Source organism: Asticcacaulis sp. P2_C5, from assembly GCF_056404555.1.
Map to the genome: position 1 here is coordinate 57,672 of NZ_JBFUDU010000004.1, position 230,686 is coordinate 288,357.

Genomic DNA, 230,686 nt, shown 5'->3' on the forward strand with positions numbered 1-230,686 from the left:
GCAAGGCGCGCCAGGCGGCCAATGCGCCGCTGTTCGTGCTGCACGACGGCCCGCCCTATGCCAATGGCAATATCCATATCGGCCATGCGCTGAACAAGATCCTCAAGGACTTCGTCGTCCGCTCGAAATTCCTCCTGGGCTACGACGTCGACTACGTCCCCGGCTGGGACTGCCACGGCCTGCCGATCGAATGGAAGATCGAAGAACAGTTCCGCGCCAAGGGCCGCAAGAAGGACGAGGTCCCGGCGGCCGAGTTCCGCAAGGCCTGCCGCGACTATGCGGCCGAGTGGATCGGCGTCCAGCGCGAAGAGTTCAAGCGCCTGGGTGTGCTGGGCGAATGGGACGAGCGTTACGCCACCATGGATTTCGCCACCGAAGCCAAGGTGACGGCCGAGTTCCACAAGTTCCTGATGTCGGGCCAGCTTTATCGCGGATCCAAGCCCGTCATGTGGTCGCCGGTCGAGCGCACGGCACTGGCCGATGCCGAGGTCGAATATCATCCCCATACCTCTCCCACAATCTGGGTGAAGTTCCCCGTCGTGCCAGGCGAATGGGAGAACGCCGACGCCGAATACGATAACCTGAAGGATGCCAGCGTCGTTATCTGGACGACTACGCCGTGGACCATCCCCGCCAACCGCGCCGTCAGCTTCAACCCGAAGATCAACTATTCGGTCTATGAGGTCGGCACGGTGAAGTCCGAAGCCGATCTCGGTTTCGCGCCATGGGCCATGGCCGGCGACCGCCTGATCCTGGCCGACAACTTGGCCCAATCCGTCCTGACCGCCGCCAATGCGACGGCGTGGACCAAGCTTGTCGACCTGCCGCCCGACGTGCTGGGCGCTTTGATCCTGCGTCACCCCCTGGCTGAAATCGATGCAGGCTATGGCTTCGACGTTCCCATGCTGGCCGGCGACCACGTCACGGACGAAGCCGGTACGGGCTTTGTCCATACCGCGCCCGGTCACGGCGCCGACGACTACCTGGTGTGGCTGAAGTCCGGGCGTTCGCTCGACACCATCCCCGACACGGTCGATCCCGACGGCGCCTACTACCCGCACGTCCCGCTGTTCGGCGGGCTGCAGGTGCTGGAGGTCGACGGCAAGAAGGCCGGCAAGTTCGGTCCGGCCAACGGTGCGGTCATGGAAAAGCTGATCGCCGCCGGCAATCTGCTGGCCCGTGGCCGGGTCGAACATTCCTATCCGCACTCCTGGCGCTCCAAGGCCCCCGTGATCTTTAGAAATACGCCGCAGTGGTTTATCCGCATGGATGGCGGCGAGCCGGCTGCAGACTCCTTGCGAGAAAAGGCGATGCGCGCCATCCACGCCACACAATTTTACCCCGAAGGCGGCCGCAACCGCATTGCAGGTATGGTCGAAAGTCGTCCCGACTGGCTGATCAGCCGCCAGCGCAACTGGGGTACGCCCTTGGCCATGTATGTCGACAAGGCGACCGGGGAGCCGCTGCGCGACGAAGCCGTCAATAAGCGCATCACCGACCTGATCGCCGCGGACGGCGCCGACGCCTGGTTCACCCGCCCTGACAGCGATTTCCTCGGCAATGGCTACGACCCGGCCAACTTTGAAAAGATCGCCGACATCCTAGATGTCTGGTTCGATTCCGGTTCGACCCACGCCTTCACCATTGAGGATCGCGTCGGATCGGCGTGGCCGGCCGACCTCTATCTCGAAGGCTCGGACCAGCATCGTGGCTGGTTCCAGTCGTCCCTGCTCGAAAGCTGCGGCACGCGCGGCGTCGCCCCCTATAAGGGCGTGCTGACTCACGGCTTCGTCCTCGACAAGAATGGCGAGAAAATGTCGAAAGCCAAGGGCAATGTTGTCCCGCCACAGGACATCGCCAAAGAGTTCGGCGTCGAGATCCTGCGCCTGTGGGTCAGCCTGTCGGACTATTCCGAAGACCTGCGCATCGGCAAAGAGATCCTGCAAACGACGGTCGACGCCTATCGCAAGCTGCGCAACACCGTGCGCTACCTGCTCGGGGCGCTGAAGGGTTACGACGCGTCCGAGGCCGTCGACTACCAGGACATGCCATCGCTGGAACGCTATGTGCTGCACGAGGTTCATCGCCTCGACCAGCAGGTGCGCGACGCCTATGACGTATACGACTTTGCCGCCGTCATCCGTCCGGTCAGCGAATTCTGCTCGCAGACCCTGTCGGCCCTCTATTTCGATATCCGCAAGGACAGCCTGTATTGCGACCAGCCGGATGCCGTGCGCCGCCGCGCCTGCCGCACCGTGCTCAACATCCTGTTCGACCGCCTGACCGCCTGGCTGGCGCCGATCATGACCTTTACCGCCGAAGAGGCATGGACCAGCCGCTTCCCGGACAGCCCGGCCAACCTGTTCCGCGTACTGGACGCCGTGCCCGACAGCTGGACCAACAGCCGCGAGGCCGACCGCTGGGCCAAGATCGAAACCGTCCTGTCGGTGGTCACCGCCGCGCTGGAGGAAAAGCGCCGTGACAAGGTGATCGGCTCGGCCCTCGAGGCCGCGCCCGTTGTCTATCTCGCCGACGCGGGCCTGCTCGACGCCTTCGATGGCATTGACGCCGCCGAGGTTTTCCGCACCTCGCAGGCGACGCTCAGCTACCATACCGCGCCGGATCACGCCTTCCGTCTCGACGGCATTGCCACCGTGGCGGTCGAATTCGCCCTTGCCGAAGGCCGCAAATGCCAGCGTTCATGGCGCATCCTGCCCGAAGTCGGCAGCGATCCCCGCTACCCCGACCTGTCCCTGCGCGACGCCGAAGCCGTCGCCGCCTGGGACGCCCAACAGACGCGTATGGATACGAGTGTGGTGCATGCCTGAGACGATCGAGACCCTGCGCGCCGAGTTGCGCAAACCGGTAAGCCAGTTGGGCCTTAAGTTGTTCTGGATCATTCCGCTGATCGTCGTGGCCGATCAGGCCTCGAAGGCGTGGATTCTGTACGGATTAAATCTGCCCTTACACGGCAGCGTCAAGATTTTGCCCTTCTTTGCGCTCAGCATGGTGCATAATGACGGGATCAGTTTCGGTCTGTTGAATTCCGGCGGGATCATGCGCTGGGTTTTGACGCTGTTTCAGTTGGTCGTGGCGGGGCTTTTGACCTGGATCGTGTTCAGGGTTCAGCGGCCGTTGCTGGGTGTTGCCTTCGGTCTGATCGCCGCCGGCGCCATCGGCAACGCCATCGATCGTGTCCGTTTGGGGTCTGTGGTCGACTTTCTCGACTTTTCGGGTTTGATGTTCCCGTGGGTCTTCAATGTCGCCGACAGCGCCATCTGTATCGGCATCGCCCTGCTGCTGTGGTATTTTTACCGGGCCGAGCAGAGCGCAAAGGCCGGCACGCAAGGTTAACCCCTTGGCAGGGGCGGATAAAACAAGTATCACTCCTTCGTCCGGGCCGTTAAGCCTGTGACGGGGGCATATGGAGCATACGAATGAAGTCGCTTAAGGTCGCGGCAGGCTTGGCAATTTTGGCGGCGGTTAGCCTGTCGGGTTGCGAGTCCACCAAGAATGCGCTCGGTCTGAACAAGGTCGTGCCCGATGAATTCCGCGTCGTCACCAAGGCGCCCCTGGTCGTGCCGCCGGACTACGCCCTGCGTCCGCCCTCGCCCGGCGAGCCGCGTCCGCAGGAACTGCAACCGGAAAGCGCCGCCCGTCAGGCCCTGCTGGGCCAGCGTGACTCGGTCAACCGCTCGCAGGGCGAACAGTTGTTCGCCGCCCAGGCCGGCGCCGACAAAGCCGATCCCTTGGCGCGCTATGTCGTCGACGACGAATTTGGCGACCTGGCCTATAAGGACGCCAGCTTTGCCGACTCGGTCATGTTCTGGAAAAAGAAGGATGTCACCGTCGCCGGCGCCAATACCAATGTCGGCAACGAGGTCGCTCCGGTCGATGCGGCCGCTGAAGAAGCGCGCCTGAAGGCTCTGGTCGGTGATCAGCCGATCGTCATCGCGCAGAAGCAGGACAAGAAGTTCAAGCTGCCCGGCCTGTAGGGTCCAGACGGCGATTATTGCCGGTTTGTAACTTGAGAATATCGTGAAAAAGGCGTTCCGTCGGGACGCCTTTTTTGCTGCCAAACATACTGGAGGATGCCATGTTGTCTCTGCGTCTCACCGCTCTTAGCCTTGTCCTGTCTTTGGGCGTCATGTCCTTAGGATTCACGGCTGCCCCCGTATTCGCAGCCGCGCCCGAGTGCGCCGCCGATGCCACGGTCGCCAGCCGGGTCGATGCTGCCTTCGCGCGTGCCGACCGTCCGGCCAAGCAGCGCGAACGCGATGAGGCACGCCACGCCGAGGTTGGCTTCTTCCTGTCCTACGTCAAGCCGGGCGATCATGTGCTCGATCTGGGCGCCGGTGGCGGCTATTCGTCGATGCTGCTGTCCGCCGCCGTGTGCGATGGTTCGGTCGATTCGCACGATCCGGAAGAATGGGACGTCAAGTTCAACGCCCTGCCCGGCCGTCAGGCCATGGCGGCGGCGCGGCCGAATATCCACCTGGTCCAGGCCGATTTCGACAAGCTGCCCGTGCCCGCGACACTGTATGACGTCGCCTTCCTGGGCATGATCTATCACGATACCTATAATTTCGACGGCCACGACTCGGCCAAGGTCCTGGGATCGCTGAAGGCGACGCTGAAGCCCGGCGGCCTCGTCATTGTGACCGATCACAATACGGCGACCGGCGTCGGGTCGACCGCCACCAATACGCTGCACCGTATCGAAAAGAAGACGGTGCTGAATGACTTTGCTGCGGCCGGCTTTGTGTTGGTCGCTGATGATCCCGTGCTGTCGAACACGACGGACGACCACAGCAAGAATGTGTTCGACGACAGCATTCGCGGTCATACGGACCGCTTTGCCCTGGTGTTCAAAAAGCCGTAAATCGGAGACGAGACAAGGAGGGGCTGGTGCAAATCAGCGCCTCCTATCTTCGACAGTGGAATTTTTGGCCACGAAAAACACGAAAAAACGAAAAGCACGAACGAGAGAAGCGGATACGACCGCGCGAAGCGCCCTATGTCAACGAAGAGGCCTCACTACCGATTGCCCTTCGGGCGCGATGTTTCAGCCACTGTTCGTGCTTTTCGTTTTTTCGTGTTTTTCGTGGCCAAAAATTCCACTGTCTGACTCAATGAAACGCCGATAACGCTATCGAAATAGTCGCCGATGCTTATCACTGCACGGCAAGACATTTGCGCCGACTCCGCCTATATTAGGCCTATGGCCCAGATACAGCGTCTTCCCCAGGATACCATCAACCGCATCGCCGCCGGCGAGGTCGTCGAACGCCCCGCCTCGGCGGTCAAGGAACTGGTCGAAAACGCCATAGACGCCGGCGCGCGCCATATCGATATCCGTGCCGAACAGGGTGGGCTGTCGCGCATCCTGATTGAGGATGACGGCTCAGGCATGGCCGGGCCCGACCTGGAACTGGCCGTCGAACGCCACGCCACGTCGAAACTCAAGCCCCAGGACGACGGCACCTGGGACCTGCTGCACATCCAGACCCTGGGTTTCCGTGGCGAAGCCCTGCCCTCCATGGGCTCGGTTGCCCGTCTCAACATCGTCTCCAAGCCGCGGGAAGCCAGCCAGGCGCTGGGCATCGATGTCGATGGCGGCGCTACATCCGGCCTGAAGCCCGCAGCCTTCGGCGGCGACCACGGCACGCGGATCGACCTGCGCGACCTGTTCTACGCCACGCCGGCCCGGCTGAAATTCATGAAGTCCGAGCGCGCCGAAAACATGGCGATCGCCGAGGAGGTCAAGCGCCAGGCCATGGCCCACGAGGGGGTCGGCTTTACGCTCGAACTGGATGGCAAGCGCGTGCTCAAGCTCTATGGCGAGCATCCGGGCTTCGACGGCCGCCTGCGCCGGCTGTCGGCCATATTGGGCGCCGATTTCGCCGACAATGCCCTGCTGATCGACCAGGGACGCGAAGATGTGCGCCTGACGGGTTATGCCGGCCTGCCGACCTTTTCGCGCGGCAATGCCATGCATCAGTACCTGTTCGTCAATAACCGGCCGGTGCGCGACAAGCTGCTGACCGGCGCCCTGCGCGCCGCCTATGCCGACTTCCTGGCACGCGACCGTCACCCCCTGGCCGCCCTGTTCGTCGAGATCGACCCGCAGGACCTCGACGTCAACGTCCATCCCGCCAAGGCCGAGGTGCGCTTTCGCGATCCCAACCTGGTGCGCGGCCTGATCATCGGAGCGTTGAAACACGCCCTGGCCTCGGCCGGCCACCGCGCCGCCACGACCGTGGCCCAGACCGCGATCACCGGCTTTCGGCCCGAAGCTTTCCAACCGGTGCTCAATCTGAACCGGCCGACACCGTCGCAGATTGCCGCTGTACGTCCCTGGCTCAGCCCTGACATGCCCATGGCCGCACCTGAACCCGCCACCTTTTATCCGGCTGGTCGCGTCGAGCATGATACAACACATGTGCAACCTTATGCGAGCGGCGTTTCCGAAGGGTTTGCCCCCGGCTTCTCATCCGGCGTTTCTGGCGGCGTTTCTGGCGGCGTTTCTGGCGTCCTGGAACGCCCGGAACCGGTTAGTACAATGGTAGACACCTTCCCGCTGGGCGCCGCCCGGGCACAGATTCACGAAACCTATGTCATCGCCCAGACCAGTGATGGCCTGATCATTGTCGACCAGCACGCCGCCCACGAACGCCTGGTTTATGAGCAGATGAAGGTCGCCATGGCCCAGGGGCAGGTATTGAGCCAGAGCCTGCTGATTCCGGAGATTGTCGATCTCGAGCGCGAGGAAGTGGCCCGGTTAATGACCCGCCGCGATGACCTGGCCGAGATGGGGCTGGGCGTCGAGGCCTTCGGTCCAACCAGCGTCCTGATCCGCGATATCCCGGTCCTGCTGGGCGACTGCGACATATCCGGCCTGGTGCGCGACCTGGTCGACGACCTGACCGAACACGGCGAACTTTTGGCGCTCAAGGAGCGAATGGCGGAGATTTGCGGCGATCACGCCTGCCGGCACAGCGTGCGCTCGGGCCGGCGTTTGACCGGTGAGGAAATGAATGCCCTGCTGCGCCAGATGGAGGCGACGCCACATTCCGGCCAGTGCAACCACGGCCGGCCGACCTATGTCGAGCTGAAGCTCAAAGATATCGAAAAGCTGTTCGGACGGCGGTAGGCGCCGCGACTTCTGTCGCTGCCGACATCATCACGCCCGGCAAATCATCAAGGGACGCTTTTGACAGCGTCCCTTTACTATCGACATAAAGATTTCATAAAAAAACCTGCGAACGAAACGATCGCAGGCACGTATGAAATCAGTGAGTCAGATTCAGAATGATGAGGCCTAACCCCATCACGACACCCCAGGCCTGCACGCTAAGTCCTGCAATAAGCAGGAGTTTCAGCGCGTCGGGTCGACGCTTCGACGTCTTCGTCTTAACCGCGTGAGCCGCTTGATAGTCCATCACATCACCCCTAATTTTTTTTAAGTGGTACGCTACTGACGCAGCAAGTTTTATGCCTTGCTTATTATTTACGCCTTGTTAAGGACATATTGTGGATAAGACGGCTCACCCGTCAATACGAAATATTTAACCGTGGGTTAAATTTACCACTATGACGGAAAAACCGCATAAATTTCTAATAAAAATCAAAAACTTAAGAAATAAAAATTTTTTGTTTCAGAAATAAAACCTGGGCTGCACCGTAGATTTTAACGTTGTTTATTTCCCACAGGTCTGTGACAAAATCATCCTCGTCGGCGGCCCTTTCGAAGACGATTGTGGCGTTTTTTGACAACCAGTTACCGTTCGCAAGTGCACTCAAAGCCTTCTCTCCCAAGCCTTTGCGGTAGGGTGGATCGAGAAAAACGAGATCAAAAACGTCGCTGTCAGGCCCGGGACGGGCTCCGATCTGCGTCGCGTCCCGGCGATGAATGCGCGTCGTGCCAAAAAGACCGAAGGTTTCGACATTGTCCCGAATTGCGCCACGGGCGGCTTCGTCGGTTTCGACGAACAGGCAGAAGGCCGCACCACGCGACAGGGCTTCGAAGCCCAGGGCGCCCGAGCCGGCAAACATGTCAAGCACGCGCGCACCTTCGATATCCGGCGCCCAGTCGGCATGGGCCAGGATGTTGAAGATGGCCTCGCGCGCCCTGTCGGACGTCGGACGGGTTGTCTGCCCATCCGGCGTGGTTATGGCCCTGCCCTTGTACTCACCGCCGATAATACGCATCGAAGCGCCTTACGCGTCGCGCGGCTTGCGGTTGAACGGGCGCGGTCCGGAAGGACGGGGGCCGCCGGGACGCGGGCCATCAGAACGGGGACCATCCGGACGGGGGCCTTTGCTGAAGTTGCCACGGGGCGCCGAGGATTTCGGCCCTCCGCCATAGGCCTTGCGGTCGCCGCTGGACGCGCCGTCACGAGAAGCATACGGCTTCTTGGCATAGGCAGGCTTGTCGCCGTCCCGCGCGGGACGTTCGCGGTTGAACGGACGTGCGCCGCCCTCGCCGCGATCGGCATAGGGCTTTTTAGCGTAGGCCGGTTTGTCGCCGCCATCGCGCGACGCATAAGGCTTCTTGTCGTAGGGCTTCTTGTAACCGCCGCCTTCACCGCTGCGCTCGGGGCGCGGGGTGTAGCTGGAACGGGCATCGCCGCTACCTGACGGCCGGTCACCTTGCGGACGATCGGCGCGGAACGGCTTGATATAGGACCGGCGCTCACCGCTTTCGGCGTTGTCGCGCGGAGCATAAGGCTTCTTGTAAGCCGGCTTGTCGCTGGCACCGTCCCGGGCAGGACGGGGGCCGAATTCACGCTTGGCACGTTCATAGGCGCCCGCTTCGCCCGACCTCGGTGCGCTGCTCTCGTCGCGTGCGCCATAGGTCTTGCGCGGCGCCGGACGATCGCCATAGGCCGGTTTGTTGCGGTCGCTGCGCTCGCCCTGGCCGGCACGGTCGGGACGCGGTGTATAGGTCGAACGCGCATCTCCACCGGCGGCACGATCGAAGCGCGGCTTGGCGGGATAGGACTTGCGTTCACCCTCGCCGCCGCTGCGTGGCGCATAAGGCTTCTTGGCGTAGGCGGGACGGTCGCCGTCACGCGCCGGACGTTCGCGGTCGAAGCGCGGCTTGAAATCACCGGCCGCTTCAGGCTTACGGTCGCGCGCCTCGCCATCGCCTTCGAAGCGCGGGCGCTGGTCGAAATCGCGTTCCTTGTACTCGCGCTTTTCGGCAAAGCCCGGCTTGCCACGCGGCCCCTCACCGCGTGGCCCATCTTCGCGTGGTTTGGCGCTGAATGGCTTGTCGGCAAAGCTGCGCTCACCGCGCGGCCGATCTCCCCCTGATCTGTCAAATGACGGCCGGTCCGACTTGAAGCGGTCGCCGCCGCCCCTTCGTCCCTGAACAGCCTCACCGGCCCGCTCGCGCGGTGCGCCTTGAGTCTGCGACGCACCTTCCGGCGGCAGGTTCTTCAGCGGCACAACGTCGGCCAGCAGTTCGCGGATGACGCGTGGGCCGACTTCCTCGACTTCACCCGATTCGAGATTGCCGAGGAGGAAAGGACCATAAGCCAGGCGGATCAGGCGGTTGACCTTCAGTCCGATCGATTCCAGCACCTTGCGGACTTCGCGGTTCTTGCCTTCGGTGATGGCGACCGTCAGCCAGACATTGGCGCGGCCGTCGGCCTTTTCGGCCACCTTGTCGAGCGATGCTTCCATGGGGCCGTAGATCACCCCGTCGACCGTGGTGCCGGCCTTCAGACTGTCGAGGCGGGCCTGGGACGTATTACCCAGTGCGCGGACACGATAGCGCCGCACCCAGCCCGACGACGGCTTTTCCAGCGCGCGCGCCAGTTCACCGTCATTGGTCAGCAGCAGCAGGCCTTCGGAATTGAGATCAAGGCGGCCGACGCTGATGACGCGCGGCAGGTCCTGCGGCAGCTTTTCAAACAGGGTTGGACGGCCTTGCGGGTCCGAATGGGTGGTGATCAGCCCGACCGGCTTGTGATAGCGCCAAAGGCGGGTCGCATCGGCCTTGCCGATCTGCTGGCCGTCGACCGTGATGACATCGGCCGACGACACCAGGACCGCTGGGGTCTCCAGGATGCGGCCATTGACGGCGATCTTGCCCAGGCCGATCAGGCGTTCAACTTCGCGGCGCGACGCCAGGCCGGCGCGCGCCAAGACCTTGGCGATGCGTTCCGTGGCCTTGGCCGGCATATCCTTTTTGGGCCCATCCTTCTTTCCACCGCCGGCCTTGGCGTCATCGCGCGCCTTCTTGCGGTCCGACACCGGCTTTTGCGCCTCACGGGCGTCGCGGAATTCCTGGGTCTGGTAGCGATGGCCGTCGGCGATTTCCTGGGCCTCGCGGGCCTGGGCTATCTCGCGCGGGGTCAGTTCGCGGGGCGCCTCGGGGGTTTCCATCTCGGTGTGTTGCACCTGGGGTTCGTCACGCTCTCCAGCGTTACTGTCTTGGGTCACGGGTATGACTTTCTATAGAATTTGGCCAAGGTATCGGATGAGGGCCTTTTTACTTGACGCCTGCTTCGTGTCCCGTCATCTGGCGGCATGGCGCACGATGACGAATCCTTGATGCAAACGGCTTTAGACCAGGCACGCTTGGCGGCCCAGTCTGGCGAGGTGCCGATTGGCGCTCTAATCTTCGATCCGTCAAGTAAAACTGTTGTGGTGACGGCAAGAAATTCGCCAATCAGGCTTAACGACCCCTGTGCCCACGCCGAAATCATCGCCCTGCGCGCCGCCGGCCAGGCCGTCGGCAATTACCGCCTGACAGGGCTTTCGATGTATGTGACTCTGGAACCCTGCGCCATGTGCGCCGGCGCCATCTCGCATGCCCGTATTGCCAGGCTGGTCTACGGCGCCCCTGACGCCAAGGGCGGCGCGGTCGATCATGGCCCGAAATTCTTCGCCCAGCCGACCTGCCACTGGCGGCCGGAGGTGTCGTCCGGCATTCTGGCGAACGAAAGTTCGACCTTGCTGAAGGACTTTTTCAAACAGAGGCGCAAATCGTGATGGCCCTGCTTTCGACTGCCAACCTGAAGGGTTTGCAGCCCTTTCTCAACGACACCGCCGGCGAAGCCAAGACCTGGTGGTCGCATATCGACCATACCTCCGGCTTCATGACCAATGCCGCCTCGGCCCTGGCCATCCTGATCGTCACCCTGTTCATCTCGCGCTGGGTGTCGAACGGCGCCAAGAACCTGGCCAGGCGCTTTGTGCAGAACGACGCTGACCGTACCTTGCCGCTGTTTCTGTCTCAGGTGGCACGGTGGATGATCCTGACGCTCGGCTTTGTCGCCGTGATGAACCGGCTGGGTATCGAGACAGCGTCCTTTATTACCGTGCTGGGCGCCGCCTCGCTGTCGATCGGCCTGGCGCTGCAGGGCACACTGGGCAATGTTGCGTCGGGTCTGATGATCCTGTTCACCAAGCCCTACCGCATCGGCGACTCGGTCAAGATCGGCGAAGTCCAGGGGCGCGTCCGGCGTCTCGGCCTGTTCAGCACCGAGATCGACAATCTCGACAATGTCCGCGTCTATGTACCCAACAGCAAGGTCTTCGCCAACGAAATCAGCAATGTCACGACCAATGGCGCGATCCGCGTCGAGGTGCGGTTCGATGTCGGTTACGCCACGGACCTGACGGCCGCCATGGCGCGCCTGCTCGAGGTCGCCAAGGCCCAGCCGGATCTGATGGAAGCGCCCGAGCCGTGGGTGGCGGTTCACGACTTCGCGGCCAGCGGCATTACCCTGCGCGTCGCCGTCTGGGTCATGCCGTCGCATGCCCTGGTCGCGCGCACACGGTTAATCGTCGATATCAAGACGGCCCTCGATGCGGCAGGTATAGACATCCCCTACCCGCATCAGGTTTCGATAAATAAGGACTAAAAGCGGAAACCGACGCCGATGCTGACGACAGGCCAGGTGCCGGTCCCCTTAAGATCGTCCTCGGTATTCTTGCGTTCCTGCTCCAGAGACGACTGATAGGCCGGGTTGCTGGCCAGGGTGCCATTGGAGGTCAGGGTAACGTCGGGCTGGCCCTGGAAATAGGCGCCAGCTTCCAGATTAATGACCGCCGGATAGAGGCTCCATTCCGCGCCCACACCCAGGTACGGCGCCGAGCTCTTGTACTTGGCCTTCATGTCGAGCGTGCCGATTTCGGACGGCGTGTAGGTCGTACCGCCGATGTTGGTATTGCTTGACGGCGTCGCCGTGGCGCCAATCTTGTTACCATTGGCGTATAACCCCGCCGTCAGATAGAGGGGGCCTTCATCGAGCGGGAAGAAATCCGCCTGCAGCCCGGCCGACCCCAATTTGAGGTCGCCCTTATAGTCGACGTCATCGACATTATCGTCGTAGCTGACGTTCAGGCCGTTGACGATTCCGCGCAGGCGGATGTGCGGCGCGACCTTGACGCCGGCCCAGACACCTACACCCAGGGTGCTGGCGCGGGCACCGATTTCGGGGTCTTCGGCGGCCTGAGCGGCCGTTGCAAGAGGGAAGATAACGAGGGCGGCGGCAGCCGCGAGGTAATAGATACGCATGGCAGGGAATCCCGAAATCTGAAGATCGGGCAAGGGTAGGAATCCCTGCATTCGGTTACAAAGAGGGACATGCCGCGGAAAAGTAAGGGGGACGTAAGATCAGGGACAGACGGCTCGGGCTGTATCCTCGGCGTTCCGCCATCGGCTGATCCGCAGCACCAGCCTGAGAAAAAGCAGGCTGCCAGCCCAACTGAACATACTTCCAACCAACATAAGATAGCCGTCGCGGACCGGGTCCGGACTTTCCAGCGCGGTCGGGTCCGATCCGAACGAGATAAACAGGCCTCCAACGACAACACAGCACCACCAAACCGTAACGGGCAGTGCGTCACGAGCGCGGCGGCCTTCGTGCAGGTCAAGCGCGCTAACCCAGATATCGCGCATATAGAGATAAGGCAGGCACAGATTGGCGAAAGGGACGAAAAACCAACCAACGGCTCGGGTTGGTTTCAAGGTCGGCAAACTCAGAGCACGCGTATTGCCGGCGGCCCGATAGAACCAGATCAGACTGACCACGTCAGGACCGTTGATAAGAGCGATTACCAGCCATCGTGCAATGAGCGGCCCAGTGTCTGTGTTGGTCGTGTCAGCTGTCGAGGTGTAATCAATCGGATCGCCGACGATCAGGGCGCGGGCAACAAGACAGGCAAGCAGTCCCAGAGCCGCCAGTTTGACGCATTGTGAAATCACGGTCCAGGTCGTGATCGCGCGCAGCGGAGCGTAGGGATAGATTCGGATAACGCTCATCGCCCCCCTCGTGTTATAATTTCAGCTAAGCCCGACCTTGCCGATATCATAGAACCGTTTGGCGCGCTGTTCGACCAGTTGCTCCGGCGTCAGGAAGCTCAAGGCCTTCAATTCGTCTTCGAGCACGTCGCCCAGGGCGTCGATCATGGCCTCGGGATCGGAATGGGCGCCGCCCGCCGGTTCCTGGACGATGCGGTCGACAATGCCGAGCTTCAGCAGGTCGGGCGCCGTGATCTTCATCTGTTCGGCGGCATCCTTGGCGCGGGTCCCGCTCTTGTCGTCGCGCCACAGGATCGAGGCCGCGCCTTCGGGCGAGATGACGCTGTAGATCGAATGTTCGAGAATCAGCACGCGGTTGGCGGCGGCCAGGGCGATGGCGCCGCCGGAGCCGCCCTCACCGGTCACGGTCGCGACCATGGGCGATTTCAAGGTCAGGCCGCGCTCGGTCGAACGCGCAATGGCTTCGGCCTGGCCGCGTTCCTCGGCGCCGATACCGGGATAGGCGCCGGCCGTATCGACAAAGGTCAGGACCGGCAGGCCGTACTGCTCGGCCATGTCCATCAGGCGCACCGCCTTACGGTAGCCTTCCGGACGCGCCATGCCAAAATTGTGCTTCAGGCGTGTGGCCGTGTCATATCCCTTTTCATGGCCCATCACGACCACGGGCTGGCCACGAAAACGGCCCAGGCCGCCGACGATCGCCTGGTCGTCGCCGAACTTGCGGTCACCGCGCAGTTCGACAAATTCGGTGATCAGGCCGGTGATGTAGTCGACCAGGTGCGGACGTTCGGGGTGGCGAGCGACCATGGTCTTCTGCCACGGCTCGAGGCGGGAATAGGTCTCACGGCGCAGGACCTCGGTGCGGTCACGCAGGGCGCGAAGTTCGACTTCGAGATCGGCGCCGCCCGACTGCGACAGTATCGACAGCTCTTCGATCTTGGATTCCAGATCGGCGATCGGACGTTCGAATTCGAGATAATGTCGCATCAGGTCGCTCTGTGAATGGCCCAATTGGCGGTGGTCATCATAAAATTGCAATGATCTTCTAAGGGACGAGGCCTTTAACAGCAAGTCAGCTCCCGTCAAAGCGGATTTTCAGCCTAGCGACGTCCCCGTGCAAGCGGATGATGCGTCTCGACCACTTCGCGCAGGCGCTCGCCGGCAACATGGGTATAGATCTGGGTCGTCGAGATATCGGCGTGTCCCAGCAGAGTCTGGACCACGCGCAGGTCCGCTCCGCCTTCCAGCAGGTGCGTCGCAAAGGCGTGGCGCAGGACGTGCGGCGAGACCCGTGCCGGATCGATGCCGGCATTGACCGCCGCTTCGTCGAGCAATTGGCCGACCCGGCGCCGCGTCAGATGGCCTTCCTTACCGCGCGAGCAGAACAGAAACACATTGGCCTTGTCGCCGGCCGGCAGAAAGACCGGCCGGATTTCGAGATATTCCTTGATCGATGCCCGTGCCGGCGGATTGAGCGGCACCAGGCGTTCGACCCCGCCCTTGCCCTTGATGATCAGGAAGGCCGGATCGCGCACTACGGCGTCGAGCCGCAGCCCCACCAGTTCCGAAATCCGCATACCTGAGGCATAGGCCATGTCGATCAGGCATTGCAGCCGCACCGCCTGATGCGGCGCAATGGCATCGGCGGCGGCGATCAAGGCATCGACGTCGTCGCGGCTTAGAACCTTGGGCAGTTTCAAACCCTTGCGCGCCGCGGGCACCTTGCGCGACGGATCGGTCGTCATCAGGTTCTCCGCCACGCAAAAACGGTAAAACTGGCGCACGGCCGATCGTTTGCGCTGCAGGGAGGATGAGGCCAGGCCGCGCTCGCTCAAACCTTCGAAATAGCGGGCTATATCGCTTTCGCTCAGAGACAACAGGCCCTGCGGCGTCACCTGGCAGGCCGCCATGACGTCTTCCAGATCGCGGCCATAGGCTTCCAGGGTCGGCTTTGCTGCATTGCGTTCGACCGCCATCATCTGCAGAAACTGTTTGAACGGATCGAAGCGCATGGCGTCCTGTAGGCATTGTTCCCACGACCTTGGCAAGCGCCGGCTAATATCCGGTAAAGTTTACTTCGCGGCCGCCGTACGGTTTGGGCGGTTCAGGCCGCCCAAACCTCCGCCCGGCACGTGGCTGTAGTCGAGGCCGTAGAAGGACACCTGCCCAAAGCCCGACGCGCCCTGTCTGGCGTTTTCGCCCAGGTAGGCGCCAGCCTTGAAATACAGGGCATTCGTCATCCAGATGGCATTGATCGGCGTAGTCGAGAGATAGTCATTGCCACCGAAATAGACGTGAACCTCCAGCGTGCTGTCGTGGACTGCAATCTTGTACGAGAAGACCGCGCCGAGCGGGATCACCGGCGTCTGTCCGCCGGCATTGCGCAGCAGGAATGGATGCTCCTTGTCATCCGGCCCCGACAGGTCATTCTTGAAATAGACCGCGCCATTGTCCCAATACAGGCGGATCAGCTCGTCGTCCTTGCCGTGAATCTGGCCGATAACGATCTTGCCAGGCGTACGACTGGACAAGGTCGGCACCTGATCGACCCGCAGCGACGCCGTCAGGGTACCGCCCTCCGCGACCGTCCAGGCGGCGTCCTTGCCGTCGCTGCGTTCGCGCAGTTCGGAGCGCGGATATTTGGAGCCCTTGGTCGTCGGCGCGCTGACCGGTGCGCGGAAGACCATGGCGCCATCCGGCGCATCATAAAAATAGCGCGACTCGTACCCCGCCAGGTCTTTGATTTCCTCAGCCTCGCCACCGAAGAAACTGCGGCTGGCCGGCAGGGTCAGTTTCCAGCCCGTCAGATCGAAATGATCGGAATTATGCGCGCTGGCATCGCGCCACGCCGCATCCTGCGTCCCGGCACAACCGCCGAGCAGGGCCACCATGATGACCGTGCCTGCGAAAAGAGCGGCCTGGCCTATGGCCGGGCGATGATTACGGGGCGTTGCGGATTGCATGGTCTGTCACCTGCCGAAAAATGAGACGCGCGTTGTAGGGTAGCGTCGTCCTCACCTGTCGGGTTTCGTGGCGGCATGTGATCTGCCTTGACCTGCACCCTAGCTTTGAAACATGACGTTGATAAGGCGCAAAGCGGGAGGCCCGACACCACAAACTTTGTCAGATCATGGATTTTTCCCGCCAAGACTGGCAATGCCCCCCTGATATCGTGTAAAGTTTATCATTATGACTCCTTTTCTCGCCTGCCGGGTCGCGGCTATCTGACAATGACCGTAACGCCTGAACCCGCTGCGGCGGCGCCCGAACCGGCGCGCCCCGCCTTCACCCTGCCCCGAACCGTCGCCCTGGTTGGCTTGATGGGCGTCGGCAAGACAACGATCGGCAAACGCCTTGCCGATTACTTCGCCCTGCCTTTTGTCGATGCCGACGAAGAGATTGAAAAAGCGGCCGGCCAGAGCATTGCCGATATCTTTGCCAATTACGGTGAGACCGGTTTTCGCGACGGCGAACAAAGGGTTATCGCGCGCCTGCTCGATTCGCCGGTCCAGATCCTGGCCACCGGCGGCGGCGCCCTGACCCATGCCCGGACCCGGGAACGGCTAAAGGCGAAGGCGATCACGGTGTGGCTGAAAACCGACCTGAGGGTCCTGGCCCGCCGCGTCGCCAACAAGCCGCACCGTCCGCTACTGCGCGATCGCAGCCCGATGGACGTCCTGCGTGAACATGCCCGCACGCGCTATCCCCTGTACGAAATCGCTGACGTCGTGGTCGATACCGGCGACCAATCTCACAGCAAGGCCGTCGAAATGGTGCTCGACGCCTTGCAGCGCTATCTGGCACTACCCTCTGGACCCCAAGCTGGACCCACCCCATGACTGATTCGATCCGCCGCATCCCCGTCGAAGGCGCTGGTTTCAAGCCTTATGACGTCGTGGTGGGCCCCGGCCTGTTGCAGAATGCCGAAGCGTTGATCGGACCGTACCTGCGCAACAAACGCGCCGTCGTGGTGACCGACAGTAATGTCGCACCGCTGCACGCCGACGCTCTGTTGATGCAACTGGAAGCCGCCGGCCATCGCACCCACAAGATCGTCGTCCCGGCCGGCGAACAAAGCAAGTCGTGGGACGGGCTGAAATTCGTCATGGACGCCCTGCTCGATTGCGGCCTCGACCGTAAAGACGTCGTCCTGGCGCTCGGCGGCGGCGTTATCGGCGACCTGACCGGCTTCGCCTGCGCCATCTATATGCGCGGCATCGACTTTATCCAGATCCCGACGACGGTCCTGGCCCAGGTCGACAGCTCGGTCGGCGGCAAGACGGCCATCGATCACGAAAAGGGCAAGAACCTGATCGGCGCCTTCCATCAACCACGCCTGGTGCTGTGCGATCTCGATGTGCTCAAGACCCTGCCTGCGCGCGAAATCCGCTGCGGCTATGCCGAGATCATCAAATACGGTCTGCTCGGCGACCTGGCGTTTTTCGAATGGCTGGAAGCCAACGATACGCAGGTGCTGGCTCTGGAGCCCGCTGCCATCCTGCACGCCGTGGCGCGAAGCGTCGAGATGAAGGCCGAGATCGTCGCCCAGGACGAACGTGAAGGCGGGGCGCGCGCCCTGCTCAATCTCGGCCACACCTTCGGCCATGCCCTGGAAGCCGAGGTTGGCTTCGGCGATCTGTTGCTGCACGGCGAGGCCGTGGCCATCGGCATGTGCCAGGCCTTCCGCTATAGTTCACTCAATGTCGAATGCCCGGAAGACGAAGCCGTCCGCGCCATAGCCGCGATTCGTCACGCCGGCCTGCCGACCAAAATGTCCGACATCCGCAACGCACCGTTCGACGCAGATCGCCTGCTGACCCATATGGGCCACGACAAAAAAGCCGAGGGCGGGCACCTCACCTTCGTCCTGGCCGACCGGATCGGTCATGCCTTTGTCGCCAAACAGGTGGACCGGCAATCGATACAGGATTTCCTGGTGCTCGACGGCGCGACCACCGCGCCGCAGGAGGCCATAGCATGACCGAAGGCAACACCATGATCGCCGCTCTTATTGCGCTCGTCCCGATGCTGCTGGGCATCCTTGGGGTGTCGGCCATGTTCAGCGCAGCGGAAACGTCGCTGACCGCCGCCTCACGCGGCCGCATGCACCAACTGGAGCGCGACGGCGATCGCGGCGCCAAACGGGTCAATCGCCTTCTGACCAACCAGGAAAAAATGATCGGCGCCATCCTGCTGCTGCAGAACGTGCTCAATATCGGCGCCTCGGCCCTGGCCACCGTCTCGATCGATCGCGCCATACCCGGCCCCTGGGGTGCGGCCATCTCGACCGCCCTGATGACGGTCCTGGTCCTTGTCTTTGCCGAGGTCCTGCCCAAGACCCTGGCCATCATGCGCCCGGACGAGGTCGCGCGTTTTATGTCGCGGCCGGTCCTGTGGGTCGTCATTGCCTTTGGCCCGATCATCACGGCTGTGCAGTGGTTTGTCCGTGGCACGTTGCGGCTGTTCGGGGTGCGCCTGTCGATGGAGGTCGACGTCCTGGCGGCGCACGAGGAGATCCGCGGCGCCGTCGAATATCACCACGAAGAAGGCGCGGTCGAAAGCGAGGACCGCAACATGTTCCGTGGCGTGCTGGACCTGCAGGATCTCGATGTCAGCCAGATCATGGTCCACCGCAAGCAGATCGACATGATCGACGCCGATATGTCGACGTCGGACATTATCGAGGCGGCGCTGAATTTCAGCCATACCCGCATTCCGCTGTACAAGGGCAATACCGAGAACATTGTCGGTATCTTGCATGCTCGCGACCTTATGGCCGCGGTTACCCGGGCGCGCGGCGATGTCAATGCGGTCGATGTTATGGCGATCACCCGCCAGCCGTGGTTCATCCCCGACACCACCAACCTTAAGGACCAGTTGGCGGCGTTCCTGAAGCAGAAGCAGCACTTCTCCCTGGTGGTCGACGAATACGGCGCCTTGCAGGGCCTGGTGACGCTGGAAGACATTCTGGAAGAGATTGTCGGCGAGATCGACGACGAGCATGATGCGGTCTTTACCGCCATCCGCAAGCAGTCTGACGGCTCGATCCATGTCGACGGCGACATGCCGATCCGCGACCTAAACCGCGCCATGGACTGGGAACTGCCCGATGATGTTGCAGTGACCGTGGCCGGCCTGGTGATCCACGAGGCGCGCACCATACCGGAGCCTGGCCAAACCTTTATCTTCTATGGCCGCAAATTCCAGATCATGCGTCGCCAGCGTAACCAGATCACCGCCATCAAGATCACACCGATCCCGGTTACGGCCGCCATCGAGCTGTAAACGATCCGGTAACGTGTGGCAGCTCTCGACAGCTATCGCCTGAGCACGGCTACATATTTTTGCACAACATTCTGAATCTATGGCAATTTTCAACACGGAAAGCGCGGAAAAGTCGGATAGACGCAGAAAACGACTGCCATCTCTACCGCGCGAAGCGCATTCCTGCCGCGTTATTGGTGGCGTTCCGGAATAACAGCCCTTCGGGCACAGGCTTGTCCGCTTGCTCCCTTTCCGCCCCTGTCCGACTTTTCCGCGCTTTCCGCGATGAAAATTGCTGTAATTTCAAATATTGTACTTCAGCCAATGCGGCCCACGAACGACCTGACCCGATGGACGATCCGAATGCCCATCGACAGTAAAAAACCCCTCCGGACTGATCCGAAGGGGTTTTTCAGGATAGCTTAGCGGTAGTCTTCCGGCGGTAGCTCGGTCGGTTCGTACCCAGCCTCGCTTTCGTGTTCTTCCTTGCCCTGTGCGGCAAAGGCCGGTGAAATCAGCTTGCCCAGGAAGTGCGATATCTGGTCGATGATGGTATAGGCCGCCGGAACGAAGAGCAGCGACAGCAGGGTTGAGGTAATCAATCCCCCGATCACCGTCACCGCCATCGGCTGGCGGAAGGCGTCGTTGCCGACCGCAACCGGCATCATGCCGGCGCCCATGGCGACCGTGGTCATAACGATCGGACGTGCCCGCTTGTGGGCCGCTTCGAACAGGGCTTCCGTCCGAGACATGCCGTTCTTGATCGCCACCATCGCGTATTCGACCAGCAGGATCGAGTTCTTGGCGGCAATACCGACCAGCATGATCAGGCCGATATAGGACGGCATGGACAGGGCCATCCGCGCCATGATCAGGGCGATGAATGCGCCGCCGAAACAGAGCGGCAAGGCCAGCAGGATGGTGAAGGGATGCGAGAACGATCCGAACAACAGCACCAGCACGACATACATCAGCAGGATGCCGGTCGCGATGGCCATGATGAAGTTGGGCACCATTTCCATGAAGTCTTCGGTGTTCGGGTTGGCAACGATACGCACGCCCGGAACCTCCCCCTTCTTGATCTTGACCATGGTCGGCGTCTTCATCACCGCGGCGTCGGCCGTACCATTGGGCACGCCATTGAGGTCGCCCGTCACGGTCGCCGAACGCGTCCTGTCGAGACGGTTGATCTGGATCGGTCCCGCGCCGAAGGTGATGTCCGCAACAGCCGACAGCGGAACCGATGTACCGAACTTGGTCGGCACCATCAGGTTCTGCAGATTGTCGACATTGTAACGTGCATCGGCCTTCAGAAGCACCCGGATCGGCACCTGGCGGTCGCCCTGGTTGAACTTGGCGAGGATCTGGTCGATATCGCCCACCGTCGCAACGCGCGCCACCGAACTGATGGTGTTGGTCGAAACCCCCATCAGCGCCGCCTGGTCAGGCTTTGGCGTGATGACAATTTCCGGCCGCGTCAGGTTGTCGGCGGAGTGGACATTGGTCAGTTCCGGCAGAGCCGCCATTTCACGTTGCAACTGTTGCACGGTCTGGCCCAGCACCTTTTCGTCGTCGCCGACGATAATATAGGCCACGCCCGTACCGCCGCCGCCGTCCTGGCCGAAGCTGGAATGAATCCCGGCATAGGTGGCCAGCGTCTTGGAGAACATCTGCTCAAACTGGGTCTGGCCCAGCTTGCGTTCATTTTTCGGAACCAGGCCGACCGTGATCGACGCGCTCTCCATATTGATGACGCTGTAGGTGCTCTTGACTTCAGCGTGCTTGCGCAGATCGTGTTCGATGCGCTGCACGACGCTGTCGGTTTCGGCCAGGGTCGATCCCGGCGTCAGGGACAGGCTCATGATCGACATCGACTGATCGTCAGCCGGGATATTGTCCTGCGGGATCGTGCCCATCAGGGCGATGGCCCCGACAAAGAACATGAAGCCACCCAGGATGACCGCCCAGCGCGCGCCGAGATAAGACTTCTTCAGATTGACGGCCAGGGCGATGGCACCGATCAGGCACGCAACACCGATCGCCGCGATCACACCGCCGACGATCTGGCCCGACATCTGCGGATGCACGATGACGCCGTCAGGGCCTGGGTGCGGGAAGATCGATCCGGCGCCCATCATGATGATGCCGAGAGAGATCAGGCCGAAGAATTCCAGCGCTACCCAGCGCGTCTTGACGTAGGGCTTGTGAATGACCAGCACCAGCAACAGCGTCACCAGGAACACGCCGGCGGCGGCAATGCCCATAGGCATGGCCTTCTGGGTCAGGAAGTTGATCAGCAGCAGGATCGAGATCAGCAGGCCGTGCATCAGGATGTACCAGCGCCATTTGACGTGACCCTCGAGGGTCCAGCGCAGCATGGCCTGGTAACCGTCCATCCAGAACGGCTTGTCGTTGTCGTGCTTCGGGTTCGAGCGCAGCAGATAGGCGCCCATCAAGGGCGTCAGGGTCCGCGCCACGACCAGCGAGAAGAAGATACTGACGCACGACGCGATGGCGAAGCTCTTGAAGAACTGGCCGACGATGCCGGGCATGAAGCCGGTCGGCGCGAACACCGCGATCAGGGTCGCCGTGGTCGCCACGACCGCGAGACCGATTTCGTCGGCGGCTTCGATGGCGGCGGCATAGGGCTTCTTGCCTTCGCGCATGTGGCGGACGATGTTCTCGATTTCCACGATGGCGTCGTCGACCAGGATACCGACGGTCAGCGACAGGGCCAGCAAGGTGACCACGTTGAACGACTGGTTGAAGGCGTGCATGACGTAGAAGGTTGGCAACAGCGACATCGGCATGGCCACGGCGGACACGAAGGTCGCCCGCCAGTCCCGCAGGAACAGCCACACCACGAACACGGCCAGGGCCGCGCCGATCAGCAGGGCTTCCATGGAGGTGTCGAAACTGCGCTGGACTTCCTTGACGCTCGACGACACTTCTTCGATCTGAACGTTTTTGTTGCTTGCTTGCAGCGCGGTAATCGCGTCGCGCACACCCTTGGCGACGTGGACTTCCGATGTGCCGCGCGTGCGCTGGACATTGAAGCCGACGACTTCGTTGCCGTTATAGCGTGCCCGGCTGCGCGGCTCTGACCAGGTGTCCGAAACCGTGCCCAGATCGCCCAAGCGCACCGAGCCGCCGTTCGACAGGGTGATGCGCGTCTCGGCCAGTTGCGTCACATTTTCGGCGCCGCCCACGGTGCGGATCGTCTGTTCGGTCGAACCGGCATTGAACCGCCCGCCCGGCATGTTGACGTTGAACGAGCGCAATTGCTGACTGATATCGCCGGCGCTGACGCCCTGGGCCGCCAGCTTGGACGGGTCGAGTTCGATGCGGATTTCGCGATTGACGCCGCCGTCGCGGTTCAGCTGCGACACGCCCTTGACGCCCAGAACCTTCTTGGCAACGTTATTGTCGACATACCAGCTGAGCTCTTCGGGCGACATATTGGCGGCACGAATGGTATAGCTGAGCAAGGGCTGGCCCTGCGCGTTCTCGACGCGCGAGACGATCGGATCCTGAACGTCGCCAGGCAGGTTAGCCCGCACCCCCGCCACGGCATTTCGGACGTCGTTCGTCGCCTTTTCCAGGTCGGTATCGAGCTGGAAGGTAACAACCGTCGTCGACGCGCCTTCGTTGACATAGGACTGGATGTGGCGAACGCCGCCCAGGCCGGAAACCGAGTCCTCGACGATGCGCGTGACCTGGTTCTGCAGTTCGGTCGGTGCCGCGCCCGACCGGACAACCGTCACGACGACGATCGGAAAATCGATATCGGGCCAGTTATTGATACGGGTCTGCATGAAGCCGAGAATCCCGGCAACCGTCATGACCATGAAGAAGACCAGCGTCGGGATCGGATTGCGAATCGACCACGACGATATCTGGAAGCCCCCGCCACCGGCGGGTTTGGCGGCAGTATACGACATCTTATTCCCCACCAGCTTGCGGGTTACCCGCCAGCTTTACCGTGTCACCATTGTTCAGGAAGCCGGCGCCGGTCGTAACCACACGTTCGCCCGAGGTCAGGCCGTCGCGCACGATAACGCCCTGGCCCTGCTGGCCACCGAGGGTCAGGTTGCGGAAGGTCACCTTGTTATTGGCGCCGACGACATACACGCCGGGCTTGTTTTCATTGTAGATGATGGAATTCTGCGGCACGACCAGAACGGTCTGGGCGCCGGCCGTGACCGAACCTTGCGCGAACATGCCCGGACGCAGGCCCGAAGACCACGGCACGGTGATGCGGGCATAGCCCAGGCGCGTATTGGGATCGACCATCGGGGTGACGATGCGCACGGTGCCGGTTACCGGTCCCGTCGACTGCGACGTGACTGTCGCGGCCATGCCTGGCGTGATCACATGCAGGTCGCTCTCGACCACTTCCATGTTCAGTTCGACGCGGCCATCGCGGACGATGCGGAACAGTTCGGCGCCCGGCTGAATGATCTGCCCCAGCACGGCCTTGCGCGAAGCGACAATGCCCGAAACCGGCGCACGCACCGTGGCCAGCGACAATTGTGTCTGGGTGGTTTCCATGGCGGCCTGTGTGGTCAGCATGGCGGCCTGGGCGTTTTCCAAAGCCGCAGCGGACAGCCAGCCCTGCTTGAACAGGGTGTCGGCGCGCTGATAGGCCTTGTTGGCCTGGTCGTAGCTGGCCCGGGACTGTTTGAGCTGGGCCTGGAGCAGGACGTCATCCATCTTCAGCAGGGGCTGGCCCTGCTTGACATAGGCGCCTTCATCGACCAGCAGGGCGACGGCGGTCAGACCGCCGGTTTCTGCGCCGACCGGCACCTCCTGCCACGCGCTGACCGTGCCCGTACCCGTCACCGTGATCGGCGCCGTGGTGTCACCGACTATGGCGTAATTGACCACGGACGCATGCTCTGCGCCGGCGGCCGGCTTTGCGCCTGCCTTGGCGTCCTTGCCGTCTTTTTTCGAGCAGGCCTCGAGACCGAGCCCCATCGCCAATGCCGCGGCCAGGCCCACTGTGATCACCAGCGGCCGTGCACGCCTGTTCAGCCCCATAAACATGCTCTTAGATTCCCGAATTGCTCTCTCTTGGTACATGATGAGGCCCGTATATCCGCAAGTCAACGAAACGCACGTTAAAAAACATCCACTTAAGCCGCAAAAGCGTGGCATCCCGGCCACGGCTCACGCACAGAGTGTTCGTTAACAATCCCTCTGACAGGAAACTGTCAGCAGGGTATTTTATTTTTTGCACCCAGGCGCCGCGAGCCGCTTGGTACGCCCCTGGACGCCTCCCTCTTGAAAACAAAGTTAAGATGTGACTGACTGGCCGCCATAGCATCAGGGAGACTTCGCATGGACTGGCAGAGCGGACGCAGGGGCGGTGTCGATGACCGGCGTGGCAGTGGCGGCGGTGGCCCGGGTATGATCGGCGGCGGCGGCGTGGTCGTCGTGATCGTTGCCCTGATCGGCTATTTCGTCTTCGGCATCGATCCGCAGAAGATCATGAACGGACTGGAAACCGGAGCTCCGGTCGAATCCGAGTCGACGGCGTCACTGGTGACCCCCGAGGACGAGGAAGGCAAGTTTGCCGACGTCATCCACACCTCGGCCGACGATATCTGGGCCGAGATCTTCCGCGCGGAGGGCAAGACCTACCGGCCTTCGACCATTACCCTTTACAGCAGTGCCACCCGGACGGGCTGTGGTACCGGCCAGGCGGCCATGGGCCCCTTCTATTGTCCGGAGGACGAGCACGTCTATCTCGACCTCGGCTTCAACCAGACCCTGGAGCAGCAGTTGGGTGCCAAGGGTGACTTTGCCCGGGCCTATGTCATTGCCCACGAAGTCGGCCACCACGTGCAGAACCTGCTCGGCATCAGCGGCGAGGTCGAAAAGGCTGAACGTCGTCTCGGCGGCGCCGGCGCCAACAAACTGTCGGTCAAGCTGGAACTTCAGGCCGACTGCTATGCCGGCGTCTGGGCGCAAAGGTCCAATGCCGAGAAACATTGGCTCGATGCCGGTGATATCGACGAGGCGATCGGTGCCGCGTCGGCCGTCGGCGACGACACGCTGCAACAGGCGACCCAGGGCCAGATCGTACCCGACAGCTTCACCCACGGCAGCTCGGCCGACCGCGTCAAGTGGTTCAAGACCGGCTTTGCCAATGGCGACCCGGCCGCCTGCGACACCTTCGGCGGTAGTTTGTAGATATTTCGCGCGACCTCAGCTCTGTGTGAATTCGTCGGTGCTCGGCTACATCTCTGCGGGAAGAGCCTGATTTTACAGTAATTTTCAACGCGGAAAGCGCCGAAAAGTCGGAAAGACACGGAAAGGGAGCCGGCGTGTAACCCTGTGCCCGAAGGGCTGTCGTTCCGAGCTATTGGCACTTATACAGCAATACGGCGCTTCGCGCGGGAGTTACTGCATTCTGAATTTGGCTTCGCTGACTTTTTTCTGCGTCTTTCCGACTTTTCGGCGCTTTCCGCGGTGAAAATAGCTGTAATTTCAAAATATTACATGTTGATCTATGGCGCCCACAAGCGGCCTGCGCAACTGCAGGCAGAACGACGGCCGCGGAACGTTCATCGCGATTACGGCCTCGTCGCCGCGCAATGGCCGGCGATAAAGGCTTCGTGCATCGGCATATGGTCGCAGCACGCCGAAATGGTCTCGCGCGTTTCGGCCAGCCAGCGTTTCAACTGATCGTCCGTCATGGCAAAAGCCATCGGATCGGGGGCGCGCGGCCGAAGCCCCTGCCCCCACATCACCGCCAGCCAGCTCGACAGGCCGAATTGCTCGCCCTTCTCTTCGAAGATGCGGCCGCGGCTTTCGAACAGCGCCATGCGTTGGGTCAGGCGATGGGGCACCGCCATCTCGCGGCACCAGGTCCAGAATTCGGAATCCGTCCTCTGATTCAGCTTGTAATGCAGGATGATGAAGTCGCGCACATCCTCATATTCCTTCACCGATTCGCGATTGAAGAAGGCGATGCCCTCTGGATCGAAACCATCGTCCGGGAACAGCACCTGCAGGCGCGCAATGGCGTTCTGGATCAGGAAGATCGAGGTCGATTCCAGCGGTTCGAGAAAGCCGCCCGACAGCCCAATGGCGACACAGTTCTTCACCCAGAAGGACTTGCGGTGACCGGCGGCGAATTTCAACAGCCGCGGTTCAGCCAGGGCTTCCCCGTCCAGGTTCTGCATCAGCACATCGCGCGCTGCGTCTTCGTTGATAAAGCTGCTGGCGAAGACGTAGCCGTTGCCGGTGCGATGCTGTAGCGGTATCCGCCACTGCCAGCCCGCCGCATGGGCAGTCGAACGCGTATAGGGGGCGATCGGACCGGATAATCCTCCGTAGGGCGCGCCCTCCGGCAAGGCCGACCGGCCGTCCGAGCCGTTGCGAGGAGCCTGCGCGGCGCTTGAGCGCGGCAAAGATGTCGGTATTGCCCAGGCGCGATCGCACGGCAGCCAGTGCGACCAGTCGACCCAACCGGCTTTCAACGTCTGCTCGATCAGCAGGCCGCGAAAACCCGAACAGTCGATAAACAGATCGGCCTCGATCCGCGTCCCGTTTTCCAGAGTCACGGCGTCGATAAAGCCGTCGTTGGGGCGTAAGACTACGTCGACAATCTTGCCTTCGATCCGCCGGACGCCATTGGCCTCCGACACCCGCCGCAGATATTGCGCGTACAGGGCCGCATCAAACTGAAAGGCGTAGGCGATGGTGGCCAGCGGCGAATTGGCGCCGGTCGGGCGCATGAAACGGCCACGATGACAGGCCAGGGTCTGGAGATTGTAGTCGCCGAGCGCGCTACCGCCACCGTTCAACTGTTGACGCAGCCACAGGGCGTGGAACGGCAGGCCATTCAGTTCGCGGCCATTCGGCCCGAAGGAGTGATGATAGCTGTTACCGACATGGCCCCAGTTGACGAATTCGATCCCCAGCTTGAACGTGCCCTGAGTAGCCCGCAGCATCTCGTCCTCATCGATGCCCAGCCAGTGATTATATTTGCGGATCGACGGAATGGTCGCTTCGCCGACCCCGACCGTGCCGATATCGTCGGATTCAACCAGGACAATGTCCTCGATATTGCGCCGCATGACCTTGGACATCCAAGCCGCGGTCATCCAGCCGGCCGTGCCGCCGCCGATAATGGCGACGCGTTTAATCGGCGACGGCATGACCGACCCCCGTCTTCAAAAAGCCTGCCAAAAACGCGCCATGATCCGGCATGCGCCCCGCCATGGCCAGCAACGCCGCGCGCACCTGCGCCATCTGTGCGGACAATTGCGCTTCGGGCATGGGCCGCAGCAGCGGGTCGTAATCCTGCGGCAATCCCCCCTGCCCCAGCAGCACGGCCAACCAGCTTTCCGTGCCGAACAGATGCTCCGGGCGCATCGACAGCCTGCCCCTGGCGGCGAACAGCTCGATGATGCGGGCGACCCGATCGGGCACGGCCATGTCACGGCACTGCCGCCAGAAGGCCGTATCATCGCGCCGTCCGACCTTGTAGTGGGCGATCAGGAAATCGCGGACATTCTCGTACTCTTCGTCGGTCTGACGATTGAATTCGGCGATCTCGGCCGGATCGAAACCCTTGTCTGGAAACAGGCTGAGCAGGCGGAACAGGCTGGTCTGGATCAGGTGGATGCTGGTCGATTCCAGCGGTTCCAGGAAACCCGCCGCCAGCCCCAGCGCCAGGCAGTTGCGGTTCCACACCTGCTTGCGTTTGCCGGTGACAAAGCACAACCGGCGGGTTGCGGCCAGGGCCGGTGCGTCCAGTTGCGCCATCAGCCTTGCCTCGGCCGCGTCATCGTCGATATGGGCGCTGCTGTAGACATAGCCGTTGCCGGCGCGATGCTGCAAGGGAATGCGCCATATCCAGCCGGCCTCGGCAGCCGTCGAGCGCGTATAGGGCGGGATCGGTCCGGCTTCGTCTCCGGAGGGCTCGCCCTCCGGCAAGGCCGACTTGCCGCCCGAGCCGTTGCGAGGAGCCTGCGCGGCGCTTGAGCGCGGCAAAGATGACGGCACGGCGATAGCGCGGTCGCACGGCAGCCAGTGGCCCCAGGGTTCGTATCCCGTCTTCAGCGTCGCCTCAATCAGACGGCCGCCGAAGCCACTGCAATCGATAAAGAAATCCCCAGCGACCGTCTCACCCGACTGCAGGATCAGATGCTTGATAAAGCCCGTCTCGACGTTCTGCCTTGCCTCGACAACGCGGCCTTCGATGCGGTCGACGCCGCGCGTCTGTGCATACTCACGCAGATACTGGCCATACAGGGCTGCGTCGAAATGATAGGCGTAGTTCATCGCCACGTCGGCTGGGGCGCCCGGCTGCGGCAGGGCAAACCGGCCGGCATAGCCGGCGACGCTGCTGATATTATAGTCGTCGATATTCGGCACTTCGCCACGCGCACGCGCCAGATGGGCGTGTTTCAGCCACAGACGGGGGAAATGCCCGACCGACGGCCCTCCGCCGTAGGGCGAAAAACCGTGCATATAGCGCTGCCCCAGCTCACCCCAATCGACAAAGGCGATGCCCAGCTTGATGGTGGCCTGACAGCGCTGCATGAACTCCGCCTGGGGCAGGCCCAGCATGCGGTTGAAAGCGTGGATGGTCGGTACGGTGGCCTCACCGACCCCAACGATGCCGATCTCCTCCGATTCGACGACGGTGATCCGCGTCGCCTGGCCGGTCAGCGCCTTGGACAGCAAGGCTGCCGCCATCCAGCCGGCGGTGCCGCCACCCAGAATGACGATACTGTCCAGGCTTTCGCCGGAAATCGCCTGATACATGACTCAATATTCCTGTCCCGCAGCCCTCAAAAAAAGGACCGGGCGCTCTCTGTGAACGCCTTGTGCCGGGTGGTGATACCATCGGCACGCGACGCAATCCAGAGAGCGCCCGGCCAGTGCGGGCCGAGAGAAGAGTTCTCCCACCGGCGCCAAAGGGAATGGCGCCGGTGGGAAATTTTATGCTGGACTCAGTACTTCAGCGTCAGGTCGACGAGTATCCGGCGGCCATAGAAGTCTGTGCGCAGGATCTGGCTGGGGTTGTTGTTTTCATAGGTACGCAGCGGCGTATCCAGCAGGTTGCCGGCCTGCAGGCGCGCCGTGACGTGGTCGTTGACGCGGTAGCTGGCGCTGAAATCCAGCGTCGTTTCCGAGCGTACGCGCGACAGGGCGCCCGACGACCAGGTGTACAGGATGGTGAAGGGCGTGTGGTACTTCATGCCCAGGCGCGCTTCCAGCTTGTCATCGGCGTACCACAGGTCGACTGTCGCCGTCGTCTTGGCAACGCCGTTCATGTCGTACGGATTGCCGGCTGGGGTCGATTCCTTGATATCCGAGCCGACAAAGGCGGCGTTGGAATAGATGCCGAACTTGTCCATGCCCGGGATGAAGTAGAACGGCGTCTGGTAGGTGATTTCGACGCCTTCCAGGACGCCCGACTTGTCGGCATTGACCATCGAGGTGAACTTCACCGGCTTTCCACTGACCATCAGGTCGTAGGTGCCCGCACCGATATAGTTCTCGATATTCTTGTAGTAGGCCGCGACCGCGAACAGGCCATCCTTGTGGAAGTAGTTCTCGTAGGCGACATCCAGCTGCGTCGACTTGTAGGGCTTCAGGTACGGATTGCCCGCCCCGCCGTAATATTGCGGACCGGCGCCGGACAGGTCGACATAGCCGTCAACGCGCATGTCGTTGAGCGGCGGACGCGACAGCGCCTGGGCCAGGCCGACCTTGATATAGGCGCCGTCGCCGATTTCCATACGCGCATTGGCGCTGGGCAGGACCTCGGTATAGTCGTTCGAAGCCGTGGTCAGGCCGCTGCCGTAGCCGGTCAGCGGGCCGGTACTTTCGCTCTTCACGCTCAGCACGCGCACGCCGACATTGCCGTCGGTGGCCAGACCCATGAAGGTCGTTTCATAATTGCCCTGGACATAGGCTTCGGCGACGTCTTCGGTCACTTCGGAGACGAACGGCGTGTTCTTGTAGTCGGGGTTCAGCCTGGCAGCACCCGCCGTGCCATAGACGATCGCCGCCAGTTTGTCGTAGGGGGCATAGACCATGGTCGGGACGCTGAAGTTCTTGTAGGTCCAAGGCTCGAACAGGTTGGCGCTGAGCGCCGCACCGCTGAGCGGGGTGACGGCCGAGGTCAGGGCGCTGCCCGGTTCGGCGTCTTCCTTGCTGCGGCTCGACAGGCGGGCGCCGAATTGCAGCGAGGTCCAGAAACCGTCCGCGAAATGACGCGTCGCATCCAGATTGGCCGTGGTCAGGGTATCGCGCAGATGGCTGACATCGGCGTGGCCATTGGCGGCATAGAGCGTGCCGTTCTGGGCGGCTTCGTACGGGCTGATCTCGGTATAGACCATCGGATGGTCACCGCGATAGTCGAAGCGGTTCTTGCCCGACGCCGCCGACATTTCGACCGCCTGCCACAGGCCGTAGCGTTCCGCCTGGCTGTAGGCCAGGTCGGCAACGACGGTCCAGTCTTCGAACTTCCACTTGCCGTTCACGCCCGTGGCGAACAACTTCATGTCCTGTTGATAGTGGCTGGAATAGGGGTGCGAGGCATTCCACGGCACATTGACCGTCGCCGCGACCAGCGAACCGTTTTCGATCACCGTATTGGTGAACATGCCGCCCGTGCCGTCACCGGCCCAGTTGCCCCAGTCGGAGAACCAGCCGCCATTGCCTTCTTCGTCGATCTTGACCGAATTGGCCAGGACGTCAAAGCGACCTTCGAAGCTGTCGGTCGGCTTCCATTGCAGCGACGATGAGACGCTGTAGCGTGTCGAATCGATGGCCTTTTCCTCGAACGAAGCGCCCCACGGGTTCTGCACCAGCGGGCCGCCCGGCGTTACGGCGCCGGGGGCAGCGTTGTTCCAGCCGCCGCCCATGATGTTTTCATAGCCGTTCTTCTGGTCCTGGGCCGCGAAGCTGACGACCAGGCCCAGTTGCGGGGTCAGCTTGGTGACATAGGCGCCCGAAGCGCGCCAGCCGAGGCCGTCATAGTTGGGCAGGCTGGTGCCGCCATCGTACGAGACCAGGCCGCCACGCAGGGTCAGGGCCGGGCCGCTGTAGTCGAGCGGGCGCAGGGTCTGGATGTCGACCGTGCCGGAGATGCCGCCCGAAACCAGCTTGGCCTGCGACGTCTTGTAGACCTCGACGCCCGACACGGTTTCCGACGGGAAGATTTCCCAGCGCACATTGCGGTCCGGCTCGGACGACGCGACTTCGCGCCCGTTGACCAGGCCCAGCACCATGCGCGGGCCCAGGCCGCGAATGGCCGCCTGGCTGTCATTGCCGCGGTCGCGGGTGGTGTTGAGGCCCGGCAGGCGGGCCAGGGTTTCGGCGATCGTCACATCGGGCAGCACGCCGATATCCTTCGACGAGATGACTTCGACAATGCCGGACTCGGCGCGCTTGGTGGCCAGGGCGTCGCGCATCGACTTGCGCATCCCCTTGACCACGACGACCTGAGACTCCTCGGTGGATTCGGCGCCGGCGCCCTGGCTTTGCGCCGCGGCCGGCTGCGCCATCACGGCAACGGCGATCGCGGCCGATCCCATCAGTACGGCCCGAAAGCCCGAACTTTTGAAACCAGAATTCTTGAATAGTGACCCAAAATTCTTGAATGGTGACATCGTGTTTCCCTGTTTTCTTGTTACCCGGTCGAGGGACAAAAAAGTCCCTTCATGTAACAGATGGTCAGGGCCAAACTTTCCGCCGGAATTATATGACTTATTGTGACGACGGTGCCGACTGTCGCAAATATGACACAGGACAGGCAAAGGGAGCGCTTGCCATTTGTCATATAATTATTTAGTCTGACAATATAATATGCCAGGGAACGCCGCCATGATCACCAAACGCAGCCTGTTCAAGGCCACCGCCGGTCTTGGTGCAGCCGCCGCCCTGCCCGCCATGGCGCAAACCCCTTCCCTCGCCGCCATCGCCACGGGGCCATTCCAACCCAACTGGGCGTCGCTCAAATCGGGTTACCAGGCGCCTGACTGGTTTCGCGACGCCAAGTTCGGTCTGTGGGCCCATTGGAGCGCGCAATGCGTGCCGGAACAGGGCGATTGGTACGCCCGCCAGATGTATATGCAGGGCGGCAGCCAATACGACCACCACGTCAAGACCTACGGCCATCCGGCGGACAACGGTTTCATGGAGATGTATCCGCGCTGGACGGCGCAGGCATGGAACCCCGATGAGTTGCTCGATCTCTACGCTGCCGCCGGCGCGAAATATTTCGTCGCCCTGGCCAACCACCATGACAATTTCGACAGCTACGATTCGAAGTTCCACGACTGGAACAGCGTCCGGGTCGGCCCCAAACGCGACATCATCGGTACGTGGGCCAAGGCGGCCCGTGCCCGCGGCCTGAAGTTCGGCGTTTCCAACCATTCGGCCCACGCCTGGCACTGGTTCCAGACCGCCTATGGCTATGATCCTGCAGGCCCGCGCGCGGCGGAGCGCTACGACGCCTTCCGCCTGACGCGCTATGACGGCCAGGGCAAGTGGTGGGACGGCCTGGATCCGCAAGCCCTGTATGCCGGCGCCGTCATGCCTATGCCCGACGGCATCACCACGACGAAGGACGCCGATGCCTGGCACGAAGCCCACGACCGCGTCTGGGACGAAAACCCGCCCCTGGCCAATCCGGCCTTTGTCCGCCAGTGGTTCTTGCGCTGCAAGGACCTGATCGATTCCTACCAGCCGGACCTGATCTATTTCGATAATTTCGACCTGCCGCTGGGCCAGGCCGGACTCGACATCACCGCGCACTATTACAATGCATCGCTGCAGTGGCACGGCAAGCTCGACGTCGTGGTCAATACCAAGAACCTGCCGGAGGACCGGCGGGCCGCCGTCATCGAGGACGTCGAACGCGGCTTCCGCGCCGATATCGAGCCCCATCCGTGGCAGACCGACACCTGTATCGGTGACTGGCATTACAATCGCCAACGCTTTACCGACAAATCCTATATGACGGCGCAAGCGGTCATTCACCGCCTGTGCGATGTGGTGTCGAAGAACGGCAACCTGCTGCTCAGCATACCGGTGCGCGGCGACGGCACGATCGATGCCGAGGAACGACGCATCGTCGAGCAGATCGGATCGTGGACGCAAGTCTATGGCGAGGCCATCTACGGCACGCGGCCGTGGAAGATCGCCGGCGAAGGCCCCACCCAGGTCGCCTCCGGCCAGTTCGGAGAAGGCCAGATGAAGCCCTTCACTGCCGACGATATCCGTTTCACCACCAAGGGGGACGCGCTGTATGCCATGACCCTGGGCCATCCGGCGGATACGGTCACCATCACCGCCCTGCCCCGCAAATCTGCGCATGTGCATCGCGTCACGGCCGTCGGCGGCCCGGCGCTGGCCTTCAAGCAGGACGCCAAGGGGCTGCACATACAGATTCCCGCCGGCCTCAGCCACGATTTCGGTATTGCCGTGAAGATCGAGGGCAAGGGCCTTAATATTGGGACCTGAATATCGCGGCTGATGGCCTGATCATGACAGGATTTGTAAATAGGCCAGCCCTGCGCAACGCGGTAAGACCTTGGCTATCCTGTCCTTTTTCGAGGTCCGCCATGTTCCGTTTTGCCGCTGTCGCCCTGATCCTCCTGCTGTCGCCGGGCGCCGTCATGGCCCAGACGGCGCCAACACAGACGGCGCCTGTCAAGTCAGCCTACAACGTCGCCATCGAGAAGGCGCAGCTTTACGACAAGCTGGGCGATTCCATGCTGACGGGCATGTCCGCCATGGTCGACACCGGCAGCACTGCGGCGGAGATCTGCCCCTATCTGACCAGCGCCATCGACGACTGGAAGAAGGCGGCGACCTTCTACGACATAGCGCAGGCAGCGGCCGCCGATCCCACCGACACCGACCGCATGAACGCCACGGCGCTGAAGGACGCCAGCGCCTTCTCGCTGCAAAAGGCCGAACGCGGCGAGGGCATTTTCAAAGAGAACTGCAAAGCGTAAGCTATCACGGGCAGTCGCACAGGTATTACATTGGCCTTGCTCAGGATCGAAATTGGCTATAGTCATGGCGGCCAGTTCAGGAGCAATACCCAGGAGCCACACCATGAGCGCGCGCACGATCTTTTCCGTCCTTGGCCTGATGACCATCTGGCTGGGGCTTCCGGCGGTTGCGGTCAGCGAACCCGTGGTGGCCGCCTACTATTTCCCAAACGGCGACGGGCGCGAAGCCTTGCTGCGCCCTTCGACCCAAAAACTCACCCATCTTGTCTACGCCTTCGTTACCGTCTGCGGCGACAATGCCGCCTTCAGCGCGGAGGACAAGGCGACGCGCGCCCAGATCTGCGCCGGTACAGCGGACTATGGGCTAGCCTTGCCGGACACCGAGGCGACGCGGGCCAACCTGGCGGCGATCGCCGAGCTGAAGCAGCGCAATCCGCACCTCAAGGTTATCGCGTCCGCCGGCGGGTGGGGTATGCCGTTGTTCCCCGCGGTGGTCGCCGACCCGGCGCACCGCAAGGCCTTTACCGATTCGGCCGTCGCTTTTCTGACGCGTTATCCGGTCTTCGACGGCCTGGACATCGACTGGGAATATCCGGGCGGCGGCGACAACGCCCGAGCGCCACTTGACGATGCGGCCAGGCTGCAGGAGGCGGCGGATCACCGCGCCATGATCGAGGGTCTGCGCGGGGCCTTCGATGCCCTGCAGGCCCGGGACGGCCGCGCGCGGCTGCTGACCACCGCCGTTGCCGGTTATTCGCGTTCGGTTGCCGGCATCGACTGGCAGGGCGTCGAGGACGACTTCAACCTCGTCTTCGTCATGACCTACGACTTTACACCGGAAAAAGCGTTCCAACGTATCGGTGACTATTCCGGCGGGGGCGGTTGGCCCGGTCACCATACCAATCTGCTCGCCAGCCCGGCGACCGACGGCTATGGCGCCGACGCAATGATCAACAACCTGGCCGCGGCCGGTATCCCCAAGGCCAAGATGGTGCTTGGTGCGGGTTTCTATGCCCGCGAATGGACCAAGGCCCGCTTCGAACCCGGTCGCTTCCCGGCCAGCGCCGCGGGCGGAGACTTCGTCGGCGCATCGTCCTGGAAGAAGGTCCGGGCGCGCGCACTTGAAACCCAGGGCTGGACCGCGGGCTATGACGAAGCGGCCGAGGCAGCCTATATGTATGACGCGAAGAGCGGCGGTTTCCTGTCACTCGACACGCCGCGCAGCATCGCGGCCAAGGGCCTCTACGCCCGGCACGAAGGCCTGGCCGGCCTGTTCGCCTGGGAGCTGACGGAGGACGACGGCACCCTGGTCGAGGCCATGGCCGCCGCGACGGCTGGAAATTAAGCCTTTCACGCCCTGCCCCTGCCAATACTGCCACTTATGGAAAATACTTTCATATATGGCAGAAATGGTCTAGAAAGTTCAGCCGGCAGGGCGCGAACAGCCGCGTGCCGTACGCAAGAACTTACCGACCGAAAAGGCCGGAGGAGGAAATCATGTCGGGCCGCTTCCAAGGTGTCGTAACCGTCGTGGCCCTGGTGCTGATGGCCTTCATGGCGCCGACAGCGCCGGCCGCGGCCACGCACGGCCGGACTCGCGAGAATTTCAATGCTGGCTGGCGTTTCCGGCTCGGCGGCAGCGACGGCGCCGAAAAGCCCGCCTTCGACGATCGGGCCTGGGAGCCGGTCGGCCTGCCGCACAGTTTCAGCATGCCCTACTTCCGGGCGCCAGCCTTCTACACCGGCGACGGATGGTACCGTAAAACCTTCGTCCTGCCGTCCGTGCCCGCCGGCCGTCGTTATGCCCTGGAATTCGAAGGCGCGTTCCAGGACGCCCATGTTTACGTCAACGGCGTCGAACTGGCCCATCACCGCGGCGGCTATACCGGCTTCCCCGTCGACATCACTCCGGCGATCCACCCGGGCAGCAACCTCGTCGCCGTCAGGGTCAATAACGACTGGGACCCGACCCTGGCGCCGCGCGCCGGCGAACACGTCTTCAGCGGCGGCCTGTACCGCGACGTCTGGCTGGTCGCGACCGACGCGGTCCATGTGCCCTGGACGGGCACGCGCGTCACCACGCCACAGCTGTCGGGGGCGTCGGGCGGCCGGGTGGCGGTCGACACCGAGGTCCTCAACAGCGAGGCGAAGCCGGTCGAGGTTACGGTCGACACCCGTATTGTCGATGACCGCGGAAAGACGGTTGCTGTGCTGCCCGAGGCCAGGCTTTCGCTGGCGGCCGGCGAGATGAAGATCGCCGGCCAGCTTTCGGCGCTCGTGACCAAACCGCGCCTGTGGTCGCCGGAAACGCCCGTGCTCTATCATGCCGTGACGCGGCTGCGCGTCGACGGCCGGGAGCGCGACCGGTTCGAGACCGAGTTCGGGTTCCGCTGGATAGAATGGAAGGCGGACCAGGGCTTCTTCCTCAACGGCCAACATCGCTACTTCCGCGGCGCCAATGTCCACCAGGACCAGGCGGGGTGGGGCGACGCCGTGACCAATGGCGCCATCGAGCGTGATGTCCGCCTGATCAAGGACGCCGGCTTCGACTTCATTCGCGGCTCCCATTACCCGCACGATCCCTATTTCGCCGAGGCGACCGACCACCTCGGCGTCCTGTTCCTGTCGGAAGCGCCGTTCTGGGGCACCGCATCGTTCAAGAACCCCTGGGGCGCGTCGGCCTATCCGACAGACCCTGCCCAGCGCCCGGCCTTCGACGCCGGCGTCAAGCAGCAACTGGCCGAAATGATCCGCATCAACCGCAACCATCCCTCGATCGTCGCCTGGGGCATGGACAACGAGGTCTTCTTTTCCGAAAAGGAGACCATGCCCGAAGTGCGGCGCCTGCTGACGGAGATGGTCACCCTGTCGCATGACCTCGACCCAACCCGTCCAGCCGCCATCGACGGCGCCCAGCGCGGCGAGATCGACAAGCTGGGCGATATCGTCGGCTACAATGGCGACGGCGCCAGCCTGTTCCCCAACCCAGGCATCCCCAACTTCGTCGCCGAATACGGCGTCACCATGGCCGATCGCCCAGGCGCCTACGCACCGGGCTGGGACGACCTGCCGAACACACCGGGCGCCGACAAGACAAAGGAGGGCTCGTGGCGGCTGCCGTGGCGCTCGGGCGAAGTCATCTGGGCCGGATTCGACCACGGTTCGATCGCAGGAAAGCGTTTCGGCGGCATGGGAATGATCGACTATTTCCGCCTGCCCAAGCGGCAATACTACTGGTACCGCAATGCCTATGCCCACCTGCCCCCGCCGGCCTGGGCGGTCGACGGCACCCCGGCCGCGCTGCATATAACCACCAGCGCGCCCGTCATCCGCCGCGCCGACGGCACGGACGACGTCCAGGTGATCATCAGCGTCGTCGATGCTGATGGCCGGCGCGTCACAGCCAGTCCGCCCGTCCGCCTGGCCATCGAATCCGGCCCCGGCGAACTGCCGACCGGCCGCACCCTAGATTTTTCGCCTGACACCGATATCGTCATACGCGACGGTGAAGCCGCCATCGCCATGCGCAGCTGGCAGTCGGGCGTCACCCGCCTGCGCGCCACCTCGCCGGGCCTGGCCGATGCGGTGGCGGAAGTCCGCACCCAGGACGGCCCGCCCTTCGAGCCGGGCATAACGCCCCTGGTCGCCGACCGGCCCTATGTCCCCTACGCGCGCCCGCTGCTTGACCGTCCGGGCGACACCGTCTTCGGGCTCAGCAATCCGACCTTCTCCAGTTCCAATGCCCCGGACCACAGCTCCCGCCTGGTCAATGACGGTAATCCTGCCACCTGGTGGGCTCCGGCCGCCGGTGACATGGTGATGAGCGTCACCGTCGACATGGAGCGCCTGGTCGAGGTCCATCGCCTGACCCTCACCTTCCCCCAGGCGGGGCCCTATGGCTTCGTCGCCGAGGTCCAGGACAGCCAGGGCAACTGGCAGAAACTGGCGGAACAGATCGAAGGACAGGACACCACCCAGGTCCGCGTGATCGAGACCGAGGCGCGGCAGGGGCGAAATGTGCGCATCAGGCTGCGTGTGCCGTCAGGACATATCGCCGGCCTGTCGGAGATCCAGATCACCGGCGCCCTCAGCGCGGAGTGATATCCGGCCTAGATGCCGCGTTGCGCTTTGCCGGCAAGTCCCCAAAGGACCGCGACGATCTGACGTCGTGTATCGTGGCCTTTGGACTGGTGTCGGATAGGCCGAATTCGGGGCAGTCCACCAAGCACTATTCCCCAACATTTAAGAAGCACGGGCTGATCCTCGGTTCCACCTCGCGGCCCTGATCTGGAGGCTAGGTTTACGACCTTGGAGAAGGCGGCACGATGAGAATTCTACACGGTCGCCTGACCAAGTCGCAGGTCAAGAAACAGTCTGTGGCCTAGTCACAACGAGTATGTATCAAGAGATCGCTCTCTGGTGTTAAGCATCAAGTTTGACATTGCCCTCTTGGCCACTGACCTTGCTGGATACGGGCTTCACGTCCGAAAAATTCGGGGAACAGGATTGATCTGCACTTTTTAAGGGATGAGCCCGCCAAATTTACCAGAGGTTGATTAAGTTCGAAAGTTTGCTACGCTGACCGAGGATTATTTCCTTCGCGGGGGCGAACATGCGTGGACTGGCCTGTCTTTCGACAATTACACTTGCAATATGCCTGTCCGGCTGCGCCACGCCGTTCGGCCAGAAGGCCCATTACGACTTCGGCGTCGCGAACGCGCCCGGCACGATCACCCTGTCCGATCCCAAGCTCTACAGCCGGGAAATGTTGATCGATGAGCGCAACAAGGAGGTTATCTGGCTGGACAGCCTGATCACCGAAAGCCAGGACAGGACAAAGATCACATTCCAGCCGGAGATCGTGCGCGAGGTCGAGCAGGTCACCGCCATGTCGGCTGCGCTGGGATTGAAGTTCGACCCGGCGTCGGCCGTTACCTATCGCCGCAGCCAGGCGACGGATGATCTCCAGCAGGAAATCGACGTCATGAAGCTGCAGCTTCAGTTGGACCAGCTCAAGCACGACGCCGAACTTGTCCGGCAAAAGATCGCCACCCAGACCGAACCGGCCAATACTGGGCTCGGCCTGTCGTCCGGCGCGGCGTCGTCTTCGGCGGCGCCGGAAGGTACGGTCACCTCGGTCGACCAACTTATGACGGCGATCACCAAACTGAACACGGACGTTGCCAAGCTGTTGACCACAAATTATGCGGGTCCTACGGCCACAACGATCACGGCGTCTCCCCTGGACGATTTTCGCGACCGCACCGCCTATCGCAACGTCCTAAAGGCCGCGCGCAATGCCGCCAGCCTCGATGAGTTGCACGACGCCGGCAACGGACGGCTGATCCGGCTCAACTTCCAGGCCACCGCCGTTCCGACTGAGTCCTATCAGCGCTCGCTTGGCGCTATTCAGGTCAAGGTGGTGCCACCGTCCGACCCCACGCTGTCTGATAAATTTCTCTATGACTGGTTGCGAGCCGTTAATCTTGACCCGGCCTATCACAATTCCGACGGCAGTGTAAAAGCGGATAGCGACCTGCAGGCGCTTGTTGACACCGGTGATTTCGAAGTCATCTCGATCAGAACGGCTCCCACGTCGGTCTCGATTGTCCTTCCCGCGCTGATCGAGTCGTCCGGTGCCCGGCTAAGTCCAGTTGCCCTCTATCGTCGATCGCAGTGGGAAGCGGATGACAACGTCGATACTCGAAATTTCGGCAGTGCGGCGTCACGCCTGTCCAATGCTGATAAAGCCACGATTGATGGCAAGCTGTGCACCTTAGGCAGCCCGGAAGCCCTGTTGGCCGAACGATCCATGTACCTGGCCAACGATCGCAAACAGTCCTACGACTTTGTCCGGATCGTCAACGCCGTGGCCGAAGCCAGGGGGCTTGGGCAGCCCTACCCCAAGGCCAAAGAACAGCAGGACCGCTATGCGGGACTCAAATCGAATATCGCCGCGCGCGTTGGCGACTGCGCAGTGATGTACCAGAATCTCACCGACAACGCCCCTCGCTATTCCTGGCAAATCCTGCAGGATGACGCCTTTGGCCCGGGCAGCGACCAAATAAGAATCTACGACGTCGGCCCTGAGGAGCAGGTACAGGAGATTTCGACGAACGCGCGCGCAGCAAACAGCCTGGCGTTGGCGGCCTCGATCGCCGCCTCTGCGCCGCAGTCGGGCGTGGCCGGCAACGCTGCCATGGGCTATACGCGCGAGGCGGCCGGGCGGGCCTCCGTTCTCGAACGCGTACCTTCCGTCGTGGGTTATTCGGTTGGGGGGAACAATACCTTTGGGTGGGTGATCGGCCCGCGGGCGGCGCTCGATCCCGCCGGCAAGCTGGAAATGGCGCAGTATCTCAAGCCCTATGACGTGTCGGTCGATCTATCTGTGCCGGGCTGGTGGCCCGGGATGTCGCTCGACGTGGTGTCAAGTTGGGCGCCGTCGCCGGAAGCGCTGGCCCGAGGCGCCTTGCCTCAGGCGGCCACCCAGCATATTCCGGTGCCCCTGACCCGAGACCGGACCGCCAACCTGGCCTTCACCCTTTACCTTCTCGACCACCTGGGCCGGAGTGTCGAAATAGATAATATTTCAGGCCCCCCCATGTCAGCCTGCGCCCCGGCGACCATGCTGATCAAGGGGCGAAACATTTGGCGAACCGAGAAGATTCTCGTCCTGGGTCAGCTTTTGGACCGCAAGAACATCTCCATCATGCCGGACATGACGGGCGTCATCGTCACCGTGCCGGCGGTCCAGCCCGTACCCGGCCAGACGATGGATTCTAAGCTCTATGTCATGACGCCGTTTGGCACGAAAGAGTCGACGTCATACCCCTACATAGCGACGCCGTCCGGTGACGGCTGCAAGCCCGCCAAGCCAGAAGCCGTCGCCCCGGACCCCAAGGCCGTCTCCATCGCCTCCCCGGTGCCCGACGAAGTCAACGTGCCGGCCACCTTCACCATCACTTTGACCGGCAAGAACCTCAGCCGCGTCCATCATGTCACTTTATACGGACAACCGGGCGCGATCACGGCTCAGCCGGCCGATGGCCTGTCCCTGAACGTCAAATTCGACAAGGACGATACTGCCGCCATACCGACATCCAACACCGCCACGCTCGTACTGCTGGACAGCGCCAGCAAACAAATGGCGACGACCGTCGTCCGAATTCATAATACGGGAGGCAACTGATGGGACTGATCATTCAACAGGGGCAGGCCAGTGACCTCGGCATTCCCTTCTGGGAGATTGTCGACGCTGCCGGCAACCGGATGACCGAGTTCGATCATCGAGCGTTCGATCACATTTTCGCCGGCGCCTTCGTCTACTTCGTCGATCTCGACCTCGATCCACGGTTTTGCGAAAACGTCCAATCCCGCAACGACGTCGACAACCGGTTTGGCCTCGCCCTGCCCGTCAACGGCTGCACGCCGGATGCGGAAATTCGCCTGCGGCTGTACATTATGGCCGCCTTGCTCCAGTCGCTTCAGTACAACGGCCAAGACCGCAGTAACTATCTGGCGCGTCTGGACGCCGTATTGATCAGCGTCAAGGCCGCGGCCGAAAACGCGCCGAACGGCAGATTGACGATCAATGTCCTCAAGAGCCAGGAGATCGTGGAATAGACGCCCCGGTCACCCGGACTCTTTCCCTGGATATGGTGCAGAACGGATATACCTCAGCGCTTTGGATCGTATAAAAAGGTCAGGTGATGCAAACTCTCGGAAATTTTGCACCTCTGTTCGGCCCGGGAAGCCCTTACTTGAGGCTATTGCATGTGGAGAAACCACCCAATGACCTGCTTAAGTCGGCCATTGTCGATTCCGGCGACCAATTGACCGAAGAAATTGGTGCTTTGCTCGCCTATGAAAATTGGCGGCCGCAACTGGTTGGCATCAGCGCCATGTTGATGGCCAAAGACACTGCAAGCCTGCCTGCCTTATGGATGGCGATCGATCGCCCCTCCTGGGTTTCGCCGCAATTGGCGGCGGCGGCATCTCTTCTGGATCCGGCATTCGAAACCAGCGCGAGGCTGCGTCTCGAGCGCCATTGCCGTCTCGACATCAACCCTGAGCGCAACGAATGGACGCCGGAGCGACACGTAGCCCTGGGTCCGAATTCGTGGTTTGGCCATTCAGCCAAGCTTATGACGTCGCTTCTGGCTCTGTACGGTCATATGTTTCCCGACAGGCTATGGCTTCAACAGCTGGCCCAGGAACCTGACGTCGTTGAAGTGTGCGCATCAGATGCTGATGACGGAGGCGTCATAGCCCTGGAATGGCGCGAAAGTGCTCAAGCCCATCTGATAAACAGTTAGAGCCCATGTGACTGGCCTGCTCCAGCCGCTCTCTCCCCTTTCCTCGCCCACGCACATTTTGCGTGAGCGAACATTTTTTGGTTCCGTTTCAGGAATCGCGTGCTAAGGCTTTGGCTTCCATTGTCTCCAAGCCCGGGTACTGCTTTCGCCATGACGGACGATCAGATAAGCGTTGATCTGATGGACTACGCCACCCTGACCCAGAACGCCCTGCGTGGTGTCATCCGTCAGGGCCTGCAACGTGCCGCTTCCCCGGCCGGCCTGCCGGGCGAACACCATTTCTACATCACCTTCCTGACCCGCGCCCCTGGCGTGGCGATCCCCGACGACCTGCTGGCGCGCTACCCGTTCGACATGACCATCGTCCTGCACCACCAGTATCGCGATCTTCGGGTGACCGACGATTTCTTCCGCGTCACCCTGATGTTCGGCGGCGCGCCCAAGATCCTGACCATACCCTATGCCGCCATCTCGCGATTCACCGACCCGTTCGCCCAGTTCATGCTGGAGTTCGAGGTCGACGATCCGGCGGCCCTGACCCAGGATCTCGACACGGACGACGTCACAGTGATCGACGACGAAACAGTGTTTGCCACCCTGGCCAAGCCCGCTTCCGACGACGACGCATCCGCCAATCCCGAGGCCGCCAAGCCGGACGCCCCGAAGATTGTTTCGCTGGACCAGTTCCGCAAGAAATAGCCGCGATTCGTCCTGTAAAATATTGCGGTGCACGATGCGAAAAAGCGCGTACGCGACGCCTCAGAATCGCCTAAGCTTGGGGCTATCGGGTATCTGAGCGTAGCAGGAATACATCTAAGATGAATTGGCGGTCTATCACAGCGGGCGGCAGGGCTTTCGGCCTGAAAGCCGCAACGGCCATCGGGCTCGCCGCCCTGTTCGCCCTCTCCGCCAGCCAGGCCATCCCCCAGGACACACCCGCGACGCCACCGGCCGCAACGCCCGAGGCCGCGTCCACCCTTGCCCCGGTCCTGAAACCCTATGTGCCGTCGTCAGTTTCGACTTCTGGAGCCTCAAGCTCCGGCGCGTCGAGCAGTTCCACCTCCACACCCAAACCGCGCCCGAAGCCGGCCAGACCTGTAACGACGCCGGCCGGGACGACAGCAGGTGCAACACCCGGCACGCCCACGCCCGGCACGTCTTCACCGGCCGGCTATATGCAGCCGGTGTCGGCCAATACCGCGCCGCGTCCGCCGGCTGTCGTCGTGCCGGCGCCGGTTGCGACGACGCAGGCCCCCGCCCCGGCGGCCGATCATCCGGCCAATGTGCCGATCAGCGCCGACGACATCGAAACCTTCACCGATTCGGTTGTCCGCACCCTGATGCAGCGCGACCACGTCCTGGGCGCCACGGTCGCCGTCGTCCAGGGCAATACGCCCCTGCTGGTCAAGGGCTACGGCTATGACCGCCTGTCGCCGGCCCGCCGCGTCGACCCCAATGCCAGCATGTTCCGTGTCGGTTCGGTAACCAAGACCTTCACCTGGATCGTGGCGCGCCAGGAGATCGAGGCCGGCCGCATCCAGCTCGATACGCCGATCGGCGACTATGTCCCGGGCGATATCTTTACCGAGGACGGCCGCTACAAGCCGCTGACCCTGCGCGCCCTGATGGACCACACGGCCGGCTTCGAGGATACCAGCCTGGGCCACCTGTTCCAGCTCAACGGCACGCGTATCGCCAGCCCGGACAGTTATTTCCGCCGCCACAAGCCGCGGCGGGTGCGCGAACCGGGCCAGTTTTCGACCTATTCCAATTTCGGCGCCGCCCTGGCCGCCACGGCACTCAGCCAGACTGCCAAGGCGAAGGACGTGCCGTCCCTTATGGAAGCGCGCATCTTCCAGCCGCTGGGCATGGACCATACGACGCTGCGCGAACCCTATGCCGCCAGCACCAGCCCCGTCGACACCCTGCCCGTCGCCTTGTCCGCCAACCTGACGCGCGACCTGTCCGATGGCTTTATCTGGGACGGCGCAACCTATAAGGCGCAGCCGTTCGATCATGCCATTCCCATGTCCGGCGCGCTGGGCGGTACATCGACGGCCAAGGACATGGCGCGTTTGATGTCGGTCATGCTGGCCAATGGCCAGGCCGATGGTATTCAGCTCTATAATTCGGCCTCCGCCGCCGCCTTCCGTACGCCGATGCTGAAGGAACCCGAAGGCTATAATGGCTGGGCATCCGGCCTGATGATCCGTACCTCACCGTCGGGCTTCGTCACCTATGGTCACGGCGGTTCGACCCTGTGGTTCAATTCCAACCTGATCATCGTGCCGGAAATGAACCTGGGCATCTTCATCAGCACCAATACCCAGACGGGCAGCGCCCTGGCCGACAGCTTCCCCAACCTGTTGCTCGACCACCTCGAAGGCGACCTGGTCCGCGCGCCGCTCATGCCGACGCCCAACCAGGCCTATGCCGAGCACAAGGCCTATTACCAGTCGCTGAAGGGACGCTATGTCTCGACGCGGCGCGCCTATGGCGGTCTGGAAGGCGCCATTACCCGCCTGATCAACACGGTCGAGGTCGGTGTCGACGCCGACGGCCGGCTGATCCTGACGACCCAGGACGGCATCTCGGCCTTTGTTCCGGCCTCCGCCCAGGGCTTCTTCAACCCGCAGGACAGCGAAGACCCCGGCCCCGCCGGCGCCACCGGCGGGCTGCATTTCGTGACCGACAGCCATGGCCACCTGGCCTTCGAGACCGCGTCCAACCTGATGCGCTATGAACGCGTCGACTGGTTCCATGCCCCGGGCACGCTTGGTTTCCTGACCACGCTTATGATCGGCACCTGTATCCTGGTGTGGATATCGCTGGCCCGCAGCAGCACCCGTCATGAGCGCCCCACCGAAGAACAGGCCCGCGCCACCCTGGTCTCGGCCGGCCTCGCCCTGCTGTGGCTGGCCGCCATCTTCACCTTCAACCAGTGGCAGACGCAGTTGAGCGACGACCCTGGAGCGTTATTCACCCATTGGCCCAGTGGCCAGGTACAACTGGCGTCGTGGCTGGCCCTGGTGGCGACGCTCGGCACCCTGTTCCAGGTTGGCACCTTCTATTTCGTGGCCAGCGACGATCGCAGCTTCTCGACCAGCGACGGCTGGCCGCAGTGGCAGAAGATCGCCCATGGTCTGATGCTGGCCTACTGGCTGTTCTATATTGTCGCCATCGGTTTATGGGGCGCTTTGGAACCATGGTCTTGGTGATCATCGAAAGCTGATGTTTTGGCGCTCACACTGGCGCCATGGACAGCGCCACGCAACTGTCGGCCATGTTGAGGGGCTAAAGAGCGACGCCTGCCGTTGCACAGCATATCTCGTATTGCTTCGCGGCAGTACTTAAACCGCCTCTTCCCGTCACTTTACGGGGAGAGGGTGGCGAGCTTGCGAGCCGGGTGAGGGGCAGTTCCACAACAGATGCAACGGTTCGGTCGGTGACCGGTTGATCTAATGCAACAGTCATAGCTCGATTTTTCACCCTCATAGAGGCCCTTTCGGCCGTGGAATTGCCCCTCACCCGGCGCTTCGCGCCGGCCTCTCCCCGTAGAGTGACGGGAAGAGGCGGATTCAAGTGGCGTGGCGCGAAGCGCCGGGCGGGCGTTTACAGAAGGATCAGAATCGCTACCGCTTCAAGGGATAGACCCGAATCGTGATCTGCTCGCGCTCACCTGGAAAGCGTTCGACCAACAGTCGCGCCACCTGGGAATCGTCGTGAAAGACAAAGCCCTTGATCGCGTCGAGCAGCGCCTTGGCCAGGTTGTCGAGGTCCATCCACGGTGGATCACCGATATGTTCCATGCGGATATCGACGGCATAGTCGCCCCACGACGCCCGGCTGCCGCGCCATTCCTTGCGGAAGAACTCATAGACCAGCGGCTTGTAATATTTGGCCTGTGTGGTCAGGCCGTCGATGACGATCTCGATCCCCTCGGCTGTTTCCCGCGCCCTGACCTTGCCCGAAATGATCCAGTCCGTCATGGGATCAGGCGCGCCGGCACGGAGACGTCGCAGACCGAGAAATCCGCCCCGCGGGCTGCCCGCACAGCCTCGACCCGGGCGGCGAACTCAGGCCCTGCCGTGTCCATGACCTCGATGTGCGGCGCCGACGGCACGTCAGCCAGCACCTGGACCTTGACCATCGCATCCGGTTTGGCCGGCGGTTCGCCGACCGCCAGGCTGTGCAGGACGTCGTCGCCGATCAGGACAGCCCCGACCGGGGTATATTCACGGTCGATCGCCGGATAGGCGCCCAGCATGAAGAAGATTTCCGAATTGGCGCTGTCGCGGTCGGCATCGCGCCCCATGCCCATGACACGCGGGCAATAGCTGCCCCAGGCATACAGTGTCCCATCCGGGCGCTTGGGCGTCGCGGTCTCGGCCACCGACACATAGGGCAAGGCGCCGATAAAACCCTGCGACAGACCCATGGGGTGAGCGTAGACGGTATGCGGGATCGTCGCACCGAGGCGGAAGGTGAATTCCGGCTTCAGATTGGGCAGTTCGGTCTTGCCGCCATCAACATTGCCCGGATCGCCCGTCTGGGCGACAAAGCCCTCAATCACCCGGTGGAACAGCATGCCGTCATAGGTGCCGCGCCGCGCCAGCAGCTTGATGCGCTCGACGGCCAGGGGCGCGATTTCGGGATGGAGCTCGACATAGATACGGCCTTTGCCGGTCGTCACGACCAGCACATTTTCCGGATCGGCCGGTTTCCACGGCGTCTCTGCCAGGGCGGACGTCGCGATCAAAAACAGCCCGGCAGCGATCCCGAAATGCCTGATCATGCCCGGTCCACGAACCAGCCGGGCGCTCATGCCCGGTCCACGAAACTGTCGATGACCTTCTTTTCACCGCTGGTTTCGAAATCGACCACCAGCTTGTTGCCCTCGACTTCCATAACCAGGCCATAGCCGAACTTGACATGGAACACGCGTTCGCCGGTCTTCAGGTTCTTGCCCTCGGGTTTGGCGACCGCGACCTGGCGATGCGGCGTCGGCTTGCGCTCCAGCCGCGACATGTCCACCCCGGCCAGGTTGCCGTTGTCGTAGCCCGGCCCTTTTGTCGGCTCGCGCTTGGCGTGGTTGGGCTCATAGCCCGCCCGGTCCCAGCGCGACTGTTGCGACGTCCAGCCGGCATTGCCATAGCCGGTCTGCGACGTCGCCTCGACGTGCTCGATCGGCAATTCGTCGACAAAGCGCGACGGTATCTGGTTGGTCCAGCGGCCATAGACCTGGCGGTTGGCGACGAAGCTGACCTTGGCCTCCTCGCGCGCCCGGGTCAGGCCGACATAGGCCAGCCGCCGCTCCTCTTCCAGAGCACGCAGGCCATTCTCGTCCATCGAGCGCTGCGACGGGAAGATCCCCTCCTCCCAGCCCGGCAGGTAGACGACGGGGAATTCCAGGCCCTTGGCGGCATGCAGGGTCATCAGCCGCACCGAGTTGGAGCCGTTGTCGCGTTCCAGATCCATGACCAGGGCTACGTGCTGCAGGAAGGCTTCGAGATCATCGAAGGCAGCCATCGAGTCGCCCAGTTCCTTCAGGTTATCGAGCCGCGTCTGGCCCGACGTCTTGTCGGCGCGCTGCATGTCGTAATAGCCGCTGTCGGTCAGGACCGTATCGAGCAGCAGTTCGGCCTTGCTTTCCTTGGCCAGGGCCGCCCAGCGGTCATAGTCACGCAGGAAGGCGATGAGCGGGGTTTTCGTCCGGCCGGGCAGTTCGTCGCTGTCGACCAGGTCGCGTACAGCCGTCATGACGCTCTGGCCGCTCAGCCGCGCCTGTTGCAGCAGCTTTTGTACCGAGGCGTCGCCGATACCGCGCTTGGGTACATTGATGATGCGTTCAAACGCCAGGTCGTCGTCCTGCGACTGGATCAGGCGCAGATAGGCGATGGCGTCGCGGATTTCGGCGCGTTCGAAGAAGCGCGGGCCGCCGACCACCACATAGGGGATCTGCAGCATGACGAAGCGTTCTTCGAAAGCGCGCATCTGGAACGAGGCGCGGACCAGAATGGCCATGTCCGACCAGTTGCGGCCGCCCTTCTTCAGGCGCTCCATGTCCTCGGCAATGAACTGGGCCTCGGCCGCGCCGTCCCAGATGCCCTGGACCTGGACCTTGTCGCCGCCGATCTGGTCGGTGAACAGGGTCTTACCCAGGCGCGCCGAATTGGCCGAGATCAGCCCGGACGCCGCGCCGAGAATATGCTTAGTCGAGCGGTAGTTGCGCTCCAGACGGATGACCTTGGCGCCGGGATAGTCTCGCTCGAACTTGAGGATATTGTCGACCTCGGCGCCGCGCCAGCCATAGATCGACTGGTCGTCGTCACCGACACAGCACAGGTTGCGGCTGGCATTGGTCAGCAGGCGCAGCCACAGATATTGCGCCACATTGGTATCCTGATATTCGTCGACCAGGATATATTTGAACTTGGCGTGATAGCGTTCAAGGATATCCGGATTGTCGACCAATATCGTCAGATTGTGCAGCAGCAGGTCGCCGAAATCGCAGGCATTCAGGATGCGCAGGCGATCCTGGTACATCTGGTACAGCTTCTGGCCGCGGTTGCCGGCGAATTCGGTGCCATCGCCGCGCACCTTGTCCGGCGACAAGCCCTTGTTCTTCCACTGGTCGAGATGCCAGGCAAAGGATTTGGGCGTCCAGCGCTTCTGGTCGATCCCTTCTGCCTCGAATATGGCCTTGATCAGCCGGACCTGGTCGTCGTCGTCCAGGATGGTAAAGCTCGATTTCAGCCCGACGAGATCGGCATGGCGGCGCAGGATCTGGGCGGCGATCGAGTGAAACGTGCCCAGGTTCTGCAGGCCTTCAGCCGCCGGCCCGACCAGTTTCTGCGTCCGTTCACGCATTTCGCGCGCCGCCTTGTTGGTAAAGGTGACGCAGAGAATCTCCCACGGCCGGGCCAGGCCCGATTGCAGGATATGGGCGATCCGTGTGGTCAGGACGCGGGTCTTGCCGGTACCCGCGCCGGCGAGGACCAGGACGGCCCCTTCGACCGTGCGCACGGCGGCCTCCTGCTCGGCATTCAGCCCGGCAAAAAACGAGGGAGACGCCGAGGTCTTGCCCGAGGCGATGTCGCTGATCTTGAGAGTCGCAGATTCCATCGGAACAATTTAGCAACTCCGGCCGGCAAGTCCAACCCCGATTCTGTGATATTATCTACAGGCAGCCGGCTTCGAGGATGCGACCCCAGGCAGACACAAGCCTGTCACTGGCATCAAATTCGACAAAGACCTGATAGATTATGTTGCAGGGCAGGCCGCGATAATCGAGCGTCCAGATATCGGCGCGTGCCACCAGAGGCTTTTGATCATCGCTCAGACGCCATCGATCAGAACCGCCTCTGCCGTAGCCCGCCTTCAGCAAGGCCGCTTCGGCCTCCGCACGCGACTGTCCGATGGCCAGCGGCACGGGTGTGAGATTGTTGAGCTGATTCCATTGCCTGTGGCCGGCAACGGCGACGCTGATGTGATCACGCGGCACGGGATGTGCCGCAGCGTAGCTGGCAAAGGCCGCAGTTTGGCAACCGCCGAGCCCAAGCGCGGCGAAACCCAGAACAGCGATCGCGACAAAACGCATGGCCCCTCTCGAAACGTTCCGGCAAGGTTGACCGCGCTATATGGCGAAAATGGGGACGAATGCCGAAGCGACCGCAATCACAGCAACGCTACCCGACGATGACGCATCAGCGTCCTCATCGGGCATGTTACAAACGGACACTGTGAGTTGTAGTTCCGCGCGCCTCAGGCCTTCTTGCGTTTGGCGCCTGCCCCTTTGCCCTGGACAAAAGCCAGGGCGGACAGACGGCAAAACGAAGCCAGAAGACTTTCTCCGCGCTTGGAATCAAGCTCCGCAATCAAGGCGGCGAGACTGATTCGGCGTTCCTTGGATATGATCTCCAGGACCGCCCAGAATTCAGGCTCCAGGGCTACCGACGTGGCGTGGCCCGCCAGGTTAACCGATCTTTTCTTTAGGCCAGGCATTTATTTTCCTCCGGATCGAATCTGACCCGATTTGCAGTGTGCGTGGGATTAGGCTGTCTCTTATACGCAACTGAAACCCGTGTATTCATCAAAACCTCTGGTATTATTTAACCTCATGCCCTCGATGAAAGTTAATCTGTGGTGCTTTATTGTTTCGCGTCAACTGTTTTTATTGTTTTTCCGGAGATTCCAGCCTGTGCTGTTCAAGAAGCATCTCCGCCTTTTCACGTTGCCGTTCCTGCAGCTTGCGCGTTTTAGTTGAAACGCCAAAGCGAACGCGATTCTCCTCGGCCTGGGTCTTTTGGCTTTGTTTTAGCTTGATTTTTCGCACCTTGTTGAGATTTATAATGTCTGTCAATTGACCACCTCTCCTGTCCCGAAGTCGAAAATTCCAGCTTTGCCGTTACACTCTGATGGCCGAAAGTCTGTCACCAAGCCCTTGCGCGATAACCAGAAAATCGGTTGCAAAGGCAAGTAGATAACAGCGGTTCTCTTACCCTATCACTGTGATCACATGGACAGCCACAAGCAAAAATACCCGTGTTCGCTGTCTGCCGAAGTTACAGGCAAGTATATACCCTATTCGCACGGGCGTCCACAAGGCCTCTCGCCCATCACGCTAATGGGAATTGGCACAGGCGGCGGATTCGCAAATAAATGAAAATTAAGGTGAAGCACAAGCAGCAGGCCCTATAATAGCGGTCCTGTTTAATTTTCGCGGCAGTATCATGACCTTTCTTCTCAATATTCTCTGGCTGATTTTCGGCGGCTTCATCTCCGGTTGCCTGTGGCTGTTCGGCGGCGCCGTCCTGGCCTGCACCATCGTCGGCCTGCCGTGGGCCTTTGCCGCCTGGCGCATTGCCGGCTTCGTTTTCTGGCCCTTCGGCAAGGAAATTGTCGACCGCGTCGACTATAATGGCGAACACGACCTGGGCACAGGTTGCCTGGGACTTTTCCTGAACATCATCTGGTTCGTCTGCGCCGGCTGGTATATCGCCCTCAGCCACCTGCTGGCCGCGGTCGCCGAAGCTGTCACCATCATCGGCATTCCCTTTGCTTTCAAGGATCTGCAACTGGCCCAACTGGCTTTCGCGCCCGTTGGCAAGATGGTCATCGACAAGCCTTAGCTGAAGGTTTGGGACGCAAGAGCAACAGCCAAGCTTACAATTGCTTCATGAACCCCTTTTAATTTGATTTCACAGGCCTTGGCGTCCATTTTACGAGCCTGACTATCGGAGATGTACATGCGTAACCCTGTTCACCTGTTGCCGGCTACCCTGATGGCCATGGCCAGCGTCATAGCCATCACAGCCGCCACGACCGCTTCGGCGCAGATGCGCCTGTTGTCGGACGGGCCACAGATCGAATTGCGTGACATGGCCGCCCGCGTGGTGGTGACTCCGGAAGACCGCAGCGATGTCGACATCCGCGTCCGCTACGGCAGCGCCAAGGTGCCGACCCTGATGGTCTCGCATCGCGGCAATGTCACTATCTTGAACGGCCACCTGTCGGCGCCGGCGCATCCCAGCCTCGGCAATTTCGCCCTGCACATCAATTTCGACAGCGTCACCGCCGGCGACGGTACGGTCTATATTTCCGGCATCGGCAAGGTCGATGTCGACGAGTTGCCGCTTGTCTTCGTGCGCGTACCGAACAATGCCGTCGTCAAGGACAGCGGCTATACGCTGGGCCATGTCAATCCGTCGAAGAGCCTCGACATCATCATGAACGGCGGCGGTGAATGGACCGTCGATCCTGTAGCCGGCCCCCTCAACATCATCAACAGCGGCTCCGGCACCATCCATGTCATCTCGGCCGCGGACGGCATTATCGACAGCATGGGCGCCGGCGATATCGACATCGAAACCATGCGCAACCTGAAACTGTCGATGACGGGCTCGGGCAATTTCAGCGTCACACGCGCCCAGGATATCGACCTGCAGAACCAGGGCGCCGGCGACGTTGAACTGCGCAATGTCCGCGCCGTCACGGCCAAGCTTAACGGTTCGGGTGACCTGATGCTGGGCAATGTGGCCAGTGGCCTGACCCTGATCAATAATGGCTCGTCCGATGTTTCAGCCGACCGCATCGTGGGCGCGGTGTCGCTCAACCTGGCGGGTTCGGGCGATGTCGCCATCAGCGGCGGCCAGATTCCGGGCTTTATGCTGAAGGGATCGGGTTCGGGCGATGTCGATTTCGGCGGTATTGCCGGCACGGTGAACATCGACAGCAATGGCTCGGGCGATATCAGCATCATGAAGGCCACGGGCGCCGTCATCACCAAGGTGAACGGCTCGGGCGAGATGCATATCGGGCATTAAAGGATTAGTTAATCCACAGATTACACCGATTACACAGATTTTTAAGAATGTGATCTGCTTTCTTGGCGCGTAGCGCCTTAATACTTATCTGTGTAATCGGTGTAATCTGTGGATAGACCAGCTATCCCGTGCGGTGCACGACTGCCTCATGAGCAAGCGCCCGTCGCAAACGCCGTCGGATTACGGTTTACAAGTCCTTAATGCCGGGTGTAAATTCCCCTCGGATCGTTGCACGGGGCTGCGGCGGCAAGGGGGCTTACATGGATAAGGTCGTTCAGGTTCTACACGCCGTCATGCAAAGTGGCAGCACCATCTGGATGGCGCTCGGCGCACTCGCGGTGCCGGTGCTTGTGCTGCTCGGCGTCTTCATCATCAGCGGTTTCAAGATCAATCAGGAATGGGAACGCGGCGTCGTCTATTTCCTCGGCCGCTATGCCTCGACACGTGGCCCCGGCCTGTACTGGATCATCCCCTTCGTCGAATACGTCAAGCGTGTCGATGTCCGCATCCTGACCGTCAAGCTCGATACGCAGGAGACGCTCAGCCGCGACGGCGTGGCCGTCCGCGTCAACGCCGTGGTGTGGTATAAGGTCATCGACCCCGGCAAGGCGCTCAACGCCGTCAGCGACCCCTATATGGCGGTTCTGCAGGCCTCTGAGACGGCCCTGCGCGACACCATCGGCCAACACGGCCTAGACGAGCTTCTGAAACACCGCGACCTGGTCAATGCCAAGCTGATGGACCTGCTGGAACGTTCGGCAGCCAAATGGGGCGTCCATATCGATGCCGTCGAAATGCGCGACCTCGACATCCCCGAACAGATGCAGCGTGCCCTCGCCCGCGAAGCCGAAGCCACCCGCGAGGCCAAGGCGCGCCTGATCAAGGCCCAGGGCGAAGCCGCGGCGTCTGAGACCCTGGTTGCTGCCGCGCGCATCATGCAGCAGGTTCCGGCCGCCCTCGAACTGCGCCGCCTGCAAACCCTCAGCGAAATCGGCGCCGAGCATAACTCGACCATCGTCCTGGCCCTGCCGATGGAAATGACGGCCGCCGCCGCCGGTATGGTCGACATGTTCAAGAGCATCGAACACAAGTCCTGAGCTACTGGCCAGAGCCTCCAACACTTCATTGACGCCAAAAAACCGCTCCCCGGAGCGGTTTTTTCATGACCCGAGCCGTCCTGCGACAAGCTGTCACCGTCATTTCTTCCGAAATACAGGGGCTATTTTCGCAAAATATCCGAAATGTGCACAGTTCCCGCCCAGATTTAGCTGCAGCGCACAAAATACCATCAACCTTACTATTTTGTAATAATAAGCAATTGAATATATTGAATTATTAAATCGAATTCATGACGTCTTCTTAATTTGAAACCCGCACGCGGAGAGCGCATATGAGGGTCATCGAAGCAAGATTAAGGAGATTTACACCATGTCTACCCCGGTTCTTACCGTTTCCGCCCTCGCCGCCCTGACCCTGTTTATGGTCGTTTCGCTGGTCACCGCCAACGGCACCTCGAACACGCTTCAGCACGCCGTCGCAGCCGTCGAAGCCTCTCAGGCCCACGGCTAATTCCCCCTCATCCATACCCATAGGAGACCCATCATGACCCTCACCCTTCCCACCGTCTCGGCTCTGGCCGCCTTCACCCTGTTCATGGTCACGGCCCTGCTCACCGTCGGCCACTAGAACCAACCCAGTTACGCGTAAAATAGGGCGCGCGGAGCTTCGGCTCCCGCGCCTATTTCTTTGCCGTCAGCTAAAGCGGTCTTTCTGCCGCAGAACGCCTGAAAACGTCAGAATAGCCAAAGACACGACCAGCCAACCAAGCATGGCATAAGCGGCGTGAAAGAAACGCCAGAAACTCGTCACGTCAGCTTCCGAGACAAGAAATACCAAGCTTTGTGACGGCAGATTTATCTTGCCCCCTGTCAGGGCAGTAACCGAGGCAGCGGACTTGAGAGGTATTGCTAAGTTCAGCGTCATGTCACCCGGCGACCGTCGTACTTCGCATTTCTCTTCAATATGAAGATCAATCAGTGGCACCATGAGATCGAGCGCGTAGTAGGCCGCATCGATATCGCTACATGGCAGGTGATCAGGCTCGACTGACTGTTCATCGACTGAATTAGAAAACACGACATGACCACGATCTGCGAAGGCCGCGACGGGCTGCGGATCATAGGAAAGCAAACCAGCCTTCTCCGCAAAAAAGAACGAGCCCCAACCGGTCAGGAAATAGATCACCAGAACGGTTGCCGCGCGTTGCGACGAATACCCAAAGCCAAAAAGGAGTCCAAACAGTCCCAACGGTAGACCGCGAATCCCGCCGCGATGGCGCGCCTCGATCCATTGTTTGGCGCGCAAAATCTGGCGTGCTTCGCTATCAAGGCCCTGATCGGCAAGAACACGACTCAATTGAACAAAGGTTTGAGGCGTATAGAAGCCCTGCTTGACATGCAAAGGTGGCGAACCCCAAACCCAGTGCCAAAGCCCTGAAAAAATGCCGTTGCGATATTTATGGCCTTCGCCCTGGCGGCTCAGCCATTTAAGCCGCTGAACATCTGTCTTTTTCGGCTGGCGTTGAGGGCCCGGTCTCTCCAGGCGTTCGTAGACAAAACCGTCCAGATAAATGTGGCCCTCGGCCGCGCATTGGCCAAGATCATCGAAGGTCCGGGCATGTGCACGTTTCAGATCGAGATGGGCTCGTACGCCGCCAACATGGAGCGTACGAGCGATACGCGCATCTTTTAATGTGATCCAATCATTTTCAGTGACCGCATCACTAAAATCACAATCTCCCCCTACCTTGAGACCGGTAGCATCGACTCCTGCGGCAAACATAGCCGCGTGCGCACTCATGTCGGCTCCAACAATCACACCTTGCAAAATGGTTTTGCCGGTCGTCCGAAAACCGTCACGAAAATGCAAACGACCATCGATGACAGCGCCGTGCATATCCAGCGCCTGGCATTCAAGCCGATCAGGCGCAATAACGGCCCCATCGAATACGGCCGCGCCCAGGTGTGATCGCGAGAGGCTAATTTCACCACGAGATTCAAACGGCTTTCCCTCGTAGGCACGCATTGTGATGGCGCCTTTGACGACGCTGTCGCGCGCCAAAACCGCCCAGTAATTACCGGCACGAGGAACGATCAGGCTGCTGCGCAAGGTTACGTGGCCCTCAACGCGTGCCAAAGAGAGGTTGACGGTTCCGATACAATCAAGATCTCTTAGATAGATTGAGCCGTTGACGGTCGCATTTCGAAGGTCGATAGCGAACTGCGGCCTTTCAAACTCGTCCAGCTTGTCAGTTTCTCTCAAGACCGCCCTGCGAAACTGAATATCGCCATCAACATGGACGCTGTGCATGCTGATAAAACAAGAACCGCTGCCTGACAGGGGGCGGATATCATTGGCGATGAGTTCGCCCTCAATCACGGCACGAACAGCACGCAGCTCGGTAATGGCGGCGCGTTCCAGCGACAGCTTGCCCAGTTGGGCATAAGACAGATCGATACCCTCTGCGATTTCGCATTCGTCGAGAACAAGACCTGGCATGACGGTACCGCCAGCGCCCCGACCGTTGTTAAGATTAAGTGGTCCGACGATCGTGGCGTTGGTAATCCGTACACCGCATGGGGTCGGGACAGGCTCTTCGTCGGGAGACGGTGGCAGGCCCATCATCAATCTGCGAATGAGACCCGCGCTAATGTTGACGCGGACGGGAAATTCCGCCCATCGCCCTTCTCGCGTCGCCTCAACAACGTAACGTTCAGCATCCGTATATAACAAAATCGTCAGCCCCACAGCCTATGGGGGTAAATTAACGCATATTAACCATTTGGCAAGCCGTCAGTTTTCGAAGGCAGCGAGTCAAACTGCCATAGCAGACCGCCCGGCAAATCCACCGCAACATAGTCGACCTGAATCACGCGGCGGCGGCCGGCGATAAGCGAACGGTTCGACCGGTGCAGGATGAGGGTTGAACAGGCCCATATGTCGCCGGTCAGGGCCAGACATTCGCGTTGCGGCAAGGCCCTGGCGACCGAGGCTGCCTGAGCCGCCGGGATCAGCCCCAGAGCATGCGAGCCCAGGGCCACCTGCAGGGGCGCATTGTCGGTCCCGCAATCGTCAAGATGCAGCCGCAGCGTGACCATGCCCGCCAGAAGCTCGATCGGCGGTTCGACATGAGGGATCCCGTCCTTGGTCGCCCATGGACCGAAGCCTGTGACCTCGATCCTTTCCCGCACGGCGATCGTGCGATCCTGATGCCAGGGCAAGGCCCAGTTGGTTTCGGGTGTTTTGTCAAACCCCACGATCCGCACCGGCTTGGCGTCATCGCCGATAAGGCCGACAGCGATCCGCCAAACACTACTGTCGGCGCCGAAATCCTCGAACCACGCTGCATCGACTAGCCGCACGCCGGGACGATCAGCAAGTACCTCGTCCAGACGCTTCCGCAAGCGCGCCACGCCCTTCGCATCGAGGACTGCGGGATAGTGCGCCACACCATCCAGGCGAAAATCAATCATTGTTTTCATCCAACAGGATGTCCAGCATGGCCTTGCGGTTGTTGAGAAACTGGCGCGTCACTTGAACGTGTTCAGTGTCTTCGTAGGCCACCTTGTCGAGGCCAAATTTCGACACCTGCCAGATGTCGGCATCGGGATAGCCCAGGATGATCGGCGAATGGGTGGCGATGATGAACTGCGAATCGTTCTGAATCAGTTCGTGCATCCGGCCCAGAAAGGCCATCTGGCGTGTCGGAGACAAGGCGGCCTCAGGCTCATCGAAGATGTAGAGTCCCTGGCCACCAAAGCGATTGTCGAACAGAGCGAAAAAGCTTTCGCCATGCGATTGTTCATGCAGGTCAAGACCACCGTAAAACGGCGTCGCACCGATGTCGCTAATATAACTGGCCGCATTGAAAAAGCTCTCGGCGCGGAAAAAGAAACCGTCGCGTGCCTTGCGCGGACTTCGCACCGCGCGGACGAACCTGTGTAAAGGCGAATGGGATTCGCGCGTCGCAAAGCGAAAGTTCTTGGTGCCGCCCTCGGCATTGAAGCGCCAGGCAACCGCAAGTGCTTCGATCAGGGTCGACTTGCCCGATCCGTTCTCACCCACAAGAAACGTGACCTTGGGATGGAATTCCAGGCGGTCGAGTGCGCGCACCACCGGCAGATTAAAGGGGTAGATGTCGACATCCCACTCCGGATCGTCGTTACGGAAGACGGCTTCGAGCCAGTAGTGCCGGGCATCGACCGCACGCATATATTCCCCGTTTCAAAAAGAGTTGGCCCACAGATTAGCACAGATTTTCACAGATTATTTTTTGAGGCGCTTCGCGCAATTCACTTCGTTGGATTTACGTTAGAACATAACGATAAAGCTTTGAAAAATCTGTGTTAATCTGTGAAAATCTGTGGGAAAAACCCTTTTCTTATCCTGGCTTGACCATGTTCTCCGGACGAACATACTGATCGAACTCTTCGTTGGTCAGGTAGCCGCCACCGACGGCCTCTTCCCGAAGGGTCGTGCCGTTCTTGTGCGCCGTCTTGGCGATCTTGGCGCAGATATCGTAGCCCAGACGGCCGTTCAACGCCGTCACCAGCATCAGAGAGTTTTCCAATCCACGCTTGATATTGTCCAGGCGCGGTTCGATCCCAACGACACAGTTGTCCGCGAACGACACCGCCGCATCGGCCAGCAGGCGTACGCTCTGCAGGAAATTATAGGCCATGACGGGGTTGAACACGTTCAGCTCAAAATGGCCCTGAGACCCGGCAAAGGTGATGGCCGCCTGATTGCCGAAAATCTGCACGCAGACCTGAGTCATGGCTTCGCACTGGGTCGGGTTGACCTTGCCCGGCATGATCGACGAGCCCGGCTCGTTTTCCGGAAGGGCCAGTTCACCCAGGCCAGAACGCGGACCGGAACCCAGGAAGCGGATATCGTTGGCGATCTTGAACAGCGACGCCGCCACCGTATTGATCGCGCCGTGGCTGAACACCATGGCATCGTGGGCCGCCAGGGCCTCGAACTTGTTCGGCGCGGTGACGAACCCGATGCCGGTAATGGCGGCGATCTTCTCGGCCACGCCCTCGGCAAAGCCGATCGGCGCGTTGAGGCCGGTGCCGACCGCCGTACCGCCCTGGGCCAGTTGCATCAGCTTGGGCAGGGTCTGCTGGATGCGCTCAATGCCATTCGTCAACTGTTGCGTATAGCCGCCGAACTCCTGGCCCAGCGTCAAAGGCGTGGCGTCCTGGGTATGGGTACGGCCGATCTTGATGATGTCCTTCCACGCTTCCGACTTGTCGTTCAGTGCATTGCGCAGGACCTGCAGAGCCGGCAACAGGCGATGGACGATCTCCTCGGCGCAGGCGACGTGCATGGCCGTCGGATAGGTGTCGTTCGACGATTGCGACATGTTGACGTGGTCATTGGGGTGGACGGGCTTCTTGCTGCCCATCTCGCCACCCATGATCTCGATAGCGCGGTTGGAAATAACCTCATTGGCATTCATGTTCGACTGGGTGCCGGAACCGGTCTGCCACACGACCAGCGGGAAGTGGTCGTCAAGCTTGCCTTCGATGACCTCATTGGCCGCCTGGATGATGGCGGCGCCGATCTTGGCGTCCAGCTTGCCCAGAGCCATATTGGTCTCGGCGGCAGCGCGCTTGACGATCCCTAAGGCGCGCACGATCGGCAGGGGCTGCTTTTCCCAGCCGATCTTGAAATTACCGAGGCTGCGCTGCGCCTGGGCGCCCCAGTAGCGCGAGGCATCGACCTCGATCGGGCCAAAGGTGTCGGTTTCGGTACGGTGGGTCATCTTGCGTGGCTCCGAAGAGGCGTTAGGTCCTTGGGGAGGCGGTGGCGGGGGAGGCGGTAGAGGGGGGGGCGGGCCTTCCATGGGTACGGCCGTGTCGGGGAAAACCGCCGCGGGACGGCGTTTCTTCTTATCTCCGGACAGCCAGCCGAACAGGCCCATGACCCACGCTCCATTACTTATGCGGTTGCGGCATTCGATAGGTCGCACGGCCTTAAAGCGCAATGAATTTGTGCTGAAAAGCCATGTTTTTGCGTTATATGTAGGTATCACGACACGCTTGGCGGGGCACCATGATCGAACATCGACTGATACTCTGGCCCATGGCGGCGATGGCCGCCCTCACCTTCATGATCCTGTCCCTGGTGCCGATGTTTCGCGTCGGCGACGCCATGGCCGGAAGGGTCAGGCCCAACGATTTCAAATACGGCGAAAGCGAAAGGGTACCGGAAAGCACCAAGCTGTATAACCGCGCCTATATGAATCTTCTGGAACTGCCGGTGCTGTTCTATGTCGTGTGCGGCATCATCTACATGACCGACCATCTGACCCAGGTTCAGCTATACCTGGCCTGGGCGTTTGTCGCTTTTCGCGCCCTGCACAGCCTGGTTCACCTGACTGGCAATATCGTCCTGCTGCGCCTGGCCATGTTCTCGGCGGCGGCCTTCAGCCTGATGGTGTTGTGGATCCTGACCTTCTGGCACGTGGCCATGCCTTAGGAGGCATTGGCCGTTGTGGGCGGCATTGGCGGCAGCTTAATATTTTGAAATTACAGCAATTTTCACCGCGGAAAGCGCGGAAAAGTCGGAAAGACGCAGAAAAAAAGAGGCGCACAAGCTTTCGCCCGAAGGGCATTACCTCTGCGTAGGCTCGAACGCATGTGAATGGAAGGCGCTTCGCGCGGTAGAAAACGACATCCGAGATTTCTGCGTCTTTCCGACTTTTCCGCGCTTTCCGCGGTGAAAATTACTGTAAAATCAGTAATTTCATAACAGGAGTGGCCAAACACGGAGGAGCGCAACCAGGCGGCTTTATTCCGCACCCTCCGCGATAAAGCCACCCGTCTGGCGCGCCCATAGCCGTGCATACAACCCGCCGGCCGCGACCAACTCGGCATGGGTCCCAATCTCTGTGATGCGCCCCTTGTCCATGACGACCAGCCGGTCCATGCGCGCGATGGTCGACAGGCGGTGGGCGATGGCGATCACCGTCTTGCCGGCCATCAAATCGATCAAGCTCTCCTGGATCGCCGCTTCGACCTCGGAATCGAGCGCCGAGGTCGCCTCATCCAGCACCAGGATCGGCGCATTCTTGAGCAGGACGCGCGCAATGGCGATCCGCTGGCGCTGGCCGCCCGACAGCTTGACGCCGCGTTCGCCCACCTGGGCGTCATAGCCCGTCCGCCCCTTGCCGTCGTTCAGGTCGGGGATAAAACCCGCCGCATGGGCGCGTTCGGCGGCGCGGGAGATCTCAGCGTCGTCGGCGCCCGGCGAACCATAAGCTATGTTTTCGCGGATCGAGCGATGCAGCAGGGACGTATCCTGGGTCACCATGCCGATATGGCTGCGCAGCGATTCCTGCGTCACCCGGGCAATGTCCTGGCCGTCGATCAGGATACGGCCGCCGCTCAGGTCGTAAAGCCGCAGAAACAGATTGACCACGGTCGACTTGCCGGCGCCTGAAGGCCCGACTAGGCCGATCTTTTCGCCGGGCGCGATGGTCAGGTCGAAGCCGTCGACTGCCGGCGTGACGCCGCCATAACCGAAGGCAATATGCTCAAAGCGGACTTCGCCATGCGGAACGGTCAGGGGCACGGCCGCCGCCTCATCGACCACGGTATGCGGCTTCGAAATCGTGTCCATGCCGTTCTGCACCGAGCCGATGTTTTCGAACAGGCTGGTCACCTGGAACATGACCCAGCCCGACATGTTGAGAATACGCTGGGTCAGGGCGCCGACCAGGGCGATGGCGCCGACCGAGATGGCGCCGCGGCTCCATAGCCACACGGCCAGTACTCCGGTCACCACCAGCAGGGCGGAGTTGAGCAGGCTGGCCGAGGCCTCGAGACCGGTGATCAGGCGTTGCTGCACGCGCCACTTGCTGCCATTGAAATCGATGGCCTGGCGTACCTGATCGTCTTCGCGCTGCGTGTTAGCGAACAGCTTCACGGTCATGATGTTGGTGTAGCTGTCAACGATCCGCCCCACCAGGGTCGAGCGCGCTTCTGAGCCCTCGTCGGCCGATTTCGACAGGCGCGGCACGAACCACAGGCAGACCAGGAAATAGGCGACGCTCCACACCAGAAGCGGCACGACCAGGCGGAAATCGGCCTGGACGAACAGCCACAGCGCACTGGTAAAATAGATGACGACGTACAGCAGCGTATCGCACAGCGTGACCAGGGTGTTGCGCAGCGCAGAGGCCGTATCGACCACCTTCGATGCTACGCGGCCGGCATAGTCATTGGTGAAAAAGCTGAGCGACTGGCGCACGACATGGCGATGGGTCTGCCAGCGAATCAGGTTCGGAAAATTCGACGTGATGGCCTGACGCAACAACAGCGAATGGATAAAGCCGATCAAAGGCCAGGCGATGCCCAGTACGACGATCATGGTGATGAACTGACGACCATAGCGCGCCCACAGTTGCGCCGGTTGCGTCCGTGTCAGGATATCAACAATGTCCGACAGGAAGCGAAACACCGCCACTTCGGTAATAGTGTACAGGAAGCCCGCCACCAGCACGCCGGCAAAGACCGGCCACACCTGCCGCAGAAACAACCAGAAGAAGGCGGATATCCGCGTCGGCGGCGTGCCTTCGTCATAGGCGCGAAACGGATCGACCAGCCGTTCGAAGCGGTCGTACAGCGCGTTCAACATGGTCGTCTCCGAAAACGGAAAACGGCGGGTTCCTGAAAACCCGCCGTCCCTGCAATGTCATAAACTGCGTCAGGAGGGGTGCTTATTTGGCCCCGAACAGACGCGCCCAGAAACCCGGCTTCTTCTTGGTGGCATTCGCCGCCTTGCCCGTGACTTCGTGCGCCTTATCGGCCACGTCGCTCATCAGGTTGTCGGCCTTCTTCGCCATGTCATCAACCACCGGCTTGGCGGCGGCGACAGCATCGTCAAACTTGTCCTTGGCAACGTCGATCGCGGCCTCGGCCTTCTTGGTCATATCATTGACCACCGGCTTGGCGGCAGCGACAGCGTCGTCAAACTTGTCCTTGGCAACGTCGATCGCGGCTTCGGCCTTCTTGGTCATGTCGTTGACCACCGGCTTGGCAGCCGCGATGGCGTCGTCGATCTTGTCCTTGGCGCCTTCCAGCACGTCCTCGACCTTGATGGCCGGCTTCTTCGGCGCCGCCGGCTTGCGCACGGCCTTGGGGGCGGGCTCCAATACGGCGGCCTTTACGTCATTGACCAGCGGCTTGAGAGCCGCGGCAGCCTTCTTCGGCGCAGCAGCAACCTTCTTGGCGGCAGCCTTGGCCGGAGCGGCGGTCTTTTCAACCGCGGCCTTGGCAGCGCTGGCCTTGCGGGCAATCGTCTTCTTGACGCCGGCATCCGCCGGAATTTCTGTGTCGCCGGAATTCTTTTTTGTGGTAGCTCTCGCCATCTCTCGTCCTTATGTGCCAAACCGTCCGAATCTCGCACGTTCTCTTGGAAACTAACCGAGATCGTCCGTTGAATCAAATCTTACCGCAGGGCAACATGACCTATAATCCTCAACAAATCATAGCCAGGGGGCCGCGCAAGGTCGCAGAATCGGCAGCCGAAGCCCTAGATGCGGACCTGGATCTCGAAGGCATGACCTATTCCATTCTGGAGGAGGACGAGGACCGTGACCTGTGGCGGATCGACGCCTTTCCGACCACTGAAGAAGAAGATCAGCGTATTCAAGAGGTTCTGTCCGATCATGGAGGATTGGTCGTCACCGCGGAAGCCCTGGCCGATGCCGACTGGCTGGCCATGGCCCTGTCCGGCCTGCCACCTGTGCGCGCCGGACGCTTCTTCGTTTACGGCATTCACGACCTGGGCCGCACGCCGGTCAATGCCGTGAATTTGAGAATCGAAGCCGGCGCTGCCTTCGGTACCGGCCACCACGGCACCACAGTCGGGTGCCTGATCGCCTATAATGACCTGTTGAAGAAATCCGCCTTCAAGCGCGTGCTCGATGTCGGCGCCGGCACGGGCGTTCTTGCGATCGCCGCATCGAAAACCGGCACACCCGTCGCCGTCGGCACAGATATTGATCCGATCAGTGTGCGCATCTCGAACGAAAACGCCACGCTGAACCAGTCCAGGGCGCGTTTCGTCTATGCCAACGGGTTGAACCACCGCCTCGTCCGCCAGGACGCGCCCTACGATCTTGTCTTCGCCAATATCCTGGCGCGCCCCCTGGTCGGGCTGTCCATGTCGATCCGCGGCGCCTTGAAGCGTAAAGGTCTGGTCATCCTGTCGGGCCTGCTGCGGACCCAGGAACGCTTCGTCAAGGCAGCCTATCTCAGCCATGGCTTCAAGGTCGTGCGCCGCATCCATCGCGACGCATGGTGCACCCTGGTCATGCAACGTCAATAGAGGAATCTGCGACACAGCTTTAACTTTTCCGGCGAGGCCTCTTGCATTTGTACGACATTCCAGCTTGATTAAGTAAATCAAAAACGAATAATCCGGCTGCCGAATAATTCGGGCGCAACGGCCGGACCGTACAGGGAGTCCTCATGCCCATTTTTTCGCTTATCGCCGCAGCCTGCCTGATGCTGTCGCCCCTCGCGGCGACCGCCCAGACGCCCCCAGCCCCCATGGTCATCTATGACGACACTCTCATGCCGGGCTGGGACAACTGGAGCTGGGCCAAGACGACGCTGTCTGTCGATATCAAGTCCGACATCAAACCGATCGCCGTCGAAGGAGATGCCTGGACCGCCCTGGCCTTCCACCACGAAGCCTTCTCGACCAAGGGCTATACCAAACTGACCTTCTTTGTGAACGGCGGTCCGACCGGCGGCCAGCCCATCGCGGTGCGCGCCCTGAGCGGCGGCAAGGCCCTGCCGTCGACCTACCTCATCCATCTCCAGGCCAATACGTGGAACGCCGTCGAGGTGCCTTTGAGCGACATCAGCGCCGCCGACACGACCATCGACGGCATCTGGCTCCAGGCCATGACCGACAAGCCCTACGGCACCTACTACGTCACGGTTCTGCAGTTCGAATAGGGCACAAAGGCGGTCACGCAGAATTGGCAAACTATCCGTTGAAACCATTTCGGCCCGGCCTATATTGACCGCCTCTGCATCCCGAGGCCCAAGTCATGACCGCCGATACCGCGTCTTTCCAGCATTTCGATGTCACCACCCATCCGTCACAGGGTATCAGCAACGTCGCAGCCCTGCGCGCCGAAATGAAAAAGCTGGGTCTTGACGGTTTCATCGTGCCGCATGAGGACGAGCACCAGAACGAATACCTGCCCGACGCCAATGAGCGTCTGGCCTGGATATCGGGCTTCACCGGGTCAGCCGGCGCCGCCATCGTCTTCCTTGACAGGGCCATCCTCTATGCCGACGGTCGCTACACCCTGCAGTCGCGCGAACAGACCGACCGTTCGGTGTTCGAGGTCAAGGACTTCCACGGATCTTCCTTGGCCGACGATATTGCTGCCTGCCCACGCGGTTCGGTGATCGGCTATGACGCCCGCCTGATCAGCCCCGACAGCCTGGCGCGCCTTGCCACGGCGGCGGCCGGTTCAGGCGTCACACTGAAATCCCTTTCGCCCAACCCGTTGGACGTCGCCTGGGGCGCCGCCCGCCCGGCGCAGCCCCAGGCCATGATCGTCCCGCAGCCGCTCGACTATGCCGGCGTCGCCTCGGCCGACAAACGCGGCCAGATCGCCCGCAACCTGCGCGCCAACCGCCTGGCGGCCGCCCTCATCACCGCGCCCTCGTCGCTGGCCTGGCTGTTCAATATCCGCGGCGGCGACGTCATCCGCTCGCCCCTGCCGCTGGGCCAGGCTGTGCTGAAGGACGACGGCTCGGCCGAGCTGTTTATCGACCCTGCCAAGGTCAGCGACGGCCTGCTGGAATGGCTGGGCAATGAGGTCAGCGTCCGGACGCCCGACGAGATCACGGCCAGCCTGGCGACCTTAAGCGGCGGATCGGTGATCATCGACGCCGCCCTGTCCTCGGCCTATTGGCTGGAAGCCCTGAAAGCGGTCGGCGCCAAGCCCTTCCTGGCTGACGACCCTTGCCTGCTGCCACGCGCCTGCAAGAATCGGACGGAGATCGCCGGCACCACGGCCGCCCATATCCGCGACGGCGCGGTATTGACCGAGTTCCTGCACTGGGTCGCCACGGAAGCGCAAGAGACCCTGCCGACCGAGATCGAGGTGGCGCAGAAACTCGAAGCCATGCGCATCGCGGCCGGCGGCTTAAAGGATCTGAGTTTCGATACCATTTCCGGATTCGGCCCGCACGGCGCCCTGCCCCACTACAAGGTCAATACGGCCAGCGACCTGCGCATCGCCAGGGGCAATCTGTTACTCGTCGATTCCGGCGGTCAATATGCCGACGGTACGACCGATGTCACGCGCACCATGGCCATCGGCGAGCCGACCGCTGAACACAGGCGTATGTTTACCCTGGTGCTGAAAGGACATATCGCACTGGCGACCGCCAGGTTCCCGGCCGGCACCACCGGCACTCATCTCGACATCCTGGCGCGGCAATATCTGTGGGCCGAAGGCTTCGACTACGACCACGGCACCGGCCACGGCGTCGGCGTCTATCTCGGCGTCCATGAAGGTCCGCAGCGCATCTCAAAGGCGCTGAACCGCTATGCGTTGCAGACAGGTATGATCGTGTCGAATGAGCCCGGCTTTTACAAGGAAAACGACTTCGGCATCCGTATCGAGAACCTGCAATATGTCATCGAAGCCATCATCCCCGACGGCGGCGAGCGCGCCATGCACGGCTTCCAGAACCTGACCTGGGCGCCGATCGATCGCAAACTGATCGAGGTCGCTTTGCTCACCCCGGCCGAGCGCGCCTATATGGACGGCTATCATGCGGAGGTGGTTCGCTTGGTGGGACCATTGGTGAAGCCCGAAGTCCGCGCCTGGCTGGATGAAGTCTGCGCGCCATTATGACCGAAGTTTAAGTACCCGCACTCCACTGCATTCGCTATGGGTCTTCCTATCCGGGAGAAATATCCATGAAAACCATAAGCTTGGCGCTCGCCGCTTTTTTGGCCGCCGGCACGGCCCACGCTCAGGTAGCGATCGCGCCTGCCACGCTCTATGTCGAGGCAACCGAAAGCGGCGACAGCGCAAATTTTGACATTCTGGTCACTAATCCGCAGCCCTATCCGCAGACCGTTACTCAGGTCGAGGTTTTCTACAAGGACGCTGCCGGCAAGACCCTGTGGGACCGGCGTATCGACGGCAACGGTGTGGCGCCCGCTATCCAGACCGTTCCGGACCGCGACCTGGCGCCAGGTGCGTCGAAGATGGTGTTCAACCCCTTCCCGATCCAGCCGCCGGGCATGCACGCGGTCGCCGTGACGGTAAAGGTAACACTCGAATCCGACGACCACGACGCGCAGGTGTTCGAAGCCTCTGCTCCGCTCGCACCTGCGCCGGGCCTGGCGCTGAAACTGCCGCTGGCCGGCAAGGTCTGGGTATGGGACGGCCACGACCTATTGTCGCATCATCGCCGCTGGGACTACACCCACCCGGCCATCGCCGGCTTCGGCTTCCATCATAATGCCATGCGTTATTCCTACGACCTGGTCCTGGTCGACGACCAGGGCCGGATGGCCGTTGGCGACGACACTAAAAACGAAAATTTCGTCGCCTGGGGCGCGCCCATACGCGTGCCGGCCGATGGAGTCGTTGTCGAAGTTCAGAACAGCGTTCCCGACAACCGTCAGTTCGACCCGTCCGTATTGGCGAGCAATATCAACCTGGTCTTCGGCAATTATGTCGTCATCAAGCACAAGGAAGGCCTGTATAGCGTATTGGGCCACGTCAAGCAGGGCAGTGTTACCGTGAAGGCCGGCGACAGGGTGACGCGCGGCCAGGTTGTCGCAGCCGTCGGCGCCTCGGGCAGCGCCATGTTCCCGCATCTCCATTACCAACTTCAGGACGGCCCGACCGTCGACAGCGAAGGCGTACCCAGTCGGTTCAGCGACATTTCGAAAACTTCGGGCTGGATCGACAGCGGCGACATGGTCACAGCGCCTTAACAGCGCAACGAACAGAAAAGCCGGTCTCAGCCGCGGCCAAAAAACGGCATGCCCGACGCCATCACCGTCACGAAGGGGATATTAGCCTCCACAGGCAGCCCGGCGATATGGACCACCATCTTCGCGACATTGTCGGAGTCCATGCGCGGCTCGGCGCGAAGCTGGCCATCGGCCTGGATCGCGCCGGTGACCATATGGCCCGACATATCCGTCGCCGCATTGCCGACATCGATCTGCGAGCAGGTGATGCCAAAGCCACGTCCGTCCATCAGCAGCGACTTGGTCAGGCCGGTGATGGCGTGTTTCGAGACGCTGTAGGCAGCGGTCAAAGGCCGCGGCATGTGCGCCGAGAGTGAGCCGGTATTGATGATCCGCCCGCCCTGAGGGCTTTGCGCCTTCATCGCCCGCACGGCCTCGCGCGCACAGAGCATAGCGCCCAGGATATTGATATCGAGCACCGCACGCAGCTCATCGAGCGGCAATTCGTCCAATCCCAGCGCAGGCGCATTGTAGCCGGCATTGTTGAACAGCACATCGACCCGGCCATAGTTGGCCACGGCGCGATCGAACAGAGCCGCCACCGCCACCGGATCAGTGACATCGGTCGGCACGGCCAGCATGTGCGGCGCCAGTGCCGCCGTTTCCGTGAGAGCGTCGGCCCGGCGCCCGGCCAGCACGACGCTGTAACCCGCCTGCGACAAGGCGACGGCGGCGGCACGGCCGATACCGCTGCCCGCGCCCGTCACGACGGCCACCGGGCGGCTCATTTTATCAATTCCAGCCATTCGTCCTCCGTCAGCACCGCAACCCCCATCTCCGCCGCCTTTTTCAGTTTTGAGCCGGCCCCAGGCCCGGCCACGACATAGTCGGTCTTGGCCGAGACCGAACCCGAAACCCGGGCGCCCAGCCGCTCGGCCTGGGCCTTGGCTTCGTCGCGCGTAAATTTTTCCAGGCTGCCGGTAAAGACTACCGTCTTGCCCGATACCGGCGAGTTCGACGCCACCGCCTCGACATCCTGCACCCGAAGCTGCTCCAGGAAGCGCTCATAGATGTCGCGCTGATACGGATGGGCGAAGTAACTCGTCACCGACTGCGCAATCACCGGACCGATCTGGTTGACGTCTTTGATCGTGTTGAACGCCTCTTCATTGCCCTCAGCGGCCGCGACCACCGTCTCGTGAAAATGGCGTTCCGAACCGAAGGCGCGCGCCAGCAGCTTGGCCGAGGTGTCGCCGACGTGCTTGATGCCAAGCGCCGCAATGAACCTTTCCAAGGGCAGATCGCGCCGGCTTTCGATCGAGGCGAACAGGTTTTTCACCGATTGCTCGCCCATGCCTTCGCGGTTGCGCAGGGGCGTCAGGGACGTCTTGTCGCGCGCTTCAAGCGTGAAGATATCGGCCGGTTCTCGGATCAGTCCGTCTTCGAGGAACTTGGCCAGTTGTTTCTCACCGAGGCCTTCGATATCGAGCACGCGACGCGAAACGACATATTTGAGATATTCGATGCGTTGATAGGGACAGGCCTGGTCGCCACTGCATTTGCGGGCCACGCCCTCCGCTCCCGCGGCATTGACCTCGCGCACCACCTCGGTTTTTAGGGGACAGATGCAAAGTGTGGGGAATTCATAGGGCGCCGCCCCATCCGGCCGTTCGGCGATCTCGACGCCAACAATTTGCGGAATGACATCGCCGGCGCGCTGGACGCGGACCATGTCGCCGATACGGATATCCTTGCGTTCGATCTCATCGGCATTGTGCAGGGTGACATTGGTCACCACCACGCCGCCGACATTGATCGGTTCCAGCCGCGCCACCGGCGTCAAGGTGCCCATGCGGCCGACCTGGATGTCAATCGCCTGCAGCCGCGTCAAGGCCTGCTGGGCGGGAAACTTGTGCGCTATGGCCCAGCGCGGCGAGCGCGACACAAAGCCCAGACGGCGCTGCCAGTCGAGACGGTCGACCTTATAGACCACGCCGTCGATATCGTAGCCCAGCCCCGACCGCTGCAGGCCGATGCGGTCATAGACCTCCAGCAGGCCGGCGGCGCCTTCGACACGGATCGAGTTGGGATTGACCTGGAAACCCCACTGGCGGAACTTGTCCAACGCCTCCGATTGGGTGGCGACAAAGCCCTCGTCGCTGACCTCGCCCCAAGCGTAGGCAAAGAAGCGCAGCGGCCGCGAGGCGGTGATCGAAGCATCGAGTTGGCGCAGGGCGCCCGACGCCGAATTGCGCGGATTGGCAAAGGTCTTGGCGCCCTCTGCGGCAAAGCGGGCGTTCATCTCGGCAAACTCCTGCAGCGGCATATAGACTTCGCCGCGAACCTCGATCCGTTCGGGATGGTCGTTGCCCGCCAGGCTGTGCGGTATGCCCTTGATCGTCCGGACGTTTTCGGTGATGTCCTCGCCGGTGCGGCCGTCGCCGCGCGTCGCCGCCCGGACCAGTTCACCGTTAACATACAACAGGCTGCACGACAGGCCGTCGATCTTGGGCTCGGCGGCAAAAGCGACGGGTTCATCGGCCGGCAGCTTGAGAAAGCGGCGAATGCGGTCCTCGAAGTCGGTTATGTCCTCGGCGGCGAAGGCGTTGTCGAGCGACAGCATGGGAATGCCGTGCACGACGGCGGAAAACTTCTCCGAAATCGCCGCACCGACGGTCTGGGTCGGGCTGTCGGCAGATTTCAGTTCGGGAAAATCCGTTTCCAACTGACGCAGACGCTGTTCCAGCGCGTCATAGTCGGCATCGGTCAGTTCCGGTGTTTCTTCGCGGTAATAGAGGTCGCGGTGATACTGAACCTGCTCAGCCAGTTCGGTATGCAGGGCGCGGGCATCGTCGAGAGTCATAGGATCGTTCCTGAAGCTGGCAGAATCCTACCTGCCACAATCGCCGCGAATTGTCAGGAGATTTAGAGGAACCGCCAATGAACGCGAATAAACGCGAATGGATCGAGCGCCAAAGGCGCTCAAGAGATTCATCACCAGCGCCCCCCATCCAATTATACTCTGATCATTCGCGCTTATTCGCGTTCATTGGCTTCGCCGAACGTTGTTTCGCGGTTCCAAACACCTTAAAACCGCCAGCTGTCGTCATTGTCCGGCGTTGCCTGCAAGGCCTTGCGGGTCAGATGATAACAGAACAGCACCAGACAGAAGACAGCGGCCGCCACCATCCCGCCCTTGGCGTATAGGTGCAGATCGGCTTGAAACGCCTGGGTCTGCGCATAGGACATCCCGCGCTCATGCAGGGTATAGGCGATACAGGCACCGACCACGGCGACGGTCGTGCCGACGAACTGCAGGATAAAGAAAAATATGTGCCGGATGATCAACATCATGCCGCTAGTCTATCACACCGCTTCGGCAGATTTAAGTCGCAAGGCTGCGGCCCTGGCTTCCGGTGTAATCTCAGCCCCCGACAGCATGCGCGCCAGTTCTTCCAGCGCCGCGTCACGATCGAGCACGGCGACACGTGAAAGAACGCTGCCCTCATGTTCCTGCTTGGATACCTTGAGATGCGAATCGCCGCGCGCCGCGACCTGCGGACTATGGGTCACGACGATGACCTGGGATTTTTCGGCCAGGCGTTTCAGACGCAGGCCTACCGCATCGGCCACGGCCCCGCCGACCCCCTGATCGACTTCATCGAAAATCATGACGGGCGACGCTACGTCGTCGCCACCGCGCGCCGCCAGGGCCGCCTTCAGCGCCAGGGCAAAGCGCGCCAGTTCTCCGCCTGAAGCGATAACCGCCAAACCGCCCCACTCGGCGCCGGGATTGGTCTTGACCTCGAAGGCCACGGCATCACCACCGGCAGCATTATAGCGTTCAGGCTCCATGGCGCGCAGGGCGACGCGGAAGCGCGCCTTGTCGAGTTTAAGGGGCGTCAATTCCGCCATGACAGACGCCGCCAATGCTTCCCCGGCCGCGATACGCTTGACGCGCAACGCCTCAATGGCAGCGTGGAAGGTCGCCTGGGCCTGGGCAATAGCCTTGTCGAGACGCGCCAGATGGGCGTCCAGATCCTCGATCTGGCTGAGGCTGCGCGCTATGCGGATGCGTTCCTTTGGCAGGTCGTCGACCAATACGCCCAGCTTGCGCGCCATGGCGCGCAGGGCAAACAGCCGCTCCTCCACCTTATCGAGTTGACCCGGTTCGAGATCGAGACTGTCGGCCGCCTGGTCCATCAGGGCCAGGGCCTCATCGGCCGCGATCAGGGTGCGGTCGAGCGCGTCGGCGGCCCAGATCAGGCGCTTCAGCACCTCGTCCTCGCCCGTCGCCCCGGCTTGCAATGCACGCGTCCGGGCGTGATCGAGCGCGCGGAAGGCCTTGGCCAGGCGCTGCGACAACTGATCACCGCCGACCGCGTCTCGCGCCTCGGTTATGTCTTCCAGGGCTCGCTCGGATGCCCCCAGCAGGGCGCGTTGCGAAGCCAGGGTGGCTTCTTCTTCCGGCTGCGGGTTCAGGCGCTCCAATTCCTGCAGGCGTAGCGTCAGGGTCTCCAGCTCGGCCTTGTCGCCCTGGGCCCGTTTCAGCAAATCCCGATGTTCGTCGCGCAGCGCCTTCAGCGCTCGGAAACTTTCCGCCACGCGCATAAGCTCCGGCGCCGTCGCGCCATAGGTGTCCAGCATGCCAAGATGCGAGCGCGCGTCCAGCAGCCCAACCGTTTCATGCTGGCCATGGACCTCGAGCAGGGAATCGCCCAGCGCCTTCAGCACCGCGACGCTGACTGGCTGGTCATTGACAAACGCCTTGGAGCGGCCGTCGCGGCTGACCGTCCGGCGCAGCAACAGGGCCTCTCCGGCCTCCAGCGCCAGGCCCTTGTCTTCGAGGAAATCATAGATCGGATGTGAAGCGGGAAGTTCGAACTCCGCCGTAACCGACGCCTGGGCGGCGCCCGCGCGGATCAGACCGGTGTCGGCCCGCGCTCCGGTGGCCAGGCTCAGGCTGTCGAGCAGGATGGACTTGCCGGCACCGGTTTCGCCGGTCAGGACGCTCAGACCCTGCTGGATATCCAGTTCCAGGCGGTCGACGAGCACGACGTCGCAAATGATCAGTCGGGTCAGCATGGGCAGGCGATCCGTCACATAGCGCGACTCAAGGCTCGCGCCTGGCCATTTAAACCGATTTCGCCCCGCACGACAAGAACATTTCAAGAACTTTGATGGGAACGGCGCCACTGTACCCGTTAAAAATCTGTCATCGCCGCCGTGCGACAGTCCGTATCCGCGACTCATATGGAATGACCATGCACGCGCTCCTATCCGCCTTCACGCCTGATCCCGCCGCCTTCTTGCGTACCCTGATCGTGTTATTGTCTGCCTTTGTATGCGGCGGTTTGATCGGGCTGGAGCGGCAGATCCGCCAGCGCAATGCCGGCCTGCGCACCATGGTCCTGGTCAGTGTCGGCGCCGCCGCCTTCGTTCACCTCGGTGGGCGACTGTTTGGTGACGAAGGCATGGTGCGTATCATCGCCTATGTCGTCTCCGGCATCGGCTTTCTCGGCGCCGGCGTCATCATGAAGGAGGGCGCGCAGGTCAGGGGCATGAACACCGCCGCCACTCTGTGGTCGTCCGCTGCGGTTGGCGCGTTTGCCGGCGCATGCCTGATAGCCGAAGCCTTCGCTGTCACCGCCTTCATCCTGGCCGGCAACACCCTGCTGCGTCCGGTGGTCAACTACATCAACCGCCGCCCGGTCGACGCGGCCAGCACCGAAGCCACCTATCGCGTCCACGTCGTTTGCCTGGCCGGCTACACCACCGACGCGCGCGACCTGCTGGATACCGAGTTGGAACGGGCCAATTATCCACTGCGCAGTATCGAGGTCGTGTCAGAAAGCGAGGAACTGGTCGAACTGGCCGCCGAACTGATTCCCACGACGGCAGACAGCAAGGAACTGGACGCCGTGTGCGAAGCCCTGCTGGCGTCGGATTTTATCGACAGCGCCACCTGGACGGTCAGCACCAATCAATAGGCGCGGCGGCGCAGAGTCGACCAAGGTCTCTCGAGTCTTCGTGTCACTGTGCCAACAGCCACGCCCGCCAGTCGGCCAGAAGCCGGCTCTCGTCAACGCCCAGTTTCGCCAGCACGTCGGCCTGCCGTGTAAGCGGCAAAAGGCCGGCCAAGGTCTCGCGGCCATAGGTGTGATCGATATAGGCAGCCATAGATCCAGCCAGTCCATAGCGATCCGGCCCAGTCCACACCTCCGCCAGCGCCTTGGGCCCCTCACCCAAACGCACGCGGGCCGTAGCGCGTTGCAGGCGATCCTCGCTCAGTTGACCGGCCGCCAGGACGGCTACGCCTTCGACGAACCAGCCGATATCGTTGGCCCCGGTGAAGTCGCGCGTCGGGTTCATCTGCCCATGATAAACATGGGTCAGTTCATGCGCGACGAGACCCGACACCTCGGCATCGTCGTCCGCATGGTGGTCGCAAGCTTCCTTGTCCCAGTCCGAGGGCGACAGGATGACCAGAAAATCGGCGACACCCAGCCCGACCATCCAGCATTCGGTAGCGGTCATGCCCCAGCTTGCCGGAAAGGCAGCGTCGAAGGCTTTGCGGTCCGGCGCCACTGTAAGGTGGATGGTTTCCGGGAAGGGTTTGCCGAAAAAGGCCTCGACCTGGGCTTGGCCGTCCGTTGTCACCCGGGCGACTTGATCGGCACCCGGGTCTCCCGGCGTCGCATGAATTTCGATGGGTGTTTCGGCGACGGCAAAGGCAGGTATTGCGGCAATGGCCAGGCTCAAGAGAAGCGGCCGTATGACAGGTCTCATGCGGGTCAACTCCACTGCTTATGCGTCATTGAAGCAAGGCATGTCGAGCGTGTTGAAACGCCCCCACCAGCCTCGCCGGCAGGCACACATCTCAGCCGCGAGGCGGCTTCATGCGGTCCCCCTCCCCGGCCTCGGCGGCAGCCAAGCGGGGCGGTTAGGCCTTCGGGCGCAGGAAGCTGAGCCAGCCCTTTTTCGTCTTGGTGTCCGGCGTCTCGGGGCCCTTTTTGCCGTTGGGATCCGGTGCGACCGCAGGCGTCTCGCCCTTTTCCATCAGCAGCTTGTAGGCCGCGGCGTACCAGCGGTCGCCGGGATAGTTGTAGCCCAGAACGGCCGCGTCACGCGTCGCTTCCTGATGCAGGCCCATCATCTCATTGGCCTCCACCAGGCGGTACAGGGCCTCAGGGGTGTGGCTTGTCGTCTGATATGTGCTGGCGACGGTCTTGAAGCGGCCGATGGCGGCCAGGGGCTGGTTCTCGGTCAGATACCAGCGTCCGATCTCCATTTCCTTGCCGGCCAACTGGTCCTGCACCATGTCGATCTTGACGCGGGCGTCCTTGGCATATTCGCTCTGCGGATAGCGCTTGACCACATCCGTTAGCAGGGCCTGCGCATTGGTGGTCGATGCCTGGTCGCGGCCGACGTCGACGATCTGTTCGAACGAGCAGATGGCCTTCATGTAATAGGCATAGGGCGTCAGTTCGCTGCCTGGATACAGGTGGATAAACTGATCTGCCGCAGCACTGGCTTCTTCGTACTTGCCGCCCTGATAGTTGGCATAGATGGTCATGACGATGGCGCGGCGCGACCATTCCGAATAGGGATGCTGGCGCTGCACTTCCTCGAAATACTGCACCGCTTCGGTCCAGCTCTTTTCGTCGAGGCGCTCCATGCCCGTGGCATAGAGCAGTTCCACCGGACGCTCCTCATAGACGAGGTGCTCCTGCGGTTTGCGCCCGGCGCAGCCGGTAAGCGCGGCGGCGCTGACGCCCGCCACCAGGATGGCTACGATAGAAGCCTTGAAAAACCGTCCATAATACCGCCCAGAGATCACGGATAACCCTCGCAAAAGCGCCGCTTTGGACGCGCACATCTTAACCTTGAGGATATCTACACGATGGCCGTGGCGCCGCCAACCGGATTTCGCATCCGGGAGGGTCGGAGATTATCCGACGTCGGCCAGAGCCGGGCCGCGGGTCACGATGCGGTAGGCATCCGGGCGCGACAATAGTTCACGAACCAAGGCATTATTAAGGCCGTGACCGGCGCGGATTCCTTCAAACCTGCCAAGAATGGGCATGCCCAGGACGTACAGGTCGCCAATGGCGTCCAATGCCTTGTGGCGGGCAAATTCATTGGCGAAGCGCAGGCCGCCTTCATTCATGATGGTGTCGCCGTCGATGACGATGGCATTGTCGAGCGAGCCGCCACGCGCCAGGCCAGCCTTGCGCAGGGCTTCGACGCCCTGCAGGAAGCCGAAGGTGCGGGCCGAGGCCAGCTCGTCGCGGAAGGACTGTTCGGTGATGACCAGGTCGACTTCCTGGTGGCCGATCGGCGTACCGGGGAAATCGATCTCGAAGCGCACTTCGAAACGGTCGCACGGCAACAGGGTCGCACGCTTGTCGTCTTCGATGACTTCGACCGGCTGCAGGATTTCAATGACCTGTTGCGGCAGGGCCTGACGGCGGAAACCGGCCTGATCCAGCAGTTGCACGAACTGCAGGGACGATCCGTCCATGATCGGCACTTCAGGACCGTCGAGTTCGACAACCACGTTGTCGAGGCTCATGGCGCTGAAAGCGGCCATGACATGCTCGATGGTCGAGACCGAAACGCCGGCTTCGTTGGTGATGACGGTACCCAGGCGGGTTTGGGTGACATAGTCGGCCAGGGCCGGAACGCGGTTGTTACGATCAGTAATATCGGAACGAACAAAGATTACGCCGGTGCCGGACGGCGCCGGACGCACAACCATACGCACAGGCACGCCCGTATGCAGGCCCATCCCGGCGATAATGGCCGCATGGGCCAGAGTCTGTTCGTTTTGATCAGGCAACATAACGCGAAAAACCTACGCTTTAACCCGGAAAATGTCGCTGCGAGCGCGGCTCACGAGACATAAAAAAAGTGCGGGCACATTGCTGGCCCGCACGGAATGTCTCATTTTCGGCGCCTTGAAACAAACGAACTTGTATTTCCGTTTGTAACCGCTTTGCTTAACGTAAATTAATTAGCGAGGCGCCTTAAGAAAGAAGGGATTTCGAGGTCATCCTCCGCTTCCATGGAAGGCTGTTCGACCGGGCGTGAAGCCGGGTTCAAATTGGACTTTTGCGGCGCCGGAACATAGCGGTCGGCCCCATCTTCGGCCCCGGCTTCCGCAGCCTCCGGCTGAGTTGGCGAGGTACCTGCCGCCTGGCGCTGCGGGAACAGGCCGCGCCAGAAGGATTCGCGTCCCTCGTCCTCGGTCTGCAGGCGTGGCGTCGCAGGCGTCCCCTGGGAGGTACGCGGCGCCGGCACCGGTGTATAGGTCGGCGGACGCGAGATCACGGGGCGGCTGACGGGCGTTTCGGCCCGAGATACTTCAGAACGGGGCGCCTCAGGACGGGGCGCTTCAGCCCGCGCCTCGGTGGCTACGTCGAGCGGCGCCAGGAAGCCATCTTCGTCGGCCAGCGGATCGACGATACGCGTGACGATCTGCGGCTGGGGCTGCGGCTCAGGCGCGGCCTTACGTTCCTCGAACAGGCTCGAACGCGGCGCCGGCGATGCCGCCACAGTCTGAGCATAGGTCGGAGTGATCGGTGCCGGACGTGCCTCAGCGGCCGGAGCTACGTAAGGTGCCGGAGCAGGCGCCGCCAAAGGCTGAGCTTGGGCTTCGGAGCGCTGACCATAGCCCAGGCCAAAGGTCGGCGTAGGCGCAGGTGGCGTTGTCTGGGTACGGTTCAGCATGTTCAGCGGCGTTTGCAGCGCCACGCCGTCCATGCCGGTGGCGACCACCGAAACGCGCAGCTTGCCTTCCAGGTTCGGATCGAAGGCGGCGCCGAAGATGATATTGGCTTCCGGATCGACTTCCGACGAAATGGCGTTGGCCGCTTCATCAACTTCATGCAGGGTCATGTCGAGACCGCCGGTGACATTCACCAGAACGGCCTTGGCGCCCTTCAGCGAGGTCTCGTCGAGCAGCGGGTTCTGGATGGCGTTCTGGGCGGCCAGCAGGGCACGGTCTTCACCCGAAGCCTCGCCCGTCCCCATCATCGCCTTGCCCATATCGGACATGACAGAACGGACGTCGGCGAAGTCGAGATTGATCAGGCCGGGCAGGACCATCAGGTCGGTAATGGAACGCACGCCGGCATGCAGCACCTGGTCGGCCATGCCGAAGGCTTCGGCAAAGGTCGTGCGCTCATTGGCGATGCGGAACAGGTTCTGGTTCGGAATGACGATCAGGGTGTCGACATAGCGCTGCAGCTCGGCAATGCCGGCCTCGGCCAGGCGCATGCGGTGACGGCCTTCGAAGGTGAAGGGCTTGGTGACCACGCCGACGGTCAATATGCCGCGTTCACGCGCACATTTGGCGATGATCGGTGCCGCACCGGTGCCGGTGCCGCCGCCCATGCCAGCGGTGATGAAGACCATGTGAGCACCTTCGAGGTGCTCGGCGATCTCGGGCGAGGATTCCTCGGCCGCGGTCATACCGACCTCGGGATGCGCACCGGCGCCCAGTCCCTGGGTAATGCCTACGCCCAGCTGGACCCGCGCATCGGTGCGCGAAAACTGCAGCTGCTGCGCATCGGTATTGGCGACAACGAATTCAACGCCCTCCAGACCGGCCTCGATCATGTTGTTGACGGCGTTGCCACCGGCGCCACCGACGCCGAACACGACGATACGCGGTTTCAACTCCGTGGCGCGTGGCGCAGAAAGAGAAATTGCCATGGGATCGGACCAACCTTTCACATTCTTCCCCTTTCAGAGGATGTAAGCGGACGCTTGCGGCCTCCTTGGGTCAGGACGCCATCAGACTACAATTATGCTTAACGAACTGTTACCCGATAACTTGAGTCGGGCGTTTTTGAAGCCGTTTCGGTAATAAATTTTAAGAGAGGTTACCGAAACATGACTCTTTATAGGCCAATCGAGTCGCAAATGAGTCACGACAGCGGCGCTTTTCGCGCGACAGGCGAATCACATTTCCGACAGCAGGCTTGAGTCCCTGGCAAAGGCACCACCGCCTCACCTGCCGGTGTACGGTTTGTCGTCACGCGCTCTCGACCAGGGCGCAGGCCAGCCACAGCATCGGCGCCTGGCCGTGCAGGTCGCCTGTTACTTTCGGGCGGTCGAGGTAGAATTGCATCTCCCCTGACTGGCCGGTGCCGATGCAGATATCCGCCAGGCGGCCGTCGCGCCCAAGCCGTTTGCACAGGGCTTTCCACGCATTCCTCACCGCATCGTCATAGGCCCGGCCGCTCAGCAAGCCGCGCTTCACGCCCGCCGCCATGGCGAAGCCGAACATGGCGGTACACGACGATTCGGCCCAGGCCTGCGGCCGGTCGACCAATTGCCGCCACATGCCATCCGGCGCCTGAAAGCGCAACAGGGCCTCCATCATCCGCCCATAGCCATTGCGCAAGACGGTATAGGACGGATGATCCTGCGAGAGTTCGCTTAAAACCTCGGCCAGCCCCGCCGCCACCCAGCCATTGCCGCGTCCCCAAGAATAAGGCGCTTCCGGACCATGAAAGAACAGGCCGTTCGGTTGCTGCAGCCTTGTGACATAGGCGGCCAGTTCGCGCCCCGCCCGGTCAAGATAAACGGGCCGGCGCGTGGTGCGGAACGCCTGGACCTGCAGCGCGCCGATCATCCACATGTCGTCGATCCAGAACCGGGTTTGTTTTGTCAGGCCGTCGTCGCGCAGATCCGTCCACTGACCGTCGGCCAGGGCCAGCCCCTGTTTCAGGTCGTCGAAATCGCCGGTTTGGCGGTACAGTTCCAGCGGCCACACCCCGATCACATTGGCGTCGACATGGTTGGCGGTATTGGGAATGTTCTCGTCGGCCAGGCGCAGGTAACGCGTTGCTACGCCGTCAACCAGGGCCCGGTCCTGGATCAGGCCCCCCAGCTTCGCCGCGCCATAGGCGGTCGCGGCCTCGGCATAGTGCACGGCATGGACATCGCCGGAGTCGTAGCGCATCAGCTCGGCGCGTCCGAGATAGTCTCGCGCGATCTTGCGCCCAACCGATGCCGGATCGCGGCTTGCCGCCGCAACGGGCGTGGCAAAGGCAAGACCGGCACCACCGCCAAGAATCGCGCGTCGTGACAAGGTCATGGTTGTCCTCCCCGCGCCTGTTCCGGCGCCTGGAGGCACACTAGCTCAAAGGTTGGACTTAAGCCACTCGACGACGCGCATGAACAGATTGCCATGCCCCCCTGTGGGCGCGTCCTTGGGGCCGATCTTGGCGGCCATGATCTTCTTGACCGGTACGACATCGCGCGGTCCATACAGGGTGCGCAGGATCACACCGGCCGCCGAGGCAAAGGATGGGCCCGACGCGGCGTCCCCCAGATGTGGCACGCGCCGCGGTTTGCCGAGGCGGCACGGCCGGTCGAACACCCGCACGGCCAGCTCACGGACGCCGGCCAGTTGCGACGCCCCGCCCGTCAGCACGATACCGGCGCCGGGCTCGATCTGTACACCCGAAGCCTTGATCTTCTCACGCAGCAGCTCAAACGTCTCCTCGACGCGCGGCGCAATGATCCCTTTAAGGATCGAGCGCGGCACGATGATCGGCGCGCCACCGCGTTCGTCACCACGCGGCGGCGCTTCGACGGTCTCGCGGTCTTCATTGGCCGAAGCGATCGCCGAGCCGTGCAGGGTCTTCAGCCGTTCGGCGCCGGCAAGCGTCGTCGACAGGCCGCGCGCGATATCGGCCGTGACATGCGCCCCGCCGACATTGAGGCAGTCGACATGGACCAGGGTGCCGTTGGCGAAGATGGCCGCTGTCGTGCTCGATGCGCCCATGTCGATACAGATGCAGCCGAGATCCTTCTCGTCTTCTTCAAGCGCCGCGACGGCGGCCGCCAGCGGCGCCGAGACTATGGCCTGGACTTCGAGATGGGCCTGGCTGACGCACTGGATGATATTGTTGAACACGCTCTCGTCGATGGTGACGACCAGCAGTTCCAGCCCCAGATTACGGCCGTTCAGTCCGCGCGGATCGCTGACCCCCGTCTGGTCGTCGACGCTCCATGACACCGGCAGGAGATGGATGGCGCGGCGGTTGGGGAAGCGCACCTGCGCCAGGGCCGAGGCGATGGCGCGATTGAGATCGAGATCGGCGATGGGTTTCAGACCCAGCGACACCTGGGACGACACCTTGTGCGACGCTGTCTGTGCGCCGGGAATGGTCACCCGCACGCCCTGGATCGAGACATTGGCCATGGCCTCGGCGCGTTCGACCGCCTGGGCGATGGCCTGGGATGCGGCTTCCATGTCGATGATCGAACCCGCGCGGACGCCTTTGGACTGGACATAGCCGACGCCTGCGACGCGGATCGACTGGTCGGCATGGCGCGCGCCTTCCGGCCGCATGATGAAACAGCCGATTTTCGAGGCGCCGAGATCGAGCGAGGCGATCAATCCTGTCGACGCCGCCGGCCTCTGGCCGCCGCTCGATACCTGGGGTGACGGTGCACGCGCGGCACGCTGAGGGGCTGCGCCGTAGCGGGCGTTCTTGGCTTCCTGGCGGTCTTCAAATCGTGACATGAGTTTCTCTCTGCGTCAGATCAAAGTTCGGGGGCCGTCGGATGAGCCTGGAGCGGCACGACGACGAGAGACTCCGGGTCGAGGAGATCGATTTCGGCGAACCCCTGTTCCAGGACGTGTTGTTGCGTCATCAGGGCGTCGAGGCGCATCAGGGCTTCTTCCTGATTGAGCGCGGGCAGCTTGATGATGGCGCCGTTCTTGAGGTGGATGTCCCAGCGCCGCGTATCGACGCGCACCAGGGCATAGGTCTTCTGCATCAACGCGCCGCGCGTCTGCATCAGTTGCAGGATGTCGCCGGCAGCTTCATTAGCCCCTTCGCCCACCACCAGCGGCAGGTCGAGGAACTTGATCGCGCTGGCTTCGGGGATGACATGCCCCTCGTCATCGATGACCGTGTCCTTGCCCTGGAACTGCCAAACCGCCAGGCGTGGCCGTTCGACGACCGAAATAATCAGCGTGCCCGGCAATTGACGGCGGATGGTGACCGACTTGGCCCAGCCGACATGCTCGATTTCGGCCTGCAGCTTGGCAAGATCCATGAGGGCGATCGGCTGGTGCACATCCAGCGAGGTCTTGAGCACGGCCTGTATCGCCGGCTTGGCCTCGTCGCTGACGCCGGCCAGAACGATATGGTCCAGATTGAGCCCCATGGCGCCTAGCCGGTCATCGGCAAAATGCGTGACGGCATTGCCCAGGGCCTCGGCGCGATGGCCGGTCATCAGTACGACGCCCAGCATGCTGGAGACAACGATAACGGCAAACCAGGCGCGCAGTTCGTTCGGCATGGCGACCGAACCGATGACGCTGCCCTTGCCGCCGACCGTCTTGCGGCCACCGGAGCGCGGCTTGGCAGCGGGCTTGGCGCCACCTTTGGCGGCACCGGACCTGCCACCGTCCTGGGCCGGGGCGGGGCTGGCTTGTCTTCGGCCACCACGAACAACGGCGGGCATGGGCACAATCTCCGACACTTACACGGCACATTCAAAGACATACAGCGCGCCACGCTTTTGCGGACGCGCGGCGGACTGGCCGACCTTGGGGTTACCCTCCATTGATGCCGCAACGTGCTTAATAGAGTCATAACGAATCTGAAATTTGTAAGCTTTCGGCAACCAAACTGCCGGTGCCCGCGCCTGCGGAAGGCGCCTTTGAGGGGTTTGGAACCGCGAATGAACGCGAATTTACGCGAATATTTAAGGCTGCCGAGCGCCTTGGGCGCTCCATGAGTCCACAACGGCATCTATAGTCGTGGCCGCCACACTGGAATTATTCGCGTTTATTCGCGTTCATTCGCGGTTCCAAATAAAAACGGGCGGAGCCAAAAGCTCCGCCCATTCAAACACGTCAAACTCAATCGAAAAGCTACTCCGCCGCGACTTCAGTTTCAGGCACGGCCAGGTTGGACGAAAAGGCGATCGGGACGCCGGTTTCCTCGTCGCGGACGATTTCCTCACCGTTCAGGATACGCGCGATTTCGTCACCGCTCAGGGTCTCGATCTCGAGCAGGGTCTTGGCCAGGCGGTGCATGCCGTCCAGGTTCTCGGTCAGGATACGCTTGGCGTCGTCGTAACCGGCCTTGACCAGGCGCTTGATTTCTTCATCGATCTTCTGCGCGGTCGACTCGGACGTGTCGCGGCCGAACACACCGTGTTCGTCCTCGGAATCCTTGTAGTTGACGAAGCCGAGCTCTTCGGAATAGCCCCAGCGCGTCACCATGGCCTTGGCCAGGCGGGTCGCTTGCTGGATGTCGGAGGAAGCACCCGATGTCACCTTGTCCTTACCAAAGATGAGTTCCTCAGCAACACGGCCGGCCATCAGGATGGCGAGGCGCGACGTCATCTGGGTAAAGTTCTGCGAATAGCGGTCGCCTTCCGGCAACTGCATGACCATGCCGAGGGCACGGCCGCGCGGAATGATGGTCGCCTTGTGGACCGGATCGGCCTCGGGCACCTTCAGGGCAACAATGGCGTGGCCGCCCTCGTGATAGGCTGTCATGCGCTTCTCGTCTTCAGACATGGCCATCGATTTGCGCTCGGCGCCCATCATGACCTTGTCCTTGGCGTCTTCGAAGTCGCGCATGGTGACCAGCTTGCGGTCCTTGCGCGCTGCCATCAGGGCCGCTTCATTGACCAGATTGGCCAGGTCGGCGCCGGAGAAGCCTGGCGTACCGCGGGCGATCACCTTGACGTCGACATCGACGGCCAGAGGCACAGGCTTCATGTGAACACGCAGAATGGCCTCGCGGCCTGTCAGGTCGGGATTGGGCACAACCACCTGGCGGTCGAAACGGCCAGGACGCAGCAGGGCCGAGTCGAGCACGTCGGGACGGTTGGTGGCGGCGATCATGATGATGCCTTCATTGGCTTCGAAGCCGTCCATCTCGACCAGCAACTGGTTGAGAGTCTGTTCGCGTTCGTCGTTACCGCCGCCATGACCGGCGCCACGATGACGGCCGACGGCGTCGATTTCGTCGATGAAGATGATGCACGGCGCGTTCTTCTTCGCCTGGTCGAACATGTCGCGGACCCGCGACGCACCGACACCGACGAACATTTCCACAAAGTCCGAACCGGAGATCGAGAAGAAGGGCACGCCCGCCTCACCGGCCACAGCGCGGGCCAGCAGGGTCTTACCGGTACCCGGAGGGCCGACCAGCAATGCGCCCTTGGGGATCTTGCCGCCCAGCTTCTGAAACTTCGACGGATCCTTCAGGAAGTCGACGACCTCCTGGAGGTCCTCCTTGGCTTCCTCGACGCCGGCGACATCATTGAAGGTGACGCGGTTCTTGTGCTCGGTCAGCAGGCGCGCCTTGGACTTGCCGAAGCCCATGGCGCCGCCGCGTCCACCGCCCTGCATCTGGCGCATGAAGAAGATCCATATGCCGATGATCAGGATGACCGGCAGCAGGGTGGTGACGACGCTCATCAGGGCCGACATGCGCCCGGACTGCACTGTCACCTTGACGTGCTTGTCCTTCAGGACCTGCAGCAGGTCTTTTTGATCGTACGGCGTCGTCGTACGGAACAGCTTCTTCTGGGTATCGGTCGCCTGAACGTCATCGGCCTTGATCAGCACATCGACGATCTTGCCCTGCTCGACCATGGACACCAGTTCGGAATACGGCACTTCCGCCGGTCCGCGTGGCAGGGCGGCGGCGCCCGGCCCCTTGTTCACATAGACGTAGGCGGCCAGCAGCAGCGCCAGAATAACCCCGATAATTGCCATTAGCCGAAGGTTCATGCCTCGTTCATTCCTTTACAAAGCCCGATCCGGGCTGCCCATCGCGGGCGTCTGCACATTACTGACCCATATAGGGAGGGTCGCCGTCTTTCGCCACAGCCCATTGCGACCCGGCAGTCACAAATCAGTTTCGCGCCTGAGCTCGCAGACCGCGGCGAGGAAACGCGGCCTGACCCAGCCTGTGACCTCTAACGTGTCATAAAGCTCCTGTCTTAACGCTCCGTGAGCGGAATGTGCAAGAAGCGGGCCTTCTGGCCCGTTTATCACAGGAAGCGTCGCTCTCAACCCGGCCGGCAGGCGGGCAAGACGCGTTCGGTCCGCCTCGCTCAGTTGCGAGCGCAGTCCGCCCGATGCCGTAATTCGCTGCGGCTCGGCAGCCCTGATCTCGAACCGCCCATCCCACACCACGCCATAGCCCGCCCTGGTCGTGACCTCAGCGGTTCCGTGCCGTGCGATGTCCCCGGCCTCGCGGATGATATGGATCAGGCCGCCGACCTGCTGGATACGGGCGCCACACAGGGTGTGTGTTTCACCGTCCGCCAGCCGCCCGAGCAGATCGGCTACGCGGTCGCGGCGCGGCAGCCTGTTGCCGCCGCCGGCACAGACCGCCGCCGTTGCCAGCAGCCGGATCGCGATTTTTTCCGGCAGTTGCCCAACGCCATCGGCGTGAAAACGCAGCAGGCCCAAGTCCGACCAGCCCTCCGGGTCATATAGCAAGGCGTCGATCTGGCCACGCGGCAACCGGTCCGCTGCTTGGGCGACGTCTGTTGATGTACCTTCAAGAGCCTTACGGGCCTGGGCGCGCAGCGACTGCGGATTTTCGTTGGCCGGGTCCTCGATCCAGTTGATCCCTCGCGCCCGGAGATAGTCGCGTAAGGCGGCGCGGCCGACATTCAGCAGCGGCCGGCACAGAAAGACACCGCGGCCTTCCGGCCAGGACGGAGACGGCGACCAGACCCGGGGCGTGCCGACATTGGAACCCTGGGCGCGCATCAGCCCGGCTTCAGCAATATCGTCGGCGGTGTGGGCCAGGCAGAGCACGCGAATGCCCTGGGTCCGCGCCGCATCGGCCAGCAGGGCGTGGCGTGCGGTACGGGCGGCGGCCGACAGACCGGTTTGCGGCTTTTCTCCGATCCATGCCAGGGCCGTGAAGGGCAGGTCCAGACGGAGGGCGTGTTCGGCGACGGCCTGCGTCCAGCCTGAGCTTAGTGGGTTGATGCCGTGATCGACGCAGAAGACATGCAGCGGCCTTTTGCCCCATTCGGCGAGGGCCTGCAGCAGGGCCACCGAGTCCCCGCCGCCCGACACGGCCACGCCAAGTGCGCCGGAGCCGTTGAGGAGAGTGTCAAAGTCGGCAAGATGCGTTGTCATTGCATTGGCGGCAAGAAGTTTTGAAACACGAATGGACACGAATAGGCACGAATAAGACGCTTGCTAACGCGCGCGGAGTTAGGTGGATCGGCCTCAGTTAAAACAGAAACGTCCAAAACGAGTTCCACTGACGGTCTTATCGGCGCGAAGCGCCATCCCTTCGTGTCGGGTGTAGCTACTAACGCCCATCGGGCAAGATAGCAGAGCACTAACCACGTGCAGTGCACAAAGCTATGGCAAATAGCATCGGACAGCTATGCCAGCACGCGCGCGTTAGCAAGCGTCTTATTCGTGCCTATTCGTGTCCATTCGTGTTTCAAAACTTCTTCTTAAGACCTCAATCAAAAACGACCCGATCCCAATACAGCTTCGGATGTTTAAAATTAAGCACAAGCCCCAGGCTCAACCCGGTAATTTTTAAATAGTTGGCGACCTGCGCTCGATCTATATTCGTAATCATTTCAACGCATTTCACTTCCACGATGATCTTTTCGTAGACTATCAGATCGGGCACATAGTCGCCGACGTTTTCAGATTTATATATCACTTCAAAAGGTCGTTGCTGCACATAAGGTATGCCCCGCAGCCGGAATTCCACCGCCAGCGCCCTTTCGTAGGGCTTTTCCAGCAGACCATGACCCAACGTATTCAGCACCTCCATGGCGGCGCCGACGATCTGGAACGTTTCTTCCTTCAGCCTTAGGTCGTGCCCCTCGTCTGCCATGGCACGCCTCAGGCAGGGCAGCTATCCTTGAGCTTCAGGTTCTTTGCCAGGGTCTTGCTGTCGCTCGTCGCCGTCTTGGCATACAGCTTGTCGAACTGCGATAAGGCCAGACAGGCGTCGCTCGGGCGGTTGGAGGCCGTCAGTGCGTCCGCCAGCTTTACGGTTGCTTCCGGCGCCCACGACGTCTTGGGCCATCCCTTCAATGCCGTGGCATAGGCCGCCACAGCTCCGGAGATATCCGACTTCATGCTGCGTATCTGTCCAAGACGGAACCACGCCTCGGCCAGTTGTGGCGCTTCCGGCCAGGTTGTCGTAAAGGATTCGAACGCCCGGCCGGCATCATCGATCTGGCCCGACGTCATCAGGTTGAACGCCTGCTCGAAATCGCCCTCCGGATCGCCCGTCGAGGCCGGCGGCGGCGGCGGCGGCGCCAGCAGGGCGTCGATGTCCTTCATGTGGGCGTCGGCCAGGTCGGCGCGCCGCGTCAGGGTATCGATCCGCGCATTTTGGGCATTGAGCTGCTGCTGCAATACCTGGTTCTGGTGCATCGCTTCTTCCAACTGACCGGTCAGGGATACGATGGTCTGGGCCTGTTCGTCCTGCTTGCGCGACTGCGAATCAACGGTTGCCTGAAGGGCCACGACCTCAGGATCGGGCTCGACCAGAATGGGCGGGCTTTTCTTGTTTTCGACGCGAGCAACGGCGCGTTCCAGCTTGCGCACATTGCGGTCCAGGCGTTGCAAACGCTTGACGTCCCACACGGTGCTGTCAGTCGGCTGTTGGGTGGGATCGTCCTCATCGTCATCGCCGAAAAGCTGGGCGTGGGCCGCCGCCGGCACGAAACTCGTGGCCGTCACAGCCCCGAACGCCACCGTCAGGGCCAGGATCGACAAACCCGCCGCAGCCTTGCCGCGCAGGTTCCACTGCCAGATCCGTCCCGAAAAATCGTTATGAGCCATAGGCTTACATCCCGCCCGTATACTGTTGACTACCGCACCGAGAGCCACCGCCTTGCAACAGTCACCCTCCCCTATTCGTAGTAACATAGTCGGGCCGAAATAAGACGTAAATCCCTATTTAACGGTCCCTCTGTCTTACTGCGACGCCGCCAGGTTGTCGTTCTTCACCCAGCCAATATTGTCGTTGTCGTCGGCGACTTCCCAATACATGCCGTCCTTGTTACCGGTCGGATAAACGACCAGCCCCGCCGGCAGGGCGCGCAGCACGGCGCCGGACGGCGAGGGCGTGGCACGCAGGGTGGTGGCGGTCTGGACGGTGAAGCTGCGCGAAGGTGCCGCCGCGGCCCCGCCGGCATCGATCCCGCCGAGATTATTGACCATGTCGGCATAGGCGACGACAAAAGCCTGGGTGACGATCTTGCCGATATCGGTGTCTTCATAACCGCCACCTACGGCACCGGCCCAACCGGCGCCGCCACCGCCGCCCCAGGTCACGTCGTTCTTCGCGGCATGGCCTTCGAAGGCATTCGATTCCGACGTACGCGCGTCGGTCAGAGACAGGATGACGTCAGCCTCAGCCTTCTTGGTGCGGAATCCGCCGATGATCGCACCGGCGCGACCGCCGACTATGCCACCGACCAGACCGGCAGCACCTCCGCCGCCGGTGTTCGAATCGGCACTGCCGACTTCGGCGACCAGGACAAAGTCCGCCGCCTTGATCTGGCCCTTGCCGACATTCGAGCCACGCTGAAGTCCCAAATTGTTGTTGATGTCGCGCTCACCGGCCGCCGCGTTCAGACCGGCGCCGCGATCGACCAGGCTGAAACAGCCCGATTTTTGCACCATGACCTTGAGCAGCTTTTGTGGCGATGCGAGGTTATTCTGTGTCCAGCCGTTGGAATCGTCGCCATCAACAATGGTGATGGTGCCCAGCTTCGACGTGCAGTGGGGCAGCTCCGCCACCATCTTGTCCTGGGTCTGCTGCGCCTTGCTGGCCTTGGTCGCCGCAAGGGCTACCGGCGCCGTGCATATCAGCGCCCCCGATATTAGCGCAAATGTGGAAATCGACAAGGCCGCGACGCGGCCCATGCGCATGATGGTCATATCTGCCTCCCAAAAATCGAAACCCCCGCCTGCGGCCGCGGTGCGCGGGCAAAAAATACGGAACAAACGCAATAGGACAGACGCCCGCCACCGGCAAAAAAAACGGTAGCCCGGCACAACGACAACACATGTCGGTCAGGAAAAAGGCCTCCCACCGTACCGGTGGGAGGCCTCGACTTCAACCGAAAATTTAAAACGGATTACCTTAACAGTACTACTGGGCGCCCGACGTGATCGCGGTGTGGGCGTTGCGGTTCTGTTGCCAGGCATCCTCATCAGAGCCAGTGGCGATCGGATTTTCCTTGCCGTAGGAGATGGTGGCAATACGACCGGGGACGACACCGCGGCCGGTCAGGAAGTCAGCCACGGCCTGGGCGCGGCGAGCGCCCAGAGCGAAGTTGTATTCGCGCGTGCCGCGTTCGTCGGCATTGCCTTCGATGCGCACCTTGACGGCCGGATAACGAACCAGCCAGGCTGCCTGGGCCGCCAGAACGCCCTGGGCGTCAGCGCGGATCGACGACTGGTCGGTGTCGAAATAGATGCGGTCGCCGACATTGACGACAAAATCCTGCTGCGAGCCCGGCACGACGCCGACAGGCGGCAATTCCGTGCGCGTGGGCGGGACGCTGGGCATCGGCGCCGGCTGGCTGGGCGTGGACGGGACTGTCGGGGTCGTGTCGATCACCGGCTTGGGTTTTTCCGAGCAGGCTGCGAGCGCGGTCAGGACAAAGGCCACAAGGGCCACTTTAAGAACGGACTTCGCCGGTACAGTCATATGAATTCCCTTCACCAATTTATGAGACCAAAGTCTATTTTCACGACTTCATGACATCTACGCGTCAAAAAAATCTTATTACCCATCACGATGATATGCCTTTTTCAATTTGTCAAACTAAAGGCGACATAAAGTGCAACATCGAATTTATTTCACGTCGCTGGGGTAAAGCGGCCGATAACGGTAACTTTACACCTATTGTAGCTCAGACGCCGCATGGCTCCTCGCATAAGCTCTGGCGGCCCAAGTGCGTTTTCTGGCGCCCTTGCCAAGCTGCAATGAGTAAGGATCATTGCAGCTTGGAATCAAAGGCGCGGCGACCAGTCCGGATCCGAAGCCGCACCACTATACAACACGGCACGCGCCCGGCTTCGCCTCGTGTCTATCGTCCACAGGGTGGGCAGTCCCGCAGATGTTTCCCGAACAAAGAGAATGTCGCGGCCACTATGCGCCCAACAGGGCGTCATGTCTGTGCCCGGCGGGGTCAGCAGTCGCTCACCGCTGCCATCGGCATTCATAACGCCGATAACGAAGCCAGTCCCTGACCGCCCCATTCCTGACCGTTTAGTGAAGACGATCAGGTCCCCCTTGGGTGAAAACGCCGGCGACGCATAGGTGTCGCCGCCTGTGGTCAGCGGTCGCACATCCGAACCGTCGGCCAGCATGACATAAATCTGCGGCGTCCCGCTGCGGTCGGACGCAAAGACGATGTGCGAACCGTCGGGCGAAAAGGACGGCGACGTGTCGGCGGCTGTCCCTGACGTAACGCGGTTCATGGCCCGCGAACGCAGGTTCATGACGTAGATGTCGGAATTGCCGTCGGCCGACACCGAAAAGGCCAGTTGCGTCCCGTCGGGCGAGAAGCGTGGCGCCGACAAGGCGCCCTTGATATTGCCGAGCGATTCCTGGCGACCGGTTTCGATGTTGAAAACAAGGATGCGCGCGCCATCCTGTTTCAGAGCGACATAGGCAATTTCCTGGCCGTCGGCCGAAAAGCGCGGCGTCGCCACCGCAGTCGAGGCGTCGGTCAGGTACTGCATATTGGCGCCGTCCTGGTCCATAATGGCCAGGCGCCTGACACGGGCGGCACCGGTGCCGCTTTCCGCCACGAAAGCAATGCGTGTTTCAAACCGCCCCTCCTCGCCGGTTACCTTTGCGTAAATGGTGTCGGCGATCTTGTGCCCGATACGACGTCCGTTTTCCGGCACGGCCGCAGCACTTTGCCCGAGAACCTGCGCATGCGAATCGATATCCCACAGGCGAAAATCGACGCGCAGGCGGCCATCGCCGGTCATCAGCGCGCGGCCGTTACCGAGGTAGCGGGCCTTGACAGCCTTCCAGCCGGAATAGTCCGGGATAATGTTCACGTCCGCCGCTATCCCGGCAAAGCTGGCCGGATCCAGCGTCGAAAAGACACCCGACTGTTCCAGGTCGGCCGCGATCACGCTCGAAATCTCGGCGCCATAGCTGACGCCGGCTGGTCCCTCGCCCTTGATCGCAATGGCGATCGGCGCCGGCTGCGCCACCGCGGTATCTGCCGCCGCGACCGGCTGCGGTGCAACGGCCTGGGTCTGGCCCTGGGCATGGACGGGCGCCCGCGCCCCCGTCATGACGACCAGGCCGAAGGCGCACGCCACGCCCAGTCTGTAGGAGTCTCGCACTCTCATTGCGCGCGACTACTTGGAATCTTTCAGCACGGGTGACCATGCCGGATCGGACGCCCCACCGGAATAGGGCACGGGCCGTTCGATGCGGCCGGTAACCTCGACCGTCCACAAGGACGGCAAGGCGCCTGGGGGCTCGCGGAAGAACATGATGTAGCGGCCGTTGGGCGCCCAGGTCGGCCCCTCCTCCAGATAGGAAGAGGTCAAAAGCCGCTCACCGCCGCCGTCCGGATTCATTACGCCGATCGAGAACCGGCCCTGGGATTGCTTGGTGAAGGCGATCATGTCGCCCTTGGGCGAATAGACCGGCGTTGAATAGATGCCGCCGCCAAACGTGATGCGGTGCACGCCCGAACCATCGGCGTTCATGACATAGATCTGCGGCGAGCCGCCACGATCCGAGGTAAAGGCGATGCGTGACCCGTCCGGCGAGAAGGACGGAGACGTGTCGATGGCCGGGTCCGACGTGATACGGCTCATCGCCCGCGTACGCAGGTTCATGACATAGATGTCGGAATTGGCGCCGGTCGACACCGAAAAAGCCAGCTTGTTGCCATCGGGCGAGAAGCGCGGCGCGAACACCATGCCCCTGATTTCACCCAGCGATTCCTGTCGGCCGGTCTCCAGATTGAAGACATAGATGCGCGCGGAATCGGCGCTCAGCGCCATATAGGCGACTTCCTGGCTGTCGGCCGAGAAGCGCGGTGTGATGACCTTGGTCGAGCCGTCGGTCAGATACTGCGGATTGGCGCCGTCCTGGTCCATGATGGCCAGCCGCTTGACGCGCGCCCCGCGCTTGCCGCTTTCGGCGACGAAGACGATACGCGTGTCAAAATAGCCGTCCTGGCCAGTCAGTTTTTGATAGATGGCGTCGGCGATCTTGTGGGCGATGCGGCGCCAGTTTTCTGGCGGAGCGCCCAGCGACTGCCCCAGCAATTGCTTCTGCGAATAGATGTCCCACAGGCGGAAATCGACCTGCAAACGGCCGTCGGCATTAACGTAGGCGCGGCCGTTGGCGAGAAACTGGGCATTGATCGCCGTCCAGCTGGGATAGTCGGGTATGATGCTCGGGTCGAGCGAAGTCTGGATAAAGGCATTGGGATCGATCGGCGCAAAATAGCCCGAACGCTCCAGATCGGCCGACACCACCTTGGAAATCTGCTCGCCGATGGCATTGCCGCTGGCGTCGGTCCCATTGATGGCGATGGCGATCGCCAGGGGCTGGATATTGCCCTCGGTCACCGTGCCACGCAACTCATCCTGCGCTAAAACAGGCGCCGCCCCGGTGATCGCGGCAAGCGTGCCTGCCGCCGGTAATAGGCGCAAAAGCGTGCGTCTCGATAGGCGCTCAAGGCTTTGGCTCATGGTTTATCTCTCAGAAACAGGCGATGGAGGCAAATGTAGACGGTCAGGCGGGCGGGATTGTGGCGGTTATCGCCCACGGCAAACTTCGGGAGCGTCGAACGTAATCAACAGGGATCTGTTGTAAAGACCCGACGGCAGATCGGTGTAGGGCTCACCCTTCCTGACCGCGGCGATCGCCAGGTTGGCCCCGGCTTCCCACACCGGATCGGCACGGCGGTTAGCCCATTCGGGTCCCTTTATCACCCGGCCGTTGGGCGACAGGGTAAAGCGGATGTCCGGCTTGATCCGGTCGCTGCCCGGAACATCGCAGTTGAGGGTCCACAGGCGGCCGAGCCGCTTAGACAAGGCTTTGATATCGCTTTCCAGCCCGGCATCCTGCGGCGCCTTGCCGGTCTGCGACTGGCCGTTCGTCGCCTGGGTGCTGGGCCGCGCCGGCCTTTTAGACGGCGTGGTGGGCGGCGCAGCCGCGGCGGCCAGCATGGCGTCGGCCGCCGAGACCTTCTTGTCCGGTGCCGGCTTTTTCAGGCCGTCCTTGGCCGGCGGGGTCTTGTCCTTCTTCGGCGCCTCAGGCTTCTTCTCAGGTTTGGCCGGCGCCGTCGCCTTTTGCGGCTCAGGTACGGGCAACTTGGGGGCGGGGTCGGGCTTCGGCGGCTCGACCACGTCTTCCGGGGCAGGCTCGGGCGCCGGCTGCACGACCGCCAAAGGGTCCACCGGCGTCGGCACCATTTCATGGCTGGGCGCATCGGCCACGATCTCGACCGCCACCGACGTCACCTTGACCGGCTTGGACGATGTCGTCCAGCCGACATAGGCGAGCAAAAGCAAGCCTATGTGCAGGAGCAGAGAGACCAGGAATGACGGAAGAGACCGCTGCATTCTACTTCGATGCCGCTCCCGCAGAAGCGGAAACTGCGGATGCGCCCGCTGTGCTCTTTCCCATGGGGTCGGTCACGATGCTGATCTTGGTAAAGCCCGAACTCGACAGCTTGCCCATGACCTGGGCGGCCACGCCGAAACTGGCGCCGGCGTCGCCACGGATAAAGATCGGTTTGTCGGTCTCATTTTGCGTCATGGCCAGCAGACGCGGCGTCAGCTGTTCGTAGGTAGCCGCCACGTCGTTGACGTACAGCGTGCCGTCCTTTGCGACCGTCACGGTGATCGGCTCGCTCTCATCCTTCAGCGCAGCGGCCTCGGTCTTCGGCAGATTGATCTTGATACCGGAATTCAGCAGCGGCGCTGAGATCATGAAGATGATCAGCAGCACCAGCATGACGTCTACCATCGGCGTGACGTTGATTTCGGACAGGGCGTTGCGCCGCCTGACCCGCCGGTTCGACCGGCGGCCACCGCCTCCGCCTCCGCTTGCTCCCATGGCCATGGTCTCAGCCTCCCAGCTTGTCGCCGAGACGACGGGTCAGCGACACCATCAGTTCGTCGGCAAAACTTTCCATGCGGCCCGTGAAGCGGCTGACCCGGGCATTGAACAGGTTGAAGGCGACATAGGCCGGGATGGCGGCGAACAGGCCCATAGCCGTGGCAAACAGGGCCTCCGAGATTGCCGGCGCCACAGTGGCCAGGTTGGTGTCACCCTGCGATGCAATGGCCGAAAAGGCGTTCATGATGCCCCATACGGTGCCGAACAGCCCCATGAAGGGTGATGCCGTCGCGATGACGGCCAGGATGCTGAGCCCGTCTTCGACATTGTCGGCCTCGCTGGTAATGATGTGCGACAGCTCGCGATCGACCTGCGCCACCAGCAGATCGCTCTGCGCCGGACTGATCGTGCGCCCCTTGTAATCGCGCCAGGCGCCGGTCACGGTGACCAGCAGCTTCTGGAACGGCTCCTTGGGACTGGGGCCGATGGAGGCCGCAATATCGTCGAGCGCCCGGCCGGAGCTCAGGGCAGCCTCGAACGAGTCGGCCTCCTTGTTGATCCGGCCAAGGCCCAGGCTTTTCTGCACGATAATGGCCCACGACCACAGGGACGCGAAGACCAGGATGGCCATGACGACCTTCACCACCCAGTCGGCATTCATGAACAGATGGATGAAATCCATCGTCGACGTGCTCGCCGCGGCAGACGTGGCGGAAGAGGCGGAAACGGCGTCCATGACGCACCCCCAATAAAGTTAATCCAAATATGGAGCGACTTTGCCCCAAGTTTCACGACAATTCTATGGCCTATCTCGACCGTCAGGCGTCATTTTCGTCGATAACCGTCCGATTTATCACATCTGCCAGCGTCTTGGGCAAGCGCCTTGGCCGCCCGTCGAAGCCGATACACACCGCATCGAAACGCGCCTCGCATAGCAAAACCCCTTCGCGTTCAATGCGCTGATGCAGAAAAAACTGCGCCCCCTTCATGCCGGTCGACCGCGAGCGGACCAGCAGGATATCGTCGATTCGTGCCGGCGCCTTGTAGGTGACGTCGATATGGGCGACCGCAAAAGCGAGCGGCGGATCCATCTGCGCCAGTTCGCGATGATGAATGCCGATCAGGCGCAGGAAGTCCGAACGCCCACGTTCGAAGAACTTCATATAGTTGGCGTAATAGACGACGCCGGAAAAATCGGTGTCCTCGTAATAGACGCGGACCAGCAGGTGGTGCTCGTCATCGACCAATCGCCCGGCCAGGGGCTGTTCGGGAATCTCGCTCATCGGACAGTTCTAGTGCATCCCGTAAAACCCTGCTAGGGTTAAGCCGCATCGACTTTCATCGCGGGGCAAACATGTATCGAACACTGGCGCTTGTCGCGCTCCTCACGGCCCTCGTGTCGCCCGCCATGGCCGCTGCGGCCGATTCGCCCTCGCAGATCGTCGGCAAGCTTTACGCCCCGTACCTGGCCGATCCCCATGCCGAAACCGACGACATGGCAAGCGCCATGGACCGGATTCGTCCCTTCGCCACCAAGGCCTTCATTGCGGCGATCGACAAGGACCAGGCGTGCATGAAGCGCGAAGGCATCTGCAATCTCGACTGGGATGTCATTATCAATGGCCAGGATTGGGAGTTGGCGAACTTTTCCCTCGACGAGGTGTGGCCGTATGCCCCTCCGGTCATTGTCACGGCGACGTTCCGGAACGGCCAGTATAGTCAGCAGGTGAAGTACTATTTCATTCAGGAGGGTACCGACTGGAAAATCGATGATATCGAAGACCAGATCCTGGACGACGCCGGCAAGGTCACGGAGACAGTCTCGATCAAGACCCTGCTTAACTAATAAGAAACCACCCATGCGCCACCTGCTCAGCTGTCTGACCGCCCTCCTGTGGTTCGTCTGCGCGCCCGTGGAGGCCCGACCTGCCCCGGCGCTGTGGGGCGACCTGCAATCCGGTCCGTACGCCGTCGGTTTTAAAGCGGTTTTTGTCCACGATCGGTCGCGTAGCTGGCGCGTCACACGGACCTATGACGGCAGGTTCACCCCCGACCGCCAGGGCAAACCAGTCCAAATCGATATATGGTACCCGGCGCGCAACTCTGCAGCCAAAACCAAGGCCATGACCTTCGGCGACTACATTGCGCCGGCGGCGCCGGCCGATTTCGTCGCCTTGCACGACCTGATGACCCAGCGCAGCCGCAGTGAGGCGACAGGCGCCGTCAGCGCCGCACAACTGCCGCAACTGCTGGCTCAGTCGATGATGGCGTCGTTGAACGCCCGGCCCGCCGCCGGCCGTTTTCCGGTTGTCTTCTATTTTGGCGGCCTGAATGCCGCTATCGACAGCAACAGCGTCCTGGCGGAATATCTGGCCAGCCACGGCTACGTTTTTGTCGCTGTGTCGCTGGTCGGCGTATCGGACCAGCAACCGTTTCAGTCGGTGTCGCCGGATGGTCTGGAATCCTCCGTCAGGGATATGGAATACGCCGCTTCGCAGATGGGCCGTTATGCTCCGGTCGACATGACGCGCACGGCTGTCATGGGCCATAGTATCGGCGGGGTCGAAGCCCTGGTCTTTGCCGCCCGTCAGGGCAATATATCGGCGGTCATCGGCCTCGACGGCACCTACGGCTTTCGCGGTTCAACGGCCATACTGGACGGCGCCTATGGCTACGGCCCGCTCAAGGTTCGGGCGGCCGTGCTTGACCTTCGCCGAGCAGCCGGCCAACAGGGCGCCGACCTCGACCTGACCGCGATCGACCGACTGCGATACGCCGATCGCCATTTGATAACCTTAAACCACATCCACCACAGCGATTTCACCAGCTTCGCCATGGTCGGACAGATATACAATACGGCGACGGACCCGTCTTACGCTGCAACCGGCTGGAACCGCGATACGGGCGCCGCCGGTTTCAAACTGGCCGCCGGCATAGTCGGCAGCTTCCTCGACGCGCACATTAGCGGCGTCACTACCGGCTGGACGGCGACCACAAACAATCTGCCCAATGCTGTCCGGCATATCGCGCCGGCCGCTGTTCCACCGACGCCAGCCGAGATGGCGGACTACGCCGTGTCACACAGCCTGGACGACGCCAAGGCCCTGATCCTGAAGGCCTGCGACAAGGTGTCCCTGGCCATGTGTATCGACGCCGGCGACTATAACAGTCTCGGTTACAGCCTGCTGGGCCAGGGCCGTCCAAAAGTTGCCCTGATCATTTTCCAGTTGGCGGCCTGGGCCTATCCGGCTGCCGCCAACCCGCAGGACAGTCTCACCGACGCCTATCTGGCTGTCGGCGACGTCGCCGGTGCCAAAAAAGCGCTTCAACAAGCGATCGAACTGGCAGCCAGGGATTCGGCGATCGCCGACGCCGACCGGGCGGGCTTTATCGCCAACGAAGAGGCGCGCCTGAAGTCGTTGCCCTGATCCTACGGCGTATCGCGCAAGGCGCACAGAGGCCCGCGCAATGCCGTCCGCGCATAGGGTCCGCGCGTCGTGAAATCGATATAGGCATTGTCGTTGCCGTAGCGCGGCCAGTCCGGCAGACCTGGCCCATTGGGATTGCCTGTCTTCGCGAACCGAACCCAATAGTCGAGCAAGGGCGGCCATGTGGCGTCGCCCTCCCCGTCCGGACGCGGGTTCATGACGAACTGCAGTTCCGAGCCGTGATGCACCGTACCTTGGCCATAATTGACGCCGAGGTGATACAGCCAGGCATTATTCCCGGCGGCGGTCATATAGGCCGCCGTCCAGTCGGCCGGACAGCGCATCATGATGTCGGTCGACAACTGCATGGCGGTGTCTCCGAGCAATGGATCGGCCTTGACCTTATTGCCGGTATCGATGCGGTAGAAGCGCATGGCCTTGAAACGGTTGCTGCCGAACGCCTTGAAGATCGTCGGATAGATGGCGTCCTTGCCACCATGCAGTCCCAGTTCCTGGGCCGAGACGCCAATGATCAGCGGCACATGGGCGGCCTCACCGGCGCGGAAGACGTCTTGCGGGGCGCGCGGCAGAACCTTGCCGTCAACTACAGCCTGAAGCCAGATAAACGAGTCGTCGTCGATCGGCACCGGCAGCTTGTCCGCTGCCGCCTGCAAGGTCACGGCCGGCGTGCGGCGCAGATCGGCCAGGGCCTCGGCGCTGTCGGGGGCGGCATTCATACTGTAGCGCCGCGCCAATTCGACGCCCATGGCCTCGTTTTGCGCCAGGCTGCGCGGCGGCAAACCGAATTGCGGCGGCCCGCTTTCGGAAATCGCCTTGTGAAACAGCCCCTTCGCCAGGGGCGAGGCCAGCAGCAGACCGACGTCCTGGGCGCCGGCGCTATGGCCGAAAATCGTGACATTATCCGGGTCGCCGCCGAAGCCCGCAATATTGTCGCGCACCCATTCCAGCGCCTTGATCTGATCCATCAGGGCGTAGTTGCCCGACGCCCCACCCTGCTCGTGCGTCAGTGCGGGATGTGACAGGAAACCGAAAACGCCCAGGCGATATTGCAGCGAGACGATGACCACGCCCTTCGGCGCGAAACCGGCCATAATGGTGCCTGCCCCGCCACCGGCGCGATTGGCGCCGCCATGTATAAACACCATGACCGGCAGCCTTGTGCCCGACCGCAGACCGAGATCGGGCGTGCGCACTTCGAGATAGAGACAATCCTCGGAGCTGGCATCCGCCATCTCCTTTTGCCAGCCATACGATACCTGCAGGCAGGCCGGTGCTGAGTCCTTGACATAGCGTACGCCCTGCCACGGCCGCGGGCTTTCCGGTGCACGCCAGCGCAGATCGCCGACCGGCGGGCGGCCGAACGGCACGGCCCTGAAGGCATAGCTGCCGTCCCACAACTTCTCACCGCCCAGTGCGCCCGATGCGGTCTGGACGACGATATCCGGTTTGGGCCCGACAGACTCAGGCGTCGTCGTTTCGGGGGGGCTGCCGCCCGAAGCCTCGGCGAAGGGGGGCGGGGGCGCATCCAGGCTTTGCTGGGCGATCGGTTCAGCCTGTGGCGGCGTGGTCACAATCGGCGGCATAGGGCGCGACGTCACGCCGGGAACCACGGCGTGATAGCGGCCATTAGGCCCCTGGGCCGGCGTTTCTTGGGCCGCCACCGGCAGCACCATCAACGCCAAAATCGGAATTAATGCCCATCCGGTTGCGGCGTGCCGCATGACCGTCAGTGTCCCTGTGCCCAGAGATAGGCCGCGCCGCGCACGCCGGAGGAATCCCCCCATTGCGCCGGCTTCAGCTCGGCCCGCCAGCCATCGCTGAACACATAGGGCTGGATCTTGCCAGGCAGGCGGTCGTAGATTTCATGGACGTTGGACAGGCCGCCGCCGAACACGAAGGCATCGGGATCCAGCATATTGACAGCCAGCGCCATGCCGCGCCCCAGCCGGTCGAGCAGCCGGTCGAAGGCCGCTTCGGCATCGGGATCGCCGGCGCGCATGCCGTTGATGATGTCTTCGCCGCGCATCGGCCGACCGGTCACCGTCAGATAGTCGCGGGCAAAGCCGGTGCCCGATACCCATGTCTCCAGGCAGCCCTTCTGACCGCACCAGCAGGTCGGACCAGGAAATTCGTCAGGCTTTTGCCAAGGCAGCGGGATATGCCCCCACTCGCCGGTCAGGCCATTGGCGCCTTCGATCATATGGCCGTCAACGACCAGTCCGCCACCACATCCCGTACCGACGATGATGGCAAAAACGGTCTTCAATCCCTTGGCCGCACCGTCGACGGCTTCGGACAGGGCCAGGCAGTTGGCGTCGTTGGCCAGTCTGACCGGACGCTGCAACGCCTTTTCCAGATCCTCGCGAAAGGTCTTGCCGTTCAACCAGGTCGAATTGGCATTGCGCATGACACCAGTGCGCGGACTGACCGAGCCAGGTGCGCCGACACCTATTGTGGCGATGCGCTGGCTCAGCGACGGATCCTGACGCTTGGCCTCGGCTTCAACACGATGAATCAGGTCGCAGACGGTCTTCAGCGCATCCGTATAGTTACCCGGATTGGGTTCTCTCTGCCGCGACAGAAAGGTCCCGTTCTGCGACAGGGCTGCCGCCTCAATCTTGGTCCCACCGAAATCTACACCGACATACAACATGAAATTCGCGTCTATGGAGTTAAGTCAAAAAAACAGACCCCCGGCGGCGACGCCGGGGGTCTTTATTTCAGCCAGGCTTAGTGGCCCGCGCTCACGCCTTCTTCGATGGCGTGAACCGGTGCGCTCTTGGCGGCCTGCGAGAACCACAGGACGTAGAGGTAGCAGAGCAGCGGCACACCGAAGGCCAGCGAACGGGCGCCGATCGGGAAATGGGCAACCAGTTGGTCGACCGTGAAGCCGTACAGGATCGAGATGAACCCGCCGCCGCAGATCGCCATGCACATCAGGCCCGAGGTCGACGAGGCCGGAGCCGACGAACGTTCCAGGGTGATGGTGAAGATGGTCGGGAACATGATCGAGTTGAACAGGCCGATCAGGATGGCCGCGCAGCCCGGGATAAAGCCCGTGGTCAGCAGACTGGCCTTCTCGGCGCCCGGCAACATGACGGAGCCGCCCAGTTCGGTCGCCGGCATGCTGAAGGTCGCTATGACGACCACGCAAAGGATCGAAGCACCGGTGGCCACAAATGCCAGCATGGTTGTCGGCTTGATGGAACGCAGCAGGACCGAACCGATGAAGCGGCCGAACATGGCGAACAGCATGAAGATCGGACCGATGTAGCCGGCGACCTGCGACGGAATGTTCATGATCTGCGATTGTTCGAGGAAGAAGATCATCCCCGAAATAACGCAGACTTCGGCGCCGACATAGAGGAAGATGCCCAGCGAGCCCAGATTGGCCCATTTCGAGCCGAAGGCCTTGAACGGCGATTCCGTGTGCACAGCCATTTTCGGCGCGTGCGTCGTGATGGTGTTACGGACCAGGAAGACGGCCAGGGTGAAGACGGCCAGGACGGCGGCCAGCAGCAGATAGACATTGGTCACGAAGCCGAGACCGACATCCTTCATCGCCTGCGTGATGACCGTGTCCTTCAGGAACAGGTCGCCCTTGAGCAGGAATGCGGCGCCGAAGATGCCGCCCAGATAGGCGCCCATCGAGTTGAAGGCCTGCGACAGGTTGAGGCGGAACGCGGCGTTCTTCATATCGCCCATCGAGGCGATGAGCGGATTGGCCGCCACCTGCAGAAGGGTGATGCCGGAAGCCGCGACGAACAGGCCCAGCAGCACGGTGATGAAGTTGTGCGAATAGGCGGTCGACCAGGCGATCAGGCAGCCGGCGACGATGCCGATCAGGCCCAGGATGATGGACTTGGCGTAGCCGTTCTTGGCCAGATAGGCGGCCGACGGGATCGACATGATGCCGTAGGCGATGAAGAAGGCGAATTGGTTAAGCTGCGTCTCGAAATCGGTCAGGGTGTAGATGACCTTCATGCTCTTGACGAGCGGGTCGATCAGGTTCGTAACGAACGCCCAGATGAAGAAGAGACACGTGACGTAAACGACGGCGAGAAGAAGGCCACCGCCCCCACTTTTAGGGGCTGCTGCGGAGTCTGACATTTTACTTACCTGCCTGTGCACAGTTGTGGATGAGTGACGCGGGCCGGACCCTGACCTCACCGATTAATTAAATCAAATTGCAAAAAACCCGTTTTTGCGACCTTGGCAAATGAAAAACACCGCTATTGCGAAATTTTTAACGATTTGCCGTCCGGTACGTTTAGCGCCCTCGTAATTGTCAGACAAGCCCGCATGCCGCATCAGGCGAGATTTAACCAAAGCTTGCACCGCAGTTATACAGCGAAAGTCGTCGGTACCGCCGTGCCATCCTTCAGCGTCTCCATGGCGAAATAGGCCGAAATATCGAACAACTCGATGCGACTTACCAGGGTCTTGTAGATGACGTCATAGTGGGCAATGTCGCTTGCCACGACCTTGACGATATAGTCGAGATTGCCGGCCAGACGATGCGCCTCGACGATTTCGGGGATATCGGCGACCGCGGCGCGAAACCGTTCCAGCCAGTCCGGCGTATGGCTCGCCGTCTTGATCATGACAAAGACCGTGGCGGCGACATTCATCCGTTTGCGGTCCAGCACGGCGATATTGCCGTGAATATACCCGTCTTCGCGCAGCCGGCCGATACGGCGCGAACAGGCCGAGGGCGACAGGTGAACACGTTCGGCGAGGTCGGCCAATGGCGTATCGCTGTCCTTTTGCAGAAGGGCGAGCAGCCGGCGGTCGCGATCATCTAACATTTGCACACTTTCCGACAATGACGCCTAATTATTGCAAAAAATCGACAAAATGTCACTCAATAAGCGCGCCAATTCACCTATTTCCGCGCTATCATGCGGAATATAGGTTTCAATTCATGGGTAAAATTGTTCATGCGCAAGATCGGTCTGCTGGGCGGGATGAGCTGGGAAAGCACCGCCGTCTATTATCGCCTGGTCAATGAGGCCGTGCGGCTGCGCTGCGGTGACCTGGCGTCGGCGGATATCGTCATGCGCTCGCTGGACTTCCGCGTGGTCGTGGCGCTGCAAAAGGCCGGCCGCTGGGACGACGCGGCCAGGCTCCTAAGCGACGCAGCCCAGGGCCTGGAACGCGCCGGCGCGGACTGCCTGCTGATCTGCACCAATACCATGCACAAGATTGCCCCGACGGTAGCCAGCCGGATCGGCATCCCCCTGATCAACATCATTGACGAAACGGCGCATGCGCTGAAACGCAGGGGACACCGGCGGCCGCTGCTGCTGGCAACGCGCTACACGATGGAAGACGGCTTTTACGCCCAGCACCTCGCCCGCCACGGCCTCGATGTCGTGGTTCCCGAAGCCTGTGACCGCCTGGCCTGTCACGACGCCATCTTCGACGAACTGTGCCAGGGTATCGTCAGCGATACCGCCCGCCGCGCCCTGATCGCCATGACCCAGCGCGGCAGCGCGGCCGGCGCGGACAGCGTCATTCTGGGCTGCACGGAGCTGGGTTTGTCGGTGACGGCGGACGACCTGCCCCTGCCCGTCTTCGATTCCACGGCGATTCATGCCGCCGCAGCCGTCGAATTTGCTTTCGGCGTTACGGTCGCCAACGACGAACTATCGCTGGAAATGGCGATGATTTGAGGGTGTTCAACGCGCCGGCTGCCAGCGGAAAAACTTCGCAGCGACCAGGACGCCGCCAACGGCCCAGGCCAGCAGGACCAGCAGTTCCCGCCACGACACGCCGAGCCCGAAGAAGGCGCCGATCGCCGCATTGGCCAAGGGACGGACCGGCAGGCTGCCAGCCACGGTGGCCAGCCAGGCCGGCGCGCCATGCATGGGATAGAAGACACCGGAGATAAACACGACCGGAAAGGTCAGGAGGTTCAGCATGGCTGGCCCCGCCTGCGCGTTGGGGATAACGGCCACCGCGGCCAGCGCGATAGCGGCCAGCGCACAGGCGCCCAGACCCAGGCAGGCAAAAAACAATGGCAGATGCAAAACCTGCACCTGAACCTTGAAGAAGGCGACCCCGATCGCCACGCACAGGCCGGAGGTCAGCAAACCAACAAAGACGGCGAACAGTACGCGGGCAACGATATAAGCCGATACCGGCGTCGGGGTCCCGCGCAGGCGTTTCAGCCGCCCCTGGTCACGGTCGAACAGGATCGATACGGCCAGGTTGGTGAAACAGGTCATGATGACGGCAAAGACCGACATGCCGGCAACGTAAAATGTCGCCAGGCCAACCTTTTGCCCGCCTATCTCCATGGTGTTGTCGCCCAGCAGCAGCGCATTGATCACCAGGAACATCAGCGGAAACGCCATGCCGAAGAAGGCCGCGCTCGGGTTGCGCCAGAACGACAGATTGACATAGCGCAGATGAAGTCCGGTCAGGTGGAGCCAGCGTTTCATGACGGCTTGCCTTGTTCAGGGGTGGTTTCCATGGTGCCCACGCGCGCAATCAGCGAGAGATAGGTGTCCTCCAGGCTGGGCCGTGATACGTCCAGCCCCGCCAAGTCCACACCCAGGGCCAAAGCCCAGCCGGTCAGGTCATGCAGCACCCGCACCGGCTCCTCAGCGCTCAGCTCCACAAATTCACCGTCCGTACGCGCCAGGGCCGTCAAGCCCACGGGCAACGCCGCCCCCGGCGGTAACTTGAAACGTATGCGTGTTCGTGCCGCACCGCGTCCGCCCAGGTCCTCCGGCGTGCCTTCGGCAATGATCTGCCCGCCGGCAATCACGGCGATCCGGTCTGCCAACCGCTCGGCCTCATCCATATAGTGGGTGGTCAGGACGATCGTCTTGCCCAGGTCGCGCAGGCCGGCGATCACCTCCCACGCCTCGCGCCGGGCGTCTGGATCGAACCCGGTTGTCGGCTCGTCGAGAAAGATCAGGTCGGGATCGCCGACCAGGGCCAGGGCCACGTCCAGCCGGCGCTTCTGACCACCCGACAGCTTGCCGGCCCGAACCTTGCGCTTGTCGCTTAACCCTACCAGGTCGATCACCTCATCGACCGGCCGCGGCCGGGCATAGGTGCCGGCAATCAGGCTGACCAGCTCGACGACGGTCAGATAGGGATCGGCCACCGTCTCCTGCGTCACGATACCGATACGTTCCTTCAGCGCCGCAGCGCCCTTGGCCGGGTCGTACCCCAGCACCGACACCTGACCGGCGTCGCGCGTTACAAAGCCTTCCAGTATCTCGACCGTTGTGGTCTTGCCGGCGCCATTGGGCCCCAATATGGCGAAGATCTGCCCGCTCTCGACCGTCAGGTCGATGCCGCTTACCGCCTTCAGCTTGCCGTAGGTCTTGACCAAACCCCTGACTTCGATGGCCGGTGCGCGCATGAGTGGCGTTTCCTTTTTATAGTGACGCAACCTAGGCCGGATCGCTGGGTCGAGCAAGACATACCGGCCCGGACAGGTTGCGTGGCCATTTGACAGCGCTGTCATCACTCGCTGTATGTCGTGAAGAATTGACTTGACCCTGAGGCAGAACAAGGGCTTTGTGCAGCCGATTGTCCGGCGGACGGGCCGAAACCCGTCCTGCGCCTTCAACGGCAACGCATAAAAACGAACCTTATCAACGAGTCGTACCTTGAAAATCCTCCGCCGCCGTAAAACCAAGATCGTCGCCACCCTCGGGCCTGCGAGTTCCAATGCCGAGATGATGGCGCAGCTCTTCCAGGCCGGCGCGGATGTGTTCCGGCTCAACTTCTCGCACGGCAGCCATGAAGACCATGGCCGCAATATCGAGCTGATCCGCGAACTGGAGGCCAAGGCAAAGCACCCGATCGGCATCCTGGCCGACGTCCAGGGGCCGAAGCTGCGTGTCGGCCGCTTTATGGGCGGCGCCGTCGTGCTTACCAACGGTCAGGAATTCCGCCTCGACCTCAATCCGACGCCCGGCGACTCGCGCCGCGCCAACCTGCCCCACCCGGAAATCATCGCCGCCGCCCAGATCGGTTCGCACCTGCTGCTCGACGACGGCAAGCTGAAGCTGCGCGTGGTTCACGTCCGCGAAGACCATCTGGAAACCATCGTCGTCAATGGCGGCCGGCTCAGCGACCGCAAGGGCGTCAACGTCCCCGACGTCGTCCTGCCCATCCCGGCGCTGACCGTGAAGGACCGCGCCGATATGGAATTCGCCCTGGAACGCGGCGTCGAATATATCGGCCTCAGCTTCGTCCAGCGCCCCGAAGACGTTATCGAAGCGCGCGAACTGATCAAGGGGCGCGCCTGGGTCCTGTCCAAGCTTGAAAAGCCACAGGCGCTCGACAATCTCGAAGAGATCATGCGCCTCAGCGACGCCGTCATGGTGGCGCGCGGCGATCTCGGCGTCGAACTGCCGCCTGAAGAAGTGCCGCTGGCCCAGAAGCGCATCGTCCAGTGCGCCCGCGCCATGGGCAAGCCGGTTATTGTCGCCACCCAGATGCTGGAATCGATGATCACGGCCCCTACCCCGACCCGCGCCGAAGCCTCCGACGTCGCGACCGCCGTGTTCGACGGCGCCGACGCCGTCATGCTGTCGGCCGAAACCGCCGCCGGCCAATATCCGATCGAAGCCGTTACCATCATGGACCGCATCGTCGCCCGCGTCGAACAGGACGAAGGCTGGCGCACCATGACGGATCGTCGCCGCCCTGAGCCCGAAAAGACGACTTCTGGCGCCATCGCCGCCGCGGCGCGCCAGGTCGCTCAGACGATCGGCGCCATCGCCATCGCCGCCATGACCAATTCGTCTTCGACTGTGCTGCGCGTCGCTCGCGAACGCCCCAGCTCGCCGATCCTGGGCCTGACGCCCAACCTGCAGACCGCCCGCAGGCTGGCCCTGGCCTGGGGTGTGCGTCCGGTCCTGACGCCGATCACCCATTCGATGACCGAAACGGTCGCCGTCGCCACCAAGCTGGCGCGATCCGAAGGCATTGCCGAGCCAGGCCAGGACATTGTCATCGTCGCCGGCATGCCGTTCGGCAAGTCGGGCTCGACCAACGCCCTGCGTGTTGCCCGTGTCTCGCGGACCAATGCCGAGGAAGCCGAGTTCGTCGACGACGCGCAGTAGGCTTTCAACGAGGTCTTCAAAGGATGTCGGCCATGTGTTACAGTGTGCGTGCACCGTAACACGAGGCAATCATGGCTGAATCGACCTTTACCTTCCGCGTTGAAGACGAATTGAAAGACGCCTTCAATCAGATCGCCCGCGCCAACGACCGGACCGGGGCGCAGCTGCTGCGCGACTTCATGCGCGACTATATCAGCCGCCAGCAGGAAGCCGCCGACTACGACCGTTGGTTTCGCGAGCAGGTCGAAGCTGCGCGTCGGTCCATCAAAGCCGGACAGGGCATTCCGCACGAAGAGGTCGAGGCCGAGTTTGCCGAGTTGCGAGCACAGTCGCTGCGTAAGGCCGGATTGCAAGCGTGAAGCTGATCTGGGCGCCGCAGGCACGGCAGGATAGACGGGATATCCTCAGGTTCATTGAGCTCGATAATGTTTCGGCTGCACTGCGGCTCGACCAAACCATCAGTGAAGCGGCAGACAAGCTGTTACACCGCCCCCGGCTTGGACGCCCCGGCCGCATCTCGGAAACCCGTGAATGGGTCGTGCATCCCAACTACATTCTGATCTACGAATCTACGCCCGACGAACTACAGATATTGCGCGTACTTCACACGTCCCGGCGATGGCCGCCACAAGACTAGAGCCATCTGATACCCAGTAACAGAAAACTCTGGACATAGAAAAACGGCGGAAGGATTTCCCTTCCGCCGTTCTCTTTATCCCGACATCGGTTTTTAATACTTGTAGCTCAGCCCCAGACGGACATAGCGCGGCTGCTGATAGCCCAGCGGCTTGCCATAGGTCGGCGAAATATTGCCCACGTCGCCGCTGGCCTCACCGAACTCGTTGAACAGAGTGACGCCCTGGAAGTCGAGCAGGTTGAAGATATCCGCCCGCATTTCCAGCGTCCCAACGGGAATCGGCAGGTCGTAGACGGCCGACACATCGATGTTCTTGATCCAGTCGCCCTTGAACGACTTGCCGCGCGGCGTCGCATGGCCACCGCAGTACCAAGCGGTGGACGTCGTATTATCGGCGCGGCCGTCTTCGAAGGGATAGTTGCCGATACAGCCGTAATGACGCGGCGACAAAACCGAGACATTATAGCCGAACCGCACATGGTCGTTGATCGCATAGGCGCCATAGGCCTTGAAGGACAGAGCATGATGGTTCGGCAGCAAGCCCTTCGAGTAGTCCATCCAGCCGGGCTGGTCGAAGTCCTGGGTCAGGCCCGTATCGCTTTGGCCATTGTCCGACTTCACCCCGCCTTCGTAATTGCCATAGGACCGCGAAATCACGACTGAGCCGCCGAACGACCACGTGCCGTCCCAGGGCCGATCCGCCGTCAAGGTCAGGGCAGCGTATGTGCGCTCGGCCTTGGGCAAACCTACGGCTTCGGGCGATATCGTCACGGTCTTACCCGCCCAGTCGCCACCAAAGTCGCCACCAAGCTCGACAATGACCGGTTTGCCGGGGTTGATCAGGACATAGCCGCTGCTGCCGAACGTGCCGCACTCGTTTTCATCGACGTCGTCGGTGTCCGGGTCGTCGAGCGGTATGCCGAGTTCCTGACAGGCTGTCGAATAGCTGAGGTCAGTGTCTTCGAGGACCGATTTAAGGTCGCGATAGGTCAGCGACGCGCCGACATTCCAGCCATTGTCAAGGCGCTTGCTGATCCCCAGAATATATTCGTCCTGGAACTGCGGTTCGATATTTTGGCTGACCAGGGTGCTGGCCTTCGGAATGGCGCCGTCTTCCAGGTTTTGCGCCAGCAGAAGCGGCCCCAGAACCGGCACCAGGGTGTCGGCGTCACGCGATGTCCAGGTATAGAAGTCCTGCTGGAAGTACTCACCGCCCGATGCCCGAATGTTGGTATTGGCGGCGATCGGAAGGTAGTAGCGGCCATAGAAGGCGGAGACCTTGGTGCTCTTGTCGCCAAAGACGTCATAGGTGGCGCCCAGGCGCGCTGCCAACTGGTTTTTCGTATGGATAAACGACTCGCCGGCCTTGTTCTTGTTGTTGAAATCCTCGTTGCGCAGGCCGATCTGCAGGTTCAGCCGGTCGGTGACATCCCACACGTCCTCGGCGTACCAGGCGGATTGCGTCGTCGTGAATGAGCCATTGTTATTGAGGTGGCGGACGCGGACGCAATTATCGGTAACCGTGCCCGTGCCGCCGCAATCCGTGCCGGCGCCGTAATAACGATAATAGACGCCGCCCGAATATTCGCTGATATTGTCCGAGCCCAGGTCTTCTTCATCGAAGCCGATCCGTGTGTGGTGCCGCCCCAGCAAATTATAATAGAAGTCGGCGTCGACGCGCTTGTTTTCACGATAGTCTTTGCCGAACGCGACCAGCAGGTTGGAATTACCGCGCACGATGTCACCGTTCAGGAATACCGCGGCCATAAGATCGTCCGTCGACAGGGTCGACTGGTTGAAGGTTGAGCGACCGTACAAGGCTGACAGGGTGAACCAGTCGGTGAACTTGCCGGTATATTTGACGATGCGATTCAGCCCCCCTTTGCCGTCGAATACCGTCACAGGATGCGACGACGCGACATCAGTCAGCACTGTCTGGTCGTCGGTGAAATATGTATATTCCAGGCGTTGACTGGGATTGAGTACGAAGTCGAGCTTGCCGCCCCAGAACGGATCGCCGGCTGTGTCGTAGCTGGTCCTGGTCACCGCACCCGTGCCGTCCGTTGTCTGTTGCGCTGCCTTCAGTTTGCGATCGTTATAGAAGGCGAAGAAGTAGATATGATCCTTGAGGATAGGACCCGACAGCCATACGCTCTCGTCTTGCGACGTCACCGGCAGGTAACCGCGCTTGGAAGTATGGTTGTTCGGATCGGGATCGGTGAAGTCGAGCGGATAAAGGGTCGATTGCGTCGCCATGCCCGCCGGTTCGTAATAAACATTGACCCCGCCATGGAAGACATTCGAGCCCGAGCGCGTGGTGGCGATGATGGCGCCGCCCGTCGACCGGCCGAATTCGGCTGGATAGCCGCCGGTCTTGACTTCAATCTGGTCGTAGAAGTCGAAGGGAACCGTCGAACCGCCCAGGAAATTGCGGAAGTTCGTAATATTCATCCCGTTGACATAATAGATGTTTTCCGCCGGCGACGATCCGGAGATCGCACCAAAGGCCGGATCCAGGCCTGAGATGGCAAAATTGTTGTTGAGTGATATTCCAGGCACCAGGTTGACGATGGACTGCAAATTGCGGCCGACCGGAACGCGCGATGCCGTCGCCTGGACGTCGACAACCTGGCCCGTGGTCGTACGGTCGAAATCGAGATTGCGACGCGCCTTGCCGCGAATGACGACTTCGGTCGTTCCGGTGTCAGCCGCTGTCGTAAAGTCATAATTCGACACGGCGCCCAGGGAAACCTGGACTGTGGCGGACGTCTTGGCGCCGTCTGCGGCGACGATTTCGATGGCGTAGCTGCCCGTCGGAATCTGGGTAAGTGAAAACTTCCCGCTCGAGTCCGTTGTGACGGTCGAGGTATAGCCGTTGTTGACGCCGGTAATGGTCACCGTTGCGCCGGCCGCCGGTGTCCCGGTCTCTGACTTGACCGTGCCGACCAGGGAGCCACTGGTCAGGTCCTGCGCCTGGACGACGGTTGGAAGCGCCGACGCCAGGGCGACAACAAGGGCTGGAACGGCGACGGCTGAAAATATCGCACCACAAAACGTCGTTGTGGCCATCAGGCCGCCGCGCAAAGATCTGTGAACCACTTCCACTCTCCGGGTTGCGTGGGTGGAGGCGCACCCACTGTTAACAATATTACCAATTAGTAATCTTGTTAGATTCCCGAGTCGCGAATCTGTCAATCTTGTGGCGAAAGATTACCGGCGTCGAGCCGTCACATTTTTGCGAATGGTGCAGTGCGAACGATTGCATCGCGCAGGGGGGCGCCCCCTACCCCAGCGAATCCGTTCCGAAGACCGCGGGCAGCAGTTCCGCCATGGTCAGGGCACGCTTCGGCCCTTGCGCGTCGCATAGCCATACACGTGTCTGCGGCGAGGCAAACTCGGCCAACTTCTGCCGGCAGCCGCCGCACGGCGCGCACAGGGCCAGCTTTTCCGCCAACACTGCGACCTCGATGATCTCCCGCGCCCCGCCCATGATCATATGGCTGATGGCGGTGGTTTCCGCACACCAGCCCTCGGGAAAGGCAACGTTTTCGATATTGCAGCCTCTATAGATCATACCATCTTCGGCGCGAATGGCGGCGCCGACGGGGAATTTCGAATAGGGCGAATGGCTTTTCGCCATGGCGGCACGCGCCGCTTCGAACAGGTCCTGGGCCAATCTGCTGCCTTCCGCTTGACGGGGCAGATCAGATTGACACCGCTTTTCATCTTTGCAAAGCGCAAAGTGAAACGTTTAAGTTCAGGGAAGGTTGGAGCCGCGAAAACCTTATTCTATATATTCCGGTGCGGCGATGCGCTTGCCCAGCAACATGGCGTCGGCGACGATGCGCAATGGCTGGAAATCGGCATCCGATGTCCCGGAATTGATCAGCCCCAGGAAGTGGGCGTACAGCCCGCTATATTCGGCTTCCTTTTCCTTGATCTTCAGGTGACCGTTGATCTCAAGCTCCGTACCGCCCAGCGACAGGACCAGCTTCTCGCCCCTGGTGCTGTCGATATAGATACTCCAGGTCTGGATGCCGGTCTGCAGGAAGTCGTATTCGGCCCGTACCGGCAGGCCGCTTTCGGTCGTCATGTCCATCTCGACCTGAATTGGCGCGTCGCAATTGACCGGGATATGCAGGTCGGCCTTTTTGACGATGATCTGCTCGGACACGATGCGTGTCAGGATCGACAGCGAATTGATGCCGGGATCGAACACGCCCATGCCGCCGGCCTCAAATATCCACTTCTGGCCCGGATGCCATTGGCGAACGTTTTCCTTCCAGACGATCCTGATTCCGCTGATCTCGTGCTCCGCCACCCACTGGCGAACGGTCTCGACCGCCGGGGCAAAGCGCGAATGCCATGACGCCAGCAACGACACGCCGCGCGCTGCCGCAAGGGCCTTGATGGCTTCCGCCTCCCCCAGAGTCGCCGCGGGCGGCTTTTCAAGGAAAACGTGACGGCCCGCAGCAATGACCTTTTTCGCAATCTCATGACGGATCTGCGGTGGCGTACAGATGGCGATCGCGTCGATCTCTCCGTGTGCAGCCAGCATGGTGTCCATGTCGGGATAGGCGGCCACACCTTCCGGCCGGGCATTGGGCGAGCAACCGGCAACCAGTTCCAGCGCCGGATTGGCGCGGATCGATGGAATATGCTGGTCGATAGCGATCTTGCCCAGGCCGATGAGACCGATCTTGAGCGGTTTGGACGCGGAGTACATGCAGAGTTTCCTTGTAGTTTATTGGCCCTGTAGTTTTTTGGCCCTGTAACTTTTTGGTGGCCTGAATTCCATAACGGAAGGTGCCAGGCTTGGCAAATTGTATGATAATAAGACGCCGGCTTTTTAGGGCTGTTCGCTCAGAGCGTAGATTCGCTCCATAGCCAGCCATTTTTCACCCTCTGCGGCAAAGGGCAAGGCCTGCTGGAATTGCCACATCAGCGTCTCCCACGCCTGGACGTCGGAACTGGCGGCATCGGCTGCGGCCTTGCCGGCGGGATCGAAGGCCGGCCCCGGCGTCAGCACCATCATCATGCGGTTGCCGACCAGGAAGATTTCCAGCGCCTCGATACCGGCGGCGCGGATCGAGGCATTAATGGCGGCGGGGACAGCGCCCGGCGCATGCCACGCCTTGTAGCGCTCGATCAGGACGGGATCGTCTTTCAGGTCCAGGGCGTAGTACAGTTTATCTGGCATTGTGCTTCCGAAATTTCCGAGGTCCCCCTGTACCTCGGGAAGGCCGACCGGCCGCCCGAGCCGTTGCGAGGTGCTCGACGACGCCTGAGCGCCTATAATGTCTGAGTATATAATGATGAAATACGCGCTTGGCAAATTTCATATTTGACGTTTTCATTCATATGTGATGTCTAATTGACCCACAAGAACAAGGGTCTTTTTCGAACCCGAAAAACAGGCCAGAAACGTAGGGAAGTATAGATGTCCTCCACGCCCGCCGAAGCCGCGCCGTCCAAGACCGCACTGTGGCCCCTCATCCTGATCACTGCATTGTTCTTTTTCTGGGGCATGGCGAACAATCTCAACGACATCCTGATCCCGCAATTCAAAAAGGCCTTCACCCTCACCGATTTTGAATCGAGCCTGGTCCAGCAACACTTCTATGCCGGCTATTTCATCATGGCTGTGCCCGCTGGCCTCCTGATGCGTCGCTACGGCTATAAGGCCGCCGTCATCACTGGCCTGATTATCTTCGCGATCGGCGCCTTTTCCTTCTATCCCGGTGCTGAAATCCGCCAATATCCCTGGCTGCTTGGCGCCCTGTTCGTCATCGCCTCGGGCCTGGCCTTTCTGGAGACCTCGGCCAATCCGCTGATAACCATTCTGGGCGACGAAAAACACGCCGCCTTTCGCCTGAATCTCGCCCAGGCCTTTAATCCCCTGGGTTCGCTGGCCGGTATCTGGATTGGCAAGACCTTTATCCTGTCAGGCATCGAAAAGCTCAACACTACCGCCGATTTCGTCCGCGAAAGCAAGGCCGTGCAGATGCCGTACCTGGTCATCGGCGCTGTCGTCCTGGCCTGGGCCCTGCTGGTCGCCCTGTCGAAATTCCCCGCCGCCGCCACTTCCAGCGCCGCCGAGGCCGAAGCCGAAAAAACCAGCATCTGGGGCCTGTTCAAGCACAAGCACTTTCTGGCCGGCGTCGTAGCGCAGTTCTTCTATGTCGGCGCCCAGGTCGGAATATGGAGTTACACCATCCGCTATGCCCAGGCGGAAATCGGCATTACCGACAAGGACGCCGCCGAGTATGTCTTTGCCGCCCTCGTCGCCTTCGCTGTTGGCCGTTTCGCCGGCACCGCCCTGATGCGGGTCGTTGCTCCGTCGCGCCTGCTGGGCCTGTTCGCCGTCATCAATATCGCCCTCACCGGCTATGCTGCGGTCATCGGTGGCCAATACGGCCTCTACGCCCTGGTGGCCTCCAGCTTCTTCATGTCGATCATGTTCCCGACCATCTTCGCCACCTCGGTGCGCGGCCTGGGTCCTCTGACCAAGATGGGCGCCTCGCTGCTGGTCATGAGCATTATCGGCGGCGCCGTCCTCACCGCCATCATGGGCAAGATCTCCGACCTGTCGCAGATCAAGACGGCCATCTTCGTTCCGCTGGTCTGTTTCGCCGTCATCGCCCTCTACGGACTTGGTTCTAAAAAAGAAGACTTGGGCTCAAAGAAGGACGAGACCGACATCGACATGGCAAGGGGGCACTAGGTGGTCATCGACGCCCATCAGCACCTTTGGCAGATCGGGCGCAATGACCTGTCGTGGCCGACCCCGGACCTCGACGCCATCCATCGCGACTTCATGCCGGCCGACCTGCGCGAGGCAACGGAAGGTCTTGGTATCTCCGGCACGGTCCTCGTCCAGTCGCAGCCGTCGGAAACCGACACCTCGTGGCTGATGCTGCTGGCCCGCGCCGAGCCGCTGATCCAGGCCGTGGTCGGCTGGACCGACCTTCTGGCTCCGTCAGCCCCCCAGCGTATCGCCTGGCTGGCCCGCCAGCCCAAGCTGAAGGGCCTGCGTCCAATGTTGCAAGGCCTGGACGACGACTGGATCCTGCAGGAGGCTGTCCAGCCCGCTCTTGCCGCCATGTCCGCCCACGGCCTGCGCTTTGACGCCCTGGTATATTCCCGCCATCTGCCGGCCATCGACCGGTTGGCTCAGACCTACCCCGACATGTCCATCATCATCGACCATGGTGCCAAACCGCCGATTTCCAGACCCAAAGAGGGCGCCGCCTGGCGCAAGGCGATCAGCCATATCGCCCGCCACCCCAATGTGACGTGCAAACTCTCCGGCCTGTTGACGGAAACAGCCGCCAATCAGGACGCCTCCAGCGTCCTGCCCTATGTCGATCACCTGTTCGACTGTTTCGGGCCCGACAGGCTGATGTGGGGCTCCGACTGGCCGGTCGTCCTGCTGAAAGACAGCTATCGCGCATGGTTCGACTGGACCCAGGGCTGGCTGAGCGCTAAGGACACAAGGACTCGTGACGCCATTCTCGGTGGCACGGCGCGGTTGATCTACGAATTGCCCCATAACTATGAAAACTAATTTTGACATGGCTTCCGCCTCCGACAAGACCAACAGCAAATATCGTGCGCCGGCACTGGAAAAGGGCCTCGATGTCCTGGAACTGCTGGCCCATGCCAAGCAACCCATGACCCTGTCGCAGATTTCGCAGCAACTCGACCGCTCGGTCAGCGAACTGTTCCGCATGGTCCAGGTCCTGGAGTCGCGGGGCTATGTTGGCGCCTCGCCACGCGGCGACGGCTTCGAATTGACAAACAAGCTGTTTTCGCTCGGCATTTCGCGTGGCCCCAGCCAGAACCTGCTGGCCAGCGCCCTGCCCCTTATGCAGACCTTGAGCGACGCCACACGCCAGGCCTGCCACCTGACGATCGCTTCGGACGACCGCATGGTGGTCATTGCGCGTATCGAAGCGCCGGGCGACCTTGGTTTTTCGGTTCGCGTCGGCTACCAGAGACCCCTGATCCACTCGACCTCGGGCGTTGTTCTCTACAGCTTCCAGAAGGCCAAGATCCGTGACCAGTGGCGCGCCGTGCTGAAGGCCGGCGCTACGGCGGACGAGTGGCGCAACTTCGAAAGCCACGCCGAAAAGGCGCTGGCCCAGGGCCACTTCACCTCGCCGTCGGAATATATCGACGGCATTACCGACCTGTCGTGTCCGGTGATGAACGACGTGACCACCGTGGCGGCCCTGACCATGCCCTATATCCATGTCCATGACGGTGTCATGCTCGACGAGGCCCTGGCGCGTCTGAAGACGACGGCCAGGACTCTCAGCAAATCCCTGGGCGGACCAGGCTAGAGCGAAATGACTTTAGGTAGAATCGTCATTTCGCTCTAACTTTTTGTTTTGTCGCGCAATTTAACCGAAAAGTGGCAACCACTTTATCGGATTGCGCTTTAGACCCCGGTTAATCCAGGTCTTTCCATGCCGGCAAACGATGCTTGCGCGCGCTCCATGCGAAATAGAGCGCGAAGATCGGACCGAACAACACGCCGACCGGCAGGAAGACGATCCACCAATGGAGGACTGTCTGCCAGGCAATGGTCGTCCCGCCCAACGCGGCCATGAGCACTTCCATGCCCAGCCGAATCACCCCGACCGCGATGATAAACCAGACGCTCGTCAGAAGGGCATTGGCAACGTAGCCCGCAAAATGCGGTGGCGGCACATTCAACCCCAATACCCACATCAAGCGGTAAAGCGGTGGCGCGTAATAGCTGCGTTTGATACCCGCAGCCTCCAGGACTGCCTCCGCGGCACGGCGTTTTTCCTTGAAGCTCATTGTCCCTCTCCTCTTGCTGTTGCTTCCGGTCCCAGGTCGAAGACCCTGGCCGGTCCCAGATCGAAACCGTATTTTCCGCTGGCCAGGTGCAGTTCGAAATCCGACTCGCCAATGCCGTAGTCCTGTGGCGCGACGCCGCGCACCCGATAAATTGTCCAGACGCCGCCAACCCGCCACGTCGCTTTGCCGATCGGGCTCCAGCCCCAGCGCGTCGACTGTGTCAGGCCGTTAATCTCCGCACCGCCAGGCGCATCACTCCGCAACCAGACCTGTGCCTCGATCACATCGCCGCGCTTCACCGGTTTGAGGTGGGCAACCCAGACGCGGGTATCCCAGCGTTCATGGCCCCTGTACGGCACCTCGATGTGCCAGTATTCGCCCCCGGGCAGGCGGGCATCCCGGCGCAATTCGCGTTTGAGCTCGGGCCTACCCGCGGTCGCCGCAAAGTTCCAGGTCCGCACGTTCGGTGCGTTGAGCAGGTTCCCCGGTACCGAGGCCGCCAGCCGTGCATTGCTGGCATAGACCGGCTCCAGCGCAGCACGCGCCAAGCCGAAGCTCAAAGCCGCCCCCACGGCGTAGATCATGATCGACCGCACCAGCAACGCGCCAAACCGCCGGTCGGTTTCCGACCTTCCAGCCCACAGGCAGGCATAGAGGGCATATAGTTGCATAACGACGACGCCCACGATCAGCAGGACGACAGTCGGCGGGAACGGCATGTTGGCGATATCGGCCATCAGCAGATACTGGGAGGCAGCGATCAGGGCATACAGCACGACCACGTAAAGTCCGGCTTCCAGCCGCCGCGCCCTGTTGCCGCCCTGCGCGGCGACAAAGGTTTCCCGCCGCCGCACAACATTAATCATGGCAGCGAGCACGACGCCGACCGCCAGGGCGAACACCCCGCCACGTACAGCCAAGAGGTTGGCCGACAGCAGGGCTTCGCGGAACGCACCGACATAGCGCAGCGCGAACGCGACAACCAACAGAGCGGCAATAGCCAGCGCCCAGCCGTTGACGAAGTCCCATGCCCGTCGCGGCTTCAACTGCGTGGTTCGCGTCGCCGATGCAGGAATACGCATATAAATGTCACGATAGCCTCGCCACATATAGACGCCCAGCAAAACGGCCAAAACGGGCATGGGTATGACCAGCATCTCTGCCGGGCTGGACCACGACAGCGGTGGAATGGCGAGGACGAACAGGCCAATCAGTTGCGCCAGACCGGCGCCCGCCGAGATGAACAGGAACAACCGGCGCAACGGGCGGGCGGTAGACGGCGCACCATGGTCCGAGACCCAGGCCGGGTTGCGATTAAGAAAGGCCTGCTCGCCCAGCCGGATGGCCTGGGGTGCGGCTATGCCATACAGCAGCAGGACCTGGCCAAAGGCCAGGGCGTAAAGGATCAGGGCATAGATCATGACTCAGGACTTTCCGTCCCTGGCGACCAGCCCCGCCTGCATCGCCGCACCGAAGGCCTTCTCGACCTCTCCGGCCGATAGTCCCTTGTCGAGAAAGCCGCTTACCATGTCGCGCATCTGCAGCATCAGGTCCTGTTGCTGGCGCGCAGCGATCTGTTCGACAGCCTCCGAACGCACAAAGGTACCCTTGCGTCCGGCGGTCAGGATGACGCGGTTCATTTCCAGGATCTTGAAGGCGCGCGCCACCGTATTCGGGTTCAAATCCAGGTCGTCGGCAAGTTGCCGGATTGAAGGCAGCGGCGTCCCCGGCGGCAATTGCCCAGCAGCCACCAGGCTCTCGACCTGGCGTACGATCTGCTCGTAGACCGGCTCGGCACTGGCTGTATCGATGGACAGTTCCATTTTCGCCCCCATTTGTACCATTACGAAATAGTACAATACAATACGTAAAGCGGGTTGGCAAGAGCCAAACTCATATGCCCTTGCTTGACAGGCCACAGACCGTCGTTAGGGTCGAGAGCCAGAATCGCGACGGACCCGTCCCATGCATCCAATGCAATTGTTCGAACTGGTGATCGCCACCCTGCTGGCGATTATCGCGCTGCACTTTGCCGCGCGTAGGCTGGGCTTGCCGCCATCCGTGGCGCTGATTACCGGCGGCGCCCTGCTCGCCTTCCTGCCGGGACTGCCGGTGATTTCGCTCGATCCCGGCCTGGTGCTGGTGGTATTCCTGCCACCCCTGCTGATGGACGCCGCCTGGTTCATCCCCCTGGCCGGGTTGCACCGGCACAAGATCGGCGTGGCGTCTCTGGCCATAGGTGCAGTGATCTTTACAACCATCGTCGTCGCGGTCGTTGCCCATATGCTCCTTCCGACCCTGCCTTGGGCCGCCTGCGCCGCCCTGGGCGCCATTGTGTCACCACCCGACGCCATCTCCGCCCGGGCCGTCCTGCAAAGCGTCCGCCTGCCGCGCCGCCTGTCGATCCTGCTCGAAGGCGAAAGCCTGCTCAACGACGCCAGCGGTCTGGTCCTCTTCCGCTTTGCCATCGCGGCCGCCGTTACCGGAACCTTCAGCGCCGGCGAGGCCGTGGGCAGCTTTCTGTTCCTGGCCATCGGCGGGGCGCTGGTCGGCGCCGTCATAGGCGCAGCCTGGGTTCTCCTGGTACGGCGCCTCGGCGACGAATATCTGATGATCGCCGCGTCGATCCTGACGCCGTGGGCATCGTACCTGCTTGCCGAAACCTGTCATGTGTCGGGCGTCATTGCCACCGTGACGGCCGGGCTGATCTGCGGCTGGAATCAGCACACGGTTTTCAACGCCGCCGTGCGCATGCGTGGCACCGCGTTCTGGACCGTGATGATTTTCCTGATGGAGGCTATGGTCTTCATGCTGATCGGCTCCTCGTTACGCGGCGTGGTCGAACGGGTCGGTGGCTTCGGCATCATCATCCAGCAGATGGGAGGACCTGTCCTGCTCATTTTGCTGGCCCTGACACTGGCGCGCTTTGCCTGGGTCTTCGGTTCCGACGGTATCGCCCTCATACTCAAACGCCTCGGCGCCAAACGGATTACCCCGCTGGGGGCACGCGGTGACATGGTGTTGAGCTGGGCCGGCATGCGCGGCGTGGTCACCCTGGCCGTCGCCCTCAGCGTCCCCGAAGGCTTTCCCGGCCGTGATTTCATTCTGGTGACGGCGTTTACCGTCATCCTGGGCACCGTCCTGATCCAGGGCATGACGCTCGGGCGTGTGATCGCCTGGGCGCAACTGAAAGAACCGGAAGCCGAAGCGCCAAAACTGACCATGTCCGCGGCTGAGGCGGCGATGGCTCTGGTTCAGTTCGAGATAGTGAAGCAGCACGCCTACGATGGCGATGGGACGTTGATCCACCCGCGCCTGTTCGATCGCTATCAGCGCAAGGCGACGATGATCACCGACTATGTCGGCCAGGAAGATCACTTCGCGCCCATGCTGCACGCCCATTTCGACCTGGTGCTGAAAGCCGTGGCGGCCGGCCGCGCCGAGCTTATTCGCCTGCACCGCGCCGGCGACATCGACGAAGAGACGCTCCATGAGCTGGAGCGCGACCTCGATCTCGAGGAGTTGAGCGCGATCTCGGCGAAATCGTGACGGTATGAAAACCCTGGCAGGCCAGAAAGAAACGGTGCCCATCGCTCCCCCACAATCTCTGCGCGTCAAAAACCAGCCTCCTTGCGCTGACGGTCCTTATTTTGTCTTGATTATGGCCGGACGGCTTGTTATCCATTTCATCTATAATAATTATTTCAGACTTGAACTTCTCAGCGACGAAACGCGTACCAGTGACATCCGACCTACAACCTGATCGCAGACGAATCGGCACGACGCCGGTGACGGTCACCACCCTCGGTTTCGGCGCCGCAGGGATTGGTAATCTGTACCGCACGGTCAGCGACGCCAACGCGGCCGACGCCCTTGCCGCCGCCTTCGCCGCCGGTATCGGCTATGTCGACACCGCGCCGCACTACGGCCAGGGCCTGTCGGAACGCCGGGTCGGCACCGCCCTGCACGACGGAATCCTTGTCTCGTCCAAGGTCGGCCGCGTCCTCGAACCCATCCCCGTCCCGCCGCTGGGTACCGAACGCCATGGCTTTGTCGACGGTGACCCGTTCGAGCCCCATTACGACTACTCCTATGACGGCGTCATGCGGTCGTTTGGTGACAGCCTGAAACGCCTCGGCCGCGACCATCTCGACATCGCGCTGGTCCACGATCTCGGCCGCGCCACCCACGGCGACGCGGCGGACGGTCATATGCGCGCCTTCCTCGATGGCGGCTATCGCGCCCTGGCCGAGCTTCAGAGCTCGGGCCAGGTCAGCGCCATCGGTCTCGGCGTCAATGAGTGTCAGGTGGCCGCCGACGTCATGCGCCACGCCGATATCGACACTGTCCTGCTGGCCGGCCGCTATACCTTGCTGGAACAGGCCTCACTCGACGCGTTCCTGCCCGACTGCCAGCGCCGCGGCGTCTCGATCATCCTTGGCGGGCCGTTCAATTCCGGCATACTGGTCGGCGATATCCACTACAATTACGATGTGGCGCCGCCCGAGGTGGTTGCGCGTGTCCGTGCCCTGCAAGCGGTCTGCGACGCCCACGAGGTTGCCCTGGCTGCAGCCGCCCTGCAATTCCCCCTCGCCCATCCGGCGGTCGCCTGCGTCATCCCGGGTATGGTGTCGCGCGCCCAGGTCGAGACCAATATGGCGCTGTTCCGCACGCCCATCCCGCCCGCCCTGTGGGACGACCTGAAGAACGAAGGCCTGCTTCACGCCCAGGCGCCCGTTCCGGCCCACAGTGTCAACGCCCATCTGACGCCAAACGGGGTCCTGTCATGAATTTCGGCCCCTTCATCCTGCTGCACAACGACGACAATGTTCTCGTTTGCCGCGAACATGCCGTTGCCGGCCAGTCGGTGACCTTCGACGATGCCGCGGTCACCTTGTCCGCCGACATCACCGTCGGCCACAAGATCGCGCGTTACGACCTGAACCCCGGTGACAAGGTGATCAAGTACGGCGCCCCCATCGGATCGATGACCCAGCTTGCCCGGCGCGGCGACCACGTCCATATGCACAACATGAAAAGCGACTACATCTCCAGCCATACGCGCGAGGCCACAGGCCATGCGTAGTATTCCCAATGCCTGGCTCCGGCCCGACGGCCGAAAGGGCATCCGCAACGTCATCGCGGTTGCCTATCTGGTCGAATGCGCCCACCACGTCGCCCGGCGCATCGTCAACACGATCGACGACAGCGACGTGCAGCTGATCGGCTTTCCCGGCTGCTACCCGAACCAGTATGCCTACGGCATGATGGAACGGCTGTGCACCCATCCCAATGTCGGCGGCGTGGTGCTGGTCTCGCTCGGCTGCGAGGCCTTCAATCGCGAAGCTCTGAGGACACATGTCATAGCCTCCGGCCGGCCCATCGAAACCTATGTCATCCAGAACGAAGGTGGCACACTGGAGACCATCCGCAAGGGTGTCGAGGCGGTGCGCCGAATCCAGACCCTGGCCAACCAGACGCCGCGCGGCGATATGGACGTTTCCGAATTGATCATAGGGACGATCTGCGGCGGGTCTGACGGCACATCGGGCATTACCGCCAATCCGGCGGTCGGACGCGCTTTCGATACGCTGGGCGCAGCTGGTGCTGCCTGTATCTTCGAAGAGACAGGCGAACTGGTCGGTTGCGAAACCATCATGGCGTCGCGCGCCATTACGCCGGAGCTGGGCGCCGAGCTCGAAGCCTGCGTTCAGAAGGCCGAGACCTACTACACCGTCATGGGTTATGGCTCGTTCGCGCCGGGCAATGCCGAAGGCGGCCTGACGACCCAGGAAGAAAAATCGATGGGCGCCTATTCCAAGTCGGGCTCGGCGCCGATTTGCGGCATCCTCAAGCCGGGTGACATTCCACCGTCGGGTGGTCTCTACCTGCTCGATGTCGTGCCGGATGGCGAGCCGCGCTTCGGCTTCCCCAATATTTCCGACAATGCCGAAATTGTCGAAATGATCGCCTGCGGCGCCCACATTACCCTGTTCACCACCGGCCGCGGCAGCGTCGTCGGCTCGGCGATTTCGCCTGTCATCAAGGTGTGCGCCAATCCGGAAACCTACCGCAAGATGGCGGGCGACATGGATATAGATGCGGGCCGTATCATGGAAGGCCGCGCCACCCTGGACCAGGTCGGCGAGGAAATCACCGACCTGGTATTACGCGTCGCGGCAGGTGAAAAATCACTGAGCGAAGAGATGGGGCACCAGGAGTTCATCCTGACCTACAAGACCTTCGAGCCGGTCGGCCCCGCCTGCCTGCCGCTGCGTCAGATTTCAACCAGATAACCTGCCGCGGAGCGGCCCCAAGATCGCGAGTTTTACACAGATGTCACAGATTTCACAGATGAGTTAGATCAAAGGTGTGTCGTGCCGCTAACACGAAGACCCTGACATCTGTGACATCTGTGACATCTGTGTAAAACCTGCTGCCTTTCGGCTTGATCATGGTTTCAATTCATGGAGACACAAATGGGCCGACTGACCGGCAAGACCGCATTGATCACCGCCGCTGGCCAGGGCATAGGCCGCGCGACCGCAGAGCGCTTCCTCGAGGAAGGCGCCACCGTCATTGCGACCGACATCAAATCGGACCTGATCGAAACGCTCGAAGGCGCCACTGCCCGCGCACTGGACGTCACCAATCCGGAAGCCGTCGCCGCCATTGCTGCCGAATTTCCGGAAGTGAACGTCCTCTATAACTGCGCCGGCTATGTCCACGCCGGCACCATTCTCGACTGCGACGAAGACGCCTGGCAGTTTTCGCTGAACCTCAATGTCACGGCGCAATACCGTATGATCCGCGCCTTCCTGCCCGGCATGCTGGCGCTCGGCGGCGGCTCCATTATCAACATGTCGTCGATCGCCTCGTCGATCAAAGGCATCCCCAACCGCTTTGCCTATGGCGCCACCAAGGCTGCCGTCGTCGGCCTGACCAAGGCGGTTGCAGCCGACTTCGTGACCAAGGGGATTCGGTGCAACGCCATCTGCCCTGGCACGGTCGAGACCCCGTCCCTGTTGCAGCGTCTGCGTGATACCGGCGATTTCGATAAGGCCTATTCTGAATTCACGGCCCGCCAGGCCATGGGCCGTTTCGGCAGGGTCGCTGAACTGGCCAACCTTGCCCTGTATCTGGCGTCCGACGAATCGAGCTTCACGACAGGCCAGACCCATATTATCGATGGCGGCTGGATTAATTAAAGAAGAAGTTTATCCACCGATTACACCGATTTCACAGATTATTTGTGCTTGCCGGCAGTCCTGTATTGGCCAGAACAGGACGGATCGCGAAGCGATCATTTCAGGGTTTCTGCAAACCGATCCGGACAGCCCTCCGATAATCTGTGTAATCTGTGTAATCGGTGGATAAAACCTTCTTAACCGCAGTCTCACGCCAGCGCGATATCCATCCACACCATGCTGGTTTCGCCCGCCTTCAGGCACTTCAGCCCCGAATTGGGTTGGTTGAACGGATCGGGCATATGGTTGACCGGTTCTGGACAGAAAAAATCGCCATCCAGCGGCGCGAAGATATGCAGCCACTTGCAGTCAGGTGACGCGCGTAGCGTATGGGTCAGGCGCTCGCCTTCGTAGATTTCGGCCCGACCGCCGAAGCCGGTATAGCAGTGGTCGATCGTCACCTCATGATCGACGAGATCTCCCTTGGTCCAGTTCTTGCGCAGCACGCCGGCGTGCCATGATACAGGCAGGCCGTCGTCATCCGCTCGCCAGATACCATCGACCGTGGCCTTCAGCCGTGTCTGGCGCGTCCGGTTGAAAAAGGGATGGAAACCCAGCCCCGCGGGCATGGTCATTTTGGAATTGTTTTTGACGCTGAGATAACAGCGCAAGCCCCCCGGGCGCAGTTCGTAGACCAACACCGCCTCATAGTCCCACGGCCATTCATCGGCATAGTGGGTGTAGGACAGCACAGCCCGCGCACTCTGAGATTCCACGACCTTCCATGGCTTGCGCCAGCCCTGGCCGTGCATGGTATGAGGATGGCCGTTGCCGAGATTGGGCGCCAGTTTGATCTTGTGGCCTTCGAACACGAACGCGCCGTCCCGTATGCGGTTGCAGAACGGTACCAGCGGAAAACCTGTGGTTTGCGGAGCATCTGTCGCGTCGGCCACGGCCGGCCGCATGACGTCCTGGTCTTTGTGAACAAAGCGCCACAGGCTACCCGCCACTTCGGGACATATATCGAGAAAGGTATCGGAGGCACTTAAGCGTAGCATCGTCATTTATATTTATCCGCTTAAGGAAAAGGGCGGACCCCCGAGGGATCCGCCCGATCAGTCGTCAGGCCTAGTGCTTCTTCCAGAAGCCTTCGATAGCCTCCAGGCTCTTGCCCTTGGTTTCCGGAACGAACTTCCAGACGAACAACGCCGCCAGAACGGAACAGGCCGCGTAGACGTAGTAGTTCAGGCCGTGATTGAACAGCGCATTGATGGCCGTGTCACCGTCAACGACCTTGAAGGACGCTGTCACGATGTAGTTGGACAGCCATTGCGCCGCCACGGCAACAGCCATGGCCGGGCCTTTGATCGAGTTCGGGAACATTTCCGACAGCAGCACCCACACAACCGGACCCCACGACAGGGCGAAGCCGGCGATATAGAAGATGGCGGCGTACAGCAGCATCGAACCTTCGGTATGGTTCTGGAACATATAGCCCAGCGCCAGCATCGACACCGCCATCATGATAGCGCCCAGGATCAGCAGAGGCTTGCGGCCCCAGCGATCGACGGTAAACAGCGCGACAACGGTGAAGGCCACGTTGGCGATCCCAACGATGACGGTCTGCAGCAGCGCCGTATCGGTGCCCGAACCCATGTTTTTGAACATCAGCGGGGCATAGTAGAGTACGGCGTTGATGCCGACGAACTGCTGGAAGACCGACAGCATGACACCGACGAGGATCACGCCGACGCCGAACGAAAACAACTTGCCGGAGTGACCGACCAGGCTGTCCTTGATTTCGGCCATGGTCGCCTTGGCGGTCGGTTCGTCGTCGAGCGAGGTCAGCAGCTTCATGGCCTTTTCCTCATGGCCCTTCATGACATACCAACGCGGCGTGTCGGGCATGAAGAAGGCGGCCAGGAAGAACAGGCTGGCCGGAATGGCGGCCGAGGCCAGCATCCAGCGCCAGCCGGTCGACAGCACCCAGGCGTCGTCGCCGAGTTCGCCGATCTTCAGATTAACGAAATAAACCAGCAACATACCGCCGACGATGGCGATTTGCTGGAAGGCCACAAGCAAGCCACGCTGCCTGGCAGGCGCGATTTCAGCAATATACATCGGCGAAATCAGCGACGCCATGCCGATAGCGATGCCGCCCATGAAGCGATAGGCCATGAACGGCGTCAGCGCTTCGGGTCCCATGCTGCCGACCGCGCCCAGGCCCAGTTCCGGATAGCCAGCCATGATGGACGAGATGAAGAAAAGGACGGCGGCGATCATCATGCCGCTGCGGCGGCCGATGGCCGTCGCCAGCGGGCCGGCGATCAGCGAACCGAGGAAACAGCCCCACAGCGCGATGCCGACGGCGTTTCCGGTCATGGCGTTGCGCGCCAGTTCACTCATATCGGCGCGTGGCGCCACGAAGTTATGGTCGATGGCTTCGACCGCGCCGGAAATGACGGCGGTGTCGTAACCGAACAATAGCCCGCCCAGAGCCGCGCCAATGGCGAGCCCCATGACCAGACCCATGTTCACGGTCTTTGATGTTGAGGACATCCTCTACTCCCTTGAAGTCGGGCCTGCTGCCCATTCCCAAATCTGTTCACAGCACCGTATTTTTTTATCGCCCTGCGCTTGGGGGTGCCTGTACGGAACCTTAATGTTTTGAGTCTTTTTAAGCAAGTGTAACTGTTGCAAATGGCTATATTTTAAAAGGCTTTGCGCAGGAAATTCGCCTGAAAGCGGCGTCATTTACCGTTAACCGTGTTATCGCTACCAATGACGCGGTGCAGCAGCCCCGCCGCCGGGCTTGACTGCGGTTCACGGTGACACGTGTAATCGTAAGGGCGAAGCTGCTCGCGTGCCGGATGTGCAGGTGCGAGACCGCACCGTCTCCCGTAGCCCTGTATTTTTTTGCTTCGTCAGCGCCCCAATTGGGCTCTATATCGAGATAATATGACAAATGGAGGCGGGCATGACGGGCATTGGTGGAACGGATCGGCGTAATCTGTTGGCGGGAATGGCCGGCTTTCTGACCCTGGCCTCGCCGGCAGCGGCCACATCATTGCGCAACCGCATCCGAGTGCTGATCGTGGATGGCGCCAGCAATCACGACTGGCAGATGACCACGCGTCTCGTCCGCGCCATACTGGAACCCACGGGCCTGTTCGACGTCGCGGTTTCGACCTCGCCGCCGAGCCGGGAGGCGCCCGGCTGGGACCAGTGGCGCCCGCGTTTCGCCGACTACGACGCCGTTGTCCAGACCTATAACGATATTGGTGGCGGCGCGCCGTGGCCCGAAGCGGTCAGGTCCGATTTCGAATCCTATGTCCGCAATGGCGGCGGAGTCTACGTCCTGCATTCGGGCAACAACGCCTTTCCCGACTGGCCGGCCTATAACGACATCATCGGCCTGGGCTGGCGACCGAAAACCTACGGCACCGCCGTCTATGTCGACGAACAGGAAAAAATAAAAACAATTCCTCCCGGTGACGGCGATCAGACGGGGCACGGCCCGCGCTCCGATGCCGTCGTCCACCGCCTCGGTCATCACCCCGTGCACCGGAATTTTCCGCGCGCCTGGAAGACCGCGGATGTCGAACTGTACCGCTATGCGCGCGGCCCCGCGCGTCACCTCAGTGTCCTGTCCTACGCCTTCGAACCCGCGACCGGCAAGAACTGGCCCATGGAATGGACGGTCAACTACGGACGCGGACGAGTCTACATCGCCAATTACGGCCATGTCTGGAAAGGCGACGTCCAGCCCGTCACGCTGCGCAGCGCCGACGTCCAAACCATCCTGGTCCGCGCCCTGCAATGGCTGAGCCGCCACCCCGTCAGCTATCCGATGCCGGCCGATTTTCCGACAGCCGAGGCCATATCCATTCGTCCGGAACTGCCGCTCGCCTGAATCAGTGCCCGACTCAGTGATTGTGCCGGGGCATCTTGTCGGCAATACGGGTATATTTCAGCGCCGGTTCCATGACCGCACCCGTATGCAGCTGTGAGACCGTATCGCGATAGATTTCCTGCCACGGCGTCATGCTCTCCGGAATCGGCGGCAGGCCGTCCAGCTTGCGTTTTTCGATCTCTTCCGGCGCGACCAGCATGTCGCAGGCGCCGGTATTGAGGTCGATGCGGATGATGTCGCCGGTCCGGAGATAAGCCAGGCCGCCGCCCGCCGCGCTTTCGGGCGAGGCATTGAGGATCGACGGGCTGTCCGATGTGCCCGACTGGCGGCCGTCACCCAGGGTCGGCAGGGAGGTAATGCCACGCTTCAGCAACGCGTCGGGCGGCTGCATATTGACCACCTCGGCCGAACCCGGCCAGCCGATCGGCCCGGAACCGCGAATGACCAGGATGGTGTTTTCGTCGATGTTCAGCGCCGGATCGTTGAGCCGGTTATGATAATCGGTCGATCCATCAAACACAACGGCCTTGCCTTCGAAGATGTTCTCGCGGCCGGGCTGGCTGAGATAGCGCGTGCGGAACTCTTCCGAAATCACCGAGGTCTTCATGATGGCAAAATCAAACAGATTGCCTTTCAGGACCAGGAAGCCGGCGCGCTCCATCATCGGTTCGGCTACCGTTCGGATCATTTCGCGATCCTTCGAAGCCTTGCCGGCATTGTTCTCGGCAATGGTCTTGCCGGTGATGGTTTTCGCCGTGCCGTCGATGCGGTTGGCGACCAGCAGTTCATGCAGGATGGCTGGCACGCCCCCTGCCCTGTGGAAACGCTCACCGAGATATTTGCCGGCCGGCTGCATGTTGAGGATCAACGGAATGTCATAGGCTGCCATCCAGTCGGCATCGGTCAGTTCAACGCCGGCGTGGCGCGCCATGGCGACGATGTGTGGCTGGGCATTGGTCGACCCACCGATGGCGGCAACCGCGGCGATGGCATTGAGGAAGCTGGCCTTGGTCAGGATCTTGGAGGGCTTCAGGTCTTCATAGGCCATTTCGACGATGCGCACGCCGGTCAGATAGGCCATTTGGCCGCGTTCACGATAGGGCGCCGGAATGGCCGAGCAACCGGGCAGGCTCAGGCCCATGGTCTCGGCAACCGCGTTCATGGTCGAGGCCGTGCCCATGGTGTTGCAGTGACCGGCCGACGGCGCCGAGGCACACGCCATGTCGAGGAATTCCTCTTCGGTGATTTCGCCGGCGCCAAGCTTGCGCCGGGCGCGCCAGATCACCGTGCCGGACCCGACCAGGTCGCCGTCGTGCCAGCCGTCCAGCATGGGACCGCCTGACAGGACAATGGCCGGGATGTCGACAGCGGTCGCCGCCATGATGCCGGCCGGCGTCGTCTTGTCGCAGCCGGTGGTCAGCACCACGGCGTCAAGCGGATAGCCGTGCAGGATTTCGATCAAGGTCATCATCGACAGATTGCGGTCGATGGCAGCGGTCGGACGGCGGCAGTTTTCGAAGATCGGATGGACCGGGAACTCCATGCAGATGCCGCCGGCGTCACGAATGCCATCACGCGTACGCTTGGCCAGTTCGACATGGATGCGGTTGCACGGCGCCAGGTCGCTGCCGGATTGAGCAAAGCCGATGATCGGCCGGCCCGAGCGCAGTTCCTGCGGCGTAATTCCATAATTCATGAAACGTTCGAGATACAACGCGGCCATGTCGATATGTCCGGGCGCCTCGAACCATTCCTGCGAGCGGAAACGGCCGTTAGGGGTAGCTGGCTTGCGGGTCTCAGACATGGATCATCTCGTTCTGGGGCTGGCCGGGACTATCGACATAGAAGCGAAACAGACCGCCGGCCAGCGGCTGTTTTTTGATATCATCGGGCGACAAACCCTTGGCGGCCGTGGTGGCATAGACTGTCTTCAGGTCGCTGTCACCAAACGCGATCTTGGTCACGTTGGAAACGGGCAGCGACACCTTGCGGATCAGCCTGCCATCGGGAGCATAGCAGTTGACACCCCAGCCGAAGAACAGGCCGACCCAGACATTGCCGGCGGCATCGACAAGGGGGCCGTCCATATAGCCTTCGCCATGTTCTCCGGCTTTGCCGTTTTCATCAAGCTGCGCGAACAGCCGCTTGTTGGAAATATGGCCGTCGTCACTGAGGTCAAAGGCATAGATATGCTTTTTCAGCGTGTCGTTATGATAGAGGGTCTTGCCGTCGGGACTGACGCAGGGCCCGTTGGTTATGACATAGTCATCATCCATGACATGCAGGCCGCGTGCGTCGTAGCGGTACAGCTTGCCGGTCGGGGCCGTCTCGTCGTCGTCCATCGAACCGAACCACAGCCGGCCGTGATGATCGACAAATCCATCGTTGAGCCGGTTGGTCGGCAGGCCTGGCTCGACCTGCATCAAGAGCTCGAAATGACCGGTTTTGGGTTCGAAGTCATACAGCCCGGTCTTGCAGCCGACGATAAAGCCGCCGCGCTTTTTGGGCGCCAGGAAGCCGCACGGCGACGGTGCGTGGAAGACCTGGTGCGAGCCGATATGGACGTCGTAGCGCAGGACTTCGCTGCGCTTGATATCGACGAACCAGATGGCGTGATCCTTGGCCGACCATACAGGGCCTTCGCCCAGGGTGGCCTTGCGATCCCAGACACAGACGGGTTTAAACAACTCGGTCATATCTATACCCCTGCCCCGAAGTGACCCCTCCGTCGGCTACGCCGACACCTCCCCATGCTTCGCACAGGGAGGAGGGAGTTTACGATAATCACCCTCCTCCCCGTCGCAGCGAAGCGGAGATGGGGAGGTGTCGGCCTAGCCGACGGAGGGGTCTCTTATCGCGAATTACCGCCAGCCGGCGTCGATCCAATAGCCGTGACCAGTGCACAGGGCAGCATCGTCAGAGGCCAGGAACAGCGCCAGCGAGGCCACATGCTGCGGCTCGATCCGGCCCTTCAGGCACTGGGCATCGACGATCTGCTTCTCACCTTCCGGCGTGTACCACTTCATCTGACGCGGCGTTTTCACATTTCCGGGAAGGATGGTGGTGACGCGGATATTGTCGGGTCCCAGTTCGCGGGCCAAGGCGCGCGTCATGCCTTCGATGCCGGCCTTAGCCGTTTCGTAAAGCACCAGGTCCGGCAAGCCAAGATGCCACGAAATCGAGCCGAAATTGATGATCGACCCGCCGCCGGCCGCCTTCATGCCCGGCACAACGGCCTTGGCGCAGAACAGCAGGTGCTTGAGATTGACCGCGATGCGGTTATCAAAATAGGCTTCGGTGACGTCTTCCAGGCGGTGACGGTCGTCATTGGCGGCATTGTTGAGCAGCACGTCGACCGGGCCGATCTTCGCCAGGGTCGCTTCCAGCGCCGGGATATCGGTCAGATCGCAGCGATAGAAGGTCGCCGCTCCTGGTTCCAGAGTCGACGAAACCGCATCGGCGAGGTCGATGAAGTGGACAATCGCGCCCTGGCGCACAAAGGCCGCCACGAGGCCAGCGCCGATACCGGAGCCTCCGCCGGTGATCAACACCTTGCGCCCCTTGAGACTAGGATAGATGGCTGACGACATACTGTGACTACTTTCGTTTTTTATGTTCGGGAAGGCTTTACGCGTTTGCGCGCCTTATGAGGCCAGGGCGTCAGGGCGCCGGGCAGTGTTACGGGCTTTCAGCAGGCCGCGGTCGGCCAGGTTCTGCATCAGGTCGGCGATTCCAAAGTTCCAGTGACGGGCGTCCTTCGACGTGGTCACCCGGTTTTCCAGGCAACCCAGCTTGGGTGACGAAACCTTGACCACATCGCCCACCTTATGGGTGAAACCGCGGCCCGGCACATCACGATCCTGCGTCGGTGCAAAAAGCGTGCCGAGCATCAGGACAAAGCCGTCGGGATAATGATGTTCGCTCATCGCCTGGGCGATCAGGTCCAGCGGATCGCGGCTGATCTCACTCATGGTCGAACGGCCAACCAACTCATAGCCTTCCGGTCCGTCGATCTTCAGGTCCAGCACGGCAGAGCGCACATCGTCCAGGGTAAAGCTTTCATCGAACACGCGTATGAACGGCCCCAGGGCGCACGACGCGTTGTTGTCCTTGGCCTTTCCGAGCAACAGGGCCGAGCGGCCTTCGAAGCAGCGCAGATTGACGTCGTTGCCCAGCATGGCGCCAACGGCGCGGCCTTCCGGCGTCACGACCATCACCACTTCGGGTTCCGGGTTGTTCCAGGTCGAGTCGGAGCGCACGCCGACCTCGTCACCCCAGCCGACCGACGACAGGACGGGCGACTTGGTGAAGACCTCGGCATCCGGACCGATGGCGACTTCGAGATATTGCGACCACAGGCCGTCGGTGATCAAGGCTGCCTTCAGCTTGGCCGATTCTTCACTGCCAGGCTTGACCGAACGGATGTCCGAACCGACACGTTCCGCCAGGGCATCGCGGATTTCCTGCGCCTTGGTCGAATCGCCGCGCGCGCGTTCCTCGATAACCCGTTCAACCGCCGACACAGCGAAGGTAACGCCGGCGGCCTTGACGACCTGCAGGTCGATTGGCGACAGCAACTGCTCGCCCTTGCGCTCGCCGGTCCAGCTCTTGCCGAAGGCAAAGTCCTCGAGCCGCCCCAGGCTGAGGCCGCCGTCCGGGGTGCCGCTTTCCGGCCAGATCTTCATCAGTTGCGAAACGGTCGGGGCCACGGCGCTCATGTCAAACACCTCGCCCTTGCGGACCATGATCGGGGTCGGACCGTCAGCGGTCTCGATACGGCCGACCAGGGTCGCGTCGCGCCAGTCTTGAGGCAGGAAGGTGGCTACCGGCGGGAATGACGGGGGCATAATATCAGACATGTGCAAGTCCTTATAAGTCGTTTGCGGGTGCCCCCGCGTCTTCCTCAACCCTTTATCGCTCAACCCTGCGATGCCACAGCCGTCGGCTTTTCGTCGCGGATATCACATTTTTGTTAGCGGTACCAAATCTAGCAGAGCCCTCACCTTGTCAAGTCAAAGTTCCGGTACGTTGAATTTTTATTGCAACTTTCTTTAACACCCGATTCAGGTTGCAGAACTGCTTACCGTGCCGCGCGTTTCACCGAGCGGCGCCGACGACTGGCGCTCAATGAGGGCGAAATCCCGGATTTCGCGTACGGGTTCGAAAGGCTTGCCCTGGCGCTTGGCGCGAATCTGGTCGACCATCAGGCGCACGCTCAACCCCGCCATATCCGCGATCGGTTGGCGCACGGTGGTCAGTTCCGGCCAAACCGACGACGCCATGGCCGTATCGTCGAAGCCGACGATGGTGACGTGATCGGGCACATCCATGCCCAGGCGGTTGGCGGTGGCGACAGCGCCGGCGGCCATGTCGTCATTGCTGGCGAAGATGGCGGTCGGACGGTCCTTGACGCTGAGCAGGCGCTCGGCGGCGTCGAAGCCCGACCGGTAGGTGAAATAGCCCTGGGCGACCATGGACGGATCGACCTTCAGCCCCGCCTTCTTCATCGCGGCCTCGAAACCTTCGACGCGCATCTGGCTGGCATAGGCGTTGGGATGGCCCTTGATAAAGCCGATATGGCGATGGCCCAGTTCGATCAGTCGGCGAGTCATGGCAAACGCCGCCTTGAAGTCGTCGATGGCGACGCAGCACACCTGCGGATCGGGCCTGGCCATGGCCACGCAGACGAAAGGCAGGTTCATTTCCTTGAGAATCTTGGCGACGCGCGACGAATCGGACAGCGGCGGTGACAGGATGACGCCGTCACAACCGGCCGCCTTCATCTTTTCCAGCGCCGCGGTGGCACCTTCCGGCCCTTCGCACGACTCGATCAGCAGCTGCGCGCCGCTCTGTGAGCTTTCCGACAGGATGCCGAGCAGAAATTCGCTGAGAAAGGCGACGGACGGGTTGGAATACAGCAGGCCGATACGCGCCGAATCCTGTGTGGCCAGGGAACGCGCGGCCAGGTTGGGCGAATAGTTGAGCGCCTCGACCGAAGCCAGGACCTTGGCGCGGGTTTCCTCGCGCACGTTCTTTTCGCCGTTGATGACACGCGACACGGTCATGGGGGAAACGCCGACATGGCGCGCCACATCGTGTATGGTGACGATATTGCCGCCGCGGCGACTGACCTTACGCGCCAACCTGTAGTTCCCTTTTTTTGCCCCGCCGCGAGCCTCGCCGCGTCTCGTTGTTACCGCAGAATCTATAGGCTGCAATGCAGCACTTGGCAAATGCGATCATGGGTAAAGCCATCGCAGCGCACACTTTTGCTCATAAAACAGATTTGGTTGGCAAAATGAGCATACGCCGCTTGTCAGACAAAAAGCGCTTGCAACTTGTCCCGGAGTTTGCCGATATCCCGGGAGTTTTTCAGCTCAGGCGCCGCATGGCTCCTCGCATAGGCTCGGACGGGCACTTGCCCTTGCCAAGCTGCGACGAGTTAGTGTCGCCGCAGCTTGGAAAAATAACGCGTATAGTTGAGGAAGCCCCGCCATGACATCCGTTGTCCGCCAATCCGCAACAACCCTGTTGGCCGCCGCCGCCCTGCTTCTCCCTGCAACAGGTTTTGCCGCCGACGCCCCGCAGTTTGCGCGGGTGTTCGGCGATCACGCCGTGCTGCAGCGCGACGCCAATATACATGTCTGGGGCACGGCGACGCCCGGCACCAATCTGAACCTGACCCTCAACGGCAAGACGGCGACCGCCACGGCCGGTGCTGACAGCCGTTGGCAGGCGCAATTGCCGCCCCTGCCGGCTGGCGGTCCCTACAGCCTGACACTGAGCGATGGCGCCGCGACCACAACGCTCAGCGATATCCTGATCGGCGACGTTTTCCTGTGTTCAGGTCAGTCGAACATGGAGTTCCAAGTCAAGTACGCTACCAATGCGAATGGCGAAATCAATAACTCGGCCAATGACCGGCTGCGCTTCATCACTATCGATCGCGCTTCGGCGGTCACGCCCTCCGCAGATCTCGGTCGCGCGACACCGTGGCAGGTTGTCGGGCCGCAGACCGTCGGTGACGCCTCTGCCGTCTGCTACTATATGAGCAAGGCCATCTCGAAAGCGCAGAACGTTCCGGTCGGCATGATCGATTCCTACTGGGGCGGCACGGTTATCCAGGCGTGGATCAGCGAGTCCGGCCTGCGCAGCGTCAAGACCTACGACCCGGGCCTCGACGCCCTGGACCAATATGCCACGGCGCCGGACCAGGCCCGTGAAAACTGGGCAAAGGCGACGCGCGACAGCTGGAAGTCCTACGAATACGATATCGACACCAAGCTGCGCTGGCCCGAGCCGAAGTTCAAGGACACCGACTGGCAGAGCCTTACACCCGATGGCATATGGGAAGGTTCGGGCATTCCGGAACTGACAAATTTTGACGGCATAGTCTGGTACCGCACCACGGTGACCCTGACCTCGGCCCAGGCCAAACAGGCGACCCGCGTTGCACTCGGACCGGTCGATGACGCCGACATCACCTGGGTCAATGGCGTCATGGTCGGCGGCACCTATGGCTGGGATACGCCGCGCGACTACGCCCTACCGGCCGGCACCCTGAAATCCGGCAAGAATGTCATCGTCGTCCGCGCCGTCGATACCGGCGGCGGCGGCGGGCTGTGGGGCAAGCCAGCCGACCGCAAGCTGACCTTCGCCGACGGTACTTCGCTGACACTTCCGGCGGCCTGGAAATACAAGATCTCGGGCCCCATCAAGCCCGGCGCCAATGTCGGCGGCGAGCCATGGTCGAGCCCCAACGGCCTGACCAATCTGTACAACGCCATGATTGCCCCCGTCGCGCCCTACACGCTGAAGGGCGTCGCCTGGTACCAGGGCGAGGCCAATGTCAGCGCGCCTGTGGAATATCAAAGCCTGCTGACCACCATGATGGCCGACTGGCGCGCGCGGTTCGATAATCCGAACCTGCCCTTCCTGATCGTGCAACTGGCCGCCTACGGCCCGGTCGGCACGCAACCGGTCGATTCCAGCTGGGCTGCTCTACGCGAGTCGCAGCGCAAGGCCGTGGCCGCCGATCCGCACGCCGCCCTGACGGTCAGCGTCGATTTCGGCGACCGCACCGACATCCACCCGACGCAAAAGACCGTCATCGGCAACCGCCTGGCGCGCAATGCCGCGTCCGTCATCTACGGCAAGGCGGTGACGCCTGGCGGTCCTGTCGCCACCGATGTCACACGATCCGGCGACGATCTGATTGTCAACTTCACGTCGACCAACGGCGGTCTGGTCACCTACAGCTCGGCCTCGGCCATCGGCTTCGAGGTCTGCGCCGCCGACGCCGTCTGCCGCTTCGTTCCGGCCATGCCCGATGGCGACAGGGTGATCCTGCAGGGCGCGGCGATCAACGCTGTCAAGATTCGCTACGCCTGGGCCGACTCGCCCATCGTCAACCTGTACAGCAAGGACGACCTGCCGGCCGTTCCGTTTGAAATGCCAATAAAAATGGATGTCGCACCATGACCAAATTCGGGAAGATCTCCCGCCGCCACCTGATGGCCACGGCTCCCGCCCTCGCCGCCATGCCGGCCGCTGCCAGGACTGCGCAGGCGCCGTTCAAAGGGTCGTGGGAGTCGCTGGCCGCCGGCAACCAGACCCCTGACTGGTTCCGCGACGCCAAGCTCGGTATCTGGGCGCACTGGGGCCCGCAGTGCGTGCCGGAACGCGGCGACTGGTACGGCCGCCAAATGTACCAGCAGGGCAACTGGTATTATGACGAGCACCTGAAGACCTACGGTCACCCGGCCCAGCATGGTTTCATGGAATTCATCAACGGCTGGAATGTCGAGAAATGGGATCCTGATCGCCTGATCGGCCTGTATAAGGCGGCCGGCGCCAAGTATTTCGTCTCGCTGGCCAACCACCACGACAATTTCGACATGTTCGATTCGAAATACCAGGCCTGGAACGCCACCCGACTGGGCCCCAAGCGCGACGTCGTCGGCACCTGGGCCAAGGCCGCCCGCGCCCAGGGCCTGAAGTTCGGCGTGTCGAACCACGGCGCCCACGCCTGGCACTGGTGGCAGACGGCCTTTGGCTACGACGCCGAAGGGCCGGCCAAGGGCCTGCGTTACGACGCCTACCGCCTGCGCAAGGAAGACGGCAAGGGCAAGTGGTGGGATGGCTATGATCCGCAGGAACTGTATGTCGGCCCGGAAGGCGATATGGTGCCACCTGACGGCATTACCTCGATCAAGGACATGCAGTCCTATCACGACAACCACTCCGGCCAGTGGCTGGAAACCGTGCCGCCAAACGATCCCTACTTTGTGAAAAAATGGCTGCTGCGCCAGAACGACCTGGTCGACAAGTACCAGCCCGACCTGATCTATTTCGACGACACCGCCCTGCCGCTGGAACAGGCCGGTCTCGATGCCGCCGCCTATTATTACAATTCAAGCTACAAATGGCACGGCAAGCTCGACGTGGTGGCCACCGGCAAGCAGCTCAACGACCTGCAGCGCAAGGCGATTACCGAGGATATCGAACGCGGCTTCTCCGACCGGCTACGCTCCAATCCGTGGCAGACCTGCACCTGTATCGGCAACTGGCACTATGACCGCCCGCTGTATGAGCGCAACGGCTATAAGACGGCCAAGGATGTGGTCCAACGCCTGACCGATATCGTGGCCAAGAATGGCAATATGCTGCTCAGCATACCCGTGCGCGGCAATGGCGAAATCGACGACAAGGAAGAGGCGATCCTGGCCGGTATGACGGCATGGGTGGCGGTCAATGGCGAGGCCATCTTCGCCACACGGCCGTGGGACATCTATGGCGAAGGGCCGTTCAAGCCGGTCGAAGGCCATATGAACGAGGGCGCCGCCAAGCCGTTCAGCCACGAGGACATCCGCTTCACCACAAAAGCCGGCGTCCTATACGCCCTGGCCCAGGAATGGCCGGACAGCGGTTTCATCACCATTCGGTCGATGGCCGAGGGTTCGCCCCAGCGCAAGGGCAAGGTCGAACGCGTCGAACTGCTCGGCTATGCCGAACCGCTACGCTTCGAGCTGGGCATGGACGGGTTGACCGTGAAACTGCCCGACGCCCGCCCGGCCATTACGCCGGCGCTGCGGATACTGGGGACAGGCCTGGTGTAACAACACCGGGTATAACCCTCTGCGTGAAGGCCTTGTACATTGGTTGCGGCGCAGTTATGCATTTCAGGGGGCTGACTCTCATCGGACACGACGCTATGGCCCCTTACACGCCAAACTAAGCTTAAAGCGCAATCCGATAAAGTGGATGCCACTTTTCGGTTAAATTGCGCGATTAAACAAAGAATTAGAGCAAAATGACGATTCTATCTAAAGTCATTTTGCTCTAGAACCCGAAGAGCGCTTTAATCGTGATCAGTCCAGGCCTTGACGAACCCATCGTGCCGGACGCCCACGGGGTGGTCAAACTCGACGATACGCGTCGGCACAGGCTTTATACGTCCAAGCCCTGGCTGCGGCGTTTTCCGTTTCCCTTTCTGTCAGCCCTGGCGATCGTCAATGACCCGCGCGGAATGACGTTCAATGCGTGGCGCGCCTGGCACCGGGCGTTCCAGAAGAAGGGTCTGGAAATCGGCGATTGCCTGCCATTCGGACCAGATGGGGCCGAGCTTGGCCTGGGCAAGACCGTGCGCGGACTGATGGACTGTGGCTACATCTATGGGGTTGCGGGCATGCCCGCCAAGGGACCGGGCGTTCTGGCAGACTGGTGCCAAAAAAAGGGCTTCAGGCCCGAGTTTTATGTCGGAGATCCTCCCGTCGCCGAGGCCCTGGGGCTGAGTAGTCTGGGCGTGCGCTATTTCACCGATCCGGCCTGGCGCGCCGCGCAGAAGTTCGGCGAACATATCGATTACCGCATCCAGGCCAAACTGGATATTGCGCGTGAAGGACTGATCTGGCGTGAATTCGATGAGCCGCGCCCTGGTGTTGTCACCGACCCGTGGAATATGGCTATCAATGCCGACGATCCGCTGGAATGCCGCCTGGATATTTTCAATGGTATGGGACCCTATGTGCAAACGCCCGAGGGTGCGGTCAAGCTCGTCAAGACCTACGGCGGTCCTCAGTCCCCTGCCCGCAACACGTTTCCGCTTCAGCTGCGCGGCTTGACTCTGGACCGCTTCGAGCGCGAAGGCGGTGCGATCATCGTCGGTCAACGGCTGGGTTGGACAGGCATATTGGGAGATCACCGCAGCCATGGCTATAGGCTCGACCCGTCGTCGCACCTCAGCCTTGATGAGTTGCTGACCATCGAAGAACTCGCCAGCCGGGTCGCTGTCGGAAAACTGATGGTCGCCACGCCGGTGCGGCTGCTGGACTGGTTAGAACGGCGTCGGCGCCTGAAATATTCAAGCCAACTGACGGCTACGGAATGGATCGTGCGGATCGAAGGCCTTACTACACCGGCAGGCGAGGTTGCTCCCCTGACCCGCGACCAGATACATGGCCTGGCCTTCACCGTGCCTTCGGAAGCGCCGCAGGTGCGGGTTGAAATTGTCGGGATGACCAGGGTTCCGAAGTTTCACCGCGCCAGTGATGCCATCTTCAAGGCGCATGACAGTGTTTATCTGCCCTGGGAGCCGCTGGCATGCCCAAAGATCTAGACGGTGTTGAACACGTGGAGTGGAAACAGGTAAGCGACGCCAATAACGGCGCCGCCCCCCTGGCCGCACGATCGACACTGGAACAGTCCTACCGCCGCACGCCCAGGCCGGGTGAGGTCGCCATAAGACCCTTCCCGTTTCCCTATCGCGCCGGGCTTGCCATCAGCAATGACTGCGACTCCATGTCGGTCAAGTCGTTCTGGGATTGGCACGGCTATGTCAACGGATCGGCCATGACGCCTTACGGGCAGGGACTGGGGCTGGAGGTCGGCGACAGCTTCTGGCCGTATGCCGGCGACGTCCTGGAGGGCATGGAGCCTGCACTTTATTTCGGCAACCCTTATGACGATCACGTCAAGCCCTATCCAAAATGGGCAAAGTGCCTGGAACTGGCCAAGCTGGGCTGGTTCGATACGCTGCACAGTTTCGGCAATTGGCGTGTGCACCAACGCCCCGACCTCACCTCACGCCGCGGCCGCGACCAGATCGAACGCGCCCTCGACCGGATGAATAAGCTGGGATACCGCCCCAGGGTTCTGACCAATCACTCGGGCTCCCCGAGCAATCTCGGCGTCCTGTGGGGATATTACCAAAAATCTGACGATCCCAGCGATAGTCTCTATTGCTATGATCTGCTGAAATCCTTCGGCTTTCGTTATTTCTGGATCGATCCTTGCATCCAGTTCGAAAAATTTGGCGAAGGCCTCGACTATTTTGACGACGCGGCGCTGAAACGTGCGGTAAGGGCCTACGACTTCGGACCGTGGCTTCGCCGTCGCGTCGATGGCGTCACCGCCCTGATCGAGATGCCGCACGAAGCCGACAAGCTGCGCGACTGGTTGATGATGTTCTTCAATCGGCTGATCATGCCCCTGCCGTCAGGTGATGGCAGCCCGATCCTGGCCTTCAAGCGGCATCGCGGCGTGGACCAGCCGGTGGAGTCGACCTTTCCTGTCCAGGTGACCGAGCGCAATCTCGATGACCTGCAACTACGCGGTGGTGCCGTCGTGATTTATCAACATTTCGCTATCCAGGGTCCGCTGGGTCGCGCACCCATTTTTTCGAAACAACACCGGCTTTATTCGCCAAGCCCTGCCCTGAGCACCGATTCCGTACATCGATTTGCCAGTATCGCCGAACGCAATCGCGACGGACAGTTGTTCGTAGCCACGGTGTCACGGTTGCTGGACTGGGTGCATTTGAGCGAACATGTGAAGCTGAGTGTGGAAAAGGGCGCCGATCGCTGGGTGGTCACGGTCGCCGGCGTCGATTGCCCCGCCTACGGGTATCGGCCGGTCGAGGCACGCGATCTCAATGGCTTCTCGCTGCTGGTGCCGAAACAGGCGCCGGATGTGGTGGTCGAAATTTCCGGCCGTACCCTGCCGCTCGACCTGAAGCGGGTTGCCGATCCCGTCCACGACGGTTTCGACGTGCTCTATGCGCCCTGGCAAAAACTGGAATGGCCGGACGACCTGAGACCTTATGGCGTGTCACATTTAGCCCGAGGTCGCGGTGCCGTCGCGGCAAAAATATGAACACGCAGCCGGTCACGCTGTTATAGTCCTTCAACCGAAACGGACAGAGCAAAATGACTTTAGATAGAATCGTCATTTTTCTCTTATTCTTTGTTTGTCGCGCAATTTAGCCGAAAACGGGGCCGCCCGAGCGGTGGCGTCCACCGCACGGGCGGCCCCGTTTATCGGATTGCGCTCTAGCCCCGGAGAATAGCTACAGTGCTTAACAAATTCACCGCTACGGACGTGGAGCGCATCGCAGATCGATGGGGCCGTTTCAAAGTGCCCGAGGAGCTTGCCGACGCGACCGCCTACTCAAGAGTTTACGGACGCTCCTTTGACTATTTCATGAAGCGCGTGGCCTTGTTGGGCGTCGAAGGCGCACATGCGCTGGATGTGGGCTGCGGCTGTGGTCAGTGGAGCTTCGCACTCGCGGCAAAATTTGACCACGTCACGGGCATAGATTTGACGACGGCTCGCATTGATCTGTCCACCTATCTTGCCCATGAGTTCGAAATCGACCGTGTTTCGTTCCGCGAAACCGGCGCTGTCCCACTGGACTTCCCCTCCGCCAGCTTTGATTTCGTGGTCTGTTACAGCGTCATAATCTCCGTTCTGTCACTGCCTGCCTGCCTTAACGAGTTTTACCGCGTGCTGAAGCCGGGCGGCATGTTCTATATTTCCCTGAACGGTCCGGGCTGGGCTCAGTATATGCGCGACGAACGTGGTGCCACCGAAGCGCGTGACCGGAAAGGCGGCATCGAAACCTACTACAATTCCATCTGCCAGTACCATTTCGGCGCACAAACAGAGGCGTTTCGCCGCCTGCGCCATCTGCTGCTGATCCATCCCGCCAAGTTCGACAAGCATTGCGCCAAACATGGCGGTGACGGACAGCGGGCACGGCAGGTTTTGGCGCAGGTGCGCACCTGCCCGCTCAAGGATACGGTGTTGGTCACGGATCTAAGCAAGGCCTATGCAGCTGCGCTCGACAAGCGTGACGGCGACACATTCACGGCCATAAAACGCATTGAACAGGTTTTTAAAGCCATGTCCGCGCCTTTCGACCTGCAGACCGCCGCGCGTGAGATCGAAAAGGAATGTGGCGCGGACTACGTCCAGACCTATCTCAATGACCTGGTGCTTATTCTGGCCGGTCGACCCTACGCCTTCTCCTATCCCCGCGCCGGACGCGTCTATCGCGTCGACGAAGTCCGCAAGGCCGTCACAGCCGCCGGCTTCGGAGACTTTGTCTATGCCGACGAAGGCTGCCTGCAACGCGATTCGGAGGCCGAAATGGTGGAGCCCATCTACCCAAAGGCCTCAGACGAACTCAAGGTCTGGGACTTTATGGCCCGCAGGCCGGCGTAGACCTCTTACGATCTGCGGATATTTCCACCCGCCAGTTTCAACGGATCGGGGGCCCGAGATCTCAATGACATTCAGAGGAATGGCTACAGTGCATAATAAATTTAGCCAGGCAGACCTGGAGCGCATCGCTGATCGTTGGGGCCGTTTCACGGTGCCCGACGCCCTTTCCGGCGCGACTGCCTACGCCTCAAAAGTTTATGAGCCAACATTTGAATATTACTTAAAACGCGTCGCCCTGCTTGGGGCCAACGGCGCACATGCGCTAGATGTGGGCTGCGGCTGCGGTCAGTGGAGTTTCGCGCTCGCATCGAAATTCGACCATGTAACCGGTATTGATTACACGACGCCACGCATCGATCTGTCGACCTATCTAGCCCGTGAATTCGAAATTGACCGGGTTTCGTTCCGCGAAACCGGTGCTGTTCCCCTGGATTTTCCCGCCGCCGGTTTTGATTTTGTATTCTGTTACGGCGTCATAGTATCCTATCTGTCATTGCCAGCCTGCCTTAACGAATTTTACCGGGTGCTGAAGCCGGGCGGCCTGTTTTATATTGTTCTGAATGGTCCGGGATGGGCTCGGCACATGCGCGACGACCGCGGTGCCACGGTACCGCGTGATCGGCAAGGCGGCATCGAAACCTTTTACAATTCCATCTGCCAGTATCACTTCGGCGCACAGGCGGAGGCGTTTCGCCGCCTGCGCCATCTGCTGCTGATACACCCGGACAGGTTCGATGAACATTGTGCCAAGACTGGGGGTGATGGACAAAGGGCACGGCAGGTTTTGACGCAGGTGCGGACCTGCCCGCTCAAGGATACGGCTTTGCTCGCAGACCTGAGCAAGGCCTATATCGCTGCCCTTGATGCCCGGGGTGGCGACAGGTTCGAGGCCCTGGACCGCATAGAGCACCTGTTTGCCGCCCTGTCTGTTTCGCTCGACCTGCAGACGGCCGGCCGCGAGATCGAGAAAGATTGCGGCCCTGACTACCTCCAGACCTTTGTCAACGATCTGGTCCTTGTCCTGGCGGGTCGCCCCTATGCATTTTCCTATCCTCGCGCCGGTCGCGTCTATCGCGTCGATGAAGCCCGCAGCGCCGTCGCTGCGGCGGGCTTCGAAGATTTTGTCTATGCCGACGAAGGCTGCCTGCGATGTGATCCGGAAGCCGAAGTGGTAGAGCCCGTGTACCCGAAGGTCTCCGACGAATTAAAGGTTTGGGACTTTATGGCCCGCAAGCCCGCTTCGACCTACGTCAGCCGCCTCAAGAGTTCATGATGTATAACAACATTTTGCCAGCGCTTTGTGATTGTGCGTATGGTGATAATGACGTCCCAATCAATTTTGTGCTCGAGAGCCGCTTCCCATTTCGTTGCAGTCGAAGGATTCAACTCAGCAACCATCTCGTCATTGATGCCGGACGGACGTGCCGGGAATCGTGAATATCCAGGCCAGCCACGGCCCCCGCCCCCCAGGGGCAATGTCGATTTGCAACGACAAACCGAGCCGCACTTCCACCTCTGGAGCCGTCGTCCTATGTTCCGCAAGCTTGCCATCGTATTCTCCTGGGCTTTTGCCCTATCCTTGAGTTTCCCCGCCATGACGTCGGCCGCGACCTACTACGTCTCCAACGAGACGAGTCACGGCTACGCTGTCGGCAGTGACTCAAACGCCTGCACCTCGCCAGGCGCGCCCTGCCTGACGATCGACCACGCCGCCTCCCTCGGTGGCCCAACCGATACTGTCCAGATCAATCCCTCAGCCACGGCCTATGCTGAGAACTCCGCCGCGGCGGGCTACCTTAATTTTCAGGATGTGGGAGAAATTACCGGTGATCCGGCCCTATGCGGCTCCGGCGTCGCCGGCAGCGGTACCTATCCAACGATTCGCGCTTCATCGTCCGGTGCTGTTCGGGTGGTCAATCTTCCGGCCAAGACCTACAGCCAGACGCTCTCTTGCCTTGTATTGGACGGCCAATCACGATCAGGTCAATCGGGGATCAGCTTTAGCGACAGCACAACGGCCAAGGTCACCATTTCTCGGGTGAAGTTCGTCAATTTCGTCAAATATGTTGTCGGCGCCCTTTCTGGTGGGACCGACACCTTAACGCTTGACCGCGACCTAGTCGACAACTCCAATGCCATCACCGGGTCCAGCAGTTTGTTCAATTGGTCGGGCGTGACCGCGCCGCTTAACGTCTCTGTCCTGGGCGGTGACTACTACCTCACCGGAAATACAGCGGCCTTTTTCTTCACTGGCTCAGGCTTTGGCACAGTACGCTTCGCCGCCGATGCTAACGGTGCACTTCCCACCTGCACGGGTACGGGCACGCCTTACTGCATCCGAGCCAATGGCGCGAACATTTCGGCATTGTCGATCGCGGTCAAGTTAAACGGAATTATCAATGGGATTTTGCTTCAGACTTCGACTGTGGGCAATGGCGCGATCAGCGGTTCGTCCTTCACCAATCTCGGTGGGGTCGACGTCAGGATGATCGGCAACACTTGCTCCTCGTTCACGGTCAGCGAAAATATTCACAACGGCGCCCATGAATTCCTGTTAGGCGTCAACGAAGGCTGCAACAGCTTTCACGTCAAAAAAAATATTGTGACCCAGACTTCGGGCGTTGTGGGAAATGCGCCGATCAACGTCAACGGCGGGACCGATCTACAGGTATCGGAGAATGCCGTCATCATCAACCTTGGCGCACGAGTCGGAAAGGCGATTCAGATCGCGACCAACGGATGGTATATTGAGACTAGCAACACAGGCCTGTCCACAGGCGCCAAGAACCTTGGTGATGTATCTGGTGCAACCTACGTAGATCAGTTCTGGACTACGCCGCTCCTTTCCTCCAGCGGCCGCTATTCGCACATCGCGGCGGTCGACGCATGGCTATCGAAGGCGGGCACTCCGTCAGGCAACGTGACCGTCGCTCTCTATACCGACAGCGGCGGCCATCCCGGGACCCTGGTGGCGACCACCGCACCGGTGGCGGCCTCGGATCTCACTATATCACCTGTGCAGTATCATATGACCTTTCCCACGCCCCAGGCGATCGCGGCGTCTACCAAGTACCATCTGGTGTTCAATTACTCGGGCGCGGTAAACGGGGCAGACTATGTCAAGCTCGATAAGACCGCCTCCAGCAAGATCGGTTCGCTTTACACCTCGACCGACGCTTCGTCCTGGTTGGCCGACACCAATCAAGCACTTCGTATGATCATCTACACCGCCTCCTACAGCACAGTAGCCCCGAAGCTTTTCGGCAACAGGATCACCTTCCTGGACCCGTCGGCGGCGCCCGGCGTAGCCGAGGGGATCGTGGTTGGTGCTGTGAATGGAGCAACCATTTCGGGCAACTGGATCAGCGGAGCGGGCTACGCCGTCGTCATCAAGAACACCTACAACGCACCGGTGGCTTTCGGCAACCTGATCGTCGCCTCGGGTACGCCTTACGGCGGGATCTTATGCAAGGCGTCCGACGGCGTTCTAGCCTATAATAACACCATCATTCTCAATAGCGGATCGACGGGCGGCGCAATAATCGCCGACCAGGATACCTTGGACGCGACCAACCATATAGCCTGCCGTAACATGCGCTCACGGAACAATATCCTAATCTCTTCGGCCACCTCATACCCCTACTGGATCAGAACCGGCTCGACCGGCTTCGTGGCCGATTACGACGATGTCTACGCCACCGGCTCGATCATCGAGTCCCACTCCGGCGCGACCTGGTCGGCCTGGCGAGCCGCTGGAAATGACCTTCACGGAACTCAGGCCAATCCGCTCCTGCCCAACAGCGCGACACCGACCAAGGCAGCAGACCTGACTCCGGCGATCACGTCGCCGATTCTTACGATCGGCACTGATCTTCGGTCTCTCGCGCCCACCGACTTCGAAGGACGGCCTTTCACCAAACATCCGACCATCGGCGGTATTAGCGTGAGTGGTCAGCGCGACCACTGAGCTATTTGGTAGTGCCCGCACATCCGAAGGGATGCGGGGCAGACTCCCGTTTGGCCTGACTAAGGAGGTAAGGAAGGCCGTCGATTGTCTGCGCGCCTTCGATACAGAAGCTGTGTCCCGGAAACGGGTAGACCGAGAGCGTGAGATTCACATATGTCTTCGTCGGGTCTTAACCCTTGACCACAATCGGTGTAGTCTGACGCAAAATAAAACAGGGAAAACGTTCATGTCGCGCATAATGCTATCCACCGCAGCCCTTGCGGTCCTGGCCCTGGTCCAATGTTCACCGGCACCGCCCGAGACGCCGGCTGAAAGCTCGCCCAAACCCGTCGATTACGGCTATGACGTTGCCGTCACACTGACTCCGGCAGCGGCGCAGAAACTGGCCGCGCGCGGCGATAAGCTGACCCTGGAAGTGCTCTACTACGGCAATGTCACGCCGCAAACCGCGAGTATGGCCGATCCAGCGGACGGAACGCTGCACCTTAATACGGACAAGGTGGAGGTCGAGCCAGTCAGCCAGACGGTCCATATGACCGGCGCCGGCGTCGATCCGGCCAGGCTGCCCTATATCACCCAGCAAAAGCCACTAGCCCTGCTCAATGTCTATGGCAGCAGGAACGGCAAGAAGGACCCGGTCATTGCCTGCCGTGTCTTTCAGGACTATGTCACCGCGGCTCAGGAAAAACCTGTTGCCATACCGTGTGACGCAAAGTAGCTGTCACCAACGTTCAGCTGCCTTTTGCCGGAGACTTCTCATGACGACATTTGCCAAATGGCCCCTCGCCGCCTCGGTGTTGATCGCGACTGGCCTTCTGCTCAGCCAGTGCGGCAGCAAACCGACGGCCAAGCAAGGCTTCGACGTCGCCCTGACCCTGACTCCGGCCGCGGCCGAAAAGCTGAAGTCGCTCAACCAGACGGTCGAGGTCAGCGGCTACTATTTCGGCGCCCCTGTCGACGCGGCCAAGGAAAAGGTCAATGAGGCTGGAGAGATCGAACTGGGCGAAGACCTGATCGCAGGCGGCGCGGCCAGCGGCACGGTGCACCTGCCGGCGACCGGCATAGATCCGGTGGCTCTGGCGGCGGTCAATGGCGGCCAGCCTTCGGTCGTGGTCAGCGCCTATCTCAATCCGACGTCGGGCATGGAAAACGTTCTCGCCTGCACGACCTTCAAGGGCACGGTTGCCGAGGCCCAGAAGGCGCCGGTCGCCATCAGTTGTGACGTCAAGGCTTAACTAAAAACGTAATGGCCACATCCGGATGTTGATATGCGCCGCCTGGGCGGCGGCGATGACATCCGGACGCCCCTTCAGCGCCTGCAGCCGCGCTATGTAGACCTTGTCGCGCTCACTATACGGAATCGGCGCCAGGCCGCTCTGCAGGAAGGTTATGGCGTCGATCCGGCCGTCCGGATCATTGATGCCGGCGATCAGCGCCTCGGCCGCACCTTCGGTATCGCCGGCGCACAGGGCCGGCTTGACGCGCGACATAGGCAGGTTGGCCAGACTGGCCATGACCATGGCGTAGCGCGGCTCGTCGCCCTGATAGGCATAGGCGCAGGCCTTGACGGTCACCAACTGGACCTGCTGGCCTTGCGTCAGTTCGACGCCCTCAAGCTTGCTTTCCAGCGCCAGGGCAGCCGTCTCTTCGCCACGGTCGGTCAGGTAATTCATATAGGCCAGGTTCAAATCGACTTCGCCCAGAGGCGTCAGGCGTTTTTCCCCGTCGGCATAGGCGGCGTCGGCCTCAGTGCGACGTCCCAGATCGGCCAGAAGCGACATGCGAACGGCCAGGAGTTCGGGATAGGATTCGATGTCCTGGAAATTCTCGATCCCGTACTGGTCAACCAGATCGACAATGCCGTTCAACTGGACAAGGGCCACGTCCTTCTGGTCGATGGACCGTTCCAGCATCATGAGATAGTTCAGGACCGTTAACTGGCCGGGATTCTCGACGACATAGGCCTGGGCGTCCTTAATTTCGGCGGCGATGACCGGACGCACGTCCATTGCCGGAACGGCGCCGTCGCTAAGCTCGCCGTCGCCCTGGCTGATGGCATAGACCAGGCTATCGCGCGCTATATCAGCGCGATACAGTGCGGCATGCCCGCCGTCGCCGGCCGCCAGGGCTGTACGCAGGACTTCCATGCGCAAAATATCCATGGCGGGCCGCATGGCCGGGTTGTGGGGCTGCCAGTGAACGTCTTCGAGCCGATTGAGCAGCGTTACATATTGCGGCTTGTCGGTGTTCATGATCTGCAGGGCCACGCCCATGACCGACAGATCGGTAAGGTCCGCGGCCTTGTCCGGAAATCGCGTCAGGGTGTCATTGAGCACGCGGGCCGCCGCCGGCACCTGCTGATCGATCAGCAGCAGAAAGACATGCATGTCGAAAGCCGCCACCGTCGCCGTCGGCCGCTTGATATTCTCCGCCGACAAGGCAATAGCAGCCTTGATACCGTCACTTTGCGCCGTGCAGGCGATCAGGGCCGCGCGAAACTGCGCCGCCAGTTCGGGGTCGGAATTGTCGAGATAGGGATCGTTCCACAGCAGGTTCAGCGGCGCCCTGGCCGAGGCGCAGTCATCGCTCTGGATAGCCGCGCTGGCCTGCATGATGGCGATGGCCGTGCCGGGGCTTGAATCCGGCGTGGCCGCCTGCACGGCGCTCAGGAACAGGCTGACCGACAGGCCTGAGACGATGGCAAGCGCGCCCAGGGTTTTCTTCCACCGCGTTTTGCGACTGGCAACCATGCCGTCCCCCAACTCTCTTGAACCCAACCCATCATAATCGTTAACGCAGTGTAACCGCAAACGGACACCCGGCAAGCGAAAAGGCGAGATCTCCCCAGGACAGGCCCAGCCTGTGGCACGATTGCGCCCCGGCCGACGACAATTTCACGACGATCAGGGTCAGGATTCCGTAATGGGGCTCAGGACGTGACCAGCTTCAAGCCGACCAACGACAGAACGGCGGCCAGAATGACGCGCAGAACCTTCTCCGGCACCTTGGGTGCCAGGAAGCTGCCGACGATGATGCCGGGGATCGACCCGATCAACAGGGCTATCAGCAGATTGACGTCGACCTTGCCGAGATAGAAATAACCCGCCCCGGCCAGGAAGGTCAGCGGCACGGCGTGAGCGATATCGGAACCAACAATCTTGATCGTTTTCAGTTGCGGATACAACAGGATCAAGGCCGTAACGCCCAGAGCCCCGGCACCGACCGACGACAGGGACACCAGAAAGCCCAGCACCAACCCGGTAGCAATGGTAAGAACGGCCCGCCGGCCGGTATGCAGCGGCTTGTGCTCGGCCTCAGCCTTGACTTGCCGGGCCTCGGCCATCTTGCGGATAAGATCACGCAGTAACAGCAGGGCGGCGGTCAGGAACAGGGCATAGCCCAGCACCGTAGTGATCAGGTGCGAAGTTGCATCGCTCTTGCCGAAGCGCTGAATGAAATACAGCGTGGCCACGGTCGCCGGGATCGAGCCTAGGGCCAGAAGGCCGACGATCGCCCAGTTTATGGTCTGTTTAGCGCCGTGCACCACCGTGCCCACGCCCTTGGTAATCGACGCATACAGCAGGTCGGTGCCGACCGCCGTTGCCGGATGAATGTGAAACAGCAAGACCAGAAGCGGCGTCATCAGCGATCCGCCGCCGACGCCCGTCAGCCCGACCAGCAGGCCGACCAGAAGTCCTGAAAACGAATAGAGCGGATTAATATGCAGACCCGCCACGAAAGCGTGCAGGTCGAACTGGGGCATAGACAAGCGGGGATCCCTCGTGGGTTGGCCTTATGCGCTGGGTCGGCCTGCGGTCATAGCCGAGCGACCTTTTAGCCGCCAAACGAAATAAAATCGCGCCATGTGTTAGCGACACTATCGGTCATTAAAGCGTTTGTAATTTGACGATCACAAATTCGTGAATTACCGTGATCATCCACCCTGGGAGACACGATCATGACTCGCTTGCATATTGCTCTGTTCGCCTTATCTGCCTTGGCTTTGGCAGGCTGCAACCCGAAATCTGACTTCGGTGATACGTCCGTGATCGGGCCAGATCTCGGCCATGGCGGACCGTTCGGCGCGGTCCACGAAATAGCGATGACCGATCCCCATCAAGACAAGGACGACCGGACCCCGATGCGGATGACCATTCATCGCGATGACAGCGAGGACACAGGTCAGGTCGTCAACATGTTTTCCAATACGTCGAAGCCGTTCGGCGCCGGCATCACCTATTACGGCTTCACGCCGATCATCGCCGAAACCAATGCCGAGGCGCACACCTATTGGCTGCTCGGCATCAATATGACGCGCACCCCCGACCGTTCGGTCTATATGGTGCTGCGCTATCCCAGGGGGCTGGAGATCACGCCCGGCCTGAAAAGCGATGCGTTCGAATATCTGGCGCTCAACTGCTACGATCTCGAAGTCGCGCGTCACCCGGCTGAGTATTACAAGCCCCTGCCCGAAGGCCAAAATCGCGAGGAGCCCGCGCCCGACCCGGCGCCTGAGGCCGGCGATTGCGAATATAACAGCCTGCGTGAAGCGCAGAGCCTGACAGGCCTGACCCTGCAGAAATACGACCAGATCCATCACTATGAGGACGCACCAAAAGCGTCCTGGCACGCCCTGCACGTTGAAGCGAATTGACGCCAGCCCGGTTTTGCAGCACAATGTGTTCACCAAAAACACAATGGGTTCATATCGAGGTTCAGCTGTGGCCGATACATTTTCCGTGCGCCTGCCGGACGATCTCCGCGCCGAAGTCGACCGCATGGCACAAGCCAGTCAACGTTCACGCGCCTTTATCATCAAGGAAGCCGTCGAGGCCTATGTCGAGGAACGCCGGGCCTACAAGATGGCAATTCAGGACGCGCTTGCCGAAGCTGACAAAGGTGTCTTTATTTCCGGCGATAAGATACACGCCTGGCTGGACGACCTGCGCGCCAATCCGGAGGCCGGGGATCCTGAACCTGACATCTATCCCGAAACTGACGCGTAAGCATGAAGATAAAGCTCCTCGCTCAGGCACGTGCGGACATTCGCCTGGCCTTCGACTTCGTGCGTAAGCAAGACCCAAGAGCGGCGGGCAACCTGATTATCGCTGTTCAAAAGTCATTGCGACTGATTGAGAACAATCCGAACGTCGGCCGCTTCGATCCTGAGGATGGTACGCGGGAATGGTCCATCCCCAATTGGCCCTACCTTACTCCGTATCGCGTGAAAGCGAACGAGATCGAAGTGCTGCACCTTTGGCATACACGACGCAACAAGCCTGACAGTTGGTAAGCCAAAACCCCGCCGGCAGGCGCCGGCGGGGTTTTAAACTTCAGTATCGGCTTGCGCTTCAGGTCCGAAACCTTACGAATCCAGGAAGCTCCGCAGCTTCCTTGACCGGCTGGGGTGCTTCAGCTTGCGCAGGGCCTTGGCCTCGATCTGGCGGATACGCTCGCGGGTGACCGAGAACTGTTGGCCGACTTCTTCCAGGGTGTGGTCGGTATTCATGCCGATGCCGAAGCGCATGCGCAGCACCCGCTCCTCGCGCGGCGTGAGGGATGCCAGCACGCGGGTCGTGGTTTCACGCAGGTTCGACTGGATAGCGGCGTCGATCGGCAGGATGGCATTCTTGTCTTCGATGAAGTCGCCGAGGTGACTGTCTTCTTCGTCGCCGATCGGGGTTTCGAGCGAAATCGGTTCCTTGGCGATCTTCAGGACCTTACGGACCTTTTCCAGCGGCATGGCCAGCTTTTCGGCCAGTTCTTCCGGCGTCGGTTCGCGTCCGATTTCGTGCAGCATCTGGCGCGATGTCCGGACGATCTTGTTGATCGTTTCGATCATGTGCACCGGGATGCGGATGGTCCGCGCCTGGTCGGCAATGCTGCGTGTAATCGCCTGGCGAATCCACCAGGTAGCGTAGGTCGAGAACTTGTAGCCGCGGCGGTATTCGAACTTGTCGACCGCCTTCATCAGGCCAATATTGCCTTCCTGGATCAGGTCGAGGAACTGCAGGCCGCGGTTGGTGTACTTTTTGGCGATCGAGATAACGAGGCGCAGATTGGCCTCGACCATTTCGGTCTTGGCCTGGCGCGCTTCGCGTTCGCCCTTTTGCACCGTCTGGACGATGCGGCGGAAATCGTCGACCGCTACACCCATGTCGGTTGCCAGGGTCGTGACATCGCTGCGGATACGGTCGACAGCCTTACCGTCATTATCAATGAACTTCTGCCAGCGCACGCCCATGGCACGCACCTTGTCGCCCCATTGCGGGTCGAGTTCGCGAGAATAATAGGCGGTGAGGAATTCCGTCCGCGAAATGCCGTAGGAATCGGCCAGGCGCAAAAGCCGGCCTTCCAGCTGCATCAGGCGCTTGTTGATGCCGTACAGCTGTTCGACCAGGGCTTCGATACGCTGGTTGTTCAGCTTAAGCGTCTTCAGATGACGCGTGATGGTGGCCGTGACTTCGTCATAGGCCGCACGGTCCGCCGGATCGAGAGGCGAGCCCTCGAGCTTGGCGGTCAGCATCTTTTCCTGGGTGCGACGATAGGTTTCGAACTCGCCGGCAATGGCATCGAGCGTCGCCATGACGCCGTCGCGCAGTTCCGATTCCATGGCCGAAACCGACGGGCCTGCGCCATCGTCGAAATCGTCCTCTTCCTCTTCTTCTGGCTCAGGTTTCTTTTCCTGCTCGTCCATCGGGACGTAGTCGTCGTCATCGTCGTCGTCGCCCGACTTCTTCTTCGGCGGTTCCGGCTTCTTGGCCTCGACTTCCGGCTCGTGACGCGGCTCAACCTTCACAGGTTCAACCTTTATCGGTTCCGGCGCCTTGACGACCACGGGCGCCGGGGCGCGCATGGCGATCACGCCGGTGTCCTCGACCTCTTCCTCGCCGTCACCATCGAGCGCGCCCGGAGGCGGGCCTTCCGAAGGGCCGCCGCCGTAGGTGCCTTCCAGGTCGATGATTTCACGCAGCAGGATGCGGCCGGAGCCCAGTTCCTCGCGCCATACCATAATGGCTTCGAAGGTCAGGGCGCTTTCGCACAGGCCGCGGATCATGGTGTCGCGGCCGGCTTCGATGCGCTTGGCGATGGCAATTTCGCCCTCGCGCGACAGCAGTTCGACCGAACCCATTTCGCGCAGATACATGCGCACCGGGTCGTCGGTACGGTCGTAGTTCGAGGTCTTGGCGGTCTCGGTAAGAGCCCCCGCTTCCTCGCGCACCGCGACCTCACCGCCCTCGGCGGCTTCTTCCTCGGACTCGATGACGTTCACGCCCATTTCGGTGAGCATGGCCAGGGTGTCTTCGATCTGTTCCGAGGTAAATTCCTCGGACGGAAGCACCTTGTTCAGTTCGTCCATGGTCACATAGCCGCGTGCCTTGGCCGCCTTGATGAATTTCTTGACCGCGGAATCGGTCAGGTCGAGCAACGGGCCGTCGGACGTGGTCTCAGTCTCAGGTTTTTCTGGCGTTGTGCTCATTTTGTCACGCTCATATGGGTCTCCGCGTACGCCCGCCATTAAACATCCGGGGCCGCCTGTGTTCTTATTTCAGGATTATCGTCAATTAAACCTTAACTCAATGCATTGAGTTTTCAGGTTTTTGCTGCCTCAATCCTGCCAAATCTGTCCGCTTCTCAAGGACCGCCGCAGGCTGTCGCGTTCCAGCTTGAGCCGTGAAAAAAATTCTGTGCCCACACTATCGCGAGCAGAATTAAGCGCACGTTCCAACGCCGTCAAACGCGACATCGCGTTGAACGCCTGTATCCAGCGGGCATGGGCATCTGCGAGAGTCGTGTCCGGTGCGAGGAATGGCACGCCCGATCTGAGGGCCGCCTTTTGGATCTCGCTCAACAATGCGCCAAGTCCTTGGTTGTGCAGATGGCGATTTAAAGCTTCGCTGTCAAGGGCTTCATCACGGAAACTTAATGCGACCAGAACGCGCGCCAACGGATCGAGCGCCGGATCGCCAAAGCCGAAGGCCTCCAGCCCCTCGACCTGGTCGGCCATCCAGTCGGGATGGTCCAGCAGGCCTTGCGCCAGCGCGGCGCCGATGGCGTCCATCGACGTCGACAGGTTACGCGCGGCAACACGCGACTCCTGCATGGCCGGAGCGATATAGACCTCACCCTTCTGGCCCTTGCGAAATTCACCCTTTTTGTAGGGTTGAAACGGAGCACGGGGTTCCGGCGCCTTGGCCGCAAACATGGCGTCGTATCGTTCCAACAGGTCGTGGCGGTAGGCATCGGCCAGGTCCTTGTCCTCGATAGTCGCGGACAGGGCACGAAGACGCTTCTTGAACCCGGCCTTGCGCTCCGGCGTGTCCAAGGGTTCCAGTTCGGCCTCGCGCTGAAACAGCACCTCGACGAACGGCTTGGTGACGGACACGGCTTCGCGCAGGGCCAGGGCGCCCTTTTCGCGCAGGACGTCGTCAGGGTCCTTGCCGCCGACGATAAAACAGACCTTGAACGAACGGCCGGGTTTCAGTTTCGGCAGAGCGCGATCCAGGGCCCGAAAGGCGGCGCGCTGGCCGGCCTTGTCGCCGTCAAAACAAAGCGTCGGCTCGGGATGGCGGCGCCACAGGATATCGATCTGTTCTTCGGTCAGGGCCGTGCCCAGCGGCGCTACCGCCGCGATCTTGGCGCGCTGGCACGCCAGGACATCCATATAGCCCTCGACCACGACCAGGTCGGCGTGCGACTGCTCGGCGCCCAGCAGTTTCAGGGCGCGCGGCAGGCCAAACAGCATCTGCCCCTTGTGGAACAAAGTCGTTTCCGGCCCATTGAGGTACTTGGCCTTTTCATCCGGATTGAGCGCCCGGCCACCGAAGCTGACGACGTGATCGCGCGAGTCGTGGATCGGAAACATCAGCCTGTCACGGAAACGGTCATATGGCGCCGCCCCGCCTTCAACCTCGATCAACAGCCCGCATTCGACCAGTTCGGACGTCTTGGCGCCGCGCTGGATCAGGGCATCCTTCAGCGCCGTACGGTCGCGCGGCGCGTAGCCCAGGCCGAACAGGTCGATATCCTCGCGACTCAGCCCGCGCTTGGTCAGGTAGTCTCGGGCGGCCTGCGCCGCCGGCGTCTTGTCGAGCAGCCGCGCCATGAACCAGCGGTGCGCCAGGTCCATCCAGTCATTCAGCGACTGACGCTTCTGTTCGACGGCGCGCGTTTCCGGCGTCACGGCCGGCAGGGCCATGCCGGCCTCGGACGCCAGTTTCTCGACCGCCTCGTTGAACGACAAGCGCTCGGTCTCGATCAGGAAGGTGATGATGTCGCCGCTCTTGCCTGACGAGAAGTCGTGAAAGAAGCGCTTGGCGTCATTGACGTAAAAGGACGGCGTCTTTTCCTTGGTGAAGGGCGACAGGCCGACCCACTCACGGCCGTTACGGCGCAGTTTCACGGACTTGCCGATGACCTCCGAGGCCGGCAAGCGGGTTTTCAGTTCTTCGAGAAAATGATCGTCGAAACGCACGGCATAACTATAGGATCAATGGCGAAATTTGCCACCCGTTTCGGCATTCTAGACAGATTCTCCGTACACGGCATGGCGTAACAACAGCATACGTATTCATATCCGCCGATCGCTTGTATTCCCACGCCATTGCCGCATAGTCTCGCCCAAACATAAGAACAGGGAGACATCTCATGCGCACCCGGCTCATTACGCTGGTCATGGCGTTTTTCGCCCTTTTTTCAGGTGCGACTCACGCCCAGACAAGCGATCCCCAAGACACCAAGCCAATGCCAATCGGCGTCGTCGGCCTGTCACACGACCACGTCAACTGGCTGTTCGGGGACTTAAAACGCGGCGATATCCGGGTTGTCGGCATCGTTGAGCCCGATCGCGCCCTGGCGAAGATCTATGCCGACCGCTACGGTTTCAGCATGGACCTGGTCTATGACGACCTCGACACCATGCTGGCAAAAGCGCATCCGGTCGCGGTCGCGGGCTTCGGCCCCGTCGCCGACCACGTCAAGATCGTCCGTGCCGCGGCGCCGCGCGGCGTCCATGTCATGGTCGAAAAGCCACTAGCGCTGAACTTGGCCGAGGCACGCGAAATCGCTGCCCTCGCCGCCGCCAACCATGTCCAGGTCCTGACCAATTATGAAACCACATGGTATCCGGCAGCGGCAAAGGCCCAGAGCCTGGTTGCGACCGGCAGTATCGGACCGGTACGTAAGCTGGTGTTTCACGATGGCCACCAGGGCCCGGTCAAGATCGGCGTCAGCCCGGCTTTCCTGGCCTGGCTGACCGATCCGAAGCTGAATGGTGGCGGCGCCATTATCGATTTCGGCTGCTATGGCGCCAACCAGATGACCTGGCTGACCAGGGGCACCCGGCCTGTCGCGGTCACCGCCGTGACGCGCAACCTGCAGCCGGGCGACTATCCGCGCGTTGACGACGACGCGACGGTGATCGTCGACTATGCCGATGCCCAGGGTATTATCCAGGCGTCGTGGGACTGGCCGGTCTCGCGCAAGGACATGGAAATCTACGGCACGACGGGCCAGATCGTCGCTGACGACAAACATGCCCTGCGCGTCTGGGGATCGACGCCGGACAGCGCACAGGCAACCACCCTGCCCGATCGCGCGGCGCCGTATGACAATCCGTTCGCCTATTTTCGCGCCGTGATCGAAGGCCGAGTCGTCCCGGCAGCCTATGATCCGTCGACCCTGGCCAATAATCTGCTGGTCATGGAAATCCTCGACGCGGCCCGCGAAAGCGCCCGCAGCGGTAAAACCGTCCATTTATCGCAAAACTAGTCGCCAGGCCTGACCCTTTTTCCGCCGGCCATACGCTTCTCAGGTGAGTACGGCCACAGGCGTGCGCGACAGGGGCTTTTTTCCTTGCGCCACGATGCGACTGGATTATGGTTCGGGGAGGTAGTGGTGACGAGACGCGATAGCGATGACGCAGCCGGTAAGTCCAGTCAGGGACGCGGAACCAGCCTCCCGGCCGGGGCAAGCGGTATGGCCGCAGCGCATGCTGGAGCGCTATTACGACGACTATCGGCAACTGGCGCGCAAGGTCCTGTCCGGACATCAGGCGCGCGCCCTGTTCCAACCCACCGAACTGGCCCACGAGGCGGCCCTGCAACTGATGCGGCTGGAACGCCTGGATGTCGTCTCACGCACCCATTTTCTGTCACTTTCGGCGCGCGTCATGCGCCATGTCCTGATCGACGAGGTGCGCCGCTTTCGGGCGCAAAAACGCCAGGCGCCGCCCATGATGACGCAGTGGCCACAGGAAAGCTCGGCCCCGCGCTTCGACGTCGAATCCTTCGACGACTCGCTGACCCGGCTTCAGGCAGCCGACCCCGACCGCGCCCGCATTGTCGAACAACGCTTTTATGCCGGGCTGACCCTGGAGGAGATCGCTGCCGTCAGCGGGGCGTCGCTCAGCACCGTCAAGCGTCAATGGCGTGTCGCGCGAGCGTGGCTGCTCGATGACCTCTCCGACTGATCCCCCCGGCGATACGCCATCAGATGATCCAAAAGATCCGGCACCAGAAGAGCGCCCAGATGAACGTATAGATGAACGTGTCGTCCGGCGTCGCCAGATTCTCGACATCTTCGACACGGCGCTCGATATCCCCGAGGCCAAGCGCCACGATTGGCTGCTGGCCCAGCATACAGCCGATCCGTCGCTGATCGCCGCTGTCGAAGCCCTGCTGGCGGCCGACGCGCTGGCCCCCTCTGCCCTGCCGACGGAACTTCCAGGCGATGACGACGACACCACGGCCCTGGTCGTACCGCCGCGCATCGGCACCTATGCCCTGGTCGAGCGACTGGGCGGTGGCGGCATGGGCGAAGTCTGGCTCGGCCGGCGCGACGACGGACTGTTTGAACACGAGGTCGCTGTCAAGCTGATGCGGCCGTCGCGGCTGGCCGCCCACGCCCTGGCCTTTTTCGACACCGAGCGACGTGTTCTGGCGCGCTTGCGCCACCGCCATATCGCCCGTCTGTATGATGGCGGCGTGACGGAGCAAGGCCTGCCGTGGATCGTCATGGAAAAGATCGACGGCGTCACGCTCGATATGTGGGCGGCGCGCGAGACACCCGGTGTCGCGCAGGCGGTCGCGCTGATGACCACCATCTGCGAGGCCGTGCAATATGCCCACCAGAACCTGGTCGTCCATGCCGACCTCAAACCATCCAATATTCTCATAACCGCGGACGGAGAGCCTTTTCTCGTCGATTTCGGCATCTCTTCGCTGGCCGCCCCGACTCTGGCCGAACCTGATGTCGGGGCTACCACTTCGGCCGTTCCGCGCACGCCCGGCTATGCCAGCCCGCAACGGCTCGACGGCGACGCACCGGTTCCGGCGGACGATATCTATGCCCTGGGCATTATCATGAAAGGCCTGCTGGAAGGTCAATGGCCTGGCCAGGAGGATCGTGACGCCGTTACGCCCTCCCCGCCCGCCGACCTCGCCGCTATTGTCACCAAGGCTACGGCCCGGGAGGCGGAAGCACGCTACACGACCGCCCAGGGCCTGGCGGACGACCTGAAGGCCTTTGCCGGACACCGCCCGGTGAAGGCTCGCACGCCTGACTGGCTGCATGGTGTCCGACTGTTCGTCCGCCGCCATCGCTGGCCGGTCGCGGCGGGGGTTACGGCTACACTCGCCACCTTGATCGCCCTGGTGATGATTTCGGTCCTGTATGTCCGCGCCGAGACACGGTTTTCGGAGGTGAGGGCCCTGGCGGGCTACATGCTCGGCGATTTTCACGACGCACTGGAGCGCCTGCCGGGCGCCAGCGCTTTACGCGCCCGGACCACCGATGTCGGACGCGACTATCTGCAACGTCTGTCGCGCGTTCCCGGCGCACCGGCCGAGGTTCAACGCGACGTCGCCATCGGTTACGGTCGCGTCGGCCATGCCCTGGCGGTCAATTCCAGCAATGCAACGGGCGATGCCGACGGCGGTCTGCGCGCCCTCAACGCGTCCGAGGCCGGCTTGCGCCGATTGATGCAGCGCTATCCGGGCCGCGCCGACATCCGCCGCGAACTGGCGCGGACCCTGGCGTGGAAAAGCGGTGTCATGGCCGGTTCCAATAATGATCTCAAGGCCGCCTATGCCTCTGTCGACGAGGCCATCGCCCTGTACGACGGCGTACTCAAAGCGAACCCGAAAGATATTGATGCCGCCTACGGCCGGTGGAACGCCGTCAATGGCCGCGGCGACCTGCTCTATAATGACAACCGGATGACGGACATTGTCGGGTTGATGACCGATGCCCTGGCGCGCGGTCGCGACCTGCCCGACACGGCACCGTACGATTCTCTCAAGCCGCTACTGACCGCCGCCAGTGAAAACGCCATAGGCGACGCCACCTACGCCACGTCGCCAGTCGAGGCCGTGCCGCGTTACAAGCGTGCGGTCGCCATCCTGCAGGCGGCCCGCGATTCAGGCGTGCTCGATATCCGTATCGCCATTCGGCAGGCAATCTACGATTATCAGGTCTCATCCTCGTATCAGGATATGGGTAAGCCGACGGAGGCCCTGACCTGGGCCGACCAGGGCGTCGCGCTGATCGGCCAGGTGGCGCAGTTCGACGACAGCATCGCTACACAAAGAGCCACCAACCTGCTGGCGCTCAATCGCGCCGCCATCCTGTCGGACCTGGGGCGCGTCGACGAAGCTGTCGCGGTCGCCGGCCAGTCGATCGCGGCGCGCCGTTTGATGATGCAGCGTCATCCCGGAGATTCTGACATAAGGCTTAGCCTGGCAACCTCCCTGCGCGTCTACGCCATCAGCCTCGATGGCTGGAAGCGGCCGGCCGAGGCCTGCGCCGCCGCCCGTGAAGCCCGAGCCCTGTGGGCGGAGATGGCGTCGCACGGCGGCGTGCCGGATCGCCTGAAAGCCGATGTGGCATGGCTGGATGCGCGGCTGAAAACCTGCGCGCTTTAGTTCGGCTGACTTCAGGGTATCGCCAGCGGCTGCACGAACCGGTATTCGCCCGGCAGTTTGATTTCCTTCAGCGTTTTCGGCGCCATCACAGCCTTGTCGGCGAGCTTGATATGGAAGGCCAGGTGACAAGTGCCGCAGCCGACCGAGACGATCTTGCCGTTGCTGATGGCCAGTTCTATACCCTGGAACACGCCGGCCACGGTCAGGGCCAGGCTCAATGGAAAACGCTGAAGGGCGCCCAGCTTTATTGTGATTGCCGGTTTGATATCGCGTTCGATACTGTGCTTTGCCAGTTTCAGGATCGACGTCGTGCCCGGTGGGTTGGCCTGTGGATCGCGATAGGCGCGGATCGCCTTGGCGGTCGCCCAGCCATCGGCCAGGAGGGCCAACGGATCGATATGCAAACATGAGGTCGCGGCCCGCGTAATGGCACCGTCCAGCATCGGCATGGTGTCGGTCAGCGCCTTCAGCTTGCCGTCCAGGCTGACGGCGGCGGTAACCTGCTGTCTGATCGAGGCAAGCGTGTCCGCATCGAGCATATCATCCAGAAAGAGGGTATCGGTCATGGCAGCTATTCCTCATGTCCTTGATCGAGCACGGTTATGTCGGACGAAACCACGGGTCCGGCTTCGGTTTCGATAGCCAGCTCAACCGCCGGCCCATCGATCAAAGGCCCATCCGTGGTGAGCCGGCCCGGTCCAAATTCGAGGTGGCACGCAATGTCGGGAACCGCAGCCTGGTGGATTACCGGCCGTCTCAAGCGCAATAGGCCCAGACCGGCCGCCAGAGCCGCCAGCACGGCCACGATAATCGCGAAATAGCCCCATAACGGGAAGCTTGCTGCCTTGATGTCGGCCCCGGATTCGCTTGACGCAGGCGCCGAGGCAACGGCCTCCGGCACCGAGGCCGCCTCAGATGAGATGGTCGGGGATAACGAAACCGCGTCGGCGCTCGTTTGGCCGGCAGGGTTTGAAGCGGAGACGGCGCTCGACGTCGCAGATGATGACGATGATGACGTTGTCGGAGGACGCGTGTCCGGTCTTGGCGGTACGCTCGGCGTCCCGCTGTCCGACCCGGCACTCGAAGGTGCGGCCGAACTGCTGGCGGGCTCCTCAGCCGGCTTCCCGTTCGATACGGTCACGGACAGCCGTCCGCCCGGCGACAGCGCCGTGCCGGCTGACGGTGTCTGGTCGAGGATCGTCCCGGGCAAGGCCTTGCCGGCAACCTGACGGGTGACCGGGACAAGGTGGAAGAACTGCAGCAGCGGCGGCGCCACGACTGCCAGATTGCAGCCCATCAGTTGGGGCGCGAGCTTGGCGGCGGCGGCTTCCCGAATGGCCGCCTGCGTACACGGTTTGGCGACCGGACGATTGGGCGTATCTTCGGGCGCCGTCGTAGCAGCGCTGTTGACCGGTGCTGCACCGGGTACGGACGCCGGCGCCGTCTGCCAGGCCTGGACCGGTGCCGGGCCTGTGAGCAGGAGTGAAAACGCCAATACGCTTATGACAGCTTTTACGCCTGCAACAGCTTTCATGAAAGCGCCCTGTTCCGAACCAGCCACAAGGAGGCTAACACAGTTCAATGACTGCGGCCAGTGTACCCGATTACGTGTGGAACAGGTGCCTTACGACGCCACACCATTATGCGGGACGGCCTTGACATGGCGCGTCGCATACAGCGAGTTCGACGACAACTGGTTGACCGCGCCAAGGCCCAGGGCATCCAGCAGCGCGCGTATCTTGCTCAGGCGGTCCGTCAATTCGCCGCGGCGAACATCGAGTTCGGCGCGCCTGACGTCCAGAGACGCGATTTCGGCATTCAGAAGGGTACGCTCACTCTCAATATTATCGATGTCGGCGGAGGTCAGGAGTATGGCAGGCGTTTCGGTCGTCATATCTATCCCCTAATTTTTGGTACCATTCTTGGCATATCGACGTTATCACGCATTTTTATATCCATTTTACGACATTCTCCCTATTAGCGAACTGTCACAAAACTTACGGATTGACCCGGGCAGTGCTTATCCCTATGTGTGCGGCCGTTTGCGCGCAGTTACGCCTTTTTTTCACGGAGATTTCCCCATGAGCTATGAACTTCTATCCGGCTGTACGGGGGTATTGGTCCTGGCGGATGGTACCGTCTATCAGGGCCTGGGTTGCGGCGCCGCCGGCGAGGTCCTGGGCGAGGTCTGTTTCAACACGGCCATGACCGGTTACCAGGAAATCCTCACCGATCCGTCCTATATGGACCAGATCATTGCCTTCACCTTCCCGCATATCGGCAATGTCGGCGTCAATGCCGACGATGTCGAGCAACTGGGCGACGACCCCAGGCGCGCAGCGAGGGGCGCTATTTTCCGCGATGCCCCGACCCCGCCGGCCAACTGGCGCTCGACCATGAACTTCAACGACTGGCTGGTGTCGCGCGGCGTGGTCGGCCTGTCCGGCATCGATACCCGCGCCCTGACCCGGCGTATCCGCGAACAGGGTATGCCGCACGGCGTCATCGCCCACTCGCCGACGGGTGCGTTCGATATCCCTGCCCTGGTTGCACGTGCCGCCGCCTGGGCAGGCCTGAACAATCTCGACCTGGCGATCGATGCGACCGTGGCGCAACAGGCAAGCTATTCGACTGACCGTTGGCAATGGCCGGACGGCTTCAAGGCCGGAACGAAGCACGAGTTCAAGGTCGTAGTCATCGATTACGGCGTCAAACAGAACATCCTGCGCGCCCTGGTCGATATTGGCGCCGATGTGCAGGTGGTGCCGGCCAAGACCCCGGCCGAGGAGATACTGGCCCTGCGTCCGGATGGCGTGCTGCTGTCGAACGGCCCGGGCGATCCGGCGGCGACCGGCGTCTATGCCGTACCGGTCATTCAGAAGATTATCGCGGCCGGCCTGCCGGTTTTCGGTATCTGCCTGGGCCACCAGATGCTGGGCCTGGCGCTGGGCGCCAAGACCATCAAGATGGGCCAGGGTCACCATGGCGCCAACCATCCCGTTCGTGACGATACCACGGGCAAGGTCGAGATCGTGTCGATGAACCACGGCTTCGCCATTGATCGTGACTCTCTGCCGCAAGGGGTGATCGAGACCCATGTGTCGCTGTTTGACGGTTCCAACTGCGGTATCAGCATGACCGGCAAGCCGGTATTTTCCGTCCAGCACCACCCCGAAGCGTCGCCCGGTCCGGTCGACAGCCTTTACCTGTTCGAACGCTTCGCGCAGAATATGCGCGACGCCAAGGTCACAGCCTGATTCTGCAAGGTATTCGGCGACCTGGGTTGGCACAACACCGGGGCGGCGAATGAACGATAACCTCCAGGATGCGAAACCGAATATTCTGGTTGTCGACGACGACGAGTCGATTCGCGATCTGTTGAAATCGGGTCTTACCCGCCAGGGTTTTCGCGCCTTTTCGGCGGACGGCGGCGTGGCCATGGACGCGGTGCTGGCCGGTGAGCTCATCGACCTGATCGTGCTCGATTCCATGATGCCCGGCGAGAACGGCCTGTCGATCTGCGCCCGTATCAGCGCCGCCAAAGGGCCGCCGATCATCATGCTCAGCGCGCTGGGCGACGACGTGGCGCGTATCAAGGGGCTTAATCTCGGCGCCGAAGACTATATGGCCAAGCCCTTTAACCTGGACGAGCTGACGGTGCGCATCCGCAAGATACTGCGCCGCGCCCCCCAGCCAGCACCGGTGCGGGAAGAGGTCGAGACAGTGCGTTTCTTCGGCTGGAGCCTGGATAACCGTACGCGGCGCCTGACCAGTCCGGTCGACAAGATGCTGATGCTGTCGGCAGCCGAGTTCGCCGTGCTGCACGTCTTCCTGGCCCAACGCGACCGGCCGCTGAAGCGTGAACAGGTCCTGGCGCGCATGGTCGACCTGCACGAGGACAGCACCGACCGATCGCTCGACACCCTGATCTCGCGCCTGCGCCGCAAACTGCGCCATATCAGCCCGGAGGGTGAGGACGACCTGATCCAGACGGTCTACGGCACTGGCTACATGTTCCGGCCCGCCAAGAGCTGACCACCCTTTGCGACATCGCCGCCAATTGCGACATCGCCGTAAGAATCTTTTAGACCGCGTTTAAATACATTCCCGCATATTCGTCTTGTCGAACGCAATAAGACAGTGATGGCGAAGATGGGCAAGATGAATACGACGATACAAACTCCGCGGCTATTCCTCGCACTGAGCCTCGCCCTTCTGCTGGCCGGCTGCATGCTGATCGCCGGCCAGGTCAAGGCGCAGAGCTGTGGCATGACGCATCTGGCGTCCGTGGTCGACGGCAATGTCTGGCAAGGCTATGGCGAGGTCAATCCTGCCTATAGCAGCGGCCAGCCCCTCGCCAGTCGCGGTATCGTCTACCTGACCGAAGCCCGTGCCCCCGTGGTCGCTCCCGCCGACGGCATTGTCGAATATGCCGGGCCGGTCGAGAACATGGGCCAGGTCGTCATCCTCAATATCGGCCGCGACTATCGCGTTGTCCTGGCCGGCCTGTCGCAGGTCTCGGTCGAGACAGGCCAGACCCTACGCCTTCACGACCGCCTGGGCGCCATGCCGCGCGCCGGCAAGGAACCCTCGCACCTCTATATGGAACTTCGCTGCGGTGAAGAGACCGTCAATCCGCTCCAGGCCTCAATCGCCATGCGCTGATCAAGTTTACCCCAAAGATCGTCTGAGCCTCCTGGTTTCCCCCACTCCCGAAGTGTTCAGCCGGTCCTCCCTGCCCCCGTCTCCTTGGCCCTCATCTATCGGGGACGGGGGCAGCCCTGTTATCACCAAGACCACCTCCCCCCGCCGCGCTTTCCGCCGGCGGGGCTTTTTTGTTGCTGTGCAAAAACGTGATGATTCGGCCAATTCCGGGGTTGCGCTATACGTCCTTAGCCTCTAAAGCACCCGCTTAGCCCGAAACCTGACGAGCCGGACGGCTCATTTTAACGCAAGGACTGTGTAAACAGCCCTTCCTCTGCCTGCGCTTGAGAAAGACCAAGACCGATATGCCCAAACGTACAGATATCAAGTCCATCCTGATCATCGGCGCGGGCCCCATCATTATCGGTCAGGCCTGCGAGTTCGACTATTCCGGCGTCCAGGCCTGTAAAGCCCTGCGTCAGGAAGGCTACCGCATCGTCCTGGTCAACTCCAATCCCGCCACCATCATGACCGACCCGGATGTGGCCGACGCAACCTATATCGAGCCTATCACCCCGGAATTCGTCGAGAAGATCATCGCCCGGGAACGCCCGGACGCCCTGCTGCCGACCATGGGCGGACAGACCGCGCTCAATACCGCCCTGGCCCTGGAAAATTCTGGCGTCCTGAAGAAGTACAATGTCGAGATGATCGGCGCCAAGGCCGAGGTGATCGACAAGGCCGAGGACCGGCTGAAGTTCCGCAACGCCATGGACAAGCTGGGCCTCGAATCGGCCAAGTCGGCCGTCGCCCACACCATGGACGAGGCCTATGCTGCTCTGGACGAGATCGGCGGCCTGCCGGCGGTCATCCGCCCGTCCTTTACCCTGGCCGGCACCGGCGGTGGCATCGCCTTCAACCAGGAAGAATTCCGCGACATCGTCGAGCGCGGCCTTGACCTGTCGCCGACCACCGAAGTCCTGATCGAGGAGTCGATCCTCGGCTGGAAGGAATATGAGATGGAGGTGGTGCGCGACACCGCCGACAACTGCATCATCGTCTGCTCGATCGAAAACGTCGACCCGATGGGCGTGCACACCGGCGATTCGATCACCGTCGCCCCGGCCCTGACCCTGACCGACAAGGAATACCAGATCATGCGCTCGGCCAGTCTGGCCGTCCTGCGTGAAATCGGCGTCGAAACGGGCGGTTCCAACGTTCAGTTCGCGCTCAATCCGGCCGATGGCCGCATGATCGTCATCGAAATGAACCCGCGCGTGTCGCGCTCCTCGGCCCTGGCCTCCAAGGCGACCGGCTTCCCGATCGCCAAAATCGCCGCCAAGCTGGCCGTCGGCTACACACTTGACGAACTGGCCAACGACATCACCCAGACGACCCCGGCCTCGTTCGAACCGTCGATCGACTATGTCGTCACCAAGATTCCGCGCTTCGCCTTCGAGAAATATCCCGGCTCGGAGCCTCTGCTCGGCACGTCGATGAAGTCGGTCGGCGAAGTCATGGCGATCGGCCGGACCTTCGCCGAGTCGGTACAGAAGGCCCTGCGCGGCCTGGAAACTGGCCTGTCGGGCTTCGACGAGGTCGACATCAACGGCGTGAAAAATGCCGAAGACCAGAACGCCATCCGCGACGCCGTCATCCGCGAACTGGGTCGACCGACGCCGGATCGCCTGCGCGTCATCGCCCAGGCCTTCCGCCACGGCCTGACGGTCGACGAGATCAATGCCGCCTGTTCCTATGAGCCGTGGTTCCTCCGCCAGATCGAAACCATTGTCTCCGAAGAAGCCAAGATCCGCAGCATGGGCCTGCCGACCTCGGCCGCTGCCATGCGCACCTTGAAAGCCATGGGCTTCTCCGACGTGCGTCTGGCCAAGCTGACCGGCCAGAGCGAAAAGCAGGTTCGCGCCGCCCGTCGCGCGCTGGATGTTCGTCCGGTCTTCAAGCGCATCGACACCTGCGCAGCCGAATTCCGTTCCAACACGGCCTATATGTATTCGACCTACGAGTCGGGCGCACTGGGTCAGATTCCCGAATGCGAGGCAGCGCCCACCGAGCGCAAGAAGGCCATCATCCTGGGTGGCGGTCCCAACCGGATCGGCCAGGGCATCGAGTTCGACTATTGCTGCTGTCATGCCGCCTTTGCCTTCAAGGATATCGGCGTCGAAGCCATCATGGTCAACTGTAACCCGGAGACCGTCTCGACCGACTATGACACGTCCGACCGGCTGTATTTCGAACCGCTGACGGCCGAAGATGTGCTTGAACTGATCGCCGTCGAACAAACCAAGGGCGAACTGATCGGCGTGGTCGTCCAGTTCGGCGGCCAGACGCCGCTGAAGCTGGCCCAGGCGCTTGAGGACGAGGGCATCCCCATCCTCGGCACCACGCCCGACGCCATCGACCTGGCCGAAGACCGCGAACGCTTCCAGCATCTGCTCCGCGACATCGACCTGGCCCAGCCGATCAACGCCATCGCCCGCACGCCGGAAGAAGCCTTCAAGGCTGCCCACGAGGTCGGCTATCCGATCGTCATCCGTCCGTCCTATGTCCTGGGCGGCCGCGCCATGGAAATCATCCGCGACGACGAACAGCTGGCCCGCTACGTCCGTGAGGCGGTGCAGGTGTCGGGCGATTCACCTGTCCTGATCGACCAGTATCTCAGCGCCGCCATCGAGGTCGATGCCGACGCCCTGGCCGACGGCACCGACGTCTTCGTCGCCGGCATCATGGAACATATCGAAGAAGCCGGCGTCCATTCGGGCGACTCGGCCTGTTCGCTGCCGCCGTTCTCGCTGAAACCCGAAACGGTGAAGGAACTGGAGCGCCAGACGGTGGAACTGGCCCGGGCGCTAAAGGTCCGCGGCCTGATGAACGTCCAGTTCGCCATCGAACATCCCTATACCGATCCGAAAATCTACGTGCTCGAAGTCAATCCGCGGGCTTCGCGCACCGTGCCCTTCGTCGCCAAGACCCTGGGCCAGCCCCTGGCCGGTATCGCCGCCAAGATCATGGCCGGCAAGGCGCTGGCCGAGTTTGGCCTCAAGCCGCGCGACTACCGTCACGTCGCCGTCAAGGAAGCCGTCTTCCCGTTCGCGCGCTTTGCCAATGTCGACACGGTTCTCGGACCTGAAATGCGCTCGACCGGTGAAGTCATGGGCTTGGACTGGATACGCGACGGCGAAGAGATGATCGACGCCTTCTCGCGCGCCTTCGCCAAGTCGCAACTGGGCAGCGGCACCAAGCTGCCCGTCGGCGGCAAGGTCTTCGTCTCGGTCCGTGATCAGGATAAACCCGTTATTGTTGACGCGGTACGTTCGCTGCTCGACATGGGCTTTACCGTGGTTGCCACCGGCGGCACGCACGACTATCTGGCCGCCCACGGCGTCACGGTCGAAAAGGTCAAGAAGGTGCTCGAAGGCCGTCCGAACATCCTCGACGCCATCAAGAACGGCGAGATCGCCCTGGTCTTCAACACCACCGAAGGCAAGCAGTCCCTGGCCGATTCCTTCTCGATCCGCCGCACCACCCTGATGATGAAAATCCCCTACTACACAACGGCATCGGGTGCTGTGGCTGCGACACGCGCGATCGCCGCTGAACGCAAGGGAACCCTGGACGTTCGTTCGCTCCAGGAATATGCGTGATCTAAAACCGGACCTTACGGTGATAGGCCTGCACGGCGCGGGGAAAAGCACGTTCCAGGACGCGCTCTTCCATCCGCAGGCGTGTCAGTGACAGAACCAGCATGACCGGCAGGGTAAGCAGCATGACGCCCCAGGTCTGTAACGCCATAGAAAAACCTGCGCATAGCAGAATCAAGCCGCTTTCTGCCGGATGGCGCAACCAGCCATAGATACCGTCGACGCACAAGGCGGAGGCCGTCGGCGATACACCATTGCTGAAACCTGCCCCCAGGCGACGGATGGCAAGACAGCGCAGAGCCGAACCAGTCAGTATGAGCGCGCCGCCCAGCCACGACCAGGCATGGCCCGAAGGTAGGGCGTGCATGGATCGCCAGACCGATGCCATTTCAAACCCGGCCAGAAGCCATACTCCCTGAAGCCAGTTGAATCGGCCCAGATCGTCGGAGGACTGCTGTATCTCCCCTGGCGCGCAGACAATCTCAGCCGCCCCCGCCAGGCTGAGACAGATGATAGCGGGTACAAGCACCCCAATGGAACCATGGCCACGGCGCAGGAAAAGCGCCGGCGCCAGAAGAAAAAGGGCATTGAGGATCGCCACGGCGAGTCCCGAGGCGCTGCGTTTCAAACCCGTCAAGATCAGGTCGCAGCCGACATGGTCGCGGCGATATCGGCTTTTTTCATTTTCATCGCCTGCCCCGCTTTTTCGACAAGCTTGCGTTGCTCGGCGGACAACGGGCGTTGCTCCAGAAGCGCATTCAGCATCCGGACCTTGGCCTCGCCGGTCAGGCTGGCGGCCAGCGGCTCCATGGCGCCGCTCATCGTCAATTTTTGTCGACGGACCAGCGACAGGATGTCGTTCATCTTCTGCAGATCCACCTCCCGCCCGGCAGCGCGCTTCATCAATGCAGCAATGCCTTCCAGCACGTCATCAGTTACAGGCGGCCGCGCCATCGCGAGGATGACAAGGCCGTGGACAAGTGCCGTATCTATCCTGGCGATCAGATCGGCCTGTTCGGCGCCGGGGTCCTCGGTAATGGCATAGGGGTTGAAATTACCCTGGCAGGTGCGGCAGGCGACGTAGCTGCCCTGATCACCCAAGGGGATCACCGGGATGAAATAAATATGAATCCAGCGGCTGATCTTTTTCAGGTCAAAGACCCTGCTCTTTTCGCAAACCGGGCAGTGAAACCCGCCCGAGCGTTTCACAGACGTAATGCTGCGCGTGCCGAAAATAATCATTGCCCCACCCCGAAAATAAAATTCTTATAAGTATATTCCGCAGAATGCCTGAAAATTCAATCCCTATAGTCGTTGCAAATCACGTCAGGTGGCACGGCGTCCGTAACAAAATGTCACCGCTTCACGGGCTTGTGAACAGCGGCGATTCGCGTACAATGCACAGCTGAAATCCATCCCTGTTCCGCCAAGACCCAGACGCCCCGGACAAGAAGACCGCGGCGGCGCCATCGCAAAGGCATGGCAGTTGCAGGGGCGACGCCCATCCTCCATCCGAGTACTAAAAAGACATGCGTTTGCCGAACTGGCGCTCCGTTCTGAGCAAGCCTCAAACTCTTCTGGCCCAGTTGCCGCCCCAGGCCATAACAGGCCTGTTCCGGGCTCTGTGCCTGATGCTGCCTGTCGCCCTGTTCCTGTGCTTCTTCGATCCCGGCGTCGTCATTCCGACCCATATCGGCTGGGTGCTCGAAGCCGACTGGGGCCAGCACGTCAATGGCTGGAACGCCTATCGTCATGGCGCGGACGGCTTCAATCACCAGAGCGTGCTCGCCCATCCGATGGGCAATACCCTGATCTCGACCGACTCCAATCCGCCGTTCGCCTTTCTGTTCAAGCCGTTCGATCCATGGCTCCCGGGCAATTTCCAGTATATCGGACTGTGGTTCGCCTTCTGCGTCGCCATGCACGTCGTCTTTGCCTACAAGCTGATCCGGCCGCACGCGCCGAACCGCTGGATGGCGTTGGGCGGCGCCGCGGCCCTGAGCGCCCTGCCGGCGCTGTATTATCGCATGCGCCACGACACTCTGGTCGCTCAGTGGCTGATCCTGTGGGCACTGCACCTGTTCATCAATGTCGCCAATGATCGTACGGCGGATCTAAGCTTGCGTCCGCTCTGGCGTGTACCGCTCGACTGGTTCCGCGGCGGCGCCAAGATGCTGGGCTATTGCGCCCTGCTGTTCTTTACCGGCCTGCTGCACCCCTATCTTCTGTTCATGGTCGCGGCCATCTGGGGCGGCGACGTGCTGAAGCGCTTCTGGCCGGCAGCTCGCAAGCTGGATCGCGCCGTCGTGCTCGATACGGTGCTGCGCGCACTGATCGTCCTGATGACCGCCGTTCTGGCCCTGTATCTGGCAGGCACATTCACCAAGGGCATGAGCCCGGGCGCCGGCGGCTGGTCCTACTATTCCATGGACATTGCCGGTTTCTTCAACCCGGTGCGCCCGGAATTCTCGGCTGTTCTCAAGGCCTGGCCGCTGAATGGCGGACAGTCGTTCGAGGGCTATCAGTATCTCGGTTTCGGCCTGCTGGTCCTGATCGTTTCGGCCGCCGTCCTCTATATCGCCACGCCCGAAGCCAAGGCGGCAAAGGCTTTTTTCAGCAAGCTGACCTATCTGGCCCTGCCGTTCATCGTCCTGTTGCTGCTGGCCTTCACCAACAAGGGCATGTTCTACGGCTTCAAGCTGTGGGATTTTCCGACGCCGGAAGCCTTGCGTCAGCCCTTGGCCGTGCTGCGCGCATCGGGCCGCTTCGGCTGGCCCATCGGCTACTGCATGGTCCTGACCGGCCTGGTGGTTCTGTTCAAGAGCCGGCCGAGGATTGTCGCCGTCATGCTGCCCCTGATCCTGATCGTCCAAGCCTACGACCTGAACGGTTTTGCTTCGGCCATGCGCAAGGCGACGGGACTGGCCTCCAGTGATCAGGTCTATTATCAGACGCCGTCACCGCTATGGGACAAACTCGTCGCCCAATCGACCGGCATCGACTTCTATCCGGCCAACGTCCATTTCAATGACAAGCTGTTCTATGAACTGACCTGGCGCGCCACCTCCAATGCCCGCCCGGTCAATACCATGTATGCGGCGCGTGAAAACATCATGCAGGTCGCCTATCAGGACGCCGGCCAGGACGCCTTCAAACGCGGTGAGGTCAATAGCGACCACCTGTTCGTCTTCCTGAAACAGTGCGACGCCCCGCCAACCCTGCGCTCGCGCCTGCGTATGCTGGACGGTGTGTGGATCATACCGCCGGCCGCAGCGCGCGACCTGCCGCTCGACAAGCCGGTTTGGGACCCGATCCGCTCGGAAGTGCGTTTCGGCTGGCTCGACCAGGGCACCTGCATGCTGGACGAAAACTGGTCGCGCCCGGATACCGAAGGCGTGTGGAGCGACGGCCCCAAGGCCGATGTCGTCATCCCCATCCAGCATATCGCCTTCGACACACCGCGCCCGAAGAAGCTTGCCCTCAACCTGAAGGCCCGCAGCCGCATGCCGGTGCAGGTCAGCGTGCTGATCAACGGCGTCAAGGTCGACGAAATATCGCTGAGCCGCCGCGCCAGCCAGTTCACCATTCCCCTGCCGCGCTCGGTGATGCGCGCCGAGACGATGAATATCAGCTTTATTGTCGAAGCCCCCGAGGTTGTCGAACCCCAGGGCACCGAACAGTCGTCCTCCAGCAGTATGTCGACCGCGACACGTGGTGGGCGCAGTCTGCAAATCGCCCGCGGACCGGCGCCCCAACCTCAGAACATCACCGCCAGCACCAGTGCCAGTTCTTTGGGCATCAAGCTGATGGACATAAAGCTGGTCGATCCGGACGCCCTGCCCGCGCCGACGCCGTTAAAGGGTTAGGCATCAGGGGTTCCTGCCGGCCAAAAAACTTTTCTTTCAAATCCCGCCAAATCAAACTATAAGGTCCGGGACTTCGATTTTGTGCACTGCAAGGTAGCGCGAGGCCGAGCGTCTTTCACAACCTTATCGTCAGCCCTGCCGGTTGCTTTCACCCTCAACCGGCAACGGGCTTTTTGTCATTCCTCAGGGTGGTTCAAGAATTAATCGCACATGGAAAAAGTGCCGATGACCGTCGCGGGTTACAAGGTCCTCGACGATGAACTGAAGCGTCTCAAGTCGATCGAACGCCCCAGCGTGATCGCCGCGATCTCCGAAGCGCGCTCGCATGGAGACCTTTCAGAAAACGCAGAATACCACGCCGCCAAGGAGCGCCAGGGCTGGATCGAAGGTCAGATCGCTGACATCGAGGACCGCATAAGCCGCGCCCAGGTGATCGACGTGACCAAGCTGTCAGGCCAGCAGATCAAGTTCGGCGCCACCGTGACCGTGGTCGACGAGGACACCGAAGAAGAAGGCCGCTACCAGGTCGTCGGCGATCACGAAGCCAACGTCAAGGCGGGCAAGATTTCTCTGTCGTCCCCCTTGTCGCGCGCCATGATCGGCAAGGAAGTCGGTGACGTCGTCGAGGTCGTGACGCCTGGTGGTGTCAAGGCCTACGAGATTCTGAAAGTCGAGTGGATCTAGACTGTTGTGGCGACGGGCGACAAGCGGCCTAAGCTAAACATCTGGGCTGTGTCGGACGGACGCGCCGGCATCGAAAGCCAGGTCCTTGGCCTGGCTGAAGCCGTCGCACGCCTGTTGCCGACCGATATTGCCATCAAGCGTATCCGCTATGCCAAACTGTTCGACCGCTGGCCGACCGCGCTGAAGCTATGGCCGGACGCCATGCTGGCGCACGACAGCGATCGCATTTCCGGACCTTATCCCGATATCTGGATCGCCGCCGGCCGCGCCACCCTGCCACATTCCCTGCGCATGCGTCAGCGGTCCGGCGGCAAGACCATGGTTGTACAACTGCAAAACCCGAAAAGCGATCTTTCGGCTTTTGACCTGGTGATTGCCCCCGAACATGACGGGATCAGCGGCGACAATGTCCTGTCCCTGCTTGGCTCGACCAACCGCATGACGCCGTCCCGCCTCAGCGAGGGCTACGAAGCCTGGCGAACGCGGTTCGATCCCCTGCCCCATCCGCGTGTCGCCGTACTGATCGGCGGCAAGTCGAAGTCCCATGATCTGAGCGTCGAGCGGGCACGCATATTAGCCGGCCAGATCCGCCAGGCCGTCGGTAGCGGCAGCCTGTTGATGACCCTGTCACGGCGCACCCCGGTCGCCGCACAGGCCGTATTCAGGGACGTCCTGGGTGACCTGCCGGGCCTGATCTACGATGGCGCCAGCCCTGGTCAGGGCGAGAATCCGTATTTTGCCGTGCTGCAGGCCGCCGACCATATCCTGGTGACCGAGGACTCGGTCAATATGACCATCGAGGCGGCGGCGACCGGCAAGCCGGTTCATCGCCTGGCCATGGACGCCCTGCGCCCGCCTGGCAAGTTCGCCCAATTCGAGGCGGCTTTGACAGGGCGCGGCATCGCCCGGCCGTTTGAGGGTGTGCTGGACAACTGGACCTATACGCCGCTCGATGAAACCGCCCGTGCGGCGCGAAAGGTCGTCGAGGTTTTTACGAATCGGGCGTGACAAGTGCGGCCTTGGTCCCTATCTATCCGTTAACTTTTCCGCGATTCCAGGTACCGTTATGTCAAAGCCCCGTGAAGTTCGTTGCGCCATTATAGGCACCGGTCCTGCCGGCTGGACCGCCGCCATCTATGCGGCGCGTGGCCTGCTCGCACCGGTCATCTTTACCGGCCCTCAGGACGGCGGCCAGCTCACGATTACAACGGACGTTGAGAACTATCCGGGCTTTGCCGAGGTCATCCAGGGGCCATGGCTGATGGACCAGATGCGCGACCAGGCCGTCCATATGGGCACTGAAATCATCGCCGAGATCGTCACCAGGGCCGACCTGTCGAAACGTCCGTTCCTGCTGGAAACCGAAAGCGGCGCGACCTTCCTGGCCGAAACCGTCATCATCGCCACCGGCGCCCAGGCCAAATGGCTGGGGATCGAGTCGGAGAAGACCTATCAGGGTTTCGGCGTTTCGGCCTGCGCCACCTGCGACGGCTTCTTCTACCGCAACAAGGTCGTGGCCGTGGTCGGTGGCGGCAATACCGCTGTCGAAGAGGCTCTGTTCCTGACCAAATTTGCCTCGAAGGTCTATCTGATCCATCGCCGAGAGCAGCTTCGCGCCGAAAAAATCCTGGTCGAACGCCTGCTCAACGACCCCAAGATCGAACCGATCTGGAACGTCGCCATCGACGAAATCCTGGGAGAGCGCAATGAATTCGGCGGCATGGGCGTCACGGGTGTCAGGCTGGAAAACGTCAATACACGCGAGCATAGCGTTATCGATCTCGACGGCGTCTTCATCGCCATCGGCCACGCGCCTGCGTCGAGCCTGTTCGAAGGCCAGTTGGAGACCAAGACCGGCGGCTATATCGTGGTTGAACCCGGCACGCCCAAGACCGCTATCAAGGGCGTCTATGCCGCCGGCGATGTCACCGACGACGTCTACCGCCAAGCCGTGACGGCTGCGGGTATGGGCTGCATGGCGGCCCTGGAATCGGTCCGCCTGCTGGCCGAGGAAGACCATCACCACGCGCTTCTGACGGCCAAGGAAATCGACGAAGATTTTTCGAAGATGAAGCGCAAGAAGGCCACCGCGAAAGCTTAATCAGCGCGGCGGGCCTCGCGAAACGCCGTGGGTGTCGCGTCGCACTGCACCTTGAAAGCGCGGTTGAACGGCCCGATCGAGCCGAAGCCGCAATCCAGCGCAATGGTCAGGACCGGCAAATGGTCGTAACGCCGGTCGCTCAGCATCGCCTGCGCGCGTTCGATGCGAAATTGATTGACCATGTGGTTGAAGTTGCGGAAACCCAGGGCGCCGGTGATCGACTGGCTGACCTTGTACTCCGCCTCGCCCAGGCGCCGCGCCAGGTCGCCAACCTTCATATGGGTTTGCGCATGCAGATTTTCGTCGCGCATAAGACGCAGGATACGCTCCGCCAATAGCCGGTCGTCGTCGGAGACGACACGACGGCGGGCTTGCACGGCCTCCGGCAAGGGATTGCGGCTACGATAGTGGATGGCAAGGCCGCCGCCGGCCAGGGCCAGCAAAGCACAGATCATCTTGATCTGGTCACCCCACTGCGCCGCCAGGCTGCCCTCCGGGGCGCCGCCGATCCCGATGACCGACACCGTCATGACCGTCGCATAGACCGCCGTGAAGGTGATGCGAAAGCGTCGCTCGCCGGGCGCCATGTCGCGACGATAGCCGCGCATGGGTTCGACCAGGGCCAGCAGCAGGGCCGTCGAGCTGAGTAGCCCCAATGCATTATGGCCCATCTGGCGCAGCGGGCCGGCCTCGCCCATCCACTGCAAAATCGCGATGAGGCCTATCAGGAGTATGACCAGGACCAGCGGCCATGGCGGCCTGGTGAGGTCGGCCCGGTGAAACAGCGAACGCGTCAACAACCATGACCAGCCGCAGGTCGCGCCACCGGCGATGGCGACGAGATCTGGCCCTGGCCCTGTCCAATCGGCGATCAGGGTGTGGAGGCAGAAAAAGGCCACAGAGCCGGCGAACATCGCGCCATACAGGTGGATGGCCTGCCATCCGCCGCGAACCGCCGTCATGTTCCGTAGCTCTGCGTCCATCATGCCGTCACGATAACCGACAGTGGTGAAAAAATCTCTGGTCGATTTCCAAATCGGCGAGACGAGGCCGTCAGTTCGTCCTCAGTTGGGTCCCTCACGCCCTTACGGACCCTATTCATGACACACCTCGATTCCAAAACGCCGGAACCTGCCGGCGCCAAACTGCTGCGCCGATCGGGACTGATCTGGTACCTTACCGCCGCGGTTGGCCAGATGGCCTTCGTCTGGATGATCCTGGCCCATTATGGCCGCAAGACCCTGGCCGGCGACTACGCCGGCTGGAACGACAAACCAATTATCAAAGGCTATGTCGAGGGTGACATGGGCGGCAATACCATGTTCGCTGTCCATGTGCTTCTGGCCGCCGTCATCACCCTCGGCGGCCTGCTGCAACTTGTTCCGCAGATCCGTAAATATATCCCGGCCCTTCATCGCTGGAACGGCCGCCTGTTTCTCGTTCTGGCCTATTTGATGGCGATCGGCGGTTTGTGGATGACCTGGATGCGCGGTACCTGGCTTACGATCCTGTCCGGTGTCGCCGTTTCGCTGGACGGCCTGTTGATCCTGGTATTCGCCACAATCGCCTGGCGGCTGGCCGTGGCGCGCAAGTTCGACGCCCACCGCCGTTGGGCCATGCGCACCTTCATGGTGGTCAACGGGGTCTGGTTCCTGCGGGTCGGCATCATGGGCTGGAGCGTGCTCACCCATGGCGCCGGCATGACCAGGGACCTGTCGGGCCCGGCCGGCATCACGCTTCAGTTCGGCGCCTACCTCATCCCCCTGGCTGTGCTCGAACTGTATGTCCGTGCCCAGCAAAGCCACCACGCCGCGACAAAGCGCCTGACCGGCGGGTTGGTGTTGGCGATGACCCTCTTCATGGCAGTCGGCATCTTTGGCGCTGTGGTCTTCATGTGGGGGCCCTACATGTAAGACCGCTGGGACATGGGCGGGCTTCAAAAAAAATTTTAAGACCCGCCCTTGAACCATCCCAAACCCCTCCCAAATTCTACAACGAAGGCGCCGCTATCGGGCCTTCTTGAACGGCAGCATTGCCCATCAGGGGATGTGGATGTTGTTCAAAATCAAACCTTTACGGGTTGCGCCCCTGCTTGAGTCTTGGACTCCAGGACCCCCGTAAGGCCTCGCTTCTTTAAGGAGAGCCCTATGCGTACCGCTATCGATTTTTCCCCCCTGTATCGTTCCGCCGTTGGCTTTGACCGCCTGGTCAGCCTGCTCGATTCCGCCGCCCGCACCGACGCGACGCCGGGCTGGCCGCCGTACAATATCGAGCGCATTGCGACCGATGAAGGCGCGACAGGTGAAGATGGGGGCGACACCTACCGCATCGAAGTCGCCGTTGCCGGCTTCCGTCCCGACCAGCTCAATATCGAGGTCAAGGAAAACGTATTGACCGTCACCGGCAAGAAGGACGCCGACGACGCCAACCGCACCTTCCTGCATCGTGGCCTGGCCGAACGTTCCTTCGAGCGCCGCTTCCAACTCGCCGACCATATCCGCGTGACCGAAGCCGACCTGGCCAATGGCCTGCTGTCGATCGGGCTGAAGCTGGAAGTGCCGGAAGCCAAGAAGGCCAAGACGATCGCCATCAAGACCGGCTCGAACGTTTCCACGGTTCTCGAAGCCGCCGAATAAGGCTTTAGCTCAAGGTCGCCGGAATAGGCGTTTCGGCGACCGCTCCCACGTTTCTCCCTTATAGACTTCTACAGGCCCTTCGGCGTCTGTGATCCTTAAACATCCGGCCCCTCCCTCCCGGTTGTCGATCACAGAGCGTCCGGAGGGTCTTTTTTATGTTCGGTCATCGCCTCGCCGATCGTCGCGAAATCGCCGGCGCTGAGTTCCAGCACGCCAAAGCGCAGGCTGTAACCCCAGTTTTTGTCACGCGTCAGGTCGAGCCGATCGATCAATGGCCGGATTGGCTGTTCGCGACCGTCCAGCCAGTCGACGTCGCGGCGAAACGGTTGAAAGCCCTCTGACATATAGCCGCGGTAAGGCTCACCGTCCTTGATCCTTCCAATCGCCGTGAAGCTTTGAAAGCCGTCCTTCGTCCCCATTTCGACAGACGGTGAATAGTAGACGATACCGTCACCGTGCTTCATCCGTTTCAGCGGACCGAGCTTGCCGTGATTGACCTGCATGAAACCCTCGGCACGACCACGCCGGACATGGGCGGCGCTGGCCACAGCCAGCCAGAACCTGGGTTGACCGATCACCACAGGTTCTTGCCGTCGATCACCTCGACCGGCACGGCGTCGAGATCGAAATCGTCAAGCAGGCGCGCATTGATCGCCACGCGCATATGCTCGAAGTCCGGTTTGAAATCGACCCACGACGGCGAAAGGTTATAGGTCGCACAGCCGCAGGTGGGGCAGAAATTATGCGCCACGGTCTTGCTTTGCCAACGATAGGTGGCGAAGCTGGTCGGTGTATCGAACTTCACCTGGTCGGGCGCGTAATAGGCATACAACGCACCTTTCTTGGCGCAGATAGAACAAGTGCAACGCGTTACGGATTCAGGCGCGGTCTCGATTTCGAACCGGTTGGCGCCACAATGACAACTGCCTTTGATCGTCATGATCTGTCTCCTGTGAAGGTGACGGATCAATAGCATAGTCATGCTGCCAAATTTTGTCAGGATGCCTTGATGTCAGGACGCAAGACGCCCGCGCAGGCCGACACAGGTGACGTGTTCCAGCGCCTCCAGCCTCATGGTGGCGCCTTCGAGATTGGCGCGCGACATATCGGCGCCATCCAGCTTGGCCAGTTTCAGGTCGGCCTCGCAGAAATTGGTGCCACGCATTCGGGCTTCGCGCAGGTCGGCCGGCAAGACCCGGGTCGCATCGATCTGCAGGGCGCCCAGCTTGGCGCCTTCGAGATTGGCGCCGTCAAGACGGGCACGGAACATCCGCACACCGCGCAGGTCGGCGCCCTTGAGGTTGCAGTTGCGCAGATCCGCCTCTTCCAGATGGGCGCCTTGCAGTTGAATGCCACGCATGTCGAGGCCATAGAAGACCGCGCCCTTGGCCGACAGCGCCGTCAGGTTCAGGCCGCGAATCTGGCCCAGGGCGCGCAGGTCGGCCTTGTCGAAGGTCGACGGCTTGCCTTCGCGGCCCAACGTATCGACCCAGCGTGCGTGGTCCTGCAACATCTCGCCGTAGGGCAGCGCCTTGATATCCGTACCGACGACCTTGTCGGTCAAGACGCCTGTCATGTCCGCCTGTTCGGTGCGCATCATGTCGGTCTTGGCGCCGATCAGCACGGCGTCCTTCATCGAGGCGCCGGTGAAGTCGGCTCCGGACAGGTCCGCCCCGGCCAGGTCGACATTGTTCATGATCGCCTGTTTCAGATTGGCGCGCACCAGTTTGCACGACTTCATGGTGGCGTCGGTAAAGTCGGCCTTCATCGCCTGGATACCCGACAGCTTGGACCGTTCGAGATTGGCGCCGCGCAGATTGGCGTAGCTCGCTTCGGAGGTACGCATCGAAATTTCGACATAGGCCAGCCCGGCCTGTTTGTCCGGCAGGGCCAGGGCGCCTTCTCGCAGGTCGGCTTCGTACAGGTCGACACCCGACAGATTGGCGCCACGCAGGCAGGCGCCGCGCAGATCGACGCGACGCATGCTGGCGCCCGTCAGGTTGGCCAGTTGCAGATCGGCGCAGAAAAGGTTCGAAGTATCCAGAACAACACCCGCCATATCGCAGTCGGTCAGTATGGCTGCGGTGAAATCAGCGTCCTTCAGGACACGCCCACGCAGGGACAGGCCCGACAGGTCCATCCAGGCAAACACAGCCCGGCCACCGCCCGGTTTCATCGCGACAAACCGTTCGTGTCTTTGGCAAATCTGATCGACCTGGGCTTGCGACAGCTTGGTATAGCGTCCCTGGCCCGCCGTAGCGTTCATTCCTTGCTGGCTTTCACTGGCATGACTTACGCCGTCAAGGTGACAGAAAAACCTTAAAAATTGGCTTTATTCAGTAAGTAAGCCAAGCGCGCGCAATTCGGACGCCAATTGCGTGCCTTCCACGACGTAAAGACTGCGGTACCCTTTGGCCGCGGCGGCGCGCAATTCGGCGTCGAGATCGGCGCCTGGGTCAGCGATAAATTCGGCATCAAAAGCATCGGGCGAGGTGGCGATCTGCACCATCGGCCGTCCGGTTTTCAGGAAATGGGCGAAGGGTGCGATCAGGTGGGAGGCTTCCTCGGCCAGCAGACCGCCCTCGACCGTGATGCCAGCATCCTTCAGGCGCTGCGGACCCAGGTGCGAAGCGAGTGGCGACGGGTCGTCGCAGGCATAGACGACCTTGACGACTCCCGCCGCGAGCAGCCGTTCCGAACAGGAGGGCCGGGGCGTGGAGCGCTGGCCGCAGGGTTCCAGGGTGACATAGGCCGTTGCGCTTTTGGCGTTGTCTCCGGCGGCGTCGAGCGCCACCTCTTCGGCGTGGGGGCGTCCACCGTCGCCCGTGGTGCCTTCGCCCACGATGCGGCCGTCCCTGACGAGGACGCAGCCAACCGATGGGTTGGGCCAGGTCTTGCCGGGCCGGGCCAGGCCGATCGCCCGGCGCATGAAGTGGGAGGGGGCTGCCACGATAGATTCCCTCTTCCCGTTTACGGGGAGAGGGCTAGGGTGAGGGGCTTCTTTGGAGGTCATGTTTTTGGGAATTGCCGGATAAAACTGAAAATCGCGCGCATTAACAAATTCCGAAATTCTCCCGTCGCAAATGCCAGCAATCGTCTCGAGAACCGCCTCATAACTGCTTAGGACGTCGCTGGCCCAAAAGCGCGCTACCGACCAGCCCAGTTCGTTCATGTACATATTTCGAATCTGGTCATTCGGTAAGTCCATGTGCTGGCTGCCATCTGCTTCCACGACCACCATTAATTCGCGGCAGGCGAAGTCGGCGAAGTAGGGTCCGATGGGAAGTTGGCGAGCAAATTTAAAGCCGCACATCTGACGATTGCGAAGTGCGTGCCAGAGCCGTGCCTCTGCGCCGTTATCCTGCCGACGCAGGATCCGTGCGCGTTGTGTTCGAGTCTCGTTCGGCCCTCGCATGTGTGACTGAGCCTTTCTTTGCCCCTCCCCCTAACCCTCTCCCCGCAGGCGGGAAGAGGGAATTTTAAGGCGTACGACTACCCTCTATTTCAATTCCGGCAACGGATTCGCCCGCTTCGCATCGAGATACTTCGCCGATACAGGCTTCAGCTCGCCGTCCAGTTCCACCACCAGAGGATTGCTGGTCGGGACCTCGACCTCGAGAATCGCGGTTTCGCTGAGATCGAACAGCGACTTCAGAATCGCCCGTATCGAGTTGCCGTGCGCCGCGACCAGAACCGTCTCACCCGACTGCAAAGCCGGCACGATGGCGCCCGTCCAGAACGGCATCACGCGCTCCAAAGTCGTCTTCAGGCTTTCGGTGTCCGGCAGATCCGCGCCCGCATAGCGGCGGTCGCCCTTGAAGTCATAACCACTGCCGGCGTCGAGCGGCGGCGGCGGGACGTCGTACGACCTGCGCCAGATCTTGACCTGCTCGTCGCCATGCTTGGCGGCCGTCTCGGCCTTGTCCAGGCCCGTCAGCCCGCCGTAATGACGTTCATTCAAACGCCAGTCCTTGACCACCGGCACAAAGCTCTGGCCAGCCGCCTCGAGGCACAGATTGCAGGTGCGGATAGCGCGCGTCAGGACAGAGGTGAAGGCGCGGTCGATCTCGATGCCTTCCGCCTTGATCAGTTCACCGCCGCGCGTCGCCTGGGCCTCGCCCTCCGCCGTCAGGTTGACGTCAACCCAGCCGGTAAAGCGGTTTTCGAGGTTCCACTGGCTTTGGCCGTGGCGAAGCAGGACGAGTGTGGGCATGGGGCACCTGACATTTATGGGAGTTGCCCACGCCTATAGAAGTCACGCCACCAGATGTAAAGCATCGCCGGGCCTGACCGCACCGCCTTTGGTAACACGGGCATAGATGCCGCAATCGCGATGGCCGTAATTCTCCCACAAGGCCGTGCACAGGTCGATATCGCGCTCAGCCGTGTGCGGATTCACATGGGTGGCCACGCAGCGAACGATCGGTTTCAGCACCTCGAATTCCGGACCATCGTCGCCCAGGCGCAAGGTTCGACCGACCCACCCGTGGTCCTCGAACGGGTGCCAGCCCTCGACCCAGATATTGCCGCGCAGGCGCAGAGGATCAAGGTCCTGCCCTACCCGCTTTTCCAGGTCGCGCAGCGAATTCAGATTGAGAAAGGAGACAAAGCCTCGCCCCGAATCGGTGAAGCGAAAATGCTGTCCCACCGCCTCCCAGCCCGGCGCGCTCAGGAGATTTAACGGCTGTACGACCGGGTCATAATCCTCGTGCTCGGCCAGGGTCGCTTCGACATAGCCGGCCAAAGCCCGAGCACCGTCCGGTGTGGTCAGGTCGAAAGCGCTTGTTTTTCCATCGCATACGATCTCAAAGCTACCGTCCGCCTCATTATAACGGGTGTTCAATCTTGCCACGGCAGGGAAGCGCGCCAACACGGCGAACTTCATTTTCGAGATGGTTTTGGGCGACTGCGGATCGAAGCCTGAAGGTCCGACCTCCAGGGCATACAGGCGGTCAAACGGGAAGAAGCCATTCTCGACAAGCGACGCGTCTGACACCTTTTCCGGGGTGAATCCTTTTACCGGATGGCGCCACAGGGCCGATATAACGCCGGCGGGGTTCATCCGAACTCTTCCTCAAGCTGGGCCAGGCGTTCGGCCTGGTCCTCGGCAATCAGGGCGTTGATCATCTGGCCCATATCGCCCTCCATAAATTGCGGCAGGTTATAGAGGGTCAGGTTGATGCGATGGTCGCTGACGCGGCCTTGCGGATAGTTGTAGGTACGGATGCGTTCCGACCTATCGCCCGAGCCGACCTGCGACTTGCGCGCGTCCGACCGCGCCGTGTCCAGCGCCTGCCGCTGCTGGTCGTAAAGACGGGCTTTCAGGTTGCGCATGGCGATGGCTCGGTTCATGTGTTGCGACTTTTCTGAACTGGTCACGACGATACCGGACGGCATGTGGGTGATACGGACGGCGGAATCGGTCTTGTTGACGTGCTGGCCGCCCGAACCCGACGCGCGATAGGTGTCGATGCGGATGTCCTTGTCCTGGATATCGATCTCGACATCCTCGGCCTCAGGCAAGACCGCCACTGTCGCCGCCGAGGTATGAATACGCCCGCCAGCCTCCGTCGCCGGCACGCGCTGGACTCGGTGGACGCCGGATTCGAACTTCAGCTTGCCGAACACGCCGTCGCCAGTAACCGAAGCAATGATTTCCTTGTAGCCGCCCATTTCGCCTTCCGACACGCTGTCGACCTCGACACGCCAGCCCTGGGTCGACGCATAGCGGCTGTACATGCGGAAAAGATCACCGGCGAACAGTGCCGCTTCGTCGCCGCCAGTGCCTGCGCGCACTTCCAGAATCGCCGAAGCGTTCTCGTCCTTGTCCTTGGGCGCCAGCAGGAGCGCCACCCCGCGCTCCAGATCGGGCAGGCTGGCCTTCAGCTCGGTCAATTCTTCTTCGGCGAGCGGCGACAGGTCGGGATCACCCAGCGCCGCCATCTCTTCCAGTTCGGGCACCTGCTGACGCGCCTTGATCAGGCTGGCCACGGCATCGCATACCGGCTTGATCTCGGCGTGCTCCTTCGACAGCCGGACGATCTCGGCGCCATCGGTCGCCGATTCCATCCGCGCCTCGATCATGCGGAAACGGTCCATGACCTGGTCGAGCTTGGCTTGGGGAAGATGTATCAAGGCGGCTACTCACAAAGGATTGGCGCCATCGCTTAAACTTATTTCGGGTAGGTATCAATGAAGCTTTGACGTCGTTCCATGACATCTTGCAGCGCCGCCGCCTTCGGCGCGACGGTCCGCCAATCGATATGGGGATAGCGGAAGTCGGCATAGGTCGCCGCCACCGCCAGGGTCATGGCGCCGGTGTCGAACCTGTCCGGTGCCGGGCACACCGTCTCCGCCACCGCAAAGCCGCGCAGCAGACTGTCCTCCCAGCGCTTCAGCCAGAAGGGCGAGCGCTCGTTTTCCGGCCGGCGGTTTTCCAGCACCATCTTGACCGTCATTTCCAGAATGCCGTCAGCCAGCACTTCCAGGCGACGGACATCCCAGTCGCCGTCGCCGTACAGTCGGGCACAGATCAGGGCGCTGTCGGTCCAGCAGACGCCGTCGTCATCGACCAGGGCCGGTATCTGGGCCAATGGATTGGCGGCAAGCAGGTCGGCAGGGCTTTCGACCGGAATTGTGAACACTTCCTCGACGGAACCGAGCAGACCCTTCTCGCGCACCACGATGCGCGCTTTTCTGGCATAGGGTGAGCCGGAATTGATAAATAGTTTCATGTCGCGTTCCTGGAGATGGCGTGCAATGGTCGCTTGGCAGCGTGCCGTTAGTCACCCGCAAAGCCTGTCAGGTCAAGGGGCAAGGCGACGATTCACGGCGCCGTTTTCGCGGCACAAAGCCCTTAACAAAAGCTTAAGAAACTACGGCGGGCGTTTGCCTTAATTTAAGAGTTTTCGGTTACGGTCGCCCCAGATAAAAAATCTTCACCTCAGAATGAGGGTCTGGTGAAACGTAGCGCAAGCGAACTGAAGCTGCTCGCCCCTATGGCTTTGATTGTGGTCGCGGCAGTCTGCGCTCTCGTGGGGAGTCTGTGGGTGTGGGCCGAACAGGCCGACGTCATGTCGCGGACACGCGAAGAGAGTCTGGTCAAGCTTGGGCTCGATCAGATGGCGGACGATCATGCCATGCTGATGACGCCCATCACCATCTGGGACAAGGCGGTCGTCAGCACCCAGGTCAAGTATAACAAGGAATGGGTGACGGCCAATATCGGCGCCTATTTCCAGAACTATCTCAGCTTCGAATCCAACTTCATGATGGACGACAAGGGCCGCATCGTTTTTGCCTATCGCAACGGCCGTGAAGCCGACCCAAAGAGTTTTGAGATAGTTGCACACCAGGCGACAGGCGTTCTCAAGGAACTGCGCAGCCGCTACGACCAGCGCGCCGCCCAGCGCCTGGCCTATAACACCGAAAGCAATCACGCCGGCAAGCTGATCGCCGTCAACGGCCACATCTATATCATGGGCGCCAGCCTGCTGTTGTCCGACACCCACGACCCCAAATTGCTGGTCTATAAGCCCTATGTCGCTGTCGGTACTCATGAACTGAGCAGCACCGAACTGATCGCCCTGTCCCAGCGCTACATGGTCTCGGATATCCACCTGCTGCATCCTGGCCAGGCGCGCGAAAAAGGTTCGGCCTCGGTCGCCTTCCGTGACAGCAATACCGGCCAGGTCCTGGCCGAATTGACATGGATGCCCGACACGCCCGGTCGTACCCTGTTCATCCGGACCCTGGGTCCCGTGCTGATGATCTCGCTGGGCCTGGGCCTGATCGCCATCGTCCTGCTGCACCAGAGCCAGAAGGCGGCCCAGGGCCTGATCGCCTCCGAGGCCAAGGCCAAACACATGGCCTTGCATGACAACCTCACCGGCCTGCCTAACCGCACCCTGTTCGCCGATCGCCTGAAGCAGGCCTGCGAGCGGCTGAACCGACAGAGTGGCCAGGTCGCCGTCATGTGCATCGGGCTGGATCGCTTCAAGGACGTCAACGATACGCTGGGCCATCTCGCCGGCGACGAGTTGATTCGCAATAATGCAGCCAAGATCAGCTCCATCATTCGCGCGGGCGACACCCTGGCGCGTCTCGGCGGCGACGAATTCGTTATTATCCAGACCGATACCGACGGGCTCAGCGCCGCGGCGCTTGCCAAGCGTGTGTTGGAAACCCTCACCGGCACGGTCAATCTCGAAAACGGCCAGGTCTTTTCGTCGTGCTCGATCGGAGTGACCCTGATCCATGACGGCGAGATCGATCCTGCCGAAGCCCTGCGCCAGGCAGATCTGGCTCTGTATCGCGCCAAGGACCAGGGCCGCGGCCAGTACGCCTTCTTCGAAGTCGAGATGGACGCTACGATCAAGCTGCGCAAGTCGCTGGAAACCGGCCTGCGCGAGGCCGTCCATATCGAAGCCATCGACGTCGTCTATCAGCCGCAGGTCGACCATTTCGGCAATATTGTCGGCGTCGAAGCCCTATGCCGCTGGTCACATATGACGCGCGGTCCGGTGTCCCCGGCCTATTTCATCCCGCTGGCCGAAGAATGCGGCCTGATGTACGACCTGGGCGCCCTGGTCATGCGCAGGGCTATGACGGACGCCCATCGCTGGCCGGGCCTCAAGGTCGCCGTCAATGTGTCGGCAACCCAGATTCGTTGTGCGGGGTTCGTCCAGGATCTGAAGGACCTGCTTCACGAAACGGGCACCCAGGCCGGGCAGATCGAGATCGAGATCACCGAAGGCGTGCTGCTCAATGACGACAACGCCACGCAGATCATTCTGCGCGACCTGCGCCATCTGGGCTTTACCATCGCGCTCGATGATTTCGGTACGGGTTATTCCAGCCTGGGCTATCTCAGCCGCTATCCGGTCGACAAGATCAAGATCGACCGTTCCTTCGTCTCCAACCTGGGCGTCGATCCGGAAGCTGAAGCGGTCATTCGCGCCATCGTCAAGCTCAGCAAGGCGCTGAATCTCAATATCGTCGCCGAGGGCGTCGAAACCCGGGCGCAGAAGAATATCCTGCGGCAGGCCGGCTGTACCATCATCCAGGGCTTCCTGTTCTCGAAGCCGGTGTCGGTTGAAGAGATCGACGAGATGATGCGCCACGACCGCCGCCTCACCATCACCGATGGCGACCTGTACGACCTGAAACGCGCTATCTGATCGACGTCCCAGGATAGTGCCAAGGTCCTGGACTCGTGACAGCGCCGAAGCCCGCGGAACCCACAGCCGCCGGCGCAGGCAATCCGTCCCGACCGTACCGTGACTCAGGCGAGTAACGGGTGTCCTTGGACCCTGGCTACCAGACAATATGGTTGAGCAGTTTAGGGTCGTTGGCGGTCGTGTTCAGCACGGTGATCGTATTGCCGCCGCCCAGATCGATCAGCGTATTGCTGCCGGACTGACTGAGCGTGATGCCGCCGCCATTGACCACGCCATGGCTGATCGCGTGCAGGTCGATCTGGTCGACCGCGCTGGCAAAACCACTAATCGTATCCACGCCACTGTTCAGCCCGAAAGCAAACACGTCCGCGCCCTGCCCGCCGATCAGCGTGTCGTTGCCGCCACCGCCGTTCAGGGTGTCATTGCCGGAACCGCCATTCAGGATATTGTTGCCGGCATTGCCAAATAGGCTGTTGGCAATGGCGTTGCCGGTCGAGTTGATATTACCAAGACCGGTCAGTCTGACGACATCGATATACTGGTTGCCTGTGTTGAAGGTAATCGATGAGAAGACCGTATCGCTGCCCTGCCCATTGAGTTCGATGACACGATCGCCGGTATCATCCACAAAGAAGGTATCGTCGCCCAGGCCGCCGGCCATCAGATCCGCGCCGGTAGCGCCGTCCAGTACGTCATTGCCCGCCAGTCCCTTGAGGGCATTGTTGCCGGAATTGCCGGTGATCAGGTTGTCGAGGGCGTTGCCCGTGCCGGTGCTGTTGAAGGCACCGACAATGACCAGGTTTTCGATGAAATTGCCCAGGATAAAACTGGCGGTCGAATAGACGCGGTCGATGCCGCCGGCATCGGTCGAGGCGCTGGTCGTCTCGCTGACCTTATCGCCGACATTATCGACATAGTAGGTGTCGTCGCCGGCTCCGCCGAGCATGGTGTCGGCGCCCTTGAAGCCGTCGAGGACATTGTTGCCGGCATTGCCGGCGATAATGTTGGCAAGCGGATTACCCGTACCATTGAGGTCGGCATTGCCGACCAGGATCAGGTTTTCGACATATTGTACGCCCAGGTCATAGCTGATGCTGGCCGTGATCGTATCTACGCCTTGGTCGGCATATTCCCGGACAAAATCCCCGCCAGAACCAACTATGTACCTGTCATTACCAAAGCCGCCATACATCGAATCGTCGCCCAGCCCACCGTCGAGCAGGTTGTTGCCGGAATTACCGATCAGCGTATTGTTCAGTGCATTGCCGGTCCCGGCGATATCCTCTACCCCGGTCAGGGTCAGGCGCTCGACATATTGGCTCAAGGTGAACTTGACGCTGGACAGGACGGTATCGTCGCCGCCTGTATCGGCGCCGCCGGAGACTTCTGAAACCAGATCGCCGGCATCATCGACAACATAGGTGTCATTGCCCGCGCCGCCGGCCAAAGAATCCTCACCACTGCCGCCGTCGAGGCGATTGGCGCCACTATTGCCACGCAGGGCATTGGCCAGGCCGTTGCCCGTAGCATTGAGATTAACTGTCCCGGTCAGGGTCAGCTTTTCGACATTGGCGGACAAGGTGTAGCTGAGACTGGAATAGACCAGATCGCTGCCTGAACTGGAACGCTCGGCAACCGTGTCTGCGGCACTGTCGATATAGTAGGTGTCGTCGCCGGTGCCGCCCATCAGCAGGTCATTGCCCAACCCTCCATTCAACGCGTCATCGCCGCCATTGCCGAACAGCCAGTCACTGCCGTTTCCGCCGGTCGCCGTGTCGTTACCCGTGGTACCCAGAAATGTCTGGCCATCCACCGGGATAGCTTGCGAGGTCATAGAAGACTGGTCGCCGGACACGCCGATATGGTAACGCGTACCTTCAAAGGTAGCGACCGCTTCAAAGCCGGTCGGATTTTTCTCGGCGGCAAAAGCCAGGGTCGAACCGGCGGTCAGAGACGTGGCGAACGCGGAAGCGATCCACGCGCTCGTTGCATGCTGGTTAATCCCGATCACGGGTGCAGGAACGGCCTGATAAAGATTGGTGGCGACCCAGCCTTGCGGATTGGCCCCCGACCGGCCGGAGACTAGGTCATAGGTGGTCGCACTGCCTGTTACAAAAGCAGCGTCGACATTCGCCGTGCCGACGGAAAAGCTGGTCGTTGAACCGGCCGTGGCGCCCGTGGCGTTGGGGGCCAGGTGCCAATTGAGTTGGAAGTCGTGGGCCGTGGCCGCCGCATTGACTGTGTCGTCGAAGACGAAAACCATGCCGTCCTTCAGAACGAACAGGTTCCGTGTGATCGTCAGATCTGTGTAGCCCTGATGCGAGGCATTGACGTAAGAATAGGCACTGTTGGAAAAGATGGTATTGGTCGAGGTATCGACGTCATAGCTCTTGTTGTCGACGATGATCACATTGTGCGCGATGGTCTGCCGCAAATAGCTGTCGCGGAACGATCCAGTGAAGCCATTTTCGGGAACATGGTCGTAACTGTAGGGCCCTCCGGAATCGATCAGTATGTTTTGACCGAATTCGGAGAGAAGGAAGTTCAGGTTGTCGTAATGGCCGTGCGAATTGAACGCCTTGTTGACGTCCAGCAGGACATTGGTATCGCGAACATTCTCCCAGGCATATTGCGGATGGATGATGATGTAACCGGAAGCGCTGTAGTCGATCAAATCGGGCGGGCGCGTACCGTCCACGCCATGGCTCAGGACATATCTGTCGAAAGGCGTCGTGAGCCCAAGGGCAATAACCTGATCGACAATGCTCTGATTTGTCTTGAGACCGTAGGAGGCGTCGCCGCTGGCCGGAAACGAGCCGTCCGGCCGGCGGACCAGAATGTCGAATTCAGCCATGCGCGTCAGCACGCCCTTGTAATCGACACTCGACGTGAATCCGTTTTGCTGGATGTCCTGATAGGCATCCATCAGCATGGACATCTCAACCCGTTGATAAAGAAAGGATTGTTCCTTCGTAACGCCCGTGTCGAAATCGACGATCTTGCTTAGCACGTCATCGACCGCATTGAGCCCCAGGGTCAGCAAGGCGGCGCTGTTCGATTCAAAAAAAGGCGTGCCGGACTCCTGACCAAACACGGTGGCGTACGAAGACAGGGCCATGGAATGGAAGAAGCGGTGATTGCTGTCTGTCCAGTCCTTTTCAAGCTGATTGACGTTCACCAGATCGCCGTCGCGATCGTTCCTGATACCCTGTGCCAGGATCGCCGTTTCGGCGTCGGTCAGGGAAATGGTTACGCCATTGGCGTTGCCGGACTTGAAATAGCTCGCATAAAAATAACTGATATTGGCCAGGCGGAAAGCCGTCGCCGCATCGTTCCATACCATGCCGCTGGTCGGATGGTCCGGATCCGAATTGGCTGTGTAGAAACTGAGTACGATTTTTTTCAGGTATTCGGGAAATCCGGCAAACTTGCCTTTTTTGTAAGCCGCTTCCGCAGCGAACAGAAACGCCATTGAATCGTAGTCCAGCAACCACGTGCGACTGCTGTAAGGGTCTTCCGCCCAGGTCGGATTGTCGGGTATCGTCCACGCCGCAAAGTTGGGAAGCGGCTGAAAGGCGTGTTGACTGAGCCAGAGATTGACATCGGCCGTCGACGCGTATTTCGCCTGCTCGTGCGGCCACAATATGAGATTCGGCATAGAGGTTCTCCTTCGGCCTACAATCAAAAATCCAGCCCTGCGGGATACTTGCCGGGCAGACAATCATAAAACGTGGAGCTGGGTCTCGATCGTGGCAGGGCTGCCTTACCTCACCAGCTCGTAACGGCCGCCCCCCCGGGGTAATGCCTGATTTTGCGGGTTCAGGTTATATTTATTGTGCAGTGCCGTCAAGAACAACTGCACTGCAAAGCAATTCACAAAGGGGACGGATGACAAACGGGCGCAGTGCCCAGTCTATGGCAGCTAAATCGGATTGAGAACCTGCTGTAACAAATGCGCGGCAACTCTGTGACAACGCATTAAAATATTGTATTTATTATTTATTTTTACATTTTCCGGATCTGCATCAGCCGTAAAAGTGGATCCGGCCACACGATAAGGTGCTGCGGTTGGCGCAGGCTCCGAGATGACTGGGGAATGGTCGCCTTCGTGGAAATGTTCGCACCAGCGAAAAGGAAACGGGCTTTCTGTGAGCGCCCGTTCAGCTTGGCGGTAACCAGATAAACACCCGGGCGTCCACTTTATCGGATTGCGCTCTAAATTACCGGTGTTCCAGCGTTACCACACAATATGGCTGAGCAGGTTCGGGTCGGTGGCCGTCGTGTTCAGCACGGTGATCATATTGCCGCCGCCCAGGTCGATGACGGTATTGCTGCCAGACTGGCTGAGCGTAATGCCGCCGCCATTGACCACGCCATTACTGATCGCGTGCAGGTCGATCTGGTCGTTTATGCCCGCGAAACCGCTGATCGTATCGACGCCGCTGTTCAGCCCGAAAGCAAACACGTCCGCGCCCTGCCCGCCGATCAGCGTATCATTGCCGCCACCGCCGTTCAGGACGTCATTTCCGGAACCGCCATCGAGCACGTTGTTGCCGTCATTGCCGAACAGGCTGTTGGCAATGGCATTTCCGGTCGAGTTGATATTACCAAGGCCGGTCAGTCTGATGACATCGATATACTGGGTGCCTGCGTTGAAGGTGATCGATGAGAAGACCGTATCGCTTCCCTGCCCGTTGAGTTCGATGACGCGATCGCCGGCATCGTCGACATAGAAGGTATCGTCGCCCAGGCCGCCGGCCATCTGATCCGCGCCGGTAGCGCCGTCCAGTACGTCATTGCCCGCCAGTCCCTTGAGCGCATTGTTGGCGGAATTGCCGGTGATCAGGTTATCCAGGACGTTACCGGTGCCTGTGCTGTTGAAGATGCCGGTAATGACCAGGTTTTCGACAAAGTTGCCCAGGGTGAAGCTGGCAGTGGAATAAACCGTATCGACGCCGCCGGCATCGGTCGAGGCGCCGGTCGTCTCGCTGACCTTGTCGCCGACATTATCGACATAGTAGGTGTCATTGCCTGCGCCGCCGAGCATGGTGTCGGCGCCCTTGAAGCCGTCGAGGACATTGTTGCCGGAATTGCCGGTGATGATGTTGGCGAACGGATTTCCTGTACCGTTGAGATCGGCATTGCCGGCCAGAATCAGATTTTCGACATATTGCACGCCCAGGTCATAGCTGAAGCTGGCCGTCACCGTGTCGATGCCCTGATCGGCGTATTCACGGACGAAGTCGCCGGCCTGGTCGACGATGTAGCTGTCATTGCCGAAGCCGCCATACATGCTGTCGTCGCCCAGCCCGCCATCGAGCAGGTTGTTGCCGGAATTACCGATCAGCGTGTTGTTGAGCGCATTGCCGGTCCCGGCAACGTGCGCCACTCCGGTCAGGGTCAAACGCTCGACATATTGGCTCAGGGTGAACTTGACGCTGGACAGGACGGTATCGTCGCCACCCGTATCGACGCCACCGGAAACTTCCGAAACGACGTCGCCAACATTATCGACAACATAGGTGTCATTGCCGGCCCCGCCGGCCATGGCATCCGCGCCACTGCCACCGTTGAGCTGGTTGGCACCGGCATTACCGCGCAGGAAATTGGCCAGCCCGTTACCCGTGGCATTGAACGCACCGGTCCCGGTCAGGGTCAGGTTGTCGATATATTGGGTCACGCTGAGGGCATAGGTGAAGCCGGCAAAGACTGTGTCGGTGCCCTCATCTCGTGCCTCGGTGATGACCTCGGACGTACTGTCGATATAGTAGGTATCGTCGCCCTGTCCGCCCGCCAGCGTATCGACGCCGCCGGCGCCATCGAGCTGGTTGCCGGCGTTGTTGCCGGTTATGATATTGGCCACGCCGTTGCCGGTTCCGGCAATGTTGCTGCCGCCCGACAGGGTGAGATTTTCATAGCCGTCGCCCAGGACATAGTTGCGAGCGCTGACGATCGTGTCGATGCCGCCGGTGTCGGTGAAGACGTCGAACTGGTCGATGATGTAGGTATCGTTGCCCAGGCCGCCGGTCAGCGTGTCATTGCCAATGCCGCCCTCGAGCGAGTCGTCGCCGTCACTGCCGGTCAGGCTGTCATTGCCCTGTCCGCCCTTCAGGACGTTGTTACCGCTGTTGCCCAACAGGATGTTGTCCAGCGTATTGCCGGTCAGTCCGACATCGCCAGTGCCGGTCGCCGTCATGTTCTCGACAAAACCGTTGCTGCCGTTAAAGGTCGCTGAGGCCAGGACGATATCGGCCCCCTCATTGACCAGTTCGGTGACGATATCGCCGGCAGTATCGACAATATAGGTGTCATCTCCCTTGCCGCCGGCCATGATGTCGGAGCCACCGGCGCCATCGATCCGGTTGTTGCCGTCATTGCCGTTGATGTTGTTGCCCTGGGCACTGCCGGTGCCGTTGAGATTGAGCGTGCCCGTCAGGACCAGCTTTTCGACATTGTCGGTCAGGGTATAGCTGAGGTTGGAATAGACCAGGTCGCTGCCTGAATTAAAGGCTTCGGTGACCAGGTCACCAGCGTTGTCGATAACATAGGTATCGTTGCCATAGCCGCCGGCCATGGTGTCGGCGCCGGCACCCCCATCCAGGCTGTCATTGCCCCACATGGTGCCATTTTTATCGAGCGAGATATTGAGCTGGTAGCTTTCGCCCGTGGCGACGACGCCGTGGCCGTATTCCGACACCTCGATATAGTAGGTGCCCGACTGTGCAAAGGTATATTCCAGGTACGAGTCGAAACTGGTCGTGCTGCCACCCGCGCCCTGCTGATCCCAGGAATCGTCGGCCATTTCCAGCAGCTTGCCCTTGTTGTCGTACAGGCGAAGCTGGGTATCGATGGCAATGGTCGCATCGATGTCGAAGGTCGCCGTAGCGCCAGCGCGGATGGTGAAGCTGTACCAGCGATAGGTGTCGTTGCCACTGGCCAGGATGGTTGCGTGCGGAATGACCGTCGGGCTGATGATGAAGGAATTGTCGAGGACATTGAACATCCCTGGCTTGATATACATGGCCGTCGTGCGCGAATCGTGCAGCACCGCGCCGCTGTCGATAATGTCGCCACTGATCGTTTCGCCGCCGTTCAGGATATCATTGCCGTTCGCGCCCAGCAGGATATTGTTGCCGCTATTGCCGGTAATGACATTGTTGAAGGCATTGCCTGTGCCGTTGAGGTTGGTGTCTCCCGTAAGGGTCAGGTTTTCAATCTGGGTTCCTGTCAGGTCATAGGCCAGGACCGAAACGACCGTGTCCGTGCCCTGGCCTGCCAGTTCCACAACGACATCGCCGGCATCGTCGACCATGAAGATATCGTCGCCGAGACCACCGTCCATGGTGTCCGTGCCGAGCCCGCCGTCCAGCACGTCATTGCCGTCCGCCCCGCTCAGGCTGTTATTGCCGTCATTGCCGGTCAGGATATTGTCCTGGCCGTTGCCGGTGCCGTTCAGGTTACCCGATCCTGTCAGGTTGAGGTTTTCGGCAAACCCGCCGGTCAGGTTGTAGGTTATCAGCGAAAAGACCGTGTCGGTTCCGCCGCCATTGGCTTCAACTATCTGGTCAGCGGCATTGTCGACATAGAAGACGTCATTGCCGCCGCTGCCGTCCATGGTGTCGGCCCCGACGCCGCCGTCCAGCGTATCGTTGCCGCCGCCGCCGGTCAGCATGTTCGTGCCGATGTTGCCGATAATCCAGTTGGCGCCGTTATTGCCGGCCCCGCCGAGCGCCGAGCTGCCCGTCAGGATCAGGTTCTCGAAATTGACTGCCAGGATGAAACTGCGTGACGACCTGACCGTGTCGGTGCCTTCGTCGAATTCCTCGACGATGCTGTCGCCGCTTTCAACGAAATACAGGTCGTCACCGATGCCGCCCGTAAGGGTGTCGTTGCCGAGCCCGCCGTCCAGCGTGTCATTGCCCGCCCCGCCGGTCAGGCTGTTGGCCGCCGAATTGCCGGTTATAGCATTGTCAAAGCCGTTGCCTGTACCGTTGATCGCATCCGTTCCGGTCAGTTTCAGTGTCTCGATATTGGCGCCCAGCGACCATGTCACTGAAGCCTCGACCGCATCCAGACCTTCGTTGAAGCGCTCGATCAGGCTGTCCGCGACATTGCCGACGACAAAGGTGTCACTGCCGGCGCCGCCAACAAGGGTGTCCTGGCCCAGGCCGCCATCAAGGCGATTGCTGCCGGCGTTTCCGGTGAGGAAATTGTTGCCGGCATTGCCGGTGCCGTTGAGATCACCGATACCGGTCAGGGTCAGGTTTTCGAGATTGGCATCGCCAAGGATATAGCTGATCGAGGTTGCGACAGTATCCGTGCCCTCACCGGTCAGTTCGGTGATGATGTCGCTCAGGCTGTCTACGCCATAGGTGTCGTCACCGATACCGCCCGTCAGCACGTCGCCGCCGGCGCCGCCATCCAGCAGGTTGGCGAAACTGTTACCGATGAAGGTGTCATTGCCGACGCCGCCAACCAGGCCTTCGACATTGATCAGGGTGTCGGCACCGGCCGTGGCGCCCGAGGACGTGCCTGTCCCGCCGCCTACCGAGTCGACACCCAGCACAACCGTCACCGCGGCAGTGTCGAGGCTGTAGTCGGCGATATCCAGGCCGCTGGAGCCATTAAGCGTATCATTGCCGGCGCCGCCCATCAGCCGGTCACTGCCGGAACCGCCGTGCAGGAGATTGGCGGCGGCATTGCCGATCAGAAAATCGTTGCCCGTGCCGCCCAGGGCATGCTCGATCGTCACGCCCTGGGCAATCGAGACATTGCCGATCAGCCCGCCGACGCTGGAGAAATGGCTTGCGCGCAGGTCGACCAACGCGTCCTGGCTATAGCCGGTAAAGTCGAAAACGTCCGTACCGCCGCCGTCCCAGACGCAGAAGATCAGGATGCTGTTGGCGTCGGTGGCCGAATATTGCACGCGACCCGCCGTGCTGTGGAAGCCGTAGGTGGTGTTGGTCGCCCGGGTCGTCATATTAGCGCCGTACAGGCGCTGGGCCGCGGCTATATCGTCCATCAGCGGCGCGGACGCATAGTAGCCGTTGAAATCGCCGCCCGTATTGGTTTCGCTGAAATAGCTCATCACGGTGTAGGCGCGCGAATCCTCGAAATACTCGGCGTCGGTTCCATAGGCCGGTGTGCCGGTCGTGGCGTCGTAGTCGCCGGGATGTTCCAGGCCGATGGCGTGGCCGATTTCATGCGCCAGGGTCTGCATGCCGTAGTTCAGCAGGGTCGGCGTGGCTTCGTAGGCGTAGCTGGTATTGATCCAGATATCGCTGCTGGAACTGCCGTTCGCCCCGTCGGTCGGCATGTAGGAAAAGGCTGCCGCGCCGTCGACGCCGGCATTGTAATTGCCGAACAGCATCGTGGCGTCGTTCGAATAGCCGCTGCCATCATCGACGCGGCTGAAGGTGATATTGGCGACGTCCGACCAGGCCTGCAGGACCAGCAGCGTCGCCGCAATCTGGGTGGAGGAAAACTGCGAGAAGCCGCTGGTGTCTTCGGGCATGACATCAGCGCTGACCCGGAAAGCATAGGTCACGACAGCGGCCGTGCCCGTGACGCCACTGCCGTTCAGGGAATAGCCGCCGCGCGTCAACTGCTGGCCAGCCTGGGTCGGGGTAAAGGAAGGAAGCGTATTGGGACTGGGGCCACCGCGTTCGAAGTTCGGATCGATTGCGGCCTGGAGAGTCGAATGCCCAGGCGTCGCTACGCCCACGAAGCCGCCCCGGAAACTGTCTGAATCCGCGTAGATCATACCGCCCTGCCCCTGTAATTTTTTTTGGCAAACCCGGCCGTTGCCCGTGCCGGCCACTCTGGTCCTAACATAGTCTTAAGGGCCAAAACCTTACTTCGCCTTAATCGGTAAAGCTTATGCCCCTTTAACCATAGGGTTCCCTTATATCGGGCTGCGGCGGCGCTAACATGCACAATTTGGTGAGCTTACGCTGACGTCAGCCCCAGGACGTACCGCGCCTACAGCTTGGCCGCGTGGGCCTCGACCAGATCGACAATATGTTCGACCATATCGGTGTTGCTCAGCTTGTGATCGGGCTTGCCGGCCATATAGACCATGCCGGAACCGGCGCCCCCGCCGGTAAAGCCGACATCTGTATAGAGCGCCTCACCCGGGCCATTGACGACGCAGCCGATGATCGACAGCGACATCGGCTTGGCAATATGGGCCAGCCGTTCTTCCAGTTTTGCCACCGTCTCGATAACGTTGAAACCCTGACGGGCGCATGATGGACAGGCGATGATATTCACCCCGCGGTGGCGCAGGCCCAGGGATTTCAGCAGGTCGAAGCCGACCTTGATCTCCTCGACCGGATCGGCGGCCAGCGAGACGCGCACCGTGTCGCCGATACCTGCCCATAACAGGTTGCCCAGGCCGATGGCTGACTTGATGGTGCCATTGCGCAGGGGGCCGGCTTCCGTCACCCCGATATGCAGCGGACAATCGATGGCGTCGGCCAGGGCCGAATAGGCAGCCACCGTCAGAAAGACGTCGGACGCCTTGACCGAAATCTTGAACTCATGAAAATCGTGATCGCGCAGGATATTGGCGTGGAACAGGGCACTGTCGACCATGGCTTCGGGGCACGGCTCGCCGTACTTCTCCATCAGGTCCTTTTCCAGCGAACCGGCATTGACGCCTATGCGCATCGAGCAGCCATAGTCCTTCGCCGCCTGGACGACTTCGCGCACGCGGGCGGCCGAGCCGATATTGCCGGGATTGATACGCAGGCACGCCGCGCCCGCCTGGGCGGCTTCGATGGCGCGTTTGTAGTGAAAATGGATGTCGGCGACGATCGGCACATTGGACTGCCGGACGATCTCCTTCAAGGCCTGGGTCGACTCGACGTCCGGACACGATACGCGGACGATATCGGCGCCGGCCTCTTCCAGGGCGCGGATCTGCGCCATGGTGCCCTCGACGTCGTGCGTACGGGTATTGGTCATCGACTGGACGGTGATCGGGGCATCGCCACCGACCGGCACCTTACCCACCATGATCTGCCGGCTCTTGCGCCGCGCAATCTGCCGCCACGGACGGATATGGGTGTGATCTGAGGGCTGGTGGCTATCCATATCGAAAAATCCGGCTGCGTACGCGACTATAACACGCGTCCCAAATACTAGCGTCTATATATCAGGCTTGCGACACGACGTCACAACCGCATGGGGCAAATATTATTGCGTCGGTGAAGGCGTCTTGGCGGGCGGTACAGGCGCAATCTCGGCCGCCGGTGCGGACGAGACCGATGACGCGGAGGCTGAACCCACCGAGGCTGATGATGCGGCAACCGGCGCCTGGACCACCGGCGCCGGCGGACGAACGGCCGGCAGGTAGGGAATGGGCTCGGTCTGGCGCGGCGCGGCGGTTGGCGCTTCCGGCTTCGGCGTGGTGGTATAGACCGCCGCTACCGTGCCGGCCTGGGCCTGTTTGGAATCCAGCACGGCCGACATCTGCGCCGCCTTGGCGTTGAGTGCGCCGACGCTGGTCTTCACAGCGTCCATCGCCCCGGCATATTCGCCATTGTAGAAGACGTCGATATTCTTGATGTCGGAGACCTCGATCTGCCAGCTCTGCCCCTCGACCGCCGGCAGGCGATAAGCCTCACCCGCTCCCAGTTGCTGGCCGAAGACGACCACGGTCCCCGCCGCATCGCGCACGATCAGGTTGACGGAACGCTTGGCCTGAATCGTAACCGTCGAATCCGACGGTTGGGCGCCATAGACCGCGCCTTGCGGATTAAAGGCCTTGCGCATCTGCAGGACATCGATAACCGGGACGGCCGCGGCGGAACTGGCATTGCTGTCGGCCTGAACCGACGCGAAACCCTCTTCCAGGCCGGGTGTGACATAGAGCGCCGGTACATCCTGATCCTGGGGCGCGGGCGCAGCCTGGGTCAGTTGCATCATGCCGTCGCGCAGATTGGGCACGCCGAATTTCCACGGCGCGGCGTCCATCTTGCTGTCGGCGGCGCGCTGGCCGCCCGACAATGGCTTGTGCTGTACGACATTCCAGATACCGACCGCCGCCACCAACCCGACGCCGGCCAGGATATAGGCGCGATAGTTCGGCTTGACGTCTTCCAGCGAAGCGCCCGAAGGCGCATGCAGGCGGACCGTCGGTTCGCTGGCATCGCGCTTGTACATGTCGGCCAGGCTTTCCTCGTCCAGCCCCAGCGCCTTGGCATAGGCCTTGACATAACCGATCGCGAAGGCACGCGGCGGCAGGATATCGTAGGCGGCCTGTTCGAAGGCTTCGAGATAGGCGCGACGGACGCGCGTCAGCTCGGACACTTCATCCAGCGACAGCCCCATGCGCTCGCGCGTCTTTTTCAGAATTTCCGCCAAGTCGAAACGGTCGGGCAGATGGCCCGATCCGGCCGTTTCGGGACGTGACAGAAGGTGGTTGCTCTCACCACGGTACAGCCCTTCGTAGGGCTCATCCTCGATGATTTGCGGCGGCTCGCGGGTACTCATGGGATTCGTTTTACTCCACCGCGGACAGAACCATATGGGCCGCGATTAATCAACCGCCGCCCGCTGCCTGAAGCCATTGCCACGCGATTTTTACCGGCGGTTGCTCTTGTGAGGAAGTCGGTTTAAAGGGGTTGTTTTTGGTGTTGCCGCTCAATCGCCGCTTGGCTCCTCGCAACGGCTCGGGCGCGCATTTGCGCTTGCCATTCGCAGTGGGCGAATGGAGTTTTTTACAGGGATTTTTGCCTATGCCCGCAGCTTTCGATGACCTCTGGATCGGTCAGGTCGCCTCCATCGGCGCCGGCGTTATTTCGGAAGACGAACTGCTGAGTTTCTGCAAGTCCTATGCGCCCACCTGGAACCCGGCTGACGGCGTGCCGGACGCGCTGATCTTCACCCTGTGGTCGCGGCTGGAAACCGAAGCGGCGCTGCAATGGCCGCAGACCAAGCGCCTGGCAGTCGACGCCCTGCGCTGGTCGCGCAACCCGCCGCCGGGCGAACTGCTGCGCGGCCGCCTGACGGTGATGGGCAAGGACGCCGTCGGCGATACCAAGGGCGTCGTCATCGCCCAGCACGACATGCTTGATGAAGCCGGCCGGCTGGTCTTTTCATGCCTGACACGCTCGGTATTCCAGCGCCTGCCGAAAGCGCCGAGTGCCTGAAGCCAGTAAAAGGTTTGGAACCGCGAATGAACGCGAATGAACGCGAATATTGATATCTATCCGATATTCCGACCGGTTTCACCAATATGCACGAGCGCCTTTGGCGCTCCAAATTCGCGTTCATTCGCGGTTCCAAAATACTAAAAAAGGCTCCGGATCGCTCCGGAGCCCTTTCAATTTCGATAGCCTAAAGTCTTAGTTGACCGGAGCGTTACCAACCGACTGATTGCGCTCGATGGTCAGGGCGATCAGCTTGTCCCAGGCCAGCAGCGAGTTCAGGTGGGCATAGATGTGCGTCAGGGCACCATTGTCGCGCAGCTCGACCAGCTTTTCGCCCGACAGTTCATTCAGCACCTTGTCGTCAACCGCGAAATATTCAGCGATCTTTTGCGGCTCACCCGGCGTGCCGTCGTTGTTCTGCGGACGGTACAGGGTTTCGCGCGGGGCCAGCAGGTTCAGCTCGCGCAGCAGGCTGACGAACGACTCCGTACGGCGGCGCTCGTTTTCGAAGTCCGAGCAGAACTGCATGGCGTTTTCGACATACTGCGTCGCCTTGCCATTTTCGAAGAACGGCACGTCCGGATTGGCCGTCTTGACCATCGGCGCCTGGGTGTCAACGCACAGGATCATACGTTCCTGTTGCTCGTCATTGGCGAAGACGAAAGGATAACGGCGGGCGAAGGCCGGCAGGTAGGAATCCGGCTTGAAGGTACCTTCCGGCGAGACGAACACGTTCTGGCCCGACGACAGGCCCATGGCCGCCACCGGCATATAGTTTTCACCGATAAACACGATCGGATAGCTCAGCGAAGCAGCTGGGAATTCCGCCACGGTCAGAGGCACCACATTGGTTTCCGCGACAAAGGCATGCGGCGCGGGAATGGCGCTGATCCCCATCGAGCCATGGGCTTCCGGGTTCAGCGGCTCGGGCGACTTGTAGAAGAGCACGTTGCCGCTCAGGGCAGCGTCGTTGTTTTGTTGTTCGGCCATGTTTACCTGGTCTCGGCTGGAGTAGAAAAAAATGAGCCTCGCTTCTAGCCTAAGCGATTGCCGGGAGCAAGCGGCGTAACAGAATAAGCGAATGCCTCACGGATTTATGTATCCGCACCGGGAAAGGTGTGCCGTTTTGATGCGGATGACCAAACCCTGGTGACATCGTCGACTGCCAAACTCTTAGAAATTCCAAGTCAGTCCGACGCGCAGGGAACGGCCCGGATCGACCACGGAATCCTTGGTCGCCGAGGTCGCCTCGCGCATCTCCGCGTCGGTGGCGTTGCGCAGTTCGGCATAGACGGTGGCGCCCGACATCTGCGGCAACTTGTACGAGGTGAACAGGTTGACCGTTACGTAACCGTCGGTCGGCGTTTCGAAGGCAGCCAGGTCCTTGTCGCGCGCCGCGACGCCCCGCACCTCGGCATAGGACTTCCAGCCGCCGCCGGCGCTTTCCAGCTTGAGCGTCAGGGCCTGGGGCGGAATGCGCACAACCGGCCCGATCGCCGTCTCGCCGTGAACATAGTCGTAGGACGCGTCCAGCTTGAAGGTCTGGCCGCGCCAGTCGAACAGACGCGTATTGGCTTCCAGCTCCAGCCCGTGCAGATCGGCATCGGTCTGGACGTACTGGAAGACCTGCAAACCGTCTTCGCTGTCTCCCGTCGGCCGCAGGTCGATAAAGCGGTCGAAATGGCTGGCATAGATGTGGGCGTCGACGGCGAAGCGGTTGTCGGAATCGATCAGCCAGTGGCCGGTCAGCTCCAGCGATGAGCCGACTTCGGTCTTGAAGGCTGCATCACCGAGAATAAACTGCTCGGTCCCTTCGTGCGGGCCGTTGGCCAGCAGCTCGACCTCCGACGGCGCCCGCTCCGACCGCGTCAGGCTAAGGCCGATGAAGCCGTGATCGTTGGGCCGGTAAAACCCGCCGACGGCGCCGGATGCGGTGTTGAAATCGCGCGCGAAGCCCACGGACGACAAAGAGGTCTTGTCGAAGCGCACCCCGCCCTCGATGCCCCAGGGCCCCGCGTCATAACGGTACTGGGTGAAGATTCCGGCCTGCGATGTCGCGGTCGACGGCACGAAGGCTTCGTCGCCGACGGCGCGGAAATCGCGGTCGAAACCGGAAATACCGATCGTACCGCTGACCTTCCCGACATTGTCGCGCACCAGGGCCAGACGCGCTTCGCTGCCGGTCGAAAAGAATTGCGTGCCGATGTGGCCATCCTCGATCTCGGCGTGGTGATAGTCGGAATAACCGGCCGCGGCGTCGAGCCGGGTAAAGCCGGCGAAGGCAATATCGTGCTGCGCGCGTGCATCCCAGCGCTGCTGGTGCAGTTCGATTTCGACGTCGTCATTGACCGCCACCCCATAGGTATAGTCGGTCGTCTTGTAGCTGAGGCCGCCATAGCCATGCTCGCCGACATAGCTGAAGCCGGCGCCGACGTTGCGCATGTCCGTTGCCGAATTGGTCTGATGGTCGCGCGTATCGGCTGGGCTCAGGGTGGGCGGGACCGGCGTGCTGTAGTCTTGCGACGTGTGCCGGAAGGCGTCGAAGGTGAAGACCCACGGCCCTTTGCCGGTCTTGAGATTGATCGCCGCCTGAACGCCGGAATCCGCGCTCGATGCCTGCGCCGCGAAGGTGCCTTCCAGTCCGTCGGCCGGAGCCTGGTTGGGAATGCGGTCGTCGATGACATTGACCACGCCGCCGATGGCATTGCCGCCATAGGCCAGGGCCGACGGTCCGCGCAGGACCTCGACGCGCTTGGCCTCGGTCGGGCTGGACGGTACGGCATGATCGGGAGACAGGGCTGAGACATCGACCACGCCCATGCCGTTGTTGAGCACCAGGACGCGGAAGCCGTCGAGGCCGCGGATCATCGGCCGGCTGGCGCCCGGCGCGAAGCTCGATGAGCGAATGCCAGGCATATAGGCCAGGGTGTCGCCGATGCCCGATGCCGCCTTCTGGTCGAGCTCGGCGCGGCTCAGCACGTCGATGTGCGACATCAGCGAGTCCTTGGTGACATGATAGCCAGCCCCCGTAATCACGACCTCGACCGGCTTGTCATCATTGGTCGCCGGCGGCGGCGCCTTGTCACCGGCCTGGTCCTGGGCGTGGACCGCCGGCGCCATGGCGAACAGCGACAAACCGGCGAGAAGCGTTTTACGAAAGGCGTGTGACATGAGGTCCCCGATATATCAAAATGTTGCCCAGGCAGTGCTGCCCAAAAAATGCTGCATTGCACTTGTGTTATGTAATAACATTATACATGTCAACCCGCGTTGTTATAATATTACAGAAAAGTCATGTGATCGCTGCCGGGATTGCGCAAAGGCGCGATACACCCTACCTTTAGGCCTATGAGTCACGCCTGCGCCCATACCCATGACCACGATCACGACCTGACCCCGGACACCAAGGCGTCACGCCTGGCTGCGGCCGAAACCCTGTGCACGGAAGCCGGCGAGCGCATGACCTCGTCACGCCTGCGCACCTACGAACTGATCCTGGAAGCGGCCGGCCCGATCAAGGCCTATGACGTCATCGACCGCTTTCATCCCGAAGGCGCCGCCAAGCCGCCGACTGTCTATCGTGCCCTGGGTTTCCTCGAGCAGATGGGCCTGATTCATCGCATCGAAAGCCTGAATGCCTTCGTCGCCTGCCATACCCATGCCGCGGATGCACACGGCAGCCACGCCGCCGGTTTCCTGCTGTGCGAATGCTGCGGTCAAAGCGTTGAAATTGCCATCCCCAATGTCGCCGACATCGAAGCGCGGGCGGCCAGCGCGCGTTTCAAGATCAGTCACATCACTCTGGAAGCGCGTGGTCTGTGCGGCGCCTGTCAAACCAGCGCAGACTGACGATTTTCGGAAAAAACGGTTCCAGCCGGCCTTTTTTGTCGGAAACGTTTGCATAAGCGCTTGCCAAGTTTGCTGCGCTGCACTTATAGCGAATTTGCGATCACAAAATTGCCGTCTGTTGCGTGCCTTTCCGCCCCCGCCTACTCCAGCCCGAACAGCTCACATGTCCGCCGCTACCCTTCAGACGATCGACAAGACGTCGCTTCAAACCATATTGGACCTTCATGCCGACTATAAGAGCGGCAGGGCGGGCGGGCGGCTGGCCAACCTGGCCTATATAGACCTGACCGAGATCAAGCTGGAAGGCGTCGACCTGAGCGATGCCAACCTGACCGGCGCCCGACTCTATGGCGCGTCGCTGCGCGACGGCGTCTTTGTACGGGCCAATCTGTTCGGCGCCGACCTGCGCAATTCCGACCTGCGCTTTGCCCGCCTCGACCGCGCCGACATGCGCGGCGCCTGCCTGCGCGGCGCCAATCTGACGGCGGCCAGCCTGGTCAGTACCGATCTGCGCGAAGGCCAGATCGCCTTCAAGGATGAAAAACACGGCCTGCGGCTGATGAAGCATGAACGAAGGCCGGGTGAACTCGACTACGCCATACTGAGCGGCGCCGATCTCAGCGGCGCGCGCATGACCGGTACACAGGCCGTAGCCACCGATTTTCGCGACGCCAACCTGTCCGGCGCCATCATGTCCAATGCCCGGCTGCGCAATGCCAATATGGATGGCGCCATTCTGACAGGCGCCAACCTGTCGAACGCCGATATCACCGGCACGAGCCTGCGCGGCGCCATCATGGTCGAAACGGTCCTGTCCGGCTGCGATCTCAAGGCGGCGGACACGACCGGGGCCCTGGTCGAGCCGGTCAGCGTCTTTATCGACGACGAACCGCTGGACGACTATCTGGCGCTTCACGAGGCCTGGTGCCGCACCGGCGGCGCTTCGGGATCGCGGCAGAACCTGCCCGGTATCGATTTCCGCCTGGTCCGCGACCTGCGCCGCCGCGAGCTCAGCACGCTGGATGCCGAGGGCGCCATCTTCTACGGCCTCGACATGGAAGGTATCCAGCTCCAGGGCGCCAACCTGGCCAGCGCCGACCTGCGGCGCTGCAATCTGCGCGGCGCCGACCTGCGCGGCGCCCGGCTGATCGGGGCGCGCCTGATTCATGCCAATCTCGAAGGCGCCAATCTCGGCCCGCTCGATCTCGGCGGAGGCCGGTTGATGCGCTGCGACCTGTCCCGCGCCAGCCTGGCCTATGCCGATCTTACCCGCGCCGACCTGACCCGGGCGCGTCTGCTGGAAACCGAAATGGACAATGTCCGCGACCACGGTACCAACTACACCCTGGTCGAGCGATAGGCTGCAACCGCTGGGCATGTTATGCGGTTATCATGCACCTTCCCGTCGTCTTCCATCTTTTCGGCCTGTCCCTACCCGCCCACGCCGTTTTCGAGGCCCTGGCCTGGTTCACCGGCTTCCGGCTTTATCTGTGGCTGCGTCGGCAGACGGCAGATTCCTTCAGCGACCGTGCACGCTTGAGCGTATTGATCGGCGCGGCCGCCGGCGCCGGCCTGGGTTCGAAACTGCTTGGTTTGGCCGAACACCCCGAATTGTGGCCGCTGATCGCCGCCAACCCCGCCAACCTGCTCGCCGCCAAAACCATTCTGGGCGGGCTACTGGGCGGCATTATCGGCGTGGAAATTGCCAAGGCCGCCACGGGCATCCGGCGTTCGACCGGCGACCTGTACGTCTTCCCCCTGCTGACGGCCATCATGATCGGCCGGATTGGCTGCCTGCTCACCGGCGTCAGTGACGGCACCTGGGGTGACGCCACCCAATTTGTCCTCGGTTATGACGCCGGAGACGGCGTGATCCGCCATCCGACACCGCTTTACGAAATCGTCTTTCTCGCCGTCCTGACCGGAGGCCTTTGGCTGGTCCGGCGCCGTATCTCCTTACGTTCCGGCGACCTGTTCAAACTGTTTATCCTCGCCTACTGCGCCTGGCGTTTCGTCATCGAGTTCCTCAAGCCTGTCACCACCTATGCCCTCGGAAACAACTTGAACATCGTTCAAAACATAGCTACACAGGGAGCCTTGACGGCCCGGCCAGGCCTTTCCGTGCTGCAGATCGCAGCTCTTGCCGGTTTTGCTGTCTATGCTGCCTGGCTATCCAGGCGCGATCGTGGAGGGTCTGATGGCGGCGCGTGACTACATCTTTTTCGAGCTGACCAATTCGATCTGTTCGACCTGCTTTCGCAAGCTGGAAGCCAAGATCATCTTTCAGGCCGAACGCGTTTATATGGTCAAGACCTGCCCCGACCACGGTCGCGAAAAGGTGCTGATCTCAACCGATATCGCCTATTACAAAAAGACGCGGGATTTCAACAAACCCGGCGACATGCCGCGCAAGTTCGGCATGAAGGTCGAACGCGGCTGTCCTTATGATTGCGGCCTGTGCAGCGACCACGAACAGCATTCCTGCGTATCGATTATCGAACTGACCGATCGTTGCAACCTCACCTGTCCGACCTGCTATGCCGCATCCAGCCCCAGCCACGGCCGTCACCGCACCCTGGCCGAGATCGAGCGCATGCTTGACATCGTGGTGCTCAGCGAAGGCGAACCCGACGTCGTCCAGTTGTCCGGCGGCGAACCGACTATCCACCCGGACTTCTTTGCCGTCATGGACATGGCCAAGGCGCGGCCGATCCGCCACCTGATGGTCAATACCAACGGCATCCGCATGGCCAAGGACCGCGCCTTTGTCGAACGCCTGGCCGGCTACATGCCGGGGATCGAGGTCTATCTGCAATTCGACTCGTTTTCGCCCGACGTCCTTATCAGCCTGCGCGGCGAGGACATGACGGCCGTGCGCCAGCAGGCCATCGACTATCTCAATGAATTCAACATCTCGACCACCCTGGTCGTCACCCTGCAAAAAGGTTTGAACGACCACGAGATCGGCGACATCCTGCGCTACGCCCGCCAGCAGCCCTGCGTGCGCGGCGTCACCTTCCAGCCGACCCAAGCCGCTGGTCGCACCGAACATTTTCGACCGGAGACCGACCGCATCACCTTGTCCGAGGTGCGGCAGTCCATCCTCGACCAGGCCGATATCTTCGCCCCCGACGATCTGGTGCCCGTGCCCTGCCATCCCGATGCGATCATGATGGGCTATGCCCTGAAGCTGGGTGACGAACTGGTCCCACTGACGCGCTATTTCAGTCCGGAGGAATTGCTGGCGACATCGCGCAACACCGTCAATTTCGAAACCATGCCCGAGGTCCACGCCAAGCTGATCAAGCTGTTTTCGACCGGCAATTCGCCCCAGGCCTGCACCGACACCATTGCCGACATCATGTGCTGCCTGCCGCAGATCGACACAATGGGCCTGACCTATGCCAACCTGTTCCGCGTCATCGTGATGAAGTTCTATGACGCCCACGATTTTGACGTGCGCGGCGTCAAGAAATCCTGTGTGCATATCGTCCATAAGGATGGCCGGATCATTCCCTTCGACACCATGAACCTGTTCTACCGCGATCCGGCGGTCGAAGCGAAACTTCTGGAGGCGGCGCGATGACAAGGAAACAGATTTTCATGACGACGGTGGCAGGTCATCTGGCAGCCTTGCTACTGCTCTACCTGCCTTTCGCACTTAAGACGGGCAGCGATATGTACGCATTTTTGACCGCGGGCCTGTTCAACATTGTCCTGATCGTGGCCAGCTTTATCGGCGCGCTCATGGTCAGTATCGTCGAACCGTGGCGGCCACACGCCGGCGCATGGTGGCTCGGCTTCGGCCTTCTCTTGCTGGCCTCGTTCCCGGTTTGCTATGCCTCCATGAGCATTAGCCAGGCGGTAAACTGACTATATCCATCGGCGGAACTTGAACCAGACCAGCAGGATGGCAATGATGCCGACCATGACCGCGCAGGTGCCCCAGAAGGCCTCGGGGCTGTGCAGGAACGGCATATAGTCGAAATTCATGCCGTAGATCGAGGCGATCAGGGTCAGGGGCAGGAAGATGACCGAGGTGATCGAGATCATCTTGACGATGGTGTTCTGTTCGACATTGATCAGGCCAAGTGCCGCGTCCAGCAGGAAGGCAATATTGCCCGAAACATAGCTGGCGTGGTCGCTCAGCGACGCCACGTCCTGCGCCATGGTCTTCAGACGTTCGCGGAAATCACGCAGGTCGGCCGGCCTGACTCCCGCCTCTTCCACCTCCAGGCCGCTGGCAAAGGCAATCAGACGCGCCAGCGAGACCAGGGAATTGCGGATCTTCGCATTATCCGCCTGGGTTCCGCCCAGATCGATGATCACCTGCTCCAGGCCGGTCTTGCGGCGCGTCTTGAAGATCGATTTCTGCATGTCCTCGATGCCTGCCGCCGTTTTTTCGATCAGGTCGGCGGTGCGGTCGATGATGATGTCGAGCAGATTGAGAAAGGTGGTCGGCCCGTCGCTGCACATCACCGGATGCTTTTCGACCTGGCCGGCGAATATCTTGAACGAGGCCGGTTCGACATAGCGGATGGTCACCAGGCGGCGGTCGACCAGGACGAAGGTCACCGGTTCCGACTGCAGGTGTTTTTGACCGCCAAAAAAGGCGATCTGGGCGGTCATGAAGGCGGCGCGGTTTTCGAGATAAAGCCGGCTCGACGTCTCGATCTCGGCCATGTCCTCGCGCGTCGGCAAAAGGACACCGAGATCCCCCTCCATACGCAGTTCTTCCTCGCGCGTCGGGTTGAGAAGGTCGATCCAGACAATATTGGCCGTCAGGGGCTCACCTGCCGGCGGCAGGGGCGTCGTCGCGTGCGGCGGACAGGTATGCAAGGTCAGCAAAGGGACATCCCCAAAAGGTTCCACCTACCTTGCCATTAAAAAAAGCGGCGGCTCAAGCCTGAGCCGCCGCTTTTAAGATGATTTTGTTCGCCGTGCCTTAAGGGCGACCTTGAGTCTTGGTGGTCGTCCCGGCTTCGGGCTTAGGCGTGGCCGTATGGGCTGCGGCGTCGTTGTCGATCTGCGCCACGATAGCGGCAGCTTCAGCACCGTTGACGTGGGCGGCGACGGTATTGGACCTGACCGACAGGAAGCCCTTGTCGTTGCCCGGCGTCAAGGCGGCCTTGAGGGAGGCCGGCATCTCTGCCTGGGGCGCCGGCGTGGCGGCGGCAATCTGCTGATACTGGACCGGTGCGTCCGGCAGTTCCTCGGACTTGGCGATGACCTCCTGGGCCGCTGCCTTGCCTTCAGCCGTATCCTGGTAGATGAAGCCGTAGGTCACATAGGTCGTGGTGCCGAAATCGTTCAGCGGACCGTACCATACCTTGACCTTCGACCAGTCGCCACGATCGGAAACGTCCATGACATTGACATGGTCTTCGACCTGGCCGCGGTGGCCATTGATCGGCGACCAGTTGGCGTGAGTGACCTGAACATAACGTTCGGTGATGATCTGGGAGACGACGGCGACGTGGCCACGCGTCATCTTGCCTTGCGGCTTGAAGACCAGGATCGCGCCGGGCTTGGGCGTATGGCCCTCGTCATAGCGGCCCGTCGCCTTACCCCACCAGGTCCAGGCGTCGCCAAAGATTTGCATGCCCGTCAGGGAGCGCGCAAAGGTGACGCATTGCCAATAGGGAGACGACGTATTCGTGGAGATACGCGAAACTTTTGCGGAGGTCTTGATGGCATGCGCACGCTGCGCCTTTGCCTTGATTGAGACCTTTTTCGTAACGGCTGACTTTGCCGGTGTATGAGCGACGGTCTTCGCTTCCAGCGAGGATGCGGCACACAAGGTAAAAGCGGCAAGTACTAACGCCGACACGGTTTTCTTCACGCAAATCACTCCGTGAAAGTTGAGCCCCGTGTCTTGGATACAACAGAAAAATAAAATTTCAACAAATTTTTCGTGTCGATCACGTAAATATTAACCGTATTATTCCCCCAGCGAGAGGGATTTTACGCTACTGCGGTAGCGGATTTTTTCGCCCAGGTCACGCAAAATCTTGCGGAACGGACGCTCGACGAGATGGTGCGCCAGCATCGAAAGCGGCACCAGGGCCAGTAGTCCGGCGAACCACCAGACAAACGGCAGGGCGGCGTGATCCGTGCCCAGCAAGGCATTTGCGGCCTTTAGATAAACCCACTTCCACGGCACATAGACCATATAGGTGGCGAAGCTGATCTCTCCCAGATAGACGAGGACCTTGCTCGACATAATTCCGCTGCCGTCACGGCCGAGGCCCGAGATCGACAGGACCAGAAGTCCCAAGGCCAGGACGATCACAATGTCGGGACCGCCGAGTGATGAGGCCAGAATTACGGCCAGACTGGCGACGATGGCGCCACCCAGGGCGAGTTTTGGGTTGTCGACGGCGCCATTACGCCAGGCGAGATACAGCGCGCTGCCCAACAGGAAGCTGGGGACGATTCGCAGGGCGCCCCATTGGAAGGTGGCGTGGGTCAGCGAAAACCCGGCCACAGCCTCGAAAGCCAGGTTGATAAGAACGACAGCGGCAGCGGCCAGGGTCACGGCCAGGGCCGGGCGATTGCGCAGGCGCCATGCCATCCAGGCAACGCCCGGGAAGCTGAGATAGGCGAACCATTCGGCCGAGATCGACCAGGACGGATGGTTGAACGATGCTGTCGGCGCCAGGCCCCAGGCCTGGGTCAGGGTCAGGTGTGCCGGCAGGGCGGCCCAGTTTTGCGCATTGGGGTCGAGTTGCACGCCCTTCATCGCCGCCATCCCGATCAGGGCCAGGGAAAACAGCAGTGTTGCGATATGCAGCGGATAGATCCGCGCCAGGCGATGATTGACGAAGGTCAGGTAGTTGAAACGCCCGGATCCGAAGCTTTCGAGATAGACGTAGGACAGGATAAAGCCTGACAGGATAAAGAAGAGATCGACCCCGAGATAGCCGTGGTCGGTCAACCCCAGGGGTACCGCGCCGCTCAGTTCCTTGATGTAGGTATACAACACCACCCACAGGGCGGCGAAGAACCGTAACGAGGTCAGGGGTTTCAAATGGTCCTGAGGCATGGCGCTAATCCTGGTCGCTAACCGTTAAAAACTATCCCGAAGCGGGAATTGTTGGCGGTCAAATGCAGGTTTTGTGCCGTTATCCGGCGAACTGCGGACGTTCTTATTCCAAGTGGTGATGACGATCCTCATCACCACTTGGCAAGGGCGACCGCCCGTCGCCGCCTTTGCGGCGAGCCATGCGGCGCTTGAGCTGAAAAAGAGTAGGGAAATGGCATAAAAAAATCCCTCCGCGGTCGCCCGCTGAGGGATTTTTGCCGGATTAATGTAGCTTGTTACTTACGGACCCAGGCGCCGGAGGCGTCCTGGTAGTATTCGCCCGGCGAGAGGCGCGGCATGATAACATTGACGAAGGCCGACTGGCCGGCTGCTTCGATCGAGACGCCGTTCTTGGCGGCGGCCTGGCCGTAAACGTCGCGGCGGCCGGCATTGATTTCGGCAACCGCACCGAGGGTCGCCGAGTCGGCGCTGCTGACGACGCCCAGGAAGCCGTCCTTTTGCTCACCGACCGTGCCGGCCGCCTTGGCGGCATCGACGATGACCTTGGCGCTGGCGATATCGGCCGAAGCCGGGGTGACCAGAACAGCGGCGACGCTCAGGCCCGTCATGGTAATGGCGGCGGCGGTCAGCACAGCTTTGAACAGATTGGTCGTTTTCATTTCGATTCTCATTTTGATAAACGGTCAGAAAAGATCTGGGGTTAGAACAGGTTCGGGTTCTGCTGCACGAGCGCCTTCACGTCCTCGTCGAGCTGAACCTTCACATTGACATCGAGCTTGGCGTAGATGGGGGCCAGGTTGACATTGACATTAACCGACGGCGTACATGCCATCAGCGTCAAGGCGCTCACCCCCGCCGCGGCCATGGCGACTGCTTTCTTCATAAATGGCTCCTCATCCGCGCCCCATTCGGCGTGTGTTCAAACTAATAGACGATATAGGCTGAACCGTGGCTGAACGGAATCGATATTTTGCGAGTGGTTAAGTACCGACGGCTCGAGAGTTGTCGGCAGCGGGTGCATAAGCGCTTATCTTTACAAGCACGGAGATAATTCATTCCGGCGCGGCGAAAACCGTTAGCTGCCGAGAAACGGAGCGGAGCGTACTCAAGTACGTGAGCACCGTATCGCAGGTAGATGACGGTTTGCAGCCCGCCGCAATGAATTATCAGGGGTTATTGGGGCTTTTGGGCAGTTCGAACGTTAAAAGCCGTCAGGTCGTTCAATATCTCATCCAGATTGACCGGCACTTCGAGATAGAGCTCGACCGGCGTCTTGGACGGCAGCTTGATCGGCTTTTGCATCCATTTGCCGCTGATATAGTCGAACAGGCTGATCCTGGCTTCCTGCTTCTGCGGTGGGTCGAAATAACCCTTGATGTGGAAGTTGATGTTCAGCTTGCCGCCCGGGATAGAGTTCAGACGCGCGTCGATCTTGTCGAACCGCACATATTCCATCGCCTGGAAGGCCAGGTCCTGGAACGGATTGAAATTAGGATCCACCGCGGCCGGCGCCTTGGTGTCGGGCGAACTCAGCGTGCCCGTCGCTGCAACACCCGAGACCGCCGTGCGCTTGATCGAGATGCGGCCTGGCGCGTCCGACGCCATCAGGCCGTCGGCGAAGCTCAAATGCCCGCCATCGATCTTGAACGGCAGGCGGCCCGACAGATTGCCTTCAAAGCTCATGCTGGTCGACAGATCGGTCGCGGCTATGATCTTGCCGAAATCGAGGCCGTCGAACTTGACCGCCCCCGAAATGGCCGACTTGCCGTCGAGCGGCAGGACCGTGGGCTCGAGAATGACCGGACCGCCAGGGGTCTGGACCAGGGCGCTTTCGATGGCGATAGTGTCGCCCAGGAACTGCAGGCTCAGCCTCAGGTCCGACAGGGGCACACCGACCTGCATGGAATCGATGCTGATCATCTGGCCGGGATCGCTGGCCAGGGGCGCCAGGGAGGTGAAGAGGATATGGCCGTTAAGGCCGTGGGTCGCGCCCGTCGCGCCGACATAGTTGAGACCGTCCAGGGTCAGGACGCCGCTGCTGCCGCTGCCCTGTTTGTCCCAGGTGAAGGCGCCGGTAAAGCCGGCCTTGCCCGAGACGTCCTTGGAGAAGATGGCGGCGACCAGCGGGCTGAGATAGACGGGCTGCAGGCCCGCCGCGTCGAAGGTCAGGTCGAGCGTGTGGAAACCGAGCGCCCCCTTCCCTGTGACATTGTCGTTGTCGAGATCAATGGCGACGATGCCCAGCGGCTGGCCCTTGGCGTCGTGCGCCGAGGCCGTGGCGGCGACGAAGCGGCCGGTCAGGGCGTGAGCATCGTTGTTGATGCTGCCCGACAGCGACAACGGATTGAAGCGCATCTGGTCGCCGGTCAGGGCGTCGGTCACGGCCGCTGTCGTCAAGTCGGCTTTCAGCCCGACCGCATCGGTCAGGGTAAAGGCTTCGAGCGTACCCTTGCCGGCGCCGAGCGCCACGCTTTCGTTGGGCGCCTTGAGGCTGAGATCGGTAAAGGCGCCCGTGACGCGGAAAGCGCCCTTGGAGTCGAGTGTCAGGAAGGGCTTTCCGGCCTGGACCAAGTTGAGCGACAGGTCGGTGACGTGGTCGCCGAGTTCCGCCGTGGCGGCGGTAAATTTCGCCGGCTCGGCCAGGCTGATATTATAGCCGCCGTCGACAGTCGCGGCAAAGTGGCCGCGCCCTTCGAAATGCCCGCCGGCGACGGGATAGAAGTTGAAATCGGCGGCGGCCTTGTAATCACCGCCCAGCAGGCCTTCGCGGCTGAAACCGAGATTGTCGACCGCGATGACAGCGGCCGGCAGGTCCGCGCCCGATAAGGTCAGGCCGAAGCGACCTGCCTGACGGCTGGACAGGAAAGGCCGGGCGCTGCTGGTGGTCACGACGGCCTTGCCGCCGCCGGTCAGGCCCAGTTGGGCGCCGTTCTTCAGGCGCAGGTCGAACTGCGCCGGTGCGCCGGCCTCGGAGGTGCCGCTGAGACTGAGATGGACGCCTTTGGCACGCAACGAGAAACGCTGCAGGGCGCGATCCAGCACCACGACACTGTCGGCCGGTGGCGGAATGGGCGCGCCCGGCACCGGCGGCTTCTTCGCCGCCTCGGCCATGGCCGTGACCTGGCCGTCAGCGACGGCCTTCAGGCCGGTATAGCTGCCACGATCACTCGACACGTCGCTGTCGACCTCGGCGCCCCAGGTGCCGGCCGACGTGTCGCTGTGCGCCAGGCCCTTCAGCGAGAGATGCAGGTTTTCGAGCGCAATGTCATTCTGCGCCAGTCGGCCGACCGTCACGCCACCGACGAACCCAGAGTCGAAACCGGCGGCGTCGAGCTTCACCGAGACGTGGTTGAGCGCAATGTTGCTGTCTTTGGCGAACAGGTCATCCTGACGCAGGACGCCGACGCGGCCGGTGACCGGACCGTCGATCTGCACCGTCGTCGGTTCGCCGAGCGTAATGCCGGCCTTGACCGCCAACGTGTCACCGGACACCATCAGGTCGCGGCTGTCGATATTTCCGCTCATCAGGGTTTCGGCACGCGCCAGCAGGCGCCCGACGCCATCAAAGGCCGTGCCGCGGCCTGAGGATTTCAGCGCGCCCTTCAGGTGCAGGTTGCCTTCCAAACCACCGATATCGGCGGACGGAGTCTGGGCGCCCTTGATGCGAACCGCCACATTGCTGTCCATCGGGCCGGAAAAGGCGATGGCCGGATCGGCGGCGTGGCGGTAGGGCAGACGCGAATCGAGCTCGACCGAGATCCCCTGAAGATGTGTCGCCTGGCCGGGCATGACCGCGGCGTCGATCGCGTCGGCGGCTCCGTTCATCTCCCAGCTGTCGGCGTCGAACCGCGCCTGGAGATGCAACTGGTCGCCATCGCCGGGCGCGGCAATGCTGCGCGCCGTCACCAGGCCGTAGGTCAGGTCCCCTTCGCCCAACGGACCGGACAGATGGGTGGCGGGCATGAGGACGCGGGCGAAGGTCAGGACGCCGTTTTGCAGGCTGAGATTACCCTGGCCGCGCAACAGGCCATAGTCGGTCGTCACGCGTACCGTGGCGTCTTCGATGACGATGCTGTCCGGCGGGACGGAATTGGACGGCGGCGCCGTCAGGGCGCTTTGCACCAGCTTGTCCAGCGAGCCGAAGTTGAGCCGGCCATCCTTGACGCTGAACTGGACCAGCGGATGCATCAGATGAATGCGCCGGACGCGGGCCAGGGGCTGGCCGCCGCCGACAAAGGGCTGCAGGCTGTAGTCGATATCGAAGCGGCCGATGCTGAATTCCGGCGTGGTCGCATTGCCGATAAACAGGGCGCCTGAGGCATGGTTGAGGTTCAGCGCATCAAGTTTCAGACGCGCGGCCTGGACGCCCTGCCCCTTCAGCCAGCCCTGGATGACTTCGGCAGCGATTTCCTTGCGTGCGGCGTAACCGACGATGCCGAGGGCTGCGACACCCCACAGGCTGAGCCACAGCCAGCTCGAGGCCCGGATGCCCTTCTTTGGCGGGCGCGGCCCCTTGGGTCCTTTCCCTCCTCCCGGCCCGCGCGGGCGGGGAAGCCCGATGCCGTCGTCGTCCAGCGGCGCCCCGTCAGCGGAGGTCGGACGCGAAAAACTGTCACCAGTGCTCATATGCACCGGAAACCAGAGGGCCTCATCATCGGTCAGGGAGGGGCTATCGGTCATGACAGGCGGTTACGGGCTTCTGCGCGTTTCGAGGTATGGTAAACGACCATATCACCGAAACTTGTTAAAAATTGTGGACACATTCGCTTTCTTTTTTCGTCTGAATGCCCCGCGAAACGTTCACAACCGCTTGACAGTGATTTTTATGGCTCAGTTTTGATTTGCATTCAATTTTTACGTTTTATGAAGCGCTTAGACGAATAAGTGGTCCAAAGTGCCTGTCACTCCCGGTTTATAAACCTTTCGTTAAGCTTTTTTAAGCGTCATCTTAACCCGAAGACGGTAAAAACCTGATCAGTTTGCGGGTCCTGACGAGGTAAAAACTGCCTCATTTTGGCCTTTTTTTGGCGTAAGCAGGGCCTTCCTCTTCCTTCAGACTCAGGTCAAGGTGCTGGCTCATCGTCAGGAAGACGACAACAAACCGGGGCTCAATCCCTTCTTTGGGCCTCATTGTTTTTAGGCAAAGTGCCTCAACCAGGTCCAGGGCGGTTACCGCGTAAATGGCTCAACACGATCCTCGCAGACAGCCCGTAAGGGTCACACCGATGATTTTTGCATCGGCGTTGGCGATTACGATTGGCACCGTCCTGTGGGGCGTACTGCAGCCCGTGACCGGTTTTGTCCAGCCGCTGGATCCGTCCGCCGCCATGGCGCTTGAGTCGCAGGCTTTTGCCGAAGCCGCCGCCCGTCCGGGCTTCAACCAGCCTATAGATGTGCCGATCTCGCTGCGCGCCGGCGAAAACCTGGCCGACGCCGTCATGCGCGCGGGTGTCTCCGCCGCCGATGCCCAGACGGCTGTCAGCCTGCTGTCCAACCGTTTCGACGTCACCACCCTGAAACAGGGTTTGAGCCTGGAAGCCGCCATCGCCAAGCCGCTGATCGGCGACGCGCCGGCGCAACTGCTGGGGCTGACGGTGCGGACCGGCCCCGCCAAGCAATTGACCCTGACCACAGACCGCGACGGCGTCATGCGCCTGCGCACCCTGGAAGAACCGATCCGCGCCGAACGCCGCGTCGCCATTGGCGAGATCAACGGTTCGCTGTTTACCTCGGCTGCCGCCATGGGCGCCACGCCGTCCCTGACCGCCCAGGTGGTCAAGCTGTTCGCCCACAAGCTCGACTTCGAGCGCGATATCCAGTCGGGCGACACCTTTAAGCTGGTTTTCGACCGCAAGGTCACCGAAAGCGGTCGCACGGTCGAGGCAGGTAATCTGCTCTATGCCGAGATCGAGGCCAAGGGTGGTACGGACCGCTTCTATTCCTTCCAGCCCAAGGGCGACAAGGATATCGAATTTTTCGACGAATACGGCAAGAATATCAAGGGCTTCCTTCTGGCCACCCCGGTCTATGGGGCGCGCATGTCGTCGACCTTCGGCATGCGCTTCCACCCGATCCTGGGCTTCATGAAGATGCACTCGGGGATCGATTTCGCCGCGCCGACGGGCACCCCGATCCAGGCCGCCGGCGACGGTGTCGTGGTCGATGCCAAGTGGTGGGGCGGTTATGGACGCTGGGTGCGTATCTCGCACGGCCAGGCGTGGGAAACCGGTTACGGCCACATGTCGTCGATCGCCGTCAAACCCGGCCAGCATGTCACCCAGGGCCAGATCATCGGCTATGTCGGGACGACGGGCCGTTCAACCGGACCGCACCTGCACTTCGAGGTCTGGAAAGACCATCACCCGATCGATCCGAAGAGCGCCCGCGTACCGCAGTCCACCCTGTTGCAGGGCCCCGACCTGATCGCCTTCCGCGCCCGCAAGCGCGAAATCGACAGCATGGTCGCCATGGCTGAAGTCAAGCGTACGGACGGTTCGGGCACGGATAGCCTGGCCATGCAGGCCTCGGCGTATCACTTCCAGGATGAGGACGAAACCAGCCGTCCGGTGGCATTGGCCCAGACCGAAACGACGCCCGTGCGAAGCAATGGCCGCACGCAACTGCGGCCGGCTCTGTCGTCAACACGCGGCACGCGGTAGAGGTTATCCGGGTCTTTGGCCGGTCAGGACGCTGGTTGACTGCGGACGGCTACAACGGCAACTAACTCACTGAAATTACAGCAGTTTTCAACGCGGAAAGCGCGGAAAAGACGGACAAGGCGCGGAAAAAGAACAGAGAGAAACGTTCTTGCCCGCAGGGCCCTAATGCCACGTCTCTTGCAGCGTTCACAGCAAGAAGGCGCTGCGCGCGGTAGACACATCACCTTGGATTTCGGCGCCTTTCCGTCTTTTCCGCGCTTTCCGCGTTGAAAATTGCTGTAATTTCAAAATATTATTGCCGAATGCGTAGCCGATTGACGTAAGAGAATGCCAGACCGGCGTCAGGAGCATCCCATGCTTGACGATTTCGCGAAAACCGAACGGCTTATGGCCGAGTTCGAAACGGCTCTCCCTGTCGAAGCTCGGCTGTCATCCATACTGAAGCAGACCATGATCATGGAATCGTCGGACGTGGTGCTTCCCGATAGCTGTTGCATTGTCGGCCTTTACTACATGGGCGACGAAGGCGGCATCCTGTGCCGGTTCGAGATCGGCGAGGAAGAACCGCGAAAGTCATGTTATGCCTCCATCACGCACCTTGTCTTCGACAGGCGGCATCCGCTATTCCGGCAGATCGAGGCCTATCAACGCCACCGCGTCAAGAAGCTCAAGCAACAGGAAAGCCAGATAAGGTATGACGCCTGATGACAGGTTTTTCCAATCCCGCCGTCGCACGTGTCTTTGAGGCCTATCCCGAAGGCGTCAGAGACCGCATGCTTGAACTGCGGGATCTGTTGTTTGAAGTGGCTGTGGGTTTGCCCGAGGTCGGACCGATCGAGGAAACTCTGAAATGGGGCGAGCCGGCCTATCTGACCTCGGTGACCGGCAGCGGGAGCACGGTCCGCATGGACTGGAAGGCTAAGGCGCCCGAGGTTTGCGGGCTCTATTTTAACTGTAATACCTCGCTGGTCGAGACGTTTCGCAGCCTGTTCGGCGAGGCATTGGTCTTTGAAGGCAATCGCGCAGTGTTGGTGCCGGTGGACGGGACGTTCGAGCGTGATGCAGTGGCCGCGTGTTTCACGGCGGCGCTGACGTACCATAAAAGAAAGTAAGAAAGGGCCCCTCAGGCTCGCCGCCCGGCACCGCCCTTCGCGCCGGCCTCTCCCCGTAAAGTGACGGGAATAGGCGAGTATTAAGCCGCGTGGAAACCATAGCAGCGTGGGCGGATGTGATCTGACAGCATTTGTTGAAGAGATCTATTCCAGCTTATCCGCTTTAAACAATGCTGGGAAAAGTTTGATCCAGGTGCCGGTGACGATCAGCGAGCCGACACCGCCGAACAGGGCAGCACCCACCGGGCCAAGAATGCGCGCCACGACGCCGCTTTCGAATTCACCCAGTTCGTTCGACGCACCGATAAACAGGTACGACACCGACGCGACCCGGCCGCGCATATGGTCCGGCGTCACGATCTGCACCAGGGTGCCGCGGACATAGACGCTGATCATGTCGGCGGCGCCCAGCACAATCATCGCCGCGATCGACAACCAGATCAGCTTCGACAGACCAAAGACGATGGTCATCACGCCGAACAGCGCCACCCCGCCATACATCCAGTAGCCAGCGTTACGGCGGATCGGACGGCTGGCCAGGTAAAAGGACGTCGCAATGGCGCCGATGGCCGGTGAGGCGCGCAGCAAACCGAAGGCCTGAGGACCGGCCGACAGGATATCACCGACAAAGACCGGCATCAGAGCCGTCGCCCCGCCCAACAACACAGCGAACAGATCGAGCGAGATGGCGCCCAGGATCACCTTGTTGCTCCACAGATAGGCCCAGCCTTCGCGGATCATGGTCATCTTGGAGGTCGTGGTCGGTTCGGGCGCAGCCGGCGTGCGTACGGTGAGAACCATGCCCGCGGCGATCAGCGACAGCACGGCACAGGCGCCATAGGCGAAGCGCGGCGATATGCCGACCAGCAGACCGCCCAGGGCCGGGCCAACGATCAGGCCGGCCTGGAAAGCAATCGAATTGACCGCGATGGCCTTGGGCAGGATGTGTTTGGGCACCAGCATGGGGCCGATGGCCGAGCTGGCCGGGGCGATAAAGGCGCGCAGCACGCCCAGGACGGCGCTGAGGGCAAACAGGCCCCAAAACGGTGGATGCGGCAGGAAGCTGTAGGCGAAGAAGGCGCTCGACAGCGCGACCTGGCCGATCTGGCAACTGACGATGATGGTTTTGCGGTCGTAGCGGTCTGCCAGGATGCCGGCCGGGATGGTCGACAGGAACAGGGTGACGAACTGGGCCAGGCCGATCATGCCGATGGCCAGGGCCGCCTCTTTCATGCCGCCGGTGCGGCGGGCAATGGCATAGACCTGCCAGGCAATGGCCGCGCCCTGGGCCGTGCTGCCCAGCACGCTGCACACACGCGACAGCCAGAAGGCGCGGAAATCCGGTATGGTCAGCGGATGACGGTCGTCGTCGGGCAGCGGAACGGTAGGAGTTTCAGTCACGGAACCAGCCTTGCACACACAAAAAAGCAAAATCGGAAAAGCAAACCTGACCCTAATTTGAGTCTTTCCCCGGAGTCCAAACGGACTTAGATGATCGGACATGCCAGATACAGAAAAAACATCGCCAAAAGCGCTCGATCCCGTCGCCCTGACCCAGGCGCTGATCCGCCGCGAGTCCGTCACACCCGTCGATGCCGGCGCCATGGACGTCGTGCACCGGACGCTGGAAGAGCTTGGCTTCGAATGCTGGCGGCTGACCTTTGGTGAGATCGAGAACCTGTATGCACGGCGTGGGACAGCCGCGCCCAACCTGTGTTTTGCCGGCCATACCGATGTCGTGCCGGGCGGAATGCGCAGTTTATGGCGTTACGACCCGTTCGGCGCCGAGATCCATGACGGCCTGGTCATCGGGCGTGGCGCCGTCGACATGAAGGGCGGCATTGCGGCGTGGATCGCGGCGGTATCCGCCCTTGGCGAACCATCGGGTTCGCTGTCGTTCCTGATCACCGGCGATGAAGAAGGCGATGCGGTCGATGGCACGCGACGCGTCGTCGAGTGGCTGCGCGCGCGCGGCGAAGTGATCGATCATTGCATTGTCGGCGAACCCTCGTCTTCGGCCGTCCTGGGCGACATGATCAAGGTCGGCCGGCGCGGGTCGATCAATGCCGCCTTTACAGTGACGGGCAAGCAGGGCCATGTCGCCTACCCCCAACGTGCCCTGAACCCCCTGCCCATCCTGGTCGACCTGATGACGGAGTTGAAGGGGCGCGTGCTGGATGACGGCTATGAGTCGTTTCCACCGTCGAACCTCGAAATCACCACCATCGATACCGGCAATACGGCGACCAATGTCATCCCCCCGTCAGTTACGGCGCGGGCCAATATCCGCTTCAATCCCACCCATACGGGCGCTGCGTTGCAAGCGTGGTTTGAAGACGTGGCGGCGCAGCACGCTGAACGGTCGGGCGCGAAAATCGACGTCAGGCTCAGCATTTCGGGCGAGGCGTTCCTGACTGAGCCCGGGCCTTTCGTCGACCTGATTGCCGAGGTGATCGAGACACGGCTGGGATTGGAGACCGATCGTTCGACGACCGGTGGCACATCGGACGCGCGCTTTATCCGGGCCCTGTGTCCCGTGGTCGAGTTCGGCCTGGTCGGGCAGACCATGCACCAGATCAATGAGTGCGTGCCGGTAAGCGAACTGGAGGCCCTGGCCGGGGTCTATTCTGCCTTAATCGAAGCGTATTTCTTGAAGTTCGAGGCCAAAGGGCGATAGCAAAAGTGGTCACCACTTTTGCGTTAAAGCGCCCGTCTTACTCAGAAATGGAGCTGAATTTCTCGAAATTCGGCTCCGCTTCGTAGGTGACATGGGTCAGGTAGAGGCCGTCCGACGGTGCGACCTGGCCACAGGCCGTGCGGTCTTGCGCCGCCAGGGCCCCGACGACGTCGGCGATGGTCCAGCGGCCGATGCCCGCCTCGACCAGGGTGCCGGTCATCGAACGGACCTGGCGATGCAGGAATGAGCGCGCAGCGAAGACCAGATGAATCTCGTCGCCGACGCGTTTGACGCGGGCTATATCAAGTGTCTTGACCGGCGATTTGGCCTGACACTCGATATGACGAAAGGTGGTGAAGTCGTGGGTGCCGACCAGGGCGCGGGCGGCCGTCGCCATCACCTCGACATCGAGCGGCTTCTTGACGTGCCAGACCCGGCCCTGGTCCAGGGCCGGCGGGGCGCGGCGGTTGAGGATGCGGTAGAGATACATCCGGCCGGTGGCGGAAAAACGCGCGGAAAAATCGTCGTCGGCGATCTCGGCTTCAAGGACCGAGATAGGTTCGCGGGCGAGATAGGCGTTCAAGGCGTCGCGAACCTTGTCTCCAGCATAGGTCTTGTCGAGGTCGAAGGTCACTACCTGACCTGTCGCATGGACGCCGGTGTCGGTGCGGCCAGCGGCGGTCAGGCGCAGGGTTTGGCCGCTGAAGCCCAGAATGGCGCGCTCGATCGACGCCTGGACCGTCGGATGGTCGCCCTGGGCCTGGAATCCCTTGTACGGCCGGCCATCATATTCGATCAGGCAGCGGTAACGAGGCATCAAAAGAACTGATCGCCGGGGGTCAGGCCGATGCCATTGAGGAAATCCTGGGCATCCTGGGCCGACTTGCCCTCGCGTTGCAGGCGCAGCAGTTGCAGCACGCCGTCACCGGTCGCCACCTTCAGCCCGCCCAGCAAAAGCGTGCCCGGCACCTCGCCGGACTGTTCGTCGGTCAGGCGCGACATCAGGACCTTGATGCGGACATCGCCCCTGGCGGTCTGTAAGGTCGTCCAGGCACCGGGAAACGGCGACAGACCGCGAATGTGGAAATCGAGTTCGCGCGCCGGGCGATCCCAGTCGATGCGCGCTTCTTCCGGCGTGATCTTTTTGGCGTAGGTCGGCTCACCGACCTGGGGCTTTTCCTGGACACCACCGCGTTCGATTGCCGCCAGGGCCACAGGCAACAGCGAAGCTCCGAGCACCGCCAGCTTGTCGTGCAGGGTCTGGGACGTGTCGTCGATCGTGATTTCGGTGCGGCCGGACAGGATGATCGGGCCTTCGTCGAGGCCCTCCGACATGCGCATGACCTCGACGCCGGTGTAACTGTCTCCAGCCATGATGGCACGTTGGATCGGCGCGGCGCCACGCCAGCGCGGCAATAACGAGCCATGGAGGTTGAAGCAGCCGAGCGGCGGGTGGTCGAGCACGGCCTTTTTCAGGATCTGGCCATAGGCGACGACGACACAGGCGTCGATATCGAGCGCCTGGAATTCGGCGATAGCGGCGGGATTCTTCATCGATTTTGGCGTACGCACAGGAAGGCCTAGGCTCTCGGCGAAGCTGTGAACGGGCGACGGCGTCAGTATCTGGCCGCGGCCTTTTGGCGCCGGCGGCTGGGAATAGACGCAAACCACCTCATGGCCGGCCGCGACCAGTTCGGCCAGGGCCTTCACGGCAAATTCGGGAGTGCCCATAAAGGCTAAACGCATAGTGGCTCCGCTGTAGGATAATTCGCGATGATGAGCCGAAAAATATTGGCTATCGAGAAACGCAGCGCAGCGTACTTGAGTACGTGAGCAGCGTCTCGCAGATAGACGATGTTTTGCAGGCCATCAACGTGGATTATCAAGCTGCCTTTTTTAGCTTCTTGACCTTGGTCACAGCACGGTCGCGTTTCAGCTTGGACAGGTGATCGATGAACAATATACCTTCGAGGTGGTCCATCTCGTGCTGGATACAGGTGGCGAACAGGCCCTCGGCATCTTCTTCGACCTGATTACCGTTATAGTCCAGATAGCGCAGGCGCACCTTGGCCGGGCGCACGACCTCGTCGTAGATTTCCGGCACGCTGAGGCAGCCTTCTTCGTATGGCACCAGGTCTTCGGATTTCGAGATGATTTCCGGATTGATGAAATAGCGCGGCTTCTTGACGCCTTCCGCATCGGGCTCGGCGCCTTCCGGCTTTTCCTGTAGGTCCATGACGATGACGCGGATCGGCTCACCGATCTGCACCGCTGCCAGGCCGATACCGGGCGCGTCGTACATGGTTTCAAGCATATCGTCCATCAGGGCGCGCAAAGCATCATCGACAACGTCGACGGTCTTGGAGACCTGTTTGAGGACAGGATGGGGTACAGTCAGGATTTCACGAATGGCCATGAGCGGAAAATAGTTGCAACGCATTCAAAAATCAAGATTAAGCGAGCTCATCTTCCACGGGATTTAGAGACTGCAGCTTGGCGGCGGTGCGCGGCTGGCTTTCGATGGCCGGCAGGTCGGGGATGGATTTACCCTGGTGCTCGACTTGCAGATCCTCGAAACGCTTGGCCTGGGTCAGGACCTTGGTTTCGAGCGAACCGACAAAGGCGTTGTATTTTTCGACCGCCCGCCCCAGCGCCGTGCCCATACCCGAAACGTGGTCGCCCATCACCGACAGGCGGGCATAGAGTTCACGGCCGAGATCGGCGATATGGTTGGCGTTTTTCATCTGGTCTTCGACGCGCCATCCATAGGCGACAGCCTTGCACAGGGCGAACAGGGTCGTCGGCGTGACGATAATGACCTTCTTGTCCATAGCTTCGGTCATCAGGTCGGGCAGGTGTTCCAAGGCCGCCGACAGCAGGCCATCCCCCGGGATGAACATAGCGACGAAATCGGGTGAGGCCTGGTCGCGGAACTGGTCCCAATAGGCTTTTTTCGACAGGTCGGAAACGTGGCTGCGCATGGCCTGGGCGTGGCTGCGCATATGCAATTCGCGGACGGCCTCGTCGGTCGCTTCGGCAGCGGCGAGATAGGCGGTCAGATTGACTTTGGAGTCGATGACGAAGATGCCGTTGGAGTTTTCGCCCGGCAGGCGGACCACGACGTCAGGGCGGCGGCGGCCTTCGTCGGTGTCGAGATTGTGCTGTTCGATAAAGTCGAAGCGCGACGACAGGCCCGCGGCCTGGAGGACATTGCGCAGGACCTCTTCGCCCCACCGCCCCTGCACACCGGCGCCGCGGCGCAGCGCGCCGGCCAGCTTTTGCGTGACCTCGCGGGTCGCGTTGGATGCCAGGAGAAGGTCAGATATCTGCTGTTTCAGCCCGCCGGTATCGCCGGCCCGCGCTTCTTCCATGGCCTTCACCTGGGCTTCGAAGCGCGTCAGGTGTTCGGCGACGGGCTGGAGGCTGGAATTCATCCGTTCCAGCGCCAGCTTTTCGCGGGCGACGAAGGATTCCTCGGCGCGTTTCAGAAGTGAGTCGGACGAGGCCTGCATGGCCTGTTGCGAGACCAACTGGAACTGTTCGGCCATGGCAGTGCGGGCATCTTCCAGGCTGCGGGCACGTTCACGAACCTGGGCCAGTTCGATCTCGCTCTTGCGCAGGGCGTCGTTCAGGTCGTCATTGCGCAGGCGCAGTTTGCGCGTCTCACTGAAGGCGAGAAACCACGCCGCGCCGATACCTGCAGTTACCAGGGCCAGGACGATAAGACTCACGGTTGACACGTTCATGAAACGTTCCTAAGCTGACGACGGCTGGATTGCAAGACGAAGTTTGGGGCACGGATGGAACACTTCAAGGCGGTTGTGCGGAAAGTTATTACCGGCGGGACGCCGTGGACCTACCTCTATCTGTTCCTTATTCCGTTCATCAACTGGTGTTTCGAACACGTCTATACGTTCAAGTTTCCGCATGGCGGTGACTGGAATCCGATGACCATCGTGACGGGTCTGGTCCTGGTGGTGCGCGACTTCGCCCAGCGCGAGATCAGCCACTATATCTTTTTCTTCCTTGTGGTGGGCCTGATCCTGTCGATCTATACCTCCGCGCCGGCTATCGCGTTCGGCAGCGCCTGCGCCTTTGCGATCAGCGAAACCATCGACTGGGCGTTATTTACGTTTGCCAAGCTGCCCCTGTCGAAACGCGTGTTTGTGTCGGCCGGCATTTCGGGACCGATCGACGCGGCCGCCTTCCTGTGGATCGCCAATTTCGCCATCCCGGGCATCTTCAACTGGTGGTCGCTGCTGGCTGCTGTGGTCAGCCGGTTTTTGGGTTGTCTGGTCGTCTATCTCTTGATGAAGCACCGCGAGAAGAAAGCAGCGATGGCCGCCATTGCGTGAGAGCGCGGCTGAAAGCTGGCGACGACCATACCATTGATTTCTACCCTGCCCTCGCGGGCGTTCCAGATGGTTCGCATCTGTTGCAAGAGAGATTCGCAGATTTCAGGCGTAAAAGCGCCTTCAGGAAAATCCGTCAGCGTCACATGGGCGTTGTTGCTGATATGCCGGCTATAGCTCCCAACCAGAAAGCTCACCGAAGCCGTAACGCGCTCTGGCTGGCCGTTCCATAGATTGACGCTCCAACCCAGTTCAGGGATCGGCTCCCGCGGCATATCCTTATGATTGACGCCTTTGCGCAACTGGTTTTCCAGCACCGACGGGTCGGATATATTGATCATATCCGTGTCGCGGACATGTTTGCGTCCCGGTTTGTACCAATTGGACAGTTCGGGTGACAAAGCCTCAAGACAGGCGAACCATGCCGAGGCGCGCTGTGTTGCCCTGGTAATGTCCTCCTGCCGCGCGGGCCAATAGACGCCGATTAAGACCTGCATGACCTAGCGCCGCGTTTTCAGCGCATGGGCGATGGTGCCGTCGTCCAGCCAGTCGAGATCGCCGCCGACAGGTACGCCGCGGGCCAGATAGGTCACGGCTGCCTCGCTCTGTGCCCCCTTGAGGCGGTCGGCGATGTAGTGGGCCGTGGTCTGGCCTTCGACGGTGGCCGGAAGCGCCATGATGATCTCACGGATGCCCCCGTCACGAACACGCGACAACAGGCCGTCGAGGCGGAGATCTTCGGGCCTGATACCATCCAGCGCCGACAACAGGCCGCCCAGGACGTGATAGCGGCCGTGGTAGGTGCCGACGCGCTCCATGGCCCACAGCGCGCTGTCCTCTTCGACGACGCAGATCATGGTGGTGTCGCGTGCCGGATCGGAACAGGTAGAGCACGGATCGCGCGTCGACAGGGCACCGCAGATGCGGCAGGAGACGACCTTGTCGGCGGCGTCCTGCATGGCGGCGGTCAATGGCACCAGCAGTTGCTCGCGGCGCTTCAGCAGGGCCAGGGCGGCACGGCGGGCCGAACGCGGGCCCAGCCCCGGCAGCTTGGCCAGCAACGCCATCAATCGTTCGATTTCGGGACCGGCGCCGGCCATGGTTGGGTTCCTGTTGGGGCGATTTTAGTGTGAAGGGTAGAAACCCCTCATCCGGGCCTTTGGCCCACCTTCTCCCCTCAGCCGGGGAGAAGGGAGATAATTGGCTGTCTTAGCGGTTACCATTCATGTAAGCGAACGTTTGAGAACGGTGTCCACTGCCTCAGAAGCGGCATCTGCGGTGGAATGCCCCTCACCCGGCGCTACGCGCCACCCTCTCCCCGCAGGCGGGAAGAGGTGAAGCAAGGGCAGTCGAAGCGTTTCCGTTTCAGAAAAACTTGGGCAGGTTGGGCATGCCGCCGCCGGGCGCGAGTTGGCCGGCCGCTTCCGCCATCACCTTGCTGTTCAGTTCGTCGAGGCGATTACGCGCATCGGCATGGGCAGCGCGGATCAAATCCGCCAGGACCTCGCCCTCGCCCGGTACCATCAGGCTGTCGTCAATGGTCAGCACCGACAGGTCGCCCGAGCCCTTCAGCTCCATCTTGACCAGGCCGCCACCGGCGACGCCATGCACGATGCTGGCGCTCATGGTCGCCTGCGCCTCATGCAGCTTTTGCTGCACCAGCTGCGCCTGCTTCATCATCGTCTGGAAGTCCATCAGTTGTCATCCTTGTCGCTGTCGGGGCGCTCGTCCTCAGGCACTGCCGGGGCCGTATCGCTCACGGTGGGTTGCAGTCTGGCGCGAACCGCTGTCACCTCCGCGCCGGGGAAGGTCTCAAGTAATCTGGCGACGAACGGGTCGGCTTGCAAGCGGGCCTTGGCCGCCGCCGTCTCGCGCTTGTCGCGTTCATAGATGCTTTCCGCCCCGCCCTGCCCTTCGGTGGCGATCAGCCAGCGCTGGCCGGTCCACTCCTTCAGCCGCATCGACAGGCGGCGCACCAGGTCGCCCGGTGCGCGCGGCGCAAGTTCGAAGGTAATAGCGCCGGGCTTGAAGGCGATCAGGCGGATAAACTGTTCGACGTCGGTGCGCAGGCCGATATCGCGCTTTTCCGAGATCAGGCTCATCACCTCGGCAAAGTTCTGCGGATTGGGCATGACCTGCTGGGCCGGTTGCTGACGGATGGCCTGGGCCGTGCCGCCGGACGACATCCCTCCGTTTGGGCCGCCACCCGCAGGGCCGGGCACCAGGGGCTCACCATTCTGCAGGCGCTTCATCAAGACTTCGGGCCCGGGCAGGTCGGCGGCGTAACACATGCGCACCAGGGCCATTTCGAAAGCGGCGCAGGCGTCGGGCGCACGGCGCAGTTCCTCGAACGCCTTCAGCATCAGCGTCCACAGGCGTGATAACGTGCCTGCCGAAAGTTGCGCACCCAGCGCGGTGACGCGCATGGCCGGCGCCTTGGGCAAACGCGTCGCATCGGCGCCCAGCACCTTGGCCACGGATGTGGCGTGACAATATTCGAGCAGGTCGCCCATGATCTGCGACGGATCGGCGCCGAAACCATACAGGGTGCGGAAGGCCAGCAGGGCTTCGCTCATCTGGCCGGAAATGATGTTTTCGAACAGGCCCAAGGTCGCCGTGCGGTCGGCCAGGCCCAGCATGTCGCGGACGACTTCGGGGCCGACCAGTTCGCCGGGCTCACCCTGGACCAGGGCTTGGTCCAGCAAGGACAAGGAGTCGCGGACGCTGCCTTCGGCCGCGCGGGCAATCAGCGCAACGGCATCAGGGTCGATATGGACGCCTTCGAGGCGGCAGATCTTTTCCAGGTGCGGGCTCAGGGTTTCCGGTTCAACGCGGCGCAGGTCGAAACGCTGGCAGCGCGACAGGATGGTCACCGGGACCTTGCGGATTTCGGTCGTGGCGAAGATGAACTTGGCGTGGGGCGGCGGTTCTTCCAGCGTCTTCAGCAGGGCGTTGAACGCCCCGGTCGACAGCATATGGACTTCGTCGATGACATAGACCTTGTAGCGCGCCTCGACCGGGGCATAACGCACGGATTCGAGCAGGTCGCGCATGGCGTCGACCCCCGTGCGCGAGGCGGCGTCCAGTTCCAGCACGTCGATATGGCGGCCGTCGATGATCGCCTGGCAGTGGACGCCCATGACGGACAGGTCGACGCTTGGGCCATGGACGGTGTCGGATTCGTAGTTGAGGGCGCGCGCCAGAAGCCGGGCTGTGGTCGTCTTACCGACGCCGCGGACGCCGGTCAGCATAAAGGCGTGGGCGATACGGCCGGCGGTAAAGGCGTTGGTCAGGGTACGGACCATGGCCTCCTGGCCGATCAAGTCCTCGAAGGTGCGCGGACGATATTTGCGCGCCAGGACGGTATAGGCTTCGGACTTCTCGATCGGCTTGGCAGCCGGGATCGACAGGCCGAACATGTCGTCCGTCGCGTCATCGCGCTCCAGAAGTTCCGGAGCGGAGGCGAAGGCGTCATCAAGGTCGGGATGGTCGGACATGGAAAATTCAATAACGCCTTTCGAACCCAGCGTCTCCCATAAAGCGCGATTCCCGCGCCGTCAGCATCAGAGTTTTGGGGAAAGATAAGGTGAGACGGCACGACCCGAAGGTGAATTCGTTGTGGCTGCTGCCTTCCGGCCCTGACCAGGTTGGCGAGGCCTTCGCCCGCACCGTCTCGAGGCCTATATGCGCAATCTCGCCTCAAGATGCAAGAGGCGATCGAACCGACTAACGTCATGATAGCGATATCATTCGCTCTTGTAGGGCCTGCGGTTTGCTGCCATTTTCTGTTGGAATTCCGGTGAGGCCTATGTTTCTTCGTACCCTGCTTATCGTCGCCTGCCTTCTTGGTGCCAGTTCAGCCTCCGCTCGTACGCTTGGCGTCATGACTCCGGCCAAGCCCCTCACCGCCTCCCGAATTGCCACCCTGCCGGCGTCAGAGCAGTCCGCGTGGCAGGCTTATCTCACCCGGTCGGACGCCCAGTCGCAAGCTGACCACGACGCCTTGGCGGCCGAACGCCAGGGGATGAGCACCATCCCCGCTCCGACCCGTGAGGATAGCTCGCCGTCCATGCCGCTCGACCGCGACGCCAACTGGTACGCCTCGCCCGAGGCCCGCCATATCGCCGACGTCATCATAAGCTTCCAAACTCCGGCCGGCGGCTGGGGCAAGAACGCCCCGCGCGACGGCGCCCTGCGTACCAAAGGCCAGTCCTATGTCGTCGGCGACGCCTGGCGGTGTGTCGGCACCTTCGACAATCACGCCACCACCACCGAACTGCAATTCCTCGCCCGCGTCGCCAGCCGTTTCACCGGATCGGATGGCGCCTCCTATCGCAGCGCCTTCGCCCGCGGCCTGGCCTATGTCCTGGCTGCGCAATATCCTAACGGCGGCTGGCCCCAGAGCTGGCCTCTGGAAGGCAGCTACCACGACGCCGTCACCTTCAACGACGACGCGCTTCGCGACATTACCGGCCTGCTGGCCAAGGTCGCCGCCGGCCGCAACGATTTCGCCTTCGTGCCGACGGACCTGCGTGCGCGCGCTTCGACGGCCTACGACCGCGCCATCAACCTCATCCTCGCGACCCAGGTCCGCAGCGATGGCCACCTTACGGCCTGGGGCCAGCAACACGACGTCCTCACCCTGGCACCGGTCGGCGCCCGCAACTTCGAGCCTGCCGCCTTCTCGTCTTCCGAAAGCGCCAAGCTGCTCATACGCCTGATGGAGATCGACCGTCCTTCGCCCCAGGTCATCGCATCGGTCCAGGCCGGCATCGCCTGGCTGCGCGCCACGGCTATCACCGGCAAGGCCTGGATCGAAGGCAGCACCGGCTTCGCCCTGGTCGACGACGCCAACGCTCCGCTACTTTGGGCGCGCTATTACAGCCTCGACACCGGCACGCCGCTGTTCGGCGATCGCGACCGCACCATCCACGACGATGTGATGGACCTGACAGATGAGCGGCGCAACGGTTACGCCTGGTACGGCACCGGGCCGCAAAAGGCGCTGGACGCCTACGCCGCATGGAGTCAAGTTCACCCGCAATAACATAGGAGTCGAGCGGATGAACGGCTACACGCGTGCCTGGTGGAAAGAAGCCGTCTTTTACCAGATCTATCCGCGCTCCTTTTTCGACAGCAATGGCGACGGGATCGGCGATATCAATGGTATTCGCCAGAAACTGAGCTATATCAAAGGTCTCGGCGTCGACTGCATCTGGTTAGG

General features: G+C 61.4%; 190 protein-coding genes, 1 other RNA gene and 1 pseudogene (2 of these 192 only partly in view). 84 read left to right on the forward strand and 108 right to left on the reverse strand.

Features of this window, described 5'->3' with window-relative positions; all coding sequences use genetic code 11:
• From ileS to mutL, 5 genes are all read left to right on the forward strand, one after another.
• A protein-coding gene (gene ileS, locus AC1DXO_RS08400) for an isoleucine--tRNA ligase (protein ID WP_476977675.1) crosses the window boundary here: on the forward strand, positions 1-2,828 show its 3' portion. Its footprint begins 151 nt before the window's first position; the window shows 2,828 of its 2,979 coding nt (coding positions 152-2,979); the start codon falls outside the window, past its left edge; the stop codon is at positions 2,826-2,828.
• On the forward strand, positions 2,821-3,354 hold the full coding sequence (lspA, locus tag AC1DXO_RS08405) for a signal peptidase II (RefSeq protein WP_476977676.1): 534 nt from the start codon (positions 2,821-2,823) through the stop codon (positions 3,352-3,354). Before ileS ends, lspA begins: the two co-directional genes overlap by 8 nt.
• 83 nt (positions 3,355-3,437) lie before the next feature.
• Positions 3,438-3,995 carry a DUF3035 domain-containing protein gene (locus AC1DXO_RS08410; protein ID WP_476977677.1) on the forward strand — a complete coding sequence of 186 codons (558 nt, stop codon included), beginning with the start codon at positions 3,438-3,440 and terminating at the stop codon, positions 3,993-3,995.
• Positions 3,996-4,096: 101 nt separating this feature from the next.
• Positions 4,097-4,882: a methyltransferase domain-containing protein gene (locus AC1DXO_RS08415; RefSeq protein WP_476977678.1), complete on the forward strand. Its 786-nt coding sequence runs from the start codon at positions 4,097-4,099 to the stop codon at positions 4,880-4,882.
• 339 nt (positions 4,883-5,221) lie between these two features.
• On the forward strand, positions 5,222-7,153 hold the full coding sequence (gene mutL / locus AC1DXO_RS08420; protein ID WP_476977679.1) for a DNA mismatch repair endonuclease MutL: 1,932 nt from the start codon (positions 5,222-5,224) through the stop codon (positions 7,151-7,153).
• Positions 7,154-7,635: 482 nt separating this feature from the next.
• On the opposite strand, the gene rsmD is transcribed toward mutL, so the two are convergent.
• Together rsmD and AC1DXO_RS08430 are read right to left on the reverse strand one after the other, a co-directional pair.
• The gene (gene rsmD / locus AC1DXO_RS08425) at positions 7,636-8,211 is read right to left on the reverse strand and encodes a 16S rRNA (guanine(966)-N(2))-methyltransferase RsmD (RefSeq protein WP_476977680.1); all 576 of its coding nucleotides are present in this window, start codon (positions 8,209-8,211) and stop codon (positions 7,636-7,638) included.
• A 9-nt stretch (positions 8,212-8,220) separates the two neighbouring features.
• Positions 8,221-10,452, reverse strand: coding sequence for a pseudouridine synthase (locus tag AC1DXO_RS08430; RefSeq protein ID WP_476977681.1), 2,232 nt, complete (start codon positions 10,450-10,452; stop codon positions 8,221-8,223).
• Positions 10,453-10,539: 87 nt separating this feature from the next.
• Here AC1DXO_RS08430 and tadA point away from each other — a divergent pair, with 87 nt between their 5' ends.
• Positions 10,540-11,004: a tRNA adenosine(34) deaminase TadA gene (gene tadA / locus AC1DXO_RS08435; protein ID WP_476977682.1), complete on the forward strand. Its 465-nt coding sequence runs from the start codon at positions 10,540-10,542 to the stop codon at positions 11,002-11,004.
• Complete coding sequence (locus AC1DXO_RS08440; RefSeq protein WP_476977968.1) at positions 11,004-11,879, forward strand: mechanosensitive ion channel family protein; 876 nt, start codon at positions 11,004-11,006, stop codon at positions 11,877-11,879. Before tadA ends, AC1DXO_RS08440 begins: the two co-directional genes overlap by 1 nt.
• Here the strand turns inward: AC1DXO_RS08440 and AC1DXO_RS08445 are convergent.
• From AC1DXO_RS08445 to AC1DXO_RS08465, 5 genes are all read right to left on the reverse strand, one after another.
• Positions 11,876-12,535: a hypothetical protein gene (locus AC1DXO_RS08445; protein WP_476977683.1), complete on the reverse strand. Its 660-nt coding sequence runs from the start codon at positions 12,533-12,535 to the stop codon at positions 11,876-11,878. The two genes, AC1DXO_RS08440 and AC1DXO_RS08445, sit on opposite strands and share 4 nt — an antisense overlap.
• Before the next feature lie 99 nt (positions 12,536-12,634).
• Positions 12,635-13,282 carry a DUF4328 domain-containing protein gene (locus tag AC1DXO_RS08450; RefSeq protein ID WP_476977684.1) on the reverse strand — a complete coding sequence of 216 codons (648 nt, stop codon included), beginning with the start codon at positions 13,280-13,282 and terminating at the stop codon, positions 12,635-12,637.
• A 21-nt stretch (positions 13,283-13,303) separates the two neighbouring features.
• Complete coding sequence (locus tag AC1DXO_RS08455) at positions 13,304-14,272, reverse strand: acetyl-CoA carboxylase carboxyltransferase subunit alpha (protein ID WP_476977969.1); 969 nt, start codon at positions 14,270-14,272, stop codon at positions 13,304-13,306.
• 110 nt (positions 14,273-14,382) lie between these two features.
• Positions 14,383-15,294: a tyrosine recombinase gene (locus tag AC1DXO_RS08460; RefSeq protein WP_476977685.1), complete on the reverse strand. Its 912-nt coding sequence runs from the start codon at positions 15,292-15,294 to the stop codon at positions 14,383-14,385.
• A 60-nt stretch (positions 15,295-15,354) separates the two neighbouring features.
• Positions 15,355-16,245, reverse strand: a complete 891-nt coding sequence (locus tag AC1DXO_RS08465; RefSeq protein ID WP_476977686.1) for a polysaccharide lyase family 7 protein — start codon at positions 16,243-16,245, stop codon at positions 15,355-15,357.
• A gap of 267 nt (positions 16,246-16,512) precedes the next feature.
• Between AC1DXO_RS08465 and AC1DXO_RS08470 the strand changes: the two genes are divergently transcribed.
• The 3 genes from AC1DXO_RS08470 to AC1DXO_RS08480 are packed head-to-tail and all read left to right on the forward strand — an operon-like array spanning position 16,513 to position 19,567.
• A complete protein-coding gene (locus AC1DXO_RS08470) occupies positions 16,513-17,121 on the forward strand; it encodes a shikimate kinase (protein WP_476977687.1) in 609 nt (202 codons plus the stop codon).
• Positions 17,118-18,263 carry a 3-dehydroquinate synthase gene (gene aroB, locus AC1DXO_RS08475; RefSeq protein ID WP_476977688.1) on the forward strand — a complete coding sequence of 382 codons (1,146 nt, stop codon included), beginning with the start codon at positions 17,118-17,120 and terminating at the stop codon, positions 18,261-18,263. Before AC1DXO_RS08470 ends, aroB begins: the two co-directional genes overlap by 4 nt.
• 14 nt (positions 18,264-18,277) lie before the next feature.
• On the forward strand, positions 18,278-19,567 hold the full coding sequence (locus AC1DXO_RS08480) for an HlyC/CorC family transporter (protein ID WP_476977970.1): 1,290 nt from the start codon (positions 18,278-18,280) through the stop codon (positions 19,565-19,567).
• Positions 19,568-19,968: 401 nt separating this feature from the next.
• Here the strand turns inward: AC1DXO_RS08480 and AC1DXO_RS08485 are convergent, their stop codons facing one another.
• Both AC1DXO_RS08485 and AC1DXO_RS08490 read right to left on the reverse strand, forming a co-directional pair.
• On the reverse strand, positions 19,969-23,487 hold the full coding sequence (locus AC1DXO_RS08485; RefSeq protein WP_476977689.1) for an efflux RND transporter permease subunit: 3,519 nt from the start codon (positions 23,485-23,487) through the stop codon (positions 19,969-19,971).
• A gap of 1 nt (position 23,488) precedes the next feature.
• The gene (locus tag AC1DXO_RS08490) at positions 23,489-24,592 is read right to left on the reverse strand and encodes an efflux RND transporter periplasmic adaptor subunit (protein ID WP_476977690.1); all 1,104 of its coding nucleotides are present in this window, start codon (positions 24,590-24,592) and stop codon (positions 23,489-23,491) included.
• A gap of 294 nt (positions 24,593-24,886) precedes the next feature.
• On the opposite strand from AC1DXO_RS08490, the gene ypfJ reads away from it, so the two are divergent.
• Positions 24,887-25,741 carry a KPN_02809 family neutral zinc metallopeptidase gene (gene ypfJ / locus AC1DXO_RS08495; RefSeq protein WP_476977691.1) on the forward strand — a complete coding sequence of 285 codons (855 nt, stop codon included), beginning with the start codon at positions 24,887-24,889 and terminating at the stop codon, positions 25,739-25,741.
• Between the two features lie 383 nt (positions 25,742-26,124).
• On the opposite strand, the gene AC1DXO_RS08500 is transcribed toward ypfJ, so the two are convergent.
• The 3 genes from AC1DXO_RS08500 to AC1DXO_RS08510 form a co-directional block, all read right to left on the reverse strand.
• On the reverse strand, positions 26,125-27,714 hold the full coding sequence (locus AC1DXO_RS08500) for a tryptophan halogenase family protein (RefSeq protein WP_476977692.1): 1,590 nt from the start codon (positions 27,712-27,714) through the stop codon (positions 26,125-26,127).
• Positions 27,698-29,329 (reverse strand): tryptophan halogenase family protein, encoded by a 1,632-nt coding sequence (locus AC1DXO_RS08505; RefSeq protein WP_476977693.1) that lies wholly within the window; start codon positions 29,327-29,329, stop codon positions 27,698-27,700. Before AC1DXO_RS08505 ends, AC1DXO_RS08500 begins: the two co-directional genes overlap by 17 nt.
• A gap of 188 nt (positions 29,330-29,517) precedes the next feature.
• Complete coding sequence (locus AC1DXO_RS08510) at positions 29,518-32,112, reverse strand: TonB-dependent receptor (protein ID WP_476977694.1); 2,595 nt, start codon at positions 32,110-32,112, stop codon at positions 29,518-29,520.
• 289 nt (positions 32,113-32,401) lie between these two features.
• Here AC1DXO_RS08510 and AC1DXO_RS08515 point away from each other — a divergent pair, with 289 nt between their 5' ends.
• The 9 genes from AC1DXO_RS08515 (at position 32,402) to AC1DXO_RS08555 (ending at position 46,072) form a co-directional block, all read left to right on the forward strand.
• Positions 32,402-34,042: an alpha-L-fucosidase gene (locus tag AC1DXO_RS08515; protein WP_476977695.1), complete on the forward strand. Its 1,641-nt coding sequence runs from the start codon at positions 32,402-32,404 to the stop codon at positions 34,040-34,042.
• Positions 34,043-34,143: 101 nt separating this feature from the next.
• Complete coding sequence (locus tag AC1DXO_RS08520; RefSeq protein WP_476977696.1) at positions 34,144-34,539, forward strand: hypothetical protein; 396 nt, start codon at positions 34,144-34,146, stop codon at positions 34,537-34,539.
• A 103-nt stretch (positions 34,540-34,642) separates the two neighbouring features.
• Entirely contained in the window at positions 34,643-35,884 is a 1,242-nt protein-coding gene (locus AC1DXO_RS08525) for a glycoside hydrolase family 18 protein (RefSeq protein WP_476977697.1), read from the forward strand.
• A gap of 152 nt (positions 35,885-36,036) precedes the next feature.
• Positions 36,037-38,640, forward strand: a complete 2,604-nt coding sequence (locus AC1DXO_RS08530; protein ID WP_476977698.1) for a glycoside hydrolase family 2 protein — start codon at positions 36,037-36,039, stop codon at positions 38,638-38,640.
• Between the two features lie 511 nt (positions 38,641-39,151).
• Entirely contained in the window at positions 39,152-41,728 is a 2,577-nt protein-coding gene (locus AC1DXO_RS08535; protein ID WP_476977699.1) for a hypothetical protein, read from the forward strand.
• Positions 41,728-42,162, forward strand: a complete 435-nt coding sequence (locus tag AC1DXO_RS08540; protein ID WP_476977700.1) for a hypothetical protein — start codon at positions 41,728-41,730, stop codon at positions 42,160-42,162. The genes AC1DXO_RS08535 and AC1DXO_RS08540 overlap by 1 nt, the downstream gene beginning before the upstream one ends.
• A gap of 152 nt (positions 42,163-42,314) precedes the next feature.
• Positions 42,315-42,854 (forward strand): hypothetical protein, encoded by a 540-nt coding sequence (locus tag AC1DXO_RS08545; protein WP_476977701.1) that lies wholly within the window; start codon positions 42,315-42,317, stop codon positions 42,852-42,854.
• A gap of 150 nt (positions 42,855-43,004) precedes the next feature.
• Complete coding sequence (locus AC1DXO_RS08550) at positions 43,005-43,553, forward strand: SspB family protein (RefSeq protein ID WP_476977702.1); 549 nt, start codon at positions 43,005-43,007, stop codon at positions 43,551-43,553.
• A 119-nt stretch (positions 43,554-43,672) separates the two neighbouring features.
• Positions 43,673-46,072, forward strand: coding sequence for a serine hydrolase domain-containing protein (locus tag AC1DXO_RS08555; RefSeq protein WP_476977703.1), 2,400 nt, complete (start codon positions 43,673-43,675; stop codon positions 46,070-46,072).
• 414 nt (positions 46,073-46,486) lie between these two features.
• Here AC1DXO_RS08555 and AC1DXO_RS08560 read toward each other — a convergent pair whose 3' ends face one another.
• The 6 genes from AC1DXO_RS08560 to AC1DXO_RS08585 form a co-directional block, all read right to left on the reverse strand.
• Positions 46,487-46,843 (reverse strand): RusA family crossover junction endodeoxyribonuclease, encoded by a 357-nt coding sequence (locus AC1DXO_RS08560; RefSeq protein ID WP_476977704.1) that lies wholly within the window; start codon positions 46,841-46,843, stop codon positions 46,487-46,489.
• The gene (locus tag AC1DXO_RS08565; RefSeq protein WP_476977705.1) at positions 46,840-47,679 is read right to left on the reverse strand and encodes a peptidylprolyl isomerase; all 840 of its coding nucleotides are present in this window, start codon (positions 47,677-47,679) and stop codon (positions 46,840-46,842) included. The genes AC1DXO_RS08560 and AC1DXO_RS08565 overlap by 4 nt, the downstream gene beginning before the upstream one ends.
• Positions 47,676-49,979 carry an ATP-dependent helicase gene (locus AC1DXO_RS08570; protein ID WP_476977706.1) on the reverse strand — a complete coding sequence of 768 codons (2,304 nt, stop codon included), beginning with the start codon at positions 49,977-49,979 and terminating at the stop codon, positions 47,676-47,678. The genes AC1DXO_RS08565 and AC1DXO_RS08570 overlap by 4 nt, the downstream gene beginning before the upstream one ends.
• 55 nt (positions 49,980-50,034) lie before the next feature.
• On the reverse strand, positions 50,035-50,454 hold the full coding sequence (locus tag AC1DXO_RS08575) for a hypothetical protein (RefSeq protein WP_476977707.1): 420 nt from the start codon (positions 50,452-50,454) through the stop codon (positions 50,035-50,037).
• A 164-nt stretch (positions 50,455-50,618) separates the two neighbouring features.
• Positions 50,619-50,858 carry a ribbon-helix-helix domain-containing protein gene (locus AC1DXO_RS08580; protein ID WP_476977708.1) on the reverse strand — a complete coding sequence of 80 codons (240 nt, stop codon included), beginning with the start codon at positions 50,856-50,858 and terminating at the stop codon, positions 50,619-50,621.
• Positions 50,859-51,027: 169 nt separating this feature from the next.
• Positions 51,028-51,216, reverse strand: a complete 189-nt coding sequence (locus AC1DXO_RS08585; RefSeq protein WP_476977709.1) for a DUF4169 family protein — start codon at positions 51,214-51,216, stop codon at positions 51,028-51,030.
• Positions 51,217-51,586: 370 nt separating this feature from the next.
• On the opposite strand from AC1DXO_RS08585, the gene AC1DXO_RS08590 reads away from it, so the two are divergent.
• The 4 genes from AC1DXO_RS08590 (at position 51,587) to AC1DXO_RS08605 (ending at position 54,748) form a co-directional block, all read left to right on the forward strand.
• Positions 51,587-51,985 (forward strand): YccF domain-containing protein, encoded by a 399-nt coding sequence (locus tag AC1DXO_RS08590; protein WP_476977710.1) that lies wholly within the window; start codon positions 51,587-51,589, stop codon positions 51,983-51,985.
• 117 nt (positions 51,986-52,102) lie between these two features.
• Positions 52,103-53,179, forward strand: coding sequence for a GIN domain-containing protein (locus AC1DXO_RS08595; protein ID WP_476977711.1), 1,077 nt, complete (start codon positions 52,103-52,105; stop codon positions 53,177-53,179).
• 260 nt (positions 53,180-53,439) lie between these two features.
• The gene (locus tag AC1DXO_RS08600; RefSeq protein ID WP_476977712.1) at positions 53,440-54,276 is read left to right on the forward strand and encodes a slipin family protein; all 837 of its coding nucleotides are present in this window, start codon (positions 53,440-53,442) and stop codon (positions 54,274-54,276) included.
• 331 nt (positions 54,277-54,607) lie between these two features.
• Positions 54,608-54,748: a hypothetical protein gene (locus AC1DXO_RS08605; RefSeq protein ID WP_476977713.1), complete on the forward strand. Its 141-nt coding sequence runs from the start codon at positions 54,608-54,610 to the stop codon at positions 54,746-54,748.
• Between the two features lie 183 nt (positions 54,749-54,931).
• Here AC1DXO_RS08605 and AC1DXO_RS08610 read toward each other — a convergent pair whose 3' ends face one another.
• The 4 genes from AC1DXO_RS08610 to fumC all read right to left on the reverse strand — a co-directional run bounded on the left by AC1DXO_RS08610 (position 54,932) and on the right by fumC (position 60,008).
• The gene (locus AC1DXO_RS08610; RefSeq protein WP_476977714.1) at positions 54,932-56,737 is read right to left on the reverse strand and encodes a hypothetical protein; all 1,806 of its coding nucleotides are present in this window, start codon (positions 56,735-56,737) and stop codon (positions 54,932-54,934) included.
• A gap of 275 nt (positions 56,738-57,012) precedes the next feature.
• Positions 57,013-57,711, reverse strand: a complete 699-nt coding sequence (locus AC1DXO_RS08615) for a phytanoyl-CoA dioxygenase family protein (protein WP_476977715.1) — start codon at positions 57,709-57,711, stop codon at positions 57,013-57,015.
• The gene (locus AC1DXO_RS08620) at positions 57,704-58,450 is read right to left on the reverse strand and encodes an AAA family ATPase (protein WP_476977716.1); all 747 of its coding nucleotides are present in this window, start codon (positions 58,448-58,450) and stop codon (positions 57,704-57,706) included. The genes AC1DXO_RS08615 and AC1DXO_RS08620 overlap by 8 nt, the downstream gene beginning before the upstream one ends.
• A 169-nt stretch (positions 58,451-58,619) precedes the next feature.
• A complete protein-coding gene (gene fumC / locus AC1DXO_RS08625; RefSeq protein WP_476977717.1) occupies positions 58,620-60,008 on the reverse strand; it encodes a class II fumarate hydratase in 1,389 nt (462 codons plus the stop codon).
• 290 nt (positions 60,009-60,298) lie between these two features.
• Here fumC and AC1DXO_RS08630 point away from each other — a divergent pair, with 290 nt between their 5' ends.
• The gene (locus AC1DXO_RS08630; protein ID WP_476977718.1) at positions 60,299-60,724 is read left to right on the forward strand and encodes an MAPEG family protein; all 426 of its coding nucleotides are present in this window, start codon (positions 60,299-60,301) and stop codon (positions 60,722-60,724) included.
• A gap of 312 nt (positions 60,725-61,036) precedes the next feature.
• Here the strand turns inward: AC1DXO_RS08630 and AC1DXO_RS08635 are convergent, their stop codons facing one another.
• The gene (locus AC1DXO_RS08635; protein ID WP_476977719.1) at positions 61,037-62,884 is read right to left on the reverse strand and encodes an ABC transporter ATP-binding protein; all 1,848 of its coding nucleotides are present in this window, start codon (positions 62,882-62,884) and stop codon (positions 61,037-61,039) included.
• A gap of 82 nt (positions 62,885-62,966) precedes the next feature.
• Positions 62,967-63,617: a hypothetical protein gene (locus tag AC1DXO_RS08640; RefSeq protein WP_476977720.1), complete on the reverse strand. Its 651-nt coding sequence runs from the start codon at positions 63,615-63,617 to the stop codon at positions 62,967-62,969.
• A gap of 95 nt (positions 63,618-63,712) precedes the next feature.
• On the opposite strand from AC1DXO_RS08640, the gene AC1DXO_RS08645 reads away from it, so the two are divergent.
• The 4 genes from AC1DXO_RS08645 (at position 63,713) to AC1DXO_RS08660 (ending at position 68,239) form a co-directional block, all read left to right on the forward strand.
• Entirely contained in the window at positions 63,713-64,579 is an 867-nt protein-coding gene (locus AC1DXO_RS08645) for a 50S ribosomal protein L11 methyltransferase (RefSeq protein WP_476977721.1), read from the forward strand.
• A gap of 143 nt (positions 64,580-64,722) precedes the next feature.
• Entirely contained in the window at positions 64,723-65,217 is a 495-nt protein-coding gene (locus tag AC1DXO_RS08650) for a hypothetical protein (protein WP_476977722.1), read from the forward strand.
• A 95-nt stretch (positions 65,218-65,312) separates the two neighbouring features.
• Positions 65,313-67,142 (forward strand): aminopeptidase P family protein, encoded by a 1,830-nt coding sequence (locus tag AC1DXO_RS08655; RefSeq protein ID WP_476977723.1) that lies wholly within the window; start codon positions 65,313-65,315, stop codon positions 67,140-67,142.
• Positions 67,143-67,207: 65 nt separating this feature from the next.
• The gene (locus tag AC1DXO_RS08660; protein ID WP_476977724.1) at positions 67,208-68,239 is read left to right on the forward strand and encodes a M23 family metallopeptidase; all 1,032 of its coding nucleotides are present in this window, start codon (positions 67,208-67,210) and stop codon (positions 68,237-68,239) included.
• A gap of 26 nt (positions 68,240-68,265) precedes the next feature.
• Here AC1DXO_RS08660 and AC1DXO_RS08665 read toward each other — a convergent pair whose 3' ends face one another.
• The 4 genes from AC1DXO_RS08665 to recN all read right to left on the reverse strand — a co-directional run bounded on the left by AC1DXO_RS08665 (position 68,266) and on the right by recN (position 73,303).
• Positions 68,266-69,006 (reverse strand): SDR family oxidoreductase, encoded by a 741-nt coding sequence (locus AC1DXO_RS08665; RefSeq protein WP_476977725.1) that lies wholly within the window; start codon positions 69,004-69,006, stop codon positions 68,266-68,268.
• On the reverse strand, positions 69,003-71,081 hold the full coding sequence (gene ligA / locus AC1DXO_RS08670) for an NAD-dependent DNA ligase LigA (RefSeq protein ID WP_476977726.1): 2,079 nt from the start codon (positions 71,079-71,081) through the stop codon (positions 69,003-69,005). Before ligA ends, AC1DXO_RS08665 begins: the two co-directional genes overlap by 4 nt.
• A gap of 224 nt (positions 71,082-71,305) precedes the next feature.
• Positions 71,306-71,572, reverse strand: coding sequence for a hypothetical protein (locus AC1DXO_RS08675; RefSeq protein WP_476977727.1), 267 nt, complete (start codon positions 71,570-71,572; stop codon positions 71,306-71,308).
• Between the two features lie 12 nt (positions 71,573-71,584).
• Positions 71,585-73,303: a DNA repair protein RecN gene (gene recN / locus AC1DXO_RS08680; protein WP_476977728.1), complete on the reverse strand. Its 1,719-nt coding sequence runs from the start codon at positions 73,301-73,303 to the stop codon at positions 71,585-71,587.
• A 179-nt stretch (positions 73,304-73,482) separates the two neighbouring features.
• Here recN and AC1DXO_RS08685 point away from each other — a divergent pair, with 179 nt between their 5' ends.
• Positions 73,483-74,208, forward strand: a complete 726-nt coding sequence (locus tag AC1DXO_RS08685; protein WP_476977729.1) for an MgtC/SapB family protein — start codon at positions 73,483-73,485, stop codon at positions 74,206-74,208.
• A 43-nt stretch (positions 74,209-74,251) separates the two neighbouring features.
• Here the strand turns inward: AC1DXO_RS08685 and AC1DXO_RS08690 are convergent, their stop codons facing one another.
• The 19 genes from AC1DXO_RS08690 to ybgC form a co-directional block, all read right to left on the reverse strand.
• Positions 74,252-75,007 (reverse strand): gluzincin family metallopeptidase, encoded by a 756-nt coding sequence (locus AC1DXO_RS08690; protein ID WP_476977730.1) that lies wholly within the window; start codon positions 75,005-75,007, stop codon positions 74,252-74,254.
• A gap of 154 nt (positions 75,008-75,161) precedes the next feature.
• Positions 75,162-76,058, reverse strand: a complete 897-nt coding sequence (locus AC1DXO_RS08695) for an outer membrane protein assembly factor BamD (RefSeq protein ID WP_476977731.1) — start codon at positions 76,056-76,058, stop codon at positions 75,162-75,164.
• Positions 76,059-76,169: 111 nt separating this feature from the next.
• Positions 76,170-77,063 (reverse strand): UDP-3-O-acyl-N-acetylglucosamine deacetylase, encoded by an 894-nt coding sequence (lpxC, locus tag AC1DXO_RS08700; protein WP_476977732.1) that lies wholly within the window; start codon positions 77,061-77,063, stop codon positions 76,170-76,172.
• Between the two features lie 167 nt (positions 77,064-77,230).
• The gene (gene ftsZ, locus AC1DXO_RS08705) at positions 77,231-78,937 is read right to left on the reverse strand and encodes a cell division protein FtsZ (protein WP_476977733.1); all 1,707 of its coding nucleotides are present in this window, start codon (positions 78,935-78,937) and stop codon (positions 77,231-77,233) included.
• 322 nt (positions 78,938-79,259) lie between these two features.
• Positions 79,260-80,327, reverse strand: coding sequence for a glycoside hydrolase family 88/105 protein (locus AC1DXO_RS08710; protein WP_476977734.1), 1,068 nt, complete (start codon positions 80,325-80,327; stop codon positions 79,260-79,262).
• Between the two features lie 45 nt (positions 80,328-80,372).
• Positions 80,373-81,764 (reverse strand): cell division protein FtsA, encoded by a 1,392-nt coding sequence (ftsA, locus tag AC1DXO_RS08715; RefSeq protein ID WP_476977735.1) that lies wholly within the window; start codon positions 81,762-81,764, stop codon positions 80,373-80,375.
• 20 nt (positions 81,765-81,784) lie between these two features.
• Positions 81,785-82,714 carry a cell division protein FtsQ/DivIB gene (locus AC1DXO_RS08720; protein ID WP_476977736.1) on the reverse strand — a complete coding sequence of 310 codons (930 nt, stop codon included), beginning with the start codon at positions 82,712-82,714 and terminating at the stop codon, positions 81,785-81,787.
• A 412-nt stretch (positions 82,715-83,126) separates the two neighbouring features.
• On the reverse strand, positions 83,127-85,004 hold the full coding sequence (gene ftsH, locus AC1DXO_RS08725) for an ATP-dependent zinc metalloprotease FtsH (protein ID WP_476977737.1): 1,878 nt from the start codon (positions 85,002-85,004) through the stop codon (positions 83,127-83,129).
• 117 nt (positions 85,005-85,121) lie between these two features.
• Complete coding sequence (gene tilS, locus AC1DXO_RS08730; protein WP_476977738.1) at positions 85,122-86,375, reverse strand: tRNA lysidine(34) synthetase TilS; 1,254 nt, start codon at positions 86,373-86,375, stop codon at positions 85,122-85,124.
• A 337-nt stretch (positions 86,376-86,712) separates the two neighbouring features.
• Positions 86,713-87,099, reverse strand: coding sequence for a GxxExxY protein (locus AC1DXO_RS08735; RefSeq protein WP_476977739.1), 387 nt, complete (start codon positions 87,097-87,099; stop codon positions 86,713-86,715).
• A gap of 8 nt (positions 87,100-87,107) precedes the next feature.
• A complete protein-coding gene (locus AC1DXO_RS08740; protein WP_476977740.1) occupies positions 87,108-88,058 on the reverse strand; it encodes a tol-pal system YbgF family protein in 951 nt (316 codons plus the stop codon).
• A gap of 135 nt (positions 88,059-88,193) precedes the next feature.
• A complete protein-coding gene (locus AC1DXO_RS08745; protein ID WP_476977741.1) occupies positions 88,194-89,162 on the reverse strand; it encodes a CsgG/HfaB family protein in 969 nt (322 codons plus the stop codon).
• A gap of 214 nt (positions 89,163-89,376) precedes the next feature.
• Positions 89,377-89,937, reverse strand: a complete 561-nt coding sequence (pal, locus tag AC1DXO_RS08750) for a peptidoglycan-associated lipoprotein Pal (RefSeq protein ID WP_476977742.1) — start codon at positions 89,935-89,937, stop codon at positions 89,377-89,379.
• A gap of 305 nt (positions 89,938-90,242) precedes the next feature.
• A complete protein-coding gene (tolB, locus tag AC1DXO_RS08755) occupies positions 90,243-91,604 on the reverse strand; it encodes a Tol-Pal system beta propeller repeat protein TolB (RefSeq protein ID WP_476977743.1) in 1,362 nt (453 codons plus the stop codon).
• 9 nt (positions 91,605-91,613) lie between these two features.
• Entirely contained in the window at positions 91,614-92,966 is a 1,353-nt protein-coding gene (gene tolB / locus AC1DXO_RS08760) for a Tol-Pal system beta propeller repeat protein TolB (protein WP_476977744.1), read from the reverse strand.
• Positions 92,967-93,032: 66 nt separating this feature from the next.
• The gene (locus AC1DXO_RS08765) at positions 93,033-93,842 is read right to left on the reverse strand and encodes a hypothetical protein (protein WP_476977745.1); all 810 of its coding nucleotides are present in this window, start codon (positions 93,840-93,842) and stop codon (positions 93,033-93,035) included.
• Position 93,843: 1 nt separating this feature from the next.
• Complete coding sequence (locus AC1DXO_RS08770) at positions 93,844-94,344, reverse strand: ExbD/TolR family protein (protein WP_476977746.1); 501 nt, start codon at positions 94,342-94,344, stop codon at positions 93,844-93,846.
• A 4-nt stretch (positions 94,345-94,348) separates the two neighbouring features.
• Positions 94,349-95,077 (reverse strand): protein TolQ, encoded by a 729-nt coding sequence (tolQ, locus tag AC1DXO_RS08775; protein WP_476977747.1) that lies wholly within the window; start codon positions 95,075-95,077, stop codon positions 94,349-94,351.
• 82 nt (positions 95,078-95,159) lie between these two features.
• The gene (gene ybgC / locus AC1DXO_RS08780; RefSeq protein WP_476977748.1) at positions 95,160-95,624 is read right to left on the reverse strand and encodes a tol-pal system-associated acyl-CoA thioesterase; all 465 of its coding nucleotides are present in this window, start codon (positions 95,622-95,624) and stop codon (positions 95,160-95,162) included.
• Positions 95,625-95,695: 71 nt separating this feature from the next.
• Here ybgC and AC1DXO_RS08785 point away from each other — a divergent pair, with 71 nt between their 5' ends.
• Both AC1DXO_RS08785 and AC1DXO_RS08790 read left to right on the forward strand, forming a co-directional pair.
• Entirely contained in the window at positions 95,696-96,187 is a 492-nt protein-coding gene (locus AC1DXO_RS08785) for a DUF3828 domain-containing protein (protein WP_476977749.1), read from the forward strand.
• A 13-nt stretch (positions 96,188-96,200) separates the two neighbouring features.
• Positions 96,201-97,769, forward strand: a complete 1,569-nt coding sequence (locus tag AC1DXO_RS08790) for a poly(ethylene terephthalate) hydrolase family protein (RefSeq protein ID WP_476977750.1) — start codon at positions 96,201-96,203, stop codon at positions 97,767-97,769.
• A 2-nt stretch (positions 97,770-97,771) separates the two neighbouring features.
• Here the strand turns inward: AC1DXO_RS08790 and AC1DXO_RS08795 are convergent, their stop codons facing one another.
• The 4 genes from AC1DXO_RS08795 to AC1DXO_RS08810 all read right to left on the reverse strand — a co-directional run bounded on the left by AC1DXO_RS08795 (position 97,772) and on the right by AC1DXO_RS08810 (position 102,598).
• On the reverse strand, positions 97,772-99,451 hold the full coding sequence (locus AC1DXO_RS08795) for a carboxylesterase/lipase family protein (protein ID WP_476977751.1): 1,680 nt from the start codon (positions 99,449-99,451) through the stop codon (positions 97,772-97,774).
• Positions 99,452-99,516: 65 nt separating this feature from the next.
• The gene (locus AC1DXO_RS08800; protein ID WP_476977752.1) at positions 99,517-100,443 is read right to left on the reverse strand and encodes an ROK family protein; all 927 of its coding nucleotides are present in this window, start codon (positions 100,441-100,443) and stop codon (positions 99,517-99,519) included.
• A 77-nt stretch (positions 100,444-100,520) separates the two neighbouring features.
• The gene (locus tag AC1DXO_RS08805; protein ID WP_476977753.1) at positions 100,521-101,900 is read right to left on the reverse strand and encodes an MFS transporter; all 1,380 of its coding nucleotides are present in this window, start codon (positions 101,898-101,900) and stop codon (positions 100,521-100,523) included.
• A gap of 233 nt (positions 101,901-102,133) precedes the next feature.
• Positions 102,134-102,598, reverse strand: a complete 465-nt coding sequence (locus AC1DXO_RS08810) for an Lrp/AsnC family transcriptional regulator (RefSeq protein ID WP_476977754.1) — start codon at positions 102,596-102,598, stop codon at positions 102,134-102,136.
• 132 nt (positions 102,599-102,730) lie between these two features.
• Here AC1DXO_RS08810 and AC1DXO_RS08815 point away from each other — a divergent pair, with 132 nt between their 5' ends.
• The gene (locus AC1DXO_RS08815) at positions 102,731-103,465 is read left to right on the forward strand and encodes an aspartate/glutamate racemase family protein (protein WP_476977755.1); all 735 of its coding nucleotides are present in this window, start codon (positions 102,731-102,733) and stop codon (positions 103,463-103,465) included.
• 6 nt (positions 103,466-103,471) lie between these two features.
• On the opposite strand, the gene AC1DXO_RS08820 is transcribed toward AC1DXO_RS08815, so the two are convergent.
• A complete protein-coding gene (locus AC1DXO_RS08820) occupies positions 103,472-104,236 on the reverse strand; it encodes an ABC transporter permease (protein WP_476977756.1) in 765 nt (254 codons plus the stop codon).
• Positions 104,233-105,171: an ABC transporter ATP-binding protein gene (locus AC1DXO_RS08825; RefSeq protein WP_476977757.1), complete on the reverse strand. Its 939-nt coding sequence runs from the start codon at positions 105,169-105,171 to the stop codon at positions 104,233-104,235. The genes AC1DXO_RS08820 and AC1DXO_RS08825 overlap by 4 nt, the downstream gene beginning before the upstream one ends.
• A 250-nt stretch (positions 105,172-105,421) precedes the next feature.
• On the opposite strand from AC1DXO_RS08825, the gene pyk reads away from it, so the two are divergent.
• The 3 genes from pyk to AC1DXO_RS08840 all read left to right on the forward strand — a co-directional run bounded on the left by pyk (position 105,422) and on the right by AC1DXO_RS08840 (position 107,522).
• Entirely contained in the window at positions 105,422-106,885 is a 1,464-nt protein-coding gene (gene pyk, locus AC1DXO_RS08830; protein WP_476977758.1) for a pyruvate kinase, read from the forward strand.
• Positions 106,886-106,956: 71 nt separating this feature from the next.
• A complete protein-coding gene (locus AC1DXO_RS08835) occupies positions 106,957-107,244 on the forward strand; it encodes a CopG family ribbon-helix-helix protein (RefSeq protein ID WP_476977759.1) in 288 nt (95 codons plus the stop codon).
• Positions 107,241-107,522 (forward strand): type II toxin-antitoxin system RelE/ParE family toxin, encoded by a 282-nt coding sequence (locus AC1DXO_RS08840; protein WP_476977760.1) that lies wholly within the window; start codon positions 107,241-107,243, stop codon positions 107,520-107,522. Before AC1DXO_RS08835 ends, AC1DXO_RS08840 begins: the two co-directional genes overlap by 4 nt.
• A gap of 93 nt (positions 107,523-107,615) precedes the next feature.
• On the opposite strand, the gene AC1DXO_RS08845 is transcribed toward AC1DXO_RS08840, so the two are convergent.
• The 4 genes from AC1DXO_RS08845 to AC1DXO_RS08860 form a co-directional block, all read right to left on the reverse strand.
• The gene (locus AC1DXO_RS08845) at positions 107,616-110,621 is read right to left on the reverse strand and encodes a TonB-dependent receptor (protein ID WP_476977761.1); all 3,006 of its coding nucleotides are present in this window, start codon (positions 110,619-110,621) and stop codon (positions 107,616-107,618) included.
• 184 nt (positions 110,622-110,805) lie between these two features.
• The gene (locus AC1DXO_RS08850) at positions 110,806-111,225 is read right to left on the reverse strand and encodes a cytidine deaminase (protein ID WP_476977971.1); all 420 of its coding nucleotides are present in this window, start codon (positions 111,223-111,225) and stop codon (positions 110,806-110,808) included.
• An 81-nt stretch (positions 111,226-111,306) separates the two neighbouring features.
• Positions 111,307-112,248 carry a Gfo/Idh/MocA family protein gene (locus AC1DXO_RS08855; protein WP_476977762.1) on the reverse strand — a complete coding sequence of 314 codons (942 nt, stop codon included), beginning with the start codon at positions 112,246-112,248 and terminating at the stop codon, positions 111,307-111,309.
• 123 nt (positions 112,249-112,371) lie between these two features.
• Positions 112,372-112,722 (reverse strand): L-rhamnose mutarotase, encoded by a 351-nt coding sequence (locus AC1DXO_RS08860; protein WP_476977763.1) that lies wholly within the window; start codon positions 112,720-112,722, stop codon positions 112,372-112,374.
• Between the two features lie 240 nt (positions 112,723-112,962).
• Between AC1DXO_RS08860 and fucP the strand changes: the two genes are divergently transcribed.
• Genes fucP through AC1DXO_RS08875 form a run of 3 tightly spaced genes read left to right on the forward strand, consistent with a single transcriptional unit; the run spans position 112,963 to position 115,867 of the window.
• On the forward strand, positions 112,963-114,246 hold the full coding sequence (gene fucP / locus AC1DXO_RS08865; RefSeq protein ID WP_476977764.1) for an L-fucose:H+ symporter permease: 1,284 nt from the start codon (positions 112,963-112,965) through the stop codon (positions 114,244-114,246).
• Positions 114,247-115,089 (forward strand): amidohydrolase family protein, encoded by an 843-nt coding sequence (locus tag AC1DXO_RS08870; RefSeq protein ID WP_476977765.1) that lies wholly within the window; start codon positions 114,247-114,249, stop codon positions 115,087-115,089.
• A gap of 7 nt (positions 115,090-115,096) precedes the next feature.
• A complete protein-coding gene (locus AC1DXO_RS08875) occupies positions 115,097-115,867 on the forward strand; it encodes an IclR family transcriptional regulator (RefSeq protein ID WP_476977766.1) in 771 nt (256 codons plus the stop codon).
• A 109-nt stretch (positions 115,868-115,976) separates the two neighbouring features.
• Here the strand turns inward: AC1DXO_RS08875 and AC1DXO_RS08880 are convergent, their stop codons facing one another.
• Genes AC1DXO_RS08880 through AC1DXO_RS08890 form a run of 3 tightly spaced genes read right to left on the reverse strand, consistent with a single transcriptional unit; the run spans position 115,977 to position 118,174 of the window.
• Positions 115,977-116,351 (reverse strand): DUF6404 family protein, encoded by a 375-nt coding sequence (locus AC1DXO_RS08880; RefSeq protein ID WP_476977767.1) that lies wholly within the window; start codon positions 116,349-116,351, stop codon positions 115,977-115,979.
• Positions 116,348-117,772, reverse strand: coding sequence for a hypothetical protein (locus tag AC1DXO_RS08885; RefSeq protein ID WP_476977768.1), 1,425 nt, complete (start codon positions 117,770-117,772; stop codon positions 116,348-116,350). Before AC1DXO_RS08885 ends, AC1DXO_RS08880 begins: the two co-directional genes overlap by 4 nt.
• 3 nt (positions 117,773-117,775) lie before the next feature.
• Complete coding sequence (locus AC1DXO_RS08890; protein WP_476977769.1) at positions 117,776-118,174, reverse strand: GntR family transcriptional regulator; 399 nt, start codon at positions 118,172-118,174, stop codon at positions 117,776-117,778.
• A 142-nt stretch (positions 118,175-118,316) separates the two neighbouring features.
• On the opposite strand from AC1DXO_RS08890, the gene AC1DXO_RS08895 reads away from it, so the two are divergent.
• The 5 genes from AC1DXO_RS08895 to AC1DXO_RS08915 all read left to right on the forward strand — a co-directional run bounded on the left by AC1DXO_RS08895 (position 118,317) and on the right by AC1DXO_RS08915 (position 123,559).
• Positions 118,317-119,900, forward strand: a complete 1,584-nt coding sequence (locus AC1DXO_RS08895) for a Na+/H+ antiporter (protein ID WP_476977770.1) — start codon at positions 118,317-118,319, stop codon at positions 119,898-119,900.
• A gap of 191 nt (positions 119,901-120,091) precedes the next feature.
• A complete protein-coding gene (locus AC1DXO_RS08900; RefSeq protein WP_476977771.1) occupies positions 120,092-121,141 on the forward strand; it encodes an aldo/keto reductase in 1,050 nt (349 codons plus the stop codon).
• On the forward strand, positions 121,138-121,437 hold the full coding sequence (locus AC1DXO_RS08905; protein ID WP_476977772.1) for a UxaA family hydrolase: 300 nt from the start codon (positions 121,138-121,140) through the stop codon (positions 121,435-121,437). The genes AC1DXO_RS08900 and AC1DXO_RS08905 overlap by 4 nt, the downstream gene beginning before the upstream one ends.
• Positions 121,430-122,647: a UxaA family hydrolase gene (locus AC1DXO_RS08910; protein WP_476977773.1), complete on the forward strand. Its 1,218-nt coding sequence runs from the start codon at positions 121,430-121,432 to the stop codon at positions 122,645-122,647. The genes AC1DXO_RS08905 and AC1DXO_RS08910 overlap by 8 nt, the downstream gene beginning before the upstream one ends.
• Before the next feature lie 183 nt (positions 122,648-122,830).
• Positions 122,831-123,559, forward strand: coding sequence for an SDR family oxidoreductase (locus tag AC1DXO_RS08915; protein WP_476977774.1), 729 nt, complete (start codon positions 122,831-122,833; stop codon positions 123,557-123,559).
• Positions 123,560-123,747: 188 nt separating this feature from the next.
• Here AC1DXO_RS08915 and AC1DXO_RS08920 read toward each other — a convergent pair whose 3' ends face one another.
• Both AC1DXO_RS08920 and AC1DXO_RS08925 read right to left on the reverse strand, forming a co-directional pair.
• Positions 123,748-124,602: an aldose 1-epimerase gene (locus AC1DXO_RS08920; protein WP_476977775.1), complete on the reverse strand. Its 855-nt coding sequence runs from the start codon at positions 124,600-124,602 to the stop codon at positions 123,748-123,750.
• Between the two features lie 64 nt (positions 124,603-124,666).
• Complete coding sequence (locus AC1DXO_RS08925) at positions 124,667-126,097, reverse strand: sugar porter family MFS transporter (protein ID WP_476977776.1); 1,431 nt, start codon at positions 126,095-126,097, stop codon at positions 124,667-124,669.
• Positions 126,098-126,515: 418 nt separating this feature from the next.
• Here AC1DXO_RS08925 and AC1DXO_RS08930 point away from each other — a divergent pair, with 418 nt between their 5' ends.
• Positions 126,516-127,451 (forward strand): ThuA domain-containing protein, encoded by a 936-nt coding sequence (locus AC1DXO_RS08930; protein ID WP_476977777.1) that lies wholly within the window; start codon positions 126,516-126,518, stop codon positions 127,449-127,451.
• A gap of 13 nt (positions 127,452-127,464) precedes the next feature.
• Here the strand turns inward: AC1DXO_RS08930 and AC1DXO_RS08935 are convergent, their stop codons facing one another.
• From AC1DXO_RS08935 to AC1DXO_RS08955, 5 genes are all read right to left on the reverse strand, one after another.
• A complete protein-coding gene (locus AC1DXO_RS08935; protein WP_476977778.1) occupies positions 127,465-129,255 on the reverse strand; it encodes an IlvD/Edd family dehydratase in 1,791 nt (596 codons plus the stop codon).
• Positions 129,248-130,147, reverse strand: coding sequence for an SMP-30/gluconolactonase/LRE family protein (locus tag AC1DXO_RS08940; RefSeq protein ID WP_476977779.1), 900 nt, complete (start codon positions 130,145-130,147; stop codon positions 129,248-129,250). Before AC1DXO_RS08940 ends, AC1DXO_RS08935 begins: the two co-directional genes overlap by 8 nt.
• 165 nt (positions 130,148-130,312) lie before the next feature.
• Positions 130,313-131,041, reverse strand: coding sequence for a D-xylose 1-dehydrogenase (gene xylB / locus AC1DXO_RS08945; RefSeq protein WP_476977780.1), 729 nt, complete (start codon positions 131,039-131,041; stop codon positions 130,313-130,315).
• Between the two features lie 54 nt (positions 131,042-131,095).
• Positions 131,096-132,310: a fumarylacetoacetate hydrolase family protein gene (locus tag AC1DXO_RS08950; protein WP_476977781.1), complete on the reverse strand. Its 1,215-nt coding sequence runs from the start codon at positions 132,308-132,310 to the stop codon at positions 131,096-131,098.
• Between the two features lie 204 nt (positions 132,311-132,514).
• Positions 132,515-133,594, reverse strand: a complete 1,080-nt coding sequence (locus AC1DXO_RS08955) for a LacI family DNA-binding transcriptional regulator (RefSeq protein WP_476977782.1) — start codon at positions 133,592-133,594, stop codon at positions 132,515-132,517.
• 352 nt (positions 133,595-133,946) lie between these two features.
• On the opposite strand from AC1DXO_RS08955, the gene AC1DXO_RS08960 reads away from it, so the two are divergent.
• The 9 genes from AC1DXO_RS08960 to AC1DXO_RS09000 all read left to right on the forward strand — a co-directional run bounded on the left by AC1DXO_RS08960 (position 133,947) and on the right by AC1DXO_RS09000 (position 147,155).
• Complete coding sequence (locus AC1DXO_RS08960) at positions 133,947-135,932, forward strand: sialate O-acetylesterase (RefSeq protein WP_476977783.1); 1,986 nt, start codon at positions 133,947-133,949, stop codon at positions 135,930-135,932.
• Complete coding sequence (locus tag AC1DXO_RS08965) at positions 135,929-137,569, forward strand: alpha-L-fucosidase (RefSeq protein WP_476977784.1); 1,641 nt, start codon at positions 135,929-135,931, stop codon at positions 137,567-137,569. Before AC1DXO_RS08960 ends, AC1DXO_RS08965 begins: the two co-directional genes overlap by 4 nt.
• Before the next feature lie 248 nt (positions 137,570-137,817).
• Positions 137,818-139,068, forward strand: coding sequence for a hypothetical protein (locus AC1DXO_RS08970; protein ID WP_476977785.1), 1,251 nt, complete (start codon positions 137,818-137,820; stop codon positions 139,066-139,068).
• Positions 139,053-140,603 (forward strand): hypothetical protein, encoded by a 1,551-nt coding sequence (locus AC1DXO_RS08975; RefSeq protein ID WP_476977786.1) that lies wholly within the window; start codon positions 139,053-139,055, stop codon positions 140,601-140,603. The genes AC1DXO_RS08970 and AC1DXO_RS08975 overlap by 16 nt, the downstream gene beginning before the upstream one ends.
• 327 nt (positions 140,604-140,930) lie before the next feature.
• The gene (locus tag AC1DXO_RS08980) at positions 140,931-141,953 is read left to right on the forward strand and encodes a class I SAM-dependent methyltransferase (RefSeq protein ID WP_476977787.1); all 1,023 of its coding nucleotides are present in this window, start codon (positions 140,931-140,933) and stop codon (positions 141,951-141,953) included.
• Positions 141,954-142,017: 64 nt separating this feature from the next.
• A complete protein-coding gene (locus AC1DXO_RS08985; protein ID WP_476977788.1) occupies positions 142,018-143,226 on the forward strand; it encodes a class I SAM-dependent methyltransferase in 1,209 nt (402 codons plus the stop codon).
• A gap of 258 nt (positions 143,227-143,484) precedes the next feature.
• Positions 143,485-145,920 (forward strand): choice-of-anchor R domain-containing protein, encoded by a 2,436-nt coding sequence (locus AC1DXO_RS08990; protein WP_476977789.1) that lies wholly within the window; start codon positions 143,485-143,487, stop codon positions 145,918-145,920.
• Positions 145,921-146,146: 226 nt separating this feature from the next.
• A complete protein-coding gene (locus AC1DXO_RS08995; RefSeq protein ID WP_476977790.1) occupies positions 146,147-146,638 on the forward strand; it encodes a hypothetical protein in 492 nt (163 codons plus the stop codon).
• A 40-nt stretch (positions 146,639-146,678) separates the two neighbouring features.
• Complete coding sequence (locus tag AC1DXO_RS09000; protein ID WP_476977791.1) at positions 146,679-147,155, forward strand: hypothetical protein; 477 nt, start codon at positions 146,679-146,681, stop codon at positions 147,153-147,155.
• On the opposite strand, the gene AC1DXO_RS09005 is transcribed toward AC1DXO_RS09000, so the two are convergent.
• Positions 147,156-148,670 carry a hypothetical protein gene (locus AC1DXO_RS09005; RefSeq protein WP_476977792.1) on the reverse strand — a complete coding sequence of 505 codons (1,515 nt, stop codon included), beginning with the start codon at positions 148,668-148,670 and terminating at the stop codon, positions 147,156-147,158.
• 179 nt (positions 148,671-148,849) lie between these two features.
• On the reverse strand, positions 148,850-149,683 hold the full coding sequence (locus AC1DXO_RS09010; protein ID WP_476977972.1) for a sulfite exporter TauE/SafE family protein: 834 nt from the start codon (positions 149,681-149,683) through the stop codon (positions 148,850-148,852).
• A gap of 195 nt (positions 149,684-149,878) precedes the next feature.
• On the opposite strand from AC1DXO_RS09010, the gene AC1DXO_RS09015 reads away from it, so the two are divergent.
• From AC1DXO_RS09015 to AC1DXO_RS09025, 3 genes are all read left to right on the forward strand, one after another.
• On the forward strand, positions 149,879-150,574 hold the full coding sequence (locus AC1DXO_RS09015) for a hypothetical protein (RefSeq protein ID WP_476977793.1): 696 nt from the start codon (positions 149,879-149,881) through the stop codon (positions 150,572-150,574).
• A gap of 67 nt (positions 150,575-150,641) precedes the next feature.
• On the forward strand, positions 150,642-150,926 hold the full coding sequence (locus AC1DXO_RS09020) for a CopG family ribbon-helix-helix protein (RefSeq protein WP_476977794.1): 285 nt from the start codon (positions 150,642-150,644) through the stop codon (positions 150,924-150,926).
• 2 nt (positions 150,927-150,928) lie between these two features.
• Positions 150,929-151,213 carry a type II toxin-antitoxin system RelE/ParE family toxin gene (locus AC1DXO_RS09025; RefSeq protein ID WP_476977795.1) on the forward strand — a complete coding sequence of 95 codons (285 nt, stop codon included), beginning with the start codon at positions 150,929-150,931 and terminating at the stop codon, positions 151,211-151,213.
• Positions 151,214-151,285: 72 nt separating this feature from the next.
• On the opposite strand, the gene rpoD is transcribed toward AC1DXO_RS09025, so the two are convergent.
• Together rpoD and dnaG are read right to left on the reverse strand one after the other, a co-directional pair.
• The gene (gene rpoD, locus AC1DXO_RS09030) at positions 151,286-153,439 is read right to left on the reverse strand and encodes an RNA polymerase sigma factor RpoD (protein ID WP_476977796.1); all 2,154 of its coding nucleotides are present in this window, start codon (positions 153,437-153,439) and stop codon (positions 151,286-151,288) included.
• A 90-nt stretch (positions 153,440-153,529) separates the two neighbouring features.
• On the reverse strand, positions 153,530-155,395 hold the full coding sequence (dnaG, locus tag AC1DXO_RS09035) for a DNA primase (RefSeq protein WP_476977797.1): 1,866 nt from the start codon (positions 155,393-155,395) through the stop codon (positions 153,530-153,532).
• Positions 155,396-155,568: 173 nt separating this feature from the next.
• On the opposite strand from dnaG, the gene AC1DXO_RS09040 reads away from it, so the two are divergent.
• The 3 genes from AC1DXO_RS09040 (at position 155,569) to AC1DXO_RS09050 (ending at position 159,842) form a co-directional block, all read left to right on the forward strand.
• The gene (locus tag AC1DXO_RS09040) at positions 155,569-156,690 is read left to right on the forward strand and encodes a Gfo/Idh/MocA family protein (protein ID WP_476977798.1); all 1,122 of its coding nucleotides are present in this window, start codon (positions 155,569-155,571) and stop codon (positions 156,688-156,690) included.
• Positions 156,691-156,910: 220 nt separating this feature from the next.
• Positions 156,911-157,390 (forward strand): ECF-type sigma factor, encoded by a 480-nt coding sequence (locus AC1DXO_RS09045; RefSeq protein ID WP_476977799.1) that lies wholly within the window; start codon positions 156,911-156,913, stop codon positions 157,388-157,390.
• Positions 157,374-159,842 carry a serine/threonine-protein kinase gene (locus AC1DXO_RS09050; protein ID WP_476977800.1) on the forward strand — a complete coding sequence of 823 codons (2,469 nt, stop codon included), beginning with the start codon at positions 157,374-157,376 and terminating at the stop codon, positions 159,840-159,842. Before AC1DXO_RS09045 ends, AC1DXO_RS09050 begins: the two co-directional genes overlap by 17 nt.
• A gap of 11 nt (positions 159,843-159,853) precedes the next feature.
• Here the strand turns inward: AC1DXO_RS09050 and AC1DXO_RS09055 are convergent, their stop codons facing one another.
• From AC1DXO_RS09055 to AC1DXO_RS09065, 3 genes are all read right to left on the reverse strand, one after another.
• Positions 159,854-160,408: a hypothetical protein gene (locus AC1DXO_RS09055; protein ID WP_476977801.1), complete on the reverse strand. Its 555-nt coding sequence runs from the start codon at positions 160,406-160,408 to the stop codon at positions 159,854-159,856.
• Between the two features lie 5 nt (positions 160,409-160,413).
• On the reverse strand, positions 160,414-161,376 hold the full coding sequence (locus AC1DXO_RS09060; RefSeq protein ID WP_476977802.1) for a hypothetical protein: 963 nt from the start codon (positions 161,374-161,376) through the stop codon (positions 160,414-160,416).
• Between the two features lie 90 nt (positions 161,377-161,466).
• The gene (locus AC1DXO_RS09065) at positions 161,467-161,736 is read right to left on the reverse strand and encodes a hypothetical protein (RefSeq protein ID WP_476977803.1); all 270 of its coding nucleotides are present in this window, start codon (positions 161,734-161,736) and stop codon (positions 161,467-161,469) included.
• 187 nt (positions 161,737-161,923) lie between these two features.
• On the opposite strand from AC1DXO_RS09065, the gene carA reads away from it, so the two are divergent.
• The 4 genes from carA to carB all read left to right on the forward strand — a co-directional run bounded on the left by carA (position 161,924) and on the right by carB (position 168,148).
• Positions 161,924-163,099 (forward strand): glutamine-hydrolyzing carbamoyl-phosphate synthase small subunit, encoded by a 1,176-nt coding sequence (carA, locus tag AC1DXO_RS09070; RefSeq protein ID WP_476977804.1) that lies wholly within the window; start codon positions 161,924-161,926, stop codon positions 163,097-163,099.
• Between the two features lie 49 nt (positions 163,100-163,148).
• Positions 163,149-163,877 carry a response regulator gene (locus AC1DXO_RS09075; RefSeq protein ID WP_476977805.1) on the forward strand — a complete coding sequence of 243 codons (729 nt, stop codon included), beginning with the start codon at positions 163,149-163,151 and terminating at the stop codon, positions 163,875-163,877.
• A gap of 126 nt (positions 163,878-164,003) precedes the next feature.
• Entirely contained in the window at positions 164,004-164,507 is a 504-nt protein-coding gene (locus tag AC1DXO_RS09080) for a murein hydrolase activator EnvC family protein (protein WP_476977806.1), read from the forward strand.
• Positions 164,508-164,851: 344 nt separating this feature from the next.
• Entirely contained in the window at positions 164,852-168,148 is a 3,297-nt protein-coding gene (gene carB / locus AC1DXO_RS09085) for a carbamoyl-phosphate synthase large subunit (RefSeq protein WP_476977807.1), read from the forward strand.
• 1 nt (position 168,149) lies between these two features.
• Here the strand turns inward: carB and AC1DXO_RS09090 are convergent, their stop codons facing one another.
• On the reverse strand, positions 168,150-168,782 hold the full coding sequence (locus AC1DXO_RS09090) for a methyltransferase family protein (protein WP_476977808.1): 633 nt from the start codon (positions 168,780-168,782) through the stop codon (positions 168,150-168,152).
• A gap of 2 nt (positions 168,783-168,784) precedes the next feature.
• Entirely contained in the window at positions 168,785-169,387 is a 603-nt protein-coding gene (locus AC1DXO_RS09095; RefSeq protein WP_476977809.1) for a zinc-ribbon domain-containing protein, read from the reverse strand.
• A 287-nt stretch (positions 169,388-169,674) separates the two neighbouring features.
• Here AC1DXO_RS09095 and AC1DXO_RS09100 point away from each other — a divergent pair, with 287 nt between their 5' ends.
• The 4 genes from AC1DXO_RS09100 (at position 169,675) to trxB (ending at position 174,796) form a co-directional block, all read left to right on the forward strand.
• Complete coding sequence (locus AC1DXO_RS09100) at positions 169,675-172,011, forward strand: DUF6311 domain-containing protein (protein WP_476977810.1); 2,337 nt, start codon at positions 169,675-169,677, stop codon at positions 172,009-172,011.
• A 210-nt stretch (positions 172,012-172,221) separates the two neighbouring features.
• Positions 172,222-172,695: a transcription elongation factor GreA gene (gene greA / locus AC1DXO_RS09105; RefSeq protein ID WP_476977811.1), complete on the forward strand. Its 474-nt coding sequence runs from the start codon at positions 172,222-172,224 to the stop codon at positions 172,693-172,695.
• 6 nt (positions 172,696-172,701) lie between these two features.
• A complete protein-coding gene (locus tag AC1DXO_RS09110; protein WP_476977812.1) occupies positions 172,702-173,703 on the forward strand; it encodes a mitochondrial fission ELM1 family protein in 1,002 nt (333 codons plus the stop codon).
• 58 nt (positions 173,704-173,761) lie between these two features.
• Entirely contained in the window at positions 173,762-174,796 is a 1,035-nt protein-coding gene (gene trxB / locus AC1DXO_RS09115) for a thioredoxin-disulfide reductase (RefSeq protein ID WP_476977813.1), read from the forward strand.
• On the opposite strand, the gene AC1DXO_RS09120 is transcribed toward trxB, so the two are convergent.
• Positions 174,793-175,758 carry a helix-turn-helix domain-containing protein gene (locus tag AC1DXO_RS09120; RefSeq protein ID WP_476977814.1) on the reverse strand — a complete coding sequence of 322 codons (966 nt, stop codon included), beginning with the start codon at positions 175,756-175,758 and terminating at the stop codon, positions 174,793-174,795. The two genes, trxB and AC1DXO_RS09120, sit on opposite strands and share 4 nt — an antisense overlap.
• Before the next feature lie 138 nt (positions 175,759-175,896).
• On the opposite strand from AC1DXO_RS09120, the gene AC1DXO_RS09125 reads away from it, so the two are divergent.
• Together AC1DXO_RS09125 and AC1DXO_RS09130 are read left to right on the forward strand one after the other, a co-directional pair.
• Positions 175,897-176,709 (forward strand): DUF2306 domain-containing protein, encoded by an 813-nt coding sequence (locus AC1DXO_RS09125; protein ID WP_476977815.1) that lies wholly within the window; start codon positions 175,897-175,899, stop codon positions 176,707-176,709.
• 234 nt (positions 176,710-176,943) lie between these two features.
• Complete coding sequence (locus AC1DXO_RS09130) at positions 176,944-177,432, forward strand: Hsp20 family protein (RefSeq protein ID WP_476977816.1); 489 nt, start codon at positions 176,944-176,946, stop codon at positions 177,430-177,432.
• 128 nt (positions 177,433-177,560) lie between these two features.
• Here AC1DXO_RS09130 and AC1DXO_RS09135 read toward each other — a convergent pair whose 3' ends face one another.
• The 9 genes and pseudogenes from AC1DXO_RS09135 to AC1DXO_RS09175 form a co-directional block, all read right to left on the reverse strand.
• Positions 177,561-178,010: an EVE domain-containing protein gene (locus AC1DXO_RS09135; protein ID WP_476977817.1), complete on the reverse strand. Its 450-nt coding sequence runs from the start codon at positions 178,008-178,010 to the stop codon at positions 177,561-177,563.
• A complete protein-coding gene (locus AC1DXO_RS09140) occupies positions 178,007-178,372 on the reverse strand; it encodes a GFA family protein (RefSeq protein ID WP_476977818.1) in 366 nt (121 codons plus the stop codon). Before AC1DXO_RS09140 ends, AC1DXO_RS09135 begins: the two co-directional genes overlap by 4 nt.
• A gap of 72 nt (positions 178,373-178,444) precedes the next feature.
• Positions 178,445-179,698 (reverse strand): pentapeptide repeat-containing protein, encoded by a 1,254-nt coding sequence (locus AC1DXO_RS09145; RefSeq protein WP_476977819.1) that lies wholly within the window; start codon positions 179,696-179,698, stop codon positions 178,445-178,447.
• Between the two features lie 66 nt (positions 179,699-179,764).
• Complete coding sequence (locus AC1DXO_RS09150; RefSeq protein ID WP_476977973.1) at positions 179,765-180,382, reverse strand: bifunctional diaminohydroxyphosphoribosylaminopyrimidine deaminase/5-amino-6-(5-phosphoribosylamino)uracil reductase RibD; 618 nt, start codon at positions 180,380-180,382, stop codon at positions 179,765-179,767.
• Between the two features lie 150 nt (positions 180,383-180,532).
• Positions 180,533-180,847, reverse strand: a pseudogene (locus AC1DXO_RS09155) (endonuclease domain-containing protein); the annotation flags it as partial.
• Between the two features lie 84 nt (positions 180,848-180,931).
• Positions 180,932-181,645 (reverse strand): 2,3-diphosphoglycerate-dependent phosphoglycerate mutase, encoded by a 714-nt coding sequence (gene gpmA / locus AC1DXO_RS09160; RefSeq protein ID WP_476977820.1) that lies wholly within the window; start codon positions 181,643-181,645, stop codon positions 180,932-180,934.
• A 42-nt stretch (positions 181,646-181,687) separates the two neighbouring features.
• Positions 181,688-182,494 (reverse strand): MOSC domain-containing protein, encoded by an 807-nt coding sequence (locus AC1DXO_RS09165; RefSeq protein ID WP_476977821.1) that lies wholly within the window; start codon positions 182,492-182,494, stop codon positions 181,688-181,690.
• On the reverse strand, positions 182,491-183,564 hold the full coding sequence (prfA, locus tag AC1DXO_RS09170; protein ID WP_476977974.1) for a peptide chain release factor 1: 1,074 nt from the start codon (positions 183,562-183,564) through the stop codon (positions 182,491-182,493). Before prfA ends, AC1DXO_RS09165 begins: the two co-directional genes overlap by 4 nt.
• 41 nt (positions 183,565-183,605) lie before the next feature.
• Positions 183,606-184,166: a glutathione S-transferase family protein gene (locus AC1DXO_RS09175; RefSeq protein ID WP_476977822.1), complete on the reverse strand. Its 561-nt coding sequence runs from the start codon at positions 184,164-184,166 to the stop codon at positions 183,606-183,608.
• A 225-nt stretch (positions 184,167-184,391) separates the two neighbouring features.
• Between AC1DXO_RS09175 and AC1DXO_RS09180 the strand changes: the two genes are divergently transcribed.
• Positions 184,392-186,611, forward strand: a complete 2,220-nt coding sequence (locus AC1DXO_RS09180) for a putative bifunctional diguanylate cyclase/phosphodiesterase (protein WP_476977823.1) — start codon at positions 184,392-184,394, stop codon at positions 186,609-186,611.
• Positions 186,612-186,747: 136 nt separating this feature from the next.
• Here AC1DXO_RS09180 and AC1DXO_RS09185 read toward each other — a convergent pair whose 3' ends face one another.
• The 4 genes from AC1DXO_RS09185 to AC1DXO_RS09200 form a co-directional block, all read right to left on the reverse strand.
• A complete protein-coding gene (locus AC1DXO_RS09185; protein WP_476977824.1) occupies positions 186,748-190,269 on the reverse strand; it encodes a heparinase II/III domain-containing protein in 3,522 nt (1,173 codons plus the stop codon).
• Between the two features lie 579 nt (positions 190,270-190,848).
• Positions 190,849-196,374, reverse strand: a complete 5,526-nt coding sequence (locus AC1DXO_RS09190) for a M10 family metallopeptidase C-terminal domain-containing protein (RefSeq protein WP_476977825.1) — start codon at positions 196,372-196,374, stop codon at positions 190,849-190,851.
• Positions 196,375-196,592: 218 nt separating this feature from the next.
• Positions 196,593-197,708 (reverse strand): flavodoxin-dependent (E)-4-hydroxy-3-methylbut-2-enyl-diphosphate synthase, encoded by a 1,116-nt coding sequence (ispG, locus tag AC1DXO_RS09195; RefSeq protein WP_476977826.1) that lies wholly within the window; start codon positions 197,706-197,708, stop codon positions 196,593-196,595.
• 102 nt (positions 197,709-197,810) lie between these two features.
• A complete protein-coding gene (locus tag AC1DXO_RS09200; RefSeq protein WP_476977827.1) occupies positions 197,811-199,109 on the reverse strand; it encodes a helix-turn-helix domain-containing protein in 1,299 nt (432 codons plus the stop codon).
• Positions 199,110-199,354: 245 nt separating this feature from the next.
• Between AC1DXO_RS09200 and AC1DXO_RS09205 the strand changes: the two genes are divergently transcribed.
• Positions 199,355-199,768, forward strand: a complete 414-nt coding sequence (locus AC1DXO_RS09205; RefSeq protein ID WP_476977828.1) for an acyl dehydratase — start codon at positions 199,355-199,357, stop codon at positions 199,766-199,768.
• Positions 199,769-199,963: 195 nt separating this feature from the next.
• On the opposite strand, the gene AC1DXO_RS09210 is transcribed toward AC1DXO_RS09205, so the two are convergent.
• Positions 199,964-200,758, reverse strand: a complete 795-nt coding sequence (locus tag AC1DXO_RS09210) for a SapC family protein (protein ID WP_476977829.1) — start codon at positions 200,756-200,758, stop codon at positions 199,964-199,966.
• Between the two features lie 183 nt (positions 200,759-200,941).
• Entirely contained in the window at positions 200,942-202,939 is a 1,998-nt protein-coding gene (locus AC1DXO_RS09215) for a TonB-dependent receptor (RefSeq protein ID WP_476977830.1), read from the reverse strand.
• 177 nt (positions 202,940-203,116) lie between these two features.
• On the opposite strand from AC1DXO_RS09215, the gene AC1DXO_RS09220 reads away from it, so the two are divergent.
• The 5 genes from AC1DXO_RS09220 to AC1DXO_RS09240 all read left to right on the forward strand — a co-directional run bounded on the left by AC1DXO_RS09220 (position 203,117) and on the right by AC1DXO_RS09240 (position 207,490).
• Entirely contained in the window at positions 203,117-203,617 is a 501-nt protein-coding gene (locus tag AC1DXO_RS09220) for a transcriptional repressor (RefSeq protein ID WP_476977831.1), read from the forward strand.
• A 163-nt stretch (positions 203,618-203,780) separates the two neighbouring features.
• Positions 203,781-204,977, forward strand: a complete 1,197-nt coding sequence (locus AC1DXO_RS09225) for a pentapeptide repeat-containing protein (RefSeq protein WP_476977832.1) — start codon at positions 203,781-203,783, stop codon at positions 204,975-204,977.
• A gap of 32 nt (positions 204,978-205,009) precedes the next feature.
• Positions 205,010-205,828, forward strand: a complete 819-nt coding sequence (locus tag AC1DXO_RS09230; RefSeq protein WP_476977833.1) for a prolipoprotein diacylglyceryl transferase family protein — start codon at positions 205,010-205,012, stop codon at positions 205,826-205,828.
• Complete coding sequence (locus AC1DXO_RS09235; protein WP_476977834.1) at positions 205,815-207,203, forward strand: radical SAM protein; 1,389 nt, start codon at positions 205,815-205,817, stop codon at positions 207,201-207,203. Before AC1DXO_RS09230 ends, AC1DXO_RS09235 begins: the two co-directional genes overlap by 14 nt.
• Positions 207,204-207,220: 17 nt before the next feature.
• Positions 207,221-207,490: a hypothetical protein gene (locus tag AC1DXO_RS09240; protein WP_476977835.1), complete on the forward strand. Its 270-nt coding sequence runs from the start codon at positions 207,221-207,223 to the stop codon at positions 207,488-207,490.
• Here the strand turns inward: AC1DXO_RS09240 and AC1DXO_RS09245 are convergent, their stop codons facing one another.
• The 6 genes from AC1DXO_RS09245 to AC1DXO_RS09270 form a co-directional block, all read right to left on the reverse strand.
• Positions 207,491-208,465, reverse strand: a complete 975-nt coding sequence (locus AC1DXO_RS09245) for a magnesium transporter CorA family protein (protein ID WP_476977836.1) — start codon at positions 208,463-208,465, stop codon at positions 207,491-207,493.
• A 97-nt stretch (positions 208,466-208,562) separates the two neighbouring features.
• Positions 208,563-209,459 (reverse strand): CHAP domain-containing protein, encoded by an 897-nt coding sequence (locus AC1DXO_RS09250; protein WP_476977837.1) that lies wholly within the window; start codon positions 209,457-209,459, stop codon positions 208,563-208,565.
• 99 nt (positions 209,460-209,558) lie between these two features.
• Entirely contained in the window at positions 209,559-210,662 is a 1,104-nt protein-coding gene (locus AC1DXO_RS09255; RefSeq protein ID WP_476977838.1) for an acyltransferase family protein, read from the reverse strand.
• A 275-nt stretch (positions 210,663-210,937) separates the two neighbouring features.
• On the reverse strand, positions 210,938-211,321 hold the full coding sequence (locus AC1DXO_RS09260) for a YdbL family probable chaperone protein (RefSeq protein ID WP_476977839.1): 384 nt from the start codon (positions 211,319-211,321) through the stop codon (positions 210,938-210,940).
• A 41-nt stretch (positions 211,322-211,362) separates the two neighbouring features.
• Positions 211,363-211,545 (reverse strand): YnbE family lipoprotein, encoded by a 183-nt coding sequence (locus tag AC1DXO_RS09265; protein ID WP_476977840.1) that lies wholly within the window; start codon positions 211,543-211,545, stop codon positions 211,363-211,365.
• Positions 211,546-211,835: 290 nt separating this feature from the next.
• Positions 211,836-215,342, reverse strand: coding sequence for an intermembrane phospholipid transport protein YdbH family protein (locus AC1DXO_RS09270; RefSeq protein ID WP_476977841.1), 3,507 nt, complete (start codon positions 215,340-215,342; stop codon positions 211,836-211,838).
• A gap of 545 nt (positions 215,343-215,887) precedes the next feature.
• Between AC1DXO_RS09270 and AC1DXO_RS09275 the strand changes: the two genes are divergently transcribed.
• The 3 genes from AC1DXO_RS09275 (at position 215,888) to AC1DXO_RS09285 (ending at position 218,433) form a co-directional block, all read left to right on the forward strand.
• A complete protein-coding gene (locus tag AC1DXO_RS09275; RefSeq protein WP_476977842.1) occupies positions 215,888-217,321 on the forward strand; it encodes a peptidoglycan DD-metalloendopeptidase family protein in 1,434 nt (477 codons plus the stop codon).
• A 354-nt stretch (positions 217,322-217,675) separates the two neighbouring features.
• Positions 217,676-218,026: a hypothetical protein gene (locus tag AC1DXO_RS09280; protein ID WP_476977843.1), complete on the forward strand. Its 351-nt coding sequence runs from the start codon at positions 217,676-217,678 to the stop codon at positions 218,024-218,026.
• Positions 218,026-218,433, forward strand: coding sequence for a DUF1801 domain-containing protein (locus AC1DXO_RS09285; RefSeq protein ID WP_476977844.1), 408 nt, complete (start codon positions 218,026-218,028; stop codon positions 218,431-218,433). Before AC1DXO_RS09280 ends, AC1DXO_RS09285 begins: the two co-directional genes overlap by 1 nt.
• 144 nt (positions 218,434-218,577) lie before the next feature.
• On the opposite strand, the gene AC1DXO_RS09290 is transcribed toward AC1DXO_RS09285, so the two are convergent.
• Positions 218,578-219,834 (reverse strand): MFS transporter, encoded by a 1,257-nt coding sequence (locus AC1DXO_RS09290; protein ID WP_476977845.1) that lies wholly within the window; start codon positions 219,832-219,834, stop codon positions 218,578-218,580.
• A gap of 100 nt (positions 219,835-219,934) precedes the next feature.
• Here AC1DXO_RS09290 and dapE point away from each other — a divergent pair, with 100 nt between their 5' ends.
• Positions 219,935-221,110 (forward strand): succinyl-diaminopimelate desuccinylase, encoded by a 1,176-nt coding sequence (gene dapE, locus AC1DXO_RS09295; RefSeq protein WP_476977846.1) that lies wholly within the window; start codon positions 219,935-219,937, stop codon positions 221,108-221,110.
• A gap of 37 nt (positions 221,111-221,147) precedes the next feature.
• Here dapE and truA read toward each other — a convergent pair whose 3' ends face one another.
• The 4 genes from truA to AC1DXO_RS09315 all read right to left on the reverse strand — a co-directional run bounded on the left by truA (position 221,148) and on the right by AC1DXO_RS09315 (position 224,856).
• Positions 221,148-221,927, reverse strand: a complete 780-nt coding sequence (gene truA / locus AC1DXO_RS09300) for a tRNA pseudouridine(38-40) synthase TruA (protein ID WP_476977847.1) — start codon at positions 221,925-221,927, stop codon at positions 221,148-221,150.
• Positions 221,927-222,856, reverse strand: a complete 930-nt coding sequence (gene fmt / locus AC1DXO_RS09305; protein WP_476977848.1) for a methionyl-tRNA formyltransferase — start codon at positions 222,854-222,856, stop codon at positions 221,927-221,929. The genes truA and fmt overlap by 1 nt, the downstream gene beginning before the upstream one ends.
• Before the next feature lie 136 nt (positions 222,857-222,992).
• Complete coding sequence (def, locus tag AC1DXO_RS09310) at positions 222,993-223,526, reverse strand: peptide deformylase (RefSeq protein ID WP_476977975.1); 534 nt, start codon at positions 223,524-223,526, stop codon at positions 222,993-222,995.
• Positions 223,527-223,563: 37 nt separating this feature from the next.
• Positions 223,564-224,856 (reverse strand): DNA recombination protein RmuC, encoded by a 1,293-nt coding sequence (locus AC1DXO_RS09315; protein ID WP_476977849.1) that lies wholly within the window; start codon positions 224,854-224,856, stop codon positions 223,564-223,566.
• 54 nt (positions 224,857-224,910) lie between these two features.
• On the opposite strand from AC1DXO_RS09315, the gene AC1DXO_RS09320 reads away from it, so the two are divergent.
• Positions 224,911-225,465: a VUT family protein gene (locus AC1DXO_RS09320; RefSeq protein WP_476977850.1), complete on the forward strand. Its 555-nt coding sequence runs from the start codon at positions 224,911-224,913 to the stop codon at positions 225,463-225,465.
• Here AC1DXO_RS09320 and AC1DXO_RS09325 read toward each other — a convergent pair.
• From AC1DXO_RS09325 to ffs, 5 genes are all read right to left on the reverse strand, one after another.
• Entirely contained in the window at positions 225,411-225,959 is a 549-nt protein-coding gene (locus AC1DXO_RS09325) for an Imm52 family immunity protein (protein WP_476977851.1), read from the reverse strand. The genes AC1DXO_RS09320 and AC1DXO_RS09325 overlap by 55 nt on opposite strands.
• A gap of 3 nt (positions 225,960-225,962) precedes the next feature.
• Positions 225,963-226,562, reverse strand: coding sequence for a recombination mediator RecR (gene recR, locus AC1DXO_RS09330; RefSeq protein WP_476977852.1), 600 nt, complete (start codon positions 226,560-226,562; stop codon positions 225,963-225,965).
• 265 nt (positions 226,563-226,827) lie between these two features.
• On the reverse strand, positions 226,828-227,157 hold the full coding sequence (locus AC1DXO_RS09335; RefSeq protein ID WP_476977853.1) for a YbaB/EbfC family nucleoid-associated protein: 330 nt from the start codon (positions 227,155-227,157) through the stop codon (positions 226,828-226,830).
• Entirely contained in the window at positions 227,157-228,959 is a 1,803-nt protein-coding gene (locus AC1DXO_RS09340) for a DNA polymerase III subunit gamma/tau (RefSeq protein WP_476977854.1), read from the reverse strand. Before AC1DXO_RS09340 ends, AC1DXO_RS09335 begins: the two co-directional genes overlap by 1 nt.
• Positions 228,960-229,044: 85 nt before the next feature.
• An RNA gene (gene ffs / locus AC1DXO_RS09345) (signal recognition particle sRNA small type) lies at positions 229,045-229,140 on the reverse strand.
• A 130-nt stretch (positions 229,141-229,270) separates the two neighbouring features.
• On the opposite strand from ffs, the gene pelA reads away from it, so the two are divergent.
• Complete coding sequence (pelA, locus tag AC1DXO_RS09350) at positions 229,271-230,509, forward strand: pectate lyase (RefSeq protein ID WP_476977855.1); 1,239 nt, start codon at positions 229,271-229,273, stop codon at positions 230,507-230,509.
• Positions 230,510-230,525: 16 nt separating this feature from the next.
• On the forward strand, positions 230,526-230,686 hold the 5' portion of the coding sequence (locus AC1DXO_RS09355; protein ID WP_476977856.1) for a glycoside hydrolase family 13 protein. It continues 1,465 nt past the right edge of the window; 161 of the gene's 1,626 nt are visible here — the first part of the coding sequence; the start codon lies at positions 230,526-230,528; its stop codon lies beyond the right edge, outside the window.

What these genes read in the sequence shown, in the direction of transcription:
- lspA (WP_476977676.1), top strand. Translation starts at nt 2,821, where the DNA reads ATGCCTGAGACGATCGAGACCCTGCGCGCCGAGTTGCGCAAACCGGTA.
- AC1DXO_RS08410 (WP_476977677.1), top strand. Translation starts at nt 3,438, where the DNA reads ATGAAGTCGCTTAAGGTCGCGGCAGGCTTGGCAATTTTGGCGGCGGTT.
- AC1DXO_RS08415 (WP_476977678.1), top strand. Translation starts at nt 4,097, where the DNA reads ATGTTGTCTCTGCGTCTCACCGCTCTTAGCCTTGTCCTGTCTTTGGGC.
- mutL (WP_476977679.1), top strand. Translation starts at nt 5,222, where the DNA reads ATGGCCCAGATACAGCGTCTTCCCCAGGATACCATCAACCGCATCGCC.
- rsmD (WP_476977680.1), bottom strand. Translation starts at nt 8,211, where the DNA reads ATGCGTATTATCGGCGGTGAGTACAAGGGCAGGGCCATAACCACGCCG.
- tadA (WP_476977682.1), top strand. Translation starts at nt 10,540, where the DNA reads ATGGCGCACGATGACGAATCCTTGATGCAAACGGCTTTAGACCAGGCA.
- AC1DXO_RS08440 (WP_476977968.1), top strand. Translation starts at nt 11,004, where the DNA reads ATGGCCCTGCTTTCGACTGCCAACCTGAAGGGTTTGCAGCCCTTTCTC.
- AC1DXO_RS08445 (WP_476977683.1), bottom strand. Translation starts at nt 12,535, where the DNA reads ATGCGTATCTATTACCTCGCGGCTGCCGCCGCCCTCGTTATCTTCCCT.
- AC1DXO_RS08450 (WP_476977684.1), bottom strand. Translation starts at nt 13,282, where the DNA reads ATGAGCGTTATCCGAATCTATCCCTACGCTCCGCTGCGCGCGATCACG.
- AC1DXO_RS08460 (WP_476977685.1), bottom strand. Translation starts at nt 15,294, where the DNA reads ATGCGCTTCGATCCGTTCAAACAGTTTCTGCAGATGATGGCGGTCGAA.
- AC1DXO_RS08465 (WP_476977686.1), bottom strand. Translation starts at nt 16,245, where the DNA reads ATGCAATCCGCAACGCCCCGTAATCATCGCCCGGCCATAGGCCAGGCC.
- AC1DXO_RS08470 (WP_476977687.1), top strand. Translation starts at nt 16,513, where the DNA reads ATGACCGTAACGCCTGAACCCGCTGCGGCGGCGCCCGAACCGGCGCGC.
- aroB (WP_476977688.1), top strand. Translation starts at nt 17,118, where the DNA reads ATGACTGATTCGATCCGCCGCATCCCCGTCGAAGGCGCTGGTTTCAAG.
- AC1DXO_RS08480 (WP_476977970.1), top strand. Translation starts at nt 18,278, where the DNA reads ATGATCGCCGCTCTTATTGCGCTCGTCCCGATGCTGCTGGGCATCCTT.
- AC1DXO_RS08485 (WP_476977689.1), bottom strand. Translation starts at nt 23,487, where the DNA reads ATGTCGTATACTGCCGCCAAACCCGCCGGTGGCGGGGGCTTCCAGATA.
- AC1DXO_RS08490 (WP_476977690.1), bottom strand. Translation starts at nt 24,592, where the DNA reads ATGTTTATGGGGCTGAACAGGCGTGCACGGCCGCTGGTGATCACAGTG.
- ypfJ (WP_476977691.1), top strand. Translation starts at nt 24,887, where the DNA reads ATGGACTGGCAGAGCGGACGCAGGGGCGGTGTCGATGACCGGCGTGGC.
- AC1DXO_RS08500 (WP_476977692.1), bottom strand. Translation starts at nt 27,714, where the DNA reads ATGCCGTCGCCGATTAAACGCGTCGCCATTATCGGCGGCGGCACGGCC.
- AC1DXO_RS08505 (WP_476977693.1), bottom strand. Translation starts at nt 29,329, where the DNA reads ATGTATCAGGCGATTTCCGGCGAAAGCCTGGACAGTATCGTCATTCTG.
- AC1DXO_RS08510 (WP_476977694.1), bottom strand. Translation starts at nt 32,112, where the DNA reads ATGGGATCGGCCGCGATCGCCGTTGCCGTGATGGCGCAGCCGGCCGCG.
- AC1DXO_RS08515 (WP_476977695.1), top strand. Translation starts at nt 32,402, where the DNA reads ATGATCACCAAACGCAGCCTGTTCAAGGCCACCGCCGGTCTTGGTGCA.
- AC1DXO_RS08520 (WP_476977696.1), top strand. Translation starts at nt 34,144, where the DNA reads ATGTTCCGTTTTGCCGCTGTCGCCCTGATCCTCCTGCTGTCGCCGGGC.
- AC1DXO_RS08525 (WP_476977697.1), top strand. Translation starts at nt 34,643, where the DNA reads ATGAGCGCGCGCACGATCTTTTCCGTCCTTGGCCTGATGACCATCTGG.
- AC1DXO_RS08530 (WP_476977698.1), top strand. Translation starts at nt 36,037, where the DNA reads ATGTCGGGCCGCTTCCAAGGTGTCGTAACCGTCGTGGCCCTGGTGCTG.
- AC1DXO_RS08535 (WP_476977699.1), top strand. Translation starts at nt 39,152, where the DNA reads ATGCGTGGACTGGCCTGTCTTTCGACAATTACACTTGCAATATGCCTG.
- AC1DXO_RS08540 (WP_476977700.1), top strand. Translation starts at nt 41,728, where the DNA reads ATGGGACTGATCATTCAACAGGGGCAGGCCAGTGACCTCGGCATTCCC.
- AC1DXO_RS08550 (WP_476977702.1), top strand. Translation starts at nt 43,005, where the DNA reads ATGACGGACGATCAGATAAGCGTTGATCTGATGGACTACGCCACCCTG.
- AC1DXO_RS08555 (WP_476977703.1), top strand. Translation starts at nt 43,673, where the DNA reads ATGAATTGGCGGTCTATCACAGCGGGCGGCAGGGCTTTCGGCCTGAAA.
- AC1DXO_RS08560 (WP_476977704.1), bottom strand. Translation starts at nt 46,843, where the DNA reads ATGACGGACTGGATCATTTCGGGCAAGGTCAGGGCGCGGGAAACAGCC.
- AC1DXO_RS08565 (WP_476977705.1), bottom strand. Translation starts at nt 47,679, where the DNA reads ATGAGCGCCCGGCTGGTTCGTGGACCGGGCATGATCAGGCATTTCGGG.
- AC1DXO_RS08570 (WP_476977706.1), bottom strand. Translation starts at nt 49,979, where the DNA reads ATGGAATCTGCGACTCTCAAGATCAGCGACATCGCCTCGGGCAAGACC.
- AC1DXO_RS08575 (WP_476977707.1), bottom strand. Translation starts at nt 50,454, where the DNA reads ATGCGTTTTGTCGCGATCGCTGTTCTGGGTTTCGCCGCGCTTGGGCTC.
- AC1DXO_RS08580 (WP_476977708.1), bottom strand. Translation starts at nt 50,858, where the DNA reads ATGCCTGGCCTAAAGAAAAGATCGGTTAACCTGGCGGGCCACGCCACG.
- AC1DXO_RS08590 (WP_476977710.1), top strand. Translation starts at nt 51,587, where the DNA reads ATGACCTTTCTTCTCAATATTCTCTGGCTGATTTTCGGCGGCTTCATC.
- AC1DXO_RS08595 (WP_476977711.1), top strand. Translation starts at nt 52,103, where the DNA reads ATGCGTAACCCTGTTCACCTGTTGCCGGCTACCCTGATGGCCATGGCC.
- AC1DXO_RS08600 (WP_476977712.1), top strand. Translation starts at nt 53,440, where the DNA reads ATGGATAAGGTCGTTCAGGTTCTACACGCCGTCATGCAAAGTGGCAGC.
- AC1DXO_RS08605 (WP_476977713.1), top strand. Translation starts at nt 54,608, where the DNA reads ATGTCTACCCCGGTTCTTACCGTTTCCGCCCTCGCCGCCCTGACCCTG.
- AC1DXO_RS08610 (WP_476977714.1), bottom strand. Translation starts at nt 56,737, where the DNA reads ATGCCAGGTCTTGTTCTCGACGAATGCGAAATCGCAGAGGGTATCGAT.
- AC1DXO_RS08615 (WP_476977715.1), bottom strand. Translation starts at nt 57,711, where the DNA reads ATGATTGATTTTCGCCTGGATGGTGTGGCGCACTATCCCGCAGTCCTC.
- AC1DXO_RS08620 (WP_476977716.1), bottom strand. Translation starts at nt 58,450, where the DNA reads ATGCGTGCGGTCGATGCCCGGCACTACTGGCTCGAAGCCGTCTTCCGT.
- fumC (WP_476977717.1), bottom strand. Translation starts at nt 60,008, where the DNA reads ATGACCCACCGTACCGAAACCGACACCTTTGGCCCGATCGAGGTCGAT.
- AC1DXO_RS08630 (WP_476977718.1), top strand. Translation starts at nt 60,299, where the DNA reads ATGATCGAACATCGACTGATACTCTGGCCCATGGCGGCGATGGCCGCC.
- AC1DXO_RS08635 (WP_476977719.1), bottom strand. Translation starts at nt 62,884, where the DNA reads ATGTTGAACGCGCTGTACGACCGCTTCGAACGGCTGGTCGATCCGTTT.
- AC1DXO_RS08640 (WP_476977720.1), bottom strand. Translation starts at nt 63,617, where the DNA reads ATGGCGAGAGCTACCACAAAAAAGAATTCCGGCGACACAGAAATTCCG.
- AC1DXO_RS08645 (WP_476977721.1), top strand. Translation starts at nt 63,713, where the DNA reads ATGACCTATAATCCTCAACAAATCATAGCCAGGGGGCCGCGCAAGGTC.
- AC1DXO_RS08650 (WP_476977722.1), top strand. Translation starts at nt 64,723, where the DNA reads ATGCCCATTTTTTCGCTTATCGCCGCAGCCTGCCTGATGCTGTCGCCC.
- AC1DXO_RS08655 (WP_476977723.1), top strand. Translation starts at nt 65,313, where the DNA reads ATGACCGCCGATACCGCGTCTTTCCAGCATTTCGATGTCACCACCCAT.
- AC1DXO_RS08660 (WP_476977724.1), top strand. Translation starts at nt 67,208, where the DNA reads ATGAAAACCATAAGCTTGGCGCTCGCCGCTTTTTTGGCCGCCGGCACG.
- AC1DXO_RS08665 (WP_476977725.1), bottom strand. Translation starts at nt 69,006, where the DNA reads ATGAGCCGCCCGGTGGCCGTCGTGACGGGCGCGGGCAGCGGTATCGGC.
- ligA (WP_476977726.1), bottom strand. Translation starts at nt 71,081, where the DNA reads ATGACTCTCGACGATGCCCGCGCCCTGCATACCGAACTGGCTGAGCAG.
- AC1DXO_RS08675 (WP_476977727.1), bottom strand. Translation starts at nt 71,572, where the DNA reads ATGATGTTGATCATCCGGCACATATTTTTCTTTATCCTGCAGTTCGTC.
- recN (WP_476977728.1), bottom strand. Translation starts at nt 73,303, where the DNA reads ATGCTGACCCGACTGATCATTTGCGACGTCGTGCTCGTCGACCGCCTG.
- AC1DXO_RS08685 (WP_476977729.1), top strand. Translation starts at nt 73,483, where the DNA reads ATGCACGCGCTCCTATCCGCCTTCACGCCTGATCCCGCCGCCTTCTTG.
- AC1DXO_RS08690 (WP_476977730.1), bottom strand. Translation starts at nt 75,007, where the DNA reads ATGAGACCTGTCATACGGCCGCTTCTCTTGAGCCTGGCCATTGCCGCA.
- lpxC (WP_476977732.1), bottom strand. Translation starts at nt 77,063, where the DNA reads ATGTTGCCTGATCAAAACGAACAGACTCTGGCCCATGCGGCCATTATC.
- ftsZ (WP_476977733.1), bottom strand. Translation starts at nt 78,937, where the DNA reads ATGGCAATTTCTCTTTCTGCGCCACGCGCCACGGAGTTGAAACCGCGT.
- AC1DXO_RS08710 (WP_476977734.1), bottom strand. Translation starts at nt 80,327, where the DNA reads ATGACCTTGTCACGACGCGCGATTCTTGGCGGTGGTGCCGGTCTTGCC.
- ftsA (WP_476977735.1), bottom strand. Translation starts at nt 81,764, where the DNA reads ATGTCACGATTTGAAGACCGCCAGGAAGCCAAGAACGCCCGCTACGGC.
- AC1DXO_RS08720 (WP_476977736.1), bottom strand. Translation starts at nt 82,714, where the DNA reads ATGCCCGCCGTTGTTCGTGGTGGCCGAAGACAAGCCAGCCCCGCCCCG.
- ftsH (WP_476977737.1), bottom strand. Translation starts at nt 85,004, where the DNA reads ATGAACCTTCGGCTAATGGCAATTATCGGGGTTATTCTGGCGCTGCTG.
- tilS (WP_476977738.1), bottom strand. Translation starts at nt 86,375, where the DNA reads ATGACAACGCATCTTGCCGACTTTGACACTCTCCTCAACGGCTCCGGC.
- AC1DXO_RS08735 (WP_476977739.1), bottom strand. Translation starts at nt 87,099, where the DNA reads ATGGCAGACGAGGGGCACGACCTAAGGCTGAAGGAAGAAACGTTCCAG.
- AC1DXO_RS08740 (WP_476977740.1), bottom strand. Translation starts at nt 88,058, where the DNA reads ATGGCTCATAACGATTTTTCGGGACGGATCTGGCAGTGGAACCTGCGC.
- AC1DXO_RS08745 (WP_476977741.1), bottom strand. Translation starts at nt 89,162, where the DNA reads ATGACCATCATGCGCATGGGCCGCGTCGCGGCCTTGTCGATTTCCACA.
- pal (WP_476977742.1), bottom strand. Translation starts at nt 89,937, where the DNA reads ATGACTGTACCGGCGAAGTCCGTTCTTAAAGTGGCCCTTGTGGCCTTT.
- tolB (WP_476977743.1), bottom strand. Translation starts at nt 91,604, where the DNA reads ATGAGAGTGCGAGACTCCTACAGACTGGGCGTGGCGTGCGCCTTCGGC.
- tolB (WP_476977744.1), bottom strand. Translation starts at nt 92,966, where the DNA reads ATGAGCCAAAGCCTTGAGCGCCTATCGAGACGCACGCTTTTGCGCCTA.
- AC1DXO_RS08765 (WP_476977745.1), bottom strand. Translation starts at nt 93,842, where the DNA reads ATGCAGCGGTCTCTTCCGTCATTCCTGGTCTCTCTGCTCCTGCACATA.
- AC1DXO_RS08770 (WP_476977746.1), bottom strand. Translation starts at nt 94,344, where the DNA reads ATGGCCATGGGAGCAAGCGGAGGCGGAGGCGGTGGCCGCCGGTCGAAC.
- tolQ (WP_476977747.1), bottom strand. Translation starts at nt 95,077, where the DNA reads ATGGACGCCGTTTCCGCCTCTTCCGCCACGTCTGCCGCGGCGAGCACG.
- ybgC (WP_476977748.1), bottom strand. Translation starts at nt 95,624, where the DNA reads ATGAGCGAGATTCCCGAACAGCCCCTGGCCGGGCGATTGGTCGATGAC.
- AC1DXO_RS08785 (WP_476977749.1), top strand. Translation starts at nt 95,696, where the DNA reads ATGTATCGAACACTGGCGCTTGTCGCGCTCCTCACGGCCCTCGTGTCG.
- AC1DXO_RS08790 (WP_476977750.1), top strand. Translation starts at nt 96,201, where the DNA reads ATGCGCCACCTGCTCAGCTGTCTGACCGCCCTCCTGTGGTTCGTCTGC.
- AC1DXO_RS08800 (WP_476977752.1), bottom strand. Translation starts at nt 100,443, where the DNA reads ATGTTGTATGTCGGTGTAGATTTCGGTGGGACCAAGATTGAGGCGGCA.
- AC1DXO_RS08805 (WP_476977753.1), bottom strand. Translation starts at nt 101,900, where the DNA reads ATGTCAGACTCCGCAGCAGCCCCTAAAAGTGGGGGCGGTGGCCTTCTT.
- AC1DXO_RS08810 (WP_476977754.1), bottom strand. Translation starts at nt 102,598, where the DNA reads ATGTTAGATGATCGCGACCGCCGGCTGCTCGCCCTTCTGCAAAAGGAC.
- AC1DXO_RS08815 (WP_476977755.1), top strand. Translation starts at nt 102,731, where the DNA reads ATGCGCAAGATCGGTCTGCTGGGCGGGATGAGCTGGGAAAGCACCGCC.
- AC1DXO_RS08820 (WP_476977756.1), bottom strand. Translation starts at nt 104,236, where the DNA reads ATGAAACGCTGGCTCCACCTGACCGGACTTCATCTGCGCTATGTCAAT.
- AC1DXO_RS08825 (WP_476977757.1), bottom strand. Translation starts at nt 105,171, where the DNA reads ATGCGCGCACCGGCCATCGAAGTCAGGGGTTTGGTCAAGACCTACGGC.
- AC1DXO_RS08835 (WP_476977759.1), top strand. Translation starts at nt 106,957, where the DNA reads ATGGCTGAATCGACCTTTACCTTCCGCGTTGAAGACGAATTGAAAGAC.
- AC1DXO_RS08855 (WP_476977762.1), bottom strand. Translation starts at nt 112,248, where the DNA reads ATGTACTCCGCGTCCAAACCGCTCAAGATCGGTCTCATCGGCCTGGGC.
- AC1DXO_RS08860 (WP_476977763.1), bottom strand. Translation starts at nt 112,722, where the DNA reads ATGCCAGATAAACTGTACTACGCCCTGGACCTGAAAGACGATCCCGTC.
- fucP (WP_476977764.1), top strand. Translation starts at nt 112,963, where the DNA reads ATGTCCTCCACGCCCGCCGAAGCCGCGCCGTCCAAGACCGCACTGTGG.
- AC1DXO_RS08875 (WP_476977766.1), top strand. Translation starts at nt 115,097, where the DNA reads ATGGCTTCCGCCTCCGACAAGACCAACAGCAAATATCGTGCGCCGGCA.
- AC1DXO_RS08880 (WP_476977767.1), bottom strand. Translation starts at nt 116,351, where the DNA reads ATGAGCTTCAAGGAAAAACGCCGTGCCGCGGAGGCAGTCCTGGAGGCT.
- AC1DXO_RS08885 (WP_476977768.1), bottom strand. Translation starts at nt 117,772, where the DNA reads ATGATCTATGCCCTGATCCTTTACGCCCTGGCCTTTGGCCAGGTCCTG.
- AC1DXO_RS08890 (WP_476977769.1), bottom strand. Translation starts at nt 118,174, where the DNA reads ATGGAACTGTCCATCGATACAGCCAGTGCCGAGCCGGTCTACGAGCAG.
- AC1DXO_RS08895 (WP_476977770.1), top strand. Translation starts at nt 118,317, where the DNA reads ATGCATCCAATGCAATTGTTCGAACTGGTGATCGCCACCCTGCTGGCG.
- AC1DXO_RS08905 (WP_476977772.1), top strand. Translation starts at nt 121,138, where the DNA reads ATGAATTTCGGCCCCTTCATCCTGCTGCACAACGACGACAATGTTCTC.
- AC1DXO_RS08910 (WP_476977773.1), top strand. Translation starts at nt 121,430, where the DNA reads ATGCGTAGTATTCCCAATGCCTGGCTCCGGCCCGACGGCCGAAAGGGC.
- AC1DXO_RS08915 (WP_476977774.1), top strand. Translation starts at nt 122,831, where the DNA reads ATGGGCCGACTGACCGGCAAGACCGCATTGATCACCGCCGCTGGCCAG.
- AC1DXO_RS08920 (WP_476977775.1), bottom strand. Translation starts at nt 124,602, where the DNA reads ATGACGATGCTACGCTTAAGTGCCTCCGATACCTTTCTCGATATATGT.
- AC1DXO_RS08925 (WP_476977776.1), bottom strand. Translation starts at nt 126,097, where the DNA reads ATGTCCTCAACATCAAAGACCGTGAACATGGGTCTGGTCATGGGGCTC.
- AC1DXO_RS08930 (WP_476977777.1), top strand. Translation starts at nt 126,516, where the DNA reads ATGACGGGCATTGGTGGAACGGATCGGCGTAATCTGTTGGCGGGAATG.
- AC1DXO_RS08935 (WP_476977778.1), bottom strand. Translation starts at nt 129,255, where the DNA reads ATGTCTGAGACCCGCAAGCCAGCTACCCCTAACGGCCGTTTCCGCTCG.
- AC1DXO_RS08940 (WP_476977779.1), bottom strand. Translation starts at nt 130,147, where the DNA reads ATGACCGAGTTGTTTAAACCCGTCTGTGTCTGGGATCGCAAGGCCACC.
- xylB (WP_476977780.1), bottom strand. Translation starts at nt 131,041, where the DNA reads ATGTCGTCAGCCATCTATCCTAGTCTCAAGGGGCGCAAGGTGTTGATC.
- AC1DXO_RS08950 (WP_476977781.1), bottom strand. Translation starts at nt 132,310, where the DNA reads ATGTCTGATATTATGCCCCCGTCATTCCCGCCGGTAGCCACCTTCCTG.
- AC1DXO_RS08960 (WP_476977783.1), top strand. Translation starts at nt 133,947, where the DNA reads ATGACATCCGTTGTCCGCCAATCCGCAACAACCCTGTTGGCCGCCGCC.
- AC1DXO_RS08965 (WP_476977784.1), top strand. Translation starts at nt 135,929, where the DNA reads ATGACCAAATTCGGGAAGATCTCCCGCCGCCACCTGATGGCCACGGCT.
- AC1DXO_RS08975 (WP_476977786.1), top strand. Translation starts at nt 139,053, where the DNA reads ATGCCCAAAGATCTAGACGGTGTTGAACACGTGGAGTGGAAACAGGTA.
- AC1DXO_RS08980 (WP_476977787.1), top strand. Translation starts at nt 140,931, where the DNA reads ATGAAGCGCGTGGCCTTGTTGGGCGTCGAAGGCGCACATGCGCTGGAT.
- AC1DXO_RS08985 (WP_476977788.1), top strand. Translation starts at nt 142,018, where the DNA reads ATGACATTCAGAGGAATGGCTACAGTGCATAATAAATTTAGCCAGGCA.
- AC1DXO_RS08990 (WP_476977789.1), top strand. Translation starts at nt 143,485, where the DNA reads ATGTTCCGCAAGCTTGCCATCGTATTCTCCTGGGCTTTTGCCCTATCC.
- AC1DXO_RS08995 (WP_476977790.1), top strand. Translation starts at nt 146,147, where the DNA reads ATGTCGCGCATAATGCTATCCACCGCAGCCCTTGCGGTCCTGGCCCTG.
- AC1DXO_RS09000 (WP_476977791.1), top strand. Translation starts at nt 146,679, where the DNA reads ATGACGACATTTGCCAAATGGCCCCTCGCCGCCTCGGTGTTGATCGCG.
- AC1DXO_RS09005 (WP_476977792.1), bottom strand. Translation starts at nt 148,670, where the DNA reads ATGGTTGCCAGTCGCAAAACGCGGTGGAAGAAAACCCTGGGCGCGCTT.
- AC1DXO_RS09010 (WP_476977972.1), bottom strand. Translation starts at nt 149,683, where the DNA reads ATGCCCCAGTTCGACCTGCACGCTTTCGTGGCGGGTCTGCATATTAAT.
- AC1DXO_RS09015 (WP_476977793.1), top strand. Translation starts at nt 149,879, where the DNA reads ATGACTCGCTTGCATATTGCTCTGTTCGCCTTATCTGCCTTGGCTTTG.
- AC1DXO_RS09025 (WP_476977795.1), top strand. Translation starts at nt 150,929, where the DNA reads ATGAAGATAAAGCTCCTCGCTCAGGCACGTGCGGACATTCGCCTGGCC.
- rpoD (WP_476977796.1), bottom strand. Translation starts at nt 153,439, where the DNA reads ATGGCGGGCGTACGCGGAGACCCATATGAGCGTGACAAAATGAGCACA.
- AC1DXO_RS09040 (WP_476977798.1), top strand. Translation starts at nt 155,569, where the DNA reads ATGCGCACCCGGCTCATTACGCTGGTCATGGCGTTTTTCGCCCTTTTT.
- AC1DXO_RS09045 (WP_476977799.1), top strand. Translation starts at nt 156,911, where the DNA reads ATGCTGGAGCGCTATTACGACGACTATCGGCAACTGGCGCGCAAGGTC.
- AC1DXO_RS09050 (WP_476977800.1), top strand. Translation starts at nt 157,374, where the DNA reads ATGACCTCTCCGACTGATCCCCCCGGCGATACGCCATCAGATGATCCA.
- AC1DXO_RS09055 (WP_476977801.1), bottom strand. Translation starts at nt 160,408, where the DNA reads ATGACCGATACCCTCTTTCTGGATGATATGCTCGATGCGGACACGCTT.
- AC1DXO_RS09060 (WP_476977802.1), bottom strand. Translation starts at nt 161,376, where the DNA reads ATGAAAGCTGTTGCAGGCGTAAAAGCTGTCATAAGCGTATTGGCGTTT.
- AC1DXO_RS09065 (WP_476977803.1), bottom strand. Translation starts at nt 161,736, where the DNA reads ATGACGACCGAAACGCCTGCCATACTCCTGACCTCCGCCGACATCGAT.
- carA (WP_476977804.1), top strand. Translation starts at nt 161,924, where the DNA reads ATGAGCTATGAACTTCTATCCGGCTGTACGGGGGTATTGGTCCTGGCG.
- AC1DXO_RS09075 (WP_476977805.1), top strand. Translation starts at nt 163,149, where the DNA reads ATGAACGATAACCTCCAGGATGCGAAACCGAATATTCTGGTTGTCGAC.
- AC1DXO_RS09080 (WP_476977806.1), top strand. Translation starts at nt 164,004, where the DNA reads ATGAATACGACGATACAAACTCCGCGGCTATTCCTCGCACTGAGCCTC.
- carB (WP_476977807.1), top strand. Translation starts at nt 164,852, where the DNA reads ATGCCCAAACGTACAGATATCAAGTCCATCCTGATCATCGGCGCGGGC.
- AC1DXO_RS09095 (WP_476977809.1), bottom strand. Translation starts at nt 169,387, where the DNA reads ATGATTATTTTCGGCACGCGCAGCATTACGTCTGTGAAACGCTCGGGC.
- AC1DXO_RS09100 (WP_476977810.1), top strand. Translation starts at nt 169,675, where the DNA reads ATGCGTTTGCCGAACTGGCGCTCCGTTCTGAGCAAGCCTCAAACTCTT.
- greA (WP_476977811.1), top strand. Translation starts at nt 172,222, where the DNA reads ATGGAAAAAGTGCCGATGACCGTCGCGGGTTACAAGGTCCTCGACGAT.
- trxB (WP_476977813.1), top strand. Translation starts at nt 173,762, where the DNA reads ATGTCAAAGCCCCGTGAAGTTCGTTGCGCCATTATAGGCACCGGTCCT.
- AC1DXO_RS09120 (WP_476977814.1), bottom strand. Translation starts at nt 175,758, where the DNA reads ATGACGGCGGTTCGCGGCGGATGGCAGGCCATCCACCTGTATGGCGCG.
- AC1DXO_RS09125 (WP_476977815.1), top strand. Translation starts at nt 175,897, where the DNA reads ATGACACACCTCGATTCCAAAACGCCGGAACCTGCCGGCGCCAAACTG.
- AC1DXO_RS09130 (WP_476977816.1), top strand. Translation starts at nt 176,944, where the DNA reads ATGCGTACCGCTATCGATTTTTCCCCCCTGTATCGTTCCGCCGTTGGC.
- AC1DXO_RS09140 (WP_476977818.1), bottom strand. Translation starts at nt 178,372, where the DNA reads ATGACGATCAAAGGCAGTTGTCATTGTGGCGCCAACCGGTTCGAAATC.
- AC1DXO_RS09145 (WP_476977819.1), bottom strand. Translation starts at nt 179,698, where the DNA reads ATGAACGCTACGGCGGGCCAGGGACGCTATACCAAGCTGTCGCAAGCC.
- gpmA (WP_476977820.1), bottom strand. Translation starts at nt 181,645, where the DNA reads ATGCCCACACTCGTCCTGCTTCGCCACGGCCAAAGCCAGTGGAACCTC.
- AC1DXO_RS09165 (WP_476977821.1), bottom strand. Translation starts at nt 182,494, where the DNA reads ATGAACCCCGCCGGCGTTATATCGGCCCTGTGGCGCCATCCGGTAAAA.
- AC1DXO_RS09175 (WP_476977822.1), bottom strand. Translation starts at nt 184,166, where the DNA reads ATGAAACTATTTATCAATTCCGGCTCACCCTATGCCAGAAAAGCGCGC.
- AC1DXO_RS09185 (WP_476977824.1), bottom strand. Translation starts at nt 190,269, where the DNA reads ATGCCGAATCTCATATTGTGGCCGCACGAGCAGGCGAAATACGCGTCG.
- AC1DXO_RS09190 (WP_476977825.1), bottom strand. Translation starts at nt 196,374, where the DNA reads ATGATCTACGCGGATTCAGACAGTTTCCGGGGCGGCTTCGTGGGCGTA.
- ispG (WP_476977826.1), bottom strand. Translation starts at nt 197,708, where the DNA reads ATGGATAGCCACCAGCCCTCAGATCACACCCATATCCGTCCGTGGCGG.
- AC1DXO_RS09200 (WP_476977827.1), bottom strand. Translation starts at nt 199,109, where the DNA reads ATGAGTACCCGCGAGCCGCCGCAAATCATCGAGGATGAGCCCTACGAA.
- AC1DXO_RS09205 (WP_476977828.1), top strand. Translation starts at nt 199,355, where the DNA reads ATGCCCGCAGCTTTCGATGACCTCTGGATCGGTCAGGTCGCCTCCATC.
- AC1DXO_RS09210 (WP_476977829.1), bottom strand. Translation starts at nt 200,758, where the DNA reads ATGGCCGAACAACAAAACAACGACGCTGCCCTGAGCGGCAACGTGCTC.
- AC1DXO_RS09215 (WP_476977830.1), bottom strand. Translation starts at nt 202,939, where the DNA reads ATGTCACACGCCTTTCGTAAAACGCTTCTCGCCGGTTTGTCGCTGTTC.
- AC1DXO_RS09220 (WP_476977831.1), top strand. Translation starts at nt 203,117, where the DNA reads ATGAGTCACGCCTGCGCCCATACCCATGACCACGATCACGACCTGACC.
- AC1DXO_RS09225 (WP_476977832.1), top strand. Translation starts at nt 203,781, where the DNA reads ATGTCCGCCGCTACCCTTCAGACGATCGACAAGACGTCGCTTCAAACC.
- AC1DXO_RS09230 (WP_476977833.1), top strand. Translation starts at nt 205,010, where the DNA reads ATGCACCTTCCCGTCGTCTTCCATCTTTTCGGCCTGTCCCTACCCGCC.
- AC1DXO_RS09235 (WP_476977834.1), top strand. Translation starts at nt 205,815, where the DNA reads ATGGCGGCGCGTGACTACATCTTTTTCGAGCTGACCAATTCGATCTGT.
- AC1DXO_RS09240 (WP_476977835.1), top strand. Translation starts at nt 207,221, where the DNA reads ATGACGACGGTGGCAGGTCATCTGGCAGCCTTGCTACTGCTCTACCTG.
- AC1DXO_RS09255 (WP_476977838.1), bottom strand. Translation starts at nt 210,662, where the DNA reads ATGCCTCAGGACCATTTGAAACCCCTGACCTCGTTACGGTTCTTCGCC.
- AC1DXO_RS09260 (WP_476977839.1), bottom strand. Translation starts at nt 211,321, where the DNA reads ATGAAAACGACCAATCTGTTCAAAGCTGTGCTGACCGCCGCCGCCATT.
- AC1DXO_RS09265 (WP_476977840.1), bottom strand. Translation starts at nt 211,545, where the DNA reads ATGAAGAAAGCAGTCGCCATGGCCGCGGCGGGGGTGAGCGCCTTGACG.
- AC1DXO_RS09270 (WP_476977841.1), bottom strand. Translation starts at nt 215,342, where the DNA reads ATGACCGATAGCCCCTCCCTGACCGATGATGAGGCCCTCTGGTTTCCG.
- AC1DXO_RS09275 (WP_476977842.1), top strand. Translation starts at nt 215,888, where the DNA reads ATGATTTTTGCATCGGCGTTGGCGATTACGATTGGCACCGTCCTGTGG.
- AC1DXO_RS09280 (WP_476977843.1), top strand. Translation starts at nt 217,676, where the DNA reads ATGCTTGACGATTTCGCGAAAACCGAACGGCTTATGGCCGAGTTCGAA.
- AC1DXO_RS09285 (WP_476977844.1), top strand. Translation starts at nt 218,026, where the DNA reads ATGACAGGTTTTTCCAATCCCGCCGTCGCACGTGTCTTTGAGGCCTAT.
- dapE (WP_476977846.1), top strand. Translation starts at nt 219,935, where the DNA reads ATGCCAGATACAGAAAAAACATCGCCAAAAGCGCTCGATCCCGTCGCC.
- truA (WP_476977847.1), bottom strand. Translation starts at nt 221,927, where the DNA reads ATGCCTCGTTACCGCTGCCTGATCGAATATGATGGCCGGCCGTACAAG.
- fmt (WP_476977848.1), bottom strand. Translation starts at nt 222,856, where the DNA reads ATGCGTTTAGCCTTTATGGGCACTCCCGAATTTGCCGTGAAGGCCCTG.
- def (WP_476977975.1), bottom strand. Translation starts at nt 223,526, where the DNA reads ATGGCCATTCGTGAAATCCTGACTGTACCCCATCCTGTCCTCAAACAG.
- AC1DXO_RS09315 (WP_476977849.1), bottom strand. Translation starts at nt 224,856, where the DNA reads ATGAACGTGTCAACCGTGAGTCTTATCGTCCTGGCCCTGGTAACTGCA.
- AC1DXO_RS09320 (WP_476977850.1), top strand. Translation starts at nt 224,911, where the DNA reads ATGGAACACTTCAAGGCGGTTGTGCGGAAAGTTATTACCGGCGGGACG.
- AC1DXO_RS09325 (WP_476977851.1), bottom strand. Translation starts at nt 225,959, where the DNA reads ATGCAGGTCTTAATCGGCGTCTATTGGCCCGCGCGGCAGGAGGACATT.
- recR (WP_476977852.1), bottom strand. Translation starts at nt 226,562, where the DNA reads ATGGCCGGCGCCGGTCCCGAAATCGAACGATTGATGGCGTTGCTGGCC.
- AC1DXO_RS09335 (WP_476977853.1), bottom strand. Translation starts at nt 227,157, where the DNA reads ATGGACTTCCAGACGATGATGAAGCAGGCGCAGCTGGTGCAGCAAAAG.
- AC1DXO_RS09340 (WP_476977854.1), bottom strand. Translation starts at nt 228,959, where the DNA reads ATGTCCGACCATCCCGACCTTGATGACGCCTTCGCCTCCGCTCCGGAA.
- pelA (WP_476977855.1), top strand. Translation starts at nt 229,271, where the DNA reads ATGTTTCTTCGTACCCTGCTTATCGTCGCCTGCCTTCTTGGTGCCAGT.